The sequence below is a fragment of the Ereboglobus sp. PH5-5 genome (assembly GCF_029504805.1).
GTDB lineage: Bacteria > Verrucomicrobiota > Verrucomicrobiia > Opitutales > Opitutaceae > Ereboglobus.
The window spans coordinates 1-230,686 of the sequence record NZ_JAQFIT010000003.1 but is presented as its reverse complement, the minus strand read 5'-3'; the positions used below and the strand labels follow the sequence as shown (position 1 = coordinate 230,686).

The following is a 230,686-nucleotide window of genomic DNA, read 5'->3' as shown; positions in this document are numbered from 1 at the left end:
CCCAGAAGTCTGGGCTCAGGTTTTTGTTGTCGTCGACGAGCGTGCCGTCGATGTCGGTGACTACGAGTTTGATCATGATTATTATTTAATACAGGAACACAGAGGACACGGAGTTCCGAGCGAAGCGAGAAGCTTGACACCACGGAGTTTTGGGAGGCCCGTCCGGCTGTTTGTTTGTTTTCATGCGCATGTGCGGTTTTGTTTTTCCAAGTAAAATGAGGCAAGGGTGATTCGCGTGTGGTTATTGGAAATCTTGATGGCCTCACTCTCCTCTGTGGTCCTCTGTGCCCTCTGTGTTCCTTTTCCGTGCCATCGCCAGCCCGGCGAGGCGGCCCGTGGTCCAGGCGGCCTGAAAATTATAACCGCCGGTGATGCCGTCAATGTCGAGCACTTCGCCGGCAAAATACAGCCCCGGACAAACGCGGCTTTGCATTGTCTTGAAATCGACTTCGCCGAGGCGCACGCCGCCGCAGGTCACAAATTCGTCCTTGTTGGTGCTTTTGCCCGTGACGATGAATTCGCACGCGGTGCATTGCGCGGCGAGGGCGGCGAGTTGTGTTTTTGAGAGATTGGCCCAGGTCGTCGCGGCGGGAATGTTTGCCGCGGCGGCGAGCCGCTCCCACAGGCGCGAGGAGAGCGCGAAAGGATTCCATGTGGTGATTTGCCGGCGCGCGTGCGAGGCTCGGGTCGCCGCAAGCGTGGCGCGCGCCTGCTCCGTGGTGATGGGGCCGAGCCAGTTGACCGTGAGCGGAAAATGATAATTGCGCGCGTGGAGTTCGCGCGCGCCCCAGGCGGAGATTTTCAGGATGGCGGGGCCGCTGAGTCCCCAGTGCGTGATTATCATGGGGCCGGTTTCGCGGAGCTTCGGCGTCGAGTCGGGGATTGTGGTGGCGGCGCGGGGAACGGCAAAGCCGGCGAGATCGCGCAGGCGCGGATCGTCGATGTTGAATGTGAAAAGCGAGGGAACGGGCGGCTCGATGGCGTGCCCGAGTTTTTCGGCAATGGCGAGCGCGGCGCCGGATTTGGCCCCGCCTCCGGTGGCGATGAGGAGGCGGTCACAGGGAAGGGTTTCGCCCGTGGAGAGGGCGAGATTGAATGAACGCGGCGCGTCGGAAGCGACGGCGTTTGCCAGGCCGCACTTGGTTCGCACTTTTACCCCTGTTCGGGCGGCGGCGTGTTGCAGGCAGTCGATAATGGCTTGCGAGGAATCGGCAGCGGGAAACATGCGCGAGTCGGGTTGCGTGATGAGCGGAACTCCGCGTGATTCAAACCACTCGATTGTGTCGCGCGGCTGCCAGCGGTGAAACGCGCCGAGAAGTTCGCGCGCGCCGCGCGGGTAGCCCTTGACGAGCTCGCGCGGATCAAAGCAGGCGCGGGTGACGTTGCAGCGGCCGCCGCCGGAAATGCGCACCTTGGCGAGCGGTTGCGGAGCGGCCTCGAGGAGGGTGATCTCGGCGGGCGTGTCGCTTTGCGCGCACGCCTCCGCGCAGGTGATCGCGGCAAAGTAGCCGGCCGCGCCGCCGCCCGCGATTACGATGCGTTGTGGTGTGCTCAAAGTCATTGATGGGGTAAAATCCAAATTCCAATTTTCAAAATCCAACGAAATTCCAAAATCCAGTGATCAATTTTCAAAATGACCGGCGGTTCACGCGGTTTGGTTTTTGGAATTTGGAATTTGAGAGTTGGAATTTGGAATTTGCCGAGCCTGCGGCGCGGCCGTCATCGGATAGCGGTAGGTTCGGCCTTCGTAGTTTTTGAAGACCACTTCCTCGTCGGTGATTTTTTCGATGTAGTCGGGATTGACCGGCACCTTGCCGCCGCCGCCGGGCGCGTCGATCACGTATTGCGGAATCGCATAGCCGGTCGTGTGCCCGCGGAGGGCGCGGATGATTTCGATGCCCTTGCGCACATCGACCTTGAAATGCGAGCCGCCCGTGATGAGGTCCATTTGATACAGGTAATACGGACGCACGCGCATCCGGAGCAGGCGATGCACGAGCGCCTTCATCGTTTCGGCGTCGTCGTTGACGCCGCGCAGCAGCACGCTTTGGTTGCCAAGCGGGACGCCCGCAAGGCTGAGTCGCTCGCACGCGTCGCGCAACTCGGCCGTGGCCTCCTTCGGATGGTTGACGTGGATGCTCATCCAGACGGGGCCGTATTTTTTGAAAATGTCGCAAAGCGCGGGCGTGATGCGTTGCGGCAGAAACACCGGGATGCGCGAGCCGATGCGGATGAGCTCGACGTGCTTGATCGCGCGCAGGCGGCTGAGCAGGTGCTCGAGTTTTTTGTCGGAGAGCAGGAGCGGGTCGCCGCCGGAGAGCAGCACGTCGCGCACCTCGGGGTGCGACTCGATGTAGCGCAGGCCCTGCTCGTATTCGGGGTGAAAATTGTAATCCTGCGCGTTGCTCACGAGGCGGCTGCGCGTGCAATAGCGGCAATACGAGGCGCAGCGGTCGGTGATGAGAAACAGCACTCGGTCGGGATAGCGGTGCACGAGGCCGGGCACGGGCGAGTGCTCGTCCTCGCCGAGTGAGTCGGGCGTTTCGCCGGCGCTGACAACCGACTCGCCCTCGCGCGGGATGACTTGCAGGCGCACGGGACAGGCGGGGTTGTTGCGATCGATAAGGTTCAGGAAATACGGGGTGATCGCGAGCGAGAGCTTGCGCCCGGCGAAGGCGATGCCGCGGCGCTCCTCGGTCGTGAGCACCATGTATTTTTCAAGCTGGTCGAGCGTGGTGATGCGGTTTTTGAGCTGCCAGACCCAGTCGTTCCAATCGGACGCCGGGACGTGTTGCCAGAGTCCTTGCCCCTCAAACCAGGCTGTGCGATCTTCAGTGTGGGCCATGATGTTTTAGAGAAAAACTGAAAGCTAGGTTTTCCGCCGGCTATGTCAACGGATGGTGACTCATGGACAATTGTTTTACAGGAGCGCCATCAGCGCCGGGTGCCGGGTGAGGGCGAACGCATGGCGCGCCGCGGCGAACGCCTCGATTAACTCGCGCGGCGATCCGGCGCGTGGAAACACCATCGACAACTCGCCTCCGCTAAAAACAACCTCCGCGGGCACCCCGTCGACGCGCAGCGTGCACGTGGCGCAGTCCGACGGATACGTTACGGTGAGCGGCGCGGGGCTTGTCCGATTCTCCCCGGTGTCGAGTGACTCCACAGCGTCAATCACGTCCTCGACGCGCGCGCCCTTGGTCAGCGCAAACACGATTGAGTCGAACATGCCCGCGAACAATTCCTCGAACGCGGGTTCGGCGTTTTCGTGCGAGAAATCGAGCGTGTGCAGCGTGCGCGTGAGCGTCCACTCGGAGGGGGCGTTTTCGTTGAGCGCGTAGTTCCATTCGAGCGTGAAGTGGCGCGAGGTGAGCACAGCGGCGGGGCTGGCGACATCGAGCGAGATATCCTTGCGTTTGTAGGCGAACGCGGCGCGCGCCTTCTGGAAAAACGCCTCGGCCTCGCTGGCGAGTTCGTCCGCGCAAAGCTTGCCGAGAAACGCCACTGCCGCCGCGCTCGCGAAATCGGGCACGCTGTGGTGCTTTTTGCTGAAGCCGCCGAGGTTTTTGACAAGCCCGTGCGCGCATCCGGCGAGGCGGACGTGCTGGATGAACGCGGTCGCGCCGGCCGGTTCGGCGTTTTCGCTGTCATTGGGAGATTCGGATTTCCGGCGCGGCATGGTTTTGGGTGTGCACACGCAAACGGACGTCGCGGGTGAGCGAAAGTCAATTTTTGCGTGCGAGCGTTTTTCCAGTGACTTCGCGGCGTCGGCTTTTCGCCCGCCGGGAAGCCGTCCGTCAGAATGTGTTCACCGATTCGATGACGTGGCCCACCTGCTCGTCGGTCAGCTCGGGGAAGATCGGCAGGCTCACGCAGGTCGCGCATGCTTTTTCAGCCACGGGCAGCGAGCCCGCCTTGTAACCGAGCCCCGCGTAACACGCCTGCTGGTGCAGCGCCACCGGGTAAATCAAATCCGTGCCCACCTCGCGGTTCGCGAGATGTTCGCGCAGCGCGTCGCGTTGCGGATGGCGGATCGTGAACTGGTGATACACACTCGCGCCGTAATCAACCACTTGGGGCATGATCACATCGGCGAGCTTGATTTCGGCCATGTAGCGTTTCGCGATGGCCTGGCGCCGCGCGTTCCACGCGGCGAGACGCGGCAGTTTCACATTGAGCACCGCGCCCTGGAAACCGTCCATGCGATAGTTAAAACCGACCATGTCGTGATGATAGCGTCGCGACGAACCGTGCACGCGCAGGATGCGCGCCTTTTCAAAAACATCGTCGCGCCCCGACACAAACAGGCCGCCCTCGCCGCACCCGCCGAGATTTTTTGTCGGGTAAAAACTAAACGTGCCCGCGTCGCCGATCGTTCCCACGGGCGCGCCCTTGTAGCGCGCGCCCACGGCCTGCGCGCAGTCCTCGATCACGAACAGGTTGTGCTTGCGCGCGATCGCCATGATTTCATCCATGCGCGCCGGCTGCCCGAACAAATGCACCACGACCATGCCTTTTGTTTTCGGGGTGATGGCCGCCTCGATCTTTTCCGGGTCCATGTTGAGCGTGCCCTCCTCGATATCGACAAACCTCGGCGTCGCGCCCGTGTAGCTGATGCACCACGCGGACGAGATGAACGTGAATGTCGGCACGAGCACCTCGTCGCCCGGCCCGAAGCCTCCGCAAATCGCGGCCACATGAAGCGGCGACGTGCCGCTGTTCATGCCGAGGGCGCGCGAATGGCCGAACGTCGCGGAAAAGTTTTTTTCAAAATCCTCGACGTCCTTGCCGAGGCAAAACCGCGTCGCGTCATACGTGGCTGCCAGCGCTGCCAGCGCGTCTTCGCGAATCGCCTTGTGTTGAATGGAGAGGTCGAGGAACGGAACTTTCATGGAAGAATATGCGCCAAGAAGAATCCGCATCTCGGGAAACGGCAAGTCTCGGGTTTCCGTTGGCGGAAGCCGCCTGCTTGTTCGCGCCCCGCCCGCTCACTTCACCACGAGCACCATCGTGCGCACCGCGCCTTTTGAATAGACGACAAACAAGTTTCGTCCGCGCACGAGCGAGTTGCGCGCGGTTTCAACACTGGACGCCCTTGCGCGGTTGATTTCCAGGATCACCGCGCCTTCGGCAAACCAGTCCTTGTAGGGCGAGTCACCGTCCACTTTCACGACATACAGGCCGTCCACGCTGCTTGAGATGCGCAGCGAGCGGCGCTGGCTCGCGGTCAGGCGCGTGACTTGCACGCCGGGCAGCAGTTCGTTGTAGGCGAGCGCGTCGCCCGATTTGCCAAGGCGCACGATCGCGGTTTCGGCCTTGCCGTCGCGGAAAATCTTCACGGTCACCTCGGTGTCAGGCGGGAGTTGCGCGACGTGCGTGCGCAGGTCGGCGGCGTTTGTCACGGGACGGTTGTTGATTGCCGTGATCACGTCGTAGCGGCGCAAGCCCGCGTTGTCCGCCGGGCCGTCGGGCGTCACGTCGTTGAGGATTACGCCCCGCGTGTCCCGCGGCAGGTCGAGCGCCTCGGCGAGGTCGGGCGTGAGGGGTTCGCCGCTTGCGCCGAAATAACCGCGCGTGACTTTGCCGCTTGTCACGAGATTGTTCATGATGTTGCGGGCGAGGTTTGCCGGAATCGCAAACCCGATGCCCACATTGCCGCGCGTGGGTGAAATGATCGCGCTGTTGATACCCACGAGGCGTCCTTTCGCGTCGATGAGCGCGCCGCCGCTGTTGCCCTGGTTGATCGAGGCGTCCGTCTGGATGAAGTCCTCGTAACCCTCGACCTCGGCCAGGATGCCGACGCGCCGGCCCGTGGCGGAGACGATGCCCATCGTCACGGTTTGCCCGATGCCGAGCGGATTGCCGATTGCGAACACGATGTCGCCGACGCGCAACTTGTCGCTGTCGGCAAGCGTGGCGAGGGGAAGGTTTTTTGCGTCGATCTTGATGACGGCCACGTCGGTTTTCGGGTCGGTGCCGATGACGCGCGCCTTGAACTCGCGATCGTCGGACAGGATCACCGTCAACTCGTCCGCGTCCTCGACGACATGATTATTGGTCAGGATGTAACCGTCGGCGGACACGATCACGCCCGAGCCGAGGCCCTCGACCTTGTATTCGCGATTTGCCCCCGGCGCGAACCACGGGAACGGCAGCCGCTGCCGCACAAAGCGCGCCGAGGCGATGGACACGACGGATTTTTTCGCGGGCTCCACGGCGTCGGCGTAACTTGCAAGCGCGGGCGATTTGCCGTCGCCGACCGCCGCGTCGTCGATTTTGAGCTGCGGCAGCGGATTGGCCTGTGGCGCGGCAAAAAGCGACGCGGCAAAAACGAAGGCAAGGGTGAGCGTGGAAATGGCGTGTTTCATGTTTTGAAAAATAAAATGTGAGATGCGCGAAATCACGCGAGGTTTCAATGAAGTGTGTAGAATTGTTCCCCGCGAAACAGCCGCGCGCCCCGCTTTTATATTTTGGGAGGCAGGGGTGCCGGCACCGGTTTGCCGGTTTCCCTTGCGATTTCGCGAAGCACTTCACGCGCGGCTCGTTTGGCCTTATAGTCCGTCCTCGGATCGACGGACATTACCTTGATCACCGCCTCGGCGTCGGCGTATCTTTTCAGGCGCCAGTAAATGATGGCGAGCGCGTGATAAGTCTTGGACCTGTGGCGCATGGATGAGAGTGCTTCGAGAACCTTGTTTATTTTCTCCACGCGGATTTCCGGGCTTTGCGATTCGATCATCGCAAGCAACTCGTATGCCTCCATGCAATCCGGCGCGAGTTCGAGCGCGCGATCCACCAGTTTTCTCAGCTCGGTGCTCACGAACCCGGGCATTATGCGTTTCAATGATGAATTTTCGACCTCGCGGGAACTGCGCAAAAACCACACATAAGCCAGCGGATTTGTGGAATTATTTTCCACCGCTTTGCGCCAGTATTCGTGGGCCGCGGCGGGATTGTTTCCGGCGGCCCTGACTTCGGCGAGCAATTCGTAGATGCGGGGATTTTTCGGATTGCGCTCGGATAGTTGCAGAAGTTGAAACTCGGCGTCGTGCGCCCTATCGGTGCGCCCCTTGACGGTAATCAGCTCCATTTCATGCTCAAGCGAATCGGCGGGTTTGGATGTTATTTGTTTTAGAATCGACCCGACCGGCACCTTGCGATTCACGACAGTATAGCGCCCGCCGCCCGCGTAGGACTTGAGGGTCCGGCTCAATTTTTTTTGGTTCAGCCCAAATGCTTGTTGAAGCGCGTCGGCTGTCGAAACGCCCGGCGTTTCACAGAGGTTTGTGAACACATCAAGTCTGTCGGCTTTCATGAGACCGGTGTTCTGGCCGCATATTATATAATGCATGAACACCCACGATTGCGCATAAAACATCCGGGCGTGTTTTGTCTCATTGTAATAGGGGCTATTGGTATCAACAGTGAAAACGGTCTCAAAGGGCAGCCATTTCGACTCTCTGAGGGCGCGGAGGTGCCACGAGGGTGCTGTGCCAAGCGTCACGGTTTCCCTCCTTGATGAAAAAGTGGAAAAAACCTCGGCAAGCCCCTCGTTAATATAAAGCGGAGGACGCAGCCCCATGGCCTCGACAAGCGAGTGGACGTATTCATGGTAAACTGTTCTCAATCCCTCAAAAATCGTCGCGTTCTGCAAAATGATGCGGGAGCTGACCGGACTTTCCATAAAAATCCCCGCCACATTCTCGCGAGACTTGCCTTTATACAATGGAAGATGGGCGGAGAACTGTTCAGGCGAGTCAAAGACGATAATATAGGGACGCTTGTAATAGGTGCGCGCTTGCGGGAACAATGCGAAAAAGGTCGCCCGAAACTGTTCCAGCCTAATCAACAGTATTTTGGATTCGCGTTCCGGTGCGCAACTGAGCAGGTCAAAATGCTCACTGCTCAGACGAAGCCATTCCCCGGAGCCATGCGCTGTGTTTGTTGCAATGCCCGCAAACAGCAGAACGACTGCTAGAATCAGGATTTTCAACTTGGCGATGAGTGAAGGCATGAGGCGGGGAAAGACTGGGCAAAACAAAGCAATTGTCACACGCGGGCGGCAACACCAAAGCTTGGCGCGACGTTCAGGACTCGAGCAATCCGGCATACGCTTGCGCGTGTTGCCGGGCGGAATGGTCGGCGGAAAAACGGCGCAGGCTGTCGTGGTCGATGCGCGCTTGGGCGAGCGCGTTTGTCTCCGCGAGATGCGCGAGCACGCGCGCGAGATCCGCGGCGTCGCCATCGCGAAAAAGCCAGCCGTTCGACGGCGGCTCCATTGCGATGAGGTCGGGCGCGCCGCCCGAGGCGGCGGAGACCGAGGGCACGCCGGCGTCGAGCGCTTCCAACCGGGCGACGCTGAAGGGCTCGTTTTTTGAAACGACGAGGAGCACGTCGGTTTCGCGGAGGAGCGGGGTGGGGGAGGGTTGCTGGCCGCGCCACGTCACGCGGGTTTCGAGGTTGAGCGCGCGCGTGCGTTCGCACAGTTCGCGCTCGTAGCGGATGGAATCCTCCGTGCCGTCGTTCGCGCCGATGTGCGTGAAATGCCATTGCGCGCGAATATACGCGGGCAGTTGCGCGAGCGCGTCGAGCACGAGTTCCCAGCGTTTCCAGCGCACGAGCGCGCCGATGCCGGCGGCGCGGATGACTTCGTCCCGGGAGCGCGGGCATCCTGCCCGCCTTGTGTTTTCGAATGATTTGAGCGGTTCGTTTTGCGGGCAGGATGCCCGCGCTCCCGGGGCAATGCACGGCGGCAGGCAGTCGTCCCAACTTTGCGGCGGCAGGCCGTAGTAACGGGACATTTCCGGACTTAGAAAAAACAGGCGTTTGCCGGGTGTGAGCGCGCGCGCGGCGTGGCGGTAAAACCAGCGATGGCGTCCGTAATGATGCACGGTGGCGACGGCGCGCCGCTCGCCCCAGTGCGCGAGCCAGAGCGCGACAAGCAGGCCGGCGCGCGAACATCCGTGAAAAACGCGGCGCGGATCGGCGCGGAGCCAATCGCGCGCAGCGCGGGCGATTGCTCGGGCGCGCAAAAATGTGCGAGGGGAAATCGTCTCACCATTGATGTTCGGAAACTCGATGACAGGAAGCGCGAGTCGGTCGAACTGCGCGCCGTCGTTCATGCCGAGCGTCATTTCGAAATGCGGTGCGGCGGCGGTTGAGAGCGCGTGGAGAAACGAGCAGACGCCGCCGCGGTCGTTGTCGTAGCCGAGATAGAAAAGGACACGGGGAATCATGCTTTCGTAGGGGCGCGCCTCGCGCGCGCCCTCGTGTGCGAGGGGCGGTTTGCGTGCGTTTGCATAAAGCGGGCGGACGCGAGGGCGCGCGCAAGGCGCGCCCCTACTTGGCTCCGGCTTCGTAGCGTGTTATCCATGCGCGGTGCCATGTCGCGTAGTCGCCGGCCTCGATGCGCGCGCGGGCTTGCGCCATGAGGTCGAGGAAGAAGTGCAGGTTGTGCATCGAGAGGAGCGTGCCGGCCAGCATCTCGTTTGACGTGGTGAGATGGCGCAGGTAGGCGCGCGAAAAATTGGTCGTGTAGTTTTGCACTTCGTCGCTGATGGGGCGAGGGTCGGCGCGGTATTTTTCATTGCGCAGGTTGATCGGGCCGTCGGGCGTGAAGACGAGTCCGTTGCGGGCGACGCGCGTGGGCATCACGCAATCAAACATGTCCACGCCCATCGCGATCATCTTGAGCATTTGCGGCGGGGTGCCGAGGCCCATCGTGTAGCGGGGCTTGTGCGCGGGGAGGTATTTTACCGAGGCGGAAACTTGCTGGAGCATTTCCGGCTCGGGCTCGCCGACGCTCACGCCGCCGATGGCGTAGCCGGGGAAGTCGAGCGAGGCGAGCGCCTCGGCGGCCTCGCGGCGGATGTCGTCGTAGGTGGAACCTTGCGCGATGGCGAAGACGTGATGGCCGGCGGCGAGGAAACCGTTGTCGGTGGCGATCTGCTTGCATTGTTTCGCCCACTCGAAGGTGCGCGCGACGGAATGCGCGCACACGTCGCGCTCGCAAGGGAAGGGCGGGCACTCGTCCAAAACCATGGCGATGTCGCTGCCGAGGTTTTGCTGGATCGTCATGACCTCGCGCGGGCCGAGGAAAAGTTTCGCGCCGTCGAGGTGCGACTGAAACGCGACGCCGTCGGGCCGGATGTCGCGGAGCTTGGCGAGCGAGAAAACTTGGAAGCCGCCGCTGTCGGTGAGGATTGGGCCGTCCCAGCCCATGAATTTGTGCAGGCCGCCCATGTCGCGGATGAGTTCGCTGGTGGGGCGGATGTTGAGATGATACGTGTTGCCGAGGATAATCTGCGCGCCGATTTCGCGAAGCTGCGCGGGCGTGACGGCTTTCACGGTGCCCTGCGTGCCGACGGGCATGAAGATGGGCGTTTGGATGACGCCGTGGCGCGTGGTCAGCCGCGCGCGACGGGCGGCGGTGGCCGTGTCGGTTTTGAGGAGTTCGAAATGCGGAACGGTTGGCATCGAGGGAAAGGCTGAAAGACTGAAGGACTGAAAGGCTGAAAAACTACTTGCGGCTGATGTTGAGGCCGTCGGGCGTCCAGCCGGACATTTGGATGTCGAAGTGGTGTTTCGCTTGCGGGCACCAGTAGGAGATCGCCCACTCGGCGGGCTCGGTGGTGAGCGAGGGGATGCGGATGCCGCGCAGCTCGAAATAACTCCACGGGTTGCTTTCGTCGTAGTCGCGCTTGGCCCATTTTTTCATCGGGGGGAAAAGGATTTCGCCGATGGCGCTTTGGACTTCCGGCCAGCGCGAGACGAGTTCGTTAAAAAAGGCGCGTTGCGTTTCACCCGGTCCGGAGTCGTCGGCTTCGATTAGAATTTCGACCTCTCCTTCAACTGGCGGGAACTGGGTTTGCCCCGCCCAGAGTCCGGCGGCGGGAAAATGAACCAGGGGGCCGAAAAGCGAATCGGTGAGCGTGGGCAGGAGTTGTTTTTGCTTTGGGCGGAAAAGATTTTTGATGAAGTCGAACATGATATTCGGTGCGGAGTTGTCCCAACAACGGTCACCGATGGCAAGCACCACGATTTTCGCGGCAAGGAATTTCCGGGGTGTTTGCAAAAATGTTCGCGCGCAATCGCCGCCATTGGCGCTTGAACAATTCCGCCGTTGATTTTGTCATCAACCCAACTTCCCCGCCATGAGCAAAACCTTATTCCAGCGCATCATCGACCGCGAGATTCCGTCGAAAATCGAATACGAGGACGACCAGTGCATCGTCCTCCACGACATCGAGCCGCAGGCTCCCGTGCATTTGCTTATCGTGCCCAAGCGTGTGATCGCGCGCGCCGCGGAATCCGTTCCCGATTCGCCGGACGAGCAACTCATCGGGCATCTCATAACGACTGCCGGCGTCGTCGCCAAAAAACTCGGGCTCGAACGCGGTTTCCGTCTCGTCATCAACAACGGTCCCGACGCCTGCGAAACGGTTCCTCATCTCCACATGCACATGCTCGCCCGGCGCCAGATGGCCTGGCCTCCGGGTTGATTTTTCGACGCGGGCAGGGCGTGGGTTGGGGGTTTGAACGGGGCGACATGTTTCGACGGGAATCGATGTGTTTCGACTTGGGGTGGGACGAGTGGGCGAGTTTGCCCTGGCTCAAAAATTTGGCGCCTTCGAGTCCAGCAGGTGTTTTGCCTGCACGAGGCACACGCAGTCGCTTCCGTCCTCGGTGTGCAGCCAGTGCAGGCAGAGCGCGCCGAACGCGCGTTCCATCGCGCGGCGCAGGCCGCCCACTTCGATCACGACGATTCCGTGCGGCGCGAGCCGGTTCCTTGCCTGCGCGAGCAGCTTGCGAATGATGTCGAGCCCGTCGCGTCCGCCGTCGAGCGCGAGGCGGGGCTCCTTTTGAAACTCCACCGGCAGGTCATCGCAAATGCGCGACGGCTCGTAGGGCGGATTGCTCAGGATCACATCGTATTTCTCCGCCGGCGATTTTGGCGCGGGCACCGCGTCAAACACATCGCTGCGGTATAATTTCACGCGCCTGGAAAGCCGGTGTTCGCGCACGTTGATTTTTGCAACATCGAGCGCGTCCGCCGACAGGTCGATCGCATCGACCCGCGCCTTTGAAAAATGATGCGCCAGCTCAATCGCCAGGCATCCCGAGCCCGTGCACACATCCACGACGCGCCTCGTGGCCTTGCCGTTTTGCGGCAGCCAGCAATCCAGCTGCGCGGGGATGAGTTCGAGAAAATACGACCGCGGAATCAGCACGCGCTCATCCACATAATAACGGTTTCCGCCCAGGAACGCCTCGCGCGTGATATACGCCGCCGGCACGCGCTCGATCACCCGCCGCCGGAGCATCGCGCGCAAGGCGGTTCGTTGCGCGGGCGCGATGCGTTTGTCCAAAACCGAGGCGTCGCTGTCGAGCGGCCAGTCGAGTGTGCGCAGCAAAAGATACAGCGCCTCGTCGTGCGCGTTGGTTGCGATCTGCCCGAGCGCCAGCCCCGCGCGCGCATACGCGTCCTCCGCAAACGCGAGCCAGTCGCGCAGCGTCGCCAGTTGCGAGGTCACCGGCAGCGAGGCGGGAGGCGTCTGTGCGTTGCGCGACGATTGTTTCATGCGTTATTCTTTCTCATCGCGGCCGGGCGTTTTTGGGGCGCGCACGTGCTCATGGTTGCGGATGTGCTCGGAGCAGTAGCAATACTCGCCTTCGCATTTCGAGCAGTAGCGAAAATCCTCCTGCGGGTGCGTCTGGCTCGTCTTGCCGCAAACATGACAACGATTGCGCATCATCGGCGTGTCGCTTTGCTGCGCGATCCGGTCGGCCTGTGTTGCCATGCGCCGCCGTCCCGAGCGAATCCGTCGCGCCAGGTCTCCCGAGAAAAAGATCAGAAAGTTTCCCACCGACGCCACGACCATCAGTTTCGCCGATAGCCCGCCCGTGAAAAACGTGAACGCGTAGCCAATCCACGTGATCAGCGCGAGCCACTTGATTTTCACCGGCAGGATGAAAAACACCATGATCTCGAACTCGGGATTCAGATACGCAAACGCGAGAAACAGCGAGCCGCTGATAAAAATGTTGGTCGCGATGGCGTTTGGCGTGATGAACGCGACGCCCACCGTGAGCACGTAGCCGCAGAGCAAAAACAAGTTGAAGCGCACCTCGCCCCAATAATGCTCCAGCGCCGAGCCGAACAAATAAATCATGTAGAGCGCGAACGCGGCCCAGAACGGGCTGAAGGTGGGCGGAAAAAACGCGAACGTGATCAGCCTCCACCATTCGCCGCGGAGCACGGCCGCCGGCATGAGCACGCAATCCTCCCAAGCGAAAATGCCGAGAAACCTGATCGCAACCAGCATTAACAACTGCCCCGCCACGATGATGAGCGTGAGGTGTGGAATTGCGAAAGGTTCGAGCCGTCGCTCGATGCGGTTAAGCCAGGACATGAGGCAGCTGTTTTGATGCGTGTTGCGCGGTCTGCCAAGCAATCATGTTGATGCCAAAAAAAAGCCGGACTCAATTTGAGTCCGGCCTTTTTGGTATGAAGTGTGATGTTACGTTTTACGTGTGCACGATTTCGCAGGCGCCGCCGGCGCAGGCGATGTGCTCGGCGAGTTTGGTCTCGTCGGTTTCCTCGCGCATCTTGGTGTAGTCAACTTTGTTCGGACGAAGCATGTTCCAGCGGATGATGTCGCTCTCGGTGGCGACTTCCTCGCGGGGGGCTTGCGCATAGATTTTGTCGCCGGCGTCCTGGAGGAGCGAGATTCCGGTGAAGGATTCGCGGTGCTCCCAGATGAATTCCTCGACGTCGTTCCACTCGGTCGGGCTGACGGTGCAGGTGTTGGAGACGTTGTGGTGCAGGTTCGGCGAGCGCGACTCGGGGTCGCCGCCGGGGATGACCCAGGACTGCTGCACGAGCTCGACGAGTTGCAGGAATTGCAGCGCGTTGATGTCCTTGCGCAGGATCGCTTGCGGCGCGGCCTCTACGGGGAAGGAGATGACGTCGTCGGTGTCGGGGTTGTAGACGGACGCCTCGGTCATCTGCGGGTTGTATTGCTTGAAGAACGAGTAGATGGGTTCCTTGCGGTTGGCCTGCACGCGGCGGAAGTAGTGGCGCGCGTGGTGCGGGTGGATGCCGGAGGCGGCGTCGAGGATGAGCGAGGCGGTGCCCTCGGGTTTGCAGGTGGTGAGCTTGGCGGCGGGGCGGATGCCGAGGAGCGACGCGACGAGGCGGTTGGTGGCGCGGCAGAGGCGCGCGCCGCGGGTGAGGATTTCGGCGTCGAAGAGGATGTTGGGGTTGTCCATGAAGCCGCAGATGGAAACGCCGAGGAGCGAGTCGTGCTCGTTGATGAGGCGGGTGACGGGCCCGAGGTAGGGCATGTCGGTGTAGGCGGCTTGAAGGGTGCCGATGGCGGTGGCGGCGATGCAGCCGTCGAAGAAGTTTTCAACGGTGGTGGCGGCGCGTCCGTTGATGGTTGTCAGATTGCACATCTGGAACCCGGAGAGGCGCGTGGTGCCGGGGAGGTCGCCCTTGTAGCCCCAGGCGAAGAGTTTCGAGACTTCCTCTCCGGAGAGTTCCCAATCGACGATGGGCAGGAGGTTGATTTCGGCGCAGGGGTTGCAGCCGGCCTCGGGGTTGTCGGAGAAGAAGAAGCCGGGCTCGCCGAATTCCTTTTGCGCCTTGAAGAGTTTTTTGAAGTGGGCGCGGTTGTCCTCGGTGCGGGCGAGGACGGCGGAGTTGTTCGAGGCGGAGCGGTGCGGGTGTTTGTCGAACCAGTTGCCGGTCTTGGCGTTCATCATTTCCTCGTCGTCGGGCGAGAAGAGGCAGATGGTCGCGGAGCGGCGGATGCCGCCGGCGAGCACGGCCTTGGCGAGGAACATGTTGATGTCGTAAACTTCGATGGGGCGCAGGGCGCGGCCCGCGGCTTGCGAGAGGATTTCCTCGACTTGCGTGAGGGCGCGCTTGAGCGGGAGGTGGCCGGGGGCCTTGCCGCCGGAGGTTTTGAGGGGGAGGCCGCGCGAGCGGATGAGCGAGTAGTTGAACTCGATTTTTTTACCTTCGTAGAAGGACTGGAAGAGGGCGTGCACGGCGTCGGACCAGCCCTCGATGGTGTCGGGGATGTGGTAATGCCAGACAGGCAGGTCGTATTCGTTGGCGCGGGCGGGCAGCGAGGGGAGCATGGCGACGTGGTGCTTTTGCACCGAGAAGCCGACGCCGCAGCCGGAGAGGAGGAGGTAGAGGTATTCGCGGAAGAACTCGACTCGGTCAACATTCGCGAAGGAGCAGTTGAACATGCGCGAGTGGTTTTTGAGGATGGCCTCGCCGCCGAATTGCATGGAGCGCATCGAGGGGAGGACTTGCTTGGCGGCGACCTTGTCGAACGCGAGCTGGATGATGTCGTAGAGGCGCTTGTTGCCGAGGGTGGCGAGGAGTTGCGGGGCGGCGTCCCCGGCGAGCGCGGCGATATCCTCGGGGAGTTTTTCGGGGATGCGCGCGTCGATTTTGCCGGCGAAATGGGTGAGGTGCATGTCGCGCACGCGGTCGGTGGCCTCGGTGAAGGTTTCGCGGCGCTTGAGGTCGGGGCGGTAACGGGCGTATTTCGCCATGGCGATGTAGTCGCCGAGTCCGTTTTCCTCGTATTTGGCGAGGCGGTTGGCGGCGTGCTGCATGCGGTAGAGCACGTAGGAGCGGGCGACTTCCCAGTTGCCGGAGGCGGCGATGGCCTTTTCAACGGCGTCCTGGATTTGCTCGATGGTGGGGTGTTTGCCTTCGCGGTAGTAGAGTTCGAGCATCTGCGAGACGCTTTCGCCAAGGCGGGCGGCCTCGGCAAAGATGTCGGGGCTCACGCCGTATTGGGCGAGGAAGTCGTCGCGGGACGGATTGTCGGTGTTGCCGGTGCGCACCTCGTGGAAGGCGAGCGCGATGGCGCGGGTGACCTTGTTTTGGTCGTAGCGGGCCTTGGAGCCGTCGCGCTTGAGAACCATGCGGGCGTCCGCAGGGATGCTGCGGTTGAGCAATTGGGCTCCTTTGGTGATGGTCGCCGCGGGTTCGCTTGGAAGGATGTTGGAGATGGAAAAAGGGAGGGAAGACTTCATGACAGAAAAACCAATGTAGTGGATGAGTTTGAAAGGTTGGGCGAGTTTTAAATGTAGTTTTTTTTGAAAATTTTTTGATTCATAAATAATTAACTATCAATGAATTAAAATGTTACTCACAGAGTGCTCACATTTAAGCAAAACTGAAGCTATGCAGAAGAAAAATTATAGGGGCGGGGTTTTTTTCGGGGGTAAATTTGGGGTGAATATGGCGCAAAAATCGGGGTCTTTTTTTGCGATTTTTTGGGTCGTTTTTTGGGCAAAGTCGCTATGGGAAAATGAATATGTATTCGATTTTTAAATACGATTATTTGCAATGACGAGGGGCGGGGGAAATGTAAAAATAATGCGATTTTTTGCATGAGTGTCAATTTTCCGGCCATGTTTTGCGCGGGTTTCGGTGATTTTTTTTGTGCGCGTGTGATTGGTGATTGAGCGTTGCGGCCAAGGCTCTCTAACGTGGCGGTCATGCGCCATCCTGCCATCGATAATCTCCTCATACTCCAGAATCGTGACACCAAGCGAATCCAGCTGGAGACAGAAATCAAGTCGGTGCCTGATTTAGTTCGCGCCGTGGAGGAAAAAATCCTCGCGGACAAGAAGGCAATCGAGGATGCGAGGACGGAGTTGATGGATCTCGAAACCCAAAAAAAACTAATCGAGACGGAGATCGGCACGATGCAGGGCACGCTCGGAAAATACAAAACGCAACAATCGCTGGTGCGCAAAAACGACGAATACCAGGCGCTCGGCCAGCAGATCGCATCGACCGAGGCCGCCATCGGCGGGCTCGAGGAAAAGGAGCTGGGCGTGATGTTCGAGATTGACGGGGCGAAGGTGAAATTCGCCGATGCCGAAAAAGTGCTCAAGGATAACATCGCCGGGCACGAATCGCGAATCGCGACATTGCGCGAGCGCGAGAAAAACCTGGCCGTGGAGCTGGCCGCCGCGCAGGCCGAGGTGGCGAAGGCGCGCGAGCCGCTGGACGCGTTGAGCCTGCGTTTATACGACCGGATCGCGGAGCGCACGCAGCCGGTGGTCGCCGCCGTGCACGGCGGAAATTGCGATGGCTGCCACCTGAAGGTTTCCGGCGAGTCGGAATCAAACGCGCGCAAAGGCGAGGTTCTCGCGACGTGCGATCAGTGCGGGCGAATCATCTGGTGGGATTGAGCCGGTGCGGTTCGGAGCCGCGCAAAAAGCGCGCGCATCCACTCCCGTTTCTAAAATAACGCCGGCGTTTGTTGCGGCGAACCGCCCCGCATGGCACCCCCTCCCGGTGCCGGGAAAGACCCTCAAAAAGGCTCGACAGGCGAACTCCTTGGCGGGAAGTTTCTCGTGTCCTAGTTTCGCCGGTTCCCTTGCCAAAACAAACCCTTTCCTGTCCCGCAATAAAGTCCCCGCCCCGATTTTGCGCCCCTTGTTTTTCCGCAGTTTCATTTGATTTTTTATCGATTCTGAATCCATGAGCACACCCTCCCAAAACACTGCCCTCCCCAAAACCGTCATTGACCGTCGCACTTTTGCCAAAACCGCCGCGCTTGCCGGAGCCGGGCTTGCGATGGGCTCCACGCTCGCCAGCGCGGCCGATCCCGCCCCGGCCATTGCCGACGCCTCCGGGGGCAGGCGCCGTCGCTACGCCATCGTTGGTTGCGGCGGGCGTCACCGCATGTATCTCAAAGCCATCCTTAACCAATACAAGGACGTCGCGGAGATCGTCGCCGTATGCGACGTGAACAAGGGCCGAGCCGAGAGCGCGGCGAAAAGCGCCAAAAAAGCAGGTGTGCCGATCAAGGCGTATTATCCCGAATCCAATCCCCCGAAACCCGATTTCGACCGGCTGATCCCCGAATTCGAGCAGATGATCAGGGAAACCAGGCCCGACATCATCATCGTCACCACCACCGACTGCGCGCACGATCGCTACATCGTCAAGGCGATGGAAATGGGCTGCGACACCATCACCGAAAAACCCATGACCGTAACCGCCGGGAAATGCCAGCGCATCCTCGACGCGAAAAAACGCACCGGCAAAAAAGTCCGCGTCACCTTCAACTACCGCTACTCCCCGCCCCGCACCCAAGTGAAGGATATCCTCATGTCCGGCGCGATCGGCGACATCCTCTCGGTCGATTTCACCTGGCTGCTCAACACCCGACATGGAGCCGATTATTTCCGCCGCTGGCACAGCAACAAAATCAACTCCGGCGGCCTCATGATCCACAAGGCCACGCACCACTTCGACCTCGTCAACTGGTGGCTCAGCGCCTCGCCCGTCGAAGTCACCGCCGTCGGCAAGCGCGAATTCTACACGCCCGCGATGATCAAGCGCTTCGGCCTCAAGGGTCCCGGCGAACGCTGCATGACCTGCCCCGAGGGCGACAAATGCGGCTTTCACATCGACCTCCCCGGCACCCCCGGCATCCGCACCATGTATCTCGACAACGAAAAATACGACGGCTACATGCGCGACCGTTGCGTCTTCCGCCCCGACATCGACATCGAGGACACCATGAACGTGATCGTGAAATACGACACCGGCGCCACGCTCAGCTACAGCCTCAACGCCTTCAACGCCTGGGAAGGCTACCAAATCGCCTTCAACGGCACCAAGGGCCGCCTCGAGCACTCCATCGTCGAGCAAATCTACATGAACGCCGCCGACGGCGACGACAAGCAAGGCGCGATCAAAGCCGGCGGCACGGTGGTGCGCGTCATCCCGCTCCGCGACCCCGCCACCGAGCACACCCCTTGGAAAGGCACGGGCAGCCACGGTGGTGGCGACATCGTCATGCTCAACGACGTTTTCCTCCCGAATCCCCCCGCCGACAAATACCAGCGCAACTCCGACGAGCGCGGCGGCGCCGAGTCAATTCTCATCGGCGCGGCGGCCAACATGAGTTTCGAGACCGGCCGGCCGGTGAAAATCGCGGACATCGTCAAGGACTTGAAAAAGCCCGACTATCCGCCGATGCCCACCAACAAAGACCCGGTCGAAATGCCCCGCCGCCTCCCGGCGCGCAAGCCGTCCTTAAAAAAGAAAGCCTGACTGCGATAGCGCGCCATGTCGTCTCGCGCGGCGTGGACAAATCGCACTCCGTGCCGGCGGCATGCAAGAGTCTCCTGTTGCGCACCGCGCTTGGCTGTTTGCAACAAACACCAACCCCGTCAGGGCTGGCGCAACCCTCCCGAAAATTTGAAATTTTGGAAAACGGGATTTATTTGATGTTGGCCGAGCTCCGCCTCACAAGATAAGGATTTCAGAAATCAGAGAACCAAGGGAAATCTGAAATCCCAATTCCGCATTCCGAAATCCGCACTTCGCATTTATGAAACACGCACTCCGCTCCGACATCACCACCCAGGGCCGCCGCATGGCCGGCGCGCGCGCACTCTGGCGCGCCAACGGCATGACCGACGCCCAAATGGGCAAACCCCTCATCGCCATCGTCAACTCCTTCACGCAATTCGTCCCCGGCCACACCCACCTCCACGACGTCGGCCAGTTCGTGAAACGCGAAATCGAGGCCCAAGGCTGTTTCGCCGCCGAGTTCAACACCATCGCCATCGACGACGGCATCGCCATGGGCCACGACGGCATGCTCTACTCGCTCCCCTCGCGCGACCTCATCGCCGACTCCGTCGAATACATGGTCAACGCCCACAAGGCCGACGCCATGATCTGCATCTCCAACTGCGACAAAATCACCCCCGGCATGTTGATGGCCGCCATGCGCCTCAACATCCCCGCCATCTTCGTTTCCGGCGGCCCCATGGAAGCCGGCGCGCTCGGCGAACGCCACCTCGACCTCATCAACGTCATGATCGAGTCCGCCGACGACTCCATCCCCGACGCCCAAATCGAAAAACTCGAGCACGCCGCCTGCCCCACCTGCGGCTCCTGCTCCGGCATGTTCACCGCCAACTCCATGAACTGCCTCAACGAAGCCATCGGCCTCGCCCTCCCAGGCAACGGCACCATCGTCGCCACCCACAAAAACCGCCTCCAACTCTTCAAGGACGCCGCCCGCCTCATCGTCGAAAACGCCCTCAAATACTACCGCGACGGCGACGACACCGTCCTCCCCCGCTCCATCGCCACCCGCCAGTCCTTCCTCAACGCCATGTCGCTCGACATCGCCATGGGCGGCTCCACGAACACGATTCTCCACCTCCTCGCCATCGCCAACGAAGCCCAAGTCAACTTCACGATGGACGACATCGACGCCCTCTCGCGCCGCGTCCCCTGCCTCTGCAAAGTCGCCCCCAACACCGAAAAATACCACATTCAGGACGTGAACCGCGCCGGCGGCATCCTCGGCATCATGGCCGAGCTCGCCTCCGCCAACCTCATCGACACCGCCCAACCCCGCGCCGACGGCCTCACCCTCGCCCAAGCCATCGCCAAATACAACATCGCCGCCGCGACACCCGACCCCGAAGCCGCGCGCATCTACACCTCCGCGCCCGCCAACCGCTTCAACCTCAAAATGGGCTCCCAGGACAGCGCCTACAAAACTCTCGACACCGACCGCGCCGCCGGCTGCATCCGCGACATCGCGCACGCCTACACCAAGGACGGCGGCCTCGCCATCCTCAAAGGCAACATCGCCGAAAAAGGCTGCGTCGTGAAAACCGCCGGCGTCGATGAAAGCATCTTCAAGTTCACCGGCGCCGCGCACGTCTTCCATTCGCAAGACGACGCCTGCCGCGCCATCCTCCTCGACCAGATCAAAGCCGGCGACATCGTTGTCATCATTTACGAAGGCCCCAAGGGAGGCCCCGGCATGCAGGAAATGCTCTACCCTACGAGCTACATAAAATCCAAGCACCTCGGCAAGCAATGCGCCCTCATCACCGACGGCCGCTTTAGCGGAGGCACCTCCGGACTCTCCATCGGCCACGTCTCGCCCGAGGCGGCCAGCGGCGGCGCCATCGCGCTCGTCCGCGACGGCGACACGATCGAAATCGACATCCCCGCGCGCAAAATCCACCTCGCCGTAACTGATGCCGAACTTGCCAAGCGCCGCGCCGAGGAAGAAGCCCGCGGCAAACTCGCCTACAAGCCGATCCGCGACCGCATCGTGAGCAAGGCGCTCCGCGCCTACGCCCGCGACGTAGCCAGCGCCGACCTCGGCGGCGTGCGAATCATCGAGTAGGGGCGTCGCTCGCGACGCCCTCCGCCCCACCTTTCGCTCATCAGCCAGATCGGCCCGATCCGACAACTCGGTCCGATCAGCCCCATCTGTCCGATCCGCCCACTCCCCCAACTGTAAACCATAAACTCCGCCCCACCATGCCCGCCCAAACCCCTGCCCCGATCATCCGCCCGCACGGCGGCTACCGCACGCTGCGCGCGCACCAAGTCGCGACGCTCATTTACGACAACACCTACTGGTTCTGCGAACGCCACATCCGCCGTGACGACGCCCGCCTCCGCGACCAAATGGTGCACGCCGCCCGCAGCGGACGCCAAAACATCGCCGAAGGCTCGCGCCGCGCCGGCACCTCCAACACCACCGAAATCCGACTCATCGACGTCGCCCGCGCCAGCCTTGAGGAACTCCTCAACGACTACGAAGACTACCTCCGCCAGCACCGCCTCCCCGAGTGGAACAAAGACCACCCCGAGGCCCTCCGCATCCGCCGCGTCCACAACACCGCCACGCTCCCCACCGACGACGACTTTCGCCACCGCTACCGCGAATCCCAGGACGCCCTCAACGCCCTCTATTCCCGCTGGCTCGAAAACGACGACCCCGCGATCCGCGCCAACGCCCTCATCTGCCTGATCCACCAAGCCAACTACCTCCTCGACCAACTCCTGAAAGAACTCGGCGAAAACTTCGTCGAGCAAGGCGGCTTCACCGAACACCTGGCGACCCTCCGAGCCGACCACCGCGCCAACGCAATGCCGACTGCCAAGTCCGCCTCCGCCGACGCCCCCAACTGCCCCCAATGCGGCCAGCCCATGCGCCAGCGCACGGCAAGCAAAGGCCGCAACGCCGGCAAACCCTTCTGGGGCTGCACCGCCTACCCAACCTGCAAAGGCACCCTCGAAATTCCTTCCACTCCGTCCCCCAAATCCACCTGATAAGTCCACGCTGTCCACTCAGTCCGACACCTCATTCCTTCGACCATGCCAGAACCCGATAACCAATTGTCTCACAAAATTCATTCGCGTGCGTGGTATCAGGCTTCAATCGAAACTTTTCTTGCGACCTAGTTGATAATGTGCGAAAGATTCATTCGAGTTTTACAGAACTCAAAAGCCACAAATCCAATATAAAAATGAGCATTGCAACCGACAGATACGAAGAACTTGAAATGGAAACATCAGCACTTCGTGCAATAGCGCGTCGACTGCGTGACGAAGGCGATATTGGCATAGCAGCGGAGACGGACTACGAAGCTGCTCAACTTGAGGAACAGATGGAAGCCATTTTTGATGAAGAAATGACAGCCGAGGAACAGGCCCTCTATGCATTCTGATCGCTAACAATACCAGTGATGCGACGCTCTGGGGAAAAAGATGTTGTTGAACTAACGCCAAATCCAGCGTTTTTGATACAATCTTTGCGATGCATTGGGTATACACTAGAAACAGCTCTCGCCGATATTATTGATAATAGCATAACAGCAGAGGCGAAAAACATATCCATTCAATTCCGCTGGAACGACGGCAATCCATGGCTATCCATCCTCGATGACGGATGCGGAATGCCGGAGGATAAATTGCACGAAGCAATGCGTTTTGGCGGCAACACGTCACCCTCGGACAGACGGGCGGCGCATGATTTAGGTCGGTTTGGTCTTGGCTTAAAAACGGCTTCCCTTTCTCAATGCCGCCGGCTGACAGTCGTGTCCAAAAACGACAATAAAATCTGCGCATTGGAGTGGGACGTCGATTACCTAGCAAAAGCTAAATCAAGAGAATGGTGTGCGATAGTTCCAGCCATTGAAGACTTGCGCAGCAATGAAGCCATAAAGGTGCTGTTAGATAAACTGGATAAAGGTAAATCAGGAACTTTTGTGCTATGGCGGAATATGGAAGGTTTTATATCCGGAGAAAAACAAAAGATTCCAGAAATTCAATTTAATGAAGCAATGTCGAGAGCATCCGGCCATATCAGCCATACTTTTCACCTTTTCATTGAACCCGAAAAAAACCGCAAAGCTGTGAACATGGATTTCAACGGAAATCCCGTCAAATCATTCAATCCGTTTGGCTCGGCGATTCCTGCACGGCGCGAATTGACCGATGAAACTATCACGATTCAAGGTGCAAAAATCGTGGTTCAACCGTTCGTCCTTCCGCATTTTACGAAAACTTCTCGGGCTGAGTATGAAGAAATTGGGGGTGAAGATGGATATCGTGATAATCAAGGATTTTATATCTACCGCAACAAGAGACTCATCGTGAAAGGAACATGGTTTCGCCTTACGGCGAAGACTGAATTGACCAAGTTGCTCCGCGTCCGTGTGGATATTCCAAACTCACTTGATCACCTATGGCAACTGGATGTGAAAAAATCCCAAGCACATCCACCTCAAGTTGTGCTAACGCGGCTCAAAGAAGTCATCAGGCGCATCGCCGACGAGGGACGCAGAGTCTATACGCGGCGCGGAAGAAGAACGGTCTCCGATACGGTTCATATTTGGGAGCGGGAAATAGTTGTCGGCAAAGCGAGCTACATCCTCAACGAAAACCATCCGTTTGTGAAGAGTCTTGTCGGAGACAGTGATGGCAATATTACTCCTGAAAAGGTTGCACTCCTGCGCGTTATCAGCGGGGCATTTCCCGTCCACACGTTCCACTTGGACGCCAATAACGACAACATGGAAATCGTATCCGCTGCCAAGAAGGAAGAAACGTTGAAGGCAGTTGCCAACCTCATCCGATCATTGCGAAGGGATGCGGGAATGGATGAAATCGCCATCAAGAAACAACTGGAAAAGACGGAACTGCCGCTCTCTGCGGATGCGCTTTCTTATCTAATTCAAAAGGAATTTTATGTCTGATCTCGACAAACTCATAAACGCTGTTTCTTGCCTTCTTTTTAAAACCGGACAAATTCCTACAAAGGAAAAACTTGTGGCTATAGTCAAGGCGCAAGCGACAGTATTAGCGCTGGTGCCTGGCGGTTCGCCGTATTCAGAAGAAGAAGTTCAATGTGCCGTCGCCAAAATTCAAACACGCCATGACACACACATGGGGCTTGGCGTGTTATTTGAGGGAGAAGATTATAAGCCGTGGCTCGCTAATTGTCGTGGCAATATTGATTTCTATTATTGGAGTCGCTACCATGAACAACTAAAAGAGAAATTCTCCGTGGATGTGGTCGGTAAACTTGATACCATCACCGACAAGATTCTCGACCATCTTGAAGACCCGAAGAAAGAGGGTAGCTGGGAGCGCAAAGGATTGGTGGTTGGACATGTTCAATCAGGAAAGACTGCCAATTATATCGGTTTGATTTCAAAAGCGGCAGATGCCGGTTACAAGGTTATCATCGTGCTGGGAGGAATGCTCAATTCATTGCGCAACCAGACACAGGCGCGAATTGACTCTGATTTTTTCGGATACTGCACAAAAAACAAGGGGGAAATCGGTGTTGCAAAATTTGGGAATGCCCGACGCCCTCTCAGCCTGACTTCTTCCATCGCCGATTTTTCCAAAGCAACTGCGGACAAAGTTCAATTCGATTTGAATGCGTTGAAAGAACCAGTCGTTTTCGTCCTGAAAAAAAATGTTACTACGCTCAGAAACGTGAAAAATTGGTTGGAATCAGGAAACAAACGAGGATTGAGTGGATTTCCACTTCTCCTGATTGATGACGAGGCTGACCACGCGTCCATCAACACAAACAAGGAAGATCGAGACCCGACCAAAATCAATCTTGGCATCCGCGAACTACTCAACCTTTTCCCACGCAATTCATATGTTGGTTACACGGCAACACCGTTTGCAAATATCTTCATTGACCCGGATAATGAAGACCAGATGCAGAACGGGGACCTTTACAAGGACCTGTTCCCTCGCGATTTTATTTTGAGCCTCGATCCGCCGTCGAATTATGTGGGAGCGGAAGCGATTTTTGGCGAAGAAAGCGACAGCGAGAACCTTCGCGACATTGATGACAATGAAGATTTCATTCCGATACGGCACAAGAAAGAGTGGGTTCTGCCAGCCCTGCCGCCTTCGTTAGAAAAAGCGATTGATTGTTTTATCCTTACCAAAACCATTCGCGAACTGCGTGGTCAAACAGGCAAGCATCACTCGATGATGGTGAATGTTTCACGTTTCACCGATGTGCAAGAACAGTTGAAGGGGGCCGTTTCTGAATTTTTGAAAACACGACAGCATGCGATCAAACTTTATACGGGGCTAACGGAAATAGAGGCACTGAGTTCGTCATCAATGTTACGAGAAATAAAAAGTGTTTGGGAAACGGAATATTCCAATGCCGGGTTCAAATGGATAGAGGTGCAGCGCCATCTTAATGCCGCCGCAAGTTCAATTACCGTGGTCAGCATCAACAACAGGAGCACAGATCGCTTGGATTACGCAGAATATCCGAACGGGCGCTCACTCATCGCCATCGGCGGCTTAGGCCTATCTCGCGGTCTGACACTGGAAGGATTGAGTATCAGTTATTTTCTGCGCAACTCCATCATGTATGACACGCTCCTGCAAATGGGCCGCTGGTTCGGATACCGCGAAGATTATCAAGACTTGTGCCGAATTTTTATGAAACAAGAAGCTGTTTCTTGGTATGCGCATATTTCCAGTGCGGTTGAGGAATTGCGCGAGAAATTTCGCGAAATGGAACGCCGGGGGCTCACACCCCTTGAATTTGGTTTAAGAGTGCGCTCACATCCTGCAGCACTCATTGTCACTGCAAAAAATAAAATGCGGAGCGCATCGCAAGTTGTCTGTGAAATTGCACTTGGCGGAACCTTTGCCAATACTTTCCGGATCGCCAACAATGACCAGAAGTTTGCCTACAATAAAGAAGTGTTTGAAGATGCTATTATGGCGGCGGACAAAGTGAAATCAGCAGAACCAACAAAACTCGGGTTACTATGGAGAGGAGTGCCTATCCAAATTTTGGAAAATATTGCGAAAAGATTTCAAAACACACCAAAAAGTCCCTATACGGAGCCAGAGCCTCTCGGAAAATATATAGAGCTGATTCGAGAGGAAGATGGTGTAAAATTTTGCGATATTTTGCTACGCAGTGTAGACAGTGGCGATAAAGATTACGATTGTGCTGGGAAAGCGATCTCCCCCATCCGCCGCCGTCTAGCGGATTCCACAATGGATACAAGCTGTTTGACCTTTAAAAAATGGAATATTTCGTCCCCAGATGATGAGAGCGCGGGAATTCCGGATGAGGTTGTCCGAGAAATTAAAAATTTGAACAAAGGAAACCCGAATCGTAAAGCTTATCGAAAATATCGTGCGGACAATGGAATGCCGCCATTGTTGATTTTGTTTTTTGCCAAAGTTTCCGTATCTAAGCATGGGGCGCCAAAGATCGTCCCTGCATACGGGATAAGTTTCCCAGGGGATTCCGAGGATCGGAGTCGCCCTGAGCGAAAGGTCGCTTACACCGCAAACACAACATGGATGCTAAGCAACACAGAAGCATATGAATCTGACAACGAAGCAGAGGAGGATGTTGAATGAACAATCCATGGAACAATATCGAAACGCCGACACATGAATTCAACGTGCGTTTGGTCTCTGGCACCCACCCGCTCCGTCTTTATTGGGGTAAAGATATTCGTGGCGGCTATCTCTTTATTGCAGAAATATCGCATGATGCCGCTCCGGACAAAAAGACCTTGCCAGAACTCGCTGGAATCCGCGTAGCTCTTGCGAAGGCGGCAGATTGTGAGCGACTTGTCCTGTTGCTGAACGAGACCGCAAATTGGGAAATTTTCAAAGCATTGTGCGTTGATCTTATCCGCGCTAGTGAAACCGCCAAGAATGATGCCGAGGCAATCGCAATCATAATTCGGCGATTGGTGCGCTGGCACGAGTTTTTGAAACGTGAACGGCTTCACTTGTTATCACCAGAAGCTGTTAAAGGTCTGATTGGTGAATTACTCTTTCTGGAGGGGAGGCTTGCGCCGTGCTTTGGATGGAACGATGCTATCTCGTTTTGGAAAGGGCCATCTGGTTCTCCTCAGGATTTTGCCGTCCACGACATGGCTATTGAAGTTAAATGTCAGAGCGGCATATCCAAGCCTTACATTCAAATCAGTTCTCTTGAACAAATGGCGGCACAGTTGCCAGAGTTCTATCTAGTTGTTCAAACGCTCGCCACGGCCGAACCATGTAACACGGAAGGGGTTACGCTCTGCCGGCTAGTTGAACGCATTCGAAATGCGTTAGCCAGAGCAAACGATTCGACTCGTGAGCATTTCGAATCGCTCCTATTCCAAGTAGGATATGTCCAAATGGATGCTTATGACGAAACCCGATTTCGATGCGTGGCCACGCGAAGTTTCAAAGTTACAAACGGATTTCCTCGTCTCACACCAACAAATGTGCCGGAAGGGATTCCCAAAATTTCTTACCAAATTAGCCTTGAATCCTGCGCGCCATTTGAGTGCGAACTCACCCTCAACCACGGAGAACAGACATGACCATCGAAGAGTATTATGAGGATTTTAAGCAAAACCTGAGTGCCGAGGCTGGGACGGCTGGCGAAATGCTAGCCAATGCATTTATTGAGAAAATATGCGGTATTATCGCCGAACAGGGAGACATGGCGGACGCGGAGCAAGTTAATTATAAGTTCACACAGCTCCAACGCGGTATCGCAGTTGATGCTTGGGCACGCGATTCGGAACGTGGCCACTTGACGCTCTTGATAGCCGACTTTAGGAATGCTGCAACTATCGAAACCATCACCAACAGAGATATTGAAAAAACGCTGAAGCGGCTGGATCGCTTTGTCGAGGCATGCACAAAAAAAACATTTGTCGAAGCTTTGGAAGATTCAGATCCCGTTGTCCCACTGGCTCGCTATCTCTTGGAGCATCATGATATCATTCATTCTATAGATTACATCTTACTGACCGACGCTCGCATCAGCACCCGTGTCAAAGAAATAAAATTATCTGAATATAAAATTGAACACGCCCAAAAATGTGAAATTTGGGATATTCAACGTCTTTACGAATTGGATTCCTCCGGACGCCAACGGGAACCCATCGAAGTTGATTTCACTGACTACGCCAAAAACGGGATCGAATGCCTGCGTGCATCCACAGGTGAAGTATCCTTGCAATCATACCTGCTAGTCCTCCCGGGACAGGTGCTTGCCAATCTTTATGATAAATATGGTGAGCGCCTATTCGAACAAAATGTGCGGACATTTCTGCAGTTTCGTGGCAAGGTAAATAAAGGCATTCGCAATACCATCATTCAGCAACCATCGATGTTTTTTGCTTATAATAACGGTCTTTCTGCAACAGGTGAGGCAGTTGCCATTTCAGCAGACGGCAACAGGATTTTGAAAATTACAAATCTGCAAATCGTCAACGGCGGCCAGACAACCGCATCCATATATACGGCGTGGCGAAATGAGAAGGCCTCGTTAAAAGACATTTTTGTTCAAGTAAAGCTCTCTGTCGTCGAAGGTGATAAAGTTGAGGATCTTGTGCCCAAAATTTCCGAATACGCTAACACTCAGAACAAGGTCAACGCAGCGGATTTCTTTTCGAATCACCCATTCCATCTGCGTATTGAGGAGTTTTCACGACGCTTGTGGGCGCCTTCTGTTGATGGAAGCACGCGTCAAACTCACTGGTTTTACGAAAGGGCACGCGGGCAATTTGCCAATGCCCAAGCAAAGCTCGCGCCAGCCAAAGCTAGGGAATTTTTACTGCAAAATCCCAAAAGACAAATGTTCACAAAGACCGATTTGGCAAAATATTGCTTATCTTTCTGGCAGAAGCCGCACTTGGTTAGCCGTGGTGCGCAGAAAGCATTTGCGGGAACATCTGGACGTGATGGTTTTGTCACCTTGATCGCAAAAGAATGGGACGAAAATTGTGACAGAAATGGAAATAATATTTCGATCAATGAGCTCTGGTTTCAAGAGGCAATTTCAAAAGCAATTATATTCAAGTCACTCGATAGAATATTGGTTGATTTATTGAGAGAAAGAAACTTCGGAAGTTATAAGGCGAGCATAGTTACGTATACACTAGCAAAATTTGCGGCTATGCTGGAATCATCAGGAAAATCACTCGATTATAAAATAATATGGAATACACAGAGCGTCCCGAAAATTATATTGGAAGAGCTCGTGCGCATCGCGGAAAAAATCACTACATTTTTCCAAGAACAGAAAGAGCATCTGGGCGAGTTCGCAAAGAAGGAGGCCTGCTGGCAAATGGTCATGGAATTGCACCTCGATTTATCAGAGTCAGCATATGAATTTTTGCAAAGAAAAGAAGTGAGTCAAAGTGCCAAGAGGCAGGCGGAAAAGGACCAACAGATGATCAATGGCATACATGCGCAAAGATATATAATTGAAAAAGGAGGGGCCTATTGGGAAGCTATGCTGAAATGGAATGAGACTGCTAGGAAATTAACCGACAAAGAAAATGGATGTTTGAGTGTAGCTTGTAAGATTGCCATTGGACGTGTTCCGTCTGAAGCTCAATCAATAATAATTATTAAGGCCGAAAAGCGCGCCAAAGCTGAAGGGTTTTATACCGAAAAATAATTTTAAAATGCCTATACCTATTATTGATCTTTTTGCCGGCCCCGGCGGTTTGAACGAGGGATTCAATCATATCCGCGATGCATCCGGTGAGAAAATTTTCAAAACTGTCTTGTCTATCGAACGTGAGCACACGGCACACAAAACATTGGAGCTAAGAGCACTATTTAGATATCTGAAAGACGATGACAAAACATTAGATTATTATCGATACGTGCATGGTGAAATCCTCAGAGAGACGCTCTTTGAGAGGCACCCTGTCATTGCTAAACTTGCACGGGCCGAAGCGATGCATGCGGAGTTGGGCCGAGACAATAACATAATTGATAAAAAACTAGCCGCGGCATTGCAAAAAAAAAATAGCGAGAGCAGTGATTGTGTAATAATCGGGGGCCCCCCATGCCAAGCCTATTCACTGATTGGGCGTTCTTCTCGAATAAAGGATCCTCATTTCGAAGACGACGAAAAGCATTATCTATATAAAGAGTATTTGCGCATTGTGCGTCAAGTGAGGCCAGTCGCTTTTATAATGGAAAATGTGCCGGGTCTTTTATCCGCAAAAAACAAGGGTGTGCGCATGTTTCAAAAAATTTTGGATGATCTTGGAACTGCTGGGTATGATCTTTATCCCATTAGCCCCGAATCAAAGGATGATACACCGGAAAATATCCCTTCCCTTTTCGTTGTGCGAGCCGAAGAGCACGGCGTCCCACAGGCACGTTCTAGAGTTTTTATACTAGGCTTGCGCAAAGATCTCCGATACTCGAAAAAAAGTCTTACCAAATCAACAACCTCTAAAATGACAGTTCGTGAGGCCATCAATGATTTGCCAAAGATAAGGAGTAAAGTTTCAAAACAAACCGATAGCCCAGAAATTTGGAGAAACATTATTAAGGGATTAGTGAAATATGATTTCTGTCGGCCAATGCATCTGGGCATGGGATTTCAATTGGCATTCTTGGAACAGATCAAGCTCTTGTCTGCCACTCTTCCCGTTGGATCACAGCCAATGATCAAAACAAAAGAAAATCAATCACATATCGCCGATTGGTATAATGATGAAAATTTAAAATTTATTTTAAATCATAATAGTCGCGGACATATGGCAAGCGACCTGCAGCGTTATTTCTTTTGTTCCCAATATGCTCACTTTTTCAAACGCTCACCGTCGATTAAAGATATTCCCACATATCTTCGGCCCGATCATGGAAACATTCGAGGCGATATGAGGGAAATTCCCTTTGCGGATAGATTTAGAGTCCAAGTGGACTCACATCCATCGACAACAGTAGTATCACATATTTCAAAAGATGGACACTATTACATCCATTATGATCCTCTGCAATGCCGTAGTCTAAGCGTGCGCGAGGCCGCCCGCCTCCAGACTTTTCCGGATAATTACTTCTTCGAGGGCGCGCCAACAGATCAATATCGGCAAGTTGGCAATGCAGTTCCACCATACTTGGCGATGCAAATAGCTAGATTGGTGTATTCAATAATACGCTCTTAATATTCAAAGTTCAGATGAATAGCCTTAGAGAATAAAGTCTGATGCCCGACATCTTCACCAAAACCAAACGCTCCGAGGTGATGTCCCGCGTTCGCAGCTCCGGCAACAAGGACACCGAGTTGCGGCTCATCACGATTTTCCGCGCGCACCGCATAACTGGCTGGCGGCGCAATTTCAAACTCCCCGGCAAACCCGACTTCGTTTTTCCCGCGCATCGCCTCGCTGTTTTTGTTGATGGTTGCTACTGGCACGGTTGCCCCGTCCACTACCGCCGCCCAAAATCAAATCGCAAGTTCTGGGATGCCAAGATCGCCCGCAATCGCCAGCGCGACCGCGAGGTGAACCGACTCCTCAAGGCCAGGGGCTGGCGCGTGTTTCGTGTTTGGGAGCACGCCCTCACGCGCAAAAACGAAACCCGCACCGTCGCCCGCATCACGAGGGCAATCGATGGTTGATCGCCCGTCAATTCGCCCCATTTTCATTTTCGATCCGCAACCCGCTTCCCCGTCCCATGCCGCCCGCCTCGCTCACCGATCTGCTGACCATTGATGGTATTAAAAAACTCGCCTCGCCACGGTCCTTTTCGCGCGGCGCACTCTACCATGCAGACGGCTCGGTCGCCTCGCTCACCCAGCATGACAACACCCTCACCGCCATCGTTCGCGGCACTGAAAACTATACCGTCTGTTTCTCGGTAAGCATATCCAACGACACATCCGCGCCCGCGCTCGACTACCACTGCACTTGTCCCCACGCCAGCGGCGAAGGTGTGTTCTGCAAGCACTGCGTCGCCGTCGCGCTCGCCTGGCTCAAATCGGGAAAAGGGAACCTCTTGAACGAAACTCCCGCCGTCGCCGGAACCCCCGCCGGCAACAAATCGGCCGTAATCAAACTCGACGACTTGCGCCCCTGGCTCCTCTCCCAGCCAAAGGAAAAACTCGCCGACACTCTCCTCGAAACCGCCGCGCGCGACCGCCGCCTTCACGAACAACTCCTGCGCCACGCCGCCCTCGCCACCGGCAAACAACCCGACTTCAACGCCTGCCGCGCCGTCATCCGGCACGTCACCACAATCCACGATCCCACCAACGAGCTTCAGGAATTCGCCGATATTCTCGAAAGATTTTCCAGCGACGGCTACCACAACGCCGTCCTTGAGCTCTCCGAATACGCCCTCGAACGCATCAACACCCGCATCGCCGACAGCGATGGCGATGCGGGCTTTGTTTGCCGCCGACTCCTTGACATCCACCACGAAGCCACCCGCCGCGCAAACACCCCGCCCGCGCAACTTGCGCGTCTCATCCACGCGTGGACGTTTGTCGACAACTACTATTATTTCTCGGGAGTCATCGAACGCTATGCCGACCTCCTTGGCGAAGCCGGCCTCGCCGCCCTTCGCGCAAGCCTCAACGCGGAATTGTCCACGTTCACGTCCGTCGACGTCACCCACACCGCAGTAGAAGCCCTGCGCACCATCGCCCGCCTTACGAACGACACCGAGGCTCTTGTCGCCCTCGAAACCCGCGACCTCGCGCATCCAAGTGCCTACCTCCGCGCAGCCGAAATTTACCACGAAGCCAATCAGCACGACAAAGCCCTCGAATGGGCCCGGCGCGGCATCGCCCGATTCCCGGAAAACACCACGGGCACCGAACCACTCGTCGATTTTATCATCGCCGAATATCACCGCCGCCGGCAACACGACAAGGCGCTCGCGCTCGCGTGGAAGTGTTACGAAGCAAGCCCATCTCGCGGTTTTTACCAGCGACTCAAGGAAAGCGTCCACGCCGCCGGGGAAAACTGGCGGCAATGGAGCGAGCGAGCGCTCGCCACGCTGCGCGCCACCCTCGACACCGCCATCGCCAACCAAACAATCAATCAAAAATATCCCCCGTGGACACCCAGGCTGTCACCGTTTGCCAACACCTTCTTCGTCTCCCTGCCGCTAACGGACTACAGCACGCTCGTCCGTGTCCTCCTATGGGAAAACAACACCGACGCCGCATGGGCCGCCGCCAACGAAAAAGGCTGCGACGAAACCCTCTGGTTTGAACTTGCCGGCAAGCGCGCCGACAAACACCCCGCCGACGCGATCCCCGTCTACCTGCGGCACCTCAAACGCCTCATTGAGCAACACAGCGACAGCGCCCGCGAAGAAGCCGCCCTCACCCTGCGCAAAATCAAGGAGCTTCACGCCAGCTCCGGCCAGGACTCCAACTGGAAAACCACGCGGCAAACGCTGCGCCAAACCTTCCGCAAAAACGACGACTTTATCAAACTGATCGACACCCTCTGACGCCATGCACGGCTCCTTTCGCCCGAAAGCAGCGATTTAACAACCGCAGACATACGCAGATATTAAAACCATCGATTCACAAATTCATTGTTTTCCGCATTTGCGTCTATCTGTGTCCATCTGCGGTTAAAAAGCCTTCGGTTGCGGCAAAGCCGCTCCACGCCCTCCATGGTTAAAAAATCAGAAAAACCTTAATCCGAAACAACCCCTTAAAATCTCAAACAACCTCCCCGTCTCATGGTCGCCATCAACAAAACCGCCGCGCAAACCGCCCGGCTTAAAATCACGCTCAAACACCTCACGCCCGCCATCTGGCGGCGCGTTCTTGTTCCCCACGACATCAAGCTCCCGAAACTTCACGACGTCATCCAAATCGCGATGGGCTGGACCAACAGCCACCTGCACGCCTTCGAGACCAGAACCAAGGCCAAAATTATACCCAAAATCAAAGTCAGTCCCAAAATAACCATCTATCAAATACCATACGAGGAAGAGGACAGCTTCGGCATGTTCGGCGTCGGCTCGGAAATACTCGACGAACGCAAACACCGCCTCGACGACATGATGCCGGAGACAAAATCCAAATGCGTCTACACCTACGATTTCGGCGACAACTGGGAGCACGACATCGTCCTCGAAAAACTTGAGCCCGTCGAGGCGCGCCTCACCCGCGCCGAAGTCATCGACGGCAAAAACGCCTGCCCGCCCGACGACTGCGGCAGCGTTCCCGGCTACTGCGATCTTGTGGAAATCCTCGCCGATCCGAAGCACCCCGAGCACGCCAACATGCGCGAATGGATGGGCCTCGAAAAAGACGAGACGTTCGATCCGGCGTTCCGCGACATCGCCGCCGCCAACAAAACACTCAAAAAACTGAAACTCTAAAAACCCGCCGCGCGCTACCCCAGCAGCTGCGTCTGCCGCAGCGCCTCGTAGCACGCAATGCCCGCCGCCGTGCTCAAGTTGAGCGAGCGCAACGCGGGGTTCGCGTGGGGAATCGTCACTCGCGCCTCCTCGCCGAGCTCCGAGTGCAGCCATTCGGGCGCGCCGCCTCCCTCGTTTCCAAAAACCAGCCCGTCGCCGTCCGCAAAGCCCGCGTCCCAAAACGAGCGCCTCGTTTTTGTGGTGAACAACCACAGGCGCCCGCCGGGTGCCGCGGGACTCGCGCGAAACGCGGGCCAGTCGTTGTGATGATGCACGTCGAGCGAATACCAGTAATCCATGCCCGCGCGCCGCAGTTGCGCGTCGGTGATTTTGAAGCCGAGCGGGTGAATCAGGTGCAGCCGTGATTTCGTGAGCGCGCACATGCGCCCGATGTTGCCCGTGTTCTGGGGGATTTCCGGCTGGAAGAGGACAATATGCAGCATGACAGCCACGGAACCCATCAGTCGGCGGCGCGTTGTGCAAAAAAAATCGCCCGGTGGTGAGACCGGGCGAATAAACCCTAAGGAGCTAGGCTCTACTTAAGATTTTTGGCGGGAGGGACACTCAAGATGTGGCAACACCCACCCGATGCAAGAAATTTTACCCTTTTTTGAAAAACTTGATGTGCCAAGTGTCCGTAAGTTGTTGGCGTATTGGGCAACAGGCTCGCTGCTTGCGAGTTACAGGATGCAAGCCCCGTCGAACCGTGAGCTTCCCACTGAGATGATGCCGCGCCCAAGCCGCCCTCGTCCCAATATGCAGCGGAAAGGAATGCGTGCGCGGGCACTTGCATTGTCATAATACTTTTGTTTGCATTTTAGCCATTATTTACAAAAGGACACAACTTAGTGGAAACCAATATATTATAAAATGCGATCTTGCGGGCGTTCATATCCGGGGCCAAGGGTTGCCAAACAAACGCCCCCGCAATCTCTCTTTCATCTTAATTTTTACCCATGTCATTCATTTCCTATGCTCAGAATCTTGAGGACGTAATTCTTCATCGCGCGCTAAAAGACGTCAAAAACGGGTTCTATGTGGATGTCGGAGCCAACGATCCCGTCATCGATTCGGTTACCAAGGCCTTTTACGACCTCGGCTGGACGGGAGTGAACATCGAGCCGAATCAGGATTATTACCGCAAACTCGTCAACGACCGCCCCCGCGATATCACGCTGAGCTGCGCCGCCGGCAAAACCGTCGGGGAAATCGAGTTTAACAACATCCCGAACACCGGCCTCTCGACCGCGGTGTCGCAAATCGCCGAAAAGCACGGGCAAAGCGGCTGGCCTGTCACCAAAACCACCGTCCCCGTCTATCCACTCAAGGACATTCTCGCCCCCTATGCGACTCGCGACATTCATTTCCTAAAAATCGATGTCGAGGGCATGGAGACGGAAATAATAGAGGGCATGGATTTTCAAAAATACCGCCCTTGGATACTAATTATAGAGGCAATCGCGCCCGGCACGCAGGATCCTAATTATGAAATCTGGGAAAAGAGTATAACCGGCGCCGGTTATGAATATGTATATTTCGACGGCGTGAACCGTTATTATCTCGCGACGGAGCATGGCGCCCTGAAAAAAGACTTATCATGTCCTCCCTGTATATTCGACGATTTTGCTGTTCATGTAAAACTGCAAGCGGAGCAAGGCAAACAACGGGACTTTGACGAAAGACAACGTATCGTCGGGGAAACAATAAAGCAGCTTCACGTAGAAGCGCAAAAACTCGCCGGGGAAACTGAAAAACTCCGCGAAGAAGCCGGGCGGCTCCGCGTTCAAGCTCTGCGATGCGAGGAAAAATCCGCCGCGCAAATTCGGGAGAAGGAAAGAATCATTGAAATATTAAACGCGGAAAACGAGAAACTGCAAAAGGAACATCTAGAACTGCAAACACACGCCGCCTCAGCGACCGCGCGCCAGCAGGCGGAAATCGGCGCAAAGCAGGCCGAAATCGACCGCCTGCGAAAACTTTTATATTCCGCGACAAGCGGGACCCACCTCTACCGGGCGATGCGTGTTCTTATGGGAGACCGGCATTATAAACAATTTTCGGCCAAAAACGTCAGGCCTAAAAAATATTACGCCAACGTCCGCGTCCCCTGGCACACTCACCTCTATCGCGCCGGGCTCGGCATGTTTGTAAAAGGCGAAAAGCCCTGGCACACGCACATATACCGGGCTTGGCGTTCGCTCGTTGGCGACCCCAAATACAAAAAAAATCCTTCCGTTTATTTTTCCGCTTCCCTTGAAAACAGTGCAACTCGAAAACCCGGCGGCAGCGCCGGCGCGCAGGATTCCATATCAGGATACATGGAACTCTTAAACAAACAGCGTGACCGGGTTGGACGTTGATGTATAAACGCCCATGAAAAATACAAGCATCCGTGTCTGCGTCGACGCGACCGCCTGCCAAACACACAGCAGCCGCAACCGTGGCATCGGCAACTACACTGCCGGGCTTCTGGGAGCCATCGCGAAACTCAAGGGCGAAAGGGACGACGCCTTCATTGTCGGATTGCAGCATCCAGAGTCCGTTCGGGAAATCCATGCCACAACCAAGAATCTAATTCCCTCCCATAGAATAAAAACCGTGAAGGTTCCCCAGGGAAATTTGTTTGAGAACCCGGCGACCTCTGTTGTGCCGCACATGCAAGCCGCCACCCTTGCCCGTGCTTACTCCAAAACCGCTCCCCAAGTTGTGCATGTGTCAAGTTACTTCGAAACGGAACTGCACCTCCCGCCGCCCTCACTATGCCCAGGCTTGGTAAAAACCGCGGTTATTTATGATTTCATACCTTATATATTCAAGGAGCGTTATTTGCCCGGTAATGAAATTCTCGGATGGTATGGCAGTCGCGTAAATGCACTCATGCAATGTGATTGTCTCTTTGCCATATCCGAATGCACACGCCGCGATGCCATCAACCATTTGGACTTGGCCCCGGAAAAAATAGTAACTATCTACGGAGCTTGCGGCGAACAGTTCTCGCCGGGCGTCCTGACGGAAGATGAAAGAACCCGTATTTTACATAAATACGAAATCACAAGACCGTTCATGATGTATACGGGAGGCTTTGACTGGCGCAAAAATATCGAAGGCGCCATGGAGGCCTTTGCCAAATTGCCGCACGCCACACGAGCAGTCCATTGTCTTGTGATAGTCTGTAAAGTCTTGGATTCGGAAAAAAACAAACTTAGAAAGCTCGCCACCAGAATCGGCCTTTCCGAATCGGATTTGATTATAACAGGATTTGTTCCCGATTCCGATTTGCTCGCCCTTTATAGAACCTGCAAGGCTTTCATATTTCCGTCAATCTACGAGGGCATGGGGTTGCCCATTCTTGAGGCGGCCTCCTGCGGAGCACCTGTTATTGCCGCCAACAATTCCAGTCTCCCAGAAATGATGCCCGTGAAAGACGCCCTCTTTGATGCGCAGAACACGGACGAGATTTCATCAAAAATGAATGAAGTCCTTACCGATGCGTCATTTCGCGAAACGCTTCGTCGCCAGGGGCTCAAACACGCGACCACTTTCACATGGGAACGCTCGGCGCAAAGGGTGATTGATTGCTGGCGCGAGGCGGTATCGAAGAAACAAACAACCACCTCGATAACAATGCCCCATCCCAGGCCCAAGCTTGCCTTTTGCACACCATTGCCCCCGGAACAAACGGGAATAGCAACCTTTAGCAGCCAGTTGATCAGATATCTCGCAGTTCATTATGAAATAGAAATATTCACAACAGCGCTTCAAGTCGATGAACCTTGGTTGATAGCCAACCATCCGATACATCAACTTCAAACACTCGACGCCATCGGCCACAAGTTCGATCTCATAATGTATCAGTTTGGAAACAGCGAGTTTCATGCCCCGATGATTGACCTGCTCAGACGCTGGCCCGGGATAGTCGAGCTGCATGACTTCTTTCTATCAAGTTTGCTGCTCCACAAGCATCCGGATTTATTTCGTCGGGAGCTGCTATATTCACACGGCTTCGCCCCTTATCAGCAAACCGCAAGTAACGACGGCATTTGGCGGGCGGTCCAAGCATATCCAGCAAACAGCTTTATATTCGAGCATGCGCTTGGTGTGATTGTGCACTCGCAACATGCCGTTGATCTCATCGCAAAATTCTACCCTGAGGGTGTCGCCGCCCCTGTCTCGCTGATTCCCCACATCAAACGTGCGACTCCACCGCAAACTGAAACGGAGCTACACTCAGTTAGAAACGCCTTAAACATAAAAACCGAAGAATTCGTTATTTGCAGCTTTGGCCATGTCGCACCCACAAAAAACCCCGGTTTGATCATAAGCGCATTCGCAACATTTATTAAAATGAATCCCCTCGCGAAAGCCCGCCTTGTTTTTGCCGGCGAGCTTGGCTCGGGAAGCTTTGCAAATGGCATTCGCGCGCAAATCGACAGTCTTCGTTTGAACAAACACGTTACCGTGACGGGATATTTGACGGACGAAGACTACGACAGATGGGTAACGGCATGCAATTTTGCCGTGCAACTGCGCACCAATTCTCGCGGCGAAACATCCGGGGCCATGCTGGATTGCCTGTCGAAAGGGACGCCTGTGGTTTTTAACAAACATGGCAGTTTTTGTGAGTATCCGGACAACGTGGCGCTCGCTCTTGATGAGGACGTTTCCCAAGAGACTCTTGCAGGGGCATTTTCATTGTTGTTCCAAAATCCTGATTTAAGAGCACGCATTGGCGTGCAGGCGCGGCAGCACATCAAGGAGAATTTCGACCCCAAAAAACTCGCGTTGAATTATTATGAAACAATGCAAAAAATGCTGGCTGTGTCGGCGGGCGGAGGAACAAGAAGGCTCATAGGCCGCGTTGCATCAAGAAATGCAATGAACGAGGATCTTTCGCCATGGCTAATAGGAATGGCCTCAACCGATGTCGTTCTGCGCCCAAAAAGATCCTATGCGTATGCGGCCGACTTCACCAAGAGTGAGTGGGTTGAATATTATAAAAAAGCACAAATTGCAGACATTGATGATGTCTGGCCCGTCACTTGGGCTCAGGATGAGGGCACCTTGAAAACCTGTCGCTTTAACGCAGACGGCCTCTGCGAAATAACAGGGATCAACATTAATACTCAAAATGGAGACGAGTTGTTTTTATCAAAGGATGAGTGTCAAAAAAATAAAGTTTTTCTCGATCAACTTGAAAATCGGGGGGTTGTCATTCAAAAAACACAGCCTTGATACCGCCCGAGCCAAAGACATGATGCAAGCAAGAGCCTCGCATTTCCGCCTATTCCGGAGAGATTTCGATTTCATATAAAACCAGGCTCCCTTTGCCGGAGAACCACACCTAAGGATTGCGCGATCAAGGGGAAACCATTGAATCTCCATCATACAAAAATTGCCTGGCCCACCGTAGCGAATCATCTCCAATGCCCGCCAATATCCAAGTCGTTAAAAAAACGACGATTAGAATAGGAGCCAATTCCAACAGCGCATTCTTTAGTTTTGGTGAAATGGTCATCATGGTTTTACGGTGATACATTGATAGCGGCCAGCAGTTTATACATGTCAGATGCGTAAGCACACCATGTTCGAATATCTCTTGCCAGCGCGGCGACCGATAATGAAGCGTTCATTTTTTGATCTGTTAAAAGCGATTCCATGCCAAGGGCAATATTGCCGGAACTAGGTTCGCCGGTTAGGACACAGCCTCCGCCGCCCGCAACCTCCGCCATGGCAGTCAAGCCGGAGCACACACAGGCCCGTCCATGCGCGAGACTTTCCAATACCGGAAGACCAAAGCCTTCGCATAATGAGGGATATACGGTAAAAACACACTCTTTGTAGGACTCTTTTAAGAAGGCGTCTGATGCATTGGCGCACCACTCAATCTGTCTGTTCTTTGATTGTAACAGCCGTATTTTCTCCATCGCCGCCGCGCCGGTTGCCTTGTTTAACATGCCTATCAGCCGAAGACGGAAATCCAATCCTTTCGACCACAGTTGCTCGCATGCTTCCAGCAACGCCATATGATTTTTACGCCCTTCCAACGTGCCCACCGAGAGGACCATTGGTGTTTTATCATAAGGCAGTTTCACGTTTGTGGCACCGACCACTTCGTCAACGCCCAAGGGTATCGTTACGATTTGGGGCATTTGGGCGACGTTTTGGGCTTTCCAATATGAGACCAGGGCTTCTCGACTATAATCAGAGACGGAGGCTATTACGTCGAAACTCAGGAGTTGTTCCAAATAGCCGTGATATTTTTTTACTGTCGCCCGCGGCGCCAAATTAGGCGATTGAACCGCAATCATGTCATGGAAAATCGCGACGCTCGGACCGTTCACAGGCGATTTTATTTTCAATCGCGAAAACGCTTCCAACCGGCATTTGTCGAAAAATGGCTCTCCGCAAATAAAACCGTCCGCCTCGCCCAATGAATAATGCTTGTTTGGAAAAAGCACACGGGACACACACCCTTTCATTCTTTGCCTCAAGGACCATGACTCACTCCGCCTCACACCGGTCGGCTTACTAGACGAAAATATTAAATTATCAGTTTCGTCCGCATCCATGTGTCGCCATGCGTGCGCATACTTGTCATGGACGACTGGCAGCAAAGAAGGCTCTTTATTCTTGGGCCAATGCCTGTGCAGGCGTCTGATCACACGCTGGATTCCCGTGTTCGCGTTTGTATGCGAGGTGTGCGTGACATCGTATAATACCTGGCTCATTTGATGGCTAAATTTTATATTGATGCGCGCCCGTGTGATATTTTTCCGCGACCTCGCCGGGATCGCCTTCCGCGAGGATCTGGCCTTTTTCAAGCCAGATGGCGCGCCCGCACATGCGTTTTATTGTTTCCGCATCGTGCGAAATCAACACCACCGTGCGGTTTGACGAGAATTTCTCCTTTATGGCGGCCTCCGATTTGGCGGCAAACACTTCGTCGCCCACGCCAAGCACCTCGTCTATCAATAAAACATCGGGGTCCGTTTCCATCGCGACGGAAAAGCCCAGCCGCAGGTTCATGCCGGATGAATATGTATACACCGGATAGTAAAAAAAATCACCAAGGCCGGAGAATTCGCGTATTTTATCTATTCGTTCCAGCATGTGCCCCCTTGATTTTCCCATGAGCATGCCGTTGAGGATGGCATTTTCCTCACCGGTCAGGTTGCCCTCAAATCCCACGCCGAGGGAGAGCAGCTCGACGTGCACATTGGGCCGGGAAAACAACATCTTCCCCTCGTCTATGCCATAGATGCCGGCGAGCACGCGCATCAATGTGCTTTTGCCGCATCCATTGCGGCCTATGATGCCGAGTTTTTCACCCTCATAAATTTGCAGGTTCAAACCGCGCAAGGCCCATATTTCCTTTTTTGTCCTTGAGAAAATAGTCCTTTGCGGACGGTAGCACAAACCGACATTGTCCAGTGTAATTAGTGGCGTCATCGCAGGATCAGGCATTGGTCAGTTTGAGTATTTTTTTATCATAATAGGCATGAAGAATCATGCCGAGGGCGAGGAACGCCATGCTGACCAGGCCCGCCTCGGCCAAGTGCGACATTTGCGGGGGCTGGTTGTGGATCACGACCGCGCGATAGGATTCTATAAAGACTGCCATCGGATTTGCATAAAACAGTGATTTTAAATTCTCCGGCACCAGCGAGGCGTCAAAGAATATTCCCGACATGAAGAACAACAGCCGGAATATGGAGCTTACCACCGTGAGCAGATCGTTCATGAGCGTGGCGCCGATGGTCAGCGGCAGTGTCACGCCGATAATCAACAACAACTGCAGCAGCATCAGGCCCGGCAAATACACATAATGGAAGTTGGGCGTATAACCAAACACAGCGGCCGTCACCAGGATGACCACAAACACGCACAGGAATTTCCACGTGTTGACCATGATGGACACAATCGGGAATATATATTTCGGAAGGTTAAATTGCGTAAGGACGCCGTATTTGGCCTTGATCGCCGTGGCGCCGAGCATGCACGAGCTTTCAAACCACTGCCATGTGATCATGCCTAATATAAGAAAAACCACATACTCGGGGCCGCCCTTGCCGGTGATTTGGGAGAACGCTATGTAAAGCACGAGCGTGCTCAACATTGGCTCCAGCAAAAACCACAGATACCCCAGGTAATTCTGGCGTCCCTCGGATTTGATGCCGGCAAGTGTCCTATAAAAGACAATCCCGGCGTATCTCTTTAAAGTCGAAACCCACATATATGAATGATGTTATTTAATAAAAATCCCGCAGCCGAAATCGGGGGCGTTTTATTCCGGCTCGGCCGTGCCTTCGACAACCCACTGTTTTGCCTCCGGCACTTGTTTGAAGAACTCGCGCAGCGCCGCGCTCAAGTGCTCCGCGTAACGGAAATGCGCGCCCATTCCCGTGCGCAGCTCGGCTTCGTAGATGAACTTGTCCGCATGGGTGCCGTGCTCGAAGGGCGTTTGCGCGCCGAGCAGCATGCCGTGCACATACGCCGCCGAGCCTCGTCGCATCAGCTCGCGCGTCAGCTCCGCCTGGTCGGCGAGCAATTGCGCGTGCGCGGCGCGGTCGATTTCCGGCGGCAGGTAAAAGCCCGCCTGTATCAGCGGCGTGTGGCGGTTGCCCGTGCGGTGCCGGTTCAGGTCGCGCAGCTCGGCGATGGCGATGTTGTTGAAAGCAAACGTCACGCGCATGCGCCGTGTCGCGCTGCCTTGCTGGCCGTAACGATTTGCGCGATGGCGCAGCGCGTCGGCGATTGACTGGCGCTCCGGCAAAAACGGCGGCGTGGCTCGGTCCACATGCACCCACGTTTCATCGGCGAGGCCGTCGGTTGAAAGCCGTTCCAATCCGAGCGAGCAGCTCGCTTCCAGCTCCGCGGCGGCCTGCGCCTGGCACGCCGCGTCGGCGTTGCTGTGGCGCATGAGGCGCGGTGATTGTTTCATCAATTCGTCGCGCAGCAGTTTCGCCGCGGCGCGCGCCTCGGGGTGGGGGAGCGAGTCGAGTTGTTTCACGAGCTGCGCCCACATGCGCGAGCTTTGCACGAGCGCGAGGTTGGTGCGCGTGGCAAAGGGGATGAAATAACGGGCGCGGTCGAGCGCGTAGTTTTTGCGCAGGCGCGTGACGACCGCCTCTTTCGCGCCGGCGGGGATGCGCACGAGTTCCGGCTTGGCGAGGGCGAGGGCGTCGAGGCGCGCATACTCGGTGTTGTAGGCGGCAAAGGCGCGCGCCATCACGTCGCGCCAGCGCGCGGCGAGATCGTCGGGAATGCCGAGCTCCGCCGCGTCTGGCAGGCTTGCCGGCGCCATGGTGATGTAGCGCGTGCTCGATTCCTGGCCGTCGGCCATTTGGGCGAGCTCGAAAATTTTATACGCGAGCCACATCGAGACATCGTCGAGCGCGACGGCCAGGCCGCCGGTGAGTCCGCCGATGGAGGCGTGCCCGTAATCGACAAATTTCAGGATGCGGTCGATCGACGCGTCGGGGTTGGCGAGATCGACCTTGGAGAGGATGTTTGCGAGCCCGTCATTGCTGCGCGAGTAGCGCGCGAGAACCGAGGCGAGCAGCTCGGGCGTGACCTTCGGCTGGTCGGCGGCGGATGGCGGCGGAACAATGGCGAGACCGGTGACTTTCATTGGATGCGGATTTCGGATTGCGGATCGCGGAATGTGAAGCGCAAAAACAAAAAATCCCGGATGCCCGGATTTTGCGCCGCGCACCCGGGTGTCGCGGGCGGTGGCCTCATAAAATCATGTTGTCGATCAGGCGCACCTCGTCCACCCACACGGCGATCACCATGAGCGCCTCGCCGGGAACGACTTCGCGCGCCGGCTCCATTGTGCGCCGGTCGACGATCGCCGCGTAGATGACGCGGAGCCTCCGCTTTTCGCCGATCATGTGCGTGACTTCCGCGACGAGGCGGTCCACGCGCCGCTCGCCTTTTTCCACCATGGTTTTTGCGTGGGACAGCGCCTCGTTGATTGCAAGCGCCTCCTGCCGTTGCGTGTTCGTCAGGTAGCGGTTGCGCGAGCTCATCGCCAGTCCGCCTTCCTCGCGCACTGTCGGCGCCATGAGGATTTCCACTTGGAAGTTCAGGTCAGCTGTCATTTTCATGAGCACGGCGGCTTGCTGGGCGTCCTTTTGGCCGAAAATGGCAAACGTGGGGCGGACGATGTTGAACAGCTTTGCGACCACGGTTGTGACGCCGCGAAAATGCGTCGGGCGCGAAATTCCCTCGAGGGGCTTGGCCACGCGTTCCTCGTTCACATAGGTCGAGTAACCTTTCGGATACATTTCCTCGTTTGCCGGGGCAAAAACCACATGCGCCCCCGTTTTTTCGCAGAGCTCCAGGTCGTGGCCCAAGTCGCGCGGGTATTTGTTGAAATCCTCGCTCGGTCCGAACTGCGTGGGGTTCACAAAAACCGAGACGATCACCACGTCGGCTTTTTCCGCCGCGAGCCGGATCAGGCTGAGATGCCCTTCGTGCAGCGCGCCCATCGTGGGCACGAGGCCGATTGTTTTTCCCCGGGCGCACAGGTCGTTTGCATACGCCTGCATTTCAGAAACCGTCGTGATTGTTTGCATGGATGAAATGAAAGAGTGGTTTTGATGCGAAAGGTTCCCGCGCAAAATGCCACGCACGGGGTTAATGGCACGCGCAAAATTTACCCAGGTCGCGGCCCCGGTGCGCTTGGGCCGCCGCGCCAGCCCCGACAAACCCACTTGCCACCGTCTGCCTCTCTTGGTTCCCTTTGCCTTTTTCCGATTTCACACGCCACATTTATTCAGTCCCTCAGTCCCTACGAATCATGTCCGCAGAAAACACCGCCGAGAACACCAGCGCCGCGCCCACCGATTTCATCCGCGATATCGTCGCCGAGGATGTCGCGCAAAAACGCTACCCCAAAATCATCACCCGGTTTCCGCCCGAGCCCAACGGCTACCTCCATCTCGGCCACGCCAAGTCCATCTGCCTGAACTTCGGCATCGCCCTCGAAAACGGCGGCGTTTGCAACCTCCGCATGGACGACACCAACCCCGCCAAGGAGGAGGTCGAATACGTCGAGGCCATCACCGACGACATCAATTGGCTCATCTCCGGCTGGGCCGACAAACAAATCGGCCTCACCACCCCGCACGCCCATCCCGCGTCCGCCACGATCGACGGCAAGCTCGACTACCACCTCCCCGCGGCCAATGCCGCGGAAATTCCAAATTCCAATACTCAAATTCCAACAACTGCCGGTTCCGACCAATCGAAAATCCATTCCCCGTTCTTTGCCTCCGACTACTTTGACGCCCTCTACGCCTACGCCGAGCAACTCATCCTCAAGGGCAAGGCCTACGTTTGCGATCTCACTCCCGAGCAAACCGACGAGTATCGCGGCGCGCCCGACAAACCCGGCAAGCCCAGCCCCTGGCGCGACCGCACCATTGAGGAGTCGCTCGACCTCTTCCGCCGCATGAAGGCGGGCGAGTTTCCCGACGGCGCGCGCACGCTCCGCGCCCGCATCGACATGGCCTCGCCCAACGTCTGGTTGCGCGACCCGCTCCTCTACCGCATCCGCCACACCGCCCATCATCACGCCGGCGACAAATGGTGCGTGTATCCGCTCTACGACTACGCGCATTGCGTTTCCGACTACATCGAGGGCATCACCCACTCCATCTGCACGCTCGAGTTTGTTGTCCACCGCCCGCTCTACGACTGGATCCTTGAGGCGCTCGACCTTCCCCGGCCGCTTCCGCACCAATACGAATTTGCCAAGCTCAACCTCGCCTACACCCTTTTCAGCAAGCGCCGGCTCATGCGCCTCGTTAAGGAAAATGTTGTCAACGGTTGGGACGATCCGCGCATGCCCACCATTGCCGGTATTCGACGCCGGGGCATCCCCGCCGCCGCCATCCGCAATTTCGCCTACAACATCGGCGTCACCAAATACGACTCCCTCACCGAACTTGCCGTTTACGAAAACGCCATCCGCGACGAACTCAACGCCACCGCGCACCGCCGCATGGCCGTCTTGAAACCGATCAAAATTGTCCTCACCAACATCGCCCCCGGCGAAACCATCGAGTGCCGCGCCACCAACCACCCCGGCAACCCCGATCTCGGCACGCGCCCCGTCGCGCTCACCCGCGAAGTGTTTATCGAGGCCGATGATTTTGCCGAGGTGCCGCCGCCGAAATACTTCCGACTGAAACCCGGCGGCGAAGTCCGCCTCAAATACGCCTGCATCATCAAGCTCGACGAAATCATCAAGGACGCCGACGGACGCCTCGTCGAACTCCGCTGCACCGCCGACCTCACCACCCGCGCCGGCCAGCCCAACGTGAACCGCAAGGTCAAGGGCACGATTCACTGGGTCAGCGCGGCCAGCGCCATCGACGCCGAAGTGCGCCTCTACGACCGACTCTTCACCGTCCCCGAACCCGGCGCGGACGACAACTACCTCGACCATCTCAACCCGAACTCCGTCGAAACCGTCACCGCCAAACTCGAGCCTTCCCTTGCCGACGCCGCGCCCGATGCGCGCTACCAATTCGAACGCCTCGGCTATTTCACCATTGATGGCAAGGACAGCAAGCCCGGCGCCCTCGTCTTCAACCGCACCATCACGCTCAAATCAAAGTAGCGGAAATTGGACATTTTTGTCGCGGGAGCGAAATCCCCGCAAAACACGCGCTTTTTCAATAAAGTTGCAATATCAAGGCGTGTAGATACTTACGTATTGACTATTTTTCATGTAATTTCCACTACGTGAATTATTCAGTATATATAAAATACGTCAACGCGTGATGGCTTCGGCGGTTTCAAGGCTCTCTGAAAAACACCTCGGCCATCTGCTTTTTGCACAAAAACAGTGAATACGTTTCAAGTCTCAAACTCCTTTTTCCGAACAATCCTTGTTATTATCGCGAGCCTCGCGTTCATCACAACCACCGCGCTCATCATCATCAATTTTGACCAGGCGCCCGCGTCGGTCATCGTTCGCATCATGATCGCCGGGTTGCTTTTTGTGCCCGGCATCTCTGCGATTTTCGGGTTCGTCTGGCTGCCGGTCTTCATCATTTCCCGCCTTTTTCTGCGCCACAGGTTCGAGCGCCGAAAAGTCCCCCTCTTCCCGCTTCCCGCAATCATCCCGCCCGCGTGTTTTTTTGTGGCCGCCCTGGCGTTATCTTCCCTCCTTCTGGTCCGTTACAACAACAACCACCGCCTTCGCGAAACCGTGGCCCAAGCCCTTCGGACCCCGGCGCCGAACGCCGCGACATGGGTCGCGATACCCGCGGACAACGACAAAGTGCCGGCCCAAGTGGAACGCTGGCTCGGCGAAAGTTTCGGCGTGCCCGAACCCAAGCTCGTTGAACTTGCGGAAAACTTTTCCGGCAACATTCCCATTGCGCAAAAAATCGTCGACCAGATCAGCGCGTCCACCCGCGTGCTCAACATCCTCTGGACAAATCACCGTTCGGAGGCCGCCGGGTTTCACGATGCGTCGCGAAACGAGCCGCTGCGCCGCTTGCTCGTGAGCATCGCCACCCACCCCGAGGCAAACGAGACCCTGGCCTGCGACATCGTCCGGCACACCAATGATCCCGCCGTGCGCGTCGCGATCGGCCAGCACTATGGAAACTCGGTCGCCTTCCGCCAAAAGTATCTCGACATCCTTCTTGTCGACTCGTCGCCGCAAAGCCGTCGCATCGCCGCCGGCATCGTCAATATTTCCTATCCGCAGATGGTCAGCCTCGCCAGCGATCCCGACCCCTCGGTTCGCGCGCGCCTCGCGAGCAACCCCTACCTGCCCGACAACCTGCTCCGGCAACTCGACACGGATAACAATATCGAGGTGCGCCGCAATCTCATGCTCAACCCCAACGTCCCCGCCGAGTGGCGCGATGCGTATTACCGCGAAGCCATCATGCACGAGGACCCCGAGTTTCGCGGACGCCTCGTGCGTGAAAACCCCGACTGTCCTGAATTTGTGCTGCGCAACCTTGCCAACGATGAGATCGCGGAGGTCCGCGCCGAAGTGGTCAACCACTCCAAAACCCCGATGGATGTGATCGGACGCCTCGTCAATGACAAGGCCGCGCCGGTGCGCACACAGGCAAAAATGCGCATGCGCGACGATCTCGGTCCGGCGACTTACTGACAAAACCCAACCCCCGACACGGTCGCAAGCGTCTCCCCGCACAACTCCAACAATATCTGTCGGCGGATACCTCCATCCGCTCCATTTCGACGATATTTTCTCCAACGGCGTCAATGCCGTTAGAAGCCGCAAGGCGCGCGGCGACCGGCGTGCCCAGCAGTAAAACCACAACCGCAAAACCGCGCACAAAACGGCCGCCCCATGTTTGTTGTGGGGCGTGGCCGCTCTTTGTAGATTTGGCCATGTTGAGAAATCGGATGGACAAAAATTAAAAAATCAAAATCCCGGATGTCAGACCACTCGCAAGCGCGCAGGCTAAAAACTTCAACATCCAAAATCCAAAATATAGCAGGGCGTCATTTCCCAGTGGTTTAGAAATGCCGCAGACAGGTTGACAAAACAGGCGACGCATCAAGTGTTTGCTTCAATAAGAATATTTCGCATGCAAACGGAATTCACCGAAGAACGCGCGCTCTGGCTGTATCAACATTATCTGTGGCTTGAAAAAAATTTGCCGCCAAAAATAGAGCCGGAGCCAGCGCGCATTGTGTTGGCGACCAAAGATTTTTTTCCGGACACCTATGCAAACGATCATGCCTCGGCGGAATGCGTGTTTCAAAGAGTAAGGGATTTGATGGGATTATCCAACTGGGTGTGCAGATTGGAATGCGGAGATGATGAAGGACGTGCGATGCAATCCGACCTGCGCGCGAGCGGCATGCTTGGACAAACCTCGCAATCCGGCGCGGCGGGTTTGTTCTCCGCGTCACAGGAGGACGGGGTCGTGATCACTTATTCGTCCTCATTGTTGCAAAACCCGGTCGGGCTGGTGGCGACATTTGCGCACGAATTGTGCCACTATTTGCTCGCAACAGTTGAGACGGAACCGCCTGCGACATGGGAGGCGCTGGAACCTCTTACGGATTTGTGCGCGATTACGGAAGGGTTCGGCGTGTTTCTCTGCAACGCGGCGTTTCAATTTACGCAGTGGACAAGTTACGACCAGCAGGGATGGAGTTGGCAGCGAAGCGGTTATTTGTCCGAGGAGGAGATTGCCTTTGCCTTGGCGGTTTTTTGCGTGAGAAACAAACTCGATGCTTCGATTATAGCGAAATCGATCAAGCCAAACGCGAATGAGATTTTTTGCGACGCGCTTGGTTACGTGGAGGCATTGGAGGAAAATGAAGGCGGTAAATAACCGGGATAAGTCGTTGGAATTTACTCACTGAGCATTGGAATTTTCCGTGTCCGCCCCGAACTCGGGCTCGGGGTCCACTGGTTTGATTTCGTTGAGCGGCGGGACGGTGCGGATGGCGGGGAGCGAGAGGGCGACGCTGACCACGACCATGATCGTGCAGACGCCGCCGAAGGTCGCCGCGGCCACGGGGCCGAAACGCGCCGCCATCAGGCCGCCGCGGAACTCGGAGATTTCGTTGGAGCAGCCGATGAAGAGCTGGTTGACCGACGTTACGCGTCCGCGCAGGTAATCGGGCGTGAGCATTTGCACGAGCGTATGGCGAATCACGACGCTGACGTTGTCGCAAATGCCTGTGAGGAAAAGCGCGAAGAGCGAGAGGAAGATGTTGCGCGAGAGCGCGAAGATCACGATCGCCGCGCCGAAGCACACGACCGACCAGAGCAGCGTGATGCCGGGGCGCTTGAAGGGCCGCGAGTGCGCCACGAAAACCGCCATCATGATCGCGCCGACCGAGGGCGCGGCGCGCATGCAGCCCGCCCAGAACTCGTAGTTTTCAAAGTGAAAAACGTTTTTCGCGTAGAGCGGATACATCGCCGTGAGCCCGCCGAGGAGCACGGCGAACAAATCGAGCGTGATGGCGGCGAGCACTGGTTTTTGCCTCCAGATAAAGGTCGCGCCGGCGGAGGCCTTGGGCACGGGCAGCGAGGCATCGCGCGGCTTGCGCGGCTGGAGCGCGATGCCGACGAGCGAGACGGCGAGCACGATGGAGAACACGGCGTCCGCCGCATACACCGCCGTGTAACTCCACACGGCGACAAACCCGCCGAGCACCGGGCCGAGCACCGCGGAGAGTTCAAACGTGCTGGAGTTCCATGTGAGGGCGTTGGTGAGTTGCGACGGCGGCACGAGGACGGGGATGATCGAGCCGCGCGCCGGCGCGCCGACCACGCGCACGGTGGCGTGCAAAAGTTGAAGCAGGTAAACGATGGGCAGCGCGGGGTTGTCGAAATGGATCGCGCCGAGATTGTCCTTGCTGGTGAAAAAGTGAGCGACTGTTTCAATGAGATGATTCGCCCCGCGCAGGACGCCGACGTAGGGGATGCAGTCGTGAAAATGCGTGACCATGACGAGCATGATCGAGAGCGCACACGAGGCGCTCATGGTGATGGTGATGATTTTGCGGCGGTCGTATTTGTCGGCGAGCACGCCGGAGGGGAGCACGAGGAAGATGAGCGGGATGACGTTGACCAGGCCGATGAAACCGATGGCGGCGGCGGAGTTTGTCCAATGCAGCACCTGGAGCGCGATGGTGATGCTCATCGCCTGGCGCCCGAGGTTGAACGCAAAATTGCTCAGCAGAAAACGGCGGAATCCCGCGTTGCGGAATGCGACATATGGGTCGGGTTTTGCTTCGTCTGGCGGGCTGGCGCTCATCTGGTTCGGAATTGGAAAAACGCGAAGTGTCTGAAAATCGCGGCGCGCACGCAAGCATCGCGTGAGTGGCGGTCGCGCCGCCCCGGGATTGCCATGCCATAAAAAACCGCCGCGGGCGCTTGGCGCGCGGGCGGCGGCTTGACGGGCGGCGTTGTGTATTTGGAAACCGGCTGCGATGCCTACTTGGCGCTCTTTGGCCTGGCTCCCTTGTCCCTGTTTTTTCCGCCTCCGCGCCGCTCCTGCATGGCTTTTTGATTCGCATCAAATGTTTTTTGCTGTTCCGGCGTGAGGACTTCGCGGATCTTGCCGTTGGCGTCCTGCATGATTTTCCGGCCTTTCGCACTGCGGCGTTCCTCCTTTGGAAGCGCCTGTGTTTGTTTGCGGGCCTCCGCCCTGATTGCGTCAACCTTGGTCTTCTGGTCGGCGGTCAAGGTAATGTCTTTAAGAAGCGCGGCGTTCATGTCGCCACGCTGACCCTGTTTTCCCTTGGGCCCCGCGTCCTGCGCGAACATCGCGGGAGCGGCAAAGCCGAGGGCAAGCACGAGGGAAACGATAACATATTTGAATGATTTCATGGTGTGTTGTTTTTTGAGCCGGCAAAATGTGCCCGGCGGCATCATTTGACGCGCGGCCCTTTGCGGAGGTTTCGCAAAACCACATGAAACGCGTCACGGTCCGATCCGCACTATGTAAAGGCCGGGGGCGAGTTCGAGGCGGAAGCCAATGTGCAGGTTTTTATCGAGATACTTGGAGAGATACTGCACGACCGCGGGGGGGCCGGTGCCTTTTATGAGCGTTGGCGGGGCGGCGAGGCCGGTGACGTCGATTGCGGCCAAAAATTCGAGCGGGGACCAGTCGCCTGTCGCGAGCGCGTCCGGCATGTCGGCAGGCCGGGTTTCGGGCTGGGGGACGGGGAGTTCGAGCACAACCCGCCCGGTTCCGGCATGAACCACCTCGACGCTGGCCTGGCGCGCGGGGAGCGGTGCGAGCGGAAACTCGGCGCGCCCGAGGGTCGCGTAGGGAGTCTGTGTGTGTCCGTAGCCCAGCGCCTCGACGGGGCGCGCGGGGATTTGGACGGGGTCGGGATACCGGATTGTGAAGGCGTCGTCGGAATAGGCGTAGCTCGGCGGAAAGGCGCGAAACGCCTGCTCCGGCTCCCTGTGGGAGATGCTCGCGAGGTCGGCCTGCGTGTAATTGTGCGAGGTGGGCAGGAAGAGCGGCGCGGGGTCGAGCAGGAGCGCCTCCTCATCGAGGATTCGGTTGCGCTGCTTGTCCCCCATGTGCGCGATGTTCAGCGTGGCGGGATCGGAGGAAGTCGCGCGCGGAACGGCGACCGGCAGGCGCACGATCCCCACGAGCACGGAAATGCCCGCCACCAATGCGACAAGCGCCACGACCATCAAACCCAACATGCGGCGATGTTCAGCGCGCGAGCTCCATTGAAACAGGCCGACCTTGATTTTCATGGGCAATCATTGTCCCGCCTGCGGGCCGGAGGGGCGAAACGAGGGGGAAGACTTTTTTTCAGGGTTGGCGAGTATCGAAACCTTGAATCCGATTTCGCCGGCAAGGTCGGCGATGCGCGACACCTCCTCGATTGTCACCGCGGCGTCGGCGCGAACAAGAAGCGACGCGTCGGGCGAGTTTTTTATTTTTTCAGCGAGCCAAGCCTCAAGTTGCGCGTGGCTGACAATGCCCGTGTCGGCGAAGATTTGCCCGTTGCCCTTGATACTGACGACAGTCGTGCCGGGCACGTATGAAACCCTGTCGGCCGGGCGCGAGGGCAGTTGGAAATCGCTGCTCTTCACGACAATGGCCGGCGAAAGAATGAAGCGTGATCCGAAAAACAAAAAGAACATCGCGATGAGCGTGAGGTTCACAAAATGCACCCAGTCGTAGCTGCGCGGAGGCGGGCTCAGCTTGGAATTGAGATCGAGCGGGCGGATAATCATCGAGCTAAAGAATGGTGAATGGCGAAGAGTGAGTGGTGAAGGCCGGGTGTCCTTTTATTTTCACGCCTTGCCCTTTGCTGTCCTGCCCTTCGGCGCCGGCGCGCCGCCGTCAATGCCCTCGCCTTCGTATTCATTAATCAAATACTCCATGATTTCATTGGCGGCCCACTCCATGTCGCGGGTGAGCGCGCGCACGCGGCCCCGGAGAAAATGGTGCCCGAGGTGCACGGGGATCGCGAGCAGGAGGCTGGCGGCGGTGACTGTGAGCGCCTGCCAGAGGCCGTTGGAGAGGGCGGTGGCGGTGGCAAACTCGGCGCCTTGCATGAAGGCGTGAAACGTCATGATCATGCCGAAGAGCGTGCCGAGCAATCCGACGAGCGGCGCGACCTGGCCGATGGCGGCAAACGCGCCGAGGCGGCGTTCGAGCGAGGGGATTTCCACGATGGCCGCCTCCTGCACGGCGTAGCGAAGTTTTTCCGGCGGCTTTCCGGCGTGCATGAGCGCGGCCTTCACAATCGAGGCCACGGGGCCGGGCGTTTCCTCGCAAATGGTAGCGGCCTCGACGAGGCGGCGGTTGTTGAGCGTGTTTTTGATGCCGTCGAGAAACGCCTTGGACTTGATTTGTCCGCGATGAAGATAGAGCGCGCGCTCTATGAACAGCACGATGGCGACCGCCGCCATGAAGACGATGACCAGCATCATCGGGCCGCCTTTTGAGAAGAGACTGAAATCGAATCCGGACATTCCGAGTATTAGCATTTAGTGGATGCGCACAGATTTGCAACGCGACATCCGCGGCGGCGAGGAGAAAAACGCCCCCGCGCGCAAACAGACGCTGAAAGATGCCTCGCGCGCGACCGGGTTCGCGAAACGATTTTTCTTCCCATTCCGCATTCTCCGCCTCGAAATCCGCAGTTCTTCGCATGGCTCTCGTAAACTTACTCGACATCAACCTCGCCTTTGGCGGTCCGGCGGTTCTGGAAAACGTCAATTTTCAGATCGACCCCGGCGAGCGCGTCTGCCTGGTCGGGCGCAACGGCTCGGGCAAGACCACGCTCATGCGCGTGATCGCGGGCGAGATGCAGGCCGACACCGGCGTCGTCTCGCGCCAGCCCGGGGCGCGGTTTGCGCGGCTCACGCAAGAAATCCCGGCGGATGTGCGCGGCATTGTTCACGATATCGTTTCGTCGGGACTCGCGGAGGTCGCGCACGAGGAATCGTGGGAGCGCGAGCTGCGTCTCGAAAAACTCCTCGAACGCATGGCGATCAACCCGCGGGCTGATTTCGCCGCGCTCTCCGGCGGCTTGAAACGCCGCGTGCTGCTTGCCCGCGCGCTCGCCTCGCAACCCGACCTGCTCCTCCTTGACGAGCCGACCAACCACCTCGACCTCGAGTCAATCCTGTGGTTGGAAAATTTTCTCCTTAACGAAAAAATCTCGCTCTTCTTCGTGACGCACGACCGCGCGTTCCTGCGCCGGCTCGCCACGCGCATTGTCGAGCTCGACCGCGGCATCATCACAAACTGGGACTGCCCCTACGACACCTACCTCGCGCGCCGCCAGGAGCGCCTTGAGGCCGAGGAGCGCCAGATGGCCGCCGCCGACAAAAAACTCGCGCAAGAGGAGGAGTGGGCGCGTCGCAAACCCAGCGCGCAGCGCAAGCGCTCCGGCGCCCGCCTCGAAGCGCTCGCCGCCATGCGCGCCGAACGCCTCGCCCGCCGCGAGCGCACCGGCAATGCCAGCATGCGCCTCGCCGAGGCCGACCGCTCCGGCGTGAAGGTTGTGGAGGCGGAGGAGATGTCGTTCGCGTATCCAAACGGCAAATGCATCATCCGCGATCTCACAACTACGATCACCCGAGGTGACAAAATCGGCGTCATCGGTCCGAACGGCTCCGGCAAGACCACGCTCATAAAACTCCTGCTCGGCGAACTCGCGCCAGCCGCCGGCACGATCAAGCACGGCACAAACCTTGAGGTTGTTTATTTTGACCAGTTCCGCGCGCAAATCGACGACGACAAAACCGTGGCCGACAATATCGCCGACGGAAACACAACCGTCACCATCGACGGACGCCAGCGCCACGTGATCACCTACCTCCAGGATTTTCTTTTCTCGTCGCAACGCGCCCGCACACCCGCGCGCGTGCTTTCCGGAGGCGAGCGCAACCGCCTGCTTCTCGCGCGTCTCTTCACAAAACCCGCCAACGTCCTTGTGCTCGACGAGCCCACCAACGACCTCGACGCCGAGACGCTCGACCTCCTCGAAAACCTGCTCGTTGAATACCAGGGCACGCTGCTTCTCGTGAGCCACGACCGCGACTTTCTCGACAACGTCGTCACGGGCACGATGGTCATGGAGGGCGATGGGCGCGTTGCCGAATACGTCGGCGGTTACGCCGATTACATCCGCCAGCGCGCCGCGCTCGACTCAGCGGCGGCGTTGCGCGCGCAACAAGCTTCGCCGGCCCTTGGCAAAAAAACATCGTCCACGCCCGCCAAGTCCGCCCGCCCCCGAAAGCTCACCAACAAGGAAAACCGCGAGCTCGACGAACTTCCCGCCAAAATCGAGGCGCTCGAAGCCGAGCAAGCCGGGCTCACGGCCAAGCTTTCCGATCCCGATTTCTACAAAAGTGATTCCGCCGCCGCCCCGGTCGTTCGCGCCCGTCTTGAGGAATTGGAGTCAACTCTCGCCGCCGCCTACGCGCGCTGGGAGGAGTTGGAGACGATTCGGAACGCCACTTGATTAACCGTTTCCCCGCATGATGCGGTTCTGTGCGAGGGTGGCTCCGGGGAGGTTTTTGGTGATGATGAGCTGGTAGGCCTCGCGGGCCTGGGTGAATTTGGACTGCTGCTCGAGCATTTCGCCAAGGCGGAGCAGGGTGCGCGACATCCAGTAGCGACCCTTGGGGCCGAGCTTGGCGGCTTGGGTGTCGTCGAGGAGGAAGTCGTTTATCATCTGCCACCAGATGGTTTCAAGCCGGGCGGGGGTGTTGCGCGCAATGAGGTTGAGACCGAACTTGTAACCGGCCTCGACGCGAAGATCCACCGGCGCGGCGGGAAGATCGAGGAGGCGTTCATAAATGGCGGCGGCGCTTTCGGCGCGGGAGGCGTCCGAACTGGCGATGGCGGCGTAGCAGTCGGCGAGGGCGAGCTCGGCGATCAGGGCGTCGCGGAACTCGGGGAATTTGTAGCGGTTGATGAGGTCGCGATAGGTTTCGATGGCGTGCCCGTATTCATTGATGGTGCGAAGGAGGTTGCCCTGCCTGAGGCGCGCGTAAAAGACGAGCTCGCCATGCGCGCCGGGGTTGGTGTTTTCCTCGTTCAACACAAGGTCCTCGAGAAGGCGGTAGGCTTCGCGGTAATATTGGTCCTGCGCGCGGCTTTCGGCGTAGATGGCGGCTTGGTAAAGCGCGTAGGAGGCGTAGGGGGTGCCTTTGTAATCGTCGGCGAGTTTGCGGAGAAGTCCCTGCGCCTCGACGATCTGGCCGCGCCTGGCGGCTTGGTCGGCCTCGATAATGTAGGAGCGGATGGCGGCGGCGGTTTTCGGGTATTCGCCGCGGAGCAGGCGGAGGGTCGAGGCGATCTTGTCGGAGGGCGACTGCCCGGGTTGGGCGAGGGCGTAGCCGGCCTCGACTTCGAGGAGGAGCGCCATGCTGATGATGTCGGCGCGCAATTCAGGGGCCACGTCATCGAGGGAGGTTTTGATTTTTTCGGCGTGGGCGATTGCCTGCTCGTAGTTGCCGGAATCGTGGGCAAGGCGCATTTGGAGCCATGCCATGCGGGCGCGAAGTCCGGCGGGCAATGCTCCGTCGCCCGCCGGTTCGGCGAGCAGGCGGCTGACGCGGGCGTAGGCTTGCGCGGTTTCACCGGCGGTTTGAAGCGCGCGGGATAGATTCCACTCGGCCTGCCAGCGATTGACTGGGTCGAAGCGCTCGTCGCTGGAATAATCGTCGAGAACTTTTTGCGCGGCGGCGAGGGGACCGCCATTGGAGTGGGCGTGGATTTCGGAGAGCACCCGTTGGAACATGAGCATGCCGGGCGCGACTCCCTCGGGGACGTCTGCGAGGGCGGAGCCGTAGGCGCCGGAGGCGTTGCGGAAATCCTTGGCGCGAAAATAAGCCTCGGCAATGAGCACGCCGAGCCGGGCGTGGACGGGGCCGGATTTCAACTCGGCGCGCGCGCGCGCGGCCCAGTCGGCGGCGGCGCGATAGCGGCCTTGTTCCCATGCGATGGCGGTTTGCACGCCGAGCGCGGCGGCGCGAAGCGGCGAGCCGGGAAACTCGGCGAGGAGCCGGCTGGCGTCGGCTTCCGCGGAGTCGAAGTCCTTGCCGGTTTGTCCGGCGAGGGCGAGTTGGGCTCGGAAAAGGAGCAGGTCGTCGAGGATCGGATGGGGCGGGGTGGCCGCGATGAATTGGTTGAGCCAGTTGTGAAACTCGGTGGCGCGCTCCTTGGTTTGGGATGCGTTGGCGAGGAGGCGGAGGGCGGCGCGTTGTTTGTCGTGGTCGCCGGAATCGGCGAGGAGTTTGCGCAAGGCGTCGCGTCCGGAGTTGTCGTCGGCCCCGGCGATGAGCCCCAGGAGGAGCCGCCACTCATCGCGAATCGCGGTTTCCTGCTGGGGGAGAAACTGAAGTTGCGTCTGGAGAAGGGTGACGGCCTCGCTGCGGCGGTTGGCGGCGTTGAGCGCGACGGCGAGCTGGCTGATGGCACCGTAGCTGTCGCGGCGTCCGGGGTTGCGGTCGATTGTCTGGCGGAGGCTGGCGATGGTGTTTTCGCCGGCTTGGCCAAGGAAGAGCTGAACGCGCCTGCGCGAGAGCATGAACCAGGAGCGCTGCGCATCGGTGGCGGTCGAGGTTTCGGCTTGCTGGTATTGCTGGGAGGCCTGCGTGTAGTCGCCCGCTTCCTCCGCGAGCATGCCGCGCATGAAAAAGAGCCACGGGCGGTCCGATTGGGGCAGGTCTTCCGGCTGGAGCGAGGCAATGGCGGCGCGGGCCTCTTCGAAACGGCGCGCGCGCGCGTCGATCAATGCCCGCCGGAGAATAACCGCGGGTGTTGGCGCGCCGGAGAATTGTTGGAGGGCGCCGGACGCCTCTTCGATGCGGTCGTCCTCAATCAGCGCGGTGGCGAGGGCGAGAATGACGCGGTTGTGTGTTTGCGGGGTGGCGGTGTTTGCGGGGGCGTCAAGAAGCTGTCGGTAGATTTCGGCGGCGATGGAGGGCAGGCCGGTTTCGAGGGCGCGTTGCGCGGCGAGCTCGGTGAACACGCCGGGGCCGGGTGCGACGGGCGGGGTTTGTTCGGCGGGGAAGGGCACCGGCGGCGCCAGCGATTCCTGCGCGCGCGCTGTGCCGGTCGCGTTTGCGACCATCAGGAATGCGGCGAGGGCGAAGACCAATGTCTTGGGCGGAATCATGAATGCGGGCGAATTTGCGCGGAATGGCGGCTCGTGGCAAGGGCGGGCGCGGCATAAATCGACATAATTCGGCCTGAGTCGATTTGAATCGATTTGAAAAGCGGGAGCGGGCAAGTTTGCGCGAAACACCATGAGCAATTTTCAAGAGCTTACCGAGTTTCGCGATTTTATGATCGAGCTGGCGCGGCGCAGCGGTGAATTCATCACGCCGCGCTTCGGCAATCCGGGGCTGGCGGTCGAAATGAAGGGCGACGCGTCGCCCGTGACGGCGGCGGATCGCGGCGCGGAGGAATTGATGCGCGATATGATCTCGAAAAAATTTCCCGCGCACGGAATCGTCGGCGAGGAATTTGGCAGCGAGCGCGCGGACGCGGAATGGGTCTGGGTGCTCGACCCGATCGACGGCACGAAGTCGTTCATCACGGGTGTGCCGTTGTGGGGGACTTTGATCGCGCTGAAGCATTGCGGCGAGCCGGTGCTGGGTGCGATTCACCAGCCGGTGCTCGGGCAATTGATGCTGGGCGACGGCGTCGAGACGACGCTCAACGGCCGCGCGGTGCGTGTGCGCGAGTGCGCGCGCATCGAGGAGGCGACGGTGTTGACGAGCGACCCGTTGAACGTGAGCAAATATCAAAACGGCCCGGCATACGATGCGCTGCTTGCGAAGGCGCGGCTCGCGCGGACATGGGGCGATTGTTACGGCTACCTGTTGCTCGCGGGCGGATGGGCGGACGTGATGCTCGACCCGATCATGAACCCGTGGGACATCCAGGCGTTGATTCCGGTGGTGCGCGGCGCGGGCGGCGTGATCACGGACTGGCGCGGCGGCGACCCGGTGAACGCGGATTCGATCATCGCCGCGGGGCCGGGGCTGCACGCGCGGGTTGTCGCGATGCTCAACGGAGAACCGTGAGTGTGGCGCGGCCCAAAAAAATGGGGCGCGGGCGGTTTTCCGGCTTTCACTTCTTGGGCTTCGCGATTCATCATTGGTTTCGTGCATAATACCATCATTCAGGATCTCGGGATTCTTTTGCTTGCGGCGGGGGTCGCGGGCATTGTGTGCAAGCGGTTTGGTCTGTCGGTGATCGTCGGGTATTTGATAGCGGGTATTATCATCGGGCCGCACACCTCGCCGGTTGTGTTCATTCATGACGAGGCGCGCATCAAGGAGCTCTCGGAGCTGGGCCTCGTGTTCGTGATGTTTTCGATCGGGCTTGAGTTGAGTTTGTCGAAGATCGGCAGGATGGGCGTCGCGACGCTTGCGGCGACCGCGCTGGGGGCATTTTTCATGTTGCAATTCACGTTGTTGCTCGGGTGGTTTTTGAACTGGTCGACGATGATGAGCCTGTTCGTGGCGGCGATGTTGATGGTGTCGAGCTCGGCGGTGATTTCCAAGATCATGCAGGAGTTGAAGCTCCACCACGATCGCGCGGCGCAAATGGCGCTGGCCATCACGGTCGTGGAGGACGTGGTCGCGGTGATCATGCTGACGGTGCTCAGTGCGAGTGTGACTTCCGGCGACGGCGGGAGCGGCGGCGGGGTGGGCATGGTGCTCGGGGTGATGGGCGCGTTTGTGGTGCTGCTGATCATGGCGGGGCTGCTGCTCATGCCGCGCGTGCTGCGAAAGCTGGAAAAGAAAAACGATCCCGAGATCCAGACGATCATCGTCGTGGGGCTGCTGCTTTTGTGCGCGTTCCTGACTGTGAAGGCGGGCTACTCGATGGCGATGGGCGCGTTTTTGTTCGGCGCGGTCGTGGCGGAGATCAAGCAGAAGATCGCGATCGAGAAAGATTTCGGGGGAATCAAATATATTTTCAGCAGCGTGTTTTTTGTGTCGATCGGCATGTTGATCGATTTGCGGATGCTCGGCGAGGTGTGGCTGACGGTGGTGCTGTTGGGCGCGTTTTCGCTGTTTGTGCGTCCGATCGCGTGCGGGTTCGCGCTGGTGATCGTGGGCATTCCGCCAAGGCAGGCGCGGCGCGGCGGGCTGCTGCTCACGCCGCTGGGCGAGTTCACGTTTATCATTGCGCAGGCGGGCGTGACGGCGGCGATTTTGCCGGCTTCGTTTTATCCGGTGGCGGTGGGGCTTTCGATTTTGACCGTGCTGGCGACGCCGATTCTCAACCGTTTTGCGGACCCGATTTTAAATTTCATGGACAAGGTGGAGCCGCGTTTCGTGACGCGTGCCATCGCCGCGTATCACGGCTGGTTGCAGGACATCCAGACGCGCCGTTCGGGCAGGCCGATGTTTCAGTTGATTCGCGGACGCCTGCCCACGCTGGTCATCGAAATTTTGCTGGTGAGCGGGCTGCTGATTTTTTCGGGACGGATATTGACCGAGATCGAGGCGTCGTTTGCCGACACGATAAGCCCCGAGACGCTGGGCTACATTTTCTGGTGCGTGGTGGGCGTGCTGGTGCTGATTCCGCTCGTGGCGGTGTGGCGCAATCTTTCGGCAATCGCCATGATCATCGGCGAGGGGCTCGGGGGCAGTCCCGACACGCCCGCGCGGCTGCAATCGCGCGCGCTCACCGGCGTGCTCAAGGCGACGGCGGCGGTCGGCGTGGCGTATTGGCTGTATGCGCTGCTGCCGCTCAAGACGCTGCCGGGCTGGGGCTGGGCGATCATTGGCGTCGGCGCGGTCGCGGTGATGGTCGTTTTTTCCAACAAGCTCATTTATTGGTATAGCTCCTGGGAAAGCTCCGTGCAGGAGGTGCTCGCGGAGGATTCGCGCGCGCCTTCGCAAGTGCGCGAGGAGGCGCGCGTGGCGCTCGACCGCAGCCTCGGCGAATGGGATGTGGGCCTCGATGATTGCGTGGTGCCGCGCGGCGCCGAATACACCGGCAGGACACTCGCCGAGCTCGCGATTCCCACGCGTTTCGGCTGCTCGATTCTGGAGGTGGAGCGCAACGGCCATGTGATCACCGCGACGGACTCGGGGCTGCGCCTTTACCCGGGCGACAAGCTCCTTCTCCTCGGCCAGCAGGAGCAGATCAACAATGCGCGTGCGTTTTTCGAGCGCGTCGCCGAGGCGCAAGGCCGATCCGTCGAGGATTCGCCGGAGGACAGCGCGGAGACCGAAGGTGTGTTTGGAGGCTCGGTGCTGGAGACGTTTGTGATGCCGGAGTGCGAGCGAGCCGGCCGGACGCTGGCGGACTTGCGCATTTCGCAGGCGACGGGCGTGCGCGTGGCGGGCATCCGCCGCGGCGCGGAGCAGATCGTGAACCCGGGCGGCGGCACGCGGTTGCTCGCGGGCGACTGCCTGCTGGTCGTCGGCACGATTGTGGAGCTGCGCGTGTTTCGCAACTGGATCGTCAGCGCCGGCGCATGAGCGGGGGCGCGTTCACACGGGCGCGCTTTTTGTCAAAAAAACTGAAATCACCACCGCCCAAACGCGGCAAATGGCGTGTCGCTTGTCTTGGCACAACACGCACGCCAGCCTGTCTGTCTCCACATCATGAAAACAAAATTACTGATCCCTTTCGTTCTCAGTTTTCTATTTGCCGCCTGCACCACGCCGTCCGAAAAAACGCAAGCCGCCGCCGACGCGAACAAGACCGTGAACGTCGTTTTTAACAACCCCGGAAAGTTTACGGACGTAAAAACCTCGTCCATGGACTCGGAAAAGGACCGGGATTTCCTTCTCGAGCAAATCAAGGAATACATTCAGGAACGCGCCCCCCGGCACATGGCCGACGGTCAGACGTTAAGCATCACTATCAACGACTTCGACATGGCGGGCGACTATGAGCCGTGGCACGGCCCGCGCGTGCAGGACATCCGCATCATCAAGGATATCTACCCGCCCCGCATCGACTTGGAGTTCAAGCTCACAGACGCGGGCGGCAACGTGCTGAGCGAAGGCACTCGTCAGTTGCGCGACCTGAACTTCATGATGATCACGCCCGGAATTTCCCCGAATGACACGTTGAGGCATGAAAAAAACCTGATCAATAACTGGCTCGGCGCGGAGTTTTCGGCGATCAACAAAAAACAATCCCGATAGTAATTTGCTGGAGACTAAGATATTCCGCGCCCCGCGAAAAAAAGGTCAAAATCTTGGGGCAATTTTTGAGCGCAATCAGGGGCGTCGCGTCTATCTCAGCATAGTCAGCATCGTTCGGACAGGAACGATACTAGTTTGTAGTTCTTACGGTTTGCTTGGTGTTAGGTCATGAAGGCCGCCCTTAAATGGGCGGCCTTTATGCTCTTTATGCGACGCTAAATGCCTGCGCTACCATGAACACATCACGCCCGCGCACCACTGGCGGCGCGCGGCGGGCACGGCGGGCACTTCCTCGAAACCGCAATTCCACACATTGGTCGCCTGCGTGAAAAAACGCAGCCCGCGCCAGCCCGCGATTGACGGCGCGAAAAACACGCCCGCCGAGGTGAGCAACGCGTCGTCGCGCGAGTTGCGGAGCGCGTTTTCGGTTTGCAGCCGTGCCTCGTTGTCGAGGCGAATTTCCCAGCCCCGCCATGGCCGCGCGACCACCGCCACCGTAAGCCGGTGCTTCGCGTAGTTGAGCGCGTAAAAGCTCGCGTCAACCATTCCCGCCGCGTCGCCATAATCCGAATCCTTTGTCAGTGCCGTGTATCCAAAAACCAAGGCGCCCCAGCTTGCCGAGAGGCGCGCGGTCAGCTCGAAGCCGAGCGTGTCCACGTCAACGGGACTTGCCGCGCGCGCGTTCGGCAGGCTTGTGCTGTAAACCCAGTCAACCAAGTCCTTGTCGCGCCGGTAAAACACCGCCGTTTCAAACGTCCACGCGCCCAGCGCGGCGCGCGCGCCAATTTCAAAGTTGTCCGCGCGCTCGCGCCCGAGCCCGGCGTTGCCGCGAAACAATCCGGCGGAGGGATTCGAATTGAGAGCGGTGTAGTTCGGCACCTGCGACGACGCGGCCCATGACGCATAAAGCCGCTCGACGAGCCTTCCGATTCCGCGAAACTCGACCGCGACCACCGGCGACCACGCCGCCCCGTCACGGTTGGTGTCGTCAAACGCCGCGCCGGCGCTAACCGTCAGCGCGCGCGAATCACCGAGCTCCCAAGTGCGCTCCGGCGCGAGCGTCAGCTTGTAATAACTGCGCGAGTTGAAACGCCCGAATGTCAGCGAGGTTGAGTCGATCTCGTCCGCGACGAACTCCGCCGCCGCGCGCCAGCGTATCCTGTTTGTGGATACAAGCGCCTCGGCGCCCGCGCTCCATGTTTCCGCCGTGTGCCAGGCGGGGCCGGTGGCGAAGACGGGATTGTGCGCGCCGGCGTCGGCGCGATTAAAAACGTAATGGTCCTCGTTTCGCCGCCACGCGCCGCCGAGCGCGAGATGGTCGCCGCCGTCGCCGATTTTTTCAACGTGGTTGAGCGCGATGAGCGTGGTTCGCAGGTCGTCGGTTTCAAAAACATTCGCGTAGGGCGTGTAGAGGTTGGGCCAGCCGATGAACTTGTCCTGTCGGCCGAAAAACAAATCCGTCTGCCCGCGCTCGCCGGCAAGCTGCGCGCGAGCGTTGTAACGCGTGAAGCGCGACTCGCCCCACGGACGCGATCCGTCCGATTCGGCCCGCGCGGCGGACACGTCGAATGCGAGCCTCCGCGCGCGCGCGCCCGTGGTTTCCGGCGCGACCCAGCCTTGATAGATTTCGCCGCGCACGGTGTCGTAATTGCCGGCGGCGAAACCCGCCATGCCGGAGGTTGTGACGCGCCGCCATTGATACGCCACGGTGCCGGCGTTCGCGTTCCAGCCGCCGAGGGCGTTTTCGGCGCCGGTCAGCACGGCGGGCGCGGTGAGCATCGCGGGCGCGATGGGGATTTCGGCGGAGTAGTGCCCGGTCTGCGGATCATGAAGCGGCGCGGCGCCGGCGCGATAGCCGGTGTTTTCAAAAATGCCGCCGCGAATCGTCACGTCGGCCTGCGACTCGCCCATGTTGCGCGCATGCGCGTCCACCAGCGGCTCGAACGAAAGCGCCGACACGGGCATGGCAAACGCGCCCGCCGACGGCTCCTGCAACGCCACGCGCTGCGAATAGACCGCCATGCGCGGAAGCGTGAGCACATCGTCATGCGCCCGAGGTTCCCGCGCGGGCAACATCGGCGCGGAGGACGCGACAATCAAAGTGAGGATTATGTGAGATGTTTTTGATTTCACAAAACGAGCTTAACAATCAACGCGCCTGAAAAATCAAATACTAAGTGAAAAAAAGAATGTGTTCGCGCCTGTGATGGCACCGCGCTCAATGCGCGTCCGGCGCGTCACTGGGAGCCGGTTCCTTTGCGGCGGGCGGCGCTGGTAGCAGCAAAATTGACGGCACGGTCATGAACAAGCCCACCAGCAGCACCAGCGACGCCGCGCGCACGGTTGTCGGGTCCTGCACGAGCACGCCCGCGGCCAGCGCGGTGATGGTCAAGTTGGGGCACAGCAGCAGAAACGCGTTCATCCGCTCGCCCCGCTTTCCTCCCACGGGCAGTATCCAGCGTTGAATCGCCCAGCGCATTGCCAGGATGAGCGTCGCCGACCCCAGCGCGATCAACCCGGCCCACGAAACCAAATACTCCGCCGGAATCTGCAATCCCAGCGCGAAGAAAAATATCGGGATCAAAAACCGCTGGCTCACCGGCGCGATGTATGCCTCCAGCGACTGTCCTTCGTGCTCGATCCGGCTCAGGAACAAGCCGAGGAAAAACGCCGTTTTGATCGCCGACAATCCGAGCCGCTCGCCCACCGCGCACACAAGCAGCACGAACAGCACGATCAAATGCACGCGCCAGTGCATCGCCTGCTTGAGCAGATGCTCAAGGATCAACTTGATGCGGCGCGCGAACATGCTGATCAACACCAGCACCAGCACAATCCCGCCCAGTTTCAACGCCACCTCCCAAGTCGGCGCTCGCTCGTAGAAAGTCGTCTCGACCGAGAGCAGCACGATCGCGAAAATTTCCAGCGCGATCATCATCATCAGGATTTTTCGCCGCTCCTGAAAATCCAGCCCCGGATATTGTTTCCATCCCGGATGCCCCATGCCCACCGAGCACCCCGTGAACGCCGCGCAGGCGATCAGGCAGCCGATCCAGTTCAAGCCCGCCAGCCAGCCCAGCGCGAAAATCACCGGATATTGCAGCAGCGCCCACCCGAACGCCTTCGCCAGCGGGCCGCGAAACTCGCGAAACCTCGGCAGTTCGATTTCCATTCCCACTTCAAACAGCAGCAGCAGAAAGCCCACCTGGCCCGCCTGCACGAGCATCGTCTTCACCGGCCCGTCCACCAGCGGCGCGATCAACAATCCGAACACGACAAAAACCGGATACACGAGCGCCGGCCGCTTGAGCCACCGGCACAAGTCCGGCACGCCCATGAACAGCAGCAGCAGGCAAATGATGATTTCTATTTCGTTCATGCAAAAATGAGCCCCACATATTTCGGACACAGTCCGCGCATGCCAGCGGAAAGAGACGCGGCCAAAAAAGAAAAACGCAAACGCGCCCCCATGTTTTCATTGCGCCGCCGCGGCGTTGCGCGAAACACTTGCCGCCAATTCCGAAATCCGCATGCCAAACCTGAAAGACCTCATGCTTCAAAAGCGGCTCACGCTCGCCGTCGCCGAAAGCCTCACCTGCGGACATCTTCAGGCGCGCATCGGCGCGATCCCCGGAGCCTCGCGGTTTTTTCTCGGCGGGCTCACCGCCTACACGCTCGAGGAAAAGGCAAAGCTCCTTGGCGTGCCGCGCGAACTCGCCGGGCCGGTCGATTGTGTCTCCGGGGCCGTTGCTGTCGCGATGGCGCAAGGCGCGCGCTCTCTCTTCGGCGCCGGCATCGCCATCGCGACCACCGGCTATGCCGAACCCGCGCCCGCCGCCCCCGTTCCCTACGCGTGGATCGCAGTCGGGGACGGAGTCAATTTCATCTCCCGCCGCGTGGACTGCCCCGGCCTCGCGCGTGTCGCCGTGCAGGAACACATCGCCAAAATCGCCCGCGATATCTTGGTCGATTTTCTTCAATCATCCCGTTAATCCTGTCCAAAAAATCATCCCGTCCAAAATGAAAAGTGCCTACGAACTCGCCATGGAACGCCTTGCGCAATCAGAGCCGTCAACGGCTCCGTTGAGCGACGGGCAAAAAAAACGCCTTGCTGAAATCGACAAGGTTTACGCGGGCAAAATCGCCGAGCGTGAAATCTTCCTCAAGCAAAGCCTCGCCTCCGCGCAAGCCGGGCAGAATTACGAGGAAATCGAAAAGATTCAAACGCAACTTGCCGCCGAGCGCGTCCGCCTCGAGGAGGAGCGCGAAGCCGAAAAAGACCGCGTCCGCCGCTCGTAGCGCAACGCGAGGGTTTCGCCCGGCCGGCGCCGCGAAAGCGCGCCCCAATAACACGCTGTTTTTTCCAGATAGTTTGTGTATGCTCGCCGGCAACTGATTCGACCAATGACCGCCACCAACATTCATCCACAATACTCGCCCGGGGAGGAACTCGCCAACATTATCACCGGCGGGCTCGGCCTGCTGCTCAGCGTGGCGGGGTTCGTCGTGCTCGTCACACTCGCCGCGGTGTATGCGGACGCGTGGGCCGTCACGGCATCGGCCATTTACGGCACGACGCTGGTGCTCGGTTACGCGTCATCGACGATTTACCACGCGGTTAAAAATCCGCGGCGCAAGCATGTGCTGCGCAAGGTCGATCACGCGGCGATTTTCACACTCATAGCGGGCACTTACACGCCGTTCATGCTCGTCAACCTGCGCGGCCCGTGGGGGTGGACGTTTTTTGGCATTGTGTGGGGGCTGGCGCTCGCGGGCATCATAATGAAATTTTGGTTCACCGGGCGGTTTATAAAACTTTCGACGGCGATCTACATTGCGATGGGCTGGCTCATCGTGATCGCCGCCAAGCCGATGATATCCGGGGTGCCGGCGGTTTCGCTCTGGCTGCTTCTGGCGGGCGGACTTTGCTACACCGGTGGCGCGCTTTTTTATATTCAGAAAAAACTGCGGTTTCACCACGCCATCTGGCATGGTTTTATACTGGCGGGCAGCATCACCCACTACCTCGCGATTTTATACGCGATGGTGTGAGCGGGCGCTTGCGCGGGCGACGACCCCGCCCGGCTACCACGCGCGGCGGTAGCCGAGGTGGATGGACCAGGGGCGCTCGTAGAGCGCGGCCTTGGCGTATTCATAATCCAAATACACCTGGCTTTTCGCGTCGATTTCATAGGCCGCGCCAATGCCGAACTCGACGCGCCAGCCGTCGTAGTCCACTTTCATGCGCCTGCCGCCGGCGGTGATTTCGCCGCCGCCGCTCGCCGTGTAAACCGCGCCGGCTTTTGCGTAGGGGTGCAGGCCGGGGGCGCGGGCGATGTCGCCGCCGAAGCGGACTTGCGCGCGGCTTTGCGAGGAGGTGAGGCTGTCAACGGCCACGCGGATCGGCTCCGCGCCGGGCGAGGTGGCGTCGTAGTCGGCGTCGCCGATGTGCACGATGGCAAATTGCGCCGAGGGTTCGACCCACCAGCCGTTGGTCGCGCGGGTGAGGCGGCGGCCAAACTCGACCGACGCGCCTTCGGAGATCGTGGTGTATTTTCCGCGCGTGATGTGGTTGTCGATGGAGCGGGCGTTGAACTCGTTTTGACGGCGGTCGAAGCGCGCGATGATGTCGGCGAACCAGCCGTCTTTGTGGAGCCATGTTGCGTAGGCGCCGCCGCCGATGGCGTTGGTGTCGCCGTCGCCGCCGGCGGAGTCGAACGAGCGGTCAATGTAGTTGATGCTGGCGAAGCCGCCGAGATACCACGCGGAGGCGCCGGTGTTTGCGGCGAGGGCCTTGTCGGCGCCGAAGGCCAGGCCGTGGGCGTATTGGTGGAAGGAGCGTCCGGTGAGTTCGAGCGCGCCGTTGAGGCGGTGAGAGCTGGCGCGGAGCCAGATGTTGCCGGAGCCGGCGGCGTCCGGGGCGGCGCGGAGGTCGCCCATGCGTTTGTGGAGCGAGTCGAGTTCGTAGTGCCAGTCCTGCCCGGCGGCGGCGGCGGTGGCGAGGATGCCGTCAACGGCGCGGCTGGGGCGGTTGCCGCTTCCGAGATACCAGGTGTTGGTCGAGGGCATGATGGCGCCGCCGTCGCCTTGCTGCACGGTGAGGGTGTAAATGCCGGACTCGGTGGTGCCGCTAAAGGTTGCGCCGGCCTGGTTCATGATGACGAGGGGGATCGCGGTGTCGGGCTGGATTTCGGAGCCGTTGGCGTTGTCGATTTCGATGCGGTGCGCGCCGGCGCTTGCTCCGGCGATGGTGATTTTGTCACCGGCGGCGGCGGCGAGGTCGGTGCGCATTTCGAAGACGGCGCCGTCTCCGGCGAGGCTGTCGAGGGCGAGGACGCGGTGGTTTGCGCCGGTGGTGTTGAAGGCGATGCGCGCGTCCGGGGCGGCGGCGAGTGTTTTGAGTGCTTGGTCGAGGCCGGCGAGGTCGAGGCGGGTTTCGGCGGCGAGCGAGACGGTGGCGCTTTGCGCGAGGGCGTTGGCGACGGCGAGGCGGAGCGTGCCGGCTTGGATGTCGGTGACGCCGGAGAAGGTGTTGGCGGCGGCGAGGACGAGGTCGCCCGCGCCGGTTTTTGTGATCGCGCCGGTGGAGCCGCTGATGACGGCGGCGTGCGTGTAGTCGCCGGCGTTTTCGAAGTTGATCGCGCCGGCGGCGTTGATGGCGGCGAGGGTGCCGCCGTGGAAGACGAGCGTGCCCGCGGGCGCGATGGCGGCGACCCCGGTGACGGCGCCGCCGTTGTTGGCGAATGTGCCGCCGTTCACGGCGAGCGTGGCGGCGAGGGTGCCGCCGGTTTCGTTGGTGAAAAATCCGCCGGCTTGCGTGACGTCGCCGGTGACGAGTCCGGTGTTTGCGCCGAGGCCGGAGTTGACGGCGAGCGTGGCGAGGGTGCCGGTGTTGAGAAGCGTTCCGCTGTCGATGGTGGTCGCGCCGGTGATGGCGCCCGCGTTGGCGAGGCTGCCGGCGGAGACGATGATGTCGTTGGCGATGCCGCCGGAGGTGGTGATGGCGCCCGCGCCGGTTTTGGTTGTGGTGCCGGTGCCAGCGATGGCTTGCGCGAGGGTGCCGCCCTCGGCGTCGGTGGCGATGTCGAGGACGAGGAGCGCGGTGTTGTCGATGTCGCCGGTGCCGAGGGCGCGGGCGTTTTTGGCAACGAGCGCGCCGGCGGTGATGCGTGTGCCGCCGGAGTAGGTGTTGGTGTTGGAGAGCGCGAGGGTGCCGGTGCTTTCCATGAGGAGGCTGGCGGGGGCGTCGGGGTTGGCGTCGGCGATGCCCGCGCCGGCGAAGCTCCAACTGCCGGTGCCGGTGACGCGCATGGCGGGGTTGGCGCCGATGGGGGCGATGTGGATGGTGTCGGCGAGCGTGATGTTGTTTGCGTTGGCGGCGGCGGTGTCGTCGAAGAGGACGGCGTCACCGTTGAGGAACTGGTCGTAGGCGGTGCCGTTGTAATCGAGATGCCAGTTGCGGTCGGCGTTGTTCCAGCCGGCGCCGTTGGAGCCGGTCCAGGTGACGAGGTGATTGCCGGTGCTGTGGTAGTGGAAGTCGAGTTTGCCGGCGTCGGTGCCTTGGAGTTGGTGAACGTCGAGGCGGTTGTTCGCCAGGGTTTCGGTGTCGATGCCGTTGAGGTGGAGGTGGAAGGTTTTCGGGTCGAATGTGCCGGTGACGCTCGTGACGCCGGTGGCGTCGAGGAGCGTGACGGTTTGGTTGCCGGCGGCGAAGCTGGTGACGGTGAGGTCGATGTTGACGCGGTCGCCGATGGCGAGGGTGTTGCCGACAAGGGTAAGCGTGGTGGCCGCGGCGGTGGCGTCGGCGGTGACGGGTGTGCTGTCGATCGGGTGCGAGCCGGTGCCGGTGATGGTGGCGGCGTCGGCTCCGCTGAAGAGTTTCAGCGTGCTGTCGGCGGCGAGGGTGATGGCGTCGGCGCGGAGGATCGCGCCGGCGTAGGAGACGCCGGTGTCGTCGGGGCTCGTGCCGGTGAGGACGGCGAGGGTGGCGGCCGCGGCGAGCGTGAAGGTGTCCGTCGCATCGGGCGCGGCGGGGGTCGCGCCCTGGTTGTCGAGCGTGAGCGACGCGCCGGCGTAGAGGGCGAGCGCGCCTTCGTTCACGAGGAATGTGTTGCCGCCAGTGCCGGTGAGCGTGCTTGCGCCGCCGAGGCGCATTTCGCCGGCGCCGGTTTTGGTGGCGGAGATTTGCAGGGTGTTGTAGAGGCTGCTGACAGCCATGGGGTCGCGCATGTCGAGGAGCCCGTCGTCGGCGACGTTGAAGTCGATGGTGACGGCGCATGCGGCGATGGCGGCGAAGCTGAGGCCGCTGGCCGCGCCGCCCGCGGTGTTGCCGGCGTAGGTGCTGGTGTTGCCAGCGGAGACGTTGATGACGAGGTTGGTGGTGTGGCCGGTGATGTTGGCGGCATTGATGTGCGCGGCCCCGCCATAGCTGGTCGCGCCCGCGGTGTTGTTGATGAAAGAGACGTCGGTGAGCGTGACGTCGGGGGAGTTCCAGATGGTGAGCGCGCCGCCGTTGCGCGCGGCGGTGTTGCCGGTGAAGAGCGTGTCGGCGATGGTGACCGAGGATCCGCTGATGCCGTTGTTGTAAACATAAACCGCGCCGCCGTGGTAGGCGCTGGTGTTTCCGGAGAAGGTCCCGGAGGTGATGTTGAGGGTGGTGCGGTCGGCGGCAAAGATCGCGCCGCCCCCGGCTCCGGTGACGGTGCTGGTGGAAGTGTTGTTGGTGAAGAGCGCGTTGGCGATGTTGAGGGTGTTGTCGTTTGCCGCGGCGATGGCGCCGCCATGTTGGGCGGAGTTGCCGGAGAAGGCGATTACCGCGCCGCCGGTTGTGGTGGCGGTGAAGGTGGCGCCGGAGGTGGCTTGCACGACGCCGCCGTTGCCCGCCGCGAGGGCGGGCGCGGTGAAGGTGGTCGTGCCGGAGTGCGTGCCGGTGGTGTTGAGGGCGACGAGCGAAAACTCGCCGGCGGCGGGAACGGCGAAGCGGGCGGAGACGGTGAGGGTTTTCCCGTCGGCAACCTCGAAGGCGCGCGATCCGGTGAGCGCGAGGGGGCCGGATTGTTGGTCGAGGACGAGCCTGGCGGTGGCGTCGGAGGTGACGCGCGCATCGCCGTAGTTGAGCGTGGTGGCCGTGAGCACGAGGCTGCTGCCGATGTTGATGGCGGCGTTGTCGGCGAGCGTGATGGTGTCGGCGCGGATGGTGCCGGTGGCGGTGAGCGGGGCCGCCGCGCCGGTCGTGGTGACGCCGAGGGTGGAGAGCGTGGTGTTTGCCGCGAGCGTGAAGGTGTCCTCGACGGCGGCGGAGTCGGACGTGCTGCCCTGATTGTTGAGCGTTATGCTTGCGCCGGCGTAGAGGGCGAGCCCGCCTTCATCGACGGCAAAGTCGTTGCCGACGGTGCCGGTGAGGATGGTCGCGCCGCCGAGCCGCCAGACGCCGGAGCCGGTTTTTGTGACACCCATATAAATGCTGTCATATTTGTTGAAAAGATTGGGGCGTATCCGCATCGGGTCTTGCATGTCGAGCATGCCGCCGGCGCCGACGGTCGCCGTGAGATAAACCTTGTGGTTGCCCCAGCCGCCAAAGGCGATGCTGTTGGCGGTGCTGCCGAAGGCGTTGCCGAAATAGGTGGATGTCCTCCCCGGTGAAACTCCCACGGTGACATTGCTGACGTGGTTGCTGCGATTGGCGGCGTTGATATAGACGGCCCCCGCGGTCACGCCCAATCCGCTGGCTTTGTTGTTGGTGAAATCGACGTCGACGAGGATGGTGGTGGACGAGTTCCAAACGGTGAGCGCGCCGCCGTTGCGACCCGTGGCGCGGTTGCTCTCAAAGAGCGTGTCGCGGATCGAAACGGTGGTGTTTTCCGTGAAAATCGCGCCGCCGTTGCTGGAGGTCGTGTTTTGGAGAAAGGTGCTAGATACAATGGTCAGCGGGGTGCCTAAAGCATAGATGGCTCCGCCGCCTGTGCCGTCGACCGAGCCGCTGGTGTTATTGTTTGTAAAAACGGCGCCGGTGACATTGAGGCGCCCTTCGCTGCGGGCAAAAATGGCTCCGCCACCCTGGTATCTGGATGTGGCCCCGGCGGTGTTGTTGGCAAAGAGGCCGCCGTTGACGCTAACCGTGCCGCCTGTCGAGGCGATGGCGGCGCCGCCGAGCGATGCCTTGTTGTCGGCGAAGACGAGCCTTGCGGAATCGGTGCTGTTGACGGTGAGCGTTGCGCCCGTGTTCACCAGCACCGCGCCGCCGTTGCCCGTGAACGAGCCGGTGGTGACCGTGACGGTGGAGCCGGCGAGCGCGCGGAGCGTGACGGCCCGGCCGGCGTCGATACTCATGCGCTGGGTGACGGTGCGCGTGTCGAAGGCGAGGTCGGTGTCGCCCGCAAAGCGGATTGAGCCGCCGATGATGCCGGCTCCTGTGAACGCCCATGTGCCGCCGTTAAAAATGACGCCCGCGTTCGTGCCGCTTGCGCCGAGCGTCACGGCGTTTGCGATGGCGATAGTGCCGGTGGTGATCGCCGCGCCGGAGCCCGCGCGTCCGAAGACGGCCGCGTCGCCGTCCGCGAAGGCGGCCGTGGCGGCGTTGCCGGCGTGCCACCAATTAGCGTTCACGCCGGAGCCGAGCCATGTGTTTGAGTTGTCGGTGTTGTTCCAGACAAGCTCGTCCGCGCGGAGCTGCGCTTGAAGCGTGAATGCGGCGCATGCGAGAAACAGCAGTGCCCGAAGCAACCCTGTTGTGTTGAAACGATCGTGATAGTTCATTTGATTTTTCATGGTAGGGTTTTGAACATTTGCCTTGAGGGCTGTGTTTCTGCGTTAGGCGGGGACGGAAAATTGCCCTGGGTGCGTCCGGCGGCGGTCGTGAGAAAAGCCGCTGATGGCGCGTGTCATGAATGTTTAACGCGGTCTATGCATGGCGGTAAACGCGCGGCTTTAGGCGAGTCTTTAAAGAACATCCGGGAAAATACAGAAATCGCGTGTGCTGACCAGTGAATCCCGCGCCATCATCTTTGGGGTGGCTTCCGCGAACAGTATCGAATGTCGTGTTACTAAATATAAAGCAGAATATTATGAATGGATTTAATAAAGAGCCGCCTCGTTTGCATTTTTGTTTTTTATATATTTTTTGAATTTGAGGGAGGCGTCTTGGCGGGATTTTTCGGGGGCGATGCGCGCGAAAAACGAGACGTTGCGGCGCAGGTTTAGGATGCCAGCCCGGGGCGCGCCGTGAGAACGGGCGTTAGCAACCGCAGGGGTGGGCAAATGCGCGGGCTTCAGGAAACCGGACATCCTGTTGTCCCGCTCGCGTTTTGAATCGCATCGCCCCCGGCATTTTGGGTTGCCTGCAAATTCCAAGTTCCCTACTGGTTTCACACTCAGTCGTGGCGCTCCCGATTCTTGGGGCGCCTTTAATTATAGAACCCGGTCCATTAAATTATAACAAACCCGCCAGCATGAAAGCAGAAGCATTCCTTGCCCAGATTCTGCGTGGTGTGATCCTCGGAAGGACACAGCGCCCCGCCGGGGTTTCGCTTGTCGAGGGCGGCATTGAGAGCCGGCCCCGCGCAATCGACATCCGGGGGGAGGATGCCGGGACAATCGCCCGCGAGATTAACGAAGCGCTGGCCGGGGAGTCCGTTCCCGTTGCGCTGACACTTCGCCACCGCCAGCGGAGCTACACCTACAAAACCACGAGCGAAATTTTTGCCGAAAGCCGCGCGACGGTCGTGAAAAACCGCGTTGCCGTGGTCACGGGCGGCGCGCAGGGTTTTGGCGCGGAGATCGCGCGCGGGCTCGCCGCCGACGGCGCCATTGTTTACATCGCCGACATGAATTACGACGGCGCGTGCAAACGGGCCGAAATATTAAACAAAGAGTATAATAATGGCGGTCCGGTGGCGTTTGCCGTCGGGGTAAATGTGAGCGATGAGGACTCCGTTGCGAAGATGTGCGAGACGATCGCCCTTCAAAGCGGGGGCGTTGACCTCTGCATCAGCAACGCCGGCATCGTCAAGTCCGTGGGCAGTATAATGGAGCAGGATGTCGCCGATTTCAGGCTCGTCGCCGACGTCAATTATATCGCCTTCGCCATTGTTACAAAACACGTGGCAGGCATGATGAAAACCCAGCACGTCGCCTCCCGGGTCGCGCGAAATGATTCTCCCTGGGCGGCGGATATTATACAAATCAACTCGAAGTCCGGGCTTGAGGGCTCGAATAGAAACGCCTCTTACGCGGGGAGTAAATTCGGCGGTATTGGCTTGGTGCAGAGCTTTGCGAAGGAGCTTGTCGAATGGGGAATCAAGGTGAATGCGATTTGCCCCGGCAATTTTTTCGACACGCCGCTTTGGTCCGATCCCGAGAGGGGGCTTTTTGTGCAATATCTGCGCGCCGGCAAGGTGCCCGGCGCCAAGGGGGTCGCCGATGTGAGGGCGTTTTATGAGGCGAAGGTTCCGATGGGGCGCGGCTGCACCGGCCCCGATGTTATCCGCGCGGTCTATTATCTCGTTGAGCAACTTTACGAAACTGGACAGGCCCTGCCCGTCACCGGCGGGCAGGTCATGATAAATTGACGGTGTTTTATATAAAAAATAATAAATTCGATTAATAAAAATGAAAATCACGCGCCAAGACCCGATCGCGCCCGCCCTGGAAATTCTTTTGGACTCGGCAAACATTTCCGAGATCAGAAAATGCAATGATCTGTTTGAACTGGCGGGGGTGACCTCCAATCCCTTGATTATAAAAAACGAGGGGAAGATAAACTTTTACCCGCACTTTTCAAGGATCCGAAAAATCATCGGCAAAAACAAAACCCTGCACATCCAGACACTGGCGTCCACGGCGGACGGGATGATCGCGGAGGCGCGGGCGATCCTGGATAAAATCGACGACCGGGTTTATATAAAAATTCCGGTGACCGAGCAGGGCTTGAAGGCGATGAAACAGTTGGCCCGCGAGGGCGCGCGCATTACGGCAACGTGCATTTACACGCGCATGCAGGCATATTTGGCCATTGCCGCGGGCGCTGATTATCTGGCCCCCTATTGCAACCGGATGGAGCAGATGGGAATCGATTTCAGGGCAATCATTGCCGAGATATCCGATGTGCTGGCGCGCACCGCCTCGCCGGCAAAAATTGTCGCCGCGAGTTTTAAAAACATAACCCAGGCGACCGACGCCCTCGCCGCCGGGGCGAACACAGTCACGGTGACGTCCGACATCCTGCATTCCGCCTGTGCGTTTCCCCCGATTGACCTCGCCGTGAAGGAGTTTCATGAGGCGTGGATTTCCTCCCAAGGAAAAAATTCCAAGCTCACAACCCCGTAACAGAGAAAAAGCGTTCACTGATTGCGCGTTTCCAGCCCGGTTTGGCCAAAAATCCAAGGGGGTTGTTTATTTCCACTCCACCTCGGCGCCGAGGGTTTGGAGGTTTTCGACGAAACGCGGGTGGGCGCGACGGATGGTGTCGGCGTTTTTCACCATGCTGCGCCCCGGAATGCTCGCGGCGACCATGTAGAGCGCGATTGTGGCGCGGATGATGTAGGGGGCGTCAACAATCGCCGGGCGCAGGGGTTTGCTGCCGAAGAGTGTGATGCGGTGCGGGTCGCTCACGAGGATGTGCGCGCCGAATTTCGCGAGCTCGGGGATCCACGAGAATCCGTTTTCATAGACCTTGTTCCAAAAGTGAATCGTGCCGCGCGCGCGCGTGGCGAGGGCGACCATGAGGGGGAGCAGATCGACGGAAAAATACGGCCAGGGCGCGGCTTCGATTTTGGCGAGGAGGTTGGTGGTGTAGGGTTCCTCGATGACGAGCGACTGGTTGCGGCGGACGATGGCGGTGGTGCCTTCGTGCTCGACGGTGACGCCGAGCTTGGCAAAGGCGCGGGTGATGAGGTCGAAGTGCTGAGGCAGGGATTTTTCGACGCGGATTTCGCCGCCGGTGATCGCGCCGAGCGCGAGGAATGTGACGATTTCGTGGTAGTCGCTCGATATGCGGGCGGTGCATCCATTGAGTTTTTTGACACCGCGCACGCGGAGCATGCTTGTGCCCGCGCCTTCGATTTGCGCGCCCATGAGAGTGAGCGCGGCGCAGAGATCCTGCACGTGGGGTTCGCTGGCGGCGTTGATGAGCGTGGACTCGCCGTCGGCGAGCGCGGCGGCCATGAGAAAGTTTTCCGTGACGGTGACGGACATGTAATCGCCCCAGTGGCGCGCGGCGCGGAAGCCGTCGGGCAGGGCGATGACGAGCGGTTCGCTTTCGTCGATCACGGCGCCGAGCTTGGCGAGGATTTCGAGGTGGGGGTCGATTTCGCGGACGCCGAGCGAGCAGCCGGTGGCGTTGGCGGGGATGACGATTTTTTTGACGCGGCGCAGGAGGGCGGGGTAGAGGAGCACGGTGGAGCGCATGTCTTGCGGAAGCTCGTGGTTGACGAGTTCGTTTTTGAACGCGCCGTGGTCGAGGCGCATGGTGCCGGCGGCCTTGTCCCAGTCGATGCGCGAGCCCTGGCGCGTCATGAACGCGACGATTTTGGCAATGTCGGTGATGTCGGGGACGTTGTGGAGCGTGACGGGTTCGTCGGTCAACAGCGTGGCGCAGACGAGGGGGAGCGCGGAGTTTTTGTTGCCCGAGGGGATGATGGTGCCGGAGAGCGGTTTGCCGCCGTTGACGATGAGATCCATGATGAGATTTGGGATTTTCGATTTGGGATTTTGGATTGGGAGCTGCCGCTCCAAATTCTTTTTCGCGCGGGGGCGCGCAATCGGGAATTCAAAATCGAAAATTCAAAATAAAAAAGGCGTCCGAAATGGACGCCTTTGCAAGGTTTTGTTTGCCGTTGTGCAATTATGACGCGGGGCCGGCGCTGTTGTCGCGGTTGCCACCCCGGTTGCGGTTGCGTCCGCCGCGGCGGCGGTTGCGGTCTCCGCGGTCTCCACGATCACCGCGGTCGAAACGGCGCTCGCCGCTGCTGTCGCGGTTTTCGTTGCCGCGATACTCGCCGCGGGGGTTGCGGTTGCGGCCGCCGCGGTGGCGGCGTCCGCCTTCGCGGTTGCGGCGTCCGTTGCGTTCGCCTTCCGTCTGTGCGGGCTGGCCGGTGGGTTCGTCGGAGGAGCCGCCAAAGAGTCCCTTGATCCAGCCGAAGAGGCCGGTGGACTTTTTCTTTTCGGGGGCGGGTGCCGGCGCGGGTTGTGTCGCGGGGCGTTCGCTGACGGAGTCGCGCCGTTCGCGGCGGCGTCCGCGTTCGCGATCACCGCGGTCCGCGCGGGGCTGGAAGGTCGGGCGTTCCTTTTGCTCGGGGGCGAAGGAATCGCTCTGCCAGCTTTGGGCGCGCCTTTGTTTTTGCTCGGGAGGGAGGATGTTGAGCTCGGCCTTGGCCTCGGGTTCGCCGGTTTCCGCGGTGGCGGGTTCGGGCGTTGTTTCCGGAGCCGCCACGGCTTGCGTTTCAGCGGGAGCCTCGGCGGTTGGCGTGGCGGTTTCCGCGGGTTGCTCGGGAGCTTGCGCGGCAGTCGGCTCGACGGGTGCCGGGCTGGCGTCCGCCGTTTCCTGTGCGGGTTCTTGCGCCGCTTCGGGGGCGGCGGGTTGTTCCTCCTCGGGGGCGAACGGGTTTTTGTATTCGCGGGCGGTGGTTACGATTTGGATCGCGGTGGGTTTGTATTCGCCGGCGGTTTCGCTGGCTGCGGTGGCGGTGTGGGTTGCGCGTTTGCCGCGGGCCAGGCCGGAGCCGCGGCTGCTGCCGAAGGCGGGGGCTTGTGCTGTGGCGGCAGCCTGCTCGGTTGCGGGCTGGGCGGGTGCGGGTGTTGCGCTAACTGTCGCGGCGGTTGCCACCGTGGCGTTGTCGCCGGACGTTGCTGTTTCTGACATGTGGTGTGTGTGTTGTGTTGTTAAGGCGCTCTCCATTGGCGGGCGCGCCGGGTTTTGTGTGAGGCGACCGGAGCGCGGTTAATGGGTGCGCTCAACAGTCGAAGCTGAAAAGTGTCATGATGCTGATCGGGTTGCGCAACTGCAAAAACATGGGGTTATTGCGGACGGGGTTCCCCAAAAAACAAAAAAGCGACGCGGGCGTCGCTTCGGCTTTGCGCAAGTTGTTTGTTTTCCGATTGTTAAAACTTGATTGTCAGGGAGTCGCCCGTGGTGGCGATGCGGCTGATCGAATCGGAGAGGGCTTTGTCGTCGAAGCGGCTTGTGACGCGTTCGCGGAGGCGCGCAACACGTGGATTGTCCGTTGAGGTGGTCGCGACGGGGATGGTGTTGTCGGTATAGGTGAGGAGGCGCGCGCGGCGCGGGTCGGCGGTTTCCTGCGAAACGGATGCTGCGGGCTCGGCGTTTGCGGTTGCGTATTCGACGGTTGCGTGGAGCAGCTCGCCGGTGAGCGCGACGGGTGTTGAGAGGAACGCGGCGGAAGCGACGGTCTTGGTTGTTTGCGACTTGGCGCCGAAGAGGGTGAACCGGGCCGGCGAGTTGTCGTTGGGAAGGCTTGCTGTGTTTGCGGTGAAAACGGTGCGCGCGGTTTCGAGGTGCTCGGGCGCGACGGGTTTTTCGACGGCGGCCTCGGCGGCGGTTTGCCGGGCGGGTTTTTGCGGTTGCGCGGTTGCGACGACGGGTTGGTGCGTCACTTTCGCCTGCCGGATCGCGGGCGCTTTTTTGACGGTGGCGAGTGTCGCGATGGCGGGCGCGGCGGTTTTTGCCTCGGGCAGGGCTTGCGCGGCGGTGACGGCGGGCGCGGCGGCGGGGGGGGCGTTGCGCCAGACGATGAGGCCGATTGCAATGGCGGCGGTGGCCCCGGCGGGAATCGCGATGGCGATGCGCGGAAGCGCGTGCCACCAAGATTGCTTTTTCTGGATGGCGGCTGCGATCTGGCGTTGTTTTAGCTGATGGCTAAAGTCCGCCCAAAATTCAGGCGATGGTTGTTCGGCGCGTTTTTTGAATTGCAGCAAATCCTCGACGGTAACCGTGCTTTCCGTGCGCGGTTGGGCGGGCGGGGTGGTGTTGCGTTTGCGTCGAAACATTATGCGCGTGTGTAGGCCTGAAGCTCGGCTTGGAGGAGTTGTTTCGCGTAGTGCAAACGCGAACGCACGGTGCCCACCGAGCATTCCATAATCTCGGCGATCTCCTCGTGACTCAGGTTGTCGATTTCAAATAAAGTTACCACGGTGCGATGTTTGATAGACAGTTTTTGCAGCGCCTCGTTCAATTTTGTCTGGAGTTCCTTCACGTAGAGCTCGCGGTCGGCCCCGTGTTTATCCGTCAGTTTGGAAATGAGTTCCGCGTTTTGGCCCTCGTCGTGGATTTTCTCGAAGCTGAAGAAGGAGCGGAGGCGGTTTTTGCGCAGGTGGGTGAGGGTGGAGTTAACCGCGATGCGGTAAAGCCAGGTGAAGAAGGACGACTGGCCTTGGAAGCGGTTGATGGATTGGAAGGCCTTGATAAAGGTGTCCTGGGCGAGATCCGCGGCGTCCTCGCGGTTTGAGGTCATGTTGTAGATGACGCCGAGGATGCGTTCGCGGTATTTGAGGACGAGGCGGTCGAAGGCGGTGACTTCGCCTGATTGGACGCGCTGGACGAGCTGCCAGTCGGAGTCGGCTTCCATCTGGCGGTCGGGCGAGGCTACCAGTGTTTTTCCGATGGTTTGTGCGCCGATGTTCATGGTGTGACTTGGTTGGTCTGACAGGCGCAAAGTATGTGCGCACACTGCGGGCATGCAAATGAAATGTCGGTTTATGACATAAATGTAATGTTTGATTTACGGAGAAGCATGCGCGCGAACGGATGCGGCATTTAGGGTGCAACCGCTTTGTTTTGTCGCATTTGGGGTAGGGCGAACCCTCCGGGTGAGCCGGGGCTGTTGCGGCTCACCCGGAGGGTTTGCCCCGCCAAAAGACATTTTCATACGACAGTTTAAATCGGGAAAACTTATTTCGGATTCAAATGTGCGCCCAGCCATTCGAGCGCGCCTGCTTCGTCGGTGAACGCGCCTTCGAGTTGCGCCTCGAAGGCGGAGGTGAGGATGGATTTGAATTGTTTGCCGGGGGCCATGCCGGCGGCGATCAGGTGGCGGCCTTGCAAGATGGGGCGCGGGGCGGAGTCGGCGATTTCGAGGCGGTGCGCGGTTTCGCGCAGGAGTTCGATAAGGTCGAGCGTTTCGGGCGAGTGTTTTGGCGGGCGTCCGTCGTGGTCGGCGCGCATCACGAGGCAAAGGTCGTCGATTGTCGCCGGGAGCAGGCGGCGCGCGAGGCGGCGCACGGCGGTGTCGGAGAAAATGGCGCCGTTGCCGCTTTGGCCGTTGTGGTGCGCGAGGTGGTTGAGCACGAGGGGGACGATGCGATCAATCGTCTCGCGGGGCGCGCCGATGCGCTGGAGAAATGTTTCCGCCGGCGGGCCGCCCGCGGCTTCGTGGCCGGGGCTGATCCATCGGAGTTTGCCGCGGCGCTCGGCGTATTGCGTGGTGGAGGGCTTGCCAAAATCGTGCGCGAGCACGGCGAGGAGAAGCGCCCGGCGGCGGGGTGGGGCGGCGGCGCGCCAGTCGTCGAGGCGCGCGAGGGCGTCGCAGCAATGCGCGGTGTGCGTGAAGACGTCGCCTTCGGGATGCCAGCCCGGGTCCTGCGGGGTGCCGCGCAGCGCGGCGAGTTCGGGGAAGTGCGCGAGCCAGCCGGTTTGCTCGAGCACTTCGAGGCCGCGCGACGGTTTCCCGGATTTTTCGGCCCACTTCTGCCATTCGCCCCAGATGCGCTCGACGGGAAGCTCGGCGAAGGCGGGCGCGATGGCGCGGCAGAGCGCGACGGTTTCGGGGGCGAGCGTGAAGTCGAAGCGCGCGGCGAGCTGGAAGGCGCGCAGGACGCGCAGCGGGTCCTCGGTGAACGCGGCGCTTGTGTGGCGGAGCACGCGGGCGCGCAGGTCGCGCTCGCCGTGATGCGGGTCGATGAGGCCGGCGCGGGGATCATTTTTTTCGGCGGCGGCGAAGGGATCGTAGGCGATGGCGTTGACGGTGAAGTCGCGGCGCGCGGCGGCGTCGGCATCGCTGAGGTTGGGTTCGGGGGCGACGGCGAAACCGCGATGTCCCGCGCCGGTTTTTGATTCGCGGCGGGGCAGGGAGAAATCGTATTCGACGCCGTCGATGCGGAGTTTGATCACGCCGAAGCTGCGGCCGACGATGTCGGTCGAGCCGAAGGGCGCGAGGATGGCGTGCATTTGCTCGAAGGTCGCGCCGGGCACCTCGATGTCGAAATCCTTTGGCTCGATTCCGAGCAGCCAGTCGCGCACGCAGCCGCCGACGAGGCGCGGGCGTCCGACGGCGCGGAGCGCTTGCATGACGGCGAGAAGTTTTTGCGGGATGCGCATCATCGGGTTGCGGGCGTTTCTGTTTGCGGGTGGATTGATGAAACTGGCTTGTAAATGGCGCCGGGAAAAAACCGTCGCGCGGGGCGGAACGATTGCGGCGATGCTGTGTCGGATATTTCGCACGCAGAGTCAAACGGGTCGATTAAATAAAGACTTGTGTTGCCATGCGCGCATATCTTTCTATCAACGAAAACCCGCACAGGCGGACTGCTCCACTTAACTACAGACAATCAAGACAATGAAAAAAATTGCCATCCTTATCACCATGCTCGCGGGTATTGCCGGGCTTACGGCTTCCGCGCAACAGTCAGCGACCTCGTATAAAGTTACGACGGATTTTAGCTATACATCCCAGTATGTGTTTCGCGGTTTGAAGGCCGCGAGCGACGCGTTCACACCATCGGTCGAAGTCGCGGTCGATGATTTTTACGCCGGCTTGTGGACGATGCAGCCCGTCTCCGACTGGCGCGGTGAAAGGCCCCAAAACGAGGTCGATATTTACGCCGGTTACAAGCACAACCTGACCGAGACGATTTCCCTCGAGGGAGTCGCGACCTACTACTGGTATCCCGATGCCACCGGAGATGAAACCTCGAAGACGTATGAGCTCGGTGTTGGCGCGACATGGTCAAAGAACCGCCTGTCGGCGAGCGCCTACTATTATTACGACTTCCGCAAGGAGGCCAGCACGCTGGTCGGCTCCGTCGGCTACAGCTTCCCGATCGAGAAGCTGGGCACGTCGGTTGACGTTGCGTTCTATCTCGGCACGGTTGGCGCCCACGACTGGGCTCCCGACTCGATTGGTGCCAGCCAGAAGAATTCCTACAACTACTACGGCTTCGACGTGAGCATTCCCTATCGCATCCGCGACAATGCGACCGTCACGCTCGGTCTGCACTACGCGAACAACGAAAACACGCCTCTCGACACGCCGGACAACCGTTTCTGGGTCACCCTCGGCCTGTCGATTGGCTTCTAATCCGGACCGGAGCGCCGCTAGCGCAAAATCAATCTCAAGCGAACCCGCCCCTTATGAAGGGCGGGTTTTTTTGCGGCCGGTCGCGGCGTGCGGAGCTTTCGCAAATTAGCCTTTGATTAATCGCCGCGGATTCGCGAGCCTGCGCCTTTTCCACAACGAAACCAATCAATGTCGTTTCCATTTTTCCAGAAATCGAAGAAGCCCATTCTCGCGCGCTGTCATGACGACCAGGTCACGAAAATGCGCCTGAAATACGATCCCTATTATCACGCCATGCAGTCGCAGCGTGGCACCGAAATCACCATCGACGGGCGCCCCGCGATCATGCTCGCGAGCAACGACTACCTCGGGCTCTCCTTTCACCCCAAGGTCATCGAGGCCGCCTGCGCCGCGACGCGCAAATGGGGAACCAGTTCCACCGGCGCGCGCATTTCCAACGGCTCGCGCGCATACCACCTGGAGCTCGAGGAAAAACTCGCGGCGTTTCTCGGTCGCGAGGCCTGCCATGTGCACGCCGCCGGTTATCTTTCCTGCGTGAGCGCAGTCGCCTGTTTTGCGCAAAAGGGGGACATCATTCTCGCCGACAAAAACAACCACTCGAGCCTCTGGGACGGAACTCGTCTCTCGCACGCGCAAGTGGAGCGCTTTTCGCACAACAACTCCGCCGATCTCGCCGACCTCGCGGAATCGCTTCCGCCCGCGACGCCAAAAATGTTTGTCGCCGAGGGCGTTTATTCGATGGAGGGCCACATCGCGGCGCTCCCCGAGCTTCTCGACGTCGCGGACCGCTATAACACGTTCAACGTGATCGATGATGCGCACGGCTTCGGCGTGCTTGGGCGGCAGGGGCGCGGCACGGTCGATCATTTTGGCCTCAATGACCGCGTCGATGTTCTCTGCGGCAGCCTTTCGAAATCGCTCTCGAGCACGGGCGGTTTTATCGCCGGCAGCCGCGCGGTGATCGAGTATCTCCGCACCCATTCCAAGCAGACTATTTTCAGCGCCGCGCTCAGTCCCGGCCAAGCCGCTGCCGCGCAAGCCGCGCTCGAAGTCCTGCAAACCGAGCCGCAGCATCACGAGCGACTCTGGCAAAACACCAGGCGCTATCGCGACATGCTCCACTCGCTCAAACTCGACACCTGGGGCAGCGAGGCGCCCGCCATCCCCGTTGTGCTTGGCTCGAAGGAGCGCGTTTACCGTTTCTGGCAGGCGCTTCTCGAAAAGGGCGTCTTCACTGTCATGTCGATCGCGCCGGCGGTGCCGCCCGGCAAGGACTTGATCCGCACCGCGATTTCGGCCTGGCACACCGACGAGCAGCTCGAGCGCATCGCCGACGCGATGGCTTACGCCGTGAAAAAATTATAGGTTCAGCCGGCGCATCCTGGCGCGACATAAACCGACTCAATTCGATTTGAGTCGGGTCACGACGAGTTAAGTCGAACTGTTCGCAACAGCACCGCGCAACGAATCGCGCAGCAGTTGCGCAATGTGCATCGTTTTCACCGGACGCCCGCCCTTTGCGGCAAGACCGCCGAGACTCATCAGGCAGCTTTGGTCGATGGAGACAATCATGTCGGGATTGCCGGCGAGCAGATGGTCGAGCTTGAGTTCGCCCATCGATTTTGAAATGTGCGGAAACGTGACGGAAAACGTGCCGCCAAAACCGCAGCATTGCTCGGACTCGTCGAACTCAAGCACGCGCAAACCCTCAATGGATCGCAGAAGCGTGACCGCGGCCGCGCCGGTCGCCGTGCCGCGCGAGTGACATGAACGGTGAAAAACAACGGAGGCGGGCGCGTCCACGCGTCCCGGCCACTTGGAGACTCCGAGTCCGTTCACAATGTAATCGACAAGCTCCCATGTGCGCCCGGCGAGTTTCCGCGCGGCGGGAAGCGTTTGCGGCTCCTTCTCGAAGGCGAGCAGCGCGCCGTGGCGAATCATCGCGGCGCACGAGGCCGAGGGGATGATCAACGGGGCGTCGCCGGTGAACGTGTCGAGCACATGGCGGAGCACTTTGCGCGAGGCGTTCCAGTCGCCGCTGTTGAACGCCGGCTGGCCGCAGCAGGTTTGCGCCTCGGGAAAATCAATCGAGCAGCCGAGGTGCTCGAGTATCTCGACAGTGGCCGCGCCCACATCGTCGAAAAGCGCGTCGCACAGGCAGGTGGCCATGAGCTGGATGTGTTTGCCGGTCGGCCGGTCGGGACATTCGTGGTCGCTGGTCATGAGAAAAACAAAATCGTGGGCGAAAATGTGCGCATCTTTATGAGCGAAGTCGAGCAAATGGAAAATCGCGTGAACCCCCCTGGGAGCGCGGGCATCCTGCCCGCAAGACGGCGCGCAGCGCCGCACAAACCTCCAAACCTGCGGGCAGGATGCCCGCGTTTGGCTTGCACTCAAGTCGCTCGTTTTAGCGGACTTAGTTGATTGTTAATGGTTTAGAACATGCGGATAAAAGCATGAATTGACCGGAAAGTGAAGCTAAAAACAACGATTTTGGCAACATTCTGGCAACCAAACTCTCTTTCTAAGGTTGCCAGTCATCTCGTTTTGTATCCAGTAATTGAATACTTTATTCAGGTCACTCAATATGGGGATTCTGTCCGCTTTTGCACGCCCTATTTTTTGGATTTGCTCAAAGTATCTTCAGTAATGCGTGATTTTCGATCCCTGCCTCGGTGGTTTGCGGGCGGTGGCGGAGTGTCTGGTCGCGCCCGCCGTGTCGGCTTTGCGGTCTGCGAATCGTCGCGCAAATCGCCGCCTCTTTCGGAAAACAGGGCGCAAAAAACAGCCGGACACAACGCACGGACGCCATTCGCTGGCTTCGGGCAGGGCGTAACTCCATGTAGTTTTACCTCCTTGTGGTTCTTATGCGAGCGTGGCCCGATGGGCGCAGAAAAGCATGTCTGTCAATCTGGAGCGCAGGCCGAGCGGGTCGAGGCCGAGAACAGATTGCACAGACATGACATAATTGCGCGCGGGACACGGTGACAATATTCGGAACTTCCGACTATGAGGTCGGTGTGACTGGTGGAGAATCTCTGTCCGTCGGAGGTATCCCTTTAATTTGTTTCTTTCAGCACCTTTGCAAGATACTGGTTGCTAAAATCGACCTTCAATTCAACCCACAACGGCAGGTGGTCGGACATCTGGAAGGTGCGCCATTTGCTCAGGTAATAGGTTTCGATTTGTTTCTCTGTCTTTCCTTTCACATTTTTCTCGTCAAAATATTGGCGGTATATTTCGAGGTCTTGAGGCGGATATATGCTTTCGGTGAAATCAAACGCACCCGCCTTTTGGCCTTTCTCCGAGAAAACAATCATCTTGGAATCCAGTTTTATGTTAAAGGCGATTTGGTCGTAATACTTTTTCTTTCCCAGGTCTGTTGGATGCTCTTTGATGGCGTCTGGAATGTAGAAGCCCCGCTTTTCGAGCGCTGTCATCGTGGCATCACCGCGATTGAAGATGTTGAAATCACCCAGCAAAATATAACTTTCGTTTTCTTTCTTGGCGCGTTTGGAAAGGAATCCGGCAATGGCGTCGATTTCGGCAAGTCTGACAGGGTCTACTGCCGACGAGGTCCCATAATAAATATGCACTGTTGTCATAATGAACCTGAACCATCCCGCTTGAAACGCGACACTGAATGGCGTTCGGGCGAATTGCAGCTTTTGGTCGATGAGTTTGTCCTTTGGAAGCACGATTTCCCCAGCCATTTTGCGGAAGAAAACTTTGCACCTGTCGTATAGAAAGGCCATGCGTTCGCCGCCACCCGCGCTGCCGTCCGTGCTGTCGGTGACAATATAATCCCAGTTGTGCCCCAGCAAGCGGACAAGTTTTTGCAGGCCGGCCAGATTGACAGAGACCTCTTGAATGGCGACAAGATCAAACCGATTGACGATTTCCGCGATGTAATGGAGGCTTTCATCGCGTCTGTTGTCGCCAAATTCCCGGATGTTCCATGTGGCCATCAGCAGGGTTTCGGATGCTGTTTTGGGAGGAATCTGCCGGTCAAGTTGCTGGCGCAGCAGGAGCAGTTTTTCGATGGTGCGTTTGCGTTCTTCGGGATTTTGGATGTTTTTGATGGGATGATATGAGGGCATGGCGGGAAGGGATTACACCAATTATCTGGATGCGCGTGGTGGCATGCAAGCCATGTCTGGTTAATAACGAGGAACGCGCCGCCTGATTTCGGGGGATGCGGTTGTGACTGGTGCGATTCGCGAATTAATGAGGGATGATTCTTCCAGCGAAGCCCTGTCGGGCCATTTGCCATCCGATCTCGCCAGACAGCAGCAGCGGCTTTTGTTGCGAGCCAAGCTATGAAGTGTTACGAACATGGCGCAATAATAACGCCCTGTCAAAAGAGGCACAGTTGTTCGATTTTGGGAGTCTCCGGCGGAGGAGCGTTCTGAAGTTCACTACCCTCAATGGCGTTTGTGTTGTCTTCACCGTCGTCCACCTCATCCATTTTAGACTCGGTGGCGGAGTCAGCTTCGAGCTCCTCAATTTCGAGCGACATTTCGGCGGTGATTGTCGGGATTGCGATCACCGGTTCGCCGCCTGGCTTGGGTGGCAGGTCGAAATACTCATGCCCGAGACGGACGAGCATGTGCCGGGGGAATCCTTCCGTGGAAAAATTCCCTGACATGAGGTGGCGCAGGAAGGCAAATTCCGCCTTGGTAAATTCAAGCCATCGGCGGCAGGTGATTTCGCTCCAACCCGAGATTCGCCCGATTTTGTCAGGGGTGTAATGACCGGATTCGGTCAATTCATGATAGAGCCGGTATGCCGCCTGCCAGAGTTCGGTGCGTTGTGCGTCGCTCGCGAAGAAGCCATAGTGCATGGCTCGTTCCGCGCTCGAACGAATCGAGCTCTGACAGATGGCATGGTGTCGTTTGAGTGCGCATTGTTGCGCCATGCGCCGGGCTTCTCCAAGCGCGGTTTTGCGCTGCCGGTCGTTTTCTGCGGCGAGTGATTCGAGGAGGTTTTGCGTGACGATTTCGGTTGGATGGCGGGGATCAATCTCGCTTATCGGATGATGTGTGAACCCGGACAGTGAATAATACCCCGTGGAGCTAAACGGGCAGTCTCCTCGTTCGGTCGCCCAAAGTGCGCCACAAAACCGGCTCCGTTTGAAGAACACGGGGCGGCCTCGTAGTTTGAAAAGATATGCGTGGAGTCTCGCGCTCATGCCACACTCCTTTCGTTGCTGAAGTGAAGTTTGCGATCATCGCCGATGTAGAGGTCGATTTCGCCGAACCCGTGGCTGGCATGGGTGAGTTGCTGCATCGCGTATTCGGCGGATTCGTCGTCGGTGCGCTCGTCCCAAAACCCGGAACCTTGATGGTTGCGCGTGAGCCAGAAGTTGTGGCCGTTGCGATCATCGTCGAGATGAGTCAGATCGGTTTCGTTTTCGCGCATGAATCGCGAGCACTCCGCCCATGCGCTCAAGAGGGATTCGGTGGCGATGGAGGTTATGCCAAAATCCTTGTCGAACGGTTCGCCTTCGTCGTCGGTCGAGGCCCAGAGCGATGCGGTTAAATAGCCCCGTAAAAAACGAAAGGTCGCGGTTTCACCGAGGTTGATATTGTGAATCAATTCGATGCGCAGTGCCGTGAGTTTGCGGCCTTTGGGCAGGTTGAGGAGTTCCAAATCGAACGTCGTTTCGCATGTAATCATGATGTTTGACGGAATCAGGCGCAGTCCGTTTCCGGCGACATGCCGGAGTGTCTTCGGCCATGCCCGATTCACGCGGTTCCGAAAGCACACCCAGTCAAAGGACGCCGGAGCCTGTGCGGAGGCGTCCGGTGTGGAGTCCGGCGAGCTTTGTCGAAGCCGGAACTACATTGACGGGTGTGGTATCGTGACGGAACACGCAGCGGGCAGCTAATTAACTTTATATAACTATACAATTTTAATACTGAAACAACATCTCACGCAGTATTAAGTGTATATGCCCATTCACCAACGGGTCAGAACCCCTTGCAGATAAGACTCAATCCTTTGGGCGTGAAGGCATCTGCGGCTAGATGAGAAGCATACCCTGCACAGAAAGCACCTGCTAGATCTGCCACCCATCGCATGGGCGTTGATTCTGTTTCGCAAGTTGCTAAAAAATGAGTAGTCTTAATGCCTATTGCCATGCTCAAAAAACTATGCAGGCTCCCTCGATGGTTAGGGCCTGTTTTTCTATTGGCCGGTTCAACCATATCTGGAATACAGCTACCTATTGCTGCTGCTGCCGCACTTGCCGCAATATGAACAGGGCAGATTTCTAAGGAACACTCCATGTGCGGATTCTGGCGACTGGTTTGTTTTGCTAAACTGTAGGCTGCTCCAGTGGCAGCGCCAATCAGAAGATGTGTTTTGAACCGAGGCATAGTGTTAAATCGTATCGTGCGGAATGGCTGGCCCAATCCATTTTCCATCAATTAAGTATAATTCATAATAAACCAGCCATTCAGCAATCCATGGAATGATTGTTTTATGGAGATCATAGGCTCCTGACCACGGCTGGGTGGGCGGATGATAAAGACAAAGGATGCCGTTGCCATACATGTGGATTTCTGTCTTTGGCTCGATATATGGTGCCAAGATTCGCACTTGAGGGCTCTCCCATTCTTTATACTGAATGCGAATGGTATATTTATTTGAATAATCGGTGGGTTGTATTTCTCCAACACAGTCTAATTTTCCACGATGCAACTTACATTTGAATCCAGGAAAATGCTTCGGGACGAGCAAAGACTGCAAAACAAAGTGGCGATAATGGCGGCTTCTATTTAAGGGAATAATGGAACGAGTCGCCATAGAATGCGTGCGCTATGTTGGGGACAGCCGCTGTCGATACTGTCACAATACGGCCAGCGCAGTCTGTGCCGGCGTTTCCTGTGGAGAGGATGGCCGCTTTTTCAAGAAGCGCTTGGCGTTTTGCTTCATCTTTTGCCTCATCCTCTTGTTCTTTGAGGAATCCATCCGATTGAAAGACCCAGTCCCACGCACGTCTTGCTTTTGGCTCATCGCAATCATGCTGGAAAAGCACGATCAGGGATTCAAGTGCTTCACCAATGCGCGCTCGCAAGTTCAACACGTTTTGATCAGCTTTGCTCTTTGTAAGTTTGGCTCTTGGACAACCTGTGTCCGCTAGGTTTTCAATTTCGAGATTCCAAACCAAGCGGTTTTTCAAAGCCACGAGGGTGTCGTAAAATGCAGTGTCATCACGTTTATTTGCGCAAAAACACTCGACGATTAACATAGTGAGCTTCATGCCATTTGGTAGATCCCACTTGGTGTCTGTCTCTGCGTTACGACTTCGGCAGAAACGCTTTAACCATTTGATCATTCGACGCATCTGGCTACCCGAGTCTTCTGATTGTTCGTTTTTTTCCTTAACCACGGTTTCTAGCCATTCGTTAACGCGCGTGGGATTTGAAACACACCAGCCCCCTTGGCCGGCCAGTTCAGTGATGGTTTTTCCGTTATCGTCCTCGTATTCTCTATACACAGGAATGTCTACATGATGCGCATAGTCGTCTTCATCCGCGTAAAAGACACGCACGCAATTGCTCATTATTTTGGGCTGTCGCTTGAACCGATCATCTTTCAGGGCATCGCGAACCATCTCTCGAACTTCTTGCGCCGTCATTTCGGATCCATCTTTGTTTTTTAATTGGGAGCGGCGGATAACGACACCATAGTCAATATCATATTCTTCGTTAACAAATCGTGTCTGAATGACGGTATTCATTGCGAACGATCCTTGGCTGCGAAAGTTGGCCTCGCCTATGCAGATTTTGGGGCTGCGTTCTCCCAAGCGGGCGATCAGGCGATCCGCGTTCGCTTTCCGGTGATCCAGCAGCATCGAACGCATATCAGGCGGAAGTTTGATTTTACGCTCGTAAAATTTTTTGAGTTGTTGGTCGTAGTCGAACATATTGATTGTGAGTTGGTGATTATTCAGAAAGTTGTTGGGCGTAAGCGGCCCAGTCTATGGCAGGCACAGTGCCGACCGATTGAAGACGCTTTAACAGGCGAAAAAGAAAGAAAACCAAAGCGTTGGCCTTCGGCCCGAACGTATAGGTGTTATCGAATGTATCAAAGCTTGCCCCGCTTACCGCCAAACCACAGTCCAAGCGGCGCTCTCCCGTCAACTTGGTATGTAGTTTTTTGAACGAAGCGCCGAATCCATCGCTCCAATCAATATCAAGTGCAAGGATGCCACTGACAATATCTATGTGTGGTTTGGGCTTATACAAGCCGCCCGCATGGGGAATCTCCACAGAGGTGCGGTGCATGCGGCGAACGCTGGCAGCTTTGTCCGCTGCGTATTCCAAGTATCCTTTGTTGATGGTCGGCTTGCACTCAAACACTGCATAAACTGCCTCGGCTGGGACGTAGCGATGCTTTTCTTTATCCAGCAAAGTTGGGGTGTATTGGCGGTCGAAAATTACGATGTCGATCGAGTCTGTCGTATGCCCAAGGCTGTCTAGGATGATCGCCTTTGCGACTGTGTAGCGGTTAGGGAGATATTTTTGCAGCAAGTCGATGAAGAGCTGTTCGTTATGCTCACCCATGTCTCCATTGTGGGTGATGTGCTCGGAGGCTTTGAGCTTGGCATTAACAAGCGCTTGTTCGCTTGCAAATGCCGATTGGAGAAAGGCTTTCCCATCTTTCTTAGAGAGTGATTTTGCGCGATTTGACATAATTTAATGAACTTTATTTACAGATGTTTCATTTAAATGAAGCCGTGGAGTCAAGTTTTTTTGAAAAAAAATCATTTTTTCTTCATTTTAATGAAAAAATCTGCATATTCATCTGTATGGCTATAGGCGTGCGCATTCGATCTCTTCGTTTAAAATCGGGACTTACTCTACCGCAATTATCAGAAAAGGCGGAGGTATCAATTGGACTGCTTTCACAATTGGAAAATTCCGATACCAATTCAATAAATCCGAATCTTCAGACACTAAGAAAAATCGCCAATACCCTGGGGGTGACGATAGCAGATTTGCTGGACAAGCCTGTGGCGGTAAGTCGATCAATTGTGCCTGAAAAGCTAGATCAAGGATTGGCTGATTTCCTCGAAAAGGCACGCAAGCAAGGGATGGAAATCGACGAGGCTGTTGTGCAGGGTTGTTACGCTATGCAGGAGCGAGATGGTGCCCCTAAAACTGCGACTGATTGGGAATTTTTATATAAGACCATTAAGATGAATTTCGATGCGCGGAGGAAGAATGACTAATCGCAGATCGTTCGAGTTCTTCACGGATCGTCATGGCAGGACGTGGATGAATGCCTCAGTGGTGGCACTGATGAAACACAAAGCGCAGCCAAATGAGATACCGCAGGAAACTATTCGACGCTTAGCACGGACAATGGTCGCTGATGCAAAAACCCAAGGATGGAACGAGGTCCCATTTGACCCCGAACTACTGGCGGAATTGCACGGAATCGAAGTGCGCTGCGCGAATGAAGATATCAAGGCGGAAGCTCGACTGATGCCGCTTCCGGATTGTCGCTTGCAGATCGAGTATGCTAGCGATGCGCCAGAAACGCGCCGGCGCTTTTCAATTTGTCACGAAATCGCACATACGTTTTTCCCAGATTGCTTCGAACAGGTGCAACACCGGCGACAGGCCCAGAATCATGATCGAATTCATGCAGAGTTAGAGCAATTGTGCCACGTAGGCGCTGGTGAACTCCTGATGCCTGTGGATGAATTCACTGTTGCCATTGCAGAACGGCCACCGGACATGTCCGTGGCAAGTGAGATTGCTCAACAATTCAACGCATCACATGAGGCAGCACTGCGACGCATGGTTGATTTGACGGATACTGTATGTTGCCTGATATGGCTTTCGGAACGTCTCAAACCTGCTCAACAAAAGAATGCCGGTCCGGAACTTGATTTAGGATTGCCTGGGCCGCTCCCAAAATTGCGCGTTGACTACCAGTTTGGCTCGCAAAAATGGCGGAATTTTATCCCGCCTCACAAATCCATACCGGATACATCAAAATTATACACGTTTTTTAGCGGTATAGGTGAAGCAAACATGACGGAAGATTGGAGTGAGTTGAAGCTCGGTAATCTTCAAATTCAGGCCGTGAAGAGTATTCATGCCGAGCCTGAATCAAAAGGGCTTATGGTGCTTTTATGTCAATAACAACACGGTCATTCTCCGGTTAGGTCGAGCGCGTATGGTATCGTGACGGAACACGCAGAGGGCAGCTTTATACCAATACCGCATGTGCGGTTTTCTCGGTGTTGACGCGTGGTGATGGAGGCGCGGATCGCGGAGTCCGGTTATCGCGCTCATGCGAAGTCGAACATTTGCTGTCCAAGTGCCATTTTGATTTGCTCGGTTTTTTCCGGTGACGGCGGTTGCCCCTGTTGTCCGATTTCGGATGAAATGAGGGCAGCGTCGATGGGCACGGCTGTTTCGGCACCGATTTTTTGATTCCCGTCCGCGACAGATTTCGCGCGCGTCGGAGCGAGCAGATGCAGGGTGCCGCGCATTATCCAGTGGATGTTTTTCCACGATGCGAAGAGCTCCATGCTGAGTGTGTTTCCGTGGATAATCTCGGCGGGGATTCCCCAAAGCGTGGTGTTGATAAAGCACATGTCGCAGGCGGTCTTGCTGATGTCGATGGCGGTGACTCGCAATCGCGGACGGGTTTCGGGCGGAAGCATTTTCGCAAAGGCCATTATCATCGCCCCCGCGCCGCAGGCCGGTTCACAAAGTGTGATCGGGCCTTCAGCGGGCATTGCCGTGTCGCCGGCGACCAAGTGGCCGATCATTTCGCAGATGTTCTGCGGGGTGTGAAACTCGCCGTTCCATTGCTGGCTTTTGTGCGAGAGGGCGAGTTCCATGTAGTGGCTTCCGAGCAGGTCGGTGAATGGCTGGTCTTCCATTTCCAAGACCAGCGCGGCAAGCGCGTGGCTGAATATGTTCAGCTCATCCCTGTTCCAGCGTTTGGCTTCTTCGAGATATTCGGTTTCGCGCGTGCCGTGCGCGAGGGCGCAGGCGGCCAGCGTGGTGAATGCTGAAAAGACTTTGTGGGCGTCCTGGTAATGGATGAGTTGTTCGATCAGCGACCTGAATGTCGGTGTTTTGTTTTTCATGCGTGATGCGGAATCGCGCGGCCTCCGTTTCCAGCGACATGCTGGTTAGTCCGGCGCTGCCCGATTTACGCCGTTCCAACGTCACACCCAGTCAAAGGACGCTGGAGCCAGTGCGGAGGCGTCCGGTGTGGAGCGCGGTGGGCGCGTCCCGCCGCGACTACATTGACGGGTGTGGCAAGCTGGCGGAACCCACACAGCGGGCAGGAAGTTCAATGCCGGGTGCGATTGGATACGCGTGTGCGAGCGCACGGGTTTTCGTGCCGTTTTTCTTAGCCTCAAAAATGCGGGCAACCGGCCAACATGGAAAATGCTTGGACACAGTTGCCCTGATAAAACACGGGGAATGCCGACCAGTTTCCGCGCGTGCGCAAATCGCGCACTGGCGTTCACAGCCACCGTCTTTTCAGCGCGTCGCAGTTGCCAAACAGATGCCATGCAAGGTCGCTCACGACGTGCTCGGCGGCATCCAGTCCGACTGCCATGACCCGGATGGCGTCGCGCCTTCTGTCGTAGCGAATGGCAATCGCATCGGCTGCGAGTTTGGTGATGCGATACGGAAGGCCGCCGTCGATTATATACAAGTCAATGAAACGGGTTGTCCCTGATTTTGAGACGTGCCGCAGAATGGCGTAAACGACCTCATCGGGTTTGAGATATTCCGCCTTCAATGATTTGATCGCCTTAGCGCGTGCGAGCCGTGCCAGTTGGACGCGTGTCAGTCCGGTGTCTTGAGCGATTGATGAGTTCATGTTGATAAACGAAATCGTCCAACGTCCGCTTCCGGCGAAGTGCCGGGGCATCCGGTGTTGCCCGATTTCACCAACCTCGGGCACGCCAGGTCAAAGGCGCGCGGAGCATGTGCGGAGCGCGCCGTGGTGGAGCCGCGACGAAGGAGCGGACAACCTTGACGGCGTGTGAAAATGGTGAACCCAGGGCAGAGGTTTTTCCATTCCCCGCGTGGGCGATTCGTGATGTCGATGCCCTGATTTCCGCGCGTGTCGCGATTTGGCGGCAGGCCCGCGAGGAGTTGCGGGTCGTTCAGAGCGGGAAGCAGCCGGAAGGCCGCAGCAGTCCGCCGAGGAATGCAGGCGGCCTGCGGAGGCTACTGGAGGCGTGGCGACCGCGAGGAACGCGCCCGCATCTCCTCGCGTGTGCCGTGGTCGCATTCCGCCAACGCACGATGGCGCGCCGCGAAACAAGTCCCCCTGGGACGAAGGGACGCGGCGCGTTTTCGTGCCGGTCGGATGCATCCAAAATTGGGATACAAAAATCAGGACAAACCGGACGCTCGCGCGTCCTCTATTTAGCGTCGCACGCCGCCGGTATGTTGCGGTGCATGAAAACCCTGAAAAAAACATTGCGCCCTTGCGCAAGGGGAGAGGCGTCCTGCTTACAAAAAACGCATGTGCGTTTCGAGTGCGCGCGGCCTGTCCGCATTACTCACGCGCATGTCGCGATGGAGGTGCCGTCGTGCTGAGTCCGAAGCCGCAGTTGAATCTCGCCAACGCGCTCGGGTATTTTCGCGAGCATCTGGCCGTTGGCGATTACTACATGGACGGCCATGTGGTCGCCGGTCAGTGGCGTGGCATCGCCGCGTCGATGCTCGGCTTGGAGGGCGTTGTCACCGAGGAAAAGTTTCTCGCGATGTGCCAGGGCTTTCATCCCGACACGGGCCAGCGCCTGACCATGCGGCACAATACGACGCGTCGGGATGGCGGGCACACGGTGTCGAATCGCCGCGTGTTTTATGACTTCACAATCAGTCCGCCAAAGTCGGTTTCGGTGGTCGCGCTGTATCAAGATGCCCGCATTGTCGAACTCCACGATCACGCGGCGCGCGTGATGATGGACGAGCTTGCAAAGTTCGCAGAAACGCGCGTGCGCAAAGGCGGCGCGAATGGCGAGCGTGTCACCGGCGGGGTTGCCGCCGCGTTGTTCAGGCATGACACGAGCCGGGAACTCGACCCCCATTTGCACACGCACTGCGTGGTGTTCAACGCGACCTATGATTTTGCCGAGGAAAAGTGGAAGGCGCTTCATGCGACGGGCATGTATCGGGCGCAAAAGTTTGCGGAAAATCTCTACTATCACGAATTGGCAAAAGGCCTCCGGCAACTCGGCTATGACATCGCCAACACGCCAACCGGATTTGAAATTCAAGGGGTGCCGCAAAGCGTGGTCGCCCGGTTTTCCAAGCGACATCAACAGATCGACGCGGAGACGAAAAAGCGCATCGGGGAAGAAGGACTGCGCGGCAACGAAAAGGCGCTCCGCGAGCAGGTGGCGCACGACAAGCGACGTCGCAAAATCAAGAACATGCCGGCGGAGCAACTGCGCCCGCGCTGGTCCGCGGAAATGCCGAAATCCGAACGCTCGGCCTTGGCCAGTCTCGCCCCGGAAAAGTTGACGGTGCCGCCGCCTCCGCTGCCGTCCGAGAAAACCGACCTGTCCGCATTGGTGACGTGGGCGGACGCACACTTGTTTGAGCGCCGCTCGGTCGTCGGCGACTACGAGTTGATGTCCGCCGCGCTGGAGCGTGGCCGCGGTGAAAACTTCAGTCTTTCCGACGTGGAGAAACAAGTGTCGGAGCGCGATTACGTCCGCGATGCGAAGTCGCGCAAGTTGACCTCGCGCGAGGCGCTGACCTGCGAGTTGTCGCTTGTCATCGACGCGCAAGGCGGGATGTTCGAGCATGACGCATTCAATGCAACGCACGAACCGGGGGCGGGGCTCTCGGCGGAGCAGCGCACTGCGGTGATTCGCATTTTGCGCAGCGAGGATTTCATCACGGTGTTTCAGGGCGGCGCGGGCACGGGCAAAAGTTTCACGTTGCGCGAGGTGGTGCGCGGACTGCAAGTGGCGCGGCATCCGGTGTTCATTGTCACCCCGCAACACCAGCAGGCGGAGGATTTGCGCCGGGAGGGACTGAAGGCAAACACGCTTGCACGGTTGATCGTCGGCGGGGCTGACGCGCATTTGCGGCGCGGCGCGGTCGTGATCGTCGATGAGGCCGGGCAGGTCGGCGGGCGCGACATGCGCGCGTTGATCGACCGGGTGCAGGCGTGCGGCGGGAGGTTGATTCTGTCGGGTGACACACGGCAGCAAGGCGCGGTCGCGGCATCGGATGCGCTGCGCGCAATCGAGCTGCACACGAATTTGCAAACGGTGCATCTGCGCTCGATTCGACGCCAGGACCCGCAAGCCGCGCAGTCGCGAAAGGAAAAAACATTCATCAAGAAATACCGCTCGGCGGTGCAGGCCGCATCCGAGGGGCGCCTGGCGGACTCGTTCGACAAACTGGACGCGCTCGGATGCATCCGCGAACTCGACGCGAAGGAGCGCATGACGGAGCTGGCGCGCGAGTATTGCGCGGCGCTTTATCGCGGCGAAAAAGTGCTCGCCGTCGCCCAGACTTGGGCCGAGGTGCGCGCTGCGAATGCGGCGATCCGCGAACGCTTGAAAAATGAGGGCAAGCTGGGTGAGGGCACGGCAATCGAGTCGCTGCAATCACTTGATTTGAGCGAGGCACAGAAACGCGATGCCCGGTTTTATGCCGCCGATACGAAGGTGTGGTTTGTGCGCGATTACGGGCGGTTTAAACGCGGTGACTGCTGCGAGGTAGTCGGCGCGGATGAGCGCGGCGTGACCCTGGAAAAAGACGAACGAACCACGACGGTAAGCAACCGCTACGCGGACAGGTTTGTGGTGGTGAAGACGCATCAACAGGAGTTGGCGCGCGGGGATCGGCTGCTGATGAAATTTAATGGAGACTCAATCGAAGGAACCCCGATAAGGAACGGCGAACTGGTGACGATATGTCGTGTGTTAAAAGACAAAAGCATCCGTGTCCGAGACGACGTTGGCACGATAAAAACACTCTCGTCGGCGCAGAAAATGTTCGTGCCCGGTTACGCGGTGACTTCGTATGCCTCACAGGGCAAAACCGTCGACACCGTGCTCGTTTCCCACGACGCCGAGCAAGCGCCGATCAACCGCCAGCAATGGTATGTTGGAATCTCGCGAGGGCGTCGGAAAGTCGTCGTGTTCACCGGCGACAAGGAAGCGCTACGTCTGAACGTGGAGCGCGAATCCGACCGCGAACTCGCGCTGTCGATCAGGCCCGACGAGGCGACCACTGCGCGCCTGCGCGAAAGACTTATGGAGGAGCATCAGCACCGGTTGACGCTGCAAGCGCAGGAACGCCTGCACGAATCAGTCCGGCAATGGGTGTCGCCACCCCTTCCCCAACAACAGCAACAATCAACAAATAGAGGAATACGAATATGAGCCTGAGAGAACAAATCGAACAACGCCGCATCGCGCAATCGGCGAACGGCAGCATCGCGTCCGCGAAACCGGGGAAATCGGAAAAGCAACCATCAACACCGCCGGTGCGTTTCCTGCGCATTATGAAGATGAACAAACGCTGCTGGGCGCTCCCGTGGGGGAGCTTTCACGGAGTGGGGTTCACGCCGGGTGCCGAGTCCGCTGACGATGACTCCAAATATGAACGCCTGCACCTGGTCTTCTCGCGCCATGAAGTCGCCGTGCGGGGTTACAATCTTGCCGGTGTTGTTATCGCCATCGAATCTAACACCTTTCGGGAACTCTGCGAAACGACGGAAAAATACACCGATGCGACGACACCCGTAATTTTAGCCGTGGAGATCAATGTGAAGACTCAATGAAACAACGCGAATGGGCCGTTCGTCCCTGAAAATGAGCCAAATATCCAAGCCGGGAATTACGATTTTGGGCATCATTGTTTGATTCATGTCGAGTCATTTTATCCTCGCTGTTGTGAGCCTCGGTTGCGCGCTTGCCGTGCATCGCATCGGCATGTCGCCAAGCGCAACATGGGCAATGTCGGCGGTGTTTGGCGTGTTTGCAATCTGGCAAGTGGCGTGCGGCGTGAGTGCGCGGCCCGGACGTTTGCGCGCGAAACCGATTTTGACGCTGGGCGGTTTCTCGTGGTCGCTGAATGATTTTTGTCGCGGGTGGCTTGTCACCGGTGAAACAGGCAGCGGCAAAACGCTCTCGGCAATCAACGCGATGCTCTGGCAGGTCTCGAAAAATTGTCCGAATTGGGGCGGCATCTGCATCGACGACAAGGGGCTTTATTGGGAAACGCTCTCGGCAATGTTTCGGCATTTGGGACGCGAGGAGGATTTGATTTTGTTGCAAGTGCGACCAGACGGCGCACCCGCCGATTGGGAGCCACCGCACACGTTTAATTATCTGGACGATGCGCGGCTGCCCTACTCTGCGAAGGCGAAGGATGTGTGCGATGTGGCGTCCTCGCTCGGGCAGGATGGAGACCAGTCGTTTTTCAAAACGCAGGCGGAAATACAGATGGGGTTTGCGTTTCAAGCGCTGGCGTGCGCCGGCATGGACGTCACTCTTAACAATGCCTATGATCTGCTCTCATCGGATGACGAGATGCAGGACATCATCGACATGCTGGATGACAGAAACACACCGGAGTCGCGCGAGTTGATGGATCATTACCACACGCAAATCGCCAGCCAGCCCGCAGAGCAGTTGGGCGGCGTGCGTGGCACGCTCGCGAATCGGCTAAAGCACTTCACACCGCCGGACATCGCGAGGGTGTTTTGTCCGAAAAAATCGACGCTTTCGTTTTCGGATATCGACCGTGGAAAGGTGATTTGTATTTCGATTCCGCAGCGTTTCAAAACGGAACGGAGATATATTCACACACTGCTCAAGCTCGCGTTTTATTCGCATGTGCTGTTGCGCTTTGATCGTCCGTCAAAGGCGCGCGCGGGCGACAACCTGCTCGTCCTGTGGGCGGACGAAGCGCAGAAAATCGTCACGGCGAACCACGACGGCACGAGCGATTACAATGTCGTGGACGTGATGCGCGAGGCGAAGGCGACGGTCGTGGCCGCGACGCAATCCTACACGTCGCTCATCCCGCCGATTGGCGACGAGAAGAAGGCGAAGGTTTTTATAGCGAACATGGCGAACCGCGTCATGTTCAAGGCCGCCGATGAGGAGTCGGCCAAAATCGCCGCCGACACGCTCGGCAAAAAGAAATACAGGAAGCGCACCTATGGTTATTCGGCGGGCAAGCGCACCACATCGGTTTCCGAGGAAGAAAAGTATTACATCGAGCCTCATGAGTTTCGGCGGCTGCGGAAGTTTCAGGCGGTCGTGCAGCATTGCGAAATGGGGTTTCGGAGGGTTACGCTGCCGCCGCGCGAAGCCGATGGGCGTGTAAGCGGGTGGTTTCGATAAGGAGATTTTTGAATGACTATAAATCTGGAAAATGACACAGGATGGTTTCAGGAGCGCCGAGAACAACTTCGCAATCTCGGCGCGCATCTGCACAAGCATATCAAGGGACAATCGCATGTCATCAGACGCGTCGAGTCGGTGTTGCGACGTGGCGAACTCGGCCTCGCGCATCCAGGACGTCCGAAAGGTTCGTTTCTGTTTGTCGGGCCGACCGGCGTGGGGAAAACGGAAATCACAAATGCGTTCACGGGGTATCTTTTCGACGGGGCGAAGCCGATTCGCTTCGACATGTCGGAATACCAAAACCAATCGTCGGTCGAAAAACTAATCGGCGAAAAAGTCGGCGACATCGGCTTACTTGGCCGCGCACTGGCGAAAGAGGATTGTGGCACGCTGCTCTTTGACGAAGTAGAAAAAGCGCATCCACTCGTGCTCGATTTGTTCCTGCAAATCCTCGATGAGGCGAACATCACGCTTGCCACCGGCGAACGAAAAAATCTTTCAAGTTTTTATGTGGTGTTCACCTCGAATATCGGCGCGTCGGAGGCAATGCGGATGCAGTCTGCGCCATTTGCGTCAATCGAACGCACGGTGCTTGCGAGGGTCGGTCAGCAACTTCGCCCCGAACTGGTCGGGCGCATGACAGAGAAAATCGTGTTCGCAAGATTGAGCTTCGAAATTCAGCGCGAAATTTGCGAAACCATGATCGCCAAGGAATTGGCACGCCTGCAAAAACTCGGGCATGAGTTGGCAGTCACGCCCGACGACATCGAGGCAATCCTGCGCGAAGGCGTTCACAAAACCCTCGGAGCGCGCCCCATGCGCGGAGCGGTCGAGCGTTTTTTGCAAGATCGTGTTACTTCCTCGGTGTTGGATATATTCGTCTAATAACTGCAGGCATCTTGGATCTGGCATATTTTTAATTTGGACGCTCGAGTGTCACGGACATAAGACCAGTGACCACTTCGTTGGCCAGAGTTCGAAGGGTGAGCGAACGGAGTTCCTTGTCTGGATCGAGAGGAAGATGCAACACGGTCGCCGCGCCGCCGGGGATGCGGCGGCCTGTGCCTTTGACGGTTTCCTTGTCATGGATGCGGATATTGCCTGTTTTCAGATCGATGCGCGCAAGCGGCGGTGTGGCACAGTGAAATTGGTAGTCATCATAGAACAAGTCTTGATCGATAGGCCACCAAGTGTCGGGGTTGCGGAGCGCGAGGCGCGCCGTTGTGCCGTCGGCGTAAGTGACGATGAGTTCGGCATTGTCGATGCGTGATTGCATCCAGTAGGTCGATCCGGCCATAAGAAAATACGCATGGCGCGCGCGGCCTTCAATCGGGATGACTGCTTGTGTTGGGTAATTGTTCCAGATTGCAGTGTAGAGGATATTGTGAGCCGTTTTATCGCCGGGTGTTGCGAAGGTCACGCCGTTGGGCATGCGGATGAGGTTGTTGTTTTTCGCGGCGAGCGCGCGCAAACCGATGTCATCAATTTCGGCGGTGGCGTGAACGTGGCCGGCCCACGCACCAATGCCTTGTATTGGCATCGCAAGCGAGACATGCGGCGAGCGGGGTGAGCGGTATTCATTTTTGAAGATTTGCGTAACACTGTCGTTAAAATACGGCGCGAGCGGCACATTTGTGAATTTTGTCTTTTTGGGAAGAGACTTGTGCCAGTCAAAGGGCTCCGCGATTGGCTTAGCCTTCTTGTCGGAAACACTGCGGTCAGTGCTCCAAGCAGGATATGCGACGAATGCGCGGGGGTCACCTTTAGTCACCGGCCAATTGATGGTGATTTCGGCGCGCGTGGCAGCGATGGAATCGGGAATTTCTATTTCGAGGCGAACACCAGTGAGCGTGTCAATGCAGCGCGGCGCGGGCGCGGGGTTCCCGTTGATAGTCACATCTGGAACACCCCCACGCGGGAGTAGCTGAAGCCGCAGCGTTTGAGGCGTGGAAAAATTTTGTGTGACGATGTAGGTGTCAGTGTCGGCAGCACACTCAAATGAGACAGATACGGTGGGATGACGGAGCGCGGCGTGTGTCCACTTCGCAGGCCAGCCGGGTGTGATGGTGAGCGTCTTTGCGAGCGCATCGGGTTGGATGCCGAATAGTCCCTCGACAATGGCACGCGCAGTCACACCGCCACCGTCGGAGAAGTCGCGTTGTGATTCCCGGCGATAGACATCGAGATAATTGAGCGTGCCGACGTTGCCGGGACAGATGCCCATGAACATGCTGGCTAGAAGTGCGCTCTTTGTGAGGCGAAACGCATACTCGGGACGATCCGCCTTCCAGAAGGCGTGCGCGGTATGGATGTTTTCGCCCATGACGACATTGTTTATTGACCAACTGTAGGGCATCCAGTCGGTGGTCGGGAGAACTTGGTAGTCTTCGTCCTCAGGCACACCAGGCCCGCGCACGGGAATTGCGTGATAGTGCGTGTTGGCATAGCGCACGGCGGAGCGGGCTTGTTCAGGTGTGAAAAGGCCGCAGTCCATCGCATGATAAAAGCTCCACAGCGCCGCACTGGGATGCGCGAGTTGGTTACCAAGGAGGTCGCGGTATTCGGCGAACATGCCTTGTTCAGGAAGCCAAAGATATTTTTCCGCGGCGCGGGCGATGAGCGCGGCCTCCTTTTCGTAGGCGGTAGCCTTGTCGGTTCCGCCGAGTGCGTGCGCCAATCGTGCGGCCTGTTTGTTGTGATAATAAACGTATGCGGTGCCGTGGGTGGTGCCGCCTCCGTTGTATTGCAGGTCGTCGCTTGCCCAGATTTGCGCGTAGGATTCGTAGAGTGGAAGTTTTTCGGGACCAAACTCGCGACGGAAGAGGCGGTATTCCCATGCGAGGTGACGCTCGATGACGGGCCACACTTGTTTCGCGAAATCGAGGTCGCCCGTCCAAAGAATGTGCCTGAAAAGAGCATCGATATAGACGGTGTTCATATCGTAGTGGGAGTTGGACATGTCGCCGTTGGAATGAAGCGCGGTTTCGCTGCGGGCGAGGTTGGCGTCTTCGTCGGGAGGCGGGAGCTTGTCGGGGATTTGTCCGGTATTTTGACGCGTGGCCCAATACGCGAGATGCCGGCGTGCGCGATCGTGCCAGCCAAGAGCATCCATCGAATAGGGACCACGCCACCCGAGGAGTCTCGTGCGCCACGCAATAGCACCATGCATGACCGCGCCAAGTTGCTCGTCCCAAGTGGCATCGGTGGCGACATTGAGGGCGGCTACAGAAGCGTTGATAAACGGATCGGGCGTATCTACGGCGATTTGGTTGCGGAGTGTGGCAAAGTGTTGCGCAGTATCGTCGAAGATTTGAGGAAGCTCGTCCGATGTAAAAGGGGGCGCGAGCGGGATCGCAACGGACGCGGGTTTCGCGTCGAGGCGGTCATGCGTGGTGACGTTTTGATATTCAGCCAAGTCACTGGCAGTGGCACGTCCGGCGTCTTGGTCATTGATGCGCTGGATGCAGAAATAAAGGGAAGTGTTTGCGCCCAGCGGTGTGGCAGAAATGAGGATGGGGGCGGAGCTTTCCAACCCCACGGGTTGGCAACCCGTGCCATTGCCGTATGCGAAAGCATCCGCGACAGCGAGTTTGGCGGCGGCGGGAAATTGGCCTGTTAGCGTGGCGTTGGTCGCGACGGAGCGCATTGTGAAGCGGGCGCGCGCGGCGTCGATTTCATAGCGGTTGTCGCGGCAAGCTTCGGGGGAAAGTTGGAAATATTCGCCAATGGGCACGGCTTCGGTGCCAATGTCGCCGTCGCGCCTGCCGCGTTGTCCGTTTGCCCCGCCGTAGGTGGCGAGGAGTTCGATGCTTTCGGAAGGGAGAAGATTGTCCGCATCGACACGGACGATGAGGCCGTCAGTTTGGTGGAGCGCGATGGCGCGGACGTGAAGCACAGCGTTGTTACCCAGAAGCGGGTCGCGGATTTCGTAGAGCATTTCACCGGGACGGTAACGAGCCGTTATGCTCGCGGTTTCGTGGAGCCACTTGGCTTTGCCGCTGACGGTGCGGATGCCGAAACGGAGATTGCCGCCGCGCCCGGGAAGGTAGAGGGCGAACTCGGGCATGTCGCCGGCATCGACGCGGAAGGCGGTGTTGCTGCCGTAGAGGGGGCGGTTGAAAAACTCGCCGCCGTTTTCGATGACAAAATCCTGTCCGTCGGGCGTGTAGCGGAGCGGACGTTCAATGTTGCTCTTGAGATTTGGGAAAAGCTTTTTCGGGCCGGTGACAACTTGCGCGTCCATGGCGACGGGCGCGATGGCGAGGATGAATGCACCAGTGATAACGGCAAAGTAGCGGGTTGTTCTTGTCATGATATTGAAAGTGTTTTGTGGCTTCACTGCGGCCTGTGTTTTTTGACGAAGAGCGCGTAGGCGGCGATTGCCGCGAAGCAGAGCAGCGGAAGGACAAACGACACGCGCGTCGAGGAGAGCGCCTCGCCGAACCAGTGGCCCTTGTCGATGATCAGGCCTTGCAACGGCGGCATCACGCAACCGCCGCCGATTGCGACGATCAGGCCGGCTGACGCGAGCTTCGCATCGTCGCCGAGTCCTTTCAACGCGATGCCGTAGATCGTCGGGAACATGAGCGACATGCACGCCGAGACCGCCACCAGGCAATACAGCCCCGTCATGCCCTTGATGAAGATCGCGCCGCAGGTGAACACGCCGCCGCCGATCGCGAGCAGCAGCAGCAATTGCGCGGGGCGAATGTATTTCAGCAGGTATGTGCAGACGAAGCGACTCGTCACAAAAATGCCCATCGCGACCATGTTGTAGCCCTGCGCGACGTCCTTGCGCATGCCGAGTTCGTTTTCGGCGTATTGGATGATGAAGGTCCACACCATGATCTGCACGCCGACGTAGAACGCCTGCGCGAGCACGCCGAGCAGGTAGCACGGGTTGGTGAAAAGCCGGCGCAGGGTCGCGCCCAGCGCCGTCGATCTCGCCTCGCCGTTTTTGCCGGAGGGCTCGTGCGAAACGCCCTCGGGCAGCCTGGCGAGCAGGAAGACGACAAAGACAACAAGCACGACGACGCCCAGCATCAGGTAGGGGCCGACAATCACGCCGAGGTCGTTTTTCTGCATCGCCGCGAACGCCGCCGGATCGGTTTCCGCGAGCACGCGGCGCCCGGCCTCCGGGGTTTGGTCGAGTTTTGCGAGGATGAAATTGCGCGCCACGAGCATGCCCGTGAGCGAGCCTATGGGATTAAACGCCTGCGCAAAATTCAGCCGGCGCGTCGCCGTCTCCTCGGAGCCGAGCGAGAGGATGTAGGGATTGGCCGTCGTCTCAAGAAACGCCAGCCCGCACGTCATGATAAAATACGCGGCGAGAAACGCGCCGAACGCCATCATGTTTCCCGCCGGCACAAACAGGAAGCATCCCGCCGAATACAGGAACAGCCCGGTGACGATGCCTTTTTTGTAACTGAAGCGCCGGATGAAAAGCGCCGCGGGAATCGCCATGAAACAATAGCCGCCGTAAAATGCGGCCTGCACCCAGGCGCTTTGAAAATTCGAAATGAGGAGGACGTTTTTGAAGGCGGCCACCATGGGGTTGGTGATGTCGTTGGCGAATCCCCAGAGCGCGAACAGCGAGGTGACGAGAACGAACGTGACGATCATGCCCGGCGGAATCACGGGCTGGCGGGTGGCGTGCGGGGGCGTTTCGGGTTGTGGCATAGAATAAATGTTTAAGCGGTCGGTGAATAGTCGCGCGGATTGCTTATTGTTTGATCACGCCGTCCTCGTCCCAGAGGTCTCGCCAGTCCTGATTGTCCTTCCATAGGAAAACCTGGCCTTTGATGAGACGGCAGTTGCGGTCGATGGTGACGATGTCGCGCATTTCCTCGTCGCTGAGCGGATCAGCCGTGATTGCGGCGAGATTGGCAAGTATGTTGCGTCGCTTGGTTGAGAAGGGAATCGGTGTCTGTCCACGTTGCACGGCCCATTTTAAGCAGATGGCGGCGGGGTGAACGTTGTGCGCGGCGGCGATGCGCTGGATGACGGGATCTTCGAGTGGGGACGTGTCCTCGGACGTGCGGTCGCGCTCGGGACGCCCAGGTGAACCGAGCGGGCAATAGCCTATCGGAACGATGTTTTGCGAACGCACATAATCAAAAAGTTCGAACTGCTGGAAGTGTGGATGTAGTTCCATTTCGTTGACCGCGGGACGAACGCGTGCGTCCCTCAGAAGGAGTTTTAATTTTGGAACGGTGGTGTTGGAGGTGCCGATGTGCCGAACGAGTCCGCGGTCATGCAATGTCTCCAACTGCCGCCATGTGCGCATGAAGTTTTCGTGAATATAGGGGCGCGCGTCGGGGCTGCGCGAATCGACATCGCAGCCGGGCGGGTGGAAATTGGGAAACGGCCAGTGAACGAGGTAAAGATCGAGGTAATCGAGGCCGAGATCGGAGAGCGATTTTTCGAACGACGGGATGACGTCGGCCTCAGCGTGTTTGTCGTTCCAGAGTTTCGAGGTGATCCACAGATCGGCGCGCTTGATGCCTGTATCCGGTGAAAGGATACGTTTGAAAATGGCGCCGATCTGCGCCTCGTTTCCGTAAACCGAAGCGCAATCGAAATGGCGATAGCCGACCTCGGCGGCGGTAAGGACCGCGGCGGCGACTTCGTCGGGCGTGACGTGGTCGGAGCCAAAGGTGCCCATGCCGATTGCGGGCATGAGCGCGCCGGTGGCGAGCGTGCGTTGCGGGACAAGTGAGGGCGCGATGGCGTCGGGTGCGTGCGGGTTAAAATCAATCATGATGAAGAGGGGAAAATCACGCGATTGGCGTGACGCCTTTTTTGAGGATGATGTTGCCATATTTGGCAGTCTCGCCGGTCATGAGCACGGCGTAGGCGGAGCGCGTGCGTTCATAAAACGCGAAGCGGTCGATGCGCGTAATCGCGGGCGCGTCGGGCGCGTGTTTTTTGATGGGCACGAGATAGGACGCCTCGACAGCGGGGTCGAGCGAGTCGCCGGGCGATGCAGCCATCATCACGAGCGGATCGGGCACATAGGTGTCGATGCCGAAGAGCGGCAGGATGCCGTCGAGGAGCGAGGGAATGCGCAAGCCGTCGGCGCGGAGCACGCGATTGTTAAACGACTCGCCGGGGAAGTGTGCGTCGGCGAGGACAATTTCGTCACCGTGCCCCATGCGCGAGAGCACGGCGAGCAGTTCGGGACTGATGAGCGGGGAGATTCCTTTGAGCATGATAATGGTGATTGTTTGAAAAAATAGAAAACATAGCGCGCGCCCAGCGTCGTTGCCGTCGGCGGGCGCGCGTGTGACCCTCTATTATTAACCCTATTACTTGCGAACACGCCGCATCGCGACGAGCAGTGCGAGCGAAAGTATATGCCACCAACTGAGCGCGCCGCCGCCACCGCCACCGCCGCCACTGCCAGAGTTGCCAGGGTTGGTGCCGCCACCAATGGTTGCCCCGGTTGTGGCGTCCACCGTGGTGACTTCGGCGGATGCAAAGTCGCCGGTGGTGAAGATGATTTCGCGAATGACAGCGTTGCCGGTGTCCGCCACGAGGAGCGTGCCTTCGGGAGAGAGCGCGACGGATTGTGGAGAGTTGAACAGCGCGTTGACGGCGGAACCGTCGCGCAGGCCGGAGGAGCCGGGCGTGCCGGCGAGGGTGATGATTTCTCCATCGACGGCTAGGACGCGGATGGTGTGGTTGCCGGTGTCGGCGAAGTAGATGTTGCCGGCGGTGTCGGTGGCGAGGCCGCGCGGGTTGTTGAGAAGCGCGACAGGCGCGTCGCCATCGGCGGAGCCGGAGATGCCGGGTGTGCCCGCGTAGTGCAGGAACGCGCCGAGCGAGTCGGGTGTGCGGAGTGTGTGATTGCCGGTGTCGGCGACAAAGAGATAACCGTCGTCATCAACAACAACGCCGGCGGGTGCGTTGAAGAGCGCGTCGGTGCCGGCACCGACTGCGCCACCGGAGTTGCCGGAAACTCCGGCGAAAATGGTGACGGTGCCAGCGGTGTCCACAGTGCTGATGGTGTGGTTGGTGGAATCGGCAACGTAAAGCACGCCGGCTGAGTCGATGGCGAGCGCGACGGGTTTTCCGAGGCCGCTGGCATAGGTGGTGACTTGGGCGTCGGCGGTAATTTTGCGGATTGCCCCGTTGTCCTTGTCAGCAACGAGGAGTTCACCGGCGGCGTTGAAGACGATAGCCGCGGGCGCGTTGAAACGGGCCGCTGTGCCTGTGCCGTCGAGCAGTTCGCCGGTGGTGGAAGCGCCCGCGAAGATGGTGGCGGAGCCTGAGGTGTCGATGCGGCGGATGATGTTGGAGGGCGTGTCGGCGACGTAGAGCGCGCCGGTGCTGTCAAAAGCGAGATCGGATGGGCCGGAGAAAATGGCCTCGGCGATGACGAGTTTGACGGGGTTGCTGTAGGTGGTGCCGTTGTCGTTGATGGCGCGGTAACGGAAGAGGTAGCCGTTCATGCCGGCGTTGACGCGCGCGATGTTGAGCGTGCCCGTGGTCACGCCCGAGTAGTTGGAGTTGGCCGGGGAGAGATCGCTCCAGTTCGAGCCGCCGTCGGTGGAGATTTGCCAGCGGTAGGTGGGCGCGGGCGATCCGGTGGCGGAGGCGGTGATGGTAAATGTGCGGCCAAGGGTGACTGTTTGCTCTGGGAGGTAGTTGTTCGCGATGGAGGGGGCGGACACGGGAATTTCTACCCAGGCGGCGTAGAGGGTATGATTATTGATGTCCGGCACGATGGTTGTCTGCGTGATTTCGTCGCCGGTGGCGTCGGGACCGGTGAACCAGCCTGCGAAGGTGCAACCGGGTTTCGCCGGAACGGGCAAAGCGCCGTAGGGCAATTCGCGGGTGATGTCTTTCGTGGCGGGGGATACGGAGCCTTCCTCGCCAACGTCGAATGCGACTTGGATAACAACAAACGGATTCGCCGCTTGCGTGATTTGAATATTGACCGGGCTGCCTGTCGCGCCGGCGCTTGCGACGCGAAGCGTGGTGGAACGCTCGGTGAGGGTGCCGTGCGGGTTGAGATCGTATTCGACGGTGACGTAGCCGATGTTGGTTCCGCTGGTGGCGGTGCTGATGCGCGCCCAGTCGGGAACGTCGGTGAGCACGGCCTGCCAGTCGAGAGAGGAGCCGGCATCCCCGGTGTTGGTGATGGAGAATGAAACCGAGCCGGCGGCACGCGTGACATTTTGCGCAGTGTCGGGAGACACCGAGAGAGCGGGGCGCGGGCCGGCGTTGACGGTGAGCGTGGTGACGGTGGAGAAGACATTGCCGTCGATGTCGCCGCCGACGCCGTTGTTGAGCTTCACGCGATATTGATTGCCGGTGTCGAGATAGCTGAGGCCGGTGAGAGCGAGCGTGGCGGAGGTTTCGCCGGAAATGTCGCTCCACGTGCCGCCACTATCGGTTGAAATTTGCCATTGCAATGATGGCGCGGGATTGCCGGTGACGGAGACGGAGAGGTTAATATCGGTGTCGTAGGCGATGGTGTCGGCGGGGAGGTCGCCGTCGGTGGCGAAGCCGGGCGCGGCAACGATGGCAAGCGTGGCATCGAGCGAGACGCGCTGATAGGCGGCTCCCTTTACATACACGGTGTAAACAGCGCCGTCGTCGGCAGCGGTGAGCGCGGGCGTGGTGTAGCTGGCGTTAGTGGCACCGGAAATGGTTTCATCGTTCTTTTTCCAAATGTAGGTGAACGGGCCGGTGCCGGCGGCGTTCACGGTGAAGGTGGCGGTTTCGCCGGCCTGCGCGGATTGGTCGCCGGCATCGGCAGCCCACGAGAGAGAGGGGGGAGTTTCGCCGCTCGGATCGACGATGTTTATCCAGATGGCCTGACCGCCGGTGTCCGGGTCGGCGCCGGTTTCGAGCGTGGTGTTGACGCCTGCGCCGAGCGCGGTGAGCGCGGGGTTTGGGAAAGCGCCTGAGATGCTGGTGGCCGTGGCGATCTTGTAGCGTCCGGGAACTGCGGTTGCACTGGAATCATTTCCACCAATTGCGAGCTTGAGGAGCGCCGCTCCGCCGATGGTGAGTGTTCCGTTGACCTTGAGCATGCCGTGCGATCCGTCCTCGAAAAAGTTGGCGGTAAGGCCGCCCGAGGATGCCACGGTGCCGGAGCTGGAAACGGTGAGCGTGCCGCCGGAAGTTTGTTCGCCCGCCGCAACATAGCCGGAACCGTTGACGAGAATGCTGCCGTTTATGGCGCCGGTGCCACTGATTATGCCAACGCGACCATTGATGGTGCGAATGCTGCCGTTGTGGGTGCCGTTGACGAGGAAAGTGCCGCGATTGATTTCGGTGTAGGTGGCCGGATAATCATAATTAACGATTCCGGTTTCAGTGAGGGTGATGAGATCGGTCTCAAGCTCGCCGATGCGAATCGCACTGGCACCGTCAACGCGCGGAGAATAGAGTGTTCCGGAAATGACGGACGAATAGCTGAGGTAGGCCATGGTGTTGCCCCATGCCACGTAAGAGCCTTCCTCGCTGTGCAGCGTGCTGAAAGTCGCTCCGGAAATATTTGTGGCAACTTGGGCTCCTGTTTTGACGACAACCTTGGCACCCCAGAAGGCATTGGCGCGATTGGGATAATTTCCGTATGAACCAGTGGCGTTGACAAAGGTGTTTCTGTTGAGGATGAGCGTCCACTGTTTGTCGTTGTTGTTGCCGTTGAGGCTGAAGAACGCGCCGGCGTCGAGTTCTAGCTGTAGTAATCCAGAGCCGGTGCTTGAGAGCGTGAGCGTGGTGGAGCCGGTGGTGGTCGTGGCGGCGAAACCTCCGATCTTGTGCGAAACAGTGTCGTCGCCGGAGTTTGTCAGATCAATGTTGACTGCCGGTGTGGCGGGAAGCGAAGGATCGATGCGGACGCGGTGGCCGGAGCCGGGAACAATCCCGTCCGCCCAATTTGCCGGAAGGTTGTAGTCGTTGCTTACGGTGCCGAGCCAGGTGGCGGTGGTATTGCGAGTGCCGCTTTCAAATGCGGGCGCGGTGGCGGCAGCGCGAGTGTAGGTTTCGCCGGAATCGTAACCGCCGGGGATGGGATTGCCGCCGGAGTCGCTGATAGTGGCTGCGTCGGAGACTTTCAGACCGACGGCCCCTGCGCTTTCGAGGGAAAGACCGGAGATGGTGACATAGAGAAGCGTCGGATCGTCAGTGTCGGTGCGAACACCGGTGACGGCGGCGCCCGTGACGCCGGCATCGACGATTGCCTCAAAGTCGGCGGCATCGGCACCAGCGAAAGCTTCCGAAAAGGTGACCTTGAATACGACAGCGGCGGATGTGGTCGTCTCGGTGGCGGGGCTGTAACGGGTGATCGAGGAGACGGAAGCCGCGCTGGCGGTGGCGGCGAGCAAGAGGAACGCGCCGGCAGTGACGACGAGCGCGGCGAGGCGTTTGAGACAGTTTATGGGGGAGGTGCCTTTTATCATGATGGAGCGTGGTGGTTGGTTGTTTTTGGGAAATGGATTCGTGTTTTATTTCAGTTCCTCGTCGAAGCAGACGGCGACTTTGCCGCAGCGACCGGAGGCCATGAGCGCGTAGGCGTCGTTGACTTTTTCAAGAGGGAAACGGTGCGTGATCAACTCGGCGGGATGCAGGTTCCAATGCACGAGGCGCTCGACAAGCTCCTCCATTTTCCAGATCGAGGTGACCCATGAGCCGTGGAGCGTTTTCTGGTCGTGAATCATGTCGGGCGAGGGATTCATTTCCAGTTTGCCGCCCTCGCCAATCATGACCATGCGGCCCCATTTGCGCGTGGCGCGCAGCGCGGTGTTGCGCGCGCTTGCGTTGGCCGAGCACTCGACGGCGCGCTCGACGCCGTTGCCGCCGGTGAGCGTGCGGACTTCATCGACATTGTCGGGGCCGGAGCGCAACACTTCGTCGCATAGGCCGAGGTCGCGCGCAATTTTCAGGCGCTCGTCGATCACGTCGATACCGATGATTTTGCGCGCGCCAAGTTTGCGGCAGAGCGCGCCGGCGGCGAGCCCCACGGGGCCGAGTCCGGTGATGAGCACGGCGTCGTTTCCGCTGATGCCGATTTTTTCGAGGCCTTCGTAAACGGTGCCAAAACCGCACGCGACTTGCGCGCCATCGGCATAACTGAGCGAGTCGGGCAGATGGACGAGATCCTTTTCCTCGGCGAGCAGGTAGTCGGCCATGCCGCCGTCGCGCTGCCATCCGTAGGCGCGGCGGAATTTCTCGCTGGTGCACGAAATCATGTAACCGCGCCGGCAGTCGTTGCACACACCGCAACCGGAAATGTGATACACGATCACGCGGTCGCCTTCGCGAAAGCGACGGCAGCCGGGGCCGGTTTTGATAATCTGGCCGCAAGGTTCGTGTCCGGCGATCATGCCGTCCTGATAACCCTCGGGGCCCTTGCCGAGGTGCTCGTGATAAATGCAGCGGATGTCGGAGCCGCAGATGGTGGAGCACTTCATGCGGATGAGGACTTCGCCGTGGCCGGGTTGCGGGACGCGGCGCGCCTCAAGCTTGGCGGTGCTGTTGCCGGGCAGCGTCGCGGCGGACATCTCTTCGGGCAGGGTGATTGAGATCATGGGTTGTTGCGGATGGAAAACGATTTTCGGGTATGTTGGACCGTTCAGGATTTGCGCGCGCGGCGCAGCGCGACGAGCAGGGCGAGTGAAAGCGCGTGCCACAGACTGGGCGCGCCGCCCCCGCCCCCGTCGCCTTCGGGGGCGGGATTTGGTGCGGTGGTGCCGCCGGTCGTGGCGGTTACGGTGAGCGCGGCGGTGCCGCTGCTAGCGGACCCCAGCGGATTTATGGCAACGGCGTGATAGCTGCCGGTGTCGGCGCTTTGCGCCGAAGTGAAGACAAGCGTGTCATTGGTCGCGCTCGCGACGGGGGTGTTGTTTTTATACCACTGATAATCGGGCGCGGGCGCACCGGAAGCCTCGGCTTTTAGCGTGATGTCGGTTCCGGCACTAACGGTTTGGCCGATCGGCGAAGTCGTGATGATGGGGCCGACTTGCAGGACGCGCACAATGTGACTGCCGGTGTCGAGCACGTAAATTTCTTCGTCCGCGTCGATGGCGATGCCCGCAGGTGCGGTGAGTGTGCTTTGCATGCCGATACCGTCTTGCGCGCCGTTTGTTCCCGCAGTTCCGGCAATCGTGGTGACGATGTTCGTGGCGGCGTCGATTTTGCGGATGGTGTGGTTGCCAGTATCGGCGATGTAGAGGTTGCCCGTGGTGTCGAGCGCGAGGGCTTGCGGGGTGTTGAAGCGCGCTTCGGCGAGCGCGTCGCCGTCGGCGGAATTCGTCTCGGTGGCGGAACCGGCAATTGTTTCAACGAGGCCGCTCGCGAGCGTGATGCGACGGATGACGCTGTTGCCAGTGTCGGCGAGGTAGAGCGCGGTGTCGGCGGCGTTGAGCGCGAGTCCCATCGGCATGTTCAAGCCGGCGGATGTGTTTGCAATGATGGTGGAGGCACCGGTTGAAACATCGATTTTTCGCACGGTGTTGCCGCCGGTGTCGGCAACGTAAAGGTTGCCGGAAGCGTCAAGGGCGAGTCCGTGTGGGGCGTCGAGTGTCGCGCCGGCGCCGGTGAGGGCGAGTGTGCCGACCGCGCGGGTGGTGATGTCGATTTTCTTGATGGCGTTGTTGCCCGTATCGGCGACGTAGAGCGTTGCGCCCGCGGAGTCGATGACGATGGCGGAAGGTGCGTTAAATCCGGTGGCGAGGATCGAGACTGTTCCACCTGGTGCGATTTTGTGGATGACGTTGTTGCCGGTGTCGGCAATGTAGAGGTTGCCAGCGGCATCGGCGGCGGCGGAGCATGGAGCATCGAAACCGGCCTCCATCCCCACGAGCGTAGTGAGCGCGGTCTTGGGATTTATCGTAAGCGTGAGCTGAAAAGTTGTCGTGCCCGCGGCATTGATGACGGTGAGCGTGATGTTAAACGTGCCGGTTGCGGTCGGAGTGCCGCTGATCTCACCAGTGTTTGTGTTGATGGAAAGTCCGCCGGGGAGGCCGGTGGCCGCGTAGGATGTGATCGAGCCGCCGGTTGCGTTTACTGCGAGCGAGAATGCCTCTCCAATCATGCCGGAGGTGTGCGGGGCGTTGGTGATCACGGGTTTTCCGATGGTTGTGATGACCAGGGTCTTCGTGTCGGTGCCGCCGGCATTGGTTGCGGAAATCTCAACATTAACCGTTCCCTCGACGGTCGGCGTGCCGGTGATTTTGTTTCCGTTAATGCTTAACCATGATGGCAGGTTGGATGCGGCAAAACTCGCGGGCGAATTTATCGCCACTATGGTGTAACTGAACGGCTGCCCCACCATGGCGTTTGCGGAAAGCGAACTCGAAATGACTGGCGCGAGCGGTAAGGGCGGCGCTTCGGAGAGTGTTAGTTTCAGGGTGTTTCCGTCCGCAGTGACAGTGGCGATTAGTTCCGTGGCGACTTGTCCGCTCCATATAAACTCGGCGGTATTATTAATTTCTCCCGTTGCTTTTAATATATTATAAACACCCGCGCCCAGGGGGGTGTTGTTGGCGGGCGCGACGGTGATTGTGCCGGAAAGAGTAACCGCGCCGTTGATGATCAGTCCGTCGCCCGCTGTCGAGGGGAGTTGCAAAATCGCCCCGTTTCCCACCTGGGCGCTCCCCCCGATTGTGCCGGTGCCCGCGAGGGTCGCGCCCGCGTTTACGGTGACACTGGTAACGCCCAGCGCGCCGTTGATTACGAGTGTGCCGGCGTTAATACTTGTCGCACCCGTGTAGGTGCTGGCACCGGTGAGCGTGAGCGCGCCGACGCCGACCTTAGTGAGCGCGCTCGGGCCTGTGAGATTTTCGATGGAGCCCGCGTAGGTTGTGTCGGCGCCTTTTGCACCGACTTGCCACGTTGTCACCTTTCCGGAGGTCGGACCGCCTTGAATGCGCGCGGCGGCGGCTCCGGAAAGCGCGCCAATCTCGATTGTATAGTCATCGCCGGCCTGGATGTTTTGCGCGATGACATACGGGCCAAGGTCAAGGGATGCCCTGCCGTAGCCAAAATCGTTGGAGATGCGAAATTGGGATTCATCCGTCCTGCCGGGCCTGATGGTAACATTGATTTGTCCGGAAAACAACGACCAGTCCCCGCTGAAAAGTCCGCGCACATAATCGACCACCACGGTCAAAGTGCCGCTGCCGGTCAACGGGCCGCTCACGCCGGCGCCGGCCATGCGGGGCGGACATAACAAAGCGCCGGATTTTCCCTCCGGCACTGTAATCGTATTGGTAAATTCTCCGTAGGTCGTGCCCTGGCTGCTATTGTATCCATGCAACTGCAAGGTGCCGCTGCCGAATGTAATCGCGCCCCAACCGACTCCGGCGTTGTCCGCCGTCCCCGCCTGTATAATTCCGCCGTCGATTTGGGTGCCGCCATAATAAGTGTTTCCACTGCTTAATATCAAACGACTGTTTCCCCTTTTTTGCAATGTCATCGGTCCGCTGAACAAGCCGCCGCCTTCGATGGTGTGGTCTTTTGTTGTATCAAATATAATACTGGCCGGCATGAGCGTGCCGGCCTTGCCTATTGCGGGCGAGTTCGAGCCTGTGTCGTCAAATGTTACGCTGTCACCGTCGGAAAACGTCACAGGGAGATTGTCGGCGTCCATGAAATTTTGCGTGACGTTGTCGAAGGCATTTGAGGCATTTCCTCCGCGCCACAACAATTCGCGACCCGGCGGCAAGGGTGTGACACTAGCGGGCATTTCCAGACTTATATAGTCATACATGACATGATTCTGGGCTGATCCGGTCGAGCGTTGAACCAGTGTGATTGTGTTTGCTCCGATTCGAAGCGCCGAGACCGGAATCGTGACATACGCCAGGCTGTATTTCGCGTGATTGCCGAGACGGGCGAGCGCGTTGCCGCCATTGCCGCCTCCGGTCGCGGCGGGAGCCACCTCGGCGACATGCGAGCTTTCCTGATTAACATAAACCTGAACATTGCCGCGATCTATGCCGGCGAACGCGAGCGTGAGCGTGGCGTTGCCGCTGACGGGGAGGCTGTCGAGATTGAAGCGGATGCGCCATTTCCATTGCGACCAGACGCCGTCAACAAGATAGCCGGAGTGCGCATAATTCCAGTCGGTGCGCCAGTCGCTTTCGCCGACAATATATTCGAGCGGGTTCGGTAGCTCCTTGTGAAATTGCTCCCACAAAAACGATTTCCAGTAGTCATCGCCGTGGCGAAATTCATCAATGCGGCGGTTCGGAATGCCGATCTCCCACACAATGCGCTCGCCGGGATGCGTGACATTCCAAGTGATGTCGCCGAGGTCGTTTATTCCGCCGGCGGTCACGGTGACTTGCTGCGGGTGAGCATATTCCCCCACCGCACCGTCGGTGAACACGCTGAGCGTGTAATTACCGGGGCGGACGGCGGGGATTATAAAGTTTCCATTTTCATCAGGATGCACCCAAGTCTGATAGCGTTTCGATTCGAACTGCCAGTTGCCGCCCGCATCGGGTTGCGAGAGACCGACCCATGTGTTTGTTCCGGCGGCGAGCGCGGGCTTGAGCGTGTCAGTGATTATGATTTTCCCTGTCACGTCGCCGCGCTGGACTTTCGCTGGATACTCGGCGATCGCCAGCCAGTCGTAGGGCCACGCGTCGATTTCCGCCCGCACTTGCGCCTTGGCGTCGGCCCAAAGCGCGTCTCCCGCGTTTTCGGTCGCTGAGGTGGAGTTGCAGTAGAGCAAAAATGGTCCGTATATTTTCGACCATTCCTCGCCGGCGGCGACGACGGTTTCGGATGCGTTGTAATGATTTCGTCCAAAGTGCAGGAGCTGGTTTGCCTCAGCAACGGCGAGATCGTTCTTTATGGGACCGTCGTTAAGATAATCGTATCCGCCCAACACAAACCACGCGCCCTTTTTGTTTATATTACTGGCATGACCCCAGCAACCGGCGGTTTGGTATTCGAGCGCGTATTGGTATTTGCAGTCGTATTCGCCTGCGCGCTCGCCCGTGGTCAGTTTGATGATTTCTTCGATGCTAGTTGATTGCGCGTTGAGGTAGTCCGTGCGCGTGCCCCAGAAGCCGTTGCGGTTTTCATCCGCGTAAATGCGCTCGAATATCCAGTCGGTCGATGTGTAAGGCAGTTTCCAAACCATGCGCCATTCCCCCACGCTCGTGGCCGGATAACTCGCCGGATGCGACAGCGTCACATAGCCGTATAATCCCGTGTCTCCACGACGGAGAACATAATGGCAATCAATATCAAAGGCGTGTTTGCGGCTGGTGTTGTTCGCATAAACGACCTTGCACGAAATATCAATCATGTCGGGCGTATTTGCGGTGACAGTATAAACACAGTTGGACGGGGTTTCATACGAGTCCCCGCCGCTCATGCTGTAATATATGTATCCATTTGAGGTATCCAGCATTTCAGTGCCCTCAAAGAGATACGACACAACCCTGGCGTTGGCTGTGTTAATGGTCGCGGTGATGATGCCGTTGGAAAGAATCACATTGTTCCCTTGCACGCTCAACGTGACATCCGCGCCTGCGCCGGCTACGCCGCCGCCCGGATCATTGGCCGTCAGAGCGAGGCTTGCGCATAGTGTGGCAACCAAAAAGCCAAAAAAATTCACAAAGGCGCGCGGGGGTGTGAGTAAATCGTGTTTCATGTCTCGGAAAGCGGTCGGGATAACGCCCCAAGAATAACAAAAACAAGGTAACGCGGCTATCACCCAGATGGGGGATTTTTACAGCATGGGCTGGGAGGCGCGTCCCTAGACGTAGCTTACCTCACGTTTTAAAAATCAACAAAAACCCATTTTTTGGGGCGGTTATTTTTTTGGTTTTTCCGCTGAGAACTCAGCGAAAAAGTATAATAGGTAGCCCAATGTCGCGAGACTTACAGGATTTGGCGTAGATGCGATCAAGCACGCGACCGAACTCTAAATCTGGAGTCTTCTTTCTCAATTCGACTATGACAGGAAGAAGTGTTGGAATCTCTGCGGCGGCAATGAGCCTCCCTGGCTCCCCGTTCCACGGGCGAAACTGCGGCGCACGCATCGTGAGCTGACGAAGAAAATCCATCTTTTGGAGCAAGGTGAGCGCCTCGACCTCGTAATTACTTCGTTCGTCTACAGACGACTCCTCGAAGTCGCGCACAGTCTTTTTATCGCGAGGAAACAGAATGCGGTGTTCGACCATAATTATTTTGAACAACCGGCTATATGACTGCACTAATTACAGTGTTTGTGGGATGCAGGGCAAAAGTCATTACAGAATGGAAATCCGAGGCCGCCACGTAATCAAGCAATTTAGACTGCGCTAGCATATGAACGGGATGCCATACTACTCTCACGAACTGTCGGGCCACTTGTCGCTCTGCATGGGTGCGTCTTCCCTGTATTTCTGGAGATGAATTCAGAAAATGCGAGTTTGCAAGGTTGCAAGAGAGGCATGGGCGGGGCTTCGTCTCGTCACTCCCCCTTGAGAAACTTCACCACGGCTTCGGTGCGGGTGTGGACTCGGAGTTTTTCGTAGATGTTTTTTAGGTGCGTGTGCACCGTGTCGAAACTGATCGAGCATTCGCGCGCGATGTCTTTTGTCGTGTAGCCTTTTGCCAGCAGTTGCAGGATTTCAGTTTCGCGCGGTGTGAGTTTTGACTTTGCCGATTCTTCTTTTTCAGCCGGCTGAGGCTCGCGGAATGACTGCATGACTTTGCGGGCGATTTCCCCCGTCATCGGCACTTCGCCTTTCATGAGGTTGCGGATCGCCGTCACGATTTCTTCGTAGGTGGAGCGTTTGAGCAGGTAGCCGTTGGCGCCGGCCTTGAGCGCCTGAAAAATGTCCTCGGTGTTTTCATATATAGTGAAGATCATCACCTCGGTGCGCGGGATGATGCGCTTGAGTTTTTCCGTAGCCTGAATGCCTGAGCCGTCGGGCAGGTTGATGTCCATGATGACCACATCGGGCTTGAGCGGTGGAATCGCTTCCAGCGCGCTGGCCATGTTGCGGCAGCAACACACGAGTTTGAAGTCGGGGGTGTCGTTTACGATTTCGACGATTTCGTCGGCAAGGTCGGCGTCGTCTTCAACGATTGCGATTGAGATGGGCGGCATGGCGAGGTGGTGGTGTTAAACGAAGATTGGCGGTTTGCACTTGAGGGGGAGCTCGACGGCGATGCGCGTGCCTTTGCCCGGCCGACTGGCGATATCGATGCGGGCGTCGATTTCAGTCATGCGCGCGCGCATGTTTTTGAGACCGTTGCGGTCGCGATCAGGTTGCGCGGTGGTGTCGAAACCGCGGCCGTTGTCGCTTATGTCCATGCGGAAAACGCCGGCGGTCGCGGCGAGTTTGATTGTCACACAATCGGCTCCGGAGTGTTTGAGCATGTTGTTGAGCGATTCTTTCGTGATGGCGAGGAGGTGGTGCTGAACTTCGGGTGTGACGGGCAGGTCGGGAATAGTTTCAGCACCTTCAACGGTGCACAGGATTCCGGTGTCGGCAAGATGGCGTTGCGTGTAGCGCGTCAGATACACGGCGAGGTCGTGCCAACTGTCATTTTTTGAGTCGATCGTCCAGATGACGCGGTGCAGCTCCTCCATGAGGTGGCGGGCGAGTGATGCGATGCCGCCGAGTTGTTCCTTTTGGAGCGGATCGTCGGTTTTGCGCTGGAGCTTATTGGCGACGAAACTGATTTTGGTGACGCGCCCACCGATGTCGTCGTGCAGATCGCGGGCGATGCGCGAGCGTTCGCGTTCGAGCGCGTGTTCGTATTGCAGGCGGCGGAGGCGGCGGCGGAGCACGCGAACCGAAATACTGCGCGCCCACCATGCCACGATCGCGGCGAAAACAAGCAGCGCGAGGGCGCGCACCCACCAGGTTTGCCACCACGTCGCGGCAACGATAATGACAAGCGACGCCTCCGATTGAGTAAGGATGCCGCTGTCTTCGTCGCCCGCCTGCACGTGAAACACGTAACGTCCCGGCGGCAACTGCGGATAGATGACTTTGCGTTCGTTGCCGGCATCAACCCAGCCGGCATCGTAGCCTTCGAGCATGCGACGTGTTTGCGTGCGTTCGGGCGTGGAGAAGTTGAGCGCGGTGAAACGGATTTCCACAGGACTAGCCCCGGGGGGGATGCGCACTTCGCCACCGGATGCCGGAGCGCGCAGGGTGCGGCTGTTTGCGGAGATGCCGTCGATGTAAACGGGCAGCGGTTTGTGCGAGTCGCCGGAATCGGGCGGACTGAAACCGATAATTCCACGATAGGTGATGAACCAGACGCGTCCGTCGCGGGTTTTCCACGACATGGGCTGGCTGCCGAGCAGGCCGGAGATGCCGTCGAGATTTTCGTCGCGTCCGAGCAGGGTTGCCGGCACTTTTGCCCCGGGCGCGGCGACGGCGGTGAGCAGTTGTTTTATGGACACATAAAAGATGCCGCGCCGGCTGTTGACCCAAAGGCGTTTGTGATTGTCCTCGACGACTTGGTTGATGGTGTCGTCGGGCAGTCCGTCGGTTTGCGTGAAGAGCCGCGACTCGGGGCCGCGCCAGAGGAGCAGGCCTTGGATTGTGCCGAGCCAGAGGTTGTCGTCGCTGTCCACAAAGAGCGAGTGGATGCGGTTGAAGCGCGTGCCGTCGAAAAGCGGGTGTTGCTCAAACTTGCCGTCGGCGTTGTCAAATCGGAGGAGTTTATCCCGCACGATGCTGATCCAGATTTCACCATTTTTGCGCTCCGCGATGCTGGAAACCCGTCCGCCGGGGAAGCCGTCGGCCTTCGTAAACTCGCGCAACTTTCCGTCACGCAACACGCCGAGGTGATTGTTGCTCCAGCTCACCCAAAGGTCGCCATTGGATGCGCAGAAGAGTGACTGCACATTGACCTTTCCCAATCCGGCGTAATGGCGCAAAGGCCATTTCTCGCCATTGCCGTCCTGCGCTTTTTCACCCTCGATCGTGGTCCAGTAAAGTCCGCTGACGGAGCCCGCCCACAGGCGTCCTTGCTTGTCGGCGCTGACAGTGGTCATGTAGGGAATGCTCTCCCGCCCCGCCATAATGGCGACGTTGACGCGTCCGTCTTTCACACGCGCGAGGCCGCCGGATTGATTGGCGCACCAGAGGGCGTCGTTGCCGTCCGCGCACACCGACGAGCTCACGTCCGATGGCAAACCGGCGGCGGTGTTGAGCAACACGTGGCGCCGTGGTTTGGCGCGCACGAGGCCGCCGCCGTTCATGCCGAGCCACACATTGTCGTCGATGTCGTCCGTGATCGACATTGCGCGTTCGTGATGCAGGGGCACCTGTGCAAGCCTGCCATCCATCAGACGGAATACGCCGTCGCGCCGCGTCGCAATCCAAAGTGTTCCGTCCGTTGCCTCGAAAATGTCTTGAACACCATATCGATCTGCAGGCCAGTCCTTGTTCGCATATGCGATGCTCCATCGGCCGTTTTCAATTTTCGCCAAGTGCTCGCGCGCGGCCACCCACACGCCGCCGGAACGCGCCGGGGCGACGACAAATGCGTGGCCCGTATTGCGTGTGTATGCGTGCAAGCCCTCCCCGTCATGCCAGCCAAGAAAATCACCGGCTGCCACCCACATGCGCCCCTGCTCGTCGGCTGCAAAACTGAAATACGAGGTTCCCGCACTCACCACATCGCTCGTGCTGAACGTTTGCACTCCCTTTTCGTCCCAGCGCAGGACCGTCGATGTTTCCGTGCCAATCCATACGGCCCCGTCTTTATCGACAGCCAAATCCCTCATGCGCGGCACTGCCGCCTTCTCATTTGCCGGATGCAGTTCGAACGTGCCGTCGCGAAAACGCACCAGTTTGTTGCCGCCGGTGAGGATTAGCAGCGAGTGTTCGTCCTCCAATGCAATCGCGCGGATATTGTAGCCGCCCAATGTGAAATCATCGGGAACGCGAAAGTTTATAAATTGCCGCCCGTCGAAACGTGCGAGCCCAAGCTGTGTCCCGAGCCACAGGAAACCGCGCGGATCCCTGATAACCTTATTGACGGCGTTATGCGGCAGCCCGTCCTCGGCATACCACCCGCGCGTGATGAAATCGGACGCATGTCTGGGCGCGGTCTCTTGCGCGACGGGACTTGCGTTCAGTGCCGCGCCCCAAACAAACGCGGCGCAACCGATGCCAAGCAATCCGCGCCACCACCCGCTCGAGGGTGGCGGACAGATGGATTTTGGCATGAGCGGACGAGGTATCATTTCCACCATAACGGCACGGATATTAGCACGAATGCAACCGCCAAAAAATCCCCCAAATGGGCGATATGACTGGCGGGCTGTTTTTGTTATTATTCATGGAATTATCCCATTTGTTTTCCCCAACACGCCAAACCCTCATCCCAATAATATAATCATGAATATAACAAAACGGTTCATCGTTTTTGCCGGCATTGCAGCCATCACTCTTTCGTGCGCCCTCGGCGCGGCTCCCGAAAAAACAACCGAACCAAAGGCCCCCGCGTCCGTCACCGTGCAAAAGGGCGAACTCAAGATCGAGCGCAACGGCGCCAAAGTCACCCTCACATGGACTTTGCCTCCGGGCGAATGGAAGAGTCTTGAAATTTTGCGCAATGACAAACCGGTGCGCAAAGGCGCTCCAAGGGTAAAAGCCGTGCGCTTTTCGCCCGCGAAATATGTGGATGAAGTGCCGGATGCCGGCACGCAATACTGGTATTGGTTGAAATTGGGCGGCGTCGATGGCAAAGGCGTCAACATCGGTCCGGTCGAGGCTAAATAATACCTTGTGGCACAGTCCGCGCTGCAAAATCCCCTATATGGGTGATGGCGGCCGCGCCGGCAGTCTGTTATTATACCGCACCGCCCAACCGATACTTCAACCCTCAGATTACGCCCGCATACCTCGCCGCCCCTTCCCAATAAACTTTGCCTCGGCACCATTCTTTTCCCCCTTCAACATATCACGGCCCGATTATGAAAAAACAACTTACTCCAAAATATATGAGCATGAAATTCGGCCGTCGTGTGGTGCGTTTATACTTTTTCATTCTTTGCGTATTCACCACGCACACACTTCGCGCCGGTGAGCACTTCGTCCCACCTGAACGCGGATTCATCAGCGTGACACCTGCGAAAACTTGGGAGCAGGGCTTGATCTCCGGGAACGGCACAATTGGCGCAAACATGATGAGCCGCCCGTTGGATGAAACTGTCATATTCACCCACGAGCGGCTTTTCCTTCCGCAAGGCAAGCCGCACAAACCGCGTGCAAACGGCGACCGCTTGTTCGAAATACGCAATATGATCGACAGGGGGCTGTATCAACAGGCGGCGGACTTGGCGTTTGAAATGTCGGAGCAGGAAAAGCTCATCATGCCTGATTGTCTCGTCCCTGCGTTTGATATGACAATCAGCACTCTCGGAGACGCACAAGTCGAAGATTATGTGCGTTCTGTTAATTTTGAAACCGGCGAAACACTCGTCAGATGGAGGGGGGAAAAAGGCTGGTATGAAAGACGCGTGTTTGTTTCGCGCGCCGACGGTTTTGCCGTGATGAAACTCACCGCGCCGACGAATTACGGGGTAAAATATAAAATAGGGCTGCGCACCACCATTCCGTCGGACAGCCTGAACGCGCGCCAACTGGAATGGTCATACCGCGATCTTGCCGCGATGGTCGCGGACGCCAAGTCGAGCGTGTCCGGCCGCTCACTTCGCTACTCCTACCGTTTCACGAAAGCTTTTCCCGGAGGAGTCCAGGGCGTGGAGGGTATGGCTTATATACATCGAAAGGAAGGCTCCATGACGGCGGAAGGCGCGAGCCTGATCGTCGAAGGCGCGAAGGAAATTATAATATTCATAGATGTCCGTCCCAAATTCGATCCCAAGAAATCGCAATTTGCCGACATGGACAAACGGCTGGCTGGGGTGGCCGCCGATTATGATTCGCTCCTGAAAAGGCACGCCGCAATCCACGGTGAGCTTTTCAACCGCATAAAACTCAACCTCGGAGGCGACCCCAAGGATCACCAGCTCCCGACCGAAAAATTGATCGAACTTTCACGCGCAAATGATGAGCCCAACAAGGCGTTAATCGAAAAACTGTTTGATGCGGGAAGATATAATATAATTTCGGCCACCGGGGAATTGCCACCGGTGCTTCAGGGCGTGTGGGGCGGCACATTTGCGCCTTGGTGGAATTGCGCCTACACGCACAACGGCAATATACAAGCCGCCATCGGAGCGAACCTCACGGGAAACATGCCCGAGCTCATGTGGCCCTACTTCTCATATCTTGAGTCGATGACGGGCTATTATGAAATAAACGCCCGCAACCTGATGGGATGCCGCGGCATTATGATGCCCGCGCACAGTTCGTCGCACGGATTTGTCACTCAAATCAACGATTGGTTTCCCGGTGCGTTTTGGGTATCCGGAGCGCCTTGGGCCGCTCGGTTTTTCTACGACTATTACCAATACACGGGCGACAAGGATTTTCTTCGCAACCACGCGCTGCCCTTCATGGAGAAAACCGCGCACTTCTTTGAGGATTATCTCTATCCCGGACCGGACGGGAAATATATGCTCTCGCCCGCGCAATCACCGGAAAACACACCGCTCAACACAGGCGTGCAAGCGAGCTTTAACGCGACGATGGATGTGGCCGCGGCTCGCGAAATTTTTCGAAACATGATCAGCGTGTCACGGGAACTGGGCATCAATTCCGACAAAATACAAACATGGGAGGCCATAATCGCCAAGCTGCCCGATTACATGATCGACGCCGACGGTATCCTCAAGGAATGGCTTACACCCAAGCTCGTCGACCGCATCGACCACCGCCATGCCTCGCAACTCTACGCCCTTTATTTCGAAGCGGACGACGAGTTTGACCAGCGCCCCGACTTGCGAGAGGCCGTCAAAAAACTAGTCGCGCAAAAAATGGATTGGCGCGACAAGGACCACACCAGCGGCAACATGCCCTTCGGCATCGTCCAGCTCGGTCAGGCCGCGACAAGTCTCGGCGATAGCGAACTTGCCTACCGGTGCCTCAAGTATCTGGTCAACAAGCCATATTGGTATAACAATCTCGCCTCCACACATAATTACAACGACCGTTTCAATATGGATATCAGCGGCGGAATGCCGTCGGTGATTATGAAAATGCTCGTCGAGTCGCGTCCGGGGCGAATCAAGATTCTGCCCGCGCTCCCCGCCGCATGGAACAAAGGAAAAGTGGAAGGCTTGTTGTGCAGCGGCCAAGTGGAGGTGAACGCGCTCTCATGGGATAAGCATAAAATTCAGCTCACGCTTACCTCGAATAAAGACCAGAGCGTCATACTGCAATTTCCAGGCGACGTGAAAAGTGGAGGAGTCAAATTCGTGCCCGGCAACACGCGCCAAATTGAGGTCGATTTACCCGCCGGCAAGGCGGTGACGATGGCCGTATCCCTCTGATTTTATACACAGAGTAAAATACAAGTAATATTATATATTTTATAGCAAAACATACACACCACCAATCCCATGAACTGCAAACCCACCCTCCCCCCGTCGCGGGCGTCATCAGCCCTGTCATTTGAAAAAATCGCAACCGCAGCCAAACAAACCGGAGCGTTCATGCGGGCAATGCTCGTCGCGGTGACACTCGCGCTTGTTTTTTCCTTTAGTCCTAAACTTGGCGCCCAAGCGGACGCCACCGGCGCGATCAGCGGCCGGGTTTACAGCGCCGCGACAGGCAACGCCCTCATTGGCGCGCGTGTCTCCATCGACGGGGCCGGCGCGTCCGTCACAACCACCGGCGCCGGCGGTGTGTTTACGATCACTGGAATTGCGCCTGGCGAGCACACGGTGCGGGTTTCCTATCCGGACCTCGACGAAATGAAAAAGACCGTGACTGTCGGGGGCGGCGCCACCGTTGATGTTGAGTTTACACTCTCCGCCGAGATCTATTTGCTCGACAAGTTTGTTGTCGCCGCCGAACGCGAGGGCCAGTCGTTCGCCATCAACCAGCAGCGGCAGTCTGATGTGATAAAAAACGTCGTTTCCGCCGATGCGTTTGGAAATCTTCTCGACACCAACGCCGGTGAAATTTTGAAAAACATTCCCGGTATTTTTGTCAATTACGACGGTGAAGACGTCAAAGATTTCTCGATACGCGGCATCAGCCCGAACGCCACTACCTTCACCACCGATGGGAATGTCCTCGCCAACAGCGGACTCAGCGCGATAGATGACTTTGACCGCGCGGTTTCGCTGAAAACATTCTCGGTCGCAGCCGTTGAAACCATCGAAGTATATAAAGTTCCTCCTCCTTCATCCCCGGCCAATGCCAGCGGCGGCGTTGTAAACATGGTTACGAAAAACGCATTCGACCAAAAAGGTCGCCGCGTTTCGCTCGGCCTCAACCTCAACCTTAATACAAAGGCGCTCGATTTTGGCGGCTCCAACGCCGGAGGCGCCGAACCGTCACGAAAATGGGGGCCGGGGTTTAATTTATACTATTCCGAAGCGTTTTTGAACAACACGCTCGGCGTCTCGCTCACTCTTAACGCCTATGAAAACTATCGTTACAGTTTTGAGCTTGGCGAATTCGGCGACACTTATCCCACGCTTCCCTCCGGCGAATTACCCACTGCCGACACGAAAGGTTATCTCTACGACTGGCTGATGACCGAGCGAAGCTCGCGCAATCAGTATCGCACGGCCGCACTTAATCTTGATTATAAAATTTCCCGAAATACCTCAGTCTTCTTAAGAAGCTCATATAATGACGGCAAGGAGTTGGACAGCTACTATCACCGTCTTCGTATCGGCCGGGTTGCAGGAACCACGTTTGACTCGGCAAACTCGGATTTCGACACAATGGATGTCAACGGCTACTGGTCCATGTCCCTCAACGGGGCTCCATCGCAACGGCGTTACAACGAGAACTGGTCCGTTAATCCGGGAGTCAAGCATACCTTTTTCTGGGGAAAACTTGACTACGACGTTTATGCGTCGCGTGCCTTCACGAAAGGCGCCAATGGCATCAACAGTGTCTCCCTTCAGAGCCCGCTCGGACATTATGTCCTGAGCGACGCGCGCCACGAGGACGGTGCGACCATCACCCAAGTTGGCGCAACCAGCACCAATGACTGGCTGAATTTGGACAACTGGAACACGCTGCTTATACAGAGCTACGACCAGCTCATCACCGACCGTCGCAATGGCGGTAAATTCAATGTTCATGTGCCGACGACATTGCTCGGCCATCCGCTCTCGCTTCGAGCCGGCGGCAATTATACAGACTGGCGCCGCAAGACGCACAGTTTCCGCTCTGATTACAACCTCAAGGCCGGCTCCGCAGCGCCGAACTACAGTGAGTTCACAGACCCGAATTTCCGGGATTCATCGGGAGCCTCCCGCAGCGTCATTCCCAACTGGGTCAGTCCTCATCTGGTCTCGGCGTATTTTTATGAAAACCCCGGCATGTTTACACGGAATGAAGCCAGTTATGCCGAATTCTTGGCGCGCTACACACGTGACATTTCCGAATCTGTCGCCGCCGGTTACTTCATGGGATCGTGGCAGATTTCCAACTTCAATATAATGGCCGGTGTCCGCTACGAGCGCACGGAAGTCGAAACTTCGGGCTGGTCGCGCGGTATTGACTGGAGCACGACGCCGCCGACACTGATCACCGATGTCGACGTTCGCGACCAGATCGCGCACGGAGAGCACTCCTACGACAACTGGTTTCCGAATGTGCAGTTGAAATATGAGCCCCTGACGGATCTCATTTTTCGCGCCGCATACACGACGTCCATTCAACGTCCCGACATGACGAAACTCGTGCCCGCCGACTCCCTCTCGTGGAATGGTGACAATCAATATTATACATTCGAGCGCGCCAACATCGGGCTGAAGCCGCAATACAGCACCAATTACGATCTCAGCGTTGAATACTATCTGCCAAACTCCGGCGTGGTGACCGCCGGTTGGTTTTATAAGGAAATCGACGATTATATTCTCGAAACCACGGGCTGGGCGGACAGAATAATGCCGGAATTGCTGGAATGGTTTGATTATCCAGTCTGGGTGAAAACCATGCAGAACATCGGCACCGCCAAGATGACCGGCTACGAGTTCAGCTATCGCCAGAACTTCAAGCAGTTCAAGTTCCTGCCGTCGCTTTTGCAAAATTTCGATTTCTACGGTTCGTTCAGCTATGCCAAGCCGAAGGGCGATATTGAGGTTCTCAACATGAAGCGCAAGGTGCTGAACGCGCGCCTCACCTACCGCGCCCGCAGTTGGTATACGACGGTGGCATATTACTGGTGCGACAGTTGGCTGCGCCGCAACCCCAGCACCGTTGGTTCCACGGAGGAGGGAACCTTCCGCATGGGCGACGACGGCATTTACGTGGCGCCAAACGATCGCTGGGACATTAGCTTCAACTGGCAGTTCTCCCAAACGTGGACGCTGTCTTTCGACTGGCGCAACGTTTTCAACGAAAAGGAAAAATACACAAAATACGACCGCACGGTGCGCCATTACTCCGGCGGCACAACCATCGCCGTGGCTATAAAAGCCAACTTTCGCTGAAACATGCGCGCGCTCCTTTTAATATAAACAAAAACATCATTATTTAATACTCGCCGTCATGAAACAACAACCCTTCTCTGTTTTTACCCGCGTTTTCGCCGTATTCGTCTTTGCGGCCGCCTTTGTTCTAATCGGCGCCGCTCCACGCGTGTTCGCGCAAGCCAGCGGGCGCCCCGTCGCCACAGTTGACTGGACGGGCGCGGTCGATTCGAACTGGCTGAACCCCTCCAACTGGAGCTCGGGACTCGTTCCCGGCTCCGGCGACCGTGTCCAGTGGCTCGTCACTGATGGTTCACAAAATCTTACGATTTCCTCAAATAGCACCGCAGATGTTCTATATAAAATCGGCGGCTTTGCGGTCACTCCCTCCACGAGCTCGGCCAGCATAGTGCTTCAAAGCACAGGTGGCGGATGGCTTAATCTCGAAATGGACGGTTCCGGCTTTTATTCATATAATAACAATAACTACGACTTGCCTTATAATCTCACACTCGGCGATCACACACGCATCAATGTCACCGCTACCACCGGTAACTGGATGACGGCTCGCGGCGGCGGTTTTTGGGGAGCCAACGTAATAATGAAAACGGGCTCGGAAATCCACTTCGGCAGTGCCGCCTCTTCTCCGACTTTTAATAGGCTCCACGCCGAGCAAGGCACTCTTGTGGCATGGGATAATACGCAAGCCTACATTAACTATTCATCCGTCCTTTCCGGCACGATTTACTCAACGCGCGCGGGCGGCACCGCGCTTCGCACAGGCGAGAGCGACGGCGATGTCATTGTTGTTGGTGAAACAGGCGTCATAGAATATGCGAATCGTGACAGCGCGGAAGTCTATACCCAGATCAATAGAGGCTCTTTTCTCGTCAATGGCGTCCACAATGGCAGCATAACCAATGTTGGCGACCGCAGGGGTTACATTGGCGGCACAGGCCGTATCAATGGAAACGTTGTTCTGGAAGCCACGGGGCGCCTTGGCGGGGGTGGGCAGACGGCCGACACCGCGGGCACACTCACCGTCAACGGCAACGTCACCATCAAAAACGGCGGTATGCTCGACTTTTACTTTTTTGATAATTCCTCTTGGAATCAACTAATCATCGCCGGGGACCTCGTCATTGACGCAGGAGGACAGCTCTCGGTGGGCGTTGGCTCTGGTTCTGAGTTCGCTTTGCGCGCCGCCGAGTATAAAGTTGCCACCATTACTGGCGGCATTACCGGTGATTTTTCAAATTGGAACGAAAACGCGTTTTCACTCACCTCCATCACAGATTACGAATTTCGCCAAGGCGTTGGCAGTGAAACTGAATTATGGATTTCGATTGATCGTGCACCCTTTGCATCCGTTTCCGGACTGACGTCCAACCAACTCGCCATCGCCCAGATAGTCGATGACGCGATGGACATTATTCCCGACGAACTTATCCTTTCGCTCGACAAGCAAATCACTGCGCGCGCCTACGGGCAGGTGCTAAATCAACTAGGCCCGCAAGCCTATCAGGCATGGTGGCCCGCCGCGCTAGTTTCCGTTACCGCGCTCGGGGAAAGTGTATCGCATCGTCTGGGCGTGTTCGGCGCGGGCGATGCCGTCTCGAAAAAATTCAACGTCTGGACGCAAGCCTCGCGCTCCGAATCCACCATTTCGACAACTGCCAGAAATGAATACTTCAGCTTCAAACCCTACGAAGTTTATCTCGGCGGTGATTATGCTTTTTCGCCAGCATTCCTTGCAGGCGCCGTCCTTGCCTACAATCATACCGATTATCGTCTGGATGACTCCGGCAGCGATGGCGATTCCACCAGTATCACCGGCGCGATCTACGCACGCTACCGCACAAACGCCCTCCAGTTCGAGGCGCTCGCATTTTTCGGCACGGACGATTACTCCGCCAACCGCAGCGTTTCCCTCGCGCGCCTGGGCAACCGCGCCAAGGCCGACACCGATGGACGCCATTATGGAGTTCGCCTTCAGGCAGCCTATAACATTTCCACGCCGCTCTTGGAGATCGCGCCTGTTGCCGGCGTTACCATCACAAAATGGCGTGCCGACGCATTTACGGAAACCGGCGACATCCTTGTGCCGCTTCGCGTTGAGGAGCAGAGTGCGAAATCGGCCCTTTTCTCCGCGGGTTTCCGTTTTTCCCGCACATTCGCCATACTCAAAGGCAAGGCGGAAATTCGACCTTTCCTCAACGTTTACTACATGCACGACACCAACGAGGACCGCGCGATCAGGGCAAATGCGTTTGGACGCGACTTCGAAATCAACGCGCGCAAACTCGATCGCGACGGCTGGCACATTGAGGGCGGTTTTTCCGTTGATTATACCAACGGCTTCTCGCTTTTCGCCAGTTACGGCAATGACTCCAACATTATCGTCGATCAAACCATCTCCGTGCGCGCAGGCGTCGGATACCGGTTCTAATACTTTTTGGAAATATATTATGACAGCCCGGCGTGTTTATGGTTCGGTCGCCTTTATTATTGCGCTGTGTATCGCACCGCTCAACGCGGCACCGTCAAGCGCCGCCACTTGGCTCGATGGCGATGCGCCACCAATCAATGTTGGCGCGACATGGGGCGTTCCATGGTCAAAGGGCAGCACGCCAAAGGACACCACATTCGCTCTGCGAGATACGTCGGGGAAAAGCATCCCCGTGCAAAGCTGGACAACCGCATGGTGGCCGGATGGCTCCATCAAATGGACTGCGCACGCGATTCCTGCAGGCATAACGATTGGCAGTAATCTCACACTATCAAGCGGCGCGCCTGCGGTTGCGGAAAAATCAATCGTCGTGCGCGAGGCAGCGGAAACCGTTGAAGTCGACACAGGTGTAATTCGCTGTTTTATAGGAAAATCGGGCGGCGTGATTCTGAAATCGGTCATGCGCAATGGAAAAACGGTTTTGAGCAACGGCCGCCTCGTCGCGCTCAGTTCGCAGACGCCCGATCTCGATGGCACGGGTGGCACGCAACGCACCGATGCGTTTCAGAATCGCATCACATCCGTCACCGTTGAACAAGACGGCCCGGTTCGCGCTGTGATAAAGATCAAAGGATTTCATTCCGGCAATAATCGCGACTGGCTGCCGTTTACAGTGCGGCTCTACTTTTACGCAGGGGGGGAAACGTTGCGTGTCATGCACTCGTTTGTTTTTGATGGCGATGCGGAGAAGGATTTCCTTCGCGGCCTCGGTATGCGCTTTGATGTTCCGATGACCGATTTGCTGCATGATCGTCATGTGCGTTACGTCGGCGAGGGGCGCGGACTTTGGGCGGAGGCCGTGTGTGGATTGACCGGCCTGCGTCGCGATCCGGATGCAAACAACAAGACCGATGCGATCAAAAATGCGCAACTGAACGGACTCGCCTGCCCCGATGTGGCGACATTCAACCCGCAGGTTGCCGAACGCCTCCAATACATTCCCGCATGGGGCGACAGCACGCTCATGCAAACTTCCGCAAATGGCTTCATGATTCGCAAACGCACCAAGGCCGGGCACGGTTGGATCGACGCGGATCAGGGGCGCCGCGCATCGGGTGTCGGCTATATAGGTGGCGCGAAAGGCGGCGGCGTTGTTTTTGGTCTGCGCGATTTCTGGCAGCGTCATCCCGCGCAACTCGATATTCGCAACGCGCATACCGACGCCGCCGAAGTTACCATCTGGATGTATTCACCCGAAGCACCCGCGATGGACATGCGCTTTTATCACGACGGACTAGGGCAGGACACTCACGAGAAACAATACAAGGGCGGGCTCGAAATCACTTATGAGGATTACGAACCCGGCTATGGCGACGCGCACGGCGTCGCCCGCACAAGCGAGATTTACCTCTGGGCTCTCGCCGCCACTCCCTCACGCGAAGCGATTGTTGACATGGCTGCGCTTGTCCGCGAGCCCGCGCGCATGGTTTGTCCGCCGGAGCGCATTTTGGACGCAAAAGTTTTCGGAAACCTGCTCTCGCTGCCCGACCGCTCAACGCCGGCAAAGGCGGCGATCGAGGAGCGCCTTGATTGGGATTTCGATTTTTATAAAAACCAAATCGAGCAGCGTCATTGGTATGGATTTTGGAATTATGGCGACGTGATGCACACTTATGATCGCGAGCGTCATGTGTGGAAATACGACATCGGTGGTTTCGCGTGGGATAATTCCGAACTCTCCACCGATCTGTGGCTCTGGTATTATTATTTGCGCAGCGCCCGCGCTGACGCCTTCCGCATGGCTGAGGCCATGACGCGCCACACCGGCGAAGTGGATGTGTATCATTGCGGACGTTTTGCCGGTCTGGGCACACGACACAACGTCCAGCATTGGGGCTGTTCGGCGAAACAAGTCCGAATCAGCACCGCGGCAAATCGTCGCATTTATTATTATCTTACCGCGGACGAACGCGTGGGCGATCTCATGCGCGAACTATTGGATGTTGATACAAAACTCAGCTCAGTCGATCCGGCGCGCAAACTCGGGCAATCCTCGCCACTCAAGAATCACGATGCACGCATAAGTTTTGGCATCGATTGGGCCAGTCTCGCAGCCGCATGGCTCACCGAATGGGAGCGCGGAGGGGATGCGAAATATCGCGACAAACTCCTGCGCGGAATGCGCGATTGGGGAGAAATGCCTCTCGGTTTTTTTACGAGTGATCTTTATGGCTACAAAGTCACCGACGGATCCATCGAACCGCTCACTTTACGCGGTCGTGCGGGTGATAATGCCGATAATATACAGGTTTCCTCGCTTGATTCTGTTTTTGGCGCAATGGAAATTTTTGCGGAATTGATACAACTTACCGAAAACCAGTCCGAATATGCCGGATTCAAAAAAGCGTGGTTACAATATTGCACGCTTTACTCCGCACCGAAGGAGGAACGCATCGCGGAACTTGGCGCCAACATCCGAGGCAGCGTGCTCCAACAGGCCAATTCACGTCTGGCCGCTTACGCCGCGAAAATGACCGGCGATTCCAAGCTCGCTGGACGAGCATGGAAGGTATTTGCGCGCCCTGATTACCCTGGTTACTTTGCCGATTGGGCTAAAGTTATCCTCGCAACCAAGCGCTTCGAGGGACCTGATGTATTGAATCCCATTGATGAGGCCCAATGGATATCAACCAATTTTAGCGCCCAATGGGGACTCTCGGCAATCCAGTGTCTCTCGTTGGTCGGAGATGAACTCTAAAATGAAGCCTCTTACGCACTTCAAAGTAATTTGCCCTAAATCGAACTACATCTTCTTACAGAACATGCGTCGCAAATTAAGATAAATATAGGATATATTACGATCAATCACCTTGCATGCCCAACACTCCCAACGCTTCTGTTTGCCGCAATAAGCCTAATTTTTATAGAGATCATTTTATCCGTATCCATAACAAACATATCGATATAGGATACGCCTTTCATCCTCCTCATTACTGGGAACCCCATACACATGGCCGTCATCAATTCATCCTAATGATGGATGATTGTTCTCGTGCTGAGCTTGCATGGCATTTGTCCAACGGTTCACATGATAAAAGGAGCCTTGCCGGCCAGCATCTATGCTTTATAGAAAAAGACCTATCTCATTCTTTCCGGTGGAATGTGCCTGCAGCACTTGTATCATTGTATATAAGCGAGGCATTCATGGCGCAAATCTCTCCAGAACGAAACTGCCGCGATGTGCTCATTCATCATTGGAGTGAACTTCTTCGCTGTGATTTGCTGGTGCTTGGACTCGTTATGTTCATGGCTGAGCTTTGCCGCCAGCAGAACCGCGTGCATCCGTTACACTTGCAGGCAATATCGGTCCTTCTCGGGGTGCAACTTATACGATTGCAATCACGCAAGAAGACGCATACGCAACTATCAAAAGGGCTGAATGGCAAGCAGATGGAACGCGTGCAGCGCTGGATCGATAATCATATTTCGGTGCGCATGGAGGTGCGGGAAATGGCCCGTGTTGCGGGAGTCAGCCGGAGTTATTTTGGACGAAAATTTCTGGCAACGACCGGCTACCAGCCGCGCCGATACATCCTAATCCAACGTATTAATCTCGCGCTGGAATTACTGAAACGTGGCGACATGCGCATGTCTGAAATCGCCGCCGCCGCCGGTTTTTCCGATCAGAGTCACATGTCGCGCAGTCTGCGCAAATTCTACGGGCACCTGCTTTCGAGCAAAGGCGGGCAATCTACTTCGTGACTCTCGGCCGCCCTGGACGCGTGTCTCGAACAATGCCATGCTTCTGGCAAAAGCGGCGTAGATCTTTCGGATCGACGCTGATTTTCTGTGCTAAGAGGTGTTTTGCAAAATCCCTCGTGCAGTAACGCGGTTTGGGATTATTGAGCATGTAGTGAAGCACCGACAACTTCCACCAGTTGACGTAGCCAAAGTGCATCCGCGTAATTGCGCCGCGCGGTTGTCCGTGGAAAAACTCAATCGCTTTTTCGAGGTGCCGTATGAGTTGCAGCGATGAAGGCTTGTCGGCAAATAGTTCTCGCAACACCATGCCACCCATAAGCAGGAGCGCGGCGTTTGGGCGCGCGTTGTTAGGAACCTGTCGCCATGCGTGGATGAGCAGGAACGGGAGCAGATTGATGCCGTTTGCGCCGCCCGATTGATAACGACGAATGAGCCGGACAACTTGCGCGCGAGTGAGACCGCCGTAAGTTGAAACCGACGCAGACTTGTGATCGCGCGCGAGCGCGGCCGTGAACGATTCGCGCGCATCGCTGGCGTGGGCGAGCCATGCGAGCAGATGATTTCCCCGGCTGGCGTGGTGCTCCTCGCCTCGCAGATAGGCGGCCAGACGCGAGCGGGTGTGCGGTTCGAGGAACGCGGTGCCGAGCCAGTTGCGCAACATCGGCGACTCGCGCAGCAGTTGTAGGAAAAGCGTGACCGCCGCTGTTTCGTGCGTGTCGCCCAAGAGCGCGAATAGCTCGTCACTCAAGTTGTCGGAGGCTTCCGGCATCGTTGATTGGTGTGGAAAATTGGCGGCGGCAGCCTCATCCACAGGCTGCCGCCGCGTTTGTCAGTTTGTCAGACTCCCACACCTTGGCCGCCGCGCATGGTTTGGCGCATGGCCTCATCCTTTGCGACACGGACAAAAGCACGCTGCCGGTTTTCGGCGGGAACATTTTTGATGCGTTCCTCGATCTTCGCCTTGATGTCGGGATTTTGCTCCACCCATTTGACGATCTCCTGATCGCGCTGCTGGGTGTAATCATTGCGCTGCATTTTTCCGAGCATGAGCTTTCGGATAAGCTGCTCCTTCGATAGTTCGTTGTAGTATGTATATAATTTCGGATTGTCCGAAATGTATTTGGTGAGCTTGGCATCGACTTCGGGATTGATGCGTTGCTCGGCGCTCTCCCTGGCCTTTTTCTCTGCGATAGCTTGTTTTAGTGACATGGTATTTGTATTGGGTTGCTCCAGCCATTGGTTGATCAAGGCGGCTGGCCGCCAGTGGCGATTGACCTTGTTCGGGCATGTCCGCCCAAAGTTAAAACGAATCAGAGGTTGAGGAGTGATTGGGCGTAGTGACCGTTGTCGTCGGGAACGAGATCGCTACCGGAGATATTCAAAACGGATTCCTCAAACTCGTGCGTAATGTCCCACGGCGTGGCGCACGCGAGCCACAGGCGCATGAGATCGTCGGTCGGCGGCGACTTACCGTAGGTTTTTTGGAGATGCGCGTGCGCCTGCTCGAAGCTCACGCGGTGATGCACGCCAATCGCGAGTGGTTCGACTTCGATCTTGTTGTCCGTTTCGGGTGGAGCGGGAGGTGTTTCTGTGGTCATTGTTTTTCCGGTTTTGATGTGGTGGTTTGTGATTGGCGGAACTTGGTGATCTCGGATTTGAGACGCGAAAGCTCCGCCGTGAGTGTTTCGTTTTGCTCTATGAGCGCGGCCATGAGGCGGTTTTGCGCGGCCATCTTCTGCTCAACCTCGGCGGGCAGGATCTCGGTTTTCTCGGCGGGGTCGGACAACGCCAGCACGGGACCCAGCGGCACGACAGTCGGCGCGTGCGGTGTGAGATTCCACGCGGCGGGGGTTTCCTTTCGATAAACAATGTGTGCCTCGTGCATGAGGTTTGGGTCACGCGGATCGACATACCGACTTACTGGATACGCGCGCATGGTTTCACCGTGGCGCAATTTTTCCGTGTTGGCCGGATCGAGTTCTGTTCCGCTCACGGGTGAGGCGGCGATTGTTTGAACGGGCGGCGGTGTTTGCTTTCGCTTGAAAAGCGCGCAACCGCTGAGCGAGGCAGCGCACACGGCGGCGAGTGTGAAGATGAGTAGCGAGTGTGTTTTCATTGTGATGGCGTTTCTTTCTTTTGCCACAGGTCGGCGCGGAGATTGCCGCGAGTGGCTTTCGATTTGTCGAGGGTTTGGGTGACGTAGATGTAGAATTGCTTCCCCGCGGGCACGCGGACGTAGTAGCCGTCCTGGGCGATGATTTGCTGGATGCGCGCGGCGTAGGCGTTGAGCACGTCGGATGTGCCTTGCAGCGCGGCATTTTTTGCGGATGCCTTCGGCACCTGGCTCACGTCGCCAAACGCGCTGGTCTGGTCGCGCATTTCCTGCAAACCGCCCGCCATGCCCGCGAGGAAGGTAGAGGCGAAAAGTTTTATCTCCTGCCAGTCGTCGGTTTTCAAAATCTCGCCGACGAGTCCTGCGCTGCCGTCGCGCAAACCAAACTCGCCCGTTGATTCGTCACGCTGGCGATCGAGCGCGATGCCATTGAGGACAAGTTCGACACCGTTGTTGGTGGTGTGATCGCGCCAGACGACAATCCACTGGCCGGATGCCGCGATGCGTTCACGCGCGTGGTCGGCGGCGGCGCGTCCGTGGACTTCCGCGCCGGCGGGAATAATGAGACGTCCGTCGTGCCAGACATCCTCGGTGACGAGGCCAATGATTGGCGTGTCGATTTTCGAGGACTCAAGCGTGACAACTGTTTCGCAGGAAATAAGCCGGCCATAAGGCGCGTAGTTTTGCGAAAGCGTAATGTCATTCACACGCGCGCCATCGGCGGATAACAAACTGATCGGCAACGGCGCGGGCGCGTTTGTTTGTGAGACTGATTTTTCGACGCGCGCTGCGCGAGGGCGTGAAATTCCTTCCTCGTCACTGGCAGGCGGCGTTCGTGTTTGTTGTGGAGGCGGAGTATGCGATTGAGGGATTTTCAATTCCTGTCCGCCGCGCGTGATCGTGTGACGTTCGACGGGGGCGGTGGCCGCGTGCGCGCTCGCGGAAATCTCCGGACGCGGCTCGCGCTTGTTGCTGCCGTGAATGAGCAGCGCGCCGATGCCGATGAACGCGGCGAGCATGGTGAGGCTGCCAACCGGCGTTTTGATGAATTTCAACAAACGCTTCATTGGGGAATGACGAGCTGCACGTCGCGGGTGACGCGCGGCACGATGATATTAAAAATATTCTTCACGCTAAGGTTGGCGCGTCCGCCGTCCGGGGTGCCGGTGATTGCGAAATACACCGTCGTCACCGCGTGCGGCGGAATCAACCCCGAGGCGTCGGAAATGGACGCGGTGTAAACACGCGAGCCGATGCGCGCGGCGAGACTTTGAGGCTGGTAGGCAACCTCGGTGTCGCCGGCGTTTTCGAGTTTGAGCTTGAAAACCAACGTGTCCTCGGGATCGAAACGGAACACCTCCTCAACTGTCGCGGAAAAATCCTTGTAGCGCGTGACGGCCTCGGCAACGGGCGGCGCGCGGTGCTCGATTTGCTGCACGGCCTCGGGATATTGCTCGTGAACGAGGCGAAACGTTTTCGCACGGTCGAGCAAACCGAGAAGAGCGTCGGGCGTGACACGTTTCGCGAGCGCGGAGCTGCGACCGGCAAGACGATCCTCATAAAACGTGACCGAGCCGTAGGGCTTTTCGGACGCGGTGAAACAAATAATATAAGTGTGGTTTTTCCAGATAACATTGAGGGTTGCTTGCGCATCCGGTTTTAGTGCGCGCACACTCAAATAATGCCGTCCGGGAACGTGCGAGAGAAGCACGGGCGCGGGTGTTTCCGGTTTTGCGGTGATGCCTGCGCTTTCCAATGCGGACGGCGCGGAGGGAAACATGAGTGTTGTCGGCACGTTGGTGCCGATGGGGATTCCATAAACGACGCGCTCATCGAGCGGAAATTGTTTCACGACGGGAGCGATGTCGCGGGCGTGAACCACGGATGCTATCGAAATTAAAATCAGAAGAATTTTAACCACAGATGAACGCAGATTGACGCAGATAAACTGAGGCCACAGTGGATTGAATCTGTGTCCATCTGCGTTCATCTGCGGTTCCTGTCTTAATATTGTGAGAATTCGTAGTTCCATACGGCGAGCGGGTAGCGTTTGTTGGCGACCATGTCCGGGTTGCGGACAAGGGTGAGAGTGAGTGAAAAGCGCGGGGACTCGGCGAATGCCTGCCGTTCGAAAACGCCCGTGCGCACAAGCTGGCCCTCAATGCGCACGAGCACCTGATCCTCGCGTGTGCGCAGGATGTCGATTTTGAAGACTTCCGGTTTTTGATGAATCTGCTTCACCTCGAACTCCTCGCGCGAGGCGAGCAATTCGTTCTGCGCTTTCGTAGCCGCATCGGTGAGATAGAGACGCTGCAATAGATCAGGAAAATCGAAGTTCCTCGGATTGCGTTGAAGCAATGCGAGCGCAGACCAAATGGAAAGTGTTTCGTGCAGTGTCTTCGCCTCCTCGAAACCGAGCAGCGGCGAAATCGAAAAACTGCCGCCTCCGTCGAGAACGACGACGCGCTCGCGAGTGCGATACGCTTCAATAATAAGAAACGGCTGAGCGACAACGAGGACGAGCGCGCCGCAGGAGACAAACATCCACATGCGCGCGGCAAAGGCGTGGTCTGCGAAAAGCCGCGCGGGCGAAAAGCCACGTTTCGTTTTTGCCGGCGGAAGATGCCTGGAGTTATCGACGAGCGTCTCGCGCAACGGCGCGGATGCCTCATGATGCGTGGTCTCGGTGTTCATTTTTCAAAGTCCGGGAATTGTTTGCGCGGGTGATGGTGGCGGCGCCTCGTTTGCCTTTGCCGCCATCGCGGTTGTCGTCACCGCTGATGGCGCGCTCAACATGCCTCCGATCATATTTGCGCGATAGAGCATATCTACTCCCGAGCGGCCAAGCGCGCCGGGGTTGGCGGTTTCGCCGGTGAAGGCGTATCCCTGTGCGAATATTTTCTGGCAAATGATCGGCGTGCTGATCGTGCCAATGAGCAATGTCAGCGCGGCGAGGATGCCGCCGACGTTGGTGAGAAACGGCGAGAAGGCGGCCATGTCGGCGGATGCGGGCTCGGCGCCGACGATCATGCGAAAGTCCTGCCAGATCGCGATGGCAACGAGATTGGTGATGGCGAAGCCAACGGGCCACGCGAGCACGGCGAGCACTTGCTGAAAGAATCGAACGCCGATTTGCGATCCGCCCGGAATCATAAAACACGCGAGCGCGAACGGCGTCAGTAAATACAAAATCCAGCGCAATATATATTGAAGTATTATCATCGGCGCGGTGACGAGCGTGCCGATTTGTATGAACACCCACGAGACGGCGTCGGTGATGGCGTTGTAGAGCGATTCGTTGAGCTTGCGCCACGACCATTCCTTTTTCTCCGGGTTCTGAGCAGTGCCCTCGCGCAGCAGTTCGGAGGCGCGCGCGGGGTTGTCGTTGTATTGCGGATCAATGTAATCCGCCGCCGCGAGCATGGTGTTTTCCGCGAGCGCAAACCACCAGTGCATCGAGGCGATGAGCGCGACGATTGTGATGGCGCGCGCAATGGGTCGCACAATCTGGCTGCTGTGATAATGATGCCGGCTGAGGTGCGCGACCAGTCCGACAACAAGAATGGCGAAGACGACGAAGCGGAACGCCGTCACCATCGCGATGATCTTGTTTTCCAGAACTGGCAGGAACATTTCCATGGCGGAAAATCAGCGGGCGTGTTTGCGCGGGTTGATGGAGCGCATGAACGCGCTCACGCGCTGATTGGCGATGTAGCCGTCCTTCGAGGCGAGCTCGGCGGCGGCGAGTTGTTCGGTTTCGCGGCGGTTGTCGTTCACGATTTTTTGCAGGATCACCTCGTCAACCTGACGGCGGCGCGTCGTCTCGATTTGCGAGAGCTGTCCGTTGAGCACGATCAATTTTGCGGTGAGTTTTTGCACCTGCGCGTCGGTAGAGCCGCCGCGAAGCTCGGAGAGCGTGAGAGCAATTTCCTCCTGCAATTCGCGTTCGCGCGCGCGGGTTTGGTCGGTGACGGTGCGCGTGTTGTCCGTGCGCGCGTCGAGCAGCGCGTGACGGCGATAAGTGAGCGGATCGTGCGAGACCGCACCGCCGTTCAGATCGGGAACATAAACGGAGCGATAGGTGTTGCCGTCCGTGCGCGTGAGCGTGTCGAGGCTTTGCACGGCGCGAGTGATGTCGTTGCGAGAAAGCCCGAACTCGCGCAACAAATCGTTTTCGCTGAGTATGCCGAGTGAGAGAAGTTTCGCGACATCGGCGGGATTGCCCGTCCAGTTTCGCAACTGGCCCTGGATGCTGACCTGCTCCTTCAACTGCGTGATCTGCGCCTTGAGTTGCGCTATGTTTTCGACCCATTTGGCGATGGTGGCGAAATGCGAGATTTGATTGTTGGCGAGATTGGCCGCGTCGATGACGGGCATCCCGGCGAAGACAAGCACGCTCAATGCCGTCGATGCCGTGAGAACAAAAAGTGCGAATAGTTTTTTCATGGCTGTGCGCGGATGTAAACGGTGGTGGCTTTCAAGAGGACGCCATCGGGCGTGGTGGCCTCGGGGATTTGCACGGCGACGAGGCGCGATTCGGCAGCGCTGTCATCGTCGCGTTTTTGCAGGTTTTGGATGATCCAATATTGCTGCTTCACGACTTGGTTCATCGCGCGGTCGTATCCGCGTTTCTCTGCGTCGGTGATGGCTTTCTTCACCTGGGTTTGCGCGACCTTCGAGATAACATAGCCGCCTGCGGCGCCGATGGCCGCGCCGCTGACATTGTGATCGGAAACCTCGTAGCCGATGGCCCCGCCCGCGCCGGCGAGCGCAAGGTCGGTTGCCGAGCCGCCGAGCGTGCCGCAGCCGGAAAGAAACACTATTATCAGTAGAAACGGTGGTATGAGTATGCAGATGTTTGTTTTCATAATTTTAAACTTCACCACGGAGACACGGAGGTCACAGAGGCTTCACTGAGGCGTCCGTCGGACATTCCTCCGTGTTCTCCGTGCCTCCGTGGTGAATCTTTTTGGGTTGAATGTTTCGCACCGTGCCGCAAAGCGGCGGGTCGGTGACGGGCGTGAAAAAGCAGATCGACGAGAATTTCTTTCCCTCGGGTTGCTGCTCCGGCATCGGGTAATTTTGAATCGCCTCGCAGACGTTTTCGGGAAGCGAAATATCCCGCGCGATGTCGGCGATGTCGCTTCGATCGAATTGCCGCATGAGGAAAAACTGCTTGCTGTTTCCGATGACGACGGGGCGAATGCGCGTGTGTTTGAACCGACTGTATTGCTGCACAATCGACGCCGTCCAACAGGAAAATTTTCTTAATTGCGCGTAGGATTCGGCGACGACTTTTTCGCCGCCCGGCACGTCGAGGAAGCGGGCGAGCTCTTCGTAAAGGATGCGTTTTCTCTGCGCGCGCGGCAGCGAAATTATATGCTGCCGCGAAAATCCGTTTATCAAAAGTCCGGCAGCGGTTTTAAGTTCGATGGCTTGCTCGGGAATGTAGCCAAGTTCGAAATGTGCCACCTCGCCCGTCAGGGAAATATTCGATTGGCCGTCGAAGAGGCGACCGTATTGGCCATGTGCGCACCATGCGGCGAGCAGTGTTGCGATATGGTCGATGGTTTCTTTTTTGTGCTCTGGAAAACGCGAAAACTGCATCAACTCGACGAGGCTCGCGTGCTGCGGATAATCGCCGGGCTCATACCACGCGTGCGCCATCGCCATGACGGCGCGTTCGGTCTGCGGATTTTGCAGGAACGCGGTGATGTCCGACTCCGGGATTCTTGCTATGAATAGATGTGCCTCGTCGTCGTCGCGTGCGATCAAGTCGCGCAGTTCGGTGTAGGATTCGAGATCGGTCGTGCCGTGCGGCATTTTATCGCGCTTCCATTTGTGCGCGGCGCACGCCATGCGTTGAATCTGCGGGATCAGCGCGCTATGCCGCTTCGACCAGTCCTCAAAACAATCCTGATAAAGTTGGCTGATGTATTGGCCGAGAATCGCCTGGCGGATTTGCTGCGTTTCCTCGTCAGAGGCTTCGCCGATCATGCGCGAAACGAGCGCGACAGCGGTGGCGGTTTGCAGTTGGTTGAGCGGAAGTTTTCGCGTGTCGAGATAGTTGATCGTGAGATCGCCGTCCGGGTGCAGAATGATCGGTCGCGCGCCCATCGCCTCGGTAAACATCCCGTAGGATAAACCCTCCTCGATGATGACGGTGTAGTCGTAGTAGGCGGCGGTTTGTTCGAGCAGGTCGCACATGTGGACAGATTTTCCCGCGCCCGTCGCGCCAAGCAAAACAGCGTGCTGCGGCGTCGGCGGGTTGCCGATGAACGTGCGCAGTCCGACGAGGTTGCCTTGCTGCGCGCCGTCGTAAATCGCCTCGGCCTCGGCGAGATGTCCCGTGAAGGTCGATGAGAAGGGCAGCAGGTCGGCGAGGTAGGAATCCTCGGCGTAGAGGTTGCGATGACGGTAGGACGAATGCGTCCAGCCCGGCCATGATGCGAAGAAAAGCTTTTTCGCGGTCGATGGCAGGGCGCATTCGTAATACTGCGCGCCGCTGAGATTATTGATCGCGTTTTTGACAGCGGCGCATTTTGCGGAAAGCGCCTGCTCGGTTTGATCCCAAACGCGGATGATGTAGGTTGTCGAAAACGGGCGGATGAATCCGGTTGAGAGCGATTCGACCTTGCGCTCCTTTTTGCCGATGGCGACGAGGAGCGAATGGCGCTCGGTGGATTTGTATTCGCCACGCAAACGCTCGATTGATCGCTCCTCTTTTTCGACTTCGTTTTTGGTCGGAAGCGGTTCGAGATTAACGGTGATTTGGTAGTCGAGAAACGGCAGCGCGGTGAGCCGCAAAATGATGCCGGGATACGTGCGGCTCGGCCAGCGCTTGAATGTAAACACGGTGTGATACAGGCCGTCGAAATAGAAGCCGGCTGGTTGTTTTTCGATGTTCACGCCATCGGAACACCAGCAGTTTTCCTGAATGGTTTGCGCGGCGTTGAAGCGCGCGACGAAGTCGATGTCGAAGGCGTCGGCAAGCGAGGGATTGAGGAATTTTGAGTAATAGGTGAAGTGTGCGAGGTCATCCATCGGCGTGACTGTCGTGTCGCTGCCGAAGAGCGTGCGGAGGCCACTGGTCAGCTCGTCGAAGCGCGTGCGCAGTTGCGCGAGAAGCTTTGCGTAGTAGGCGGCGAGATTGTCGCGCGTGGTCGTAGTCGGCGTGGTGGTGTCGATGCGCGTCGATACGAAAAGGACGAGTTGTTCGCGCCGCAGATCGCGCGAGTGCATCCGCCGCCAGTAACGCTCGAAGCGTTCGGTGCGCACGCGGCGTATGTGTGCGTTTGTGACGCGCTCGGTTTGGCGGTGATATCGCGTCAGTTCCTGGCGGTAGTCGCAGTTGCACGTCCATTGGAGTTGCGCGCGCATTCCGTCGCTGAGCGCGGCGAGCAGGCTGCGGATTTTGTCCTGATAGGCGTTGAGCTGCGCGGTGGTGCCGCCGCGCAAATCGGGCGGCTGCAAAAGAAACCCCTTGCTGGCGACGCCGCCCTTTTCGAGCGAGCCGTAGAGGATCATTCCCTCTATGAAATGACCGTTAGGCGCGGCGGTTTTCATGGCGGGTCATGGGCGGAGGCTGGCTGTGCGGCGCATAGCTCCAGCCCTCGCGATTGAGAAGTTCGTCGAAGAAGTCGCCGGCGTAACCCTCGGGTTTGTTGCGACGGAAAAAGATCACCCAAAGAAACGGGCCGATGCAGACTGGCACGGTGAAAACGAGCGCGGTGAACGGCCCTACACCCAGCATCGCGTAGAGAACGAGAAACAGTCCGATGGCCGCGACGATGCCGATCACGACATAGAGAAAATCGTTTCCCTCGAAGCCCAGCGCGCGACCTTTGCTGTCGTTCGCACTGTTGGTGTCGGTGATGCGCAATGCGGCGCTCATGACGGCGAAGTGGTAGCGATTGGCTCTCGTTAGAACTGCGGCGTGAGCGAGCCGTCGCTCATTCCAAAAATATAGAAGAGCGCGGCCATGATCGCAGCGGCCCCGGCGATGATGATGCCTGAAACGATGCCCATCTTGCCATCCGCGTCGCCCTTCTTGAGGCGATCCGCGCCGCCCCAAATATTAATGACACCCCAGATGAACCCGACCATGAACAAAATACCGAGACCGTATTGGAAGCCGGTTTTCACCTGGGTGGGTATTTGCGCGAGAATGAGCGGAGAGGCGATTTGCGCCGCGTGTGCTGACACTGTCGAAGTAAGCGCGGCGGTTACTATAGCAATAAACGTGGGAAGTTTTTTCATGGCGGCAGTGACGGGAGGGTTGTTTTTTTACCCGGTTCGCGTTGTGCGAAATCCGGTCAAAGTGTGCCGCCATGTTGCCCTATTTTTTTCCGCTTGAATTGGATGGTTGGCTCATTTTTGGGGACGAACGGCTCATTTTCAAAAATTCCCCCGGCGTGCATTGGCAATGCCGGCGAAAGCACCGGTCGAGATGGCTCTGGTCGCTGAACCCGCAGTGCGCGGCCACCTCCGAGATGCGCAATCGCCCCTGCCGAAGCAGCGTCTGCGCACGGCGTATCCGTTCCCTGAATACATAGTCACGCCCGGTCATGCCTGTGCCGGCTTTGAACAATCGCTTGAAATGCGACAGGCTCATGCACGCAACGTCCGCCAGCGTTTCGATTGAAATCCTCCCGTGAAGATTTTGCTCAATGTAATCGAGCACGCGATTCAAACGCTCCGCGTCCATCGTCGCGGGCGCGGTTTCGTTTTCATGGTGAAGCGCATCAATCAAATGATACGAAAGCACCGCGCCGAGGTGATGAAAATAGCTCTCGGGAAACGTGGCGTTGGATCCAATAAGAAGGTTGATTAAATCCATGATGCCCTTGTCTCGCCGTGCCAGTTTCCACAGCGGACGACATTCTATTCCTTCCAGTGGTTGCGGGCAAACGGACTGCCGCCATAGTGCCGCGTCGTCCTCCACGCGGAAACGGAGCAAAGTCGTCTCTTGTTTCAAAACAAGGACGTGACTCGTATGCCTAGCTATAAACACCGCGCACTGTCCGCGAACAGTGACGCTGCCGAGCACATCGTCATTTTTGTCCATCCAGTCGATTTGCGCATCGGTGTGTTTTTCCGGCATCACGATAATCCGGTGCCACTTTCCGGCGCTTTCGATTAGACGTTGCGCGGGCGCCATCCTCTGCAAAATGCCGTTGCCTCCGCCATTGCGGGCGGCGCGGGGTGTCTTCTCGTGTGATGGAGCCGGGGTTGGCACGGGGTGGCCGGAATGCCGGCAAGGGATGCCGGATATTCCGCCCGTGTCTTTATAGAATTCCCGTTGAACAAACTTGAACGCATGCGCTATTTCGCAGAACGAATTGAACAATTCCCGTTGCTAACAGTGTTTTCAAACAAAGGCCGGAGTTGCGCGTAGAGTGGCGCGAGGTCGCGAATGCAATCCGTTGCGCCGCGCGCTGCATGTTGGTTGTTTTGATGTCGCAAGAACCGGATCAATTTACTCGCAAGCAAGACGTGCGCCGGTGGCTTCGGCAGGGGATGCTTCTCGTCAAGCGCGTGGTGTTTCGGCTCGGTGGCGATGCCGAGTCGCGCGTAGGCTTGCCGCAAACTGATCCCCCGCAAGAGCGCGATGTCGCCGGTGCCGCGAGCCAGGCGCATGTAACGATGCGCCGTGCTCATCGATCCCAAGAAGAAATGTTTCAGCCAGGGAATCCATGCGCCGTGCCCCGCCGAGCGGCGCACGCGCTTTTTTTCCTCGTTGAGCAAACAGCCCGCGTGCCATGCGGAGGCAAGAGCCCCGTCAAGCGAATGACGGGACTCCGCCGCGAGGCGTTGCGCCTCGGCGTGCAGGCGGTTGATTTCCTTCGCTGCGGATGTCGCGCCAGCGATGGCGGTGGAATGCAACGGCTGCGTTCTCATGGCTGCAACCCCGTGTTTTCGCGAAAGTCGTTCGCAAGTTTATGGACGGCTTGCGGCGTGCATCCGGCGAGTTCGCCGATTTGCTCGAACGTAAGGCCGTCGATCAGGTCGGGACGTATGCAATAGAGCGCCACGGTGGCGCGCAGTCCGCGACTTTCCAGTGTCGGCGCGTCGGACATCCAGAGAAGCAGATGCGTTATGACTTCCAACCCAAGCGCACGGCCCTCGGCAAGCGGGTCAACGGGATCGGCGAAGAAGGCGTCGGCTTCGAGCATGGCGGATGCGGTTTTATTGGCGGCGGATTTGTTGTGTTTTGTGTTTGTTTTCATGATGTGCGGTTTGGTTCGCCGCGCATCATGCGCCCGCTTTCCGCATCAAAATAGCGGACGGCGGTCGGTGTGATTTGTCCGCATTTTCAGTCGTGTTTTGTAGCAACAAAAAAGGCCGCGAATGCGGCCTCGTGAAAATCGCCACGGTGTGACGAATATCATTCGTCGGTTCAGGCACGCGCGGGAACTTTTAGCCTGGCGCGAATGTGCATGATGACTTCGTTGAGGTCATAGTAAACAAAGTGGCCGACCTTGTGATACGGGATGCGGCGCAGTTTCGTCCATTCGCGCAAGGTGCGGATGGACGGCTCGCGCCCGGCGGGAAAAATCCCGCTCAGGCGCAGGCCGGTAATGTCGGTCATCGGGCTGGTGATCGTGCGGGGCGTGGTGTGTGGTGTGGTCGTTTGCATTGGTGTGTTGGTGTGTGCTTCCATGCCCTTGCATTCCCATAAACCCGCGCGATCGATGTGCCGTGCTCAGGCTGCCACGGACAGCGCGGCGGTGCTGGTTTCCGCCTGCGGTTTGCCGCGCAGTGCTGGCATGATATTGAAGAAGGCTTCGGCCTCCTGCGGCGTGGTCACGTTCAAATAATGACGCCGGATGATGCGCTCGGAGTTGCCAGCCTGCAACGCCGTGTCGCCCATCGAGCGGAACTTCGCAACGTGCATTGAAATGAACGTGTGCCGCATCACGTCGTGCGAGAGCCCGAACTGTTTTGCGATGGCGATGCGAGACTTCGGAAGCGATTTGTGGATGACGGGGAACTTGTCGAGCGGGTAGGCTTCGAGCCACGAGGCAAGATTGGGCTGAATGTCGATGTTTCGCTTCATGTCCACCTTGGAAACGTCCGGCTCGATGTGGATGGTGCACGTGTCGAGGCGCACGTCCTTCGCGGGCAGGCGGGAAATTTCGCCGTCCTGCACGCTCGGGCGTATGCCGGCGAACAGGCACAGTGCGTAATAGGGCACGAACGCGCCGTCGTGGAGGGTTTCGACGTGGGCCATCAGCTTGGCGGCCTCCTGTGCGCTGAGCGTCGGCGCCGAACCGCGACTGTGTTCGAGCTTGTGGCGGCTGATTTTCGCGAGCGGATTTTTGACCAGCCATTCCTTGGTGACGACGGCGAACCGGAAAAAGGTGAACAGGTGGCCGTAGCGCAGATTGACCGTCTTGCGCGCGGGATGGATTTGTGGGCGCGCGAGATTGCCACGATTGAGGTAAGGCTTGAGCAAATCGGTGGTGAGGTCTGACAGGTTTTGCGTTGGAAAATGACGCTGAAGCTCGTTGAACTCGCTTTCGATTGTTTTGAGCTGGCGTTTGCCGATGACGTTGCGCCTCTCGTCGTCGCGGCGGATTTCGAGATAGGCTTTTACTGCGTCGGCGAGGCTGATTTGCGAGGCAGGCTCCTTGTAGTGCGTCAGGCCGTGGTCCGCGTAAAAGGCCAGCGTGCGCGGCTTGCCGGCGAATTTTTGGAAGAGGATTTCGGCCTCGCGCACCTGTTCCTCGGAAAGGCTCGTGGTGACGGGGCGCAAGCTTGATTGGGTCTGCATGAGTTTCAAGTCGAGCGTGCCGCGTTCGACGAAGGCGGCCTGCTTGTTCTTGAAGTTTTTGCGGACGCGCAGGCCGTGGAGCCAGCCGCTAACGCGCCACGAAGTGACCCCATTGCGATTTTTGAACGGTTTGACCGTGAAGTTTGATGCGGTATGAGTTTTCATCATTATGGTTGCCGCATCAACTGGCAACCTGACCGCAAACCGTCCTCTTTCCCTCTAGGGACTGCGGGCAGGATGCCCGCGCTCCCGGGACGCAATCGCGTTTTTTGAAATTTTGGGATTTGGAAATTTTTCGCGCACTTGTTTGCATTCAGAAACTTTCCCGATGAAAACCCGACACGTTGCGACCGCCGCCCTGTTCTGCCTTTCCCTTCTCCTTTGCCGAGCCTTGTCCGGCGCGCCGGCAATCGACTGGACCAAGGCGGAGGACATCCGACCCGGAATCAAATTGCTCAAGCTGGATACCGACCAGCCCCGGCTTTTGAAAATCAACCTGATGCGCATCGACCTGCGGACGCCGGGGCTCAAGTTCACCGGCACGCCCCGCGACGCCGACTGGGGAAAGCCCATGCCCGACTACGAAAAAATGGTGATTCGCACCAAGCGCGTTCGCACCCGCGATTTCCTCCTCAACGCCCGCACGCCAAAAAGCGAGGGCGGACTCGGGCTCGACATGGTCGCCGCCGCCAACGCCGCCCCGTGGAAACCCTGGGTCAAGCCATACACCCACAAATACGGGCATCCCCACGGGCTCTGCATCACCGACGGCGAGATCATTTGCGACACCAAGCCCCACCGCGCGCAATTCGTCGTCTATGCGGACGGCCGCGCGGACATTGTCACATCCGTTTCCGAGGCGGACTACAAAAAGATCGGCATGACCGTGGCCGGTTTCGCCATCATCCTCCGCAAAGGAGAACTCCAAGGGCAGGAAGGCCCCGTCGGAACCTCGCTGCACCCGCGCATCGCCTACGGCCTTTCGCAGGATCGCAATTATTTCTACATTATAACCATCGACGGACGCCAGAAAGGCTGGAGCCTCGGTGCGAACACACACGAAACCGCCCGCTTCCTCAAGGCCGCCGGCAGCTCCGACGCGATCAACATGGACGGCGGCGGCTCAACCACCCTCTGCTACTGGGACGCAAATCAGCAAAAAGCCCTCCTCGCCAACCGCCCCACCGCCAAATCCCACGAACGCTCCGTCGGCTCCAACATCGGCATTTACCTGACCGCGCAAACCAAGACGCGCTAACGCATTTAGTGAGACAGGGCGCGACTTTGACGCGACCGGTGACCTGATGATCACCGTCCTGTCGTTGGGCCAGGGCGACGCGGGAACTCCGGTCATGCCGGATTTGGACAGGGGGAACGCGGAGGTTTGTTTGAAACAAAAAAGACGACCGGGCGGGTCGTCTTTCGCGGGAAAGGGAATGTGAAAATAATAGGGTCAGTTCGAACCGTTGGTTTTGACGCTGTCGTCGGCTTTTTTCTTTACCGTTTTCTTGGCCTCGGGTTCGTCGTCCTCATCCTCGTCCTTATCGTTTTCAGCGGAGGCCTTTTTGAACTCGCGGATGGACTGGCCAAGACCCTTGGCGAGGGAGGGGAGCTTCGCGCCGCCGAAGAGGAGGAGTAATACGGCGAAGATAATTACCAGCTCGGTGGCGCCGAGGCCGAAGACGGCGAGGATCAAACTTGGGTCGCTATTCATGGTGGTTTTCGGGGAAGGTGTTGTTTATTGGATGATGAGTAAAGGGCGAAAAAGGGTTTCGCCCTTTGTTTTTGTGTTTGTCAGGAAGGGCTTACCTTTTTCCAAAGGGGTTGAAGGCGCTTTGGATTCCGGAGGGCGGGATGATCGACTCGCCGGCTTTTTTCTCGCGGGCAACTTGCTGGAGAAGGTTTTGCGCGTTGTCGATTTGCTCGGCGTCGAAGAAGCCGTGGAGCTGGCGGATGCGCGTGGGATGGCGCATTTTGCGCAGTGCCTTGGCCTCGATCTGGCGGATGCGCTCGCGGGTGACGCGGAATTGCTTGCCGACTTCCTCAAGTGTGCGGCTGTAGCCGTCGATGAGGCCGAAGCGCAGCGAAAGCACGCGGCGTTCGCGCTCGGTGAGCGAATCCAGAACGTCGATGATTTTTTCGCGGAGGAGCGAGAAGGCCGTCATGTCGTAGGGATTTTCGGCGGACTTGTCCTCGATGAAATCACCGAAGCTGGTGTCGTCGCCGTCGCCGACGGGCGACTGGAGCGAGATGGGTTGCTGGGCCATCTTCATGATTTGCTGCACGCGCTCGACGGGGAGGTTCATTTCGTCGGCAACTTCATCCGGGGTCGGTTCGTGTCCGAACTCCTGAAGGAGTTGTTTCTGGACCTGCATGACCTTGTTGAGCGTCTCGATCATGTGGACCGGGATGCGGATGGTGCGGGCCTGGTCGGCGATGGAGCGGGTGATGGCCTGGCGGATCCACCAGGTGGCGTAGGTTGAGAACTTGTAGCCGCGGCGGTATTCGAATTTCTCGACGGCCTTCATGAGCCCCATGTTGCCCTCCTGGATGAGGTCGAGGAAGGAGAGGCCGCGGTTGGTGTATTTTTTCGCGATGGAGATGACGAGGCGCAAGTTGGCCTCGACCATTTCGGTTTTTGCCTTGTGGGCCTCGCGAACGTGGACGTTGGTTTGCTTGATGACCTCGAGGAAGCGCGCGGGGTTGATGCGCCATTCCTGCTCGATTTGTTTCAGGCGGGCGTTGATGGGCTTGGTGTCGATGCCGGCGTCTTTTTTGGTCTTGGGTTTTTTGGCGCGGTCGAGTTTGGCGTAGAGCTCCTCGATTTCGGCGAAGACGGCCTTCCTGCTCTCAAGGTATTCCTCGTAAACTTTGAGTTTGAAGAAGTATTTGCTGAAATTGGCGCGGAGGGTGTTTTCGCGTTTTTTGTATTTGGTGCCGACGCGTTTTTTGTCGGCCTCGGTTTTGGCCTTCCTGAGCTCCTCCCAGCCTTGGGCGACGGACTCCTCGTTTTTCTGCGTGGTCTCGACGAGCTTGGGGAGGTGCTTGAAGTAGGATTCGCGGCTCTCGATTTTTTTATCGATGACGATGCGGTCGAAGCGCTCCTCGCGTGTGATGAGCTTGGCGCCGAGTTCGGCGATGTGGCGGCCGATGATGGCGACCTCGAAGAGGACGTTTTGCGCCTTGAGCTCGGCGGTTTCGATGCGCTTGGAAATTTCGACCTCCTGCTCGCGGGTGAGCAGGGGAACCTGGCCCATCTGCTTTAGATACATGCGGACGGGATCGTCGAGGATGTCGTTGTTCGAGGTGCGCGATTCCTCCTCCTCGGCGTCTTCCTTTTGCTGTTTGTATTCCTCGACCTGGTCGGGGTCGATGACCTCGATCTCAAGGTTGCCGAGGATGTTGAGGACGTTTTCATATTCCTCCTGGCCCTCGTGGGTGTCGGGAAGCGCTTCGCCGATGTCCTCCGTGGTGAGATAGCCCTGTTCCTTGGCCTGGCGGATGAGCGCGCGAATTTTCTCATTGGCGCCGGGGTTTGAGGAATGCTCGGCGGCGGCGGCCTCGGCGCGCTCAATGGCGGATTCGACTGCGTCGGAGTGGACGGATGAGGTGGCGGTTTTTTTCTTGGCTTTGCGCGGCATGGTGTGTGATGCGAGTAAAATAAACTAGTCAACGGCAGGCAGCCCGAATGGCTGGCGCAGTTGACGTTGGATGTCGGTGCGTTGTTTGATCAGAGAAATTGCGTCAACTTCACTGTTCGCCTGAAGGGTTGAGAGCGCAAGTTCTATTTGACGAAGTTGCGGCTCCAGCGCGCGGTTACGGATGGCGGTGAGGGCTTGGTTGGCAATGCGGCGCGGGTCGTCGTGTTCGCAGGTTTCGGCGAGGATGGCGGCGGCAAGGGCGCGTTGTTCGTCGTTTTCGGCGATTTCGTCGAGGTGGTCGCGCCCGGGCCAGTCGTTTTGCTCGAAGTGGCTGAGGGCGGTGTTGAGGAGCTGGCCGACGGGGTGGGTTTGGTCGATCCAGCCGATGCGCTCGTCGGTGAGCAGGTGCGCGATGGGCACACCGAGGGATTCGTGGTTAAGGCAGAGGAGGAGGAGGTGATACTCGGGCGTTGTGTTTTGGGCGGGAAGGGTTTGCGCGACGGCGGGCGTTTCGGGCTGCGTCGTGTAAGAGGCTCGGGTTTGGGCCTGGGCGCGATAGGCCTCGAAATCGCGGGATAGGGCGTTGATGGGGATGCGAAGGCGGGAGGCGATTTCGTTGAGATACTCGGCGCGCGTGATCTCGGAATCGGTTGCGAGGATGATATCAAAAAGGGCTCGGGCGGTGGCGTGTTTTTGCTCGGCGGAGGCCGCGGCGGGGTCGGGGAGGTGACTGCGACAGGCGAAGGTCATCGCGCTCTGGGCGTGTCGCTTGAGCTCGGCGTAGGCGGCGATGCCGCGTTCGCGAAAAAGGTCGTCGGGGTCGATTTTTTCGTCGCCCGCAAGGGCGAGGAAGCGCGTCTCGAGGCCGGCTTTGAGCGCGAGGGGCAGATAGCGGAGCGCGGCGTTTTGGCCCGCGGAATCACCGTCGAAGAGACATTCGACTTGCGGGTGATAACGGCGGAGGAGCGTGAGCTGGCTTTCGGTGATCGCGGTGCCCTGCGGGGCGATGGCGGTTTTGAGGCCGACGGACCAGCAGCGGAGCGCGTCGAGCTGGCCCTCGACGAGGACGAAGGGCGCGTCGGGCCCGACGGCGGTGCGGGCGCGGTCGAGATTGAAGAGGAGGTGGCCTTTGGTGAAGATGGGGGTCTCGGGCGAGTTGACGTATTTGGCCTCGCGCGCGGGATCGTCCTGCGGAGTGAGATCGGTCTGGCGCGCGGTGAACGCGACCACGCGACCCTGATGGTCGCGAATGGGAATCATGAGGCGGCCGCGGAAGCGGGACTTGACCGAGTGGAGGTTGACCGGGGCGTTTTCGTTGATAAAAAAAAGTCCGCAGCGGCGAAACGCCTCCTCGGAGAAACGCTCCTTGTGCAGGCGCGAGAAAAGCGCGCTGCCGTCGGGCGCGACGGCGCCGATCTTGAACTCCTCGGCAAGATCGGGCGTGAAGCGGCGTTTGTTTTTCCAATACTCGCGCATCCACTCGCCGGTGGTGTTTTTCGTGTCGGCGATTTTGAAAACCTGGTGGAAATGGTCGGCGGCGATTTCGTGGATGGCGAAGAGTTCCTGGCGCAGCGAGCGCTCCTCGCGCGTGGGGCCGGAGCCTTCCTCGTATTCGATGGCGACGTTGTAGCGGCGGCCGAGCGTCTCAATGGCCTCGGTGAAATCGAGCCCCTCGGTCTCGCGCACGAATTGGATGATGTCGCCAGCCTTGTCGCAGCCGAAGCACTTGTAGAAACCCTTGTCGGGATCGACGGTGAATGAGGGCGTTTTTTCGTTGTGGAAAGGACACAGCCCCTTGAAACGCGAACCAGCGCGCTTGAGCGTCGCCACGCGACCCACCACATCCACGATGTTCACGCGAAATTTCAGGTCGCGCAGGCATGTGGGTTTGACGATGGGCATGGTGGAAGAAAAAGGCTGAAGGACTGAAGAGCTGAAGGCTGAAGCGGAACGCGGATTCCGGGACGCGGAACGGATAAGAGCGAGCGGAAAATAATCGGCGGGCGGCAGTTGACGCGTGTTAGAACGGAATGGTTACAAGAAGTTGCGGGGATGCAAAAAATTTCCGACGGGGCCGCGTTGCACGGTGCGTGTGCGCGCCGGCGAACATGTCGGGATGTGCAAATGCGAGGGCTTGGCGGCGATTCATCGCCGCGCTTGGAAACGAACCGCCGACGCGAATCGGCACTCCGTCTTACGAGGTTTTTGTTTGCGGCCTCGGGAACAGGATCGCCGACTCGGCGACTTTGTTGCCGGTCAGTCGGGCGCCCCAGACGAGTTCGTCGCGCCAGTTGGGCTCGGTTTTGGCGCCGATCACATCGCGGATTTTCGCCGTGGCGCCGGGGATCACCGCGTAGAGGAGCGCGTTGGCGAGGCGCAGGGACTCGGCCATTGTGGCGAGCGAGGTTTTTAACGCGGCCTGGTCGGCGGGCTCGGCCGATTTGCCGAGTTTCCACGGGGCGCGTTTTTCAATGTAGGCGTTGGTCGCGGTGACGAAGGAGAAGGTGCGCTCGAGCGCGATGTGGAACTGGAAGCCTTCGTTGAGTGTGATGACTTCGTCGCGCGTTTTTTCCCAGAGGGTTTTCAGCTCGGTTTCGAGTTCGCCGCTCGCGCCCGCGTCGGCCTCGGGGATGACGCCGCCGGCGAAGCGGTTGGTCATGTTGAGCGTGCGGTTGACGAGGTTGCCGAGGTTGTTGGCGAGGTCGGCGTTGTAGCGGGCGAGGAATTGCGTTTGCGAAAAGTCGCTGTCCTGGCCGACGCTCATTTCGCGGATCACGAAGTAGCGCAACGCGTCGGCGCCGTATTGGTCGGCGAAGGCGACGGGGTCGACGAAGTTGCCGGTGCTCTTGGACATTTTGCTGCCGTTGATCGACCACCAGCCGTGCACGAGGAGCGAGCGCGGGGGCTCGATGCCGGCGGCCTTGAGCATGATGGGCCAGTAGACGGCGTGCGGCGGCACGAGGATGTCCTTGCCGATGACGTGGAAGTTGGCGGGCCAGAAACCGGGCTTTTCGGTGACGGCGGTGTAGTAGTTGGTGAGCGCGTCGAACCAGACGTAGGTGACGAAGTTTTCGTCGAAGGGCAGGGGGATGCCCCACTCGAGGCGTTCCTTGGGGCGCGAGATGCAAAGGTCGTTGAGCGGTTCCTTGAGGAATTCGATGACTTGTTTCTGGCGGTAGCGGGGGAAGACAAAATCCTCGTGCGTCTTGAGATGGTCGACGAGCCAGTCTTGATACTGGCGGAGTTTGAAGAAGTAATTGCTTTCGGTGATTTCGGTGACTTCGCCGAAGATTTCCGGCCAGGTGCCGTCGGGGTTGCGGTCCTTGTCCTGAAGAAATTGCTCCTGGCGCGTGGAGTAGAAGCCCTTGTATTCGGCTTTGTAGATTTCGCCCTTGTCGTAGAGTTTTTGGAGGATTTCGCAGACGACTTTTTTGTGGCGGGGCTCGGTGGTGCGGATGAAGTCGTCGTTGGAGATTTCGAGCTTGGCGCAGAGGTCGCGGAATTCCTGCGAAACTTCGTCGCAGAATTGTTGCGGGGCGATGCCCTTGGCGCGGGCGGATTGCTGGACTTTCTGGCCGTGCTCGTCGACGCCGGTGAGGAAAAACACATTGTCGCCCATCTGGCGGCGGAAGCGGGCGATGACGTCGGTCAGCACTTTTTCATAAGCGTGGCCGAGGTGCGGGGAGCCGTTCACGTAGTCGATGGCGGTGGTGATGTAGAAGTTGCTCATTGTTTGTGAGGGCAGGAAAAGGGGTTGGTGTGTGGTTGTCGAAGAGGAAAATGCGGGGAAGGGCGGCTAAATTCCAAATCCCGAAATTCCAAAGGAAGACAATCGTTTCGCGAAGGATTGTTTTGGGGTTTGGAATTTTGTCGGTTGGGATTTCCCCGCGCAGGGGGAGCCGTTACAACAACTGCTCCAACGCCGTTTCGAGGTCGGGATGGCGGAAATTATAACCGCTGTCGCGCAGCTTGGCGGGGATGGCGCGGGTGCTGGCGAGCATGGTTTCGTTGGCGAAATCGATTCCGTAGCGCAGTCGCAGCAGCCAGCGGGGTGTGCGCGAGCGGCGTTTTTTGCCGAGCGCGGCGGCAAGCGTGTCAACCAATTCGGCGTTGGGCACGGGGTTGGGCGCGGTGATGTTGACGGGGCCGGCGCAGGCGTGCGTAAGGATGGAATGGTAGATGGCGGCGATGGCGTCGTCGATGCTGATCCAGCTGATCCACTGGCGTCCGTGGCCGAGCATGGCGCCGAGCTTTTTTTCGAAGTAGGGGAGCCGGGTTGCAAATGCGTCGCCATCGGGCGTGAGCACTGTGCCGAAGCGCAGGCAGGCGACGCGCAAACCGAACTCGGCGGCGGCGTTTGCCTCGTATTCCCACCCGTGGCAAACGTCCGCGAGAAATCCGTCGCCTCGCGGGGCGTTTTCGTCGAGGAGCTTGTCGCCCTGTGAACCGTAGTAGCCGGTGGCGGAGGCGTTGAGGAGGGCGAAGGGACGCTGCTTGAGCGTGGCGAGCGCGGCGACGAGGGCGCGGGTCGCGCCGGCGCGGCTTTCCCAGATGAGGTCGCGTTGCGTCTGGTCCCATTTTGCGGCGGCGAGGCTCGCGCCGGCGAGGTTGATGACGGCGTCGATTCCGGTGAGCGCTTGCGCCAGTTGGTCGGGATTGAATCCGCCCGTCTTGGGGTCGCGCGCGAGGGGGATGACCTCGTGGTTTTGTGCCTGGAGAAAAGGTGCGAGCGCGCGGCCGATCACGCCCGAGGCGCCGGCGACGGCAATGCGCAGCCGGCGGACGGCTCCGTAGGCGGCGGTTTGCTCAATGTCGTTGCGCAGCGTGGCATGGCGGCAGGCGAGGTAGTGTTCGATTGTGGCGGGGGCGAGTTCGAGCGATTCGGGCGGGCGCAGCTCCTCGGTTACGGTGCAGGAGGAGGTGTCGAGCGATTTGATTGCGGTTGAAAAAATTTTCAGGGGTGTGTTCGCGACGGCCCAGTGGGGCGTGAGGCGTGTTTCCGCGCCCGGACGCGCAAGCCATGCGGTGACTTCCTCGGCGGGGCGTTCGATGCGGGTGGTGAGTGTGTGCGTGGTCATGCTTGTGGCGTTGGCGCCGCGAGGGCGCGCCTTGCGCGCATCCATGTGTGCGAAAAATTATTGATGTGCGTGTTCATAAAGCGAACGGAAACCAAGGCACGCAAGGCGCGTTCTTACAACAATTCCGTGTAGAGGCGTTCGTAGGCGCGGGCGGCGTTGTCCCAACTGTTGTCGGTCGCCATGCCGCGCGCTTGCACGGCGGCGTAGCGGGGTTTGTCGGCGAAGAGTTTGAGCGAGCGTTGCAGGCCTTCGCGTAGCGCGTCGGCGTCGGGCGCGAAGGTGATGCCGGTGCCCGCGTCGGGCGACGCGTCGGCGTCCGTCACCGTGTCGTGGAGTCCGCCGACTTGCGTGACGAGCGGCGGCGTGCCGTAGGCGAGCGAATACATTTGGTTGAGGCCGCAGGGTTCGAAGAGCGAGGGCATCAGGAAGAAATCGGAGCCGGCCTCGATGAGGTGGCTCATGCTTTCGTCGAGGCGCATGGCGAGGCCGATCTTGCGCGGGGCGGCGGCGGCGAGGTCGCGCACGGCTTGCTCAAGGCGCTTGTCGCCGGAGCCGAGGATGACGAGGCGGCAGTCGTGGTTGAGGAAAAAGTCGCGGTTGGCGAGGAGGAGTTGCACGCCTTTCTGCTCGGTCAGGCGGCAGACCATTCCGTAAACGGGAACGTCGGCGGGCGCGGGATCGAGTTGCATTTTTTTCAGGAGCCCGGCGCGGCAGGTTGCCTTGCCGGAGAGGTCGGACGCGGTGTAGCTGGCGGGGATGTGCGCGTCGGTGGCGGGGTTCCAGACGGTGGTGTCGATGCCGTTGATGAGGCCGACAATATCCTCGGCGCGCGTGGCGATGACGCCGTCGAGCCCGCAGCCGAACTCGGGCGTTTGGATTTCTTGCGCGTAACGCGGACTGACCGTGGTTACCTGGTCGGCGAAGAGGATGCCGCCCTTGAGAAAATTCATTTGCCCGTAGTATTCGAGGCCGTCCACGCCCTTGAGTTCGTCGGGGAGGTTTGTGCGGTAGAACGAGCGCATCGGGTAGAGCCCCTGGAATGCGATGTTGTGAATGGTGAAGACGGTTTTGAGCGCGAGGGCGGTGGCGGTGCGGCGCTCGGTGTAGCGGAGGAGGAGCGGGAGCATCGCGGCCTGCCAGTCGTGCGCGTGGACGATGTCGGCTTGGAGGTTGAGCTGGCGGAGTGTTTCGACGACGCCCTTGCAGAAAAAAATGTAGCGGTGGTAATTGTCCTCGTAGTCGCGCTCGCCGTTGCCGTAAACGCCCTTGCGGTCGAAGAGCTCGTCGCGGCAAATGAGGTAGATTTTTTGATTTGGCCGTGGCGAGAAAACGCGCACCTCGCCGCTCATGAAAACGTCGCCCATTTCGATTTTGAGGCGCAGGAGCCGTTCCGCGCCGGAGGCGTCGGGGTGATCGAGCACCGCGCGGTAGCCGGGAAGAAACACGCACACTTGGTGGCCGTGCTTTGCGAGCGTGGCGGACAGCGAGCCCGCGGCATCGGCGAGGCCGCCCGTTTTGACGTATGGAAAGAGTTCGCTCGCAACTTGAACGATTTTCATGGCCGCAAAAGCTAGGCGAGGTCGCGGGGTGTTTCCAACATCAAAAGAGTTACGCGGCGAACGAATTGATATTTTGAAGAGTGTTTTGCAAATCGCGAGAGCCCGTTGGCTCCGGTGGCGGCGCCGGCATCTTTGGTCGCACCGGGATGTTCGCTTGCGCGTTCTTCTACTTTGACGTTGCGGCGACTTCCGGCGAGATTGCGGGCCAGTTCATGCAAGCCGTAGCGACACACATCCACGTAAAAGGCGCCCGCGAGCACAACCTCAAGAATATCGAGGTGCGCATCCCTCGCGGCAAACTCGTCGTGATCACGGGCGTGAGCGGCTCGGGAAAATCGTCGCTCGCGTTCGACACGATCTACGCCGAGGGCTACCGCAAATACATGGAGTCGCTCTCGACGCAGGCGCGCCAGGTGCTCGAGCAATTGAAGCGGCCCGACGTCGATTTCATCCACGGGCTCTCGCCGGTGCTCGCCATCGAGCAGCGCACGGGCGGCGGCTCGCCGCGCAGCACCATCGCCACCGTCACGGAGATCGCCGACTACGCGCGGCTGTTGTGGGCGTTGCACGGCGAGCAAATTTGCCCGAAGGACGGCGGGCGCGTCACGCAGCGCTCGCTCGACGACAACGTGGCGCGCGTGCTCGCGCTCGCGCCGGGCGAGCGCATCATGCTGCTCGCGCCGCTCATGCGCGCGAAGCCGAGCGTGCTGCGCGAGGAATTGCCCCGCCTGCGCCAGCGCGGATTCCAACGCGTGCGGCTCGACGGCGAAATAAAAAATCTCGACGACGCGCGCATCGTGCCGACCGGCGCGAAGGAGATCGCCGTCGATTTGGTGGTGGATCGCCTGGTTGCAAACGAGGACCAGCGCAGCCGCCTGGCGGACTCGCTGGAGCTGGCGTTTCGCGAGGGCGGCGACCGCGCCATCGTGCTCGCGCAAAAAACCGCAGACGCGGCGGCGGGAGCGTGGCGCGAAATCAACCTGAGCCAGTCGCTCGCGTGCGAAATTTGCGGCGACGTTTTTGAGAAACTCACGCCGCGCCATTTTTCATTCAACCACACCGAGGGCGCGTGCCCTGAGTGCGGCGGACTTGGGCGCAAGATGCGCTTCGTGCCGGAACTGATCGTGCCGGACCCGGAAAAATCCGTGCGCGGCGGCGCGATCAAACCGTGGCGCATTGGCGGAAAAAATCTGATCATCAAGCACAACGCGCTGCTGAAACAACTCGCCGAGCAACTGCCGTTCGACGCCGACACGCCCTGGAAGGACCTGCCGGCAAAAACGCGCGATGTGATTCTGAACGGCGCGGGCGAGCGTTTGTTTGCGTTCAAGTTGAAACGCATGCGCGAGCCGCGCGCCATGCCCTTCCCGGGCGTGATCGCCGACCTGGACGAAAGCTGGCGCGGCACCGACAGCGACGGCTTCCGCGCGCGCCTGACGACATTCATGGTGAGCGGCGAGTGCCCCGCCTGCCACGGCGGCCGGCTGAACGCGAGGAGCAGCGCGGTGCGGATCAAGGTGGCACAGACATTCTTGTCTGTGCCCTCTGATGAGAATGCGAAGGACAAATCCCAAACGGCACAGACAGGAATGTCTGTGCTACCTTGGCTGACCTTCCCCGAATTTCTCACACTCGACGTCAACGCCGCGCACGCCGTTGCGCGCGACCTCTCCGCGGCGCTGGCGGGCAACGAGGCGTTGCGCGAAATCGTGACGGGCATCGAGCAACGCCTGCATTTTCTCGCGCACACCGGACTCGGCTACCTGACGCTCGATCGCGATTACGACACGCTCTCCGGCGGCGAGGCGCAGCGCGTGCGGCTCGCCACGCAACTCGGCATGGGACTGATGGGCGTCATCTACGTGCTCGACGAGCCGAGCATCGGCCTGCATCCCGCGGACAACGAGCGGCTCCTCTCGCAATTGCGCGAGCTGCGCGACCGCGGCAACACCGTGCTCGTCGTCGAGCACGACGAGGAGACGATGCGCATCGCCGACGAAATCATCGAGCTCGGCCCCGAGGCGGGCGTCGAGGGCGGGCGGATTTTGTTTCAGGGAACGCCGGCGCAGTGCGTCGCGCTGCCGGAGCGCGTGTCGCTCACCGGCGCGTATCTGTCGCGAAGGCGTTTTGTCGAGAAGGACGCAAAGACAAAAACGCCCGCGTCCGGCCCCGGCACGTGGCTGACCGTGCGCGGCGCGAGCGAGCACAACCTGCGCGACATCGACGCGAAATTCCCCGCCGGCCTGCTCACGTGCGTGACGGGCGTTTCCGGCTCGGGCAAGAGCACGCTCGTGAACGACATCCTCGCCGCGGCCGCCGCGCGCAAGCTGAACGGCGCGACAAAAATTTTCCCCGGCAAACACAAGAGTATCGAAAATCTGGATACGTTTGAAAAACTCGTTCAGGTTGACCAGGAGCCGATCGGGCGCAGCCCGCGCTCGAACCCCGCCACCTACACGAAGCTGCTCGACTCGTTGCGCGACCTGTTTGCGCAGGCGCCGCTCGCCAAGGTGCGCGGCTACAAGGCGAGCCGTTTTTCGTTCAACGTGCGCGGCGGGCGTTGCGAGCGCTGCCAGGGCGACGGCATGATCAAGCTCGACATGCAGTTCATGGCCGACGCCTACGCGCCGTGCCCGAGCTGCGGCGGGCGGCGCTTCAATCGCGAGACGCTGGAGATTTTGTTTCACGGAAAATCAATCGCCGACGTGCTCGACATGACGGTGCGCGAGGCCATGGCGCTGTTCAAAAACATCCCGCGCATCATGGACAAGCTGGAGACGCTCAACGCCGTGGGACTCGGCTACCTGGCGCTCGGGCAATCGGCCACGACGCTCTCCGGCGGCGAGGCGCAGCGCATAAAATTGTCGCTCGAACTGAGCCGCCGCCAGCAGGGCGACACGCTGTATATCCTCGACGAGCCGACGACGGGCCTGCACTGGGCGGACATCCAAAACCTGATGGACCTGCTCTTCAAGCTGCGCGACGCGGGCAACACAATCATCGTGATCGAGCACAATCTCGACGTGATCAATCTCGCCGACTGGATCATCGACCTCGGCCCCGGCGGAGGCGCCGCGGGCGGCGAGATCGTCTTCGCGGGCGCGCGCAGTGAAATCGAAAAACCGGAAAACACCGCGCGCTCATTAACCGGCGCCGCGCTGAAACGGTGGCGCAACGCGGGCGCGATTAAATCGTAGGGACGCTCCAGGCGCGCCCCGCGCGTTCAGCTTGCGCTGCGGGCGGCGCGTTCTTGTTTGCGGCGTTCGAGGGCGCTGAGGATTTTTTTGCGGATGCGCAGGGTTTTCGGCGTCACCTCCACGAATTCGTCGGGCGCGATGTATTCGATGGCGCGCTCCAGCGAGAGGCGCACCGGCGGCGTGAGCTGGATGCCCTTGCCTTCGCCTTGGGAGCGGAAATTGGTGAGCTGCTTGGCCTTGGTCGCGTTGACGGGGATGTCCTCCTGGCGCGGGTTTTCGCCGACGATCATGCCTTCGTAAACTTCCTCGCCGGGGCCGACGAAGAGGCGTCCGCGCTCCTGGATCGAGTCGAGCGCGTAGGCGGTCGTGGTGCCGGCCTCGGTGGCGACGAGCGTGCCGGTGAGGCGCGTGGTGAGCTCGCCCGCCCAGGGGCCGTATTCCTTGAAAAGGTGGCTCATCACGCCGCGTCCGCTGGTGGCGTTGACGAGGTCGATTTCCAAGCCGATGAGTCCGCGCGTGGTGATGTTCGCCTCGATCAGCGTATAGTGCGGATGCTTTTCCATGTTCGTGATCTGGCCCTTGCGGTTGGCGAGGTTTTGCATGATCGCGCCGACGCATTCCTCGGGAATTTCGATCCAGACGTTTTCGTAGGGTTCGAGGCGCTGGCCGTTTTCATGGCGCTCGATCACGGTGGGGCGGGAGACGAGAACCTCGTAACCTTCGCGGCGCATCGTCTCGACGAGCACGGCGATTTGCATGGCTCCGCGGGCCTTGATGTTGAAGACACCCGCGGCGTCGGCGTCGCCGACTTGGATGGAGATGTTGGTCTTGGCCTCCTTGTAGAGGCGGTCGCGGATTTGGCGCGAGGTGACGAGTTTGCCGTCGCGTCCGACGAGCGGGCCGTCGTTGACGGCGAGCTGCATTTCGAGCGTGGGCGGGTCGATGTCGGTGAAGGGCAGGGCGTGGGCGTCCTCGAGCGCGGCGAGCGTGTCGCCAATGTCAACGTCCTCGAAGCCGGAGAGGCCGACGATGTCGCCCGCGGAGGCGGCGGTGGCGTCCTCGGTGCCGAGGCCGGCGTATTCGAAGAGCTTGGTGATTTTGGCTCGGGTGCGTTTTTTGCTTTGGTTGCAAATGACCCAGACGTTGTCGCCGACGGCGATTTTGCCGGCGAGGATTTTGCCGACGGCGATGCGGCCCACGTAGTCGCTCCAGTCGATGTTGGAGACGAGCATTTGGAAGGGCTGGTTGGGGCGCGCGAAGGGGGGCGGGATGTGGTCGAGGATGACGTCGAAGAGGGGGAGCATGTCCTTGTTTTCGTCGGTGAGCTTGCGCTTCATGTAGCCGTCGCGGGCGGAGCCGTAAACGACGGGCGCGTTGAATTGCTCCTCGTTGGCGTCGAGCTCGAGGAGGAGTTCGAGCACCTGGTCGTAGATTTTTTTCGGGTCGGCGTTTTCGCGGTCGATTTTGTTGATGACGATGACGACCTTGAGGCCGTGCTGGAGGGCCTTGCGCAGGACGAAGCGCGTCTGCGCCTGCGTGCCCTCGTAGGCGTCGACGAGGAGGAGCACGCCGTCAACCATGCGCAGGGCGCGCTCGACTTCTCCGCCGAAATCGGCGTGGCCGGGAGTGTCGACGATGTTGATGGTCTTGCCCTGCCATTTGACGGCGGTGTTCTTGGCCTTGATGGTGATGCCTTTTTCGCGTTCGAGATCCATCGAGTCCATGGCGCGTTCGGCGACCTGTTGGTTGGCGCGGAAGGTGCCGCCGGCTTGAAGGAGCTTGTCAACGAGCGTGGTCTTGCCGTGGTCGACGTGCGCGATGATCGCGATGTTTCGGATGTTTTGATTCATTATCGATGAGCCTGTTTTTGCTGAAAAAGAGGACAACCATGCGACGCGCGGAGGGCGGATGCAAGGATGAAGCCCCGGGGGGGAAAGGATGATTCGCATTGGGTGTGACGCAATGCGCAAGAAACTTAGGCTTCCGTTTTGCCTGAGTTTTTTGGATGTTCGACGCATTCATGGCACGCGAACCGATCCAGTTTTACAACCGACACACAAAACAGCTTGAGACCGAAAAAATCTACAAGGAGGGCTGGCTGCGCTTCACGTATGAGAATCCCGTGGGGCGTTTTTTTCTGTGGGCGTTTGTGAAGCGGAAGTTTTTTTCGTGGCACTACGGCTGGAAAATGAACTGGCGCAGCAGCGCGCGGTATGTGCTGCCCTTTGTGATCGACTACGGGCTGGAGGAGCAGCAGGGGGAGTTTGCGAGGTCGGTTTTTGATTTCAGGACGTTCAATGAGTTTTTCATGCGCGCGCTGAAACACGAGGCGCGGCCGATCGCGCCGGGCGACGACACGGCGGTGTTTCCGGCGGACGGGCGGCACCTGGTGTTTCCCGACGTGGACAAGGCCGGCGGGTTCTATGTGAAGGGCAGCAAGTTTGCGCTGGAGGATCTGCTGGGCGAGGGGCATTTGCCGGAGGCGCGGCGCGAGCTGACGCGGAAATTTGCCGGGGGCGCGATGGTGATTTCGCGATTGTGCCCCGTGGATTACCACCGGTTTCATTTCGCGGCGGCGGGCAAGGCGGGCAAGGCGCGGCTGATCAAGGGCGCGCTGTATTCGGTGCATCCGATCGCGCTGCGCCGGCGCATTGAATACCTCGTGCAAAACAAGCGCATGATCACGCTGGTCGAGACGGATGCGTTTGGCACGATGGCGAGCATCGAGGTGGGCGCGACGAATGTCGGCTCGATTATTCAAACTTACCCGGAGGATTTTTCCGTGAAGAAGGGCGAGGAAAAGGGGCTGTTCAAATTCGGCGGCTCGTGCGTGATCACGCTTTTCGAAAAAGGCCGGATCAAGTTTGACGACGATCTGGTCGCGCAAAGCGAGGCGTGCGTGGAGACATTCGCAAAGATGGGCGACCGGCTGGGCGTGCGCGCCTGAAATGCGCTTGGTGCGCGCGGCGGGGAATTGCGGGAACCGCGCACGGCGGGCGGTTGAACTACCGCCTTCTTGAGGATGAGTTTCTTCCCGTGGCGCTTCCCGTGGACATGCGCTTAAGCACGGCCATGTTTTTTTCGAGATAGGCGTTGCCCACCTCCTCGCCGAGTTGCTCGCAGACTTGGGCGCGGATTTTCGCGGCGGCATCCATGCGAGCCTGCTTTTTCTCGGCCGCGGACAGCGTGGTGTCGGTGTTGATTCTGTGGTATTCCTTGGACGCCACATCGCGCAGGGCGTAAACATTGTTGATTGTTTCGACGGGGATTTGAAAGCGGTCGGCGGCGGCCTGAAGGCTGCGGTAATCGGAGTTTTGCGCGCGCATGTAATCGGCGTAGCGCTCATCGCCGAGCACCATCTTGATTTCCCCGTTGGCCTGCTTGAGTGCCTCGGCGCGGGCGGCGATCGCGTCACGATCACGCGGGGAGGAGACGGGATACTGGTCGCTCACGGATTTCATGACGTTGTAAACGGCGAGGTATTCCGCCTCGGTGGCGTCGATGCCGGCGAAACTGCGGCGCACGTTTATGGCGGCGGCGGAATAGCGTTGCTCGTAGGCGGCCAGTTCTTCGGGCGTGAAAATGCTTTTCAGGTCGTTCTGGAATTCCTCGTAGAGGAGCCGCTGGTTGCTTGAGTCGGAAGGGAGTCTGAAACGCGAGGCTTCCTCGCCGATCTCCCTGACCATTTCGCTGTAATCGCGTTGGAGATCCCTTAGCTGGGCAATTTTTTCTTGGGGCAAAAATGCGTAGCGCGCGGCGGTCTCGTCAGTCACGTTCGAGCCGAGCATGGCGATTGTTTCGCGGTTGGCCTGGTTGGCGAGTTCGCGCAGCTCCTTGCGCTCCTCGGCGGTGTAATTTCTTGTGCCCTGGTCGGGGCCGCGCCAGTAGGGGCCGGTTGCGCTGCGCTTGGCGGCGAGGATCTCGCGCTGGCGGTTGTAATACTTCATCCATATGAACCGTCGCGCGAGGTCGTGCGCGTTGGCGTCCGTGAACCCGAGTGCGCGGAGCTGGTCGAAGATCGTTTTTGCGTCATTTGTCTTGAGCGCCTCCGCGAGGCGCGCGGGATCGGACTTGGGGATGCCGCTTGTCGCCTGGGCGTTCGTTTGCGTGGCGCGCGATTGCCGGGCGGAATCGCGCGGCGCGACGATGCAGACGACGGCAAATCCGACATTGGCTGCGATTGACAGGGCAAGGATGACGGGCAAGGGGCGCATGGCGGGGAATGGGTTTTATTGGCGGGAGCGAAACCTATTTGATCAAATACGTGAGACAGCGCGAATTCTTAATGTTCACGATTTGTTTTTTTGCCCGGGATCACCTGGCGCGACGCATCCGTCTGGCAATCGGGGCTTTCATCCCGGCAATCCGGGGGGCAAAAGAATCACTGCTGCCCGCCCATCGGGTTTTTGTATTGGTCGTAGGCCTCGATTATTTTTTGCACAAGCGGGTGGCGCACCACGTCGGCGCCGCTGAAATAGTGGAAGTCGATTCCCTCGATTCCCTCCAGGATGCGCGACACTTCCACCAAACCGGATTGTTTCACGCGGGGCAGGTCGATTTGGGTCACGTCGCCGGTCACGATCATGCGCGAGTTTTCGCCGAGGCGCGTCAGGAACATCATCATCTGCTCCGGCGTCGTGTTTTGCGCCTCGTCGAGAACGACAAACGCATTGCTCAGCGTGCGGCCGCGCATGTAGGCGAGAGGCGCGATTTCGATCACGCCCTTTTCCGTGAGGCTCGCCACATCGTCGTTGTCGAGCATGTCGTGCAGCGCGTCGTAGAGCGGGCGCAAATACGGCAGGATTTTTTCGCGCAAATCACCCGGCAAAAACCCGAGCGCCTCGCCCGCCTCCACCGCGGGGCGCGTCAGGATGATTCGCTCCACTTTGTTTTTCAGCAAGGCGGACACCGCCGCGGCCATCGCGAGATAAGTCTTGCCCGTGCCCGCCGGCCCGATGCCGAACACGACCGGGTTTTCCTGGATCGCCTGCAAGTATACTTTTTGCCCGAGCGTCTTCGGCACGATGCTTTTGCGGTTGGTGGAGATGACGAGCGGCTTTTCAAACAGGCCGCGCAACTGCTCGAGCTCGCCCCTCGCCACCGTGTCGACGAACCGGTGAAAATCCGGCGTGCGAATCACGAGCCCCTGCGCCCGCGCCTCATTGAGAAAACCGAACAGCGATTCCGTTTGCGCAACCGCCTCCGCCGACCCGCTGATCTTGAGCCAGTCCTCGCGCGAGACGAGCGTGACTTTCAGTTTTTGCTCGGCGTGGGTGAGATTGCCCTCTCGTCCGCCGAAAAGCTGGTGAAGATGCCGCGCCGATGGAAAATGCAAAGTCTGGGAAGCCACAATTCCCAACAACTCGCGCAAAAAATCCGCCTCCGCGAGCGTTTTTTATTTCTCATGGATTTCATGCGCGCTTCACACTCGCTTCACATCCCGAATCCACCCTCAACCGCCCATGGACAAACTTCGCCGCATCATCGTTTTGCTTTTGCTTGCAACATGCGCCCGCGCCGCGGCCGGCGCGGCGTGGACACACGATGCCTACATCTGGCAGCGCAAGCCGGCGGCCCAAGTCAATGACGCGCTCCGCGCATCAAGCGGCCAGGTCAACGGCTACTGCGTTCTGGCCTCGGAGATTTCGTGGGATAAGGCGTCCCCGAAAATCGTTCGTCCTCGGTTCGATTACGCCGGACTCGCCTCGCTTGAAAAACCAATCGGCCTCGCGCTTCGCATTGGCACGCGAAACTCGGAAAAACAATTCGCGGACGCCCTGCCTCAAATTATCGCCGAGGCCTCCGCGCTTCTCGAATTCGTGCGCAACGCCGGACTCGCGCCGTCCGAGCTTCAAATCGACTTCGATTGCCCCGAGTCGAAACTCGGCCTTTACCGCGGCTGGCTCGCCGCGCTCAAAACCGCCGCGGGTGAAACTCCGCTTACCTTCACCGCATTGCCCTGCTGGCTCCAGCATGAGCGGGAGTTTGTCGACCTCGCACGGGCGGCCGACGGCTTTGTGCTGCAAGTCCACTCCCTCGACAAACCCCGCGCAATCGACGACACATTCACGCTCTGCGAGCCTGGCGCGGCCCTGCACTGGTGCCGTGGCGCCGACGGGCTCGCGGCGCGCGCAGGCACCCGCTTTCGCGTCGCGCTGCCCACCTACGGCTACACGCTCGGGTTTGATGACAAGGGCCGCTTCATCGGGCTCGCCGCGGAAACCCCTCGCGACTGGCCGCCGGGCGCGCAACTGCGCACCGTGCGTTCCGATCCCCGCGCGATGCAGGCGCTCGCGCAAACACTCGCCGCGGAAAAACTGCCCCGCGCCACCGGCATCATCTGGTTTCGACTGCCCGCTGAAAACGACCGGCTCGCATGGACCGGGAAAACATTTTCCGCTGTCATTGAAGGCGGGGAGATAATCTCGCATCTCGCAGTTGAAATCCATCGCGCCAAACCCGGCCTTGCGGAAATCGTCATCATCAATCGCGGGCACACGACCGAGCCGCTTCCGCAGCGGGTGAAAATCACATGGAGCGGCGATGCCAGTCTGGAGTCGCGGGACGGGCTTGGCGGATATAGTTTTTATTATGACCGCGACGATCCCCGCGCGCTCGTCGGCATGCGATCGCTTGCATCGACAGAAATCGCTCCCGGGCACAGTCGTGTCATCGGCTGGGTTCGCTTCGATTTTCCCGACAAAAAACCAATCACCAATATTTCCATCAATGCCACGATTCCTTGAGCAACACCATCGCATGCGGGCTGTCGTTATTGCCGCCGCCTGCTTCCTCATCCCGCACGCTCGCGCCTGCGGCCCCGACTTTCCAAACGCCTATCTTGCCGAGGGCAGCGTGAGCCTGCTGTCGGCGCCCGAGGGATATTTTGCCGCGGAGATTGAAAAAATCGCGCCGCGCAAAAAAGCCGCCGCCGTCGATTCGGGAGCCGCCCTTGTCATTGCGGCCAACAAGGCCAAGCGCGAAAATGAGCTCACCGAAACCGGCGTCCTCCGCATCGAGCTTGCCAGGCGTGGTTACGCGCAGGAGCGCATCGACGCACTGGCTGGCGAGCTGGAGTCCGCGCGCGCGGTCATCTTTGCGAAGGACTGGGCCAGCCCGCCGGTGTTTTCCGGCGACATGCCTGCGGAGTTCGCCCTCTATTTGAACGGCGCTTTCGCATACTGGAAGGGCGACCATGGAACCGCGGATAACCGTTGGAAAACCCTGCTTGCGCTTCCCGCTGACGAACGCCGCCACTACACTGTCAACGCCGCCTACATGCTTGGACGTCTCTGCGTGCCCGACGCGCAAGGGGAAGGCATTCCCGAGCGCCAGTCGATGTCCGTGGAGGCCATGCACGAAATGCTCCACGGCGTGAAGTGGTTTCAACAAACCCGCGATGCCGCCGAAGCCGGATTCGACGACATTTCGGATCTCGCTCAAGCGAGTCTCGGCTGGGAGGCGCGCGCGCATTTCTTCAACGGTTACAGCACCGAGGCCATTCACCTTTACCTCCGGCAGCACGCCGCGGGGGATCGCCGCGGCGCCGTGCTTTCCCTGCGCGCCGTCGCTCGCGACGCATTTGAATCCGCGGAATCCGAGGATGGCGCCAAACACCTTCGGCAGCTCGCGCGGGACGAAAAATCCCGCCGCGTGCTGACACTTTATCTGCTCGCCCGTTTTGGCCTTTCCCCGTGGTTCGATTATGAGGCCGGAAAAAAACTGGACCGCCAATCCCGCATCTGGGCGGGGATTTTGGACGAGGCGGAACTTCGCGATGTGCCCGACACCGACCGCCTCGCGTGGCTCGCCTATCAGGCCGGTTATTTCGATCTTGCCGCGCAATGGCTCAAGAGCGCCTCCGCCTCCTCCGTGCCCGCAAACTGGATACGCGCCAAGCTCGCGTTGCGCTCGGGCGACGCGGCGCGTGCCGGCGGGCTTCTCGAAAAAGTCACGTCCAGCCCCGAGCTGACCGGCGGGGCTCGCCCGGTTGCATGGGCGGATTTGGGGCGTGTTCGCATGGGCGCGGGCAAATATGCCGGGGCGCTTGATGCGTTTTTGCGCGGCGGGCACTGGCAGGACTGCGCCTATATCGCCGAGCGCGTGCTCGCGCTCGACGAGTTGGTGGCGTTCGTGGATAAACATTGTCCGCAACAAACTGGAACAGATGAGCGGCAATTTTTCTCGGTTGCCGAAGAGCGCGAGGAACAGGGTAAAAAAGCTCTGCGCAACGAACTCCGCCACCTGCTCGCGCGGCGACTGGCGCGGGCGAACAAGCCGGAGGATGCGAGGGAATATTTCCCCGAAAAGTTGCGGCAAATCTATGCCGCTTATGTGGATGATGTGCGCGCCGGGTTTAACGGTGAGCTCGCGCCCAGCGAGCGCGCGAAGGCATTCTGGAACGCGGCGGCGAGCCTGCACGAAAATGGCATGGCGTTGCTCGGCACGGAACTGGCGCCGGACTATTCCATTTGGGGCGGCAATTTCGAGTGGAGTCCGATAGCCGGGGCGCGACGGGATAAGTTGCGACGCGAGGGCGGCCTTGGCGCGCCGACCGCGGATGAGCTCCAGCGTGTCGAGGCGCACGCGGTTCCGCGGAAGCGTTTTCACTATCGATATCGCGCGGCGGATCTCGGGTGGTGGGCGGCGTCGCTCATGCCGAATGACTCCGACGAGACCGCGCGCATGCTCAACACCGCCGGCGGCTGGATCAAAAAACGCGATCCGGGGGAGGCCAACCGGTTTTATCGGGCGCTGGTGATTCGCTGTCCAAACACAGCCCTTGGCAAACAGGCCGCCGCGCGGAACTGGTTTCCGGAATAGAGTTCTTTATAACTGCGAAATCTTGAGCGGAGTCCTTACGCTTCCGCGATCGGTTGCACGCCGATTGTGTATTTGATGCTTTCCAGATACGCGGGGGAATAGACGTGGTCCAGGCGTTTCAGCGCGTGGGCGAGGCGGCCCTTGATGTCGAGGTCGTCGATCACATCCTTTGTATTGGGGCGTTCGAGATACGACTCGAGGTAGGCGACATGGCGGCGCCAGAGCGCGACTTCGTAACGCTGTTTCGCGGTGAGGCGCTCGGCATACCAGTCGCTTTCGAGCATGTGCTCTTTTGTGAAGAGTTCGCGGATTTCCGGCGCGTCGAGCCCCTTGCCCTCGTAGTGGCCGTGCGCCATGATGTGCAGGAGCGCCTTGAGCGGCGGGACGGCAAGGTCGATTCCGCCGTCGGCGAAATAGCTGTCGGCAACGCGCTTGTGGGTGACGCAGATGTTGTCCATGCCGTCGGCAAAGATGTCCATGTCCTGCTGCTCGGGATGGAGCATTTCGTCGGTGAAGACGGAGTGCGGATGGTTGAACACGCGCCCGAAATAAATGCGCACGAAACGCGTGGTGATGCGGTAGCCGAGCCGGCTTGAGAGCACGGGTTTGCCGTTGTGCTCCATGTCGGGCACTTTTTCCAGGCAGCCGTCGGCAATGAGCGCCTTGGCGCTGCGCTCGGCGAGCGACATGCGCGAAAACACCTCGGGCACAAGCATCGATATGTCGTGGTCGACGCGCGCCTTCGGGCCGACGTAGCCGGCGGCGGAAAGAAACACATCGTGCCCGGTGAGGATGAGCGAGATGAGCGACGCGTTCAGGTCGACGATCGGGCGCAGCGCGTTGAACGGGCCCTTGGTGAGCGCGCCCTCGGAGCCGGCGCCGGTGGTCGAAGGCGACTTGCCGGTCATGGAGCTGATGAACTCCATGAAGAGCTCGGGCAGTTCCATGTGGTGAATGGGATTGTAAACCGCGAGCGGGCGGATTTTGCCGTCGGGGGGATTGTTGCGGCGGCCGGGCACGAGGATGTCAACGGGCGTCGGCAGCGGCGCGTGGGAGGTGAGGCGGCGGTGCAGGCGCGCGGCGAGGTCGGCGAGCGCGGTGTCGAGCGGATGCAGGATGTCGGGGCGCACTTGCAGGTAGCGGGGGTTTTTCGAGGGCTTGCCGTCGATGACGCGCGGGTGCGCGGACGACACGAAATACGCGGGCGTGTTTGAAGCGATCGCGCCGCGGATGATGTCGCGCATGGGTTTGGTGTAGGCGCGGAATCCGATGGCGTCCTCCAAGAGCTTGCGCGCGTCTGATTGCATGAGCGGCTCGTAGTTGGAGAGGAAGGTGCCGGGCGAGGCGATGTCGGCCTCGGCCTGGCGGTCGTAGCCGCGATGGATGGCGTCGTCGGGGCGCTGGAAGAGGAGGGCCTCGCAGTTTTTGACAAACTTCACCGAGGTGGCGCCGGCGCACTGTTCGGGCAGGTCCTTGATCGCGGAGGCGGGCGCGACGACGGACGCGGTGATGTCGTCCTCAACCTGCACTTTTGCGACGGGGTGGAAGTCGTTGCGCAGGCCGAACACGCGCCACGAGCCGTCCTCCTCGAAGCCGACGCGCATGTTGTTGGTCACGATTTTATGGCCGTCGAGCTTGAGCTCGTAGCCGGGCATGCCGTTGATTGTGTCCACCGAGAAATGGCTGAGCCACTTGTCGCTCCACTCGGGTTTGTAGTAGCGCTTGAGGACGAAGATGAGCTGCTTGATGTGCTGCGGAATCGTGCGGAGCCAGTTGTTGTATTCGTCGGTGTAGTCGCGGCGCGAGGGCGTGAGGAGTTTGATGACGGAGCCGAGCGAGCGATGCGAGCTTAGGATGGGGCGTGTGTCCTTGCCGCGGCGCGCGGGGTCGCGAAAGCGTTGCGAGTAGTCGTGCTTGAGCAGTGTGGAGACCTGGTCGAAGTCGCGGTCGAAATCGGCCACAAAAACATTTCCGGGCAGGATTGCGTAGGAGATGGACTTGGAGATTTCCGATTTTCCGCCGCCTGAAACCGTGCTGGGCTTGTGGCAGAGCACGCCCTCGGCGAGGGTGCCCACGAGCCGCCATGTCGAGCGCTCGCCGGTGCCGGTGATTTGCTCCATGTGGACGCGGTAGCCGCTGGGGCGCATGTAGATTTTTCCGGCGAGGAGCTTGATGGTGTGAAGCTCGCCGTCGTCGGCAATCCAGGTGATCGTGCCCGCGCGCAGGTCGAAGGTGGTGACCTCGGGGATGATGATGATTTCCGGATGCTCGAGATCGAACGCGTGGCCCTCGGGCTGGAGCGTGAAGCGGCCCGGGAATTTTGCGATGACATCGGCCACGTTTTGCGCGTGCTCGTCGGTGTAGGATGAGAATCCGTCGCCGAGGTCGTAGCTCGGAAACACGAGCGCGCCGCCTGCGTGCTCCTCCTCGGTGAGGCCGTAGAGGTTGGAGGAAAAGCTGATCTGCGTTTTGACCTCCTTCTTGCAGTAACCATAGTAGTTGTCGGCGATGATGGTGACCATCACGCCCTTGTGATTGCGCGCGGTGAGCTTGAACGCGGAGCCGTTATTGTAGAGTTCCTTTTCGTCCTTCCAGCACATGCCGTCACGGCGCTGGCGCTCGGTGGCGAGGTCGTAGTGCGGCAGACCGGCGGCGTGTTTCGGGATTTGCGTGAGGTGCGGCGCGAGGATGACGCAGCCGGTGTGCCCGATCCAGTGGTCGATATCGAGCCCGGCGTCGTTTTCGGGGAGGTAGGGGTCGCCGGCGTTGCCGAAAATGCCCTCGACAAAATCGAGGTTGCTGACGAGCGAGCCGGGCGCGAAGAAGCGCATTTCCATGCGTTTCTCGTCTATGAACCCGTGCACGGCGGGGCACACGAGCGGGCGCAGGTGCAGCGAGACAAAACACCCCGCCTCGCGCACGCGGTTTGCGGTGAACGGCAGGCGCATGAGTTCGCGCGGCGGTTCGAAGGCGAGCGCGAGCATTTTGCCAAAGACGCTTTTCGGCACGGCAAACTTGTCGTCGGGGATCGGCAGTCCGCCCTCGGCGACGTGGAACACGCCCTTCGTGGTGCGGCGGTCGTTGGCAGGGTTGTGAAGCACGCCCTGGCGAACGCGATAGCTTTTGACGAGCGGGGAGCTGAATTCGTCGCCATCGGCCGGCAGCGAAAGCGCGCGCGCGAGGCCGGGCTGGTCGAGGATGAACGTGCGGTTGGGCAGCTTGGGAACGCCGCCGACATCGGAAAGATACGAGTCGAGCCAGGCCTGGATGCGATGGTCGACAGGGGAAAGCGGATCGGAAATTTGGCGCGTGGTTTCGCGAAAGCGCGCGACGATCGGCGCGGCGAGATCGGTCATGGCAATGTCGGCCTCGTCAACGGGCGGGCAGCCGAGCAGCGAGAGCCGCAGATTGATCGCGTGGTGCAGTTGGTTGGAATCGGTGATGTTCTCTGGCATGACAAATAGTGCTCGAATGTTTTCTTTGCAGTGCGAAACAAATAGCGTGAGAAGCCGATATTGTTTGAAAACATTCGCATAATACAACCGCGTAGTTGCCGCGCCAAATCGGGCGGGGTTCGCGGGGAGCGGTGCTATCCGGGGCTCCGGATGCCGTCCGGGCGGCGGAATCCTCCGCGCTTGCGGGCCGCCCCGCCCCGTCAGGCCTCAGCCATGCGCGCGTTGTAGAAGGCGTTGCAGAGCGCGGTGATCTTGGCGGCGTTGTCCATTTTCGACGCCTCGTGGACGAGTTTTTTCGCGTCCGACATTTTCATCGCGCGCACGAGGTATTTCACCGCCGGGATCAGCGACGAGGCCATGCTCAATTCGTCCACGCCGATGCCGAGCAGGAACGGCACGTAAAGGGGGTCGCCCGCCATCTCGCCGCACACGCTCACCTTGATTTTCGCCTTGTGCGCCTGTTCGACCACGTAGCTCAGCATCCGCAGCATCGATGGATGCGCGGGTTTGTATAGGTGCGCGATGCGCTCGTTGCTGCGGTCGATCGCGAGCAGGTATTGAATCAGGTCGTTCGTGCCGATGCTGAAAAAGTCCGCCTTGGGCGCGAGTATGTCCGCCGTGGTCGCCGCGCTCGGAACCTCGATCATCGTGCCGACGGGCATTTTTTCATCGAAGGCGACTCCCTTTTCCCGCAGCTCCGCGCGGCATTCGTCGAGCAACTTGTTCGCGTCGTCGAGTTCCCCGGTGCCGCTGATCATGGGATACATGAGCAGCACCCTGCCGTGCGCGCTCGCCCGCAGGATCGCGCGCAGCTGGTTCTTGAAAATCTCCTTGTGCTCGAGGCAGAAGCGGATGGCGCGCATCCCGAGGAATGGGTTCGCCTCCATCGGAAACAGCCCCGATTTCCCGTTCATCAGCTTGTCGCCGCCGAGGTCGAGCGTGCGGATGGTCACAATCTCGCCGGCCATGTTTTCGACCACGGCCTTGTATGCGCGGTATTGCTCCTCCTCGCTGGGCATTCGCGATTCCTGCATATACAGAAACTCCGTGCGATAAAGTCCGACGCCCTGCGCGGAATAGCGGCGGGCCATGTCCAGCTCGGCGCTGTTAATGCCCTCGATGTTTGCGCGCAAAATCACTTCCACGCCGTCCTGTGTGACCGACGGAAGGCTGACCGCGTCGAGCATGCGCTGCTCCACGCTTTTCCGCGTGACCTGGATTTTTCCGTAGCGATACAGCGTCTTGTCGGAAGGGTTGATGATGACCGTGCCCTCATAACCATCGACCAGCACGGAGTCGCCCTCGACGATGCGCTTGGTCAGGTCGCGCGTGGCCACGACCGCCGGCACGCGCATCGTGCGGGCCACGATCACCGCGTGGCTCGTGCGGCTGCCCGAGTCGGTGACGATGGCGAGGACTTTGTCGCGATCCATGCCGACGGCGTCCGACGGTGAAACGTCGTTGGCAACCACGACGCGGTTGCCGGGAAAATTGTTCAGTGTCTGTTGCGCGCGGCCGAGCAGGTTTTGCAGGACGCGCTGCGCCACGTCGCGTATGTCGCCCGCGCGCTCGCCCAGGTATTCGTCGTCGATTTCCGAAAACGCCTTGATGTAGCGCTGCACGACATTGTTGAAGCACCACTCGATGTTTTTTGAGCTCGCCTCGAACTCGCGCTCGGTTTCGCCGATCAGGGCCACGTCCTCGAGCACGAGCAGGTGCGCGTCGAATATGCGCGCCTCGTCCGTCCCCAGGTTTTTTTCAACCTCGTTCCTGATTTGCTGGATCTGCTGGCGCGTGGCGACCAGCGCCCTGTCGAAACGCTCCATCTCCTCCGCGCGCTGTTCGGGGCTTATCTGGTATTCCGGCAGCTCCAAGTCGCTTTGGATGTGGAGGAGTATCTGCCCGTGGGCGATGCCTGGTGACGCGGCGATGCCATGGATTATGATTTCAGGTGTGTTGCGCGCATCCATGTGTGTGTTGTCGTGTCGTTGCAAATAAAAGCCGGGACGCGCGAGAATAACGACCACCCGCCCACTGCGGTCAATCTTGCGTTTTGGAAATTTTCCTACCTCGCCAGGGGTTTCAGCAGGGCGAATTTCCCGCTTGCGGCGGGTGTTATCGTGCGGCGGCGGAACAAATTCACTCGAGCGCCGCCGCCCAGCGCCGCCGCGAGCGCCGTGTCGAGGTCCTTCGGCGCGTGGCCGTCCGCCACGTAGTGGAAATCCCAGCGCGCGTCGCCCGTTTGCACGAGGCTGTAGTGCCAGCACTCGAAATCCGCCGGTATGGCCGCGTCGATTTCCGTCGGCGAAATGATCGCGCCGTCGCTTTCGCGGAAATACAGCCCGCCCTCGCGCCCCAGCAGCCGGTAGCCTTGCGCGCAACGCCGCACGATGTCGCCCGTGTGGTAGCGCAACAGCGGCATCGCCTCGCGCCCGCGCGTCGTCACGTAAATCTGGAAAACATCCGGCGTGCCGCGATACGGCGCCAGCTCCACGAATGCGTTTTCATCGATCACGCGCGAGTCGTCCTTGAACGCCGTGCCGACAAAAATATAACCCGCTTCCGTCGAGCCGTAGAGATCGACCTGCGGCGCGGGAAACGCCTCCGCGACGCGACGGCTGTGCTGCAGGCTCGCCTTGCCGTAGGTGAGGATGACGACCTTCACGCTCGGCACCGAGACCTGGCGTTTTTTCACCGCGCGCGCCAGCAGCGACAAATAAATCGGCTCGCCCTCGATGATGTCGGGTTTCACCGCCTGCAACTCCGTGACGATCCGGTCCCATTCCGCCTCGGGAAACACAAACGGGTCGCTCGAAAGATTCAGGTAAACCGTGCCGTCGAAATACCGGTTCGGAAACGGATGATCCTCATACGGGCACAGATTCGACGAGCAGCCAACCGGCGCCAGCACGCACTTGCGATGCGGCGCGTCGGCAAACGGCGCGAGCAGCGGATGCGCCCGATACGCGCGCCGCGTCTGCTCGTTCCACCAGCCGTCCTCCATGATCACCGTCATCGGCCCGGCGGTCGTGCCGGAGGTTGATTCGTATTCAAATTTTTTCTCCTGCAAACCCCGCTCAATCACCCGGTAGTCCTCGAAAAAAGCCTCATGCCCGCGCTCCACGATTTCCTGCTTGGAAAGCGCCGGCACGTCCCGATACCACGCCCACGACAACGGCTCCCCGCCCAGCGCGAACCGCCGCCCGTAAAGCGGGCTGCGTCCGTAAATCCTGCGGATTTCGGTTTCCAGCGCGGCGGGCAAAAACTCGCCGTTCCCCGTGTTCCCCGTCGCGCCCAACGCCCCGGGCGCGTTGGCGAAAAGAGGCGCGGCCTCAAGCACATTGGAAACGTCGTTGGTTGCGGGATTCATTGTTTTGAAAGGACAAAACGACAATCTATCAAACAAGTCAAATGACCCGTCCGGTCGCACCCAAGTTGAACCCGGATATTAAGGACATAAAGCCGCGGCTCACCGAAACGATCTTGGCGCGGCACACCAAGGCTGTTTCAGTTGTCCGCATGATCTGGTTTATAACCGCCATCGTTCTCACCATCGGCATCTCATTTTGCTGCTCCATGCTTGAGGCGATGATTCTCAGCACCAACGTCATCGAAATCGAGGCGCTCAAGGCCAAAAACACCCGCCACGGCGAAACCCTTGAGAAACTCAAAAACTCCGACGAAACCATCTCCGCAATCCTCTCCCTCAACACCATCGCCAACACCCTCGGCTCCGTCATCGTGGGCGGTCTCGCCGCGCACCTCTTCAACAGCACCGTCGTCGGCGTCGTCTCCGTCCTCCTCACCATCTGCATCCTCATCTTTTCCGAGGTCATTCCCAAAAATATTGGCGTTATTCATCGCGTGAAACTCCAGCCGGTCATGGTTTATCCGCTGCTCACGCTCTGCCGCGTGCTGCGCCCCGTCACCTATTTCTGCAACCTTGTCCTCCGGCTCTTTATCAAAAAACCCGCGCCCAGCAGAACGTCGGACGACGAGATCATCCTCCTCGCCGAGCGTGGCGCGCAACAGGGCGCGATCACCCATCACGAGTCCGACATCATCGCCAACACCCTTTCGCTCGACGAAGTGCGCGTCGGCGAAATCATGACTCCGCGCACCGTCGTTGCCATGCTTCCCCGCGACGCCACCGTCGGCGAAGTCTTCAAGACCCGCTCCAACATTCCTTTCGGCCGCATGCCCGTTTACGACAAAAACATCGACGACATCGTCGGCATCATCCGCCGCCGCGACCTCCTCAAGGCCAAGGCCGCCGACCAGGACAGCGAACTCGTCGGACGCCTCATGCAGGAGGCGCACTTTGTCCCCGAAACCGTCACCGCTTCCAGCGCCCTTCAAACCATCCTCAAGGTCCACCAGCAACTTCTCGTCGTCGTCGATGAGTTCGGCTCCACCGCCGGCGTCGTGACGATGGAGGACATCATGGAACACATCCTCGGCCACGAGATTTTCGAAAAAGACGACGTCGCCGTCGACATGCGCGAACTCGCCCGCCGCAAAGTGAAAAAGGCCGAAGGGATGAAAAACTGAGCGGATCGGAAAGCCAGGGGCCGGAGCGTGCGCGCAGTTTTTCCCGAAACGGCAGAACCGCGTGAACGCATAAACGCTATTGCCGTGACACCTTGAAAAACGCGATCATGCCGCCGCTAGTTTTCACAGCCGGCGCAACTGCGCTCGTTCATTCACTTCCTTTAATCCCTCATTCCCATGCCAGCATTGCAACGCTCCAGCTTTCAAAAACAAATCGACGGCAAACAGGCGGACCTGTTTGTCATGCGCAACAACAAGGGCGTCGAAATATGCGCCACGAATTACGGTGCGCGCATTGTGTCGTGGCTCGCGCCCGATCGCGGCGGCAACATGGAGGACATCGTCCTCGGCTACGAAAGCGTGCAGGATTACATCGACTCGAAGGAGCCGTATTTCGGCGCGGCCATCGGCCGTTTCGGCAACCGCATTGCCAACGGTAAATTCACACTCGACGGCGTCGAATACACCATCCCGATCAACAACGCCCCCAACGCCCTCCATGGCGGACCGGCCGGGTTTCAGTCCATCGTGTGGGATGCGCGACAGGTCAATCCGGCCACGGTTGAATTTCGCCTGCTCTCGAAAGACGGCGACCAGGGCTTCCCCGGCAATCTCGCCGTGACGATGACCTACGCGCTCACGGACGACAACGAACTCAAAATCAGCTATCGCGCCACCACCGACAAACCCACGGTCATCAACCTCACGCATCACTCGTTCTTCAACTTGCACGGCGCGGGCAACGGCAGCGTCAACGACCACATCCTCACAATCAACGCCGACAACTACACTCCCGTGAGCAGTGCGTTGATTCCCACGGGGGAGATGGCTTCGGTCTCCGGCACGCCGATGGATTTTCGCCAGCCGACCGTCATCGGCGCGCGTGTCGACGCCGACTTTGAGCAGCTCAAAAACGGCGCCGGTTACGATCACAACTGGGTGCTGAACAAACCAGGCGGTGGCCTTCAATTCGCGGCCAAAATCATCGAGCCCAAAAGCGGCCGCGTGCTCGAAGTGCGCACGACCGAGCCCGGCATGCAATTCTACGGCGGCAATTTTCTGAACGCCTCGCTCAAGGGCAAGGGTGGCAAAACGTATGATGCGCGCACCGCGTTTTGTTTTGAAACGCAACATTTCCCCGACAGCCCGAATCAGAAAAATTTCCCCTCCACCGTGCTGCGCCCCGGGGAAACCTACACGCAGGAATGCGTGTATAAGTTTTACGCGGAGTAACAGTTTCCGCCTCATTTTTAGGCAGGGCGGCTGGCTGAATGTCGCCAACCGCCGTGTTTGATTCCCGCGGTTCCCGGCGCGCCCGGCGGCGCTCCTTATCCGCTAAGGCCTGAAACTCACTCGTAAAAGACGTTACAAGCTGTCGCCGAAATCCTGGCGGAACTTGGCGGCGAGTTTTTGCGGCCAGTCGCTGTTGGCTGCGAGGCGTCCGTTGAAGAAGCGCAGCACCGTCGGCTCCTCAACGAAATGGATTCCGCCGATCAGGTTGCGGTTCTTGTAAAGCCAGGCGAGGCGGTCCTCGACATACTTCACTTGCGAGAGCGTGAAGACGCGGCGCGGCATCGCGAGGCGCAGTAGCTCGGCGTCGGCGAGGATGTCGTGGCCGTGCACGTCGCGCACGCTGGACATCGTGCCTCGCTCCATGCCGCGCACGCCGGAGGCGATGTAGAACGCGGTGGCGAGCGCGCCGGCGGGATAATCCTTTTGCGGGATGTGCGGCAGGAAGCCCATCGCATCGACGTGGCAGCCCAAGCCGCCGGCGGGCGTGACCACGGGGATGCCGAGTTTCTCAAGGCGGCCCACGAGATACTCGATGAAGAGCGGGCTTTGCGACATGACGGTCTCGTCGGTCGTCTCGCGCAGGCCGACGGCCATCGACTCGATTTCGCGCACGGAGATGCCGCCGTAGGTGAGGAAGCCCTCGAAGAGCACGACGAGGTTTTTCATCTGGTCGATGATTTCCTTGTTGTTCGAGCAGATGCCGCCGCCGCGCGACGAGCTGACTTTGCGCGCCGAGAAATAAACGATGTCGGCGAGGTCGCACATTGTGAGGAGGATTTTTGCGACGCTGGCGTTCTTGAACTCCGCCTCGCGCTGCTTGACGAAATAGGCGTTCTCACCGATGAGGCTCGCGTCGAGCACGAGCAGGATGCCGTGCTTCTTCGCGATGGCGCGCACGGCGCGCATGTTGGCGATTGAGAAGGGCTGGCCGCCGATGAGATTGGTCGAGGCCTCCATGCGGATGAAGGGGATGTTGCCCGCGCCGTGCGTGGCGATGGACGCCTCGAGCTTGGCGATGTCGATGTTTCCCTTGAACGGGTTCGTGCTTTTGATTTTGAGCGCGTCGTCGCTGAGGATTTCCACGATGCGCCCGCCGTTGCGCGTGATGTGCGCGAGCGTCGTCGTGAAGTGGTAGTTCATCGGGATGACGCTGTTGGGTTTCACGAAATGTTGCGCGAGAATGTTTTCGCAGGCGCGGCCCTGGTGCGCGGGGAGGAGGTATTTTTTGCCGAACACCTCCTCGACGGCGGACTGGAGGCGGGCGAAGCTTTGCGAGCCGGCGTAGGCGTCGTCGGCCTGCATCATGGCGGCGATCTGGTTGTCGCTCATGGCGTTCACGCCGGAGTCGGTGAGCATGTCGAGGAAGACGTCCTTGGTGCCGAGCTGGAAGGTGTTGAAGCCGGCCTCCTGCATGGCGGCGAGGCGGCGCTCGACGGGCACGAGGTGGAGCTTTTGCACGACGCGCACCTTGTGCAGTTCGAGCGGGATGTGCTCGCCGCTGAAGAACTTTACCTTGGGCGAGGCGTTTGAGGCATCCGTCGCGGATGCGGCGGACGGGGTTTTGGAGGTGGATTTTGCGGAGGCTTTTTTCATGGAAATGACAGGTGAATTGTTTGTTGGGGGACTATTTTTTCGCGTAGCCGACGGAGTTGGCGATGACGGCCCATTGCGTGTTTTTAAGCGAAATCGCGGGGCCGAGTTTTTCGCGGTCGATGTTCATGCGCGTTCCGGTGGCAAGGCCTTCGGAGGCGCAATGAAGGTAGATGTTTTGGGCGATGAAACCGGCGTTGACCGCGGCGACCTCGCGTTTTGCGGCCTCGGTTTTTTGAGAGAGTTTCGAGAGGTTGGCGACGAGCACCAGTGTGACGGGCGCGTCCTTGACGAAGGATTGCGTGCCGCCGAGTTCGCGGACGTCCTTGCCTGCGGCGACGGCCACGAGAGCGTGGGCCTTGGCGTCGTAGCGATAAGCGCCCTGCTTGAGGAGCACGTAGATGTCGATTTCCTGCTTGTTGTTTGCCGAGGGCGCGGTGCGTTTGCCGTCGGCGCGGTTGAGGCCCCATGCGGCCCAGAGGAGGTTGGAAAGTTGTTGCCGCGAAAGCTTGCGCTTGGAATCGAAGCTGCGCGAGGTGGAGCGCTTCGCGAGCGCGTCCATGAGCGGCATGCCGCCGTTTTTTTGCGGGGAGGGAAGGGCGATGTCTTGCGCGGAAAGCGCGGTTGCGGTGGCTGCGAGCACGCACAGCGCGGCAACAAGGGAGAGTGTTTTGGCGAGGGTTCTCATGGGAAAAGAATTTGAAATGCTGACAAATCCGCCCCGTGCCGCAATGCGGAAATAAAACACGAGCGCTCCCGGGGCATTACTTGAGCAGTTTCTTGGGGATTTTGCGCACGGTGGTGAACTTGGCGCGGAAGAGTGTCTCTAACACCTCGAGTGTTTCGGCGGGGATGCGCGCCTTGAGGCTCTCGAGCGAGGGAAGTCCGGATGCGTCCTGCTCCTCGGGGTCTTCGCCGGAGTTTGCGGAGGACATCGCGGATGCGGCGGCGGCCTGGTCGGCGAGGTAGGCTTGCTCGGCCTCGGCGTCGAGCCACGGCGGGATGTCGTCATCATAATTGCCGGCGTCGGTCGCGGTCGCATAGTCGCCGGCGTTTTCCCGTGCGTAGGGCGGCGCGGCGTCCTCGGCATCGGCGAGTTCGGACGCGGCGCGGGTTTCCTCGATTTGGTTTGCGACTTTGTTGGCGAGCGTGCCGCCCCCGAGGTTGCCGGCGATGAATGGCATGGCGGCGCTTTTTTCGCGGTCGCGGCGCGCCTTTTCGTTGTAGTCCGCGAGCGCGACGGCGAGGCGCGACTCAAGCGTCTCAATCAGGTCTTTTTTTTTTCGCTGTTGGAATCGGCCGCGCTTGAGGCGGGCGTTTCCGGGGCGGGACTTTTCCCGGCGAGTTCGGTGAGTTCCTTGATGAGAGAATCGATTGCGCGCGCGCGGCTCGCCTCGATTGCCTTGAGGAGGGTGACTTCGAAATTGATTTTTTCGGCGAGGCCGAGCTTGACCGCGCCCTCGCCCTCGCGGAGTCCGTCGAGGAGGCGGGTGATTTGCTCGGTGGTCATTTTGACGCCGCCGAGTTGCTCGCTGTAACCGCCTTTGGCGATGGCGTCGATGAGGGCGTTGCGGACGACGGCTTGCAGGTCGCTGAGGAGGCGCACGAGGTCGCGGCCCTGATGGTCGCACTCGTCGATGATGGCGATGAGTTTTTGGTGGTCGCCGGCGGCGAGCGCGGCGGCGAGCGCGGCGATTTTTTCGCCCGAGACGAGGCCGTAGACGTCGAGCACATCGGATTCCTCGATGTCGTTGCCGCAAAAGGAAATCATCTGGTCGAAGATGGATTGCGCGTCGCGCATGCCGCCGTCGGCCATGCGTGCGATGCACTCGTAGGCGGCGTCGGAGGCTTTGATTTTTTCCTCGTCGCCGATTTGTTTGAGACGCTGGATGATGAGGTCGTTCGGGATGGGCTTCAGGTCGAAGCGCTGGCAGCGGGAGACGATGGTGGGGAGAACTTTTTGCGGGTCGGTGGTGGCAAAGACAAATTTGACGTGCGGCGGCGGCTCCTCGAGGGTTTTGAGAAGCGCGTTGAACGCGGCGGTCGAGAGCATGTGCACCTCGTCGATGATGTAGATTTTGAATTTTCCCTGCGCGGGCGCGTATTGCACGGTTTCGCGAAGATCACGGACCTGGTCCACGCCGTTGTTTGAGGCGCCGTCGATTTCAATGACGTCGAGGTGCGATCCGTCGGCGATGGATTTGCACGCGGGGTCGTTGGGGTCAAAGTCGGCCTTCGGGCCGTCGGTGCAGTTGAGGGCCTTGGCGAAGATGCGCGCGGTGGATGTCTTGCCCGTGCCGCGGGGGCCTACAAAGAGGTAGGCGTGCGCGATGCGGTTGCGCGCGATGGCGTTTTTGAGGGTTCGCACGACATGGTCCTGCCCGACGACATCGTCGAATGTCTGCGGGCGCCACTTGCGGGCTATGACTTGGTAGGTGGAGGACATTGTGCGGGATGGGGCGGCGTGCGGATTGAGAAAAGTGGAAACGTGAGTTCAGGACGCGGAAATGGAAACGGCAACAAAAAGGTGCCGTCCGGGCGGTTTATTGCGGGAATTTTTTCCCGCGGACGGCGGCGGCGTAGTCGGCGAAACCCTGGTGGTATTGCGCGGCGGCGTCGGCGAATTTATGCGCGAACGAGGGCACATAGCCGGGTGTGAGCCCGAGGAGATCGGGCGCGACGAGGACTTGTCCGTCGCAGTGCGGCCCGGCTCCGATTCCGATGACGGGGATGCCGACGGCCTCGGTGATTTTGCGCGCGGCTTCGTGGTCGGTGAGTTCGAGAAGGAGCGCGAATGCGCCCGCTTTTTCGAGCGCGCGCGCGTCGGCGATTAGCGATTCGGTTTCTTCGGGGGTGGAGCCGAATTTCTTGTAGCGGCCGAGCGCGAGGACTTGCTGCGGCTTGAGGCCGATGTGACCCCACACGGGAATGCCGGACGCGATGATGCGCGCGACGGCGGGGGCGAGTTCGACGCCGCCCTCGATTTTTATGGCATCGACCCCGGTTTCCTGCATGAGGCGCTGGCACGAGGCGAGCAGCCGGTCGTGCCCGTAGTGCGCCTCGGCGAAGGGGAGGTCGACGGCGACGAGCGCCTCGGGGCGCGCGCGCGTGACGGCGGCGGCGTGATGGCACATCATGTCGAGCGTCACCGGCACCGTGGTTTCAAAGCCGAGCATGGTGTTGCCCACGGAGTCGCCGATGAGGATGATGTCCACCCCGGCTTCGCTGGCGTAGCGCGCCGTGATCGCGTCGTAGGCAGTGACGGCGACGATGGGTTGTTTGCCCTTGAGTTTGCGAAGTGTGTGCGTGGTGAGTTTCGGCATCGGTGTGAAAGTTACAGACTACGGATTACAAATTGCGAACGGGGACGCAAGCGGCGGGCGCCGTGCGCGGCTTACTTCAGGAATGCCGGGATGTTTTCGCCGGCGATCATGTTGTCGAAAGTTTCGCGGGCGTTGATGAGGTCGAAGGTCGCGCCGTGCGCGAGGACCTCGGCGGGCATGCAGCGCGAGTTGTAGCGGCTGGCCATCGTGTAACCGTAGGCGCCGGCGCTCATGAAGGCGACGTGCTCGCCTTCGCCGAGTTGCTGGATGTCGCGGTCCTTGGCGAAGCAGTCGCCGGTTTCGCAAATGGGGCCGACGATATCGGCGGTGATGGCGGGGCGCGATGTGTTGCGACGGAGCGGGACGACTTGGTGGTGGCTGTCATACATCGCGGGGCGCATGAGGTCGTTCATGCCGGCGTCGAGGACGAGGAAGTTTTTCCCCTGGCCGCGCTTGAGGTATTCGACCTGGGCGAGGAGCACGCCGGCGTTGCCCACCATGAAGCGCCCGGGTTCGACGAGGACTTTCAGGCCGAGCGGCTTCAAGATCGGCGCGAGCGCGGCGCCGTAGGATTCGGGCGTGATGGGGCGCGCGGCCTCGGGCTGGTCGTCCCACCATTTGCGCGCGCCGCTTTCGAGCGCGTCTTGATAGACGATGCCGATGCCGCCGCCGATGGAGATGTATTCGATGTTGTGGCGCGCCTTGAGTTCTTCGGCGAGCGCGGCGAGCTTTTCGGTGGCCTCGACGAACGGGGCGATGGAGGTGAGCTGCGAGCCGATGTGCATTTGCACGCCGCGGATGGCGATGTTGGGATATTCGGCGGCGGCGGCGTAGGCGGACGCGGCTTGCGCGATGGGGATGCCGAATTTGTTATCGGCCTTGCCGGTGTTGGTTTTGGCGTGGGTGAGCGCGTCAACGTCGGGATTGATGCGAAACGAAATCGCCGCCTTCACGCCGAGTTTGCCGGCGACGTGGTTGATGCGGATGAGCTCGGGCTCGCTTTCAACGTGGAAGGCGTGGATGCCCGACTCGAGCGCGAGACGGATTTCGGCCTCGGATTTGCCGACTCCGGCGAAGACGCTGCGGGTGAGGTCGGCCCCGGCGGCAAGCACGCGGCGCAGTTCGCCCCCGCTGACGAGGTCGAAGCCCGCGCCGAGGTTGGCGAAATGGCGGAGCACGGCGATGCTGGAGTTGGCCTTGACGGCGTAGCACACATGCACGTCGAGGTCGCCGAGGCCGCCGATGATGCGGTTGTAGTTGTCCGCCATCGTGGCGGCGCTGTAAACGTAGGTGGGCGTGCCGTAGAGCTGTGCGACGGCGGCGAGATCGACGGACTCGCAGTGGAGGTTGGAACCGGTGTATGAAAAGTGGTGCATTTGCGTGCTTTGAATCGTGAAAAAGGAAGGAATGTTTGGCTGTTTTGCGGGCGCGTGGCGATGCGCAAAAGCGAGGCGGAATAAAAAGTGAAAAATTTGCAGTTTTGCTGTTGAAAAAACGAACCCAGGGCGTCCATTACTAATACGTCCTCGCCGCAATGATTTTCCGAATGCTCAGAAACCTTTTCCGCCGTCCAGCGATCCGCATGGGTCGCGTGGATAATTCGCGGATTCGGAGGACCGCGATTCGCAATTCGGGCTTTGTGAGTTTTATCTCGGAAAACGGCTGTGTGACGCGCAAAAGCACGGATCATCACGAGTCGCGCATGAGGCGGTTGCGTTTTGCCAAGGTGGTCGCGTATCTGGCGCTGGGCGCGGGCGGCACATGGGTGATCGTCGAAAGCGTGCGCGCGCTGACGCTGTTCTGAGAGCGACGATAGGACTAATAGGGCGCATAAGACCGATAAGATGCGGCGGTGACACGTTTTCTGTTGTCCCACGGGTCTTATTGGTCGTAGAGGTCTTATTATCCCATTTCCCCATGACCGCTTGCCCCGATGCCGATTCCGATGGCTTTTTACCGCCGCACGGTGGCTATAAAAACCTGAAGAGTTATTCGAAAACGGTCATCATTTACGATGGCACCGTGCTTTTTTGCCGGCGTTTCCTAGACAGGGATTGGCGCACTACTGACCAGATGGTGCAGGCGGCACGCTCCGGAAAACAAAATATCGTGGAGGGCAGTGACGCTTCCGGCACATCCAAGGAAACTGAAATCAAACTTACCAATGTTGCGCGTGCCAGCTTGCGCGAATTGCTTGAGGATTACGAAGACTTCCTTCGCACCCGTGACCTCACGCTCTGGGACAAAAATAGCAGGGAGGCCCTTTTCGTGCGCAAGCTCGGGCGCGTTCGCAACGACGACTATGGAACATACCGCGGGTTTCTTGAAACCCGTTCCTCGGAGGTCGTCGCCAATATTCTCATCTGCCTCATTCATCAGGCGCGGTATTTGCTGGGACGCCAGATCAGCAGCCTCGAAAAAACCTTCGTCTCGGAAGGGGGCATTCGCGAGCGCATGACTCGCGCGCGTCTTGAGTTTCGCAATAAGCAAAAAACAACGTCCGCAGAAAAACGGCCGCCGGCAAAATAATGAACACGGAAACGCCAAACCCGGTTGAGAACCAGCCCGTCAAGACAACGCAGCCACGGCATCCGGGGATGATTGAGTCAAAAAAACCGCCGCGAAAATCGCGGCGGTTTTTGCATCAGTTGAAATTTCAAATGCGCGTGTTTCGCACGTCTTACTGTGCGGCCGGGGCGGCCGGAACTGCGGCGGCGGGCTCGGGGGCTTGCGGCGGGGTGATTTCGAGCAGCTCGACTTCGAAAACCAATATCGCATACGGGGGAATCGACGGGGGCGGGCGCTCGCCATAGCCGAGCTCGGACGGGATGTAGATTTTGATTTTGCCGCCTTTGTTGATTTTTTGAAGTCCCTCGGCCATGCCGGGGATGACACCGGTCAGCGAAAACTCGGCGGGTTGGCCGCGTTTGTAAGAGCTGTCGAACTCGGTGCCGTCAACCAGCGTGCCGGCATAGTTGATCTTCACGGTGTCCGAGGCGCTCGGATAGGCGCCTTCGCCGGGCTTGATGACTTCATACATCACGCCGCTGGGCAGCGCGACCACGCCGGTCTTGGCCTTGAGATCGCCGAAAAACTTCGCGGCGGTTTCGTCCGCCTTCGCCTTTGCCTTGGCTTGATAGGCCATTTGGCGGGTCATGATGACACGCTGCATGTCGGCTTGGATTTTCTCCTGGTCGTAAGGAGCGGGCTTGCCCTCGAAGCCTTGGCGGGTGCCTTTGATCATCGCCTCAACGAGTTCGGGTGTGGGCTCGAGTTCGTTGATGGGCATGTTCGAGGCCACGAACCAGCCGAGCATTTCAAATACTTGCGTGTCGGTAAATTGCGGCGCGGGGGCGGTTTCGGGAGCGGCGGCCGGAGCGGCAGTCGCGGGTTCTTGCGCGTGGAGGCCGGCGGCGAGTGCAAGCGCCAGCGCGGGGATGGTGATGATGTGTTTTAATTTCATGCAGGTTGAATTCTTTAAGGGATGGTTGGAAAACGGTTTTTTCTTTTGGTGCCGTGATTTGTGCTTGGATGCAGGAGCGGGAGGCGGATGGCAAAGCTATTTCTCATGGAGTTGCGGGGCGCGCAGTCCGTCAGAAAAACTTTTTCGCCTTGTCGAAGAAGCTCTTGGAGGGTTCGTGCGGGTCGCCCATGGCTTGCGCGAATTCCTCCAGTTTTTTGCGCTGTTCCGAGTTGAGGGAGGTGGGCACCTCCACTTGCACGCGCACGAGCAGGTCGCCGTGGCTGCTGTTGTGGCGGAGGTTGGGCATGCCTTGTCCCCGGACTCGGAAAATCTTTCCGGTTTGCGTGCCGGCGGGAACTTTTAGCGAGACTTTGCCAAAAAGCGTCGGCACTTCGATGGAGCCGCCGAGCGCGGCGAGCGTGAACTTGATCGGAATTTCACAATACAGGTCGTCGCCCTCGCGCTGGAAGTGGTCGTGCTCGGCCACCGAAATATCCACGTAGAGGTCGCCGGGCTTGCCTCCGTTGACCCCGTCCTCGCCGTGGCCGTATGAGCACAGGCGGGTGCCGTTGTCCACGCCGGGCGGGATTTTCATGTGCACGGTGGTGTTTTTCGGCACGCGGCCCTCGCCCCGGCAGATGCTGCACGGTTTTTCGATTTTCGAGCCGGAGCCGCCGCAGGTCGGGCAGGTTTGCGTGAAGGTGAAGATGCCGCCGGAGCGCCGCACCTGGCCCGCGCCGCCGCAGGTTGGGCAGGTGACGCGGTTCGAGCCCGGCTCCGCGCCGGAGCCGCTGCAATGTTCGCAGCGCATGGCCTTGCGAAAGGTGATGTCTTTTTCAACGCCGCGCGCGGCGTCTTCGAGCGTGATTTCGAGTTCGTAGCGCAGGTCGGAGCCGTCGCGCCTGCCGTCGTCCTGTCCGCGCCTGCGTCCGCCGCCTCCAAAAAACGTCTCGAACACGTCACCGCCCACGCCTCCACCCATGCCGCCAAAAACCTCGTTGAAGATGTCGCGCGCGTCGTGGAATCCGCCGAATCCGCCCGCGCCGAACCCGCCTCCGCCCCCTCCGCCGCCTTGCTGGAACGCTGCGTGGCCGTAGCGATCGTAGGCCGCGCGTTTCTGCGGGTCCTTGAGCACTTCGTAGGCTTCGGAGACTTTTTTGAACTTCTCCTCGGCTTCCTTGTTTCCCGGGTTTTTGTCGGGGTGGTATTGGACGGCTTTTTTGCGGTAGGCCTTTTTCAGGTCTTCCTCGGAGGCGCCTTTTTCTACGCCGAGCAAACTGTAATAATCTTCCTTGGACATGGTGACGGCGCTTCGCGCCTAGTGTGCAATAATGGTGAATGAAAAGTGGTGGGTGGCGGGTGGCGGGCGCATTAATCCTCGCTTTGCGCGGGCCCGTTTTTTTCGTCGGGTTTGCCGCTGGAAACAACCACCGACGCGGGGCGCAGCACGCGGCCGTTGAGTGTGTAGCCGACGCGGAACACTTGCAGCACATGGCCGTCGGCGATGTCCGCGCTGGGTTGCATGGCGATGGCGTCCTCCTGGTGCGGGTCAAATTTCGCGCCGGGCGCGGGATTGATTTCCTTGAGGCCGTGTTTGCCGAGCGTGGATTTGATTTGGTTGAGCACCATGTCCATGCCCTCGATCACGCTCGCGATTTCGGTGCCGGGTTTTTTTGCCGCGTCGAGGCCGAGCGCAACGGCCTCTATTATTGGAAACATGTCCTCGAGCACGCGGCTGGCGGCGTATTGGCGGAGCTCGTCTTTTTCGCGCAATGTGCGGCGGCGGAAGTTTTCGAGGTCGGCGACGGCGCGCACGTAGCGGTCGTAGTTGTCGGCGGCCTCTTTTTTTGCGGCGGCAACCTGGTCCTCGGCCGGCGCGGCTTGTGTTTTCGCGCCGGTGTTTTCGGCGGCGGGCTCCGCTTGCGAGGCGGGGGCGGCGGCGTTTTTGGGCTCGTCGGCGGGCGCTTCGGCTTGGTTTTGGGAATTAGCTTTGTTTTCTGACATGATTAAAAATGATGAGGCACGGCGGCGTGCATGCGTAGTGAGGCGCGTTTTGGCAAACCGTCCCGTTGCCAAAGCAGAAGGGCTTCGCAAGCGAAGCCCCTTTGCGCAAGCCTGAATGCGTGACGCGTTATTCCTTCTTCTTTGACTTGAGTTTGTCGAGCAAACTTTGGACCGCGCCGCTGGCAGCCTCCTCGGGATTGTCGAGCACCTTGATGCCGCCCTTGAGCACCGAGTCCACGCTCTGGCCAAACTCGCCCGGAATCAAGTCGCTGAGCTGGCTGCCCACGCCGAGCAGGCTCTTGGCGAGGTCGGTCGTCATGAACTGCTTCGGCTCGGTGATGTTTTCGTAGGAATGCTTGTAGTTGATCGTGTAATCGCGGCTGGAGGTCGCGCCGTCGTCGGCCTCGGTGGCGACGACAACTTTGCCGACATTCACGTCGAGCTTCTTGATGAGGAAATTCACCGGCTTCGATGGCTCGGCGGGTTTTGTTTCGGGGTCCTTGCCGGCGGGCGCGGTCGACTCGCCCATGAGCCGCCCGGCAAAAAGCGCGGCGTTCGAGGGCGCGTCATTGGCGCGGCGCACGAGCGTGACCGAGGGCAGGTCGAGCGTGGCGCTCTCCACCACGATGCGATCCGACATCAGCGAAAAGACCGACACCTTGCCGTGCAGCGCATGCAGGTCAACGAAGCCCGGCGTCTTGAAATCGCTTGCTGGGTTTGTGATCACGAATCCGTCGATGACGAGGTTTGCGGTGAACGGATTGAGCGAAAGCTTTTCAATTTTAACCGTGTAGCCCGTGCGTCCCTCGATCTGGCTTCGCACGATGGGCTTCAGGCAGAAGATGCACACGATCGCGACCGCCGCCACGACGACGACGACCAGTGACACAAGCCCGATGATTAGTTTCGCAAGCAGGCTTTTTTTCTTTTTGGGAGTTTCCTTGGACATGATGAATAGTGTTTGAAGGTTGGAACGACGCGAAAATTCTATGAACGCGCGTTGTTACAGCACCCGGGCGGTCTCGGAAAGAACCATTTTGCAAAACGGTCATTTTAACCGGATATTTCAAGGGGGCTTCGCGCGCCGGGGCGCTTTATGCGGGGGGCGATGCAAACGCGCTGGCGCAACGCGCATTTTGTGTTCTTAATCCGGCGCACACAAACAAATGCCCGGTCACATCCTCACCATTTGCACCGCCAATATTTGCCGAAGCCCGATGGCCGAGGCGCTGTTGCAACACGCCTTGCTCGGCCAGTCGGAGCCGTTGAAATCGCTCAAGGTCGTTTCCGCCGGCATCGTGGCGCACAGGGGCGAGCCGGTTTCGGAAAACTCGGTCGTCGCGCTCAAAAAAGTGGGCGTTGACCTGTCGGGGCATCGCGCGCAGCCGCTCACGCGGGAGCTGGTCGAGGACGCGCTGGCGATCTTTTGCATGACCGAGTCGCACCGCGCGGCGATCCTGATGAACTTCGACCCGCCGCCCAGGCACTTGTATTTGTTTCGCGAGTTTTTGCCGGGAAACGCGAGCCGCGAAATCGCCGATCCCTTCGGCGGCCCGATCAAGGTTTACGAGGCCAGCCGCGACGAGATGGTCGAGGCGATTCCGTCGATCGTAAGCTTCCTTCGCGGCCTGGTCGCGGAGAAGAAAGGGTAGCGCGGGGCGCCCCGCCTTACGGCAGTGACTCCAATTCGCGCAGCGCGTCCGCCGCGATCCAGCGCGCGGCCTTGGTATCCATTTTCCGAATACGCCTTGCCTCGGCGATGGCCGCGCGGCGTAGGCGAGGGTTGCGTTTTCCGATTTGCCGCAGCGCCCAGTTGACCGCCTTGCGCACAAAATTCCGATCGTCGTTCGCCTCGCGCCGGATGACCGGCAGCCATGCGAGGAATGTAGTGTCGGGCTCGTCCTTTGCGTGGACGGCGAGCGAGGCCATCAGGGCGAAGCCGGCGCGCTTAACAAAGGTGTCCTTCGCGGCATTGCGCGCGCTCCATTGCGCGGCTTTTTCAAAGGCAAACGGCGCGCGCCGGAAAAGGTGTATGCAGCAAATGTCGCAGATGTCCCACGAGTCGAACGTCCGCGCCCACGCGTCCATTTGGCGGCGGGTGACTTTTCCCGGATCGCCGGTGAGCGCCGCCAGCAAACGCGCCTCGTGTATGGGCGGAGTGATCGCCCATAACGCGAGCGAGAGCTCTTGATCGCGCCGGTGCCCGCGGGCGAGCTGGCGCAAATACGCCATGCTCACGCCCAGTTGTTCCGTTGAGGGCGTGATGCCGAACCGTCGCTGCCCGTCGACATTGTGCTGGGAAAATTGCGCGCGGATTTTCGCAACGAGTTCGCCCGCCAGCAGGCGCGGATTTTTTGCGGGAGGGACCGGGGCTTTGCTTTTTTTCATGCAGTTCGATTGTTTTTCGCAGAAAGACGATTTGCTGAAAATAGAAAAGCCCCAAAAAGCCATTGACACCCGCGTTCGCGCCTCACAGCTTTCACGACTCTTGATTTGTTGCAGGGTGGAGCAGCCTGGTAGCTCGTCAGGCTCATAACCTGAAGGTCGTTGGTTCAAATCCAACCCCTGCACCCAATTTCCAATAGCCCTCCCATCTGCTCGGGAGGGCTTTTTTTGCGGGCGTTTTTTTAGGGGGCGCGTCGTCCGCGCTCAATAGACGTCTCGCTGGTAGCGTTTGTCTTTTTTCAGATCCTTGACGTAATCGGCGGCCGCGGCTGCGTCCATGTTTCCTTGCTGGGCGATGATTTCGAGCAGGGTGGCTTCGACATCCTTGGCCATGCGCTTGGCGTCGCCGCAAATGTAGAAATGCGCGCCGTTTTTAATCCAGTCCCAGAGTTCGGCGGCGTTTTCCCGCATTTTATCCTGAACGTAGATTTTTTGTTGCTGGTCGCGCGACCACGCGAGTGTGAGCTTGGAGAGCTGGCCCTTGGCGAGGTAGTTCTGCCATTCCAGCTCGTAGAGGAAATCGGTGTTTTTGTGCTGGTCGCCAAAGAAGAGCCAGTTGCGGCCCCTGCACTGGGATGCGACGCGGTCCTGCATGAACGCGCGGAAGGGCGCGATGCCGGTGCCGGGGCCGACCATGATGATGTCCTTGGACGTGTCCCGCGGCGGGGCGAAGTGCGAGTTGGAGATAAAAATGGGGACGGACGCCGTGCCGAGCCCCGCGCGATCGGCAAGAAACGTGGAGCACACGCCGACACGTTCGCGGTTGTTCATCATGTAGCGAAGGACTGCGACGGTGAGGTGGATTTCGTCGGGGTGCTGTTTTGACGAGGACGCGATGGAATAAAGCCTGGGCATGAGTTTGCGCAGGTGATCGACAAGCTCTTGCGGCGCGAGCCTTGCGCTGCGGAATTCGCCGAGGATGTCAACGTATTCGCGCTCGGCGAGGTAGGCGGCGAGCTGTTCCCTGGCTTCCGGGGCGAGCAGTCCGGCGAGGCGTGTTTGTTCGCCGGCGTCGGTGGCGCGGGCGGCGAGAGCTTCGAGTATTTTGCCCGTCGGTCGGGTGAGCGAAAGTTTTGAGAGCAGCGCCTCGTGAAGGGAAACGGGCGCGGGGAGTTTGAGGAGCGCGGGCGAGACGGGCTCGTCGCCGTTTGCGCCGAGCAGGTTGATGATTTCGGCGACATCCTGCGGGCGGTTTTGCGGGTAAACGCCGAGCGAATCGCCCGCTTCATACACGAGGTTGCTGCCTTCGATGCTGATGGCGACATGCCGGGTTTCCTTTGCGGAGCCGACGCGATTAAGCCGCCGGTTTTCCACAACTTTGGCGTGGAAAGGGTTGTCCTTTGTAAAGGCGGAGGCGGTTTCGACTGCTGAAGACATGATTAAGGACGAGTAAAAAAAATGGGCTTGTTGTCGCGCAAGTCTTAGTTTTCCGGTTATTTATTCGAATATGTAGTCTGCGCAAATTTTGACGCGTTTTGGTGCATGGGCGAACGGGAACGCAATGCCACCGATGCGCGCCTTATTCGTGGTTGGCGAGGGTTTTGCGTCCGGGCCAGAGCGCCCACATGAGGATGGCGGCGGCGGCGGAGACGTTGAGGGACTCGACGTTGCCCGTGCCGGGAATTGTGACGAAGCGCGTGCACGCGGCGGCGACATTGGCGGAGAGTCCGGTTTCCTCGTTTCCGAGCACGAGCGCGACGGGGCGGTTGGGGCCGATTTCGCGCATGGCCTTGGAGACGGGCGATTTTGAGGCGACGGCGGCGCCGGCGACATTGTAGCCGGCGTCGGCGAGCGCGAGGCACAGGCCGGGCAGGTCCCACACGCGGAAAATGTCCACGTATTGCATGCCGCCCTCGGCGATGCGGTAGGCGGACTCGCCGGGGAGCGCCTGTTGCTGGTCGTCGGCGAGGACGATTTTGCGAATGCCAAAAAACGCGGCGGTGCGCACGAGCGCGCCGAGGTTGTGCGCGTTGCCGATGCGGTCGAGGATGAGGACGCCCTCGCGCGCCTTGGCCCAGTCGGCGACTTCGTCGAGGGTGGGCTCGCGGAGTTCGGGCGCGGCGATGATGGCGACAACGCCGCCGTGATGAACGGTGCCGGAGATTTTCTGGAGTTCGGGGGCGGGCACCATGCGATAGGGGCGTTTGTTTTGCGCGAGGTAGCTCGCCATTTTGCCGAGGCGCGAGGAGGCGGGCGCGTCGAAAAAGAGGCGTTTGATCGAATCGGGATTTTGCTTAAAAAGCGCCGTCACCGAGGCGGAGCCGCAAACGGGAATGTCTCTGGGTCGCATCATTCGGAATTTTTTTGAGTCGCACATGCACGCGAATGCGCGCGGTTGTGGCAATCAAAGAAATGCCCGCCCGCCAAATGCCCGCCGGTTCGCTTGTGAAAAAGCCGGGCGTGCTTTTTAGCCGGCGCCCGCCCCTTGAGGTTTTAGAAAAACACCCTCTCTCTGCTCTCGACCTTGGACGAAAGGAACATATCTTGGCGCGCACAATCCATTTATTCCATGTTGCTCACCAAAGCCGAACTCGACTCGTTCCTTGCCGCAAAGAATGCCAATCCGCACACGTTCCTCGGCATGCACCATGCCAAGAGAGGCAGGACGTCGGGGATTGTGGTGCGCGCGTTTGTCCGCGAGGCCGCGCGATGCGAGGTGGTTGACATGGACGCTTCCAGCCCGCCCCGCGCCAAGTCCGGCAAGCGCGCCGCCGCAGTTCGCTACGAGATGGAGCAGCTCGCGCCCGAGGGCTTTTTCGAATTGTTCATCCCCAAGCGCACCGAGCTCTTCAAATACCAGTTGCGCGCCACGACGCACGGCGGCGAGATGCGCCAGTTTTGGGATCCCTATTCGTTCGCGCCGACGATCGGCGACCTCGACCTTTATCTCTTCAACGAGGGCAACGACCATTTCATCTACAAAAAACTCGGCGCGCATCTCATCGAAAACCAGGGCGTTCCCGGTGTCTCCTTCGCGGTGTGGGCGCCGAGCGCGGCGCGCGTTTCGCTCGTCGGCAACTTCAACCACTGGGACGGGCGCTACTACCCGATGCGTCCGCTCGGCGCGTCAGGCGTGTGGGAAATTTTTATTCCCGGCCTGCGCGAGGGCGAACTCTACAAATACGAAATCTACGACCAGCAGGGGCACCTCCATCTCAAAACCGACCCTTACGGCACTTATTTCGAGGCGCCCCCCGGCAACGCCTCCATCGTTTGCGACACGCGCCGTCACAAATGGGGCGACGACGCCTGGCTTGAAAAACGCAAGGCCAACGCCGGCCAGCGCGACCAGCCCATGTCGATTTACGAGGTCCACCTCGGCTCGTGGAAACGCAAGGTCGAGGACGGCAACCGCATCTTCAGCTACCGCGAACTCGCGCCCATGCTTGCCGAATACGTGGGCGACATGGGGTTCACGCACATTGAGGTGATGCCGCTCGCCGAACATCCGTTCGACGGCTCGTGGGGTTATCAAGTCACCGGATTTTTCGCGCCCACGCACCGCTACGGCAGTCCGGAGGATTTTGCCTACTTCGTCGATTACATGCACCAGCACGGCATCGGCGTCATCCTCGACTGGGTGCCCGCGCACTTCCCGCGCGACCAGTTCGCGCTCGCCGAGTTCGACGGCACGCACCTCTACGAGCACGCCGACCCGCGCCAGGGCGCGCATATGGACTGGGGCACGCTCATCTTTAACTACGGGCGCAACGAAGTGCGCTGCTTCCTCGCCGCCAACGCCCTCTCGTGGCTCGACCGCTACCACATCGACGGGCTGCGCGTGGACGCCGTCGCCTCGATGCTCTACCTCGACTACTCGCGCAAGGAGGGCGAATGGATTCCCAACAAATTTGGAGGCCGCGAAAACCTCGAGGCCATTGCGTTCATCCGCCAGGTCAACGACCTCGTGCACCAGTATTATCCCGGCACCGTGATGATCGCCGAGGAGTCGACCTCGTTTGGCGGCGTGAGCAAACCCACGAGCGACGGCGGACTCGGCTTCGACTACAAATGGAACATGGGATGGATGCACGACACCCTGCGCTTTTTCCAAAAGGAGCCCGTGCACCGCAAGTGGCACCAGAACGACCTCACGTTCGGCATGCTCTACCAATACGCGGAAAACTTCATCTCGGTTTTTTCGCACGACGAAGTCACGCACGGCAAGGCCTCGATGCTCTTCAAAATGGGCGCGTGGCACATCCCCGAAAAAGCCGCCAACCTGCGCGCGCTTTACGCGCACATGTGGACGTGGCCGGGCAAAAAACTCATCTTCATGGGCAGCGAGTTCGGCCAGTCCGGCGAATGGAATTACACCACGAGCCTCGACTGGCACCTGCGCCAATACATGGACCATGAAGGCATCCGCCTGCTCGTGCGCGACCTCAACAAACTCTACCGCGACGAACCCGTGCTCAGCCTGAACGACTTCAACCCGCAAGGATTCCGCTGGATCAACTGCAACGATTCCGACGCGAGCGTGCTTTCATTCCAGCGCATGGACGCATACGGCCAGGATCTCTTTGCGGTCGTCGGCCACTTCACGCCGGTGGTGCGCAAGGATTACCGCATGGGTGTGCCGCGCGCGGGCTTCTGGAAGGAAGTCCTCAACACAAACAGCACCTACTACGGCGGCAACGGCCTCGGCAACGACGGCGGGCGCGTGAGCGAACCCGTGCCCTGCGACGGCCACCCGCAAAGCATCGTGCTGCAACTCCCCCCGCTGAGCACGACGATCTTCAAGTGGTCGGCAAGCGCGCAGGAAGAATAAACGCCGGTCGAAATTGCCACATATTCATACCCCATGAAATTCCCGTTGCGGCTACGGCTCACGTTTGTGATTGCGTGCGTATTGTTCGCAATGCCGACCGCGCGCGCCGACCTTCGGCTAGTCTGCGAAATCGACGGCAAAGTCTTCGCCCCGCGGTCGATTTCCGGCAACACCATCGAAGTCACCGACGGAACTGAAACGCGCCAGACCGGGGCCGATGCGACTTGGCGGCTTGAGGGTGATTTGCGGGCAAATGCGGCGTTCTTGCGCATGTCGCCGAACTACACAATTTACCAACGGGGTTTTCGCCATCGTGAGCCCGGTGAAAAATATCCCATGCGCGCCAAGGCCGGTATTTCGCACTATCAGGGCGTCGAGAGTAAGTTTCTGGGGCAATGGCCGGGCGGTGTTTCGACAAGCCGTGCTCTGCTTGTCGTGGTGTGGCTGATCAATGGGCGCACGGAGGAAGTGCGCGTGCGCATTGTCCCGCCGACGCTGGGCAGCGCGTTTATTCGCAACGCCACGTTCGCCCTCACCCGCGAACAGGCCGCGGCCGGGCAGGCTGTGCTGCTTCTCTGGAAGGACGGATATTTTTTCGAACCAAGTCAAAACGAGCTCCACGGTCTCGAAAAGGAGGCGGTTCAAGCGGTGTTTTTTGACGATGCCCGGCGTCTTCAAATGCTCATCTCTTCCAGGCGCGTGAAACTGAGGGCGGCGACGGAAGACGGCGGCCTGACGCTGATGCACCTCGCGGCGCGGGCGGGTTCGGTGCGCGCGCTGGGCGTGATCGCCAATGCAATTCACTCCCTGAGCGTGCCCAACTCGTCGCTGCGTGATTAACGGAAACTCGGCATGATTCGATTTGGGCCAAATTATGCTTTGGCAGGGCGAACCGTCCCGGTGAGCCGGGGATATTGTGTCTCACCGGGAGGGTTCGTCCGACCGCAAAAAAACGCCTCCGAAACCGGAGGCGTTTTTGTTAAACGAAAAGATGAACCGTGATTATTCGGCTTTTTTCTTGGCCGTCTTCTTGGCGGGTTTTTCCTCGCCGGCGGCTTCCTCGTCCGCTGCGGTTTTGCGGCGGGCCGATTTTTTCTCGGTCTTGCGGACTTCGCCCTCGGGGGCTTCTTCCGCGGCTGTCTCGATCGGGTTTTCCGAGACGACGTCGAAGCTGAAGTCGACGGAGACGTCGGCGTGGAGCTTGATCTTCACTTCGTGCTTGCCGAGGGTCTTCACCGGCGTGTGGAGGTGAATCTTGCGCTTGTCGAGGATGATGCCGGCTTCCTCGATTTTCTGGTGGAGGTCGGCCGCGGTGACGGCGCCGAACATCTTGCCACCCTCGCCGGTCTTGACGGCAAACGCGACGCTGAGTTTTTCGAGCTGCTTGGCAACTTGCTGCGCGCCCTCGAATTCCTTGATTTCGCGTTCGGCGCGGCGTTTTTTGAGCGCCTCGACGTGCTTGCGGTTGGCTTGCGTGAGCGGAGCCGCGAATTTTTGCGGAAAGAGATAGTTGCGCGCGTAGCCGGTGCGAACTTTGACCTGGTCGCCTTCGGCGCCGAGGTTTTCGAGAGGTTTAAGGAGGAGGACTTCTGTTTGAGCCATGTTGGTTTTGTTGTTTAATGATTAATTGTTGTGAGTGTGGTGTGCGGGCGCGGTTTAGAACGGCACGTCTTCGTCGATGTTGTCCTGCGCGGGCGGCGGGTTGTTGCGCACGGGCGGGCGGGGCGGGGGCGAGTTGCGCTCGACGGGCGATGCCTGGTCGAAGTTTTCCTCACCGGAGCCGCCGCCTTGCTGTCCACCGCCGTCGCGACTGCCAATGAATTGGAAGTTTTCGAGGACGATTTTGATTTTGTTGCGCTTCTGGCCGGTGGCTTTGTCTTCCCACGAGTCTTGCTTGAGCCGGCCTTGCACGAAGATCGGGCGGCCTTTGCTCATGAACTTGGAGATGACTTCGCCTTGCTTGCCCCAGGCTTCGATGTCGAAAAAGTTGACCTCTTCCTTGCTGTTGCCGGACTCGTCCTTGAAGGTGCGGTTCACGGCGATGCCAAACTGGCAGATGGATGTGCCTCTGGGCGTGACCCGGAGTTCGGGGTCGCGAGTGAGGTTTCCGATGAGGATGACTTGATTGAATGATGCCATGGGGATGTGGGCTGAAGGGTTGTGCTGTTTTGCTGTTTGCGGCGCGCCGCTGATTGGGCTGCGCGCCGCCGCGCGGTGGTTTTGTTAAAGCGTCTCGATGAAGATGCGGTAAACGGTGTTGTTGAGGCGGAAGCGCTCCTTGAGCTGCGCCGGGCCTTCGGGGGGGGCGTCGAAGGTGATTTGCACGTAAACACCGCTGGTGAATTTTTTGTCGGTTACCCGGACGAAGTCGCGCTTGCCGAGGCTTTCGACGGCGGTGACTTCGCCTTGGACGGCGGCGATTTCGGTTTTCACATCCTCGATGAGCTTGTCGATGGATTCTTCTTGGCCGCGGTTGTCGATGATGAAGGTGCCGCGGTAGTTGCGTTTGGTTGTTGTCATGTGTTTTTTTCTCTTCTGTTAAGTGTGTTCATGGCCCGGTCGGTTCCGTGTTCGAGGAGGATGTCGAGGCCGTTGAGATAGTGTGGAAGTGTGTTTGCGACGATGGTCTGCTGGTTGGTGTCTAGGTTTCCGAGGACGAAGTCTTTGAGGTCCATTTTCGGGGGCCGTTTCGGGCCGATGCCTATGCGGTAGCGGATGAAGCCGTCGCCGAGGTGTTGGAGGATGCTGGCGATGCCGTTGTGGCCGCCGGCCGATCCGGTGCGCGAGACTTTCACTAGTCCGAGGTCGATATTGATGTCGTCGTAGATGACGGCGATTTGGGCGACCGGGATTTTATAATAGCGGGCGAGCGATTGGAGCGCGACGCCGCTTTCGTTCATGTAAGTCTGCGGTTTGGCGAGCAGGAGCGGTGCGCCGCCGGGAGGATTGTCCCAGCGGGTGATCTCGGCGTGGCGGGCGGCTTGCATTTTCCACGGGAGCGCGTGCCGGCGGGCAAGCGCGTCGAGGATGATGAAGCCCAGGTTGTGGCGGGTATTGGCATACTCGCGACCCGGGTTGCCGAGTCCGGCAACAAGCAAAATGGACATGTCTCAAAGAACAATCGCCCGGGGCCGTGGCGGTCAAGCCGCGGCCCCGAACGGGGAAACTTATTTCTTGGCGGGAGCGGCCGCGGGAGCGGCGGCACCGGCTGCGGGTTTTGCGCCCGCGGCGGGAGCGGCGGCTGCACCGGCGGCGGGAGCGGCGGCGGCGGCGCCGCCGGATGTCGCGGAGGCAACTTCCTCCACGGGAGCGACGCACGAGAAGACGGGAAGGTTCTTGTCGTCGCGGAACTCAACGCCGGAGATGGTTTTGAGGGCGCCGACGTGGAGTGTTTCGCCGATCTTGATGTTGGTGACGTCCACTTCGATGAAAGAGGGGAGATCCTTGGGCAGGCAGCGGATGCGCAGGTAGGGGTTGGGCATTTCGAGAACGCCGTTCTGGGTCTTGACGCCGTAGGCTTCGCCAGCCGCGACAACACGCACGTTGATTTCCATCTTTTCGTCGGCTTTCACTTCCTGGAAGTCGACATGGAGGAACCTGTCCGTGATGGGGTCGCGCTGGACCTCTTGAATGAAGGAAAGCGCGACAGGATTGTCTTTGCGTTCGATTTCAACGAGGGAGGATGAGCCCCCGATGGCCTTGAGCAGGCGTATGAATTCGGGACCGTCCACCGAGATGGTTTCGGGCTGGGTGTGCTTTCCGTAGAGGACGGCGGGCACCCTGTTTTCTTTACGGACGCGGCGGGATGCGCTGCGGCCTGTTTGCTCGCGTGTGGCGGCTGCTATTTTATATTGTTGTTTCATGGTTTCGGTCCCCCTGGTCACCCCGGGAATCGGAGGCAGGCGTAGTGGAAAAGGGTTGAACAAATACGGTGCGGAAGGGGGAAGGCAATCAAATCTTTGCGTTTGTTTCGGGGCGGGGCTGGCGTCGCAGTGGCCGCGGGGATGTCCGGCAAAACAGCAGGGGCGCCCCGGGTTTTATCGGTTGGCCGCGCGCTCATGGTCTGATGATCAGACCACGCCGTTATTGTTGAATTGGCCGGGCGCATTTGTTTCTTGGGCGATGCAAGGTGCCGGCCCCTCGCATTTTTCACCGGCTTTCTTAAAAAAATCATCATGTGCTTCCATAAAAAGATTAGCCTGGCGTTTTATTGTTTCCTGCTTGTTGGCGGTGCCGCCGCTTTTGCCGGCGGGGCGGGGGCGCCTGTGCGCGAAAAACCGGTGCTGGAGTGGACAAGGCTGCCGTCAATTCCCGACAAGGAGGGGTTTGCCGGCAGTTTTGCGGGCGTGTCGGGCAAGGCGCTTATTGTTGCCGGTGGCGCTAATTTTCCCGGCAAGCGCCCGTGGGAGGGCGGCGAGAAGGTCTGGTATGACAAGGTGTTCGTGCTCGAGCCCGGCGCGAAAGAGTGGCGGGAGGAGGGGCGTCTGCCCCAAGCAAACGGCTACGGGTTGTCACTGCCGTGGAAGGACGGGTTTCTCGTCATCGGCGGCGGCGACGCGAGGGAGAATTTCAAGACGGTCTGGCTTGTGACGCGGCGCGCGGGGGAGGGCGTGAGGTTTGCCGCGATGCCCGATTTGCCGCGCGCCCTGGCGATGCCGGCCGGAGCGGTTGCCAAAAATTATATATATGTTGTCGGCGGATTGGAGACGCCCTCGATCGGCGAGGCGGCGAATGTTTTGTATCGCCTCGACATGAGCAACACCGCCGCGGGTTGGGAGGCCATGGAGCCGTGTCCGGGGGGCTCGCGGTTTCTTGCCGCGGCCGGCGCGATTGGCGAGACGCTGTATGTGTTTGGCGGGGCGCGACCCGATGGCTCGCAGGCAAAGCGTGCGTGGCTGACCGATGCATGGTCGTTTCATCCGGAGCTCGGATGGCGGGAGCTTGCGCCGCTGCCCCGTCCGGTTGTGGCGCCACCGTCCCCCGCGGTGCCTGTGGGGCAGGCGCATTTGTTTTTGCTCGGCGGCGACGACGGGGCGCAAGCCGGGCTCGGCGCCCCGTCAATGCACAAGGGGTTTCCCCGCTCGATACTCGCCTATCACACCATCACCGACACATGGACGAATGTTGGCGAGGCGCCGTTCTCGCTTGTGACAACATCGCAGGCGTCGTGGGCCGGCGGCTTTGTGGTTGCCGGCGGCGAGCGCATGCCGGGCGTGCGCTCCACGGAGGTGTGGAAGGCGACGGTTATTGTGACCAAGGCGGCGTTCGGCTGGATCAACTACCTCGCGCTCGCCGCGTATTTGTCGGGCATGGTGGGCATCGGGTGGTATTGCTCGCGCCGCAATAAAAACACGGATGATTATTTCAAGGCGGGCGGTCGTATTCCGTGGTGGGCGGCGGGCATGGCGATTTATGCGACGATGCTCAGCTCGCTCACCTTCATGGCGATTCCCGCGAAGGCCTATGCGACCAACTGGACCTACCTTTGGGCAAACATCCCCATTCTCGTAATCGCGCCGATCCTTGTTGGAATATACCTGCCTTTCTATCGCAGGCTGAATGTCACGTCGGCTTATGAATATTTGGAGAAGCGGTTCAGCCTGCCGGTGCGTTTGTATGGCAGCGCGGCGTTTATATTATTCCAGATCGGCCGCCAGTCGATCGTGCTGCTGCTGCCCTCAATCGCGCTTGCCACGGTCAGCGACCTCAATGTGACGACCTGCATCGTGCTGATGGGCGTCCTTTGTGTGATCTATACAGTGCTGGGGGGCATGGAGGCGGTGATTTGGACGGATGTCGCCCAGACTTTTGTGTTATTGGGCGCGGCGGTCATTAGCATACTTGTCATTGTTTTTGGCACCGAGGGAGGGTTGTCGGGATTGTGGACGACCGCCGTCGCCAATGATAAACTTCACATGTTTAACTTTACATGGAGCCCGACGACCGCGGCGAACGCGTTTTGGGTTATATTTATAGGAAATATTTTTGCGCAGCTCGTGAGTTATACAAGCGACCAGGCGGTTGTGCAGCGCTACATGACGACCGACACTGAGAAAAAGGCGGCAAGTTCAATCTGGTTCAACGCGGTGCTTGCGATGCCCTCCAGCATACTATTCTTCCTCATAGGCACGGCATTGTTTGTGTTCTACAAGGCGCACCCCGAGGCGCTCGATCCCTCGCAGGCGACGGACTCGATTTTCCCCGCGTTTATTGTGCAAAACCTGCCCGTTGGTGTTGCGGGGCTGGTCATCGCCGGCATATTCGCCGCCGCGCAATCCACGGTTTCCGGCAGCCTGAACAGCGTTGTGACGGCGATTATGACGGATTTTTATGTTCGCCTGGGAGGAAAGGCCCGTGATGCCGCGGCGCTTAGGCTCGCGCGCATAATGACCGCCTGCCTTGGGGTGTTCGCAACGGGATGCGCGATCATTCTTGCAAAACTCAACCTTGCCTCGCTCTGGGACGCATACAGCAGCCTGGTCGGCCTTGCGGCGAGCGGCCTTGCGGGGTTGTTTGCGCTCGGCATATTTACCAGGCGCGCCAGCGGGCGGAGCGCGCTGATCGGCGCCTTTGCAAGCATTATAGTGCTTTATTACGTGCAGCGTCATACAAACCTGCACTTCTTCCTCTACGCGGCAACGGGCATGCTCACCTGCTTCTTCGTCGGCTGGATTGCCAGCATCATGCTGCCTTCAAGGAAGAATGTGGAGGGGCTGACTTTCGGGACATTGAAAAAATAATAATATAAACATTCCAATCATGAGTAACAATAATCCCGCGTTTCATATAACCGGACTAATCGCCGCGCCCTTCACGCCTTTTGACGCCAAGGGACGGCTCAAACTGGGCGTCATTCCCAAGCTGGCAAAATATTACAAGGCGACCGGCGTGAGCGGCGCGTTTGTTTGCGGCACGACAGGGGAGGGCGCCTCCATGTCCAACGAGGAGCGCTTCGCGGTGGCGGAGGCGTGGGGCGCGGCCATGAAGGGCTCGGGGCTCAAGCTGATCGTCCACGTGGGGCACAACAGCCTGCCGGAAAGTTGCGCGCTCGCCGCGCACGCCGAAAAAATCGGCGCGGACGCCATCGCCACAATCGCCCCGTCCTTTTTCCGCCCCGAGGGCGTGGGCGGGCTTGTCGAGTGGTGCAAGAAAGTCGCGACCGCCGCGCCCAAGACGCCATTTTATTATTATCACATGCCATCGATGTCCGGCGTGAATGTTGCCATGGCGGACTTCCTGCCGCTTGCCGCAAAAAGCATCCGGACATTCGGTGGCATCAAGTTCACGCACGAAAACATAATGGACTACGGGCTCACGCTGGCCGCCGCCGGCGACAAGTATGACATTCTTTTTGGCCGTGATGAAATCCTGCTTTCCGCGCTTGTCATGGGCGCGAAGGGCGCGGTCGGCAGCACTTATAATTATGCCTCCGCATTATATAATCGCGTGATCGCCGCCTACAACGCGGGCGACATGAAGTCCGCGGCGGCGTGGCAGCTTGAGTCCATGAAATTCATCCAGGCCTTCTGCAAGCACGGCGGCATGAGCGCAAACAAGGCCATCCTTGGGCTGCTTGGCATGGATTGCGGCCCCGTTCGCCCTCCGATGACGCCCATCGCGAAGGACAAAATTGCGGCGATGAAGGCGGACTTGGAGGAGGCGGGATTCTTCAAGAATATTCGGCCATGACGGAAGTCCGGGCCAAAAAAGCATGATCTCATGGCATTCGGATTCGCCGGGAGTGTCATCTATTGGATGACACTCCGTTTGGGCTATTTTATAAAGATGGCGTGGGCGAGGGCGGCGTTTTTCCATTTCCCAAAACTGTTGCGCTGCGGCGGCGGGCGGGTTGCACTTTGGGCGATTTTTTAACAACGCACTTTATTGAACACACAACATGAGCGACACCACTGACTCATTGACCGTTCGCCTCGGCGAACGCAGTTATCCAATTCACTTCGGCGGTGATCTTGCCGGGCTCGCGCGCGCCGATGTCGAGGCGTTTGCCCGCGCCGGTCGCTCCATGGCCGTGATCACGGACGGCAATCTCGCCCGCGCACAGGCTCCCGTGCTCAAGGTTCTTTTTGGCGACACTCCCATGCTTGAACTCGCGCCGGGCGAGGAGACCAAATCGCTCGGCGAGTTTGGCCGCGTGCTCGATTTCATGGCGGCGCAGCGGCTTGACCGCACCAGCGTGCTTGTGGCCGCCGGCGGCGGTGTCATTGGCGATCTGGCCGGATTCGCCGCGGCGGCTTACCAACGCGGCATCGATTTTGTGCAGGTGCCGACGACGCTGCTCGCGATGGTGGACAGCTCCGTGGGTGGAAAAACGGGCCTCAATCTCAAGGCGGGAAAAAACCTCGCCGGCGCGTTTCACCAGCCGCGCGCGGTTTATATCGCCACCGACATGCTGGCGACTTTGCCGCCGCGCGAATTTGCCGCGGGCATGGCCGAGGTCATCAAATACGGGATGCTCGCCGACGCCTCGCTTTTTGCCCAGCTTGAAAGCAGTCCGCTCACCGCCTCCAGCCCGACGCTGGCATCGGTGATTCGCCGGTGCTGCGAAATCAAGGCGCGGATTGTCGAGGCGGACGAACGCGAGCTCGCCCGCGAGGGCGGACGCGCGCTTCTCAATCTCGGGCACACTTTCGGGCACGCCATTGAGCAAGTCACGGGTTACGGCGCGTATTTGCACGGCGAGGCGGTCGCGATTGGCCTGGCCGCCGCCGCGCGCCTTTCGGAAAAACTCGGAAATGTTTTCGGCGGCGACACGGCGCGCGTGGAGCGTGTTCTCGCGGCGCACGCGCTGCCGGTTCGTCTTCGCGAATCGCTTCCGCTGGACGCGCTCATGACCGCGATGGCTCGCGACAAAAAAGTGCGCTCCGGCACGCTGCGTTTTGTCGTGCTCAACTCGATTGGCGACTCGGCCACGCGCTCCGATGTGCCGGGCGCGCTGGTCGAGGAAACCTGGCGCGAAGTCGGCGCGGTGTGAGCCGCGCGCATTTGCGTTACCCCAGCAACATGCGCCGCGCCAGGGTGCGTTGCAAAAGCCAGGGCACGATTGGCGAGACGAGCAGCCAGCGCCGGAACCAGGTTTCGCCTCCGGCGGCGGCGGCGATCACGCTTCCGGCGACAAGCACCGCGGCTCCGCTCAAATCCACGCGGGCGCACGCGCTTTCCTTGTGGCCGGCGAGCAGGAGCATGTGGAAAAATTGTCCCGTCGCCACGGCCACGCCGAAGCAACCCACGGGCGCGATCATGCCGAGCGCGTCGGTGTATTTCGCGTCGATCACGGAGCCGATGAGAAACGGCGCGAGGGCGTGCAGAAAACCGATGCCCGCGAGCCCGCACAGCGCATACGTGAGCGACACGATGTCGACGGAATTGGCGAGCGCGCGCCGTTCCTCCGCGGTGCGCGAGGGCATCGCAAAAACCACCGGCTGCCAGTATTGCGTGAACATCACGGCCAGCATGCTCGTCACGATCACGGCCACGTTTCCCGCGAGTGTGAAATACCCCGCGGTTTCGGTTCCGAAAAATCCGGCGACGACCCAGCGGTTGACCGCGGTCAATATCCACGCCGCCACGGCAAGCACAACGAACAGCGGGCCGTCGTAGATTGCGCTCAGTTGTTTCGGGGGCGGTTGCGATTCATTTTGCGCGGCACTGTTTTTGCGCACGGCGAGAATCGCGGCGGTTGCGAGCACGAGCGCGTGGATGACAAAGCCGGCTTGCAGCGCCAGCAGCGTTCCGCCCGCGGCGGCATACAACAGCGGAGGCACGAACGACCGTGTCACCGAGCCCGCCGCCGACACGCCGCAATCACGCCAGTGCTCGCGCCCGGCCTGCAATGCCGTCTGCCTGAGCCAGGCCGCCGTCATCAACGACGCGCCCGCAAACAACAACAGCCAGGTGCCCCACCAAGGCGCGCCGTTCGCGCGTAATCCGGGAACAAGCCACACGGCGGCCAGGGTCGCCGCCGCGAGCCAGGGCAGTTTGCGCGCGGCGGCCCGGGTGATTTCGCGCAACAACGCGGCGCGGTTGTTCGACTCCGCCCAGTGCCGGGCTACAAATTTGACCAGCCCCGCGTGAATGACGGCAATGCCCAGCGGCGTGAGCGTGAGGAAAATGCCGTAGGCTCCATACGCCCCGGGCTCGACGAGCCTCGACGCGATCGTGATGCCCGCCACCCCGCACACAAGCCCCACCGCCTGCGTGAGCATGATGGGCAGCAGGCGTTTGACGCCCCCGGCGTTTTCGATCCGTTTTTTGTTGCCCGCCATTCGTATTGATTCGCGCGCGCGCGTTTCCTATTCGGTGAACTTTTCGCGCAGGCGGCTGATTTTTTCAGGGGAAAGCCCGATGGCTTGCGCGAGGAATTGCATGTCCGATCCGTGGTGTTCCTCCAGTGTGGAGAAAAACGCCTGCAGATACTCCTCCTTTGCCGCGAGCAAGTCGCGCAGGACGGGTTCGGACAATCCCAGCGGTTTCATGCGCACATCCTCGTTGAGCGACTTCGGGCCGTATTGATTGGTCAACAGATAGTCCTCGACGATGGTTTCGCGCCGCACGCCGAGCGCGATCATCAGAAGCGCGATGCCGATGCCCGTGCGATCCTTGCCCGCCATGCAATGCAGCAGCAGCGCGTGGTCGTCGGGCAGGTCGAGCAGCGTTTGAAAAAACGGCTTGAAGCGCGCGGCCAGCCCCTGGATGTCGGAATAAAACGCCTTCATGAACGGCACGCCCGATGTGGCGCCGGCCAGCATGTGCGTCCAGTTTTCCATCGGGTCGGTTTTGCCGCCGGAGCATCTCACAATCGTCGCGCTCGCCGGCAGCCGGTCGGGAGCGTGATCGTATTCCACTTTTTCGCGCAAGTCGACGACGGTCAAAATCCGGCGCCCGGCGAGTGTCTCCACGTCGGTGTCGGTGAGTTTGTCGATCTGTCCCGAGCGGTAAATGCGGTGCCATCGCACGCGGCGTCCGTCCGCCGTTTCATAACCGCCGATGTCGCGGAAATTATACGCGCCTTCCAATGGAATGTGGCGCAACATGGGAATCCCGTCAGGGTTCGATGAAACGTGGCTCGTCATGTGAAAAGCGGGAAGAAAAAGGGGAAAGTCCGGCATGGGCGAACGAAAAGATAAGCGCGTTTTGGGTGGCGGGTGTGTTTTAAAATTCGTGGTGTGCAAAAATAAACCCGCAAAAAATGCGGCCGGTTTAAACGCGCGCGCCCGCTTGCAAACGCGGCGCGCCTGGCGCATTGTCACACCAAAACCATGAACGCCGACACCGCACGCCATCCGTTTCTCGAGGGTCTTAGCAAGCATCGCGGCGCGCCGCCCACGGTGGTCGTCATTTTCGGGGCCTCGGGCGATCTCACCGCGCGCAAACTCATCCCCGCGGTTTACAATCTCGCTTGCGACAGCCTTCTGCCCGCCGATTTTTATCTCGTCGGCTACGGGCGCAAGGCGATCCCCGACGAGGAGTTTCGCGACATTGCCGCAAAGGCGATCCGCGAGTTTTCCCGGCGCGAGCTCGATCCCGCGGTCTGGCGGAGCATCAGGCAAAACGTGTCCTACGTCGCCGGGGGCTATGACGAGCCGGAGGCGTTTCGCCACCTCGCCGGGCACATCTCCGGCATCGAGAAAAAAATCTCACGCGAGATGCAGCCGCTCTTCTACATTTCCACGCCGCCGACCGTGTTTGCGCCCGTCCTCAAGAATCTCGGCGCCTCGGGGCTCGCGTCGAAACATCTCGGCAAGCCGTATCACGCCAAGGTTATCATCGAAAAACCCTTTGGCCGCGACCTCGCCTCCGCGCGCGAACTCAACGCCACCATTCGCTCGGTTTTCGAGGAGCGCCAAGTTTATCGCATCGACCACTACCTCGGAAAAGAAACGGTGCAGGACCTGCTCGTGCAGCGTTTCGGCAACGCCATTTTCGAGCCGCTTTGGAATCGCAACTTCATCGACCATGTGCAGATCACCGTCGCCGAGGAGGTCGGTGTCGGCACGCGCGGCGGTTATTACGAAACCAGCGGCGCGCTTCGTGACATGATCCAGAATCACACCATGCAGCTCGTCGCGCTCACCGCGATGGAGCCGCCCGTGTCGCTTGCCGCCGAGGATGTCCGCGACGAAAAAGTGAAAGTCCTCAAGGCGATCCAGCCGCTCCGCCCCGGCCCGGGGGGCGACACCGCCCGCGCGCAATACACTTCCGGCATGATCGGCGGCAAACAAGTGCCCGGCTACCTCGACGAACCGGGCATCGACAAAAACTCCTCCACCGAAACTTACGCCGCCATCCGCCTCTCCATCAATAACTGGCGCTGGCAGGGCGTGCCCTTTTACCTGCGCTCCGGCAAGCGCATGCCGCATCGTGTATCCGAAATAGCGATACAATTTAAACGCCCTCCCGGCACGCTCTTCTCCGACAGCGCGCTCTACAGCATCGCGCCCAACACCCTCGCGTTTCAAATCCAGCCCGACGAGGGGCTCGGCCTCATCCTCAACGGCAAGGTCCCCGGACTCGAAACCCGCACGCAGCCGGTGAAAATGAACTTTCGCTATTCCGCGACGTTCGGCTCCAACACACCCGAGGCCTACGAGCGCCTCGTGCTCGACGCCATGGTTGGCGACGGCACGCTCTTTATCCGCGGCGACGAGGCCGAGGCGTCGTGGAAACTTTACACACCCGTCCTCGAAAACTGGGCCAAGGCCGGACACGAAGGACTCGACACCTACGACGCCGGCACCTGGGGGCCGAAATCCGCCGAAGCCCTCATCGCCCAAACTCGCGACACCTGGAGAAAACCATGAGGAAATTTTGGATTTTCGATTTTGGATTTTCGATTGCGCGCTACCGCGTGTAACCGAATGCGAAACCGGAGCGGTAGCTCCCAATCGAAAATCGAGAATCCAAAATCGAAAATAAAAACGTTCCTGCCTCAAACCCGTCCAAATAACCTGCATCCATCATGTCCACTGTGTTCTCCGTTCTTCCCGGCCTCGAAGTGCCGGCCGATGCCATCAACAAAAGTTTCGCCGACATGTGGACCAGCGCGGCCGCGGACGGGCGTCCCTCGCCAACCGGCGACGACGCGAAGGCCACGCAAATCAACCTCGTCCTGCACCTCGGCTTCGGCACCACTCATGACGACGCGGTTGCGCAGTTTCAGACCACAATCAATTTTTCGCGCCGCTATCCCTGTCGCGTCGTTGTGCTCTGCCCGTATTCGCTCGACGACAACTCGACCGACCGAATCCGCGCCAAGATTTACGGCGAATGCCACCTCGGCAAAACCAAGGGCGACACGCGCTGTTGCGAGTTTGTCATGCTCGCGTATCCCATGAGCGCGCGCCGCTACCTCGAAAGCCAGGTCTCGATCTGTCTCTCCACCGACCTGCCGCTTTATTATTGGGTGCACCGCTTCGCCTCGTCGCGCCGCCTCAACGATTATCAATACCTCCTCGTCAAGTCCGAGCGAGTCATCCTCGACAGCGCGGTCATGCCGGAGGGATTTGGCGACTACGCCTGGCCCCGGCCCGAGGCGGTGCGAGACCTCGCCCACGCGCGCACGCTGCCCGTCCGCCAAAGCATCGGGCAATTTCTCAGCGCGTGCCCGCCCGCCGGGCTGGTTGACGGCATCTCGGCCATCCGCATCGCGCGCGCCCCGCAATACGCCGCCGAGGCCGCCGCGCTCCTCAAGTGGGCGCGCGACCGCCTCATCGCCTGCGGCATGGACAAAAACACTCCCGCCGAGCTGACATCCTCCGCCGACGGCGAGCCGCCATTGTCATTGAATTTTGAATACAAAACACCCTCGCGTCATTTTCACTGGCGCGGCGATCCGCATGCCGGCACGTCGGGCATTGACTCCATGCTGTGCCACGGCCCCATGCAGGCGAGCGTCCCCGTCTCGCTCCTCACCCCCGAAGCCGCCCTCGGCGAGGCGATGTTTTTTTAGTTGGGCGCGCCCCTACGGATGCAGGCGCGTCCACAGCATCCGCAGGGCGTTTGTGAAATTTTTCGGGCGTTCGGCGAGCGCGCGCGACAACTCCTCCTCTGTCCACCATTCGCCGCGCTCGATTTCGGCGGGGTTGAGCTTGAAGGCGAACGGTCCGTGCGAGCGCAGGCGGAACACGCGCAGGAATTCCCAGCCGTTCGCCGCGCAGGGTTCAAGGGTGAAAAGCGTTTCGAGCGGATTCGCCCCTCCAAGCGCGAACGCGTCCAGTCCGGTTTCCTCGCGGAGTTCGCGAACGGCGGCGGCCTCGTAGGTTTCGCCGGAATCGACGTGGCCGGAGCAGGCGGAATCCCAGCGGCCGGGCGCGGTGTCCTTTGCCATTGAGCGTTTTTGCAGAAACACACGTCCTTGCGCGTCGCCGACGACCACATGCGTGGCGCGATGCAGGAGGCCGCGCGCGTGAGCCTCGCGGCGCGTGGCGCGACCCACGACCTCGTCGTGTTCGTTGACCACGTCGAAAAGCTCATCATCACGTTGCGCCGGGGCGCCGGGGCCGGGAGTGTTTTGTTTTTGCATATCTGGCTTGTCGCACCTTGGCGAAGTGTGTGCTCTTGTGAAAACAGAATTTTCCAAATCCAACCGCACCCGAGCATCACGCATCAATTTCGCATCATGGCCAAAATCGATATCAACAAAGTCGCCGAAATCCTCAAAAAAAACCAATTGGACCCGAAACTCCTCCGTCAAATTGTCGAGGAGATGAACGCCATCACACAGGCCGAGGAAGACGGCGAAAAACTTCCCCCTGTGAAAAAACAATTCGCAATCCTGGTTTCCGATCCCAACGGCGTGCTGCCCAAGGAGGAGCTTGCCGGCTGGGTGCTCCAGCTTCCCGAGACCGAAAGCGTGGCGACGGTTGAGGATCGCATCTTTCGCGGCGCCTACGATTACAATGACACACGCAAGGGCCGGCAGTATCCGGTGAAAACCGTTGGCGAGGCGATCGAGCAGGTGCCCGCAAAAATCTTCAAGGAGGCCGAGCTTTGGGTGAAGACCAAGGTGCCCGTGCTCATGCTCCGCACCAACAACGAAATCCCGCGCGAACTCAAGCAGCCGGATTGAGCGGAGGCATGGATGGCGCCAAACATGCGCCGCAACATGGCCCGGCGGGGGCGTGTGGCACCGCTTTGAGCGGTGCGTGAATTCACCTGTGCGCGAAACTGGCGCGACCATTCCGCCGCCTTTTTCCTCCGCGCCCCAAAAGTGGGGGAAGTGCCAAACGCAAAACTTGCGCTTGCGCGCGCGGGGGCTTTTCTTCGCATCGCTATGACAAATCTGATCGAAGACCTGAAGTGGCGCGGCCTGATGGCCGACTGCACCGACCTTGATGCGCTCACCAAGCGCCTTAATGAGGGGCCGGTCACGGTGTATATCGGCTTCGATCCCACGGGCGATTCGCTCCACGTCGGGCACCTCATGGGGCAGCTCACGCTGCGCCGTTTCCAGCTCGCCGGCCACAATGTCCTGCCGCTCGCCGGCGGCGCCACGGGCATGATCGGCGATCCTTCCGGGCGCTCCTCCGAGCGCAATTTGCTCACGCCCGAGCAGCTCGCGCACAATGTGGCCTGCATCAAGAAACAGCTCATGCGCCTGCTCGATTTTGATCCGGCGAGCTGCCCGAATCCGGCGCGCATCATTGATAACGCCGACTGGACGCGCAACATCACCTTCCTGGATTTCCTGCGCGATGTCGGAAAACACTTTTCGCTCAATGTGATGCTTGCCAAGGATTCCGTGCGCTCGCGCATGGAGGGCGACGGCGGCATCAGCTACACCGAGTTCAGCTACCAGCTCCTCCAGGCGCACGACTTCTACATCCTGCGCCGCGACCACAACTGCGAGCTCCAGATCGGCGGCTCCGACCAGTGGGGCAACATCGCGTCGGGCGTCGACTTCATCCGCCGCAAGCTCGGCATCACCGCCCACGGCATGACGTTCCCGCTCATCACGAAGGCCGACGGCAGCAAGTTCGGCAAGTCGGTGGGCGGCGCGGTGTGGCTCGATCCCGAAAAAACGAGCCCCTACAAATTCTACCAGTTTTTCGTCAACACCGAGGACGTGAAGGTTTGCGAATATCTGCGGCGATTCACGTTTCTGAGCCGTCCCGAAATCGAGGAACTCGAGGCGAAGCACGCCGCCAACCCCGGGGCGCGCGAGGCGCATCGCGCGCTGGCCCGCGAGGTCACCCGCACGGTGCACGGCCAGGCCGCGCTCGACGCGGCGCTCAAGGCGAGCGAGATTTTGTTCGGCGCGGAGATCGGCGACACCGGCGAGGCGATATTTCGCGATGTTGTTGGCGAGGTTCCGACCAAGCCGGTCGAGCGCGCCAGGCTCGACGCCGGCGCTCCGCTCACCGAATTGCTTGTGCACGCCGGGCTCGTCAATTCCAAGGGACAGGCGCGCAAGGACATTGAGGGCGGCGGCATTTATGTGAACAACATCCGCGCCGGCGAGGCCGCCCGTGTGGTGACCGCCGCGGATTTGTTGTTCGGCAAATACGTGTTGTTGCGCAAGGGTAAGAAAAGCTACGCGGTGTTGCTTGCGGAGTGAGCGGATGAGCCCCGGGCCGGAAATGGCAACGGGGCCCGCCCAAAAACAGCCCGTGTTTTATCAGCGCGGAGGTTTCGGCGTTTCGAGAGTTGGCGGCAGTCGGGCGATCGTTCTGCCATGGACTGCCGCGCATTGTGTTTTGTCAGGCTGGCTCGAAGCGGCCGGCCTCCCGGTTTTTGCGGACGGTGCCCGCGGGGAAAACTTGTCCGTTCATCGCGATATAAACGCCCGGCGGGAGCAGTTGCACGGCGGCGGTGGCAAAGCCGAGGTTGAAAGGCGCGTCGGTCTCGCGGAGGTGCGCGGGTTGCATGGCGCCGACAAAGACAATCGTTTTTCCGGGAATGTCGCGCAAGGCCTCGGCGCTTTTTGTCATGGTGTCGGTGCCGTGGGTGACGAGGAGGCGCGACTCGGGCCGGGCAAGGGCGGCGGCGCGCAGGCGCGCGCGGTCGTCGTCGGTCATGTCGAGGCTGTCCTTGCGGCATATTTCCCGCACGGAAACTTCGTAGTTGATATTGGCCTCCTGGAAACAGCGGGGAAGCGCGGGCGCGCCGACGGAGAATTTGCTGAGCGCGTCGTAATACACTTTGTCGATGGTGCCGCCGGTGGTGAGTATCGCGATGGGTTGCATGGAAAGGCTGAAAGGCTGAAGGACTGAAGGGCTGAAAATTTCCGCAAACTCAACCGCGTGGCCGGTGTTGCGCAACAAAGATTGCGACCATGAGCAACGCGCCGCCGACGAGCAGGCGGGGAATGTTCGCCGTCTCGCCGAAAACCAGCAGCGAGCACGCGACGGCGAGCGGTATCTTGATATTGTTGAAGACGGCGAGCGTGGCCGTGCTCACTCGAAGCGCCCCGAGGTTCCATCCAAAAAAACAAAGTCCCGACGCAATGGCGCCGAGATAGGCGAGCACGAGCCATTGCGACAAATCCGGGCGAAACGCGGACCAGTTTGTCGTCACGCCCGAGGCGAGCAGCGTGATGAGCAACGCACCGATGTAGAGCCAGGCAAACTGCGCGGTGTCGCTTGTTTTGCCGAGCGCGCCCCGTCTGATCTTGCGATACATGAGCTGGCCGACGGCGAAGCAGACATTGGAGCCCTGCACGAGCAGGAAGCCGGCCAGCAGATTGTGCGTGGGTGTGAGCGTTTGCCAGCTGATGACCGCCGCGCCCGCGATTGCGAGCAGCGCAGCGAAGGTCAGGCCGGCCGGAATCCTGCGAAGCTGAAACGACTCGATCGCCGCAATCCAAAGCGGCGTGAAGATGGTGAAGATGGCTACTTCGTAGGCGGCCAGAAACCGAAACGCGGCCATGTAGCAAACATACATCAAGCCAAACTCAACCGCTCCGATGCAGGCCAGGCGGACGGCGTCTCCCGCGCGGATTTTTCCGGGACGCCAGAAGGGGAGAAACACAAGGAGCGCAAAACCCGTGCGCACGACGCCGAGCGCGGTCGTGTCGAGCCCGGCAAGCTGTCCCTTGATAAGGCCGAAGGACAGCGCCCAGATGAGCGAGACGATAAATAGATGCAGCATTTCAGAAACCCGAAACACTGCGCGAATTTTCGCCCCGTGAATAGTCCAGAATGCAAATGTCCTCCGGATGGTCTTTTCCCAGCGAGGTTCCGTTTTAAAGTGATTCAATAATCGCAACCGCCTCGATGGGTGACGGATTTTCGCACCACACTTATCCGCCGAGGGCTTTGTTGAGGGTTGCGCAGTTGGGCGAGTTGGGCGGCGTCAGTTCGCGCTGCCGGCGCAAAATCGGATCGTGTGTCGAAAGCTGGCCGCCGCCCGCGTCGCCCTCGACTTCGAGGTATGGGTGATCTGGCGAAAGGTCGAACGCAATCCCGTCATGCTGGATTTGATTTAAGGACTGTGAGAGCGGCGGGCGCAGGTTTTGTGCGCGGTCTCAAAAACTTATCGCAACTGCCGGTAGTCGCTCGGGGACAATCCGGTTTCCCTTCGGAAGATTTTTGCGAAATGACTCGGGTTTGCGTAGCCCACCTCGAGCGCGATTTCCACGACGCTCCGCCGCGTTTCCCTCAACAGCTTTCGCGCCATGCTCATTCTTAAATCAATATGATACTTCGAGGGCGTTTTTCCCGTGGCCTTCTTGAAGAGGCGGTGAAAGTGGAATTTGCTCAGGCCCGCGATTTCGGAAAGCGTCGCGAGGTCAAACTCCTCGGCGAGGTTTTTGCTCATCCAGTCCGTGATCTGGCGCAGCTTGAAGCCGGGCAGCGAGGGGCTTCCGGTCGAGTTGGATTGCTGCGTGAGCGCGGAGTATTTGCGGACAAGGTGAATGGCGACCGCTTGCGCGATTCCCGAGACGAGAAGCCGGCTCGCCTTGCGGCGCGTCAGCTCGTCGCGCAGTTGCTCCATGAGTGCGTTTAGCTGACTGTCCTCGCCGCCCGACACGTCGCGGGGGCGCGCGTGCGTGGCGTCGATGCCATAGACCTCCTCGTAGGCTTTTTTCATCAGCGAAAGGTCGAGCAAAACGTGCATGATCACTCGCGGCTCGGGTGTCAGCGCGCGCCAGCGGCAGTCGTAGGGCTCGCCGCCGGTGGAGAGAAAAAACGAGCCTTTTTTCACAATGCTCCTGATCCAGGGGCCGCCTTTTTCGCGGTCGTGAACCTCGGATTCGCCCGAAATAAACCACACGAGATACGGTTCGCTCACGGGGGGAATGTCCAGCAATTCGCCGCACGCCGTGGACTCAGTGATCACCGCCTTGACGCCCTGCCACGCATCGCCCTTGTTCGCCGCGAGGACTTTTCCATGGATGTGGGCGCTGAGGAAACTTTCGGCCGATGTGGAAACAGGGACAGGCATTGAGCCAAAGCATAGCCGCGCAGCGGGCCGCCGCAACTGGATTCGGCGCGACGGATATGCGATGATTTTCGAACTCCGGGAGACGCAAGGCGCGCCATTTGCGCGGCGCGCCCCGTGTAGGATCGGATGCGCCCGCAAACGCCTGCTTTGCGGAAAGGGAGAATCTTTAAATTCCCTGCCGGTGCCGGGGTGTTACCGCGCGATTTTGTAGCGGAGCCAGAGGGTGCCGCGCTTGAGGCGCTCGACGGATTTTAACTTGAGCGGAACGGCTTTCTTTTTTGCCGGTTTCATGCCGTCGAAAACCGTCGGGATGTCGTGGCGGCCGTCGATGCCGGGCACGACAAGCAGGCTCAGCTCGTCAATCAATCCGGCGGCGAGAAATCCGCCGTTGATGTGCCCGCCGCCTTCGAGGAGCAGGCGGCGTATGCCGAAATGTTTTCGCAACAGCCCGACCGCGCGCGTCAGGTCCACAGTCGTTCGTCCGGCGACGATGTGGGAGATTTTCTTTTTGCGGAGGTCGGCGAGATAGTCGGCGGGCGCCTGCTCGCTCACGATGCAAATGAGATGCTCGCCATCGAGATCGCCGCCGCGCCAGTTCAGCGTTCCGTGCGTGTCGACGGCGATGGCGTGGGACTTCGCGCGGCGCGCGACAAACACCGGTTGCGGCCCGGCGGGTTTGCCCGACGCGGGGGCGAAGGGTTTGCGTTTCGCGAAGTGTTGCATCGTGACGCGTCCGCAAATCCATGCGTCGCCTTTGAGTTTCGCGGCGGTGGTTTCGTAGTCGCTGTCATTTGCGATGCCGTCGAAGGCGTCGGCGTTTATTTTCCCGTCAATGGTCGAGACCATGTGGCAGATGATGAGGGGTTTCATTGTTTCTTATTTGCTTATTTCAAGTTTGCGGAGCCAGGCGTCGACTTCCTTTTGCGCGCGCCTGGCAACGTTGCCGCTTATGGCGAGACCTTCGCGGACTGTCGCCTTGGGGCAAAGTTTTTTAATGTCGTTTGCGCTCCGGCCCAGCCGGCCTCCCTCGTGCGTGCAAAACGGGATGATTGTTTTTCCGGAAAAATCATACGATTCCAAAAACGTGAACAATGGCATCGGCATGGTGCCCCACCAGTTCGGGTAACCGACGAAGATGATGTTGTAATCGTCCATGCCGGCGACCTTGGTTGACAATTCCGGGCGGGCGTTTTCCTGCTGCTCCTTTTTGGCGGCGGCGGTGCACTCGCGATACACCGTCGGGTAGGCCTTGACGGTTTTTATCTCAAACAGGTCGCCGCCGGCGGTTTTTTGGATTTGTCCGGCGACGGTGCGCGTGTTGCCGCTCCATGAGAAGTAGGCGATTAGGATTTTGTCTTCGGCGGGTTTTTCCTGCGCGTGAATGTTTGCGGTCATAAGAAGAAATGCGATGAGGATTGTAAGACGTTTCATTTTTTGGAGGTGGCGGTTTTATATTCTTCGTCAGTCACGGGTTTCATCCAGGTGACGGCGCTGTTTTGATATTCGTTGCTGAGGGCGATGTGCGTGAACTCGCTGCCGGGCGCGGCGCCGTGCCAGTGCTCCACGCCGGCGGGAATGTTGACGACGTCGCCCGCGCCCAGCCAGCGGACCGGCTTGCCGCGTTCCTGATAACAACCGCGTCCGGCGATCGCGAGCAGGATTTGCCCGTCGGGATGCGTGTGCCAGTTGGTGCGCGCGGAGGGCGAAAAGACGACGTTGCCGACGGAGTATTTGTTGACGCCATCGGCCTTCGTAAGCGGGCGCACGGCGACGTTTCCAGTGAAGAAATTCGGCGAACCTTTGTCGCCCGGCGGAAAAATCGTGGCGGCCTTGGGACTGATGTCGTTCAATAAGCGGCGCGCGTTGGCGGCATTGGGCTTTCCGATGGAAGGTTCGATGGTTGCGATCAGGTCTTCGATTTGCGCGCGGGTTGTCCCGACATTCATGCAGGCGCCGAGATGGGCGCGCAGTTGCGGATCCACGCCGCCCAATGCGCAGAGCGCGGCCACGGTGGCGATTTCGCGGCTTTGCATGCCCAGGATGTCGCGCGCAAAGATGTCCGCGAACAAGTGCTCCTTGAGAAACGTGTCGATGATCGGCGCGAATGCCTGCGGGCCGGATGTCACGGGCGCGGGTGGTTTTCCGGTGAGTCGCGCGCGGGTTTCCGCGCCGTATTTGTCCCTGTCCAAGTCGGCGGGCAGGGGCGTGGCGTCTTTTCCCGTTTTGTCGGCGATGCCGGATTGCCGCCGGTTTTCCGTGACGGTGATGAGTGTTTGCAGGCCGTTCAAACTGCGCGGGAATCCGGTGTAGGCATACATTTGGACGAGGACTTCCTTGAGTTCGTTTATGGTTAGGCCGGCGTCCAGTCCCTTGGCGAGGGCGGGGCTCAGTTTTTCGAGATCGCCTCTCGCGGTGAGCGCGGCGACTTCGGCGATCGAGCGTTGTTTGGCGTCCAAATGGGTTGCGTCGTTTTGCATGGTTTGTGCTTTCGTGATGCCCGCGAGTCCGAGCGCGCTGAGGGCGAGTCCGAGCGCGAGTGATTTGACGAGGGTGATGTGTTTCATGGCGGGAGAGATGAGCGGATGGTCGAATTGTTTTTAGAATTCCTGCACGGTGGGCCGGACAACGATTTCGTTGACGGAGGTGTGGTCCGGCTGGGAAATCGCATAGAGGATCGCCCCGGCAATCGAATCGGCGGGGATGGCGTTTTGTTTGTAGGCCTCGACGACGCCGTTGCGCGTGGCCTCGTCGGACGTGCCATACATGAGCTCGGACTCGACGTAACCGGGGGAGACAATGGTGACGCGAAACTTCCCGCGCGATTCCATGCGGAGCCCTTCGCTGAGCGCGCGGACGGCGTGTTTCGTTGCGCAATAGACGGTGTTGCCGGGCGCGACTTTGAGGCCGGCGATTGAGGCGATGTTTATGAAGTGGCCGGATTTTTGTTTTTCGAAAACCGGCCAGACCGCGGCGATACCGTAGAGCATGCCCTTGATGTTGAGGTCGATCATTCGGTCCCACTCGCCGGTCTTGCCCGACGCGATAGGCGAGAGCGCCATGAGGCCGGCGTTGCTGACGAGCGCGTCGATGCGACCGTGTTGCGCGGCCGCGGCGGCGATCATCTTTTCCACCTGGTCTTTTTGTGTGACATCGACCTCGTGGCAGGACGCAACGCCGCCGTCGCGGACGACGGTGGCCCCCTGTCTGGCGAGGAGGCGCGCGGTGGTTTCGCCGATCCCGCTGCTTGCGCCTGTGATTAAAACGACTTTGCCGTGAATATTGCCTGAGTTCATGCGCAGCAAAATAACACGGATTCAAAAATCCGCGCCCGCGATCTTGCTGCGACTGTTGCGATTTTGCGCAAAAGTGCGCGACGGCAAACGTGGTCGCGGGGCGCGCCATTGTGTCAGCCCGCGCGGATGGTCAGTGCCTTCACTTTCGCGCAGCCGGGCAGTTTTTGGATTTTTTGGAGCAGCATTTTGCGATGCAAAAACAACTCGTTGCGCACCACCGCGTGCGATGCGAGCACGGTCAGGCAGCCGCGCTGGTCGAGATCCCTCACGTGCGAATAGTGCGCGTTCGCGGGGCCCGCGACTTCCGCCCAGTGCTCGCGGATCACGGATTCCTCCGACTCGATCCCGATTTTGTATTTTACGAGCAAGTCCTGAACCAGTCCGCCCATGTCCTTTGTCGGGCGTATGCGCATTTTCCTTGGAGTTTCATCGGGAATTTTTCGAAAGCTCCCGATCAACTCCTGTGCGGCGCGGCTGAACTGGTGAGGTTCGTTTGGCATGGGTTTCGTCCGTAATTTCACGCACATTAAAACCCCGGAAGCAAACCCTTGCTCGCGGTTTCCGGCGTGTCCGGCAGGCACCAGTCAATCGCGGGCCGCCCCGCCTCGACGAGGTGCCGGTTGACCGCTGAAAAACAGCGGCATCCGAAAAACAGCCGCGCCGACAGCGGCGACGGGTGCGCGCTTTCCACGATGCGGTGTTGCGCGCCGGTGATCGCCTTTCGTTTTGCGCGTGCCTGGTTGCCCCACAGCACAAAGACGACCGTTTCTGGCATGGCGTTGACGGCGGCGATCACCCGATCGGTGAAAATCTCCCAGCCGCGTTTTTGGTGCGAGTTTGCCTCGCGCGCGCGCACTGTCAGCACCGTGTTCAGCATGAGCACTCCCTGCCTCGCCCAGCTTTCCAGACAGCCGTGCGCGGGCGGCTGAAAATTTTCCCCGCCCAAATCAGAGCGCAGTTCCTTGAAGACATTGTTGAGTGAGCGAGGCAGCGGGCGCACGTCGGGCCGCACCGAAAAGCACAGGCCGTGAGCGTGTCCGGGGGTTGGATACGGGTCCTGCCCGAGCAGCACCACCCTTACGCCGCCGGGCGGTGTGAGGCGCAATGCGTTGAACACATCCTCGCGCGCGGGCAGAATCGAGCGTCCCGCCGCGATTTCGGCGTCAAGAAACGCATCCAGTCCGCGATACCACTGCTCTTGTGAAACATCGCCAAGCGTGTCGCGCCAGTTCTCGGGAATTTCAGGAAGCATGAATTGATTACAGCCACATTTGGCCGTTTTTCATTTTCCCGATGCGGGCGGCCAGTTTTTTGACTTCCTGCGCTTTTGATTTTGGCGCGATAAGCGTGGCGTCCTTTGTGTGCACGACGATCATGTCGTCCGCGCCGAGCAACGCGGTGAGGTGGCCGCTTTCCGAAAACACAATGTTGCCGCGCCCCTGCTCAACGAGCGCGGGGCCGCGCAGGGCGTTGCCGTCGGCATCGAGCTTGCAGTGCGCCTGCACCGCGGACCACGAGCCGACGTCGTCCCACGAAAACGACGCGGGCAGCACGACGACGTTGTCCGCCTTTTCCAGCAGCGCGTAATCGACGGAGAGCTTTTCGATTTTCGAATAAACTTTTTTCAGCGCGGCGCCGATCGGCTTGCGCTTCGCGAGCGCGTCGCGCACCGGCTTCATCGCGGAGAAATAGTCGGGCGCGTGTTTTTCAAAGGCTGTTTCAACAACCGGCACGCTCCAGACAAACATGCCCGCGTTCCACGCGTAATCGCCCGACGCGACATAGCGCCGCGCGGTTTTGAGCGGGGGTTTTTCCTTGAATTGTTTCACGCGGGAAAACTTCGCGCCGCCAAACTTTTTCCAGTCCTTGCCGAGCTGAATGTAACCGTAGCCTGTTTCCGGAATCGTCGGCTTGATGCCGATGGTCACAAGGACGGGTTCCGCCTCCGCCGCGGCAAAGGCGGCGCGCAGGTCGCGCAGATACACCTTCGCGTCGGGAATCACGTGGTCGGACGGCAGCACGGCAAAAACGCCCCGCGGATCGCGCGCCCCGACAAGCGCCGCCGCGAGCGCGACCGCGGGCGCGGTGTCTCGACCGACGGGCTCGGCCACGATGTTTGCCCGTGGCAGTTGCCCGCACACTTGGCGCACGGCCTTTTCTTGCGCGGCGCTGGTGATGACGAACGTGTTTTTTGGGGGCACGACCGGGCGAATGCGATCGAGCGTTTGCGCGAGCATGGGCTTGTCGCCGACAATGGGCAGCAGATGTTTAGGGCGGCGTTCGCGGCTTTGCGGCCAGAAACGCTCTCCTTTTCCCCCGGCAATGATGACGGCAAAATGTTGAGGCATGGGCACGACCGTGTGCGTGACGAAGGTTTTGGGCAATGTGTTTTTGTTCGAGTTGCCCGACGTTTTGGCTCTTCACGCCGGGGAAAAGTTTTTCATGATTCCGTCATGACGATTACCTTGGATATTCTTCCCATGCGCACGGGCGGCGCGGCCGAAAACATGGCCGCGGATTTTCTTTTGCTCAAACGCTACCCGGAGCGCGGGCATGCGCGGTTCCGTCATTATGGCTGGCGGAGCGCGGCGTTCACTTTTGGATACAGCCAGAAGCTCGAATATGTGCGCTCGCAACTGCCGCCGGAGGAAGAGGGGCCGTTTGACCTTTGCCGGCGCGCGACGGGAGGCGGGGTTGTCGATCACCGGGAGGACTGGACGTATGCGCTTGTGATTCCGCGCGAGCACGCGCTTTGCGAGGTGCCCGCGCCCGAGTCATATCGCGTCGTCCACGAGTGCATCGCGGATGCGCTGGCGGCGATGGGCGAGAATGTTGTCCTGAAAAAGGAAGCCGCGGCGGAAGGCGAGGGCCTGCCGACGGTGTGCTTCGAGCGTCCGGAGCGTTACGATGTGATCCATTTGGACACGGGCGCAAAGATTGCGGGCGCGGCGCAAAAGCGCGCGAAGGAGGGCATGTTGTTTCAAGGGTCGATCGCGCGCGCGACGGTATCGGCGGAATTGGACTGGGATGCGTTCAAGATGGAATTTATCGGGAGACTTGCAAAGGCGATGTGCGCGGAGGCCGTCGAGACGCCGTGGCCCGATTTCGCGGAGCACGAGGTCGATGGATTGACCGAGCAGTATTCCTCGACTGAATGGAATGCGTTTCGGTGAAACGCCGGACGGGCGTGCCGGGAAATGAAGAAAGACAAACGCGGCGGTTGGCAAATGTCGCCTGCGCTTGGCAACGGCGAAACCGTCCTTCCATTGTCGGGACCTAAAGAATAAGCCGCATTTGTAGGCTGTTTAAGGACGCTGGTCTTATTCTTTTTTATCCGAGGTCGGCGGCGGGGTGTCTTCCGGGATTTTCTCGAGGAGGTCGCCGGGCGCGGCGGGGAGGCCGGTGAAGACGTGGTCGTAGGTTTCCACGGCGCGTTTTTGCATGAGGGCGTTTACCGGGGAATCGGATTTTGCATCCGTTATTTGGATATACACCGCGCCGGCGGGGATTGTTTCCGTTTCGGGCCCGGTCGTGCCGCCGGTTGCGGCGTCGGGTTTTGGTTCCTGCGCGGCGGGCTTGGGGACCGTTTTGGCGGGACGGCGGCCCATGGTGATCGTGACGGCGCGGTTGTCGAAGGCGGTGAGGGTCACCGTGCGCGCGTATTTTTTGGCTTCGGCGGCGTCGGGGGTGCCGAGGTCAACGGTGTCGCGGAAGCGCAGCGTGGTGAGTGTGTTGAGCTGGTTGTCGAGCGCGGAGGTTTTTGTTTTCCAGCCTTCGCGCGCGGGGTCGGGGGCGAAGGGTTCCGTCTTTTCCTTGCGGGCAAAGGCGAGCGGCGGGGCGTCGGGGAAGGTGAACTCGACTTTCGCGATGTCCGCGGTCTTGAGCGGGACGAGCGCGCTGTCGGCCCAGTTTTTCGGCTCGGTGTCGAGCCAGAGGTTGAAGCTGGCGAGGTAGGCCTTGGTTTCGCCGGTGTGGCGGACGAAGCGGCCGCCGTTGTCGGCGGTGCGTCCGATGTCGATCGAGTAGAGCGGCGCGGCGTCGGCGATCGAATCGGCGGCGTGAAACGCGATTTGCGCGCCGTTGAAATCGAGGCGCTTGACGCGTTCGGGATCGGCCGAGACGAAGCGCTCGATTTTTGCGCCGGTGAGGTCCGAGACGAGGCGCGTGAGCTTGGGGAAATCGACGGGGAGGTCGTAATAGCTCGCGTTGCGCCAGGTCTGGTCGGCGCCGCGCGCGAGTTCGATTTTTTTGCCGTTGTCGGTGATGACGACGCGCGCGGCCCGGGCGATTTTTTCGGTGGGCGCGAGCGCTTTGCCGACGCGGGCGTCGGCGGTGACGGGCGCGGGCGGGCGGGTGGCAATCCATGTGATGCCGGCAAGCACGAGCAGCACGGCGACTGTGATGACGAGCGGTTTGAGTTTCATTGGTCTACTGAGTTTCGCGGAATAAAGTTACAAGGATGAAGAGGCCATTTGGAGTGCGGTGGCAGAGAGAGCGCAAGCGACCGGCGACACCGCTTTGAACAGCGTAAGATTTTCACCGGGCGCAACTCGCTCAAAGCGATGTCGCCGCTTCGCTCTGCCACCGCACTCCAAAGAACTGGCACTGTGTTTTACGAATATCATTAAATCGGCGCGGGGGTTTATTTGCGACGGGCGCGTTGGAAGAGCCATGCGCCGGCGAGGATCAGCGCGGGGACGAGGAGGATGTTGATGGCGGCGAGCCGGTATTCGAGCGCGTCGATGTCCTCGCGGAGGGAGCGGCGGATTTCGCGGCGTTCGCGGCGCATCTGCACTTCCTGTTTTTGGAAGTCCTCGATCGCTTTCTGGATTTCGGGCGTGGCGACGAGGCGGTTGCCCTCGGAGGTGCGGCCCATGAGTTCGCCGAGCTTGCCCTGCACTTCGGTGATGCGGGTTTCGAGTTCGGCGAGCTTGGCCTGGTATTTTTTCTCGGCGGCGGCCTGCATGTCGCGCACGACGGTGAAGGGGCGCTCGACGGCGCCTTTGCCGCGGAGGGTGACGAGGTCGGTGGAGCCGGCGATGATGTCGGCGATGTTGCTCGCGAAGGCGAGGTTGTTGTTGAAGGGCTCGACGGCCTCGGTGCCGAGGAAGTTGAACTTGCGCAGGCCGAAGTCGTCGAAGAGCCAGTCGGTGTCGGCGACGAGGATGACGGTCGAGGAGCCCTCGGCGAGGTGTTCGGTTTTGGCGTCGGCGTCTTGCCCGGCGGGTTTGTCGGCGGACGCATTGGCTGCGGCGTCATCCGGCTTGTTGCTGGCGTCGGTTTTCTTGGGCGCGCCGTCGGGAAACGCGGTTTTGAATTTTCCGGTAAGCTGGACGGCGAGGACTTTTTTTCCGCTCGGGGTGAGCAGGCGCGCGGTTTCGCCGGGCTGGGCAAATTGGAGCGCGTCGCGTTGCGCGTCGCCGGCCTGGTCGGTGGTTTCGATGAGCGGCGTGGCGGTGAGGCCGGTGGCGGCGGTGTCGATTGCGAAGGAGCCGGGTTCGGCGAAGAGGAGCGTGTTGAGTTGCGCGGTGGGTTGCGCGGCGCGGTTGAGGTTTTCGGCGGTGAGGGTGAGCCACACGGGGTAGCGCTCGACGGCGCGGCCGGTCTGGATGGTGGTGGCGAGTTTGTTGTCGCCGACGATGCGGTTGGGGTCGTAGGTCACGCCCCATGTTTTGAGGAAGCGCGGCAGGTCGCTGGAGATGTCCTGCGGCGGCATGCCCATCATCATGGCCTGCTGGTTGGTGGAGCGGCGCGCGTGTTGCGAGGAGGGGTCGAGCGCGAGGAGGACGGGGTGACCGGCGAGGATGAACTGGTCGATTGCGTATTGGAGTTTGTCGGGGATGCCTTGCGGGTGGATGATCGCGAGCGCGTCAAGGTTGGCGGGCAGCTCGGGCGTGGTCGCGGGGTCGATGGTGACGATCTCGCAGTTGCGCGACCACTCGGTGTAGACGAACTGCGGCTGCGGCATGCGCTGGCGTTGCTGGAGCATCATCATGTTTGGCGGCGGCGCGGCGAGCGGCAGGCTGCTGATGAGGCCGAGGCGCGGTTTTTTGACGAGCTGCACGCCGTGGATGAGTTGCGAGATGTCGTATTCGAGGAACGCCTCGCGTTGCGGCGTGAAGGCGGGGATGTTTTTTTCCTGGTCGGCCTGGATTGCGACGAGGCCGAAGTAGATCGTCTCGCCCGTGGCGTTGATGGTTTGCGCCTGGAGGCCCGCGGCGGCGGCGCGCTCCTCCTCGGGCGTGTCGGCTTGCGGCGTGATGATGTTGAGCGTGATTTTTCCGGAGGAGGCGCGGACATACTGGCGCAAAAGCTCCTGCACGCGCGAGGCGTAGTTTTTGTAGGAGGTGGGCAGGCCGGCGGCGTCGCGCGAAAAATAAAAGTCGAGCGCGAGCGGCGTCTCGATTTTCGAGAGGAGCGACTTGGTGCCGGGCGAGAGCGTGTAGATGCCGCCGGCGGTGGCGTCGACGCGCAGCGGGAGCCGCGAGACGATGAAGTTGACGAGGATGATCGCAACGATGACGAGGGCGACGGCGACGAGTTTGTTTCCGATTTTCATGGCGCGGAAAAAATGGGTTTGCGTTGGCGGTTCAGCGTTCGAGGACGACGACGTTGATGAAGAGCGTGATGCCGGCGACCGACAGGAAGTAGACGACGTCGCGCGGGTCGATGATGCCTTTCATGAAGGGATCGAAGTGCGGGATGAAGCCGCAGTTCGCCACAAAATCGACGGCCCCGACGGGCAGCACGGCTCCGAGCGCGCCGTTGAACACGCTCCAGCCGAGAAACACAAACACGAGGCAAACGACAAAGCTGATGACGAAGCTGATGACCTGGTTGCGCGTGAGCGCCGAGGTGAGCGAGCAGATGCCGAGGTAGGCGCCCGCCATGAAAATCGCCCCAACATAGCCCGTGAGCACGCCGCCCCAATCCGGGTCGCCGAGATAACCGACCGTGAGCGCCATTGGAAAACTGAGCACGACGGCGAGCGCGAGAAACGCCCACGCCGCGAGATATTTTCCGAGCACGGCCTGCGTCGTGGTGACGGGCAGTGTGAACAGCAGCTCGATGGAACCGGAGCGTTTTTCCTCCGCCCAAAGCCTCATGCCGGCGGCGGGCGCGAAGAACAAAAACAGCCACGGCAGAAACAAGAAGTAACTTTCAAGCGTGGCGGCGTTGTTCTTGAAAAAGTTTCCAAGAAAAAACGCCAGCCCTACCGAGGCCGTGAGGAACACGATGAGAAACACATAAGCCACCGGCGTGCGGAAGTAGCCGAGGAATTCGCGTTTGAAGATGGTGCAGATCATGAGTCGGCGAAATAATGGGTTGTTGGAAAAGGCTGCGGGAGGGAATGGTCGGGAATTTGTTTTTTCGCGTCGGGAAAAAACGGGGGAAACGCTCACGCCATGTCGCCAACGGTGAGCGAGCGGAAAATCTCGTCCAGTCGCGCGCCGGGTTGGCGCGCGCGAAACTCCGCGGGCGTTTCATCGACGACGATTTTGCCCTGCGAGACGATGATGATGCGCGTGCAAATGGCCTCGACCTCCTCGAGGATGTGCGTCGAGAGGATCACGGCTTTTTCGGAGGCCATCGACTTGATGAGGGCGCGCACCTCGTTTTTCTGGTTCGGGTCGAGCCCGTCGGTCGGCTCGTCGAGGATGAGCGCCGGCGGGTCGTGCAGGAGCGCCTGCGCAAAGCCGACGCGCTGGCGGTAGCCCTTGGAAAGCGTCTCGATGGTTTGGTGACACACGCTTTCGAGATGCGTGAGCCGGATGGCGCGCTCCACTTTTTCGGCGCGCGCATCCGCGCCGCGAAATCCGCGCACGTCCGCGATGAACCCGAGGAATTCGCCGACGGTCATCTCACCGTAGGCGGGCGCGCTTTCGGGCAGGTAGCCGATGACGCGCTTGACCGCCACGGGGTCGCGGCGCACGTCGTGCCCGTCCACAATGGCGGTGCCGGCGGTCGGCGTGATGAAGCCGGTGATCATCTTCATGGTGGTGGATTTCCCCGCGCCGTTTGGCCCGAGAAAGCCGACGATGTCGCCGCGCCGGACGCTAAAGCTGATGTTGTCCACGGCGCGTTTCGCGCCGAAATTTTTCACCAAACCTTTGACTTCAATCATGGGAGAATTGCGAGAAGGGAGATAAAGTTTCGAGAAAGCCAAATTGAAAAAAGCGCGCGCGAAAACAATCCAGTCTTTTTTTTGCGTGTGTTTTGTTTCAGCGCCGCCGCCGGGCAGGGCGGGGGCGGGAGTATGTGTTTGTGTTGAGTTGCGGCGCGCAAAAAAAGCGCATCCGAAACGGGCTCGGATGCGCTTTGGGTGGGAATGAGAGTGTCGTTCTAGTTGCTCAGATTTTGTCCACGATTTTATCCACGAGGCCGTAGGCGATGGCTTCCTGGGCGTTGAGGTAGAAATCGCGGTCGGTATCGCGGTCGATTTTTTCGAGCGATTGGCCGGAGGACTCTGCGAGGATTTTGTTCAGCTCGGCGCGGGTCTTTTCCATTTCCTGAGCCTGGATGTTGATGTCTGTTGCCGGACCGATCATGCGGCCGGAAATGAGCGGCTGATGGATGAGCACGCGGCCGTGCGGATAGATAAAACGGCGGCCCTTGGGAGCGCCGCACAGGAGGATTGAGCCCATCGATGCCGCCATGCCCGTGACAACGACCGTGATGGGCGACGAGATGAGCTTCATCGTATCGTAAACGGCCATGCCGGAGGTGATGATTCCGCCGGGGGAGTTGATATAGAAGGTGATTTCCTTGCCCGGGGCGTCGGCTTCGAGATAAAGAAGTTTTTCGGTGAGATCCTTGGCGGACTCGTCGGTGACGGGGCCCCAGAGGAAGATTTTTCGCTGCTCAAGGAATTTTTTCTGGATGAGCGTGGCCACGGGGGCGGCGTTTTTGCGAGCCAGAGCCTCCTCGATTTCGTCGTCGTCGTCGAGGCGCGGGGCCGGTGCGGTTGGTGCGGTATTCTGAAAGTGATGTGTGGACATATTGCGGATTAAAGTGCGTTCAGTTGCGCGTTTTGCCAGTAGAAAAAATCAACGGTTGGGCGGGGTGGGGCGAGCACTGCGGGGTTGATGCCATGTCCCGCGCCGACGTTACCCCGAGGCGGGTCGTTGTCGCGGAGGATGCATTCGGGCAGCCTGTAACGGCTGAACACCGAGGCAAGGGACGCTTTCATGGTGGCGCCGGCCTGATTGTCGCATGCGAAGAGGCCGGGCGGATAGCGGTAGTGGCCGGCGACGATGGTTCTCGAATGGCCGCGCGAGCCGCAGTGAATGGAGGAGTAGCCCTTGATGTCCATTTGCCAGAGATGGCTTGGCCGCGCGCGCCCGAAGCGCCTGAAAGGAGCGGGTTGTCTGGTTTGGCCTGGCTCGATTATCCCCTTTTGTTTGAGCATGAACGTCACGATGCATGAGGGCGGAATGTTTTTAGCGCCGGAGTGAGAAAAGACTTTTCTGCGCTTGCGCGGCCCTCGGGCGGGAAACTCCGAGCGCAAGGCAAGCAGCGCCACCGCGATGCAAGTCGCGTTCTGGTTTCCGCGTCGGATACGGTTCAGGGGGAGGATATCCTGCCCGGCTTTGCCGCGTTTGTTGAGGCGCGAGCGACTTGCATGCGTTTTTTCGGCTGTTGCCGAAACGTCGGCTAAGCTAGAGCAATTCCTAATTAATTAGTCGCATAATGTGCATGGGCGAAGAAGTTGTTGCATTGGCGCGCTGTGAAACTGCGCACCGACGCGGCAACGGCCCTGATCAGGCTCTCATGCTCGCGTGGCGAGGCTTTGCGCACGTCGCTTTTGAGTTTTGCGAAGAC

At 59.2% G+C, this 230,686-nt stretch carries 182 protein-coding genes and 1 tRNA gene (1 of these 183 cut by a window edge); 63 read left to right on the top strand and 120 right to left on the bottom strand.

What is annotated here, in order from left to right; genetic code table 11:
• From M2103_RS03150 to M2103_RS03105, 10 genes are all read right to left on the bottom strand, one after another.
• A protein-coding gene (locus M2103_RS03150; RefSeq protein ID WP_277508697.1) for an HAD family hydrolase crosses the window boundary here: on the bottom strand, positions 1–76 show its 5' portion. The gene continues 716 nt to the left of window position 1, outside the view; the window shows 76 of its 792 coding nt (coding positions 1–76); its start codon is at positions 74–76; its stop codon lies beyond the left edge, outside the window.
• 186 nt (positions 77–262) lie between these two features.
• Positions 263–1,561: an NAD(P)/FAD-dependent oxidoreductase gene (locus M2103_RS03145; protein WP_345783533.1), complete on the bottom strand. Its 1,299-nt coding sequence runs from the start codon at positions 1,559–1,561 to the stop codon at positions 263–265.
• Positions 1,562–1,645: 84 nt separating this feature from the next.
• Positions 1,646–2,845: a KamA family radical SAM protein gene (locus M2103_RS03140; protein ID WP_277508695.1), complete on the bottom strand. Its 1,200-nt coding sequence runs from the start codon at positions 2,843–2,845 to the stop codon at positions 1,646–1,648.
• A 75-nt stretch (positions 2,846–2,920) separates the two neighbouring features.
• Positions 2,921–3,679 (bottom strand): hypothetical protein, encoded by a 759-nt coding sequence (locus tag M2103_RS03135; protein WP_277508694.1) that lies wholly within the window; start codon positions 3,677–3,679, stop codon positions 2,921–2,923.
• A 118-nt stretch (positions 3,680–3,797) separates the two neighbouring features.
• Positions 3,798–4,892: a DegT/DnrJ/EryC1/StrS family aminotransferase gene (locus tag M2103_RS03130; RefSeq protein ID WP_277508693.1), complete on the bottom strand. Its 1,095-nt coding sequence runs from the start codon at positions 4,890–4,892 to the stop codon at positions 3,798–3,800.
• A gap of 96 nt (positions 4,893–4,988) precedes the next feature.
• Complete coding sequence (locus M2103_RS03125; protein ID WP_277508692.1) at positions 4,989–6,368, bottom strand: Do family serine endopeptidase; 1,380 nt, start codon at positions 6,366–6,368, stop codon at positions 4,989–4,991.
• 95 nt (positions 6,369–6,463) lie between these two features.
• Positions 6,464–7,684, bottom strand: a complete 1,221-nt coding sequence (locus M2103_RS03120; protein ID WP_277508690.1) for a DUF1570 domain-containing protein — start codon at positions 7,682–7,684, stop codon at positions 6,464–6,466.
• Between the two features lie 403 nt (positions 7,685–8,087).
• Positions 8,088–9,236, bottom strand: a complete 1,149-nt coding sequence (locus tag M2103_RS03115) for a glycosyltransferase family 4 protein (protein ID WP_277508687.1) — start codon at positions 9,234–9,236, stop codon at positions 8,088–8,090.
• Between the two features lie 103 nt (positions 9,237–9,339).
• Complete coding sequence (tgt, locus tag M2103_RS03110) at positions 9,340–10,476, bottom strand: tRNA guanosine(34) transglycosylase Tgt (protein WP_277508686.1); 1,137 nt, start codon at positions 10,474–10,476, stop codon at positions 9,340–9,342.
• Between the two features lie 43 nt (positions 10,477–10,519).
• The gene (locus M2103_RS03105; protein WP_277508684.1) at positions 10,520–10,987 is read right to left on the bottom strand and encodes a hypothetical protein; all 468 of its coding nucleotides are present in this window, start codon (positions 10,985–10,987) and stop codon (positions 10,520–10,522) included.
• A 166-nt stretch (positions 10,988–11,153) separates the two neighbouring features.
• Between M2103_RS03105 and M2103_RS03100 the strand changes: the two genes are divergently transcribed.
• Positions 11,154–11,501, top strand: a complete 348-nt coding sequence (locus M2103_RS03100) for a histidine triad nucleotide-binding protein (RefSeq protein WP_277508683.1) — start codon at positions 11,154–11,156, stop codon at positions 11,499–11,501.
• 111 nt (positions 11,502–11,612) lie between these two features.
• On the opposite strand, the gene prmB is transcribed toward M2103_RS03100, so the two are convergent.
• From prmB to M2103_RS03085, 3 genes are all read right to left on the bottom strand, one after another.
• On the bottom strand, positions 11,613–12,581 hold the full coding sequence (gene prmB / locus M2103_RS03095; RefSeq protein WP_277508682.1) for a 50S ribosomal protein L3 N(5)-glutamine methyltransferase: 969 nt from the start codon (positions 12,579–12,581) through the stop codon (positions 11,613–11,615).
• Between the two features lie 3 nt (positions 12,582–12,584).
• Complete coding sequence (locus M2103_RS03090; RefSeq protein WP_277508681.1) at positions 12,585–13,412, bottom strand: rhomboid family intramembrane serine protease; 828 nt, start codon at positions 13,410–13,412, stop codon at positions 12,585–12,587.
• A 115-nt stretch (positions 13,413–13,527) separates the two neighbouring features.
• Complete coding sequence (locus M2103_RS03085; RefSeq protein ID WP_277508680.1) at positions 13,528–16,062, bottom strand: ATP cone domain-containing protein; 2,535 nt, start codon at positions 16,060–16,062, stop codon at positions 13,528–13,530.
• A 468-nt stretch (positions 16,063–16,530) separates the two neighbouring features.
• Between M2103_RS03085 and M2103_RS03080 the strand changes: the two genes are divergently transcribed.
• The 13 genes from M2103_RS03080 to M2103_RS03020 all read left to right on the top strand — a co-directional run bounded on the left by M2103_RS03080 (position 16,531) and on the right by M2103_RS03020 (position 34,501).
• Positions 16,531–17,232, top strand: a complete 702-nt coding sequence (locus M2103_RS03080; protein WP_277508679.1) for a C4-type zinc ribbon domain-containing protein — start codon at positions 16,531–16,533, stop codon at positions 17,230–17,232.
• A 292-nt stretch (positions 17,233–17,524) separates the two neighbouring features.
• Positions 17,525–19,108: a Gfo/Idh/MocA family oxidoreductase gene (locus M2103_RS03075; protein ID WP_277508678.1), complete on the top strand. Its 1,584-nt coding sequence runs from the start codon at positions 17,525–17,527 to the stop codon at positions 19,106–19,108.
• A gap of 280 nt (positions 19,109–19,388) precedes the next feature.
• The gene (gene ilvD, locus M2103_RS03070; RefSeq protein ID WP_277508677.1) at positions 19,389–21,218 is read left to right on the top strand and encodes a dihydroxy-acid dehydratase; all 1,830 of its coding nucleotides are present in this window, start codon (positions 19,389–19,391) and stop codon (positions 21,216–21,218) included.
• A 137-nt stretch (positions 21,219–21,355) separates the two neighbouring features.
• Entirely contained in the window at positions 21,356–22,153 is a 798-nt protein-coding gene (locus M2103_RS03065; protein WP_277508676.1) for a four helix bundle suffix domain-containing protein, read from the top strand.
• 197 nt (positions 22,154–22,350) lie between these two features.
• Positions 22,351–22,551 carry a hypothetical protein gene (locus M2103_RS03060; protein ID WP_277508675.1) on the top strand — a complete coding sequence of 67 codons (201 nt, stop codon included), beginning with the start codon at positions 22,351–22,353 and terminating at the stop codon, positions 22,549–22,551.
• Between the two features lie 18 nt (positions 22,552–22,569).
• Positions 22,570–24,081 carry an ATP-binding protein gene (locus tag M2103_RS03055; RefSeq protein ID WP_277508717.1) on the top strand — a complete coding sequence of 504 codons (1,512 nt, stop codon included), beginning with the start codon at positions 22,570–22,572 and terminating at the stop codon, positions 24,079–24,081.
• Positions 24,074–26,752, top strand: a complete 2,679-nt coding sequence (locus tag M2103_RS03050) for a Z1 domain-containing protein (RefSeq protein ID WP_277508674.1) — start codon at positions 24,074–24,076, stop codon at positions 26,750–26,752. Before M2103_RS03055 ends, M2103_RS03050 begins: the two co-directional genes overlap by 8 nt.
• The gene (locus tag M2103_RS03045; RefSeq protein ID WP_277508673.1) at positions 26,749–27,717 is read left to right on the top strand and encodes a PD-(D/E)XK motif protein; all 969 of its coding nucleotides are present in this window, start codon (positions 26,749–26,751) and stop codon (positions 27,715–27,717) included. The genes M2103_RS03050 and M2103_RS03045 overlap by 4 nt, the downstream gene beginning before the upstream one ends.
• Positions 27,714–29,810 (top strand): AIPR family protein, encoded by a 2,097-nt coding sequence (locus tag M2103_RS03040; RefSeq protein WP_277508672.1) that lies wholly within the window; start codon positions 27,714–27,716, stop codon positions 29,808–29,810. Before M2103_RS03045 ends, M2103_RS03040 begins: the two co-directional genes overlap by 4 nt.
• Positions 29,811–29,817: 7 nt before the next feature.
• On the top strand, positions 29,818–31,317 hold the full coding sequence (locus M2103_RS03035) for a DNA cytosine methyltransferase (RefSeq protein ID WP_277508671.1): 1,500 nt from the start codon (positions 29,818–29,820) through the stop codon (positions 31,315–31,317).
• A gap of 41 nt (positions 31,318–31,358) precedes the next feature.
• Entirely contained in the window at positions 31,359–31,772 is a 414-nt protein-coding gene (locus tag M2103_RS03030; protein ID WP_277508669.1) for a very short patch repair endonuclease, read from the top strand.
• A gap of 56 nt (positions 31,773–31,828) precedes the next feature.
• The gene (locus M2103_RS03025; protein ID WP_277508668.1) at positions 31,829–33,616 is read left to right on the top strand and encodes an SWIM zinc finger family protein; all 1,788 of its coding nucleotides are present in this window, start codon (positions 31,829–31,831) and stop codon (positions 33,614–33,616) included.
• A gap of 237 nt (positions 33,617–33,853) precedes the next feature.
• Positions 33,854–34,501 (top strand): plasmid pRiA4b ORF-3 family protein, encoded by a 648-nt coding sequence (locus M2103_RS03020; RefSeq protein WP_277508667.1) that lies wholly within the window; start codon positions 33,854–33,856, stop codon positions 34,499–34,501.
• 14 nt (positions 34,502–34,515) lie between these two features.
• On the opposite strand, the gene M2103_RS03015 is transcribed toward M2103_RS03020, so the two are convergent.
• The gene (locus M2103_RS03015; protein ID WP_277508666.1) at positions 34,516–34,983 is read right to left on the bottom strand and encodes a tRNA (cytidine(34)-2'-O)-methyltransferase; all 468 of its coding nucleotides are present in this window, start codon (positions 34,981–34,983) and stop codon (positions 34,516–34,518) included.
• 513 nt (positions 34,984–35,496) lie between these two features.
• Here M2103_RS03015 and M2103_RS03010 point away from each other — a divergent pair.
• Positions 35,497–36,900, top strand: a complete 1,404-nt coding sequence (locus tag M2103_RS03010; protein WP_277508665.1) for an FkbM family methyltransferase — start codon at positions 35,497–35,499, stop codon at positions 36,898–36,900.
• A gap of 13 nt (positions 36,901–36,913) precedes the next feature.
• Entirely contained in the window at positions 36,914–39,772 is a 2,859-nt protein-coding gene (locus tag M2103_RS03005; protein ID WP_277508664.1) for a glycosyltransferase, read from the top strand.
• A gap of 290 nt (positions 39,773–40,062) precedes the next feature.
• On the opposite strand, the gene M2103_RS03000 is transcribed toward M2103_RS03005, so the two are convergent.
• The 5 genes from M2103_RS03000 to panC form a co-directional block, all read right to left on the bottom strand.
• Positions 40,063–40,998: a glycosyltransferase gene (locus tag M2103_RS03000; protein WP_277508663.1), complete on the bottom strand. Its 936-nt coding sequence runs from the start codon at positions 40,996–40,998 to the stop codon at positions 40,063–40,065.
• Between the two features lie 277 nt (positions 40,999–41,275).
• Entirely contained in the window at positions 41,276–41,890 is a 615-nt protein-coding gene (locus M2103_RS02995) for an ATP-binding cassette domain-containing protein (RefSeq protein WP_277508662.1), read from the bottom strand.
• 106 nt (positions 41,891–41,996) lie between these two features.
• On the bottom strand, positions 41,997–42,773 hold the full coding sequence (locus tag M2103_RS02990; protein WP_277508661.1) for an ABC transporter permease: 777 nt from the start codon (positions 42,771–42,773) through the stop codon (positions 41,997–41,999).
• Positions 42,774–42,824: 51 nt separating this feature from the next.
• Complete coding sequence (locus M2103_RS02985) at positions 42,825–44,171, bottom strand: FAD-dependent thymidylate synthase (protein ID WP_277508660.1); 1,347 nt, start codon at positions 44,169–44,171, stop codon at positions 42,825–42,827.
• 106 nt (positions 44,172–44,277) lie between these two features.
• Positions 44,278–45,120 carry a pantoate--beta-alanine ligase gene (gene panC / locus M2103_RS02980; protein WP_277508658.1) on the bottom strand — a complete coding sequence of 281 codons (843 nt, stop codon included), beginning with the start codon at positions 45,118–45,120 and terminating at the stop codon, positions 44,278–44,280.
• Positions 45,121–45,344: 224 nt separating this feature from the next.
• On the opposite strand from panC, the gene glnS reads away from it, so the two are divergent.
• From glnS to M2103_RS02965, 3 genes are all read left to right on the top strand, one after another.
• Positions 45,345–47,171, top strand: coding sequence for a glutamine--tRNA ligase (glnS, locus tag M2103_RS02975; protein WP_277508657.1), 1,827 nt, complete (start codon positions 45,345–45,347; stop codon positions 47,169–47,171).
• 228 nt (positions 47,172–47,399) lie between these two features.
• Positions 47,400–48,689, top strand: a complete 1,290-nt coding sequence (locus M2103_RS02970; protein ID WP_277508656.1) for a hypothetical protein — start codon at positions 47,400–47,402, stop codon at positions 48,687–48,689.
• 442 nt (positions 48,690–49,131) lie between these two features.
• Positions 49,132–49,887, top strand: coding sequence for a hypothetical protein (locus M2103_RS02965; protein ID WP_277508655.1), 756 nt, complete (start codon positions 49,132–49,134; stop codon positions 49,885–49,887).
• 24 nt (positions 49,888–49,911) lie between these two features.
• Here M2103_RS02965 and M2103_RS02960 read toward each other — a convergent pair whose 3' ends face one another.
• From M2103_RS02960 to M2103_RS02940, 5 genes are all read right to left on the bottom strand, one after another.
• On the bottom strand, positions 49,912–51,321 hold the full coding sequence (locus tag M2103_RS02960) for an MFS transporter (RefSeq protein WP_277508653.1): 1,410 nt from the start codon (positions 51,319–51,321) through the stop codon (positions 49,912–49,914).
• Positions 51,322–51,500: 179 nt separating this feature from the next.
• Positions 51,501–51,896: a hypothetical protein gene (locus tag M2103_RS02955; protein ID WP_277508652.1), complete on the bottom strand. Its 396-nt coding sequence runs from the start codon at positions 51,894–51,896 to the stop codon at positions 51,501–51,503.
• A gap of 93 nt (positions 51,897–51,989) precedes the next feature.
• The gene (locus tag M2103_RS02950) at positions 51,990–52,787 is read right to left on the bottom strand and encodes a hypothetical protein (RefSeq protein ID WP_277508650.1); all 798 of its coding nucleotides are present in this window, start codon (positions 52,785–52,787) and stop codon (positions 51,990–51,992) included.
• A 6-nt stretch (positions 52,788–52,793) separates the two neighbouring features.
• The gene (locus tag M2103_RS02945; RefSeq protein WP_277508649.1) at positions 52,794–53,273 is read right to left on the bottom strand and encodes a biopolymer transporter ExbD; all 480 of its coding nucleotides are present in this window, start codon (positions 53,271–53,273) and stop codon (positions 52,794–52,796) included.
• A gap of 60 nt (positions 53,274–53,333) precedes the next feature.
• Positions 53,334–54,017 (bottom strand): MotA/TolQ/ExbB proton channel family protein, encoded by a 684-nt coding sequence (locus tag M2103_RS02940; RefSeq protein WP_277508648.1) that lies wholly within the window; start codon positions 54,015–54,017, stop codon positions 53,334–53,336.
• 179 nt (positions 54,018–54,196) lie between these two features.
• On the opposite strand from M2103_RS02940, the gene abc-f reads away from it, so the two are divergent.
• Positions 54,197–56,017, top strand: coding sequence for a ribosomal protection-like ABC-F family protein (abc-f, locus tag M2103_RS02935; RefSeq protein ID WP_277508647.1), 1,821 nt, complete (start codon positions 54,197–54,199; stop codon positions 56,015–56,017).
• Here abc-f and M2103_RS02930 read toward each other — a convergent pair whose 3' ends face one another.
• Positions 56,018–58,681 carry a hypothetical protein gene (locus M2103_RS02930; RefSeq protein ID WP_277508646.1) on the bottom strand — a complete coding sequence of 888 codons (2,664 nt, stop codon included), beginning with the start codon at positions 58,679–58,681 and terminating at the stop codon, positions 56,018–56,020. It abuts the gene before it with no gap.
• A 130-nt stretch (positions 58,682–58,811) separates the two neighbouring features.
• Between M2103_RS02930 and hisN the strand changes: the two genes are divergently transcribed.
• From hisN to M2103_RS02915, 3 genes are all read left to right on the top strand, one after another.
• Positions 58,812–59,594 (top strand): histidinol-phosphatase, encoded by a 783-nt coding sequence (gene hisN / locus M2103_RS02925; protein ID WP_277508645.1) that lies wholly within the window; start codon positions 58,812–58,814, stop codon positions 59,592–59,594.
• 81 nt (positions 59,595–59,675) lie between these two features.
• Complete coding sequence (locus tag M2103_RS02920; protein WP_277508641.1) at positions 59,676–62,012, top strand: cation:proton antiporter; 2,337 nt, start codon at positions 59,676–59,678, stop codon at positions 62,010–62,012.
• A gap of 126 nt (positions 62,013–62,138) precedes the next feature.
• The gene (locus M2103_RS02915; RefSeq protein WP_277508640.1) at positions 62,139–62,687 is read left to right on the top strand and encodes a DUF3016 domain-containing protein; all 549 of its coding nucleotides are present in this window, start codon (positions 62,139–62,141) and stop codon (positions 62,685–62,687) included.
• Positions 62,688–62,915: 228 nt separating this feature from the next.
• Here the strand turns inward: M2103_RS02915 and M2103_RS02910 are convergent, their stop codons facing one another.
• Together M2103_RS02910 and M2103_RS02905 are read right to left on the bottom strand one after the other, a co-directional pair.
• Positions 62,916–64,787 carry a TonB-dependent receptor gene (locus tag M2103_RS02910; RefSeq protein ID WP_277508639.1) on the bottom strand — a complete coding sequence of 624 codons (1,872 nt, stop codon included), beginning with the start codon at positions 64,785–64,787 and terminating at the stop codon, positions 62,916–62,918.
• Positions 64,788–64,905: 118 nt separating this feature from the next.
• Positions 64,906–66,066, bottom strand: coding sequence for a cation:proton antiporter (locus tag M2103_RS02905; protein WP_277508637.1), 1,161 nt, complete (start codon positions 66,064–66,066; stop codon positions 64,906–64,908).
• A gap of 151 nt (positions 66,067–66,217) precedes the next feature.
• On the opposite strand from M2103_RS02905, the gene M2103_RS02900 reads away from it, so the two are divergent.
• From M2103_RS02900 to M2103_RS02890, 3 genes are all read left to right on the top strand, one after another.
• Positions 66,218–66,679, top strand: coding sequence for a nicotinamide-nucleotide amidohydrolase family protein (locus M2103_RS02900; protein WP_277508636.1), 462 nt, complete (start codon positions 66,218–66,220; stop codon positions 66,677–66,679).
• A 28-nt stretch (positions 66,680–66,707) separates the two neighbouring features.
• Complete coding sequence (locus M2103_RS02895) at positions 66,708–66,986, top strand: hypothetical protein (RefSeq protein ID WP_277508635.1); 279 nt, start codon at positions 66,708–66,710, stop codon at positions 66,984–66,986.
• Between the two features lie 105 nt (positions 66,987–67,091).
• A complete protein-coding gene (locus tag M2103_RS02890; protein ID WP_277508634.1) occupies positions 67,092–67,739 on the top strand; it encodes a hemolysin III family protein in 648 nt (215 codons plus the stop codon).
• Between the two features lie 33 nt (positions 67,740–67,772).
• Here M2103_RS02890 and M2103_RS02885 read toward each other — a convergent pair whose 3' ends face one another.
• The gene (locus tag M2103_RS02885; RefSeq protein WP_277508632.1) at positions 67,773–73,454 is read right to left on the bottom strand and encodes an autotransporter outer membrane beta-barrel domain-containing protein; all 5,682 of its coding nucleotides are present in this window, start codon (positions 73,452–73,454) and stop codon (positions 67,773–67,775) included.
• A gap of 680 nt (positions 73,455–74,134) precedes the next feature.
• On the opposite strand from M2103_RS02885, the gene M2103_RS02880 reads away from it, so the two are divergent.
• Both M2103_RS02880 and M2103_RS02875 read left to right on the top strand, forming a co-directional pair.
• Positions 74,135–75,253 carry an SDR family NAD(P)-dependent oxidoreductase gene (locus M2103_RS02880; RefSeq protein WP_277508631.1) on the top strand — a complete coding sequence of 373 codons (1,119 nt, stop codon included), beginning with the start codon at positions 74,135–74,137 and terminating at the stop codon, positions 75,251–75,253.
• 40 nt (positions 75,254–75,293) lie between these two features.
• Positions 75,294–76,010, top strand: a complete 717-nt coding sequence (locus tag M2103_RS02875) for a fructose-6-phosphate aldolase (protein WP_277508629.1) — start codon at positions 75,294–75,296, stop codon at positions 76,008–76,010.
• Positions 76,011–76,076: 66 nt separating this feature from the next.
• Here the strand turns inward: M2103_RS02875 and M2103_RS02870 are convergent, their stop codons facing one another.
• The 5 genes from M2103_RS02870 to M2103_RS02850 all read right to left on the bottom strand — a co-directional run bounded on the left by M2103_RS02870 (position 76,077) and on the right by M2103_RS02850 (position 82,017).
• The gene (locus M2103_RS02870; protein WP_345783534.1) at positions 76,077–77,366 is read right to left on the bottom strand and encodes a UDP-N-acetylglucosamine 1-carboxyvinyltransferase; all 1,290 of its coding nucleotides are present in this window, start codon (positions 77,364–77,366) and stop codon (positions 76,077–76,079) included.
• Between the two features lie 160 nt (positions 77,367–77,526).
• On the bottom strand, positions 77,527–78,543 hold the full coding sequence (locus M2103_RS02865; RefSeq protein ID WP_277508624.1) for a hypothetical protein: 1,017 nt from the start codon (positions 78,541–78,543) through the stop codon (positions 77,527–77,529).
• Between the two features lie 239 nt (positions 78,544–78,782).
• Positions 78,783–79,688 (bottom strand): hypothetical protein, encoded by a 906-nt coding sequence (locus tag M2103_RS02860; protein ID WP_277508623.1) that lies wholly within the window; start codon positions 79,686–79,688, stop codon positions 78,783–78,785.
• On the bottom strand, positions 79,688–80,323 hold the full coding sequence (locus M2103_RS02855; RefSeq protein WP_277508622.1) for a sigma-70 family RNA polymerase sigma factor: 636 nt from the start codon (positions 80,321–80,323) through the stop codon (positions 79,688–79,690). The genes M2103_RS02860 and M2103_RS02855 overlap by 1 nt, the downstream gene beginning before the upstream one ends.
• A gap of 266 nt (positions 80,324–80,589) precedes the next feature.
• A complete protein-coding gene (locus M2103_RS02850) occupies positions 80,590–82,017 on the bottom strand; it encodes a polynucleotide adenylyltransferase (RefSeq protein ID WP_277508620.1) in 1,428 nt (475 codons plus the stop codon).
• Positions 82,018–82,252: 235 nt separating this feature from the next.
• Here M2103_RS02850 and M2103_RS02845 point away from each other — a divergent pair, with 235 nt between their 5' ends.
• Positions 82,253–82,993, top strand: a complete 741-nt coding sequence (locus tag M2103_RS02845) for a TorF family putative porin (RefSeq protein WP_277508618.1) — start codon at positions 82,253–82,255, stop codon at positions 82,991–82,993.
• A gap of 168 nt (positions 82,994–83,161) precedes the next feature.
• Positions 83,162–84,358 carry a pyridoxal phosphate-dependent aminotransferase family protein gene (locus M2103_RS02840; protein WP_277508617.1) on the top strand — a complete coding sequence of 399 codons (1,197 nt, stop codon included), beginning with the start codon at positions 83,162–83,164 and terminating at the stop codon, positions 84,356–84,358.
• A 66-nt stretch (positions 84,359–84,424) separates the two neighbouring features.
• On the opposite strand, the gene M2103_RS02835 is transcribed toward M2103_RS02840, so the two are convergent.
• The 8 genes from M2103_RS02835 to M2103_RS02800 form a co-directional block, all read right to left on the bottom strand.
• On the bottom strand, positions 84,425–85,216 hold the full coding sequence (locus M2103_RS02835) for a (Fe-S)-binding protein (protein WP_277508616.1): 792 nt from the start codon (positions 85,214–85,216) through the stop codon (positions 84,425–84,427).
• Between the two features lie 836 nt (positions 85,217–86,052).
• The gene (locus M2103_RS02830) at positions 86,053–87,093 is read right to left on the bottom strand and encodes an endonuclease/exonuclease/phosphatase family protein (RefSeq protein ID WP_277508615.1); all 1,041 of its coding nucleotides are present in this window, start codon (positions 87,091–87,093) and stop codon (positions 86,053–86,055) included.
• Between the two features lie 257 nt (positions 87,094–87,350).
• Positions 87,351–88,136: a hypothetical protein gene (locus M2103_RS02825; protein WP_277508614.1), complete on the bottom strand. Its 786-nt coding sequence runs from the start codon at positions 88,134–88,136 to the stop codon at positions 87,351–87,353.
• Positions 88,137–88,180: 44 nt separating this feature from the next.
• Positions 88,181–88,672, bottom strand: a complete 492-nt coding sequence (locus M2103_RS02820) for a hypothetical protein (RefSeq protein ID WP_277508612.1) — start codon at positions 88,670–88,672, stop codon at positions 88,181–88,183.
• A gap of 293 nt (positions 88,673–88,965) precedes the next feature.
• Complete coding sequence (locus M2103_RS02815; RefSeq protein ID WP_277508610.1) at positions 88,966–89,373, bottom strand: metal-dependent hydrolase; 408 nt, start codon at positions 89,371–89,373, stop codon at positions 88,966–88,968.
• Between the two features lie 4 nt (positions 89,374–89,377).
• Positions 89,378–89,803, bottom strand: a complete 426-nt coding sequence (locus tag M2103_RS02810) for a hypothetical protein (RefSeq protein ID WP_277508607.1) — start codon at positions 89,801–89,803, stop codon at positions 89,378–89,380.
• Positions 89,772–90,926, bottom strand: a complete 1,155-nt coding sequence (locus M2103_RS02805) for a cyclic GMP-AMP synthase DncV-like nucleotidyltransferase (protein ID WP_277508606.1) — start codon at positions 90,924–90,926, stop codon at positions 89,772–89,774. The genes M2103_RS02810 and M2103_RS02805 overlap by 32 nt, the downstream gene beginning before the upstream one ends.
• A gap of 19 nt (positions 90,927–90,945) precedes the next feature.
• A complete protein-coding gene (locus M2103_RS02800) occupies positions 90,946–91,695 on the bottom strand; it encodes a DUF6602 domain-containing protein (RefSeq protein WP_277508603.1) in 750 nt (249 codons plus the stop codon).
• A gap of 23 nt (positions 91,696–91,718) precedes the next feature.
• On the opposite strand from M2103_RS02800, the gene M2103_RS02795 reads away from it, so the two are divergent.
• Together M2103_RS02795 and M2103_RS02790 are read left to right on the top strand one after the other, a co-directional pair.
• Positions 91,719–92,234 carry a helix-turn-helix transcriptional regulator gene (locus M2103_RS02795; protein ID WP_277508601.1) on the top strand — a complete coding sequence of 172 codons (516 nt, stop codon included), beginning with the start codon at positions 91,719–91,721 and terminating at the stop codon, positions 92,232–92,234.
• A 46-nt stretch (positions 92,235–92,280) separates the two neighbouring features.
• Positions 92,281–93,156 carry an ImmA/IrrE family metallo-endopeptidase gene (locus tag M2103_RS02790; RefSeq protein WP_277508599.1) on the top strand — a complete coding sequence of 292 codons (876 nt, stop codon included), beginning with the start codon at positions 92,281–92,283 and terminating at the stop codon, positions 93,154–93,156.
• A 149-nt stretch (positions 93,157–93,305) separates the two neighbouring features.
• Here M2103_RS02790 and M2103_RS02785 read toward each other — a convergent pair whose 3' ends face one another.
• Positions 93,306–94,115, bottom strand: coding sequence for an N-6 DNA methylase (locus M2103_RS02785; protein ID WP_277508598.1), 810 nt, complete (start codon positions 94,113–94,115; stop codon positions 93,306–93,308).
• Between the two features lie 386 nt (positions 94,116–94,501).
• Positions 94,502–94,864, bottom strand: coding sequence for a hypothetical protein (locus M2103_RS02780; RefSeq protein ID WP_277508596.1), 363 nt, complete (start codon positions 94,862–94,864; stop codon positions 94,502–94,504).
• Between the two features lie 721 nt (positions 94,865–95,585).
• On the opposite strand from M2103_RS02780, the gene mobF reads away from it, so the two are divergent.
• From mobF to M2103_RS02760, 4 genes are all read left to right on the top strand, one after another.
• On the top strand, positions 95,586–98,402 hold the full coding sequence (mobF, locus tag M2103_RS02775; protein WP_277508595.1) for a MobF family relaxase: 2,817 nt from the start codon (positions 95,586–95,588) through the stop codon (positions 98,400–98,402).
• Positions 98,399–98,803, top strand: a complete 405-nt coding sequence (locus M2103_RS02770) for a hypothetical protein (protein WP_277508594.1) — start codon at positions 98,399–98,401, stop codon at positions 98,801–98,803. Before mobF ends, M2103_RS02770 begins: the two co-directional genes overlap by 4 nt.
• An 85-nt stretch (positions 98,804–98,888) precedes the next feature.
• A complete protein-coding gene (locus M2103_RS02765; RefSeq protein WP_277508593.1) occupies positions 98,889–100,373 on the top strand; it encodes a type IV secretion system DNA-binding domain-containing protein in 1,485 nt (494 codons plus the stop codon).
• A gap of 12 nt (positions 100,374–100,385) precedes the next feature.
• On the top strand, positions 100,386–101,261 hold the full coding sequence (locus tag M2103_RS02760) for an AAA family ATPase (RefSeq protein ID WP_277508591.1): 876 nt from the start codon (positions 100,386–100,388) through the stop codon (positions 101,259–101,261).
• Positions 101,262–101,292: 31 nt separating this feature from the next.
• On the opposite strand, the gene M2103_RS02755 is transcribed toward M2103_RS02760, so the two are convergent.
• From M2103_RS02755 to M2103_RS02710, 10 genes are all read right to left on the bottom strand, one after another.
• Positions 101,293–104,688: a DUF4450 domain-containing protein gene (locus M2103_RS02755; protein ID WP_277508589.1), complete on the bottom strand. Its 3,396-nt coding sequence runs from the start codon at positions 104,686–104,688 to the stop codon at positions 101,293–101,295.
• A gap of 23 nt (positions 104,689–104,711) precedes the next feature.
• The gene (gene fucP / locus M2103_RS02750) at positions 104,712–106,055 is read right to left on the bottom strand and encodes an L-fucose:H+ symporter permease (protein ID WP_277508588.1); all 1,344 of its coding nucleotides are present in this window, start codon (positions 106,053–106,055) and stop codon (positions 104,712–104,714) included.
• 43 nt (positions 106,056–106,098) lie between these two features.
• Positions 106,099–107,136, bottom strand: a complete 1,038-nt coding sequence (locus tag M2103_RS02745; protein ID WP_277508587.1) for an aldo/keto reductase — start codon at positions 107,134–107,136, stop codon at positions 106,099–106,101.
• Between the two features lie 16 nt (positions 107,137–107,152).
• Entirely contained in the window at positions 107,153–107,587 is a 435-nt protein-coding gene (fucU, locus tag M2103_RS02740) for an L-fucose mutarotase (protein ID WP_277508586.1), read from the bottom strand.
• Positions 107,588–107,683: 96 nt separating this feature from the next.
• Entirely contained in the window at positions 107,684–111,793 is a 4,110-nt protein-coding gene (locus M2103_RS02735; RefSeq protein ID WP_277508585.1) for an InlB B-repeat-containing protein, read from the bottom strand.
• Positions 111,794–111,838: 45 nt separating this feature from the next.
• Entirely contained in the window at positions 111,839–112,921 is a 1,083-nt protein-coding gene (locus tag M2103_RS02730) for a zinc-binding dehydrogenase (RefSeq protein ID WP_277508584.1), read from the bottom strand.
• A gap of 44 nt (positions 112,922–112,965) precedes the next feature.
• Positions 112,966–118,002: a polysaccharide lyase family protein gene (locus M2103_RS02725; RefSeq protein ID WP_277508583.1), complete on the bottom strand. Its 5,037-nt coding sequence runs from the start codon at positions 118,000–118,002 to the stop codon at positions 112,966–112,968.
• Between the two features lie 190 nt (positions 118,003–118,192).
• Positions 118,193–118,534 (bottom strand): hypothetical protein, encoded by a 342-nt coding sequence (locus M2103_RS02720; protein WP_277508581.1) that lies wholly within the window; start codon positions 118,532–118,534, stop codon positions 118,193–118,195.
• A gap of 272 nt (positions 118,535–118,806) precedes the next feature.
• Complete coding sequence (locus tag M2103_RS02715) at positions 118,807–119,448, bottom strand: response regulator transcription factor (protein WP_277508579.1); 642 nt, start codon at positions 119,446–119,448, stop codon at positions 118,807–118,809.
• Between the two features lie 15 nt (positions 119,449–119,463).
• Positions 119,464–122,535, bottom strand: coding sequence for a sensor histidine kinase (locus M2103_RS02710; RefSeq protein ID WP_277508578.1), 3,072 nt, complete (start codon positions 122,533–122,535; stop codon positions 119,464–119,466).
• Positions 122,536–122,707: 172 nt separating this feature from the next.
• Between M2103_RS02710 and M2103_RS02705 the strand changes: the two genes are divergently transcribed.
• The 6 genes from M2103_RS02705 to M2103_RS02680 all read left to right on the top strand — a co-directional run bounded on the left by M2103_RS02705 (position 122,708) and on the right by M2103_RS02680 (position 135,088).
• Positions 122,708–123,091 carry a hypothetical protein gene (locus tag M2103_RS02705; RefSeq protein ID WP_277508577.1) on the top strand — a complete coding sequence of 128 codons (384 nt, stop codon included), beginning with the start codon at positions 122,708–122,710 and terminating at the stop codon, positions 123,089–123,091.
• Between the two features lie 221 nt (positions 123,092–123,312).
• Positions 123,313–125,769 (top strand): glycoside hydrolase N-terminal domain-containing protein, encoded by a 2,457-nt coding sequence (locus tag M2103_RS02700; protein ID WP_277508576.1) that lies wholly within the window; start codon positions 123,313–123,315, stop codon positions 125,767–125,769.
• A 69-nt stretch (positions 125,770–125,838) separates the two neighbouring features.
• Complete coding sequence (locus M2103_RS02695; protein WP_277508575.1) at positions 125,839–128,898, top strand: TonB-dependent receptor; 3,060 nt, start codon at positions 125,839–125,841, stop codon at positions 128,896–128,898.
• Between the two features lie 58 nt (positions 128,899–128,956).
• A complete protein-coding gene (locus M2103_RS02690; RefSeq protein ID WP_277508574.1) occupies positions 128,957–131,326 on the top strand; it encodes an autotransporter outer membrane beta-barrel domain-containing protein in 2,370 nt (789 codons plus the stop codon).
• Entirely contained in the window at positions 131,262–134,084 is a 2,823-nt protein-coding gene (locus M2103_RS02685) for a Tat pathway signal sequence domain protein (RefSeq protein ID WP_277508716.1), read from the top strand. Before M2103_RS02690 ends, M2103_RS02685 begins: the two co-directional genes overlap by 65 nt.
• 116 nt (positions 134,085–134,200) lie before the next feature.
• Complete coding sequence (locus M2103_RS02680; protein WP_277508572.1) at positions 134,201–135,088, top strand: AraC family transcriptional regulator; 888 nt, start codon at positions 134,201–134,203, stop codon at positions 135,086–135,088.
• Here M2103_RS02680 and M2103_RS02675 read toward each other — a convergent pair.
• The 18 genes from M2103_RS02675 to M2103_RS02590 all read right to left on the bottom strand — a co-directional run bounded on the left by M2103_RS02675 (position 135,078) and on the right by M2103_RS02590 (position 149,142).
• On the bottom strand, positions 135,078–135,857 hold the full coding sequence (locus M2103_RS02675) for a hypothetical protein (RefSeq protein WP_277508571.1): 780 nt from the start codon (positions 135,855–135,857) through the stop codon (positions 135,078–135,080). The two genes, M2103_RS02680 and M2103_RS02675, sit on opposite strands and share 11 nt — an antisense overlap.
• A gap of 68 nt (positions 135,858–135,925) precedes the next feature.
• Positions 135,926–136,297 (bottom strand): hypothetical protein, encoded by a 372-nt coding sequence (locus tag M2103_RS02670; RefSeq protein WP_277508570.1) that lies wholly within the window; start codon positions 136,295–136,297, stop codon positions 135,926–135,928.
• A 101-nt stretch (positions 136,298–136,398) separates the two neighbouring features.
• Positions 136,399–136,686 (bottom strand): hypothetical protein, encoded by a 288-nt coding sequence (locus M2103_RS02665; protein ID WP_277508567.1) that lies wholly within the window; start codon positions 136,684–136,686, stop codon positions 136,399–136,401.
• Complete coding sequence (locus M2103_RS02660) at positions 136,683–137,204, bottom strand: hypothetical protein (RefSeq protein WP_277508566.1); 522 nt, start codon at positions 137,202–137,204, stop codon at positions 136,683–136,685. The genes M2103_RS02665 and M2103_RS02660 overlap by 4 nt, the downstream gene beginning before the upstream one ends.
• On the bottom strand, positions 137,201–138,268 hold the full coding sequence (locus M2103_RS02655) for a TrbI/VirB10 family protein (RefSeq protein ID WP_277508564.1): 1,068 nt from the start codon (positions 138,266–138,268) through the stop codon (positions 137,201–137,203). Before M2103_RS02655 ends, M2103_RS02660 begins: the two co-directional genes overlap by 4 nt.
• Complete coding sequence (locus M2103_RS02650; RefSeq protein WP_277508563.1) at positions 138,265–139,083, bottom strand: hypothetical protein; 819 nt, start codon at positions 139,081–139,083, stop codon at positions 138,265–138,267. The genes M2103_RS02655 and M2103_RS02650 overlap by 4 nt, the downstream gene beginning before the upstream one ends.
• 122 nt (positions 139,084–139,205) lie before the next feature.
• Complete coding sequence (locus tag M2103_RS02645) at positions 139,206–139,895, bottom strand: hypothetical protein (RefSeq protein WP_277508562.1); 690 nt, start codon at positions 139,893–139,895, stop codon at positions 139,206–139,208.
• Positions 139,896–139,898: 3 nt separating this feature from the next.
• Positions 139,899–140,840, bottom strand: a complete 942-nt coding sequence (locus M2103_RS02640) for a hypothetical protein (protein ID WP_277508561.1) — start codon at positions 140,838–140,840, stop codon at positions 139,899–139,901.
• 9 nt (positions 140,841–140,849) lie between these two features.
• Complete coding sequence (locus M2103_RS02635) at positions 140,850–141,647, bottom strand: hypothetical protein (RefSeq protein WP_277508559.1); 798 nt, start codon at positions 141,645–141,647, stop codon at positions 140,850–140,852.
• Positions 141,644–142,069 (bottom strand): hypothetical protein, encoded by a 426-nt coding sequence (locus M2103_RS02630; protein ID WP_277508558.1) that lies wholly within the window; start codon positions 142,067–142,069, stop codon positions 141,644–141,646. Before M2103_RS02630 ends, M2103_RS02635 begins: the two co-directional genes overlap by 4 nt.
• Positions 142,070–142,100: 31 nt before the next feature.
• Entirely contained in the window at positions 142,101–144,767 is a 2,667-nt protein-coding gene (locus M2103_RS02625) for a TraC family protein (protein ID WP_277508557.1), read from the bottom strand.
• A complete protein-coding gene (locus tag M2103_RS02620) occupies positions 144,748–145,095 on the bottom strand; it encodes a hypothetical protein (protein WP_277508556.1) in 348 nt (115 codons plus the stop codon). The genes M2103_RS02625 and M2103_RS02620 overlap by 20 nt, the downstream gene beginning before the upstream one ends.
• 29 nt (positions 145,096–145,124) lie before the next feature.
• Positions 145,125–145,460 (bottom strand): hypothetical protein, encoded by a 336-nt coding sequence (locus M2103_RS02615; protein WP_277508555.1) that lies wholly within the window; start codon positions 145,458–145,460, stop codon positions 145,125–145,127.
• A 79-nt stretch (positions 145,461–145,539) separates the two neighbouring features.
• A complete protein-coding gene (locus M2103_RS02610) occupies positions 145,540–146,550 on the bottom strand; it encodes an AraC family transcriptional regulator (RefSeq protein WP_277508553.1) in 1,011 nt (336 codons plus the stop codon).
• Positions 146,526–147,101, bottom strand: coding sequence for a hypothetical protein (locus M2103_RS02605; RefSeq protein WP_277508552.1), 576 nt, complete (start codon positions 147,099–147,101; stop codon positions 146,526–146,528). The genes M2103_RS02610 and M2103_RS02605 overlap by 25 nt, the downstream gene beginning before the upstream one ends.
• Entirely contained in the window at positions 147,098–147,430 is a 333-nt protein-coding gene (locus M2103_RS02600; protein ID WP_277508551.1) for a hypothetical protein, read from the bottom strand. Before M2103_RS02600 ends, M2103_RS02605 begins: the two co-directional genes overlap by 4 nt.
• A gap of 170 nt (positions 147,431–147,600) precedes the next feature.
• A complete protein-coding gene (locus M2103_RS02595) occupies positions 147,601–147,840 on the bottom strand; it encodes a hypothetical protein (protein WP_277508550.1) in 240 nt (79 codons plus the stop codon).
• Between the two features lie 66 nt (positions 147,841–147,906).
• Positions 147,907–149,142: a site-specific integrase gene (locus tag M2103_RS02590; RefSeq protein ID WP_277508549.1), complete on the bottom strand. Its 1,236-nt coding sequence runs from the start codon at positions 149,140–149,142 to the stop codon at positions 147,907–147,909.
• Between the two features lie 163 nt (positions 149,143–149,305).
• Between M2103_RS02590 and M2103_RS02585 the strand changes: the two genes are divergently transcribed.
• Entirely contained in the window at positions 149,306–150,235 is a 930-nt protein-coding gene (locus tag M2103_RS02585; RefSeq protein ID WP_277508548.1) for a phosphodiester glycosidase family protein, read from the top strand.
• A gap of 195 nt (positions 150,236–150,430) precedes the next feature.
• Here M2103_RS02585 and M2103_RS02580 read toward each other — a convergent pair whose 3' ends face one another.
• From M2103_RS02580 to glgA, 6 genes are all read right to left on the bottom strand, one after another.
• Positions 150,431–150,691, bottom strand: coding sequence for a twin-arginine translocase TatA/TatE family subunit (locus M2103_RS02580; RefSeq protein WP_277508547.1), 261 nt, complete (start codon positions 150,689–150,691; stop codon positions 150,431–150,433).
• A 91-nt stretch (positions 150,692–150,782) separates the two neighbouring features.
• Positions 150,783–152,618 (bottom strand): RNA polymerase sigma factor RpoD, encoded by a 1,836-nt coding sequence (gene rpoD / locus M2103_RS13215; RefSeq protein ID WP_343215393.1) that lies wholly within the window; start codon positions 152,616–152,618, stop codon positions 150,783–150,785.
• Between the two features lie 24 nt (positions 152,619–152,642).
• On the bottom strand, positions 152,643–154,520 hold the full coding sequence (gene dnaG, locus M2103_RS02565) for a DNA primase (protein ID WP_277508546.1): 1,878 nt from the start codon (positions 154,518–154,520) through the stop codon (positions 152,643–152,645).
• Between the two features lie 292 nt (positions 154,521–154,812).
• Positions 154,813–156,348 carry a methionine--tRNA ligase gene (metG, locus tag M2103_RS02560; protein ID WP_277508545.1) on the bottom strand — a complete coding sequence of 512 codons (1,536 nt, stop codon included), beginning with the start codon at positions 156,346–156,348 and terminating at the stop codon, positions 154,813–154,815.
• Between the two features lie 172 nt (positions 156,349–156,520).
• Positions 156,521–157,741, bottom strand: a complete 1,221-nt coding sequence (locus tag M2103_RS02555) for a TIGR01777 family oxidoreductase (RefSeq protein ID WP_277508544.1) — start codon at positions 157,739–157,741, stop codon at positions 156,521–156,523.
• Between the two features lie 68 nt (positions 157,742–157,809).
• On the bottom strand, positions 157,810–159,255 hold the full coding sequence (glgA, locus tag M2103_RS02550; RefSeq protein ID WP_277508543.1) for a glycogen synthase GlgA: 1,446 nt from the start codon (positions 159,253–159,255) through the stop codon (positions 157,810–157,812).
• Between the two features lie 146 nt (positions 159,256–159,401).
• On the opposite strand from glgA, the gene uvrA reads away from it, so the two are divergent.
• Positions 159,402–162,452 (top strand): excinuclease ABC subunit UvrA, encoded by a 3,051-nt coding sequence (uvrA, locus tag M2103_RS02545; RefSeq protein ID WP_277508542.1) that lies wholly within the window; start codon positions 159,402–159,404, stop codon positions 162,450–162,452.
• 26 nt (positions 162,453–162,478) lie between these two features.
• Here the strand turns inward: uvrA and typA are convergent, their stop codons facing one another.
• Entirely contained in the window at positions 162,479–164,302 is a 1,824-nt protein-coding gene (typA, locus tag M2103_RS02540; protein ID WP_277508541.1) for a translational GTPase TypA, read from the bottom strand.
• Positions 164,303–164,457: 155 nt separating this feature from the next.
• On the opposite strand from typA, the gene asd reads away from it, so the two are divergent.
• Positions 164,458–165,399, top strand: a complete 942-nt coding sequence (gene asd / locus M2103_RS02535; RefSeq protein WP_277508540.1) for an archaetidylserine decarboxylase — start codon at positions 164,458–164,460, stop codon at positions 165,397–165,399.
• A 58-nt stretch (positions 165,400–165,457) separates the two neighbouring features.
• On the opposite strand, the gene M2103_RS02530 is transcribed toward asd, so the two are convergent.
• Both M2103_RS02530 and M2103_RS02525 read right to left on the bottom strand, forming a co-directional pair.
• The gene (locus tag M2103_RS02530; protein ID WP_277508539.1) at positions 165,458–166,666 is read right to left on the bottom strand and encodes a hypothetical protein; all 1,209 of its coding nucleotides are present in this window, start codon (positions 166,664–166,666) and stop codon (positions 165,458–165,460) included.
• Between the two features lie 167 nt (positions 166,667–166,833).
• The gene (locus M2103_RS02525) at positions 166,834–167,802 is read right to left on the bottom strand and encodes a PhoH family protein (RefSeq protein ID WP_277558546.1); all 969 of its coding nucleotides are present in this window, start codon (positions 167,800–167,802) and stop codon (positions 166,834–166,836) included.
• 112 nt (positions 167,803–167,914) lie between these two features.
• Here M2103_RS02525 and M2103_RS02520 point away from each other — a divergent pair, with 112 nt between their 5' ends.
• Together M2103_RS02520 and M2103_RS02515 are read left to right on the top strand one after the other, a co-directional pair.
• The gene (locus M2103_RS02520; RefSeq protein WP_277508537.1) at positions 167,915–169,198 is read left to right on the top strand and encodes a DUF3142 domain-containing protein; all 1,284 of its coding nucleotides are present in this window, start codon (positions 167,915–167,917) and stop codon (positions 169,196–169,198) included.
• Entirely contained in the window at positions 169,182–171,275 is a 2,094-nt protein-coding gene (locus M2103_RS02515) for a hypothetical protein (RefSeq protein ID WP_277508536.1), read from the top strand. Before M2103_RS02520 ends, M2103_RS02515 begins: the two co-directional genes overlap by 17 nt.
• Before the next feature lie 35 nt (positions 171,276–171,310).
• On the opposite strand, the gene M2103_RS02510 is transcribed toward M2103_RS02515, so the two are convergent.
• From M2103_RS02510 to M2103_RS02500, 3 genes are all read right to left on the bottom strand, one after another.
• Entirely contained in the window at positions 171,311–174,730 is a 3,420-nt protein-coding gene (locus M2103_RS02510; protein WP_277508535.1) for a hypothetical protein, read from the bottom strand.
• A 200-nt stretch (positions 174,731–174,930) separates the two neighbouring features.
• On the bottom strand, positions 174,931–176,700 hold the full coding sequence (gene ptsP, locus M2103_RS02505) for a phosphoenolpyruvate--protein phosphotransferase (protein ID WP_277508534.1): 1,770 nt from the start codon (positions 176,698–176,700) through the stop codon (positions 174,931–174,933).
• A gap of 95 nt (positions 176,701–176,795) precedes the next feature.
• The gene (locus M2103_RS02500; protein WP_277508533.1) at positions 176,796–178,100 is read right to left on the bottom strand and encodes a CoF synthetase; all 1,305 of its coding nucleotides are present in this window, start codon (positions 178,098–178,100) and stop codon (positions 176,796–176,798) included.
• Positions 178,101–178,249: 149 nt separating this feature from the next.
• Here M2103_RS02500 and M2103_RS02495 point away from each other — a divergent pair, with 149 nt between their 5' ends.
• Together M2103_RS02495 and M2103_RS02490 are read left to right on the top strand one after the other, a co-directional pair.
• Complete coding sequence (locus M2103_RS02495) at positions 178,250–179,281, top strand: hemolysin family protein (protein WP_277508532.1); 1,032 nt, start codon at positions 178,250–178,252, stop codon at positions 179,279–179,281.
• Between the two features lie 177 nt (positions 179,282–179,458).
• Positions 179,459–180,514 (top strand): aldose epimerase family protein, encoded by a 1,056-nt coding sequence (locus M2103_RS02490; RefSeq protein WP_277508531.1) that lies wholly within the window; start codon positions 179,459–179,461, stop codon positions 180,512–180,514.
• Between the two features lie 132 nt (positions 180,515–180,646).
• Here M2103_RS02490 and M2103_RS02485 read toward each other — a convergent pair whose 3' ends face one another.
• From M2103_RS02485 to lysA, 6 genes are all read right to left on the bottom strand, one after another.
• Positions 180,647–182,167, bottom strand: a complete 1,521-nt coding sequence (locus tag M2103_RS02485; RefSeq protein ID WP_277508530.1) for a tryptophanase — start codon at positions 182,165–182,167, stop codon at positions 180,647–180,649.
• 31 nt (positions 182,168–182,198) lie between these two features.
• Entirely contained in the window at positions 182,199–182,852 is a 654-nt protein-coding gene (locus M2103_RS02480; protein WP_277508529.1) for a SagB/ThcOx family dehydrogenase, read from the bottom strand.
• Positions 182,853–182,928: 76 nt separating this feature from the next.
• The gene (locus M2103_RS02475) at positions 182,929–183,348 is read right to left on the bottom strand and encodes a hypothetical protein (protein WP_277508528.1); all 420 of its coding nucleotides are present in this window, start codon (positions 183,346–183,348) and stop codon (positions 182,929–182,931) included.
• A gap of 83 nt (positions 183,349–183,431) precedes the next feature.
• Complete coding sequence (gene dnaX, locus M2103_RS02470; RefSeq protein ID WP_108824181.1) at positions 183,432–184,610, bottom strand: DNA polymerase III subunit gamma/tau; 1,179 nt, start codon at positions 184,608–184,610, stop codon at positions 183,432–183,434.
• 97 nt (positions 184,611–184,707) lie between these two features.
• Positions 184,708–185,487: a 3-methyl-2-oxobutanoate hydroxymethyltransferase gene (gene panB, locus M2103_RS02465; RefSeq protein ID WP_277508527.1), complete on the bottom strand. Its 780-nt coding sequence runs from the start codon at positions 185,485–185,487 to the stop codon at positions 184,708–184,710.
• A 71-nt stretch (positions 185,488–185,558) separates the two neighbouring features.
• Positions 185,559–186,863 (bottom strand): diaminopimelate decarboxylase, encoded by a 1,305-nt coding sequence (gene lysA, locus M2103_RS02460; RefSeq protein WP_277508526.1) that lies wholly within the window; start codon positions 186,861–186,863, stop codon positions 185,559–185,561.
• Positions 186,864–187,126: 263 nt separating this feature from the next.
• On the opposite strand from lysA, the gene M2103_RS02455 reads away from it, so the two are divergent.
• On the top strand, positions 187,127–187,291 hold the full coding sequence (locus M2103_RS02455; RefSeq protein WP_277508525.1) for a hypothetical protein: 165 nt from the start codon (positions 187,127–187,129) through the stop codon (positions 187,289–187,291).
• 113 nt (positions 187,292–187,404) lie between these two features.
• Positions 187,405–188,016, top strand: coding sequence for a four helix bundle suffix domain-containing protein (locus M2103_RS02450; protein WP_277508524.1), 612 nt, complete (start codon positions 187,405–187,407; stop codon positions 188,014–188,016).
• A 151-nt stretch (positions 188,017–188,167) separates the two neighbouring features.
• Here M2103_RS02450 and M2103_RS02445 read toward each other — a convergent pair whose 3' ends face one another.
• The 4 genes from M2103_RS02445 to M2103_RS02430 all read right to left on the bottom strand — a co-directional run bounded on the left by M2103_RS02445 (position 188,168) and on the right by M2103_RS02430 (position 191,903).
• Positions 188,168–188,950 (bottom strand): FKBP-type peptidyl-prolyl cis-trans isomerase, encoded by a 783-nt coding sequence (locus M2103_RS02445; RefSeq protein WP_277508523.1) that lies wholly within the window; start codon positions 188,948–188,950, stop codon positions 188,168–188,170.
• Between the two features lie 130 nt (positions 188,951–189,080).
• Positions 189,081–190,250, bottom strand: a complete 1,170-nt coding sequence (dnaJ, locus tag M2103_RS02440) for a molecular chaperone DnaJ (protein ID WP_277508521.1) — start codon at positions 190,248–190,250, stop codon at positions 189,081–189,083.
• Positions 190,251–190,321: 71 nt separating this feature from the next.
• The gene (locus M2103_RS02435; protein ID WP_277508520.1) at positions 190,322–190,954 is read right to left on the bottom strand and encodes a nucleotide exchange factor GrpE; all 633 of its coding nucleotides are present in this window, start codon (positions 190,952–190,954) and stop codon (positions 190,322–190,324) included.
• A 127-nt stretch (positions 190,955–191,081) separates the two neighbouring features.
• Positions 191,082–191,903, bottom strand: a complete 822-nt coding sequence (locus tag M2103_RS02430) for an AsmA family protein (RefSeq protein WP_277508519.1) — start codon at positions 191,901–191,903, stop codon at positions 191,082–191,084.
• Between the two features lie 217 nt (positions 191,904–192,120).
• Between M2103_RS02430 and M2103_RS02425 the strand changes: the two genes are divergently transcribed.
• The gene (locus tag M2103_RS02425) at positions 192,121–192,606 is read left to right on the top strand and encodes a low molecular weight protein arginine phosphatase (RefSeq protein ID WP_277508518.1); all 486 of its coding nucleotides are present in this window, start codon (positions 192,121–192,123) and stop codon (positions 192,604–192,606) included.
• A gap of 16 nt (positions 192,607–192,622) precedes the next feature.
• Here the strand turns inward: M2103_RS02425 and M2103_RS02420 are convergent, their stop codons facing one another.
• Positions 192,623–193,342, bottom strand: coding sequence for a DNA alkylation repair protein (locus M2103_RS02420; protein ID WP_277508516.1), 720 nt, complete (start codon positions 193,340–193,342; stop codon positions 192,623–192,625).
• Between the two features lie 109 nt (positions 193,343–193,451).
• On the opposite strand from M2103_RS02420, the gene M2103_RS02415 reads away from it, so the two are divergent.
• Positions 193,452–193,528 (top strand) — tRNA-Met (locus tag M2103_RS02415).
• Between the two features lie 75 nt (positions 193,529–193,603).
• Here M2103_RS02415 and M2103_RS02410 read toward each other — a convergent pair.
• Both M2103_RS02410 and M2103_RS02405 read right to left on the bottom strand, forming a co-directional pair.
• Positions 193,604–194,776, bottom strand: a complete 1,173-nt coding sequence (locus tag M2103_RS02410) for a sulfite reductase subunit alpha (protein ID WP_277508515.1) — start codon at positions 194,774–194,776, stop codon at positions 193,604–193,606.
• A gap of 142 nt (positions 194,777–194,918) precedes the next feature.
• Positions 194,919–195,692: an RNA methyltransferase gene (locus M2103_RS02405; protein WP_277508514.1), complete on the bottom strand. Its 774-nt coding sequence runs from the start codon at positions 195,690–195,692 to the stop codon at positions 194,919–194,921.
• Between the two features lie 216 nt (positions 195,693–195,908).
• On the opposite strand from M2103_RS02405, the gene glgB reads away from it, so the two are divergent.
• Positions 195,909–198,170 carry a 1,4-alpha-glucan branching protein GlgB gene (glgB, locus tag M2103_RS02400; RefSeq protein ID WP_277508513.1) on the top strand — a complete coding sequence of 754 codons (2,262 nt, stop codon included), beginning with the start codon at positions 195,909–195,911 and terminating at the stop codon, positions 198,168–198,170.
• A 90-nt stretch (positions 198,171–198,260) separates the two neighbouring features.
• Positions 198,261–199,010: a hypothetical protein gene (locus tag M2103_RS02395; protein ID WP_277508512.1), complete on the top strand. Its 750-nt coding sequence runs from the start codon at positions 198,261–198,263 to the stop codon at positions 199,008–199,010.
• A gap of 162 nt (positions 199,011–199,172) precedes the next feature.
• Here M2103_RS02395 and rplI read toward each other — a convergent pair whose 3' ends face one another.
• The 5 genes from rplI to M2103_RS02370 form a co-directional block, all read right to left on the bottom strand.
• Positions 199,173–199,772, bottom strand: a complete 600-nt coding sequence (gene rplI / locus M2103_RS02390) for a 50S ribosomal protein L9 (protein ID WP_277508511.1) — start codon at positions 199,770–199,772, stop codon at positions 199,173–199,175.
• A gap of 54 nt (positions 199,773–199,826) precedes the next feature.
• Positions 199,827–200,309: a single-stranded DNA-binding protein gene (gene ssb, locus M2103_RS02385; protein ID WP_277508510.1), complete on the bottom strand. Its 483-nt coding sequence runs from the start codon at positions 200,307–200,309 to the stop codon at positions 199,827–199,829.
• Positions 200,310–200,393: 84 nt separating this feature from the next.
• A complete protein-coding gene (locus M2103_RS02380; protein ID WP_277508509.1) occupies positions 200,394–200,690 on the bottom strand; it encodes a 30S ribosomal protein S6 in 297 nt (98 codons plus the stop codon).
• Positions 200,687–201,277, bottom strand: a complete 591-nt coding sequence (gene pth / locus M2103_RS02375) for an aminoacyl-tRNA hydrolase (RefSeq protein ID WP_277508508.1) — start codon at positions 201,275–201,277, stop codon at positions 200,687–200,689. The genes M2103_RS02380 and pth overlap by 4 nt, the downstream gene beginning before the upstream one ends.
• Positions 201,278–201,337: 60 nt before the next feature.
• Positions 201,338–202,033: a 50S ribosomal protein L25 gene (locus tag M2103_RS02370; RefSeq protein ID WP_277508507.1), complete on the bottom strand. Its 696-nt coding sequence runs from the start codon at positions 202,031–202,033 to the stop codon at positions 201,338–201,340.
• 312 nt (positions 202,034–202,345) lie between these two features.
• Here M2103_RS02370 and M2103_RS02365 point away from each other — a divergent pair, with 312 nt between their 5' ends.
• From M2103_RS02365 to aroB, 3 genes are all read left to right on the top strand, one after another.
• Positions 202,346–204,910, top strand: a complete 2,565-nt coding sequence (locus M2103_RS02365) for a sodium/solute symporter (protein WP_277508506.1) — start codon at positions 202,346–202,348, stop codon at positions 204,908–204,910.
• 19 nt (positions 204,911–204,929) lie between these two features.
• The gene (locus tag M2103_RS02360; RefSeq protein ID WP_277508504.1) at positions 204,930–205,859 is read left to right on the top strand and encodes a dihydrodipicolinate synthase family protein; all 930 of its coding nucleotides are present in this window, start codon (positions 204,930–204,932) and stop codon (positions 205,857–205,859) included.
• Between the two features lie 208 nt (positions 205,860–206,067).
• Positions 206,068–207,162 carry a 3-dehydroquinate synthase gene (gene aroB, locus M2103_RS02355; protein WP_277508503.1) on the top strand — a complete coding sequence of 365 codons (1,095 nt, stop codon included), beginning with the start codon at positions 206,068–206,070 and terminating at the stop codon, positions 207,160–207,162.
• Between the two features lie 16 nt (positions 207,163–207,178).
• On the opposite strand, the gene M2103_RS02350 is transcribed toward aroB, so the two are convergent.
• Together M2103_RS02350 and M2103_RS02345 are read right to left on the bottom strand one after the other, a co-directional pair.
• Positions 207,179–208,453: an oligosaccharide flippase family protein gene (locus tag M2103_RS02350; protein ID WP_277508501.1), complete on the bottom strand. Its 1,275-nt coding sequence runs from the start codon at positions 208,451–208,453 to the stop codon at positions 207,179–207,181.
• A 27-nt stretch (positions 208,454–208,480) separates the two neighbouring features.
• A complete protein-coding gene (locus M2103_RS02345; protein WP_277508500.1) occupies positions 208,481–209,260 on the bottom strand; it encodes a tyrosine-protein phosphatase in 780 nt (259 codons plus the stop codon).
• Between the two features lie 186 nt (positions 209,261–209,446).
• Here M2103_RS02345 and zwf point away from each other — a divergent pair, with 186 nt between their 5' ends.
• Both zwf and M2103_RS02335 read left to right on the top strand, forming a co-directional pair.
• Positions 209,447–210,988, top strand: coding sequence for a glucose-6-phosphate dehydrogenase (gene zwf / locus M2103_RS02340; protein ID WP_277508499.1), 1,542 nt, complete (start codon positions 209,447–209,449; stop codon positions 210,986–210,988).
• 158 nt (positions 210,989–211,146) lie between these two features.
• Positions 211,147–212,136, top strand: a complete 990-nt coding sequence (locus M2103_RS02335) for a glucose-6-phosphate dehydrogenase assembly protein OpcA (protein ID WP_277508498.1) — start codon at positions 211,147–211,149, stop codon at positions 212,134–212,136.
• 12 nt (positions 212,137–212,148) lie between these two features.
• Here M2103_RS02335 and M2103_RS02330 read toward each other — a convergent pair whose 3' ends face one another.
• Positions 212,149–212,709: an NUDIX domain-containing protein gene (locus M2103_RS02330; protein ID WP_277508497.1), complete on the bottom strand. Its 561-nt coding sequence runs from the start codon at positions 212,707–212,709 to the stop codon at positions 212,149–212,151.
• 96 nt (positions 212,710–212,805) lie between these two features.
• On the opposite strand from M2103_RS02330, the gene M2103_RS02325 reads away from it, so the two are divergent.
• On the top strand, positions 212,806–213,255 hold the full coding sequence (locus M2103_RS02325; protein WP_277508496.1) for a hypothetical protein: 450 nt from the start codon (positions 212,806–212,808) through the stop codon (positions 213,253–213,255).
• A 204-nt stretch (positions 213,256–213,459) separates the two neighbouring features.
• A complete protein-coding gene (gene tyrS / locus M2103_RS02320; protein WP_277508494.1) occupies positions 213,460–214,743 on the top strand; it encodes a tyrosine--tRNA ligase in 1,284 nt (427 codons plus the stop codon).
• 142 nt (positions 214,744–214,885) lie between these two features.
• On the opposite strand, the gene M2103_RS02315 is transcribed toward tyrS, so the two are convergent.
• The 10 genes from M2103_RS02315 to M2103_RS02270 form a co-directional block, all read right to left on the bottom strand.
• Positions 214,886–215,371, bottom strand: coding sequence for an asparaginase domain-containing protein (locus tag M2103_RS02315; protein WP_277508493.1), 486 nt, complete (start codon positions 215,369–215,371; stop codon positions 214,886–214,888).
• 49 nt (positions 215,372–215,420) lie between these two features.
• Complete coding sequence (locus M2103_RS02310) at positions 215,421–216,275, bottom strand: EamA family transporter (protein WP_277508492.1); 855 nt, start codon at positions 216,273–216,275, stop codon at positions 215,421–215,423.
• 384 nt (positions 216,276–216,659) lie between these two features.
• On the bottom strand, positions 216,660–217,571 hold the full coding sequence (locus tag M2103_RS02305) for an AraC family transcriptional regulator (protein WP_277508491.1): 912 nt from the start codon (positions 217,569–217,571) through the stop codon (positions 216,660–216,662).
• A gap of 192 nt (positions 217,572–217,763) precedes the next feature.
• Positions 217,764–218,441 (bottom strand): dihydrofolate reductase family protein, encoded by a 678-nt coding sequence (locus M2103_RS02300; protein WP_277508490.1) that lies wholly within the window; start codon positions 218,439–218,441, stop codon positions 217,764–217,766.
• A gap of 6 nt (positions 218,442–218,447) precedes the next feature.
• The gene (locus M2103_RS02295) at positions 218,448–219,002 is read right to left on the bottom strand and encodes a flavodoxin (RefSeq protein ID WP_277508489.1); all 555 of its coding nucleotides are present in this window, start codon (positions 219,000–219,002) and stop codon (positions 218,448–218,450) included.
• A complete protein-coding gene (locus tag M2103_RS02290; protein WP_277508487.1) occupies positions 218,999–220,135 on the bottom strand; it encodes a carboxymuconolactone decarboxylase family protein in 1,137 nt (378 codons plus the stop codon). The genes M2103_RS02295 and M2103_RS02290 overlap by 4 nt, the downstream gene beginning before the upstream one ends.
• A gap of 33 nt (positions 220,136–220,168) precedes the next feature.
• Positions 220,169–220,864: an SDR family oxidoreductase gene (locus M2103_RS02285; protein WP_277508486.1), complete on the bottom strand. Its 696-nt coding sequence runs from the start codon at positions 220,862–220,864 to the stop codon at positions 220,169–220,171.
• A gap of 113 nt (positions 220,865–220,977) precedes the next feature.
• Positions 220,978–221,364 (bottom strand): DciA family protein, encoded by a 387-nt coding sequence (locus M2103_RS02280; protein ID WP_277508485.1) that lies wholly within the window; start codon positions 221,362–221,364, stop codon positions 220,978–220,980.
• 26 nt (positions 221,365–221,390) lie between these two features.
• The gene (gene ung / locus M2103_RS02275) at positions 221,391–222,116 is read right to left on the bottom strand and encodes a uracil-DNA glycosylase (RefSeq protein WP_277508484.1); all 726 of its coding nucleotides are present in this window, start codon (positions 222,114–222,116) and stop codon (positions 221,391–221,393) included.
• A 7-nt stretch (positions 222,117–222,123) separates the two neighbouring features.
• The gene (locus M2103_RS02270; protein WP_277508483.1) at positions 222,124–223,248 is read right to left on the bottom strand and encodes a mannose-1-phosphate guanylyltransferase; all 1,125 of its coding nucleotides are present in this window, start codon (positions 223,246–223,248) and stop codon (positions 222,124–222,126) included.
• A 69-nt stretch (positions 223,249–223,317) separates the two neighbouring features.
• Here M2103_RS02270 and M2103_RS02265 point away from each other — a divergent pair, with 69 nt between their 5' ends.
• Positions 223,318–224,037, top strand: coding sequence for a lipoate--protein ligase family protein (locus M2103_RS02265; RefSeq protein ID WP_277508482.1), 720 nt, complete (start codon positions 223,318–223,320; stop codon positions 224,035–224,037).
• A 147-nt stretch (positions 224,038–224,184) separates the two neighbouring features.
• On the opposite strand, the gene M2103_RS02260 is transcribed toward M2103_RS02265, so the two are convergent.
• From M2103_RS02260 to M2103_RS02235, 6 genes are all read right to left on the bottom strand, one after another.
• Entirely contained in the window at positions 224,185–225,288 is a 1,104-nt protein-coding gene (locus M2103_RS02260) for a DUF4340 domain-containing protein (RefSeq protein WP_277508481.1), read from the bottom strand.
• Positions 225,289–225,506: 218 nt separating this feature from the next.
• A complete protein-coding gene (locus tag M2103_RS02255) occupies positions 225,507–227,423 on the bottom strand; it encodes a GldG family protein (protein WP_277508480.1) in 1,917 nt (638 codons plus the stop codon).
• A 31-nt stretch (positions 227,424–227,454) separates the two neighbouring features.
• A complete protein-coding gene (locus M2103_RS02250; RefSeq protein WP_277508479.1) occupies positions 227,455–228,171 on the bottom strand; it encodes an ABC transporter permease in 717 nt (238 codons plus the stop codon).
• A 92-nt stretch (positions 228,172–228,263) separates the two neighbouring features.
• Positions 228,264–228,989 (bottom strand): ATP-binding cassette domain-containing protein, encoded by a 726-nt coding sequence (locus M2103_RS02245; protein WP_277508477.1) that lies wholly within the window; start codon positions 228,987–228,989, stop codon positions 228,264–228,266.
• Positions 228,990–229,215: 226 nt separating this feature from the next.
• Positions 229,216–229,863, bottom strand: coding sequence for an ATP-dependent Clp protease proteolytic subunit (locus tag M2103_RS02240; protein ID WP_277508476.1), 648 nt, complete (start codon positions 229,861–229,863; stop codon positions 229,216–229,218).
• Positions 229,864–229,871: 8 nt separating this feature from the next.
• A complete protein-coding gene (locus M2103_RS02235) occupies positions 229,872–230,177 on the bottom strand; it encodes a hypothetical protein (protein WP_277508475.1) in 306 nt (101 codons plus the stop codon).
• Positions 230,178–230,686: the final 509 nt, after the last annotated feature.

Bases quoted from the DNA above. Each gene is read 5' to 3' on its own strand.
- M2103_RS02380 (WP_277508509.1), bottom strand. From the start codon at position 200,690: ATGACAACAACCAAACGCAACTACCGCGGCACCTTCATCATCGACAAC.
- M2103_RS03140 (WP_277508695.1), bottom strand. From the start codon at position 2,845: ATGGCCCACACTGAAGATCGCACAGCCTGGTTTGAGGGGCAAGGACTC.
- fucP (WP_277508588.1), bottom strand. From the start codon at position 106,055: ATGCCACAACCCGAAACGCCCCCGCACGCCACCCGCCAGCCCGTGATT.
- M2103_RS02350 (WP_277508501.1), bottom strand. From the start codon at position 208,453: ATGGCGGGCAACAAAAAACGGATCGAAAACGCCGGGGGCGTCAAACGC.
- M2103_RS03055 (WP_277508717.1), top strand. From the start codon at position 22,570: ATGCGACGCTCTGGGGAAAAAGATGTTGTTGAACTAACGCCAAATCCA.
- M2103_RS02945 (WP_277508649.1), bottom strand. From the start codon at position 53,273: ATGATTATCCGCCCGCTCGATCTCAATTCCAAGCTGAGCCCGCCTCCG.
- rpoD (WP_343215393.1), bottom strand. From the start codon at position 152,618: ATGCCGCGCAAAGCCAAGAAAAAAACCGCCACCTCATCCGTCCACTCC.
- lysA (WP_277508526.1), bottom strand. From the start codon at position 186,863: ATGCACCACTTTTCATACACCGGTTCCAACCTCCACTGCGAGTCCGTC.
- M2103_RS03135 (WP_277508694.1), bottom strand. From the start codon at position 3,679: ATGCCGCGCCGGAAATCCGAATCTCCCAATGACAGCGAAAACGCCGAA.
- M2103_RS02835 (WP_277508616.1), bottom strand. From the start codon at position 85,216: ATGACCAGCGACCACGAATGTCCCGACCGGCCGACCGGCAAACACATC.
- M2103_RS02325 (WP_277508496.1), top strand. From the start codon at position 212,806: ATGGCCAAAATCGATATCAACAAAGTCGCCGAAATCCTCAAAAAAAAC.
- M2103_RS03015 (WP_277508666.1), bottom strand. From the start codon at position 34,983: ATGCTGCATATTGTCCTCTTCCAGCCGGAAATCCCCCAGAACACGGGC.
- M2103_RS02265 (WP_277508482.1), top strand. From the start codon at position 223,318: ATGACGATTACCTTGGATATTCTTCCCATGCGCACGGGCGGCGCGGCC.
- M2103_RS03010 (WP_277508665.1), top strand. From the start codon at position 35,497: ATGTCATTCATTTCCTATGCTCAGAATCTTGAGGACGTAATTCTTCAT.
- M2103_RS02820 (WP_277508612.1), bottom strand. From the start codon at position 88,672: ATGATTACATGCGAAACGACGTTCGATTTGGAACTCCTCAACCTGCCC.
- M2103_RS02900 (WP_277508636.1), top strand. From the start codon at position 66,218: ATGCCAAACCTGAAAGACCTCATGCTTCAAAAGCGGCTCACGCTCGCC.
- glnS (WP_277508657.1), top strand. From the start codon at position 45,345: ATGTCCGCAGAAAACACCGCCGAGAACACCAGCGCCGCGCCCACCGAT.
- M2103_RS02700 (WP_277508576.1), top strand. From the start codon at position 123,313: ATGAGCATGAAATTCGGCCGTCGTGTGGTGCGTTTATACTTTTTCATT.
- M2103_RS02520 (WP_277508537.1), top strand. From the start codon at position 167,915: ATGGACAAACTTCGCCGCATCATCGTTTTGCTTTTGCTTGCAACATGC.
- metG (WP_277508545.1), bottom strand. From the start codon at position 156,348: ATGAGCAACTTCTACATCACCACCGCCATCGACTACGTGAACGGCTCC.
- M2103_RS02795 (WP_277508601.1), top strand. From the start codon at position 91,719: ATGTTTCATTTAAATGAAGCCGTGGAGTCAAGTTTTTTTGAAAAAAAA.
- M2103_RS02660 (WP_277508566.1), bottom strand. From the start codon at position 137,204: ATGAAAACACACTCGCTACTCATCTTCACACTCGCCGCCGTGTGCGCT.
- M2103_RS03035 (WP_277508671.1), top strand. From the start codon at position 29,818: ATGCCTATACCTATTATTGATCTTTTTGCCGGCCCCGGCGGTTTGAAC.
- M2103_RS02315 (WP_277508493.1), bottom strand. From the start codon at position 215,371: ATGCAACCCATCGCGATACTCACCACCGGCGGCACCATCGACAAAGTG.
- M2103_RS02800 (WP_277508603.1), bottom strand. From the start codon at position 91,695: ATGTCAAATCGCGCAAAATCACTCTCTAAGAAAGATGGGAAAGCCTTT.
- M2103_RS03065 (WP_277508676.1), top strand. From the start codon at position 21,356: ATGCCCGCCCAAACCCCTGCCCCGATCATCCGCCCGCACGGCGGCTAC.
- M2103_RS02780 (WP_277508596.1), bottom strand. From the start codon at position 94,864: ATGAACTCATCAATCGCTCAAGACACCGGACTGACACGCGTCCAACTG.
- M2103_RS02260 (WP_277508481.1), bottom strand. From the start codon at position 225,288: ATGAAACTCAAACCGCTCGTCATCACAGTCGCCGTGCTGCTCGTGCTT.
- M2103_RS02690 (WP_277508574.1), top strand. From the start codon at position 128,957: ATGAAACAACAACCCTTCTCTGTTTTTACCCGCGTTTTCGCCGTATTC.
- M2103_RS02255 (WP_277508480.1), bottom strand. From the start codon at position 227,423: ATGAAAATCGGAAACAAACTCGTCGCCGTCGCCCTCGTCATCGTTGCG.
- M2103_RS02715 (WP_277508579.1), bottom strand. From the start codon at position 119,448: ATGCCGCCCATCTCAATCGCAATCGTTGAAGACGACGCCGACCTTGCC.
- M2103_RS02745 (WP_277508587.1), bottom strand. From the start codon at position 107,136: ATGATTGATTTTAACCCGCACGCACCCGACGCCATCGCGCCCTCACTT.
- M2103_RS02510 (WP_277508535.1), bottom strand. From the start codon at position 174,730: ATGCCAGAGAACATCACCGATTCCAACCAACTGCACCACGCGATCAAT.
- M2103_RS02395 (WP_277508512.1), top strand. From the start codon at position 198,261: ATGCCGACCGCGCGCGCCGACCTTCGGCTAGTCTGCGAAATCGACGGC.
- M2103_RS02430 (WP_277508519.1), bottom strand. From the start codon at position 191,903: ATGTCCAAGGAAACTCCCAAAAAGAAAAAAAGCCTGCTTGCGAAACTA.
- M2103_RS02435 (WP_277508520.1), bottom strand. From the start codon at position 190,954: ATGTCAGAAAACAAAGCTAATTCCCAAAACCAAGCCGAAGCGCCCGCC.
- M2103_RS02955 (WP_277508652.1), bottom strand. From the start codon at position 51,896: ATGAAATCATTCAAATATGTTATCGTTTCCCTCGTGCTTGCCCTCGGC.
- M2103_RS03020 (WP_277508667.1), top strand. From the start codon at position 33,854: ATGGTCGCCATCAACAAAACCGCCGCGCAAACCGCCCGGCTTAAAATC.
- M2103_RS02805 (WP_277508606.1), bottom strand. From the start codon at position 90,926: ATGTTCGACTACGACCAACAACTCAAAAAATTTTACGAGCGTAAAATC.
- M2103_RS02880 (WP_277508631.1), top strand. From the start codon at position 74,135: ATGAAAGCAGAAGCATTCCTTGCCCAGATTCTGCGTGGTGTGATCCTC.
- M2103_RS02595 (WP_277508550.1), bottom strand. From the start codon at position 147,840: ATGCAAACGACCACACCACACACCACGCCCCGCACGATCACCAGCCCG.
- M2103_RS02245 (WP_277508477.1), bottom strand. From the start codon at position 228,989: ATGATTGAAGTCAAAGGTTTGGTGAAAAATTTCGGCGCGAAACGCGCC.
- M2103_RS02875 (WP_277508629.1), top strand. From the start codon at position 75,294: ATGAAAATCACGCGCCAAGACCCGATCGCGCCCGCCCTGGAAATTCTT.
- M2103_RS02310 (WP_277508492.1), bottom strand. From the start codon at position 216,275: ATGCTGCATCTATTTATCGTCTCGCTCATCTGGGCGCTGTCCTTCGGC.
- M2103_RS02410 (WP_277508515.1), bottom strand. From the start codon at position 194,776: ATGTCTTCAGCAGTCGAAACCGCCTCCGCCTTTACAAAGGACAACCCT.
- M2103_RS03025 (WP_277508668.1), top strand. From the start codon at position 31,829: ATGCCGCCCGCCTCGCTCACCGATCTGCTGACCATTGATGGTATTAAA.
- M2103_RS02600 (WP_277508551.1), bottom strand. From the start codon at position 147,430: ATGAAAACAAACACAAAACACAACAAATCCGCCGCCAATAAAACCGCA.
- M2103_RS02305 (WP_277508491.1), bottom strand. From the start codon at position 217,571: ATGCCTGTCCCTGTTTCCACATCGGCCGAAAGTTTCCTCAGCGCCCAC.
- M2103_RS02720 (WP_277508581.1), bottom strand. From the start codon at position 118,534: ATGGTCGAACACCGCATTCTGTTTCCTCGCGATAAAAAGACTGTGCGC.
- M2103_RS02655 (WP_277508564.1), bottom strand. From the start codon at position 138,268: ATGAAGCGTTTGTTGAAATTCATCAAAACGCCGGTTGGCAGCCTCACC.
- M2103_RS02710 (WP_277508578.1), bottom strand. From the start codon at position 122,535: ATGCCAAAATCCATCTGTCCGCCACCCTCGAGCGGGTGGTGGCGCGGA.
- M2103_RS02280 (WP_277508485.1), bottom strand. From the start codon at position 221,364: ATGCCAAACGAACCTCACCAGTTCAGCCGCGCCGCACAGGAGTTGATC.
- dnaX (WP_108824181.1), bottom strand. From the start codon at position 184,610: ATGTCCTCCACCTACCAAGTCATAGCCCGCAAGTGGCGCCCGCAGACA.
- M2103_RS02685 (WP_277508716.1), top strand. From the start codon at position 131,262: ATGACTCCAACATTATCGTCGATCAAACCATCTCCGTGCGCGCAGGCG.
- M2103_RS02850 (WP_277508620.1), bottom strand. From the start codon at position 82,017: ATGATGCGCATCCCGCAAAAACTTCTCGCCGTCATGCAAGCGCTCCGC.
- glgA (WP_277508543.1), bottom strand. From the start codon at position 159,255: ATGAAAATCGTTCAAGTTGCGAGCGAACTCTTTCCATACGTCAAAACG.
- typA (WP_277508541.1), bottom strand. From the start codon at position 164,302: ATGAATCAAAACATCCGAAACATCGCGATCATCGCGCACGTCGACCAC.
- tgt (WP_277508686.1), bottom strand. From the start codon at position 10,476: ATGCCAACCGTTCCGCATTTCGAACTCCTCAAAACCGACACGGCCACC.
- M2103_RS02855 (WP_277508622.1), bottom strand. From the start codon at position 80,323: ATGAACATCGGCGCACAAACCATCGGAAAAACACTGGTAGCCTCGCCC.
- M2103_RS03145 (WP_345783533.1), bottom strand. From the start codon at position 1,561: ATGACTTTGAGCACACCACAACGCATCGTAATCGCGGGCGGCGGCGCG.
- panB (WP_277508527.1), bottom strand. From the start codon at position 185,487: ATGCCGAAACTCACCACGCACACACTTCGCAAACTCAAGGGCAAACAA.
- M2103_RS02635 (WP_277508559.1), bottom strand. From the start codon at position 141,647: ATGAAAAAACTATTCGCACTTTTTGTTCTCACGGCATCGACGGCATTG.
- M2103_RS03060 (WP_277508675.1), top strand. From the start codon at position 22,351: ATGAGCATTGCAACCGACAGATACGAAGAACTTGAAATGGAAACATCA.
- M2103_RS02680 (WP_277508572.1), top strand. From the start codon at position 134,201: ATGCCCAACACTCCCAACGCTTCTGTTTGCCGCAATAAGCCTAATTTT.
- M2103_RS03085 (WP_277508680.1), bottom strand. From the start codon at position 16,062: ATGAAGTCTTCCCTCCCTTTTTCCATCTCCAACATCCTTCCAAGCGAA.
- M2103_RS02755 (WP_277508589.1), bottom strand. From the start codon at position 104,688: ATGACAAGAACAACCCGCTACTTTGCCGTTATCACTGGTGCATTCATC.
- M2103_RS02605 (WP_277508552.1), bottom strand. From the start codon at position 147,101: ATGAGAACGCAGCCGTTGCATTCCACCGCCATCGCTGGCGCGACATCC.
- M2103_RS03075 (WP_277508678.1), top strand. From the start codon at position 17,525: ATGAGCACACCCTCCCAAAACACTGCCCTCCCCAAAACCGTCATTGAC.
- M2103_RS02370 (WP_277508507.1), bottom strand. From the start codon at position 202,033: ATGAAACAACAATATAAAATAGCAGCCGCCACACGCGAGCAAACAGGC.
- M2103_RS02335 (WP_277508498.1), top strand. From the start codon at position 211,147: ATGTCCACTGTGTTCTCCGTTCTTCCCGGCCTCGAAGTGCCGGCCGAT.
- M2103_RS02500 (WP_277508533.1), bottom strand. From the start codon at position 178,100: ATGAATCCCGCAACCAACGACGTTTCCAATGTGCTTGAGGCCGCGCCT.
- M2103_RS03105 (WP_277508684.1), bottom strand. From the start codon at position 10,987: ATGTTCGACTTCATCAAAAATCTTTTCCGCCCAAAGCAAAAACAACTC.
- ilvD (WP_277508677.1), top strand. From the start codon at position 19,389: ATGAAACACGCACTCCGCTCCGACATCACCACCCAGGGCCGCCGCATG.
- M2103_RS02630 (WP_277508558.1), bottom strand. From the start codon at position 142,069: ATGAAAACAAACATCTGCATACTCATACCACCGTTTCTACTGATAATA.
- M2103_RS02930 (WP_277508646.1), bottom strand. From the start codon at position 58,681: ATGATTCCGCCCAAGACATTGGTCTTCGCCCTCGCCGCATTCCTGATG.
- M2103_RS02965 (WP_277508655.1), top strand. From the start codon at position 49,132: ATGCAAACGGAATTCACCGAAGAACGCGCGCTCTGGCTGTATCAACAT.
- M2103_RS02830 (WP_277508615.1), bottom strand. From the start codon at position 87,093: ATGCCCTCATATCATCCCATCAAAAACATCCAAAATCCCGAAGAACGC.
- M2103_RS02585 (WP_277508548.1), top strand. From the start codon at position 149,306: ATGAAAACCCGACACGTTGCGACCGCCGCCCTGTTCTGCCTTTCCCTT.
- M2103_RS03030 (WP_277508669.1), top strand. From the start codon at position 31,359: ATGCCCGACATCTTCACCAAAACCAAACGCTCCGAGGTGATGTCCCGC.
- M2103_RS02330 (WP_277508497.1), bottom strand. From the start codon at position 212,709: ATGCAAAAACAAAACACTCCCGGCCCCGGCGCCCCGGCGCAACGTGAT.
- M2103_RS02530 (WP_277508539.1), bottom strand. From the start codon at position 166,666: ATGCGCCCCTTGCCCGTCATCCTTGCCCTGTCAATCGCAGCCAATGTC.
- M2103_RS02665 (WP_277508567.1), bottom strand. From the start codon at position 136,686: ATGACCACAGAAACACCTCCCGCTCCACCCGAAACGGACAACAAGATC.
- M2103_RS02645 (WP_277508562.1), bottom strand. From the start codon at position 139,895: ATGAACACCGAGACCACGCATCATGAGGCATCCGCGCCGTTGCGCGAG.
- glgB (WP_277508513.1), top strand. From the start codon at position 195,909: ATGTTGCTCACCAAAGCCGAACTCGACTCGTTCCTTGCCGCAAAGAAT.
- M2103_RS02620 (WP_277508556.1), bottom strand. From the start codon at position 145,095: ATGAGCGCCGCATTGCGCATCACCGACACCAACAGTGCGAACGACAGC.
- M2103_RS02580 (WP_277508547.1), bottom strand. From the start codon at position 150,691: ATGAATAGCGACCCAAGTTTGATCCTCGCCGTCTTCGGCCTCGGCGCC.
- M2103_RS02450 (WP_277508524.1), top strand. From the start codon at position 187,405: ATGACCGCTTGCCCCGATGCCGATTCCGATGGCTTTTTACCGCCGCAC.
- M2103_RS02695 (WP_277508575.1), top strand. From the start codon at position 125,839: ATGAACTGCAAACCCACCCTCCCCCCGTCGCGGGCGTCATCAGCCCTG.
- M2103_RS02725 (WP_277508583.1), bottom strand. From the start codon at position 118,002: ATGAAACACGATTTACTCACACCCCCGCGCGCCTTTGTGAATTTTTTT.
- asd (WP_277508540.1), top strand. From the start codon at position 164,458: ATGTTCGACGCATTCATGGCACGCGAACCGATCCAGTTTTACAACCGA.
- M2103_RS03100 (WP_277508683.1), top strand. From the start codon at position 11,154: ATGAGCAAAACCTTATTCCAGCGCATCATCGACCGCGAGATTCCGTCG.
- M2103_RS02240 (WP_277508476.1), bottom strand. From the start codon at position 229,863: ATGTCCACACATCACTTTCAGAATACCGCACCAACCGCACCGGCCCCG.
- M2103_RS02815 (WP_277508610.1), bottom strand. From the start codon at position 89,373: ATGCCTCGGTTCAAAACACATCTTCTGATTGGCGCTGCCACTGGAGCA.
- M2103_RS02705 (WP_277508577.1), top strand. From the start codon at position 122,708: ATGAATATAACAAAACGGTTCATCGTTTTTGCCGGCATTGCAGCCATC.
- M2103_RS02730 (WP_277508584.1), bottom strand. From the start codon at position 112,921: ATGATCTCAATCACCCTGCCCGAAGAGATGTCCGCCGCGACGCTGCCC.
- M2103_RS02960 (WP_277508653.1), bottom strand. From the start codon at position 51,321: ATGAGCGCCAGCCCGCCAGACGAAGCAAAACCCGACCCATATGTCGCA.
- M2103_RS02860 (WP_277508623.1), bottom strand. From the start codon at position 79,688: ATGTTTCGACGCAAACGCAACACCACCCCGCCCGCCCAACCGCGCACG.
- dnaJ (WP_277508521.1), bottom strand. From the start codon at position 190,250: ATGTCCAAGGAAGATTATTACAGTTTGCTCGGCGTAGAAAAAGGCGCC.
- uvrA (WP_277508542.1), top strand. From the start codon at position 159,402: ATGTTCGCTTGCGCGTTCTTCTACTTTGACGTTGCGGCGACTTCCGGC.
- M2103_RS02885 (WP_277508632.1), bottom strand. From the start codon at position 73,454: ATGAAAAATCAAATGAACTATCACGATCGTTTCAACACAACAGGGTTG.
- M2103_RS02890 (WP_277508634.1), top strand. From the start codon at position 67,092: ATGACCGCCACCAACATTCATCCACAATACTCGCCCGGGGAGGAACTC.
- ptsP (WP_277508534.1), bottom strand. From the start codon at position 176,700: ATGGATGCGCGCAACACACCTGAAATCATAATCCATGGCATCGCCGCG.
- M2103_RS02555 (WP_277508544.1), bottom strand. From the start codon at position 157,741: ATGGATGCGCGCAAGGCGCGCCCTCGCGGCGCCAACGCCACAAGCATG.
- M2103_RS02250 (WP_277508479.1), bottom strand. From the start codon at position 228,171: ATGATCTGCACCATCTTCAAACGCGAATTCCTCGGCTACTTCCGCACG.
- M2103_RS02420 (WP_277508516.1), bottom strand. From the start codon at position 193,342: ATGAAAAAAAGCAAAGCCCCGGTCCCTCCCGCAAAAAATCCGCGCCTG.
- M2103_RS02640 (WP_277508561.1), bottom strand. From the start codon at position 140,840: ATGGAAATGTTCCTGCCAGTTCTGGAAAACAAGATCATCGCGATGGTG.
- dnaG (WP_277508546.1), bottom strand. From the start codon at position 154,520: ATGCCCATCGTCAAACCCACATGCCTGCGCGACCTGAAATTTCGCGTG.
- M2103_RS02735 (WP_277508585.1), bottom strand. From the start codon at position 111,793: ATGATAAAAGGCACCTCCCCCATAAACTGTCTCAAACGCCTCGCCGCG.
- M2103_RS02905 (WP_277508637.1), bottom strand. From the start codon at position 66,066: ATGAACGAAATAGAAATCATCATTTGCCTGCTGCTGCTGTTCATGGGC.
- M2103_RS02770 (WP_277508594.1), top strand. From the start codon at position 98,399: ATGAGCCTGAGAGAACAAATCGAACAACGCCGCATCGCGCAATCGGCG.
- pth (WP_277508508.1), bottom strand. From the start codon at position 201,277: ATGTCCATTTTGCTTGTTGCCGGACTCGGCAACCCGGGTCGCGAGTAT.
- M2103_RS02950 (WP_277508650.1), bottom strand. From the start codon at position 52,787: ATGAAAATCAAGGTCGGCCTGTTTCAATGGAGCTCGCGCGCTGAACAT.
- M2103_RS02615 (WP_277508555.1), bottom strand. From the start codon at position 145,460: ATGAAAAAACTTCCCACGTTTATTGCTATAGTAACCGCCGCGCTTACT.
- M2103_RS02590 (WP_277508549.1), bottom strand. From the start codon at position 149,142: ATGAAAACTCATACCGCATCAAACTTCACGGTCAAACCGTTCAAAAAT.
- M2103_RS02285 (WP_277508486.1), bottom strand. From the start codon at position 220,864: ATGAACTCAGGCAATATTCACGGCAAAGTCGTTTTAATCACAGGCGCA.
- M2103_RS02485 (WP_277508530.1), bottom strand. From the start codon at position 182,167: ATGAAAAAAGCCTCCGCAAAATCCACCTCCAAAACCCCGTCCGCCGCA.
- hisN (WP_277508645.1), top strand. From the start codon at position 58,812: ATGAGCAATTTTCAAGAGCTTACCGAGTTTCGCGATTTTATGATCGAG.
- M2103_RS02845 (WP_277508618.1), top strand. From the start codon at position 82,253: ATGAAAAAAATTGCCATCCTTATCACCATGCTCGCGGGTATTGCCGGG.
- M2103_RS03125 (WP_277508692.1), bottom strand. From the start codon at position 6,368: ATGAAACACGCCATTTCCACGCTCACCCTTGCCTTCGTTTTTGCCGCG.
- zwf (WP_277508499.1), top strand. From the start codon at position 209,447: ATGAACGCCGACACCGCACGCCATCCGTTTCTCGAGGGTCTTAGCAAG.
- M2103_RS02675 (WP_277508571.1), bottom strand. From the start codon at position 135,857: ATGCCGGAAGCCTCCGACAACTTGAGTGACGAGCTATTCGCGCTCTTG.
- M2103_RS02405 (WP_277508514.1), bottom strand. From the start codon at position 195,692: ATGATGCGACCCAGAGACATTCCCGTTTGCGGCTCCGCCTCGGTGACG.
- M2103_RS02940 (WP_277508648.1), bottom strand. From the start codon at position 54,017: ATGTCCGGATTCGATTTCAGTCTCTTCTCAAAAGGCGGCCCGATGATG.
- ssb (WP_277508510.1), bottom strand. From the start codon at position 200,309: ATGGCATCATTCAATCAAGTCATCCTCATCGGAAACCTCACTCGCGAC.
- aroB (WP_277508503.1), top strand. From the start codon at position 206,068: ATGAGCGACACCACTGACTCATTGACCGTTCGCCTCGGCGAACGCAGT.
- M2103_RS02360 (WP_277508504.1), top strand. From the start codon at position 204,930: ATGAGTAACAATAATCCCGCGTTTCATATAACCGGACTAATCGCCGCG.
- M2103_RS03080 (WP_277508679.1), top strand. From the start codon at position 16,531: ATGCGCCATCCTGCCATCGATAATCTCCTCATACTCCAGAATCGTGAC.
- M2103_RS03005 (WP_277508664.1), top strand. From the start codon at position 36,914: ATGAAAAATACAAGCATCCGTGTCTGCGTCGACGCGACCGCCTGCCAA.
- rplI (WP_277508511.1), bottom strand. From the start codon at position 199,772: ATGGCTCAAACAGAAGTCCTCCTCCTTAAACCTCTCGAAAACCTCGGC.
- M2103_RS02490 (WP_277508531.1), top strand. From the start codon at position 179,459: ATGCCAGCATTGCAACGCTCCAGCTTTCAAAAACAAATCGACGGCAAA.
- M2103_RS02765 (WP_277508593.1), top strand. From the start codon at position 98,889: ATGTCGAGTCATTTTATCCTCGCTGTTGTGAGCCTCGGTTGCGCGCTT.
- M2103_RS02895 (WP_277508635.1), top strand. From the start codon at position 66,708: ATGAAAAGTGCCTACGAACTCGCCATGGAACGCCTTGCGCAATCAGAG.
- M2103_RS02475 (WP_277508528.1), bottom strand. From the start codon at position 183,348: ATGCCATTCATCGCCGGCAACCTCGGGGGCGGCACGCTCGCCAACAAA.
- M2103_RS02760 (WP_277508591.1), top strand. From the start codon at position 100,386: ATGACTATAAATCTGGAAAATGACACAGGATGGTTTCAGGAGCGCCGA.
- M2103_RS03130 (WP_277508693.1), bottom strand. From the start codon at position 4,892: ATGAAAGTTCCGTTCCTCGACCTCTCCATTCAACACAAGGCGATTCGC.
- M2103_RS02790 (WP_277508599.1), top strand. From the start codon at position 92,281: ATGAATGCCTCAGTGGTGGCACTGATGAAACACAAAGCGCAGCCAAAT.
- M2103_RS02345 (WP_277508500.1), bottom strand. From the start codon at position 209,260: ATGACGAGCCACGTTTCATCGAACCCTGACGGGATTCCCATGTTGCGC.
- M2103_RS03045 (WP_277508673.1), top strand. From the start codon at position 26,749: ATGAACAATCCATGGAACAATATCGAAACGCCGACACATGAATTCAAC.
- M2103_RS02990 (WP_277508661.1), bottom strand. From the start codon at position 42,773: ATGTGGGTTTCGACTTTAAAGAGATACGCCGGGATTGTCTTTTATAGG.
- M2103_RS03115 (WP_277508687.1), bottom strand. From the start codon at position 9,236: ATGATTCCCCGTGTCCTTTTCTATCTCGGCTACGACAACGACCGCGGC.
- M2103_RS02985 (WP_277508660.1), bottom strand. From the start codon at position 44,171: ATGAAAGTCACCGGTCTCGCCATTGTTCCGCCGCCATCCGCCGCCGAC.
- M2103_RS02625 (WP_277508557.1), bottom strand. From the start codon at position 144,767: ATGAAAACCGCCGCGCCTAACGGTCATTTCATAGAGGGAATGATCCTC.
- M2103_RS02915 (WP_277508640.1), top strand. From the start codon at position 62,139: ATGAAAACAAAATTACTGATCCCTTTCGTTCTCAGTTTTCTATTTGCC.
- M2103_RS02365 (WP_277508506.1), top strand. From the start codon at position 202,346: ATGTGCTTCCATAAAAAGATTAGCCTGGCGTTTTATTGTTTCCTGCTT.
- M2103_RS03040 (WP_277508672.1), top strand. From the start codon at position 27,714: ATGACCATCGAAGAGTATTATGAGGATTTTAAGCAAAACCTGAGTGCC.
- M2103_RS03120 (WP_277508690.1), bottom strand. From the start codon at position 7,684: ATGGAAAGTCCGGTCAGCTCCCGCATCATTTTGCAGAACGCGACGATT.
- M2103_RS02515 (WP_277508536.1), top strand. From the start codon at position 169,182: ATGCCACGATTCCTTGAGCAACACCATCGCATGCGGGCTGTCGTTATT.
- M2103_RS02445 (WP_277508523.1), bottom strand. From the start codon at position 188,950: ATGAAATTAAAACACATCATCACCATCCCCGCGCTGGCGCTTGCACTC.
- ung (WP_277508484.1), bottom strand. From the start codon at position 222,116: ATGCTTCCTGAAATTCCCGAGAACTGGCGCGACACGCTTGGCGATGTT.
- panC (WP_277508658.1), bottom strand. From the start codon at position 45,120: ATGCAAACAATCACGACGGTTTCTGAAATGCAGGCGTATGCAAACGAC.
- M2103_RS02865 (WP_277508624.1), bottom strand. From the start codon at position 78,543: ATGTCAGAAACAGCAACGTCCGGCGACAACGCCACGGTGGCAACCGCC.
- abc-f (WP_277508647.1), top strand. From the start codon at position 54,197: ATGGCTCTCGTAAACTTACTCGACATCAACCTCGCCTTTGGCGGTCCG.
- M2103_RS02425 (WP_277508518.1), top strand. From the start codon at position 192,121: ATGCCCGGTCACATCCTCACCATTTGCACCGCCAATATTTGCCGAAGC.
- M2103_RS02670 (WP_277508570.1), bottom strand. From the start codon at position 136,297: ATGTCACTAAAACAAGCTATCGCAGAGAAAAAGGCCAGGGAGAGCGCC.
- M2103_RS02235 (WP_277508475.1), bottom strand. From the start codon at position 230,177: ATGGACATCAAGGGCTACTCCTCCATTCACTGCGGCTCGCGCGGCCAT.
- M2103_RS03050 (WP_277508674.1), top strand. From the start codon at position 24,074: ATGTCTGATCTCGACAAACTCATAAACGCTGTTTCTTGCCTTCTTTTT.
- M2103_RS02810 (WP_277508607.1), bottom strand. From the start codon at position 89,803: ATGGCGACTCGTTCCATTATTCCCTTAAATAGAAGCCGCCATTATCGC.
- M2103_RS02840 (WP_277508617.1), top strand. From the start codon at position 83,162: ATGTCGTTTCCATTTTTCCAGAAATCGAAGAAGCCCATTCTCGCGCGC.
- M2103_RS02300 (WP_277508490.1), bottom strand. From the start codon at position 218,441: ATGAAACCCCTCATCATCTGCCACATGGTCTCGACCATTGACGGGAAA.
- M2103_RS02495 (WP_277508532.1), top strand. From the start codon at position 178,250: ATGATCTGGTTTATAACCGCCATCGTTCTCACCATCGGCATCTCATTT.
- M2103_RS02290 (WP_277508487.1), bottom strand. From the start codon at position 220,135: ATGAAACACATCACCCTCGTCAAATCACTCGCGCTCGGACTCGCCCTC.
- M2103_RS02480 (WP_277508529.1), bottom strand. From the start codon at position 182,852: ATGAGAACCCTCGCCAAAACACTCTCCCTTGTTGCCGCGCTGTGCGTG.
- M2103_RS02785 (WP_277508598.1), bottom strand. From the start codon at position 94,115: ATGAAAAACAAAACACCGACATTCAGGTCGCTGATCGAACAACTCATC.
- tyrS (WP_277508494.1), top strand. From the start codon at position 213,460: ATGACAAATCTGATCGAAGACCTGAAGTGGCGCGGCCTGATGGCCGAC.
- M2103_RS02295 (WP_277508489.1), bottom strand. From the start codon at position 219,002: ATGAAACGTCTTACAATCCTCATCGCATTTCTTCTTATGACCGCAAAC.
- prmB (WP_277508682.1), bottom strand. From the start codon at position 12,581: ATGAAACAATCGTCGCGCAACGCACAGACGCCTCCCGCCTCGCTGCCG.
- M2103_RS03090 (WP_277508681.1), bottom strand. From the start codon at position 13,412: ATGTCCTGGCTTAACCGCATCGAGCGACGGCTCGAACCTTTCGCAATT.
- fucU (WP_277508586.1), bottom strand. From the start codon at position 107,587: ATGCTCAAAGGAATCTCCCCGCTCATCAGTCCCGAACTGCTCGCCGTG.